Source organism: Colwellia sp. 20A7, from assembly GCF_009832865.1.
Lineage (GTDB): Bacteria > Pseudomonadota > Gammaproteobacteria > Enterobacterales > Alteromonadaceae > Colwellia.
On the sequence record NZ_CP047130.1, the window covers coordinates 1787818 to 2018503 of the forward strand.

Here is a 230686-nt window from a genome sequence, read left to right on the forward strand (position 1 = left end):
TAACCCTTGGATAGCTAATTCTTTATATTCAGCTTTTAGCGCTTTTTTGGCCAATACTTTTTCTGCTAATTGTTGCTCATGCTCAATAGGATTGTCTGGCGATTGAGGAGCTTCATTCTTATCATTAGTACTCATTAGTAGCCTCATATTCAGGTTGAGGTTTTTGATCACCTATCAAGCAGCTATTAGGAAGCGTTAATAATGTGCTTTTGTTTTCTGTAAAAAATAATAGCGTGTTTTTCACCGCTTTAACGACAGCTCTTGGTGTAATGGTTGCACCGGTAAATTGATCAAAAACACCACCATCTTTTGATACTTGCCAGCGTTTGTCTTGCTCTGAAAGTAATTTTTTGTCATTAAAGGTTGTGATCCAGTTACTTTTCTTGAGTTCAACTTTATCACCTAAACCAGGTGTTTCCTGATGCTTTAATACCCTGACACCACTAATACTGTTATCAATGTTGATAGCAACAATCAGTTCAATTTTGCCATTATAACCATCGGTAGCGGTACTTGTGATGGCTACCGCTACAGGAGAGTTGTTATTACGAGCAATGTAGGCTTTTTGGACTATGTTATTATTCTTAGAGCTGCCAAGTAAAGTTGAGCTAACGCTTACACAGTCTTGAGTTATCTCGTTGTTGTAACTACTTGGTTCAATTATCTCGTGTAGTGTATTTAACAATTGTAATTGTGTTTGTTCTTGTATTCTATCTTTTGTTAACTCATTAACTAAGCCAACGATGGCAGTACATACGATAGCGAATATAGCCAGTATTTGACTATTTTTTTGTATCGGTAAACGAAATGCCGATTTTTTGTTAGCATCTTTATTAGGGGGTAAAGAGTTAGTCATTATTTAACCTTTGTCACTATCAATATCATGGCCGTAGGTACGCGGACGAGTATACTGATCTATTAAAGGAGCTGTCATATTACAAAGTAATACAGCAAAGGCAATACCATCAGGATAGCCACCAAAGGTTCTAATTAAATACACTAATAACCCTGCAAAAGCACCCATAATTAATCGACCTTTTACACTTGTAGCACCAGTAACCGGGTCTGTTAATATAAAAAAGGCACCTAACATACAACCACCAGTTACCCAGTGGAAAAGGGTAGAAGCATTCGTGTCAGGGCTTAAGCTATAAGCAATAAAAGAACAAACGAATAGACTTAATAAAAAACTAACAGGCGTTTGCCAAGCAATTCCTTTTTTAGCTATTAATATTAAACCGCCAATTAAAAATGCAATATTTACCCATTCCCAGCCAAAAGCAAAACCTAAACTTAAGTCCATATCATTAGAGTACAAGCTATTCTGTATGGTTTCTAATGCGGTATAGCCTAAATTAATACTCGTTTTTAAAGTGTCTAACGGCGTGGCCATTGTGAAACCGTCAATGTTAGTACGAAGTTGCTCGACCGAGTATCCTTCATTAGTAAAACCTGTAAATATTGTTGTTAACGTGTTGGTAAAACCTAAATCTATACTCATCAGAGATAATGGCGGTTGCCATGATGTCATTTGAACAGGAAAAGAAATAAGTAACATAACGTAGGCTGCCATAGCAGGATTAAATGGGTTATGTCCTAAACCACCATAAAGCTGTTTTACCACTAAAATAGCAAATGCAGCGCCAATAACTGAAATCCACCATGGAGCCACAGCTGGTAGGCAAATACCAAGTAGTATTGCCGTTAGTATGGCACTACCATCAAAAAGTTGTTTGCGTATATGTTTTGTATTACTTCTTAACGACAAAGCAATAAACTCACAGAGTAATACTGTGGTTATCGCTAATGTTATATGAATCACATTACCCCAACCAAAAAAATACCATTGAGCGAATATTCCAGGAAATAAAGCATAAATTACTAAACGCATTAAAGCCGAGGTTTCGGTTTGATTGTGATTATGGGGCGAACTTGCTATCCAAAATGCCATAATTATTCTAATTCTTCATTGCTAGATTTTAAAGGTGATGTGTTGTCACTATTACTTACTTGTAAGAGATCTTTTTGTTCTTGGGCTTTTTTAGCGTTTACCTTAGCTTTAGCTTTAGCTTTTGCAACGGCAGCCGCAATTCTAGCTTTTTTATCATCAGCTTGGCTTGTTGCTTGTTCTGCCTGATTATCATCGGAGCTAGGTAAAGAATGCTCTTTTTCGCTATTCTTTTTCGCTTTAGCTTTTGCAACGGCAGCTGCAATTCTAGTTTTTTTGTCATCAGCTTGGCTTATTGCTTGTTCTGCCTGATTATTATCGGAGCTAGGTAAAGAATGCTCTTTTTCGCTATTCTTTTTCGCTTTAGCTTTTGCAACGGCAGCTGCAATTCTAGCTTTTTTGTCATCAGTTTGGTTTATTACTTGTTCTACCTGATTATCATCTGAACTAGGTAAAGAATGTTCTTGTTCATTATTCTTTTTTGCTTTAGCTTTTGCAATAGCTGCTGCTATTCTAGCTTTTTTGTCATCAGCTGGGCTTGTTGCTTGCTCTACCTTGCTATTATCTGAGCTAGGTAAAGTTTGTTCTTGTTCATTCTTCTTTTGCATCAGCTTTTTGGCTTTTGCTCTGGCAATGGCTGCTTGCACTTGTGACTTATCATTCTGTTCTTCAGTATCGGCAACAGGCGCATCATTATTATTTTCGATTGCTTGTTTTTTGGCTTTTACCCGAGCAAGTGCTGCAGCAACCGCTGAGCTTGCCGTTCCACCATCAGCGGTTTTTTTATCCATAGTCGCTTTACGAGCTGCAGCCGCTTTTTTATGTTTTTCTTCACGTTCAGCTTTTTCTTTCTCTAAGCGGAGCTTTCGGGCTTCAAATCTTACTTTCGCTTTTTCTGCTTTTATATCGAGTTGTTGCTGTTGGCGTATTTCTGCTTTGGCAACGCGATAATACTGCACTAATGGAATTTGGCTAGGACAAACATAAGCACATGCTCCACAATCAATGCAATCAAATAAATTTAATTTGAGTAGTTGTGGATGATCTTTAGCCTTAGCGCTCCATTGCATCTCTTGTGGCAATAATTGACTTGGACAAACTTCTGCACATTGACCACAGCGAATACATTCAACTTCATTTGAATTATTATCAAAGGCGCTCGGCATTTCTTTTTTGCTTGGCGCTAGAATACAATTACTCGTTTTAACAATGGGTACTAATTCATTTAAAATAGTAAACCCCATTAATGGGCCGCCCATGATCACTGGAGGAGTAGCGTTTGGACTTTCGGACGTAAAACCTGTTTGTTCTAGTAAATGGCTAACGGGTGTTCCAAGTAATGCCCAAACATTTTGGGGGTTACTTAGTGCTTGACCGGTAACCGTTACAACTCGTCTAATTAGCGGTATATCATTAATCACTGCATCACTAATGGCAAAACAAGTTGCGACATTTTGAACAATAATACCTGAATGAATAGGTAGGGCACCGCTCTTAATTTCTTTCCCGGTTAATATTTTTATAAGTTGTTTTTCGCCACCCGCAGGGTATTTAGTGGGGACTACACAAATTCTAATTTTATCAATATTTTTAGTTGCATGTTCTAATGCTTTTATCGCTTTAGGTTTATTATCTTCAATACCAATTAATATAAGTGTAGGGTTAAGTAATTGATCCAGTATTTTTATACCATCTATAATTGCTTCACTTTGCTCACACATTAATAAATCATCAGCAGTGATATAAGGCTCACATTCTGCTGCATTAATTATTAGAAAGTCTATATTAGGTTTTGTGTTAACTTTTATATGAGTCGGGAATCCAGCACCACCCATACCTGCAATACCGGCATCTGCGATTTTACTAACTATTTGTTCCGAGCTCAGTTTGGTGAAGTCTTGGCATATATTTCGTGGTTGCCAAGTATCTTCAAAATCAACATCAATAAAAACACATAGTTCACTTAATGCTGATGGATGCGCTATAACTGATTTTTTTATATCACTAATAATACCACTGGTTGGGGCATGTATAGGAACCGTCATCGGGTTAGTGCTTTTTGTTAGTGGTTGACCTTTTAAAACTTTATCGCCAACGTTGACTAATAAATCTCCAGGGCTACCTATATGCTGCTGTAAAGGCAATATTAACTGTTTTGGTAAAGACAACTGCTTAATCGGTTTATTTGACGTCAGTGTTTTCTGTTCAGGTGGATGAATACCACCGTGAAAGTTCCAAAAATGATGCTGATTAATACGCTCGATTATAGTGTTCATAATATTTTCTAATCTATTTGTTTTACAGCAATTTTATTTAAATCCCATTGCCAGTTTTGAATGGTTTCAGGAATAGGGCGCATTTCAATACAATCAACAGGACAAGGAGCGACACACAAGTCACAACCTGTACACTCATCAATAAGTATGGTGTGCATTTGTTTAGCGGCACCTAGAATGGCATCAACAGGACAAGCTTGAATACACTTGGTACAGCCAATACAGTCTTCCTCGATAATAAAAGCAACCGTTGGGCCTTTGTCCGCTTCATGGTTTTCATCTAACGGTTCAACATCAACACCAAGTAAGTCGGCAATTTTCTTTATGGTATCTTCACCACCCGGAGCGCATTTATTTATGGCTTCTCCATTGGCAACAGCTTCAGCATAAGGTTTACAACCAGGGTAACCACATTGACCACATTGCGTTTGTGGCAGTAGTGCATCAAGTTGTTCAACGATAGGGTCGCCTTCAACATGAAAGCGCACAGAAGCGTAACCTAAAATAGCCCCAAAAATTGCGGCGATAAGTCCTAAAACGAGTATAGCGATTAGAATGTTCATTAATATGTTATTACCTTACATCTTTATTAGGCCAGAGAAGCCCATGAAAGCTAAAGACATTAAACCGGCAGTGATCATGGCAATTGCTGCGCCTTTGAAAGGTGTTGGAACATCAGCATTGACTAATTTTTCTCTCATAGCCGAAAACATAACTAAAACTAAAGAGAAACCTGCTGCAGCACCGAAGCCATATATAATTGATTCAAAAAAGTTATGTTCTAATCTTAGGTTTAATAAAGCAACACCTAATACGGCACAGTTTGTGGTAATAAGTGGTAAAAAAATACCAAGTAATCGATAGAGACTGCTACTGGTTTTATGTACTACTATTTCAGTAAATTGCACAACAACAGCAATGACTAGAATAAAACTCATAGTCGTAAGGTATTCAAGATTTAGTGGCGCTAAAATATAGGTAGTAACCAAATAACTTAAAAGAGACGCTAACGTCATTACAAAGGTAGTAGCGAATGACATACCTATGGCAGTCTCGGTACGAGATGATACCCCCATAAAAGGGCATAAACCAAGGAATTGCACTAATACAAAGTTATTCACTAGTACTGTGCCAATAAGTAGCAGAATATAATCAGTCATTTGCTTTTTAGATCAGGATGTTAGTTTTATCATATAATTTACATTATCCTTTGTTTTAAGGTATATAACAACACTAGTCTCAATGGGGATATAGATATTTACAATATTGCTTTATATTTTCGTTTTAAGTAAATATATGATGTGAAAAATGACCTAAAATAATTAACTAACCTGAGATCTGGATAAGGTGCGGCATTTTAAGCACTCATAATGGACTGTTCCCTATCCGATAACTTAATACACGGCTTTTGTCTTTTTAAACAATAAGCAACTATTCCTGAAATTACATTAAGCATAAAACCTGTTTCACTACGATGGCGGCTGTGCTCTATTTGAGATATGTTTTTAAGTTGATCATTCACTGTCTCTATTATGTATCTCTTTGATAGCATTGCCCGATCAAAGGCTGATATTACTTTAGCTTTCATATTTTTTCGCACGGTCGTCACTAAGTCAATATCTGATTCCTTTAATGTCTGGCTCAAGTTTTTTCCAATGTATCCCTTATCTGCATATAGCTTACCAGTAAGATTTTTACATAAGTCAGGTATTGGAGTTCGGTCATTTGTATTGCCCGGCGTAATATTCAAAGCAAGGATTTCACCTTTATGATTAATCAATAGATGAAGCTTAAAGCCGAAAAACCAGCCCATTGTTCCTTTTCCTCGCTTAGCCGTATCTGCAAATACACGGTTACGTGGAATACGGATATTGTGACATACCTTTAGGCTTGTAGAATCTACAAATGCAATTCCTGTTGGCTCACCTTTCACCGTTTGAAAGTAAGCACACATTGGTACAATAAGATCTGACATTGTATTGATGAAACGAGTGTAGCTGAGCAGCTCTGGGAAATCATCAGTCCAGTATCGTTGGACTAAACCAATATAGAAGTTTTTGAAATCTCTATGATTTGACTGATGAAATGCAATCATAATGCTCATTCGCTCGCTGGTAGACATTTTCGAACTACGTCTACGCTTGCGAGTACCGTCTGATAGCAATTGTGCTTCCCATTTAGGTGAAAATTGATGACAAAAATCATCGACATCACAAAATATTTCCACTAAATTATCCATCTGCCCACCTTATTTGCTTTCAAATCGTTTCTTGGTCGAAAGATCTGATCGCTAGGTGGGTATTTAGTTCAATTTTTTATCTTCTTATCCAGAATTGAGGTTAACTAGCATTAAATGTGGGTTACAGTTAATGCTAGTTGATAATCAAATTGCGTTGTTCAGTTATTACAGTGTTTTAGGTTTTCCTATGTAAAAACCTTGGCATCCATCAATAAGTAACTTTTCTAAAGTATGTTTTTCTTCTTGGCTTTCAACACTTTCAGCTAATACATTAATACTTAATCTATGTGCTAAATCGACCATTAAACGTAAGAAATATTGGTTGTTTTTATCATCATCAATATCACGAGTATAAGAGCTATCCATTTTAATGTAATCAGGTGTTAAATCCCTAAAGAATTTAAATGACGTTAAACCAACACCAAAACGTTCAACGGTTACTTTAGACCCAACTCGATGTAACATATCAATTAAGCGTTTACTTGTTTTAATATTTTGTTGTAATCCGTATTCTGTTATTTCAAAGACTAATATTCGTGCAACTTTGCTTTCACGTAATAACTTACGCTCTAACCAAACGATAAAGTGTTCATCACTTATACTGCGTGCATTAAGGTTTATACCAAAGCTATGGTCATGCATGTTTTTCTGGTTAATTACATCGATAGTCGTTTCAATAATAAGTTTATCAATTGCTGTTATTTTATCGAGCTTCTCTGCCATCGCTAAAAAAGAAGAGGTAGGTAGCATATCTTCATTTGAATTCAGGAATCGGGCTAAAACTTCTCCATAAACCTTACTATTACGTCCGCTTGGTTGAATTGGTTGTACTAAAAGGGTTACACGTCGATTTTCTATAACACTGTCTATTTCTTGTCGCCAATTTTGATTGCCATAGTTAGCACTATTTTTTTGTAATATATCAGTGTCAGTTTGTGAGTACCAAGAATTTGGTGCTTGGGTTTGTGCTATGCTAACGCTAGTATCTACTAAGGCAAGTAGTTCACCTAAAGGCTTAGATTTATCAAATGAAACTAACCCCGTATAAGCAACAGATTCTAATTCAGAAGAAAGTTGGTAAGCATTAAATAAGGCGGTTAATTCAGTGGTGAAAATTTCAGCTTCTTTTAATTTTATATTAGGTAATATACAAGCAAAATCAGAGCTATTTAATCTAAATAACCTTCCGTCAGGATAAGGTGAAAGTGCTCTTTTAAGAAGGTTTGCCACTTGTGCAATATAACTATCACCTTCTTTATATCCATGTATTTGGTTAATTGTTTGCAACTCGGAGCAACGTGTTATAGATAAAACACCAAATTTAACAGGGCTATCTTGTCTTATTTGATTATCATAAAACTGGACAAAACGGCTACGATTATCAAGTTTTGTTAAATGATCAACATAAGCGGCTTGTTCTAAATGAGTAACACTTTCTAATTGTTGAGCCATCAATAATTTTATATCAGCAATCCCTTGTTGTAACTCAGGGATTTCTAACAGTTTACTATCTGGAATAGTTTCTTTTTTATTATCTACAGTAGTGTTGTTTATTAAAGCAAAATCATTTTTTATTTGTTGACTAATAATATCAAACATTGCTTTATGTCGTTTTGTACTCATTGCAACGGCAAAAACAACTAACAGTAAGGATACAATTGTTGAAATAACAATTATCACGAGTACTAACGTTAATTCGCCTTGAAAGTTAAGTTGATAATTGATTTTTAGTGGAAAATCATCAAACGTGACCTGTTTTATTTCAGGGGTAACAAATGGGATGATGAGGCTTGTGTTTGTGTTCTTAAAGTCTGATAACTTGTTACCGGTTAAATTATAAATAGTTAAACTATTATAATTTGATATTTCTTTGAGTTGGTTTAACAGGTTGTTGGCCGTTTGCTGTTCATTATTAGTTAACTCAATTTGTTGAGTTAACGCAGTAATGATTTGAGTATGCTTATCGGCTTTACTTTCAAGTAAAGAAGACAACATAATGGTTGAAACAGTACTGATGGATATGATGAAAAATATCGCTAAGCTAATGTTTCTTAATAACAATTGTGAAAAAGTATACATATTAAGTTAAATTACTCCAGAAAATAGCAGCAAATAAAAAACCTGCTTAGCTAATATTAAATATTATAAATGGCTTTGTAGCGCTATTATTTTATTTATACTAACTTATTGTTATACGTATGTTAATTTTTTCTGCTAATTTGCCCCCATTTTTAACTATAATTGTTAATCAGGCTTGCGCTTAGCCTCTCTCCCTTATATAATCTCACCTGTTAATTTTAGCGTTAAAGTAAAATTAACAGGTAACAAGATGTCACTGAAGAGTTATCTACTGTTAATACAGGCGATGGTTCCTATTCTTGTTACTGATGTTCTTTTTTATACTTGTTAGTTTAAAATAAGAACATGGGGTCAGTGATATAGGCCCCTTTTATGGGGTTTTTTTGTTTTTAGTGCTTAAGTTTTATTAGTTAGCGTTAGTATTAAAAACAAAAATACACAGCAAAAACATGCTGGGCTATATGCCCTTTTTTTGTACCTTAAATTTTATTTAAGTAGTACTTAAATAAAACAGGAGAAAAATATTGGCTAAATTTGAACAAAAACTAACTGAGATGCTTCGTCCCGCAGTGGAAGAAACAGGTAAAGAATTACTGGGCGTTGAATTTATCAGTGCAGGTAATAATTCAGTTTTACGTTTGTTTATTGATCATGAAAATGGCATCGATGTTGATGATTGCGCAGAAGTTAGTCGTCAGGTAGGCGCTATTTTAGATGTCGAAGATCCAATAAGTAGTGAGTACAATTTAGAAGTTTCATCACCAGGCATTGATAAACCATTGTTTGACATGGCGCATTTTAAATCAGTGATTGGTGAAACAGTAAACATTAAATTATCTATGCCATTAAATGGCCGTCGAAAGTTCAAAGGAACTTTAGTTGCGATAGAAGACGACACATTGATAGTTGATGTCGATGGTAGTGATTATGAACTTGTTTTCAAAAATGTTGATAAAGCTAATCTTGTCGCACGTTTATAAGAACCAAATTAAATAAAGAATTTTAAGTTTAATAAAAGTAGTTATTCTATTTTGAATGAATAGTTACTCAAAAAATTAGGGCTAAAAGAGCATGAGTAAAGAGATATTACTGGTTGTTGATGCGGTATCAAATGAAAAAGCATTACCTAGAGAGAGTATTTTTGAGGCAATGGAAACTGCTTTAGAAACAGCGACCAAAAAAAAATATGAGGGTGATATTATCGTACGTGTATGTATTGATCGTATCTCGGGTGAATTTGATACATTCCGTCGCTGGCTAATCGTTGCAGACAACGGTGAACCTATGGAAAACCCTTATGCAGAAATTAGTTTAGCAGCTGCTCAATATGAGAATGCAGAATTAAATGTTGGTGATTATGTAGAAGATCAAATTGAGTCAGTAAAATTTGATCGTGTTACTACACAAACAGCTAAGCAAGTTATCGTTCAAAAAATTCGCGAAGCAGAACGTGCTTTAATTGTTGAAGCTTACCAAGAACAAGTTGGTGAACTAGTAACAGGTGTTGTTAAAAAATCTAGCCGTGAAAGCGTTATATTAGATTTAGGTAACAATGCAGAAGCGATAATTTATCGTGATGATATGTTACCACGTGAAAGCTTCCGTCCAGGTGATAGAGTTCGTGGTTTATTATATGAAATAAAACCAGAAGCACGTGGCGCTCAATTATTTGTTAGCCGTACTAAACCAGAAATGCTAATTGAGCTTTTCCGTGTTGAAGTACCAGAGATTGGCGAAGAAATGCTTGAGATTAAAGGCGCAGCTCGCGATCCTGGTTCACGCGCTAAAATTGCTGTAAAAAGTAATGACAAGCGTATTGACCCTGTTGGTGCTTGTGTTGGTATGCGTGGTTCACGTGTACAAGCGGTGTCAGGTGAGCTAGGCGGAGAGCGTGTTGATATCGTCTTGTACGATGACAACGTTGCTCAATATGTTATTAACGCTATGTCACCAGCTGAAGTTGCTTCAATTATTGTTGATGAAGACAAAGGTACAATGGATATTGCTGTTGAAGAAAGCAATCTAGCCATGGCTATTGGTCGTAGTGGTCAAAACATTCGTTTAGCAAGCCAATTAACTGGCTGGGAACTAAATGTAATGACTGTTGCTGACATGAAAGAGAAGCATCAAGCAGAAAACGATAAAGTACTCAATTTATTTATTGAAAAATTAGATCTAGATGAAGATTTTGCCACATTATTGTCTGATGAAGGTTTTACTTCTCTAGAAGAAATAGCCTATGTACCTGTAGCAGAAATGTTAGAGATAGATGGCTTAACAGAAGAAATTATTGAAGAGCTTCGTGAGCGTGCTAAAGAAGCCCTAACAACTCAAGCCCTAGCAAGTGAAGAAACGTTAGAAGGCGCAGAGCCAGCAGCTGATTTACTAGCGTTGGACGGCTTAGAACGTCATTTAGCTTTTGTATTAGCAAGTAGAGGTATTTGTACACTCGAAGACTTGGCTGAACAAGGTATTGATGAAATTAGCGATATAGAAGAATTAACTGAAACCAAAGCGGGTGAGCTAATAATGGCTGCACGTAACATTTGTTGGTTTAACGAAGAATAAATAACACCGGGAGAATAGTGTAAATGGCAGATATAACTGTAGCAGAACTTGCCAAAGAAATTGGTACACCGGTGGAGCGTCTAGTAAGCCAGTTGGCTGATTCTGGCGTATCGAAATCGGAAACTGATGTGATTTCGCAAGATGAAAAAGAGTCATTATTAGGTTACTTAAAAAAGCAACATGGTGATGAGTCAGAAGCAAAACCGAATAAATTAACGCTAAACCGTAAAACTAAGTCTACATTGACTATGGGACACGGAAGCAAAGCTAAATCAGTTAATGTAGAAGTACGTAAAAAGCGTACCTATGTTAAACGTAGCGAAATAGAAGAGCAGGAAATAGCAGAAGCTGCAGCAAAAGAAGAAGCTGAAGTAGCAGCAAAAGCGGAAGCTGATGCTCAAGCAAAAGCTGAATTAGCAGCGAAAGAAGCTGAAAATGCTCGTGCTGTAGCGTTAGCAAAAGCTGAAGCTGAAGTTGAGCGTAAAGCAGCAGCGAAAGTTGAAGCAGCTGAGAAAGCTAAACAAGTAGCAGCTGAAAAGGCTAAAAACCCTGAAAAAGCTCCTGTTGCTAAAGTTGAAGAAACAGAAGAAGCTAAACAGCTTCGTTTGATTCAAGAAAAAGAAGCTGCAGCTAAAATTGAAGCTGAAGCGAAAGAAGCTGCTGAAGCTGCTAGAAAATTAGCAGAAGAAAATGAAGCACGCTGGAAAGAGCAAGAAGAAGAACGTAAAGCCAAAGAAAAAGAGGTTGTTCACGTAACTTCTTCTGTTTACGCTCAAGAAGCTGAAGATAAAGTTGATGCTGCTGACGAAGGCGCTGGTCGTCGTCGTAAGAAGAAAAAAGCTGCTCCTGATAGAAACGCTCGTGGCGCTCGTACAGGTAAAGGCCGTAAAGCAACATTATCTGCACCACAAAGTTTGAAGCATGGTTTTACTAAACCAGTTGAAACTAAAGTGCAAGATATACGCATTGGTGAAACTATTTCAGTTGCTGAATTAGCTAACAAAATGGCGAAGAAAGGTGCTGAAGTTGTTAAAGCCATGTTTAAAATGGGGGCAATGGCGACAATAAACCAAGTAATTGACCAAGAAACAGCGGCGTTAGTTGCTGAAGAAATGGGCTTTGATGTTGTTCTTGTTAAAGAGAATGCTTTAGAAGAAGCAGTATTAGCCGATCGCGCTCATACTGGTGTTGAAATCACTCGTGCGCCAGTAGTAACTATCATGGGTCATGTTGATCATGGTAAAACATCACTACTTGATCACATTCGTGAAGCGAAAGTAGCTGACGGCGAAGCGGGCGGTATTACTCAGCATATTGGTGCTTATCACGTAGAAACGGGTCATGGTATGATCACTTTCTTAGATACTCCTGGTCATGCTGCCTTTACTGCAATGCGTTCTCGTGGTGCTAAAGCGACTGATATCGTTATTATTGTTGTTGCCGCAGATGATGGTGTTATGCCGCAAACAATTGAAGCAATTCAGCATGCTAAAGCATCTGAAGCGCCAATTATTATTGCCGTTAACAAAATGGATAAAGAAGGTGCTGATCCTGATCGTGTTAAAAGTGAATTATCACAACATGATGTACTTTCTGAAGAGTGGGGCGGAGACGTTCAATTCTGTCATGTATCTGCTAAAACAGGTTTAGGTATTGATGAACTTCTTGATGCTATATTATTACAATCAGAAGTATTAGAACTTACTGCTGTTGTTGATAAAATGGCTAATGGTGTTGTAGTTGAATCTAAACTTGATAAAGGTCGTGGTCCAGTAGCTACCGTATTAGTTCAAGAAGGTACGTTGAAGCAAGGTGATATCGTCCTTTGTGGTTTAGAGTACGGACGTGTTCGTGCTATGCGTGATGAAAATGGTAAACCTATTGAATCAGCAGGCCCTTCAATACCAGTAGAAATACTTGGTTTAAGTGGCGTTCCACAATCAGGTGATGAAGCGACGGTTGTTAAAGATGAGAAAAAAGCAAGAGAAGTAGCTTTATATCGTCAAGGTAAATTCCGTGATGTTAAATTAGCTCGTCAGCAAAAAGCTAAACTTGAAAATATGTTTGCAAGTATGGCTGAAGGCGAAATATCTGAAGTTAATGTTGTAATCAAATCTGATGTTCAAGGTTCACTTGAAGCAATCAGTGAATCATTAATTAAGTTATCAACTGATGAAGTAAAAGTTAAAATCATTGGTTCAGGTGTTGGTGCTATTACTGAAACAGATGCAACGTTAGCTGCTGCTTCAAATGCAATTGTTGTTGGTTTCAACGTTCGTGCGGATGCTTCTGCTCGTAAAGTAATCGAATCAGAAAATATTGATTTACGTTACTACAGTGTTATTTACTCATTGATTGATGAAGTTAAGCAAGCCATGAGTGGTATGCTTGCTCCTGAGTTTAGACAAGAAATCATTGGTCTTGCTCAAGTACGTGATGTATTTAAGTCTCCTAAAATTGGTGCTATCGCTGGTTGTATGGTTACTGAAGGTACAATTAAACGTAGTGCGCCAATTCGTGTATTACGTGAAAACGTCGTTATTTACGAAGGTGAACTTGAATCATTACGTCGCTTTAAAGACGATGTTCAAGAAGTTCGTAACGGTACTGAATGTGGTATCGGTGTTAAGAACTACAACGATGTACGCGTAGGCGATCAAATAGAAGTATTTGAAACTGTAGAAGTTAAGAGAACATTATAATTATATCTCTTTACTTGTAGGCGCAACTAATATGGCGGAAGTACTTATTGAGTAATCTCAGTATAGTGCTTCTTCTTTATATTTGAATCTACTTGTTTTGAGCTAATAGTTAAATGCTTCACAACAATAATAAAAAGGGGCTGATGTCCCTTTTTTGTTTTAGTTAAAAGAGAAATGTTATGGCTAGAGAATATGCCCGTACTGACCGTGTTGGTCAGCAAATCCAAAAAGAAATTGCAGTTATTTTAATGCGTGAAATTAAAGATCCACGTTTGAGTATGACTACAGTATCAGCGGTCGAAGTCACACGCGATTTAGCGTATGCAAAAGTATTTGTTACTTTTTTTAATGATAATGCAGAAGATATTAAAGCATCACTTGAAGTGTTGGCTGAAGCTGAAGGCTATATTCGTTCATTATTAGGTAAACGTTTACGTGCGCGTATTATGCCACATTTACGCTTTGTTTATGATAGCTCAATGAGCGAAGGTGTTCGTATGAGTGCTTTGGTTGATCAAGCTGTTGCTAGCGATAGCCATGATAATGTAGCTGATGATAGCCAGGTTGATGAAAACCTAGACGATAGTGAAAAGAGTGACTAAAGCATGGCAAAGCGTAGAAAAGGACGTCCTATTAATGGCGTTTTACTATTAGATAAACCTTATGAAATGTCGTCTAATCATGCTTTACAGGCGGTTAAACGAATTTACTTTGCTCAAAAAGCTGGTCACACCGGAGCATTAGATCCTCTTGCAACGGGTATGTTACCAATATGTTTAGGTGAAGGAACTAAGTTTTCTCAATTTTTATTAGATACTGATAAAACTTATCAAGTAACGGCTAAGTTAGGCATTCGTACTACAACTAGTGATGCTGGCGGTGAAATTGTTAGCGAAAAAGCTGTTAATGTTTCTGCTGAACAACTCAATGAAGCGTTAGATACTTTTCGTGGTACAACTAAGCAAGTGCCTTCAATGTATTCTGCACTTAAACATCAAGGCCAACCTTTGTATAAATATGCAAGAGAAGGTATTGAAGTTCCAAGAGAAGCACGTGATATTACCGTTTTTAACCTTGAGTTATTACGTTTTGAACATGATGAAGTTGAATTAAATATTCATGTATCAAAAGGAACTTATATTAGAACGATTGTTGATGATTTAGGGGAGTTATTAGGTTGTGGAGCACATGTTGCACACCTTAGACGTTCCGCTGTAGGTAATTACCCAATAGAGAACATGGTTACGTTACCTGAACTTGAAGCATTACTTGAACAAGCTATAGCTGATGAAATAACACCTTCAGAGGTGCTTGACCCATTGTTATTACCAATGAACAGTGCTGTAGATGGTATGCATTGTGTTTATGTAGATGATATGTCGGCAAATTTTTTACGCCACGGCAATCCAGTTCAAGCTTTTAATGCGCCAAGTGATGGCACGGTGCAAGTTTATATTGGTGATGATGAAAATGATGCTGATGCAGAATTTATTGGTGTAGGCTTTATTGATGATGATGGTTTGTTAGCGCCAAAACGTATAGTTGTTATTTAACAAATATTTATTCTAGCCAAAACAATGCTAATTATAATGAATACCGCTATTTCTTTAGAGTAATCACTAATTAGCACACTTTACTTCTTGCAATTTATTGATTGACTGCTAGAATACGCGCTCTTTTGTTACCTCGGCTGAATTAGTGTTTGGCTTAGGTAGTATTTTGACTCTTTATCTATAGGGTTTTCTTATAGGTAATAACGAGTTCAACACTAAGGATTTATTATGTCTTTAAATGCTACACAAAAAGCAGCTATCGTTGCTGAATATGCTCAACAAGAAGGTGATACAGGTTCACCAGAAGTACAAGTTGCTTTGTTAACTACACAAATCAACCATTTACAAGGTCACTTCAAAGAGCACATCCATGATCACCATTCACGTCGTGGTTTATTACGTATGGTTGCACAACGTCGTAAATTACTTGATTACTTAAAAGGCAAAAACGTTGATCGTTACACTGCTTTAATTGGTAAATTAGGTCTACGTCGTTAATAGTTAGTTTTATACTGATTATTTCAAAAGGAGCTTATTAGCTCCTTTTTTGTGTCTGAAATTTGAATAAATACGATCTATATCCTAGCTTAAGACTGATATTTCCCATATTGAACTGATACCAATCCCACTAACTATGTGATCATTCCTACTTGCTAAAATCACCAACTACATCGTTATTTATTTAATAATTAGAACAACTAGTTATTGAAATAAATGCCTTGTAAGTGAACAATTTTTCTACGTATAAAATTGTTCACTTAATTAATGAAACGGGTATGATTTTTATTAAGTCTGTAATTTAAGAGTAAACACTCAATAAACTTCATTGCTTTTCACTAAGAAAATATCTTTTTCAGAATCAAATAAGATTAACCGGCTATTCTTACTAGCAAATAGTGCTCAGGTCAGTATAATATGCCTGCTTGATTTATTCGCTGTTTTGGTTAGATGTAAGTTTAACTAGTGACTATCAAGATAATAATCAATCAAACTGTATAATTTTTTGTTCAACTTGACTGCAATTTAGCGCCTAAGTGAATAAATAATTGTACAGATTGATTAAGATAATCAATACGTTATGTTAGTTTATTTTATAATACATAATGTTAAAAAATTAAGGAAACATAGTAAATGTTTAATCCAGTAACTAAAAAATTCCAATTCGGTAAACATACCGTAACGCTAGAAACAGGTAATATCGCTCGTCAAGCATCTGCTGCTGTTATGGCAAGCATGGACGATACTTGTGTTCTTGTGTCTGTTGTTGCAAAAAAAGAAGCTAAACCAGGGCAAGACTTTTTCCCTCTAACAGTTAATTACCAAGAGCGTACTTATGCTGCAGGTAAAATCCCTGGTAGTTTCTTTAAACGTGAAGGCCGTCCTTCAGAAGAAGAAACATTAATCGCACGTTTAATTGACCGTCCTATTCGTCCATTATTCCCAGAAGGTTTCACTAACGAAGTACAAGTAATCATCACTGTTGTTTCAGTTAACCCTGAAATTGCCCCTGATATTATTTCATTAATTGGTACTTCTGCTGCTTTAGCGATAGCAGGCGTTCCATTTAGTGGCCCTGTTGGCGCAGCACGTGTTGGTTATACTGATGGTCAATACATTCTTAACCCATTACAGTCTGAATTACCTACAAGTCAATTAGACTTAGTTGTTTCAGGTACTGACTCTGCAGTATTAATGGTTGAATCTGAAGCTGACGTATTGTCAGAAGAAGTAATGCTTGGTGCTGTTGTTTTTGGTCATGAGCAAATGCAAGTAGCGGTTTCTGCTATTAAAGAATTTAAAGCAGAAGTTAACACTCCTTCATGGAATTGGGTTGCTCCAGTTAAAAATGCTGACTTAGTTGCTAAAATTGCTGAGTTAAGTGCTGCACAAGTAGATGAAGCATACCAAATAACAGAAAAAGCAGTTCGTTATGAAAAAATTGCAGAAATTCGCAATAGTGTTGTTGAGCAATTATTAGCGCAAGACGCTGAACTTGACGTTCAAGAAGCTAAAGATTTATTTCATGATTTAGAAAAAACAGTAGTACGTGGCCGTATTACAGATGGCAACCCTCGTATTGATGGTCGTGATCCTGAGTCTATTCGTGCTTTAGATGTAATGACTGGCGTATTACCACGTACTCATGGCTCTGCTGTATTTACACGTGGCGAAACTCAAGCCTTAGTTACTGCTACTTTAGGTACGCAACGTGATGCACAACGTATTGATAGTATTTTAGGTGAGAAAACTGATGCATTTATGCTTCATTACAACTTCCCTCCATACTGTGTTGGTGAAACTGGTTTTGTTGGTTCACCTAAGCGTCGTGAAATTGGTCATGGTCGTTTAGCAAAACGTGGCATGTTAGCTGTAATGCCAACGATTGAAGAATTCCCGTATGCTGTACGTGTTGTTTCTGAAATTACTGAATCTAACGGTTCATCTTCAATGGCTTCTGTTTGTGGTACTTCACTTGCTCTTATGGATGCTGGTGTTCCAATTAAAGCTTCTGTTGCTGGTATTGCAATGGGTCTAGTTAAAGAAGGCGAAAAATTCGTTGTTCTTTCTGATATTTTAGGTGATGAAGATCACTTAGGTGATATGGACTTTAAGGTTGCTGGTACTACTGGCGGTATTACTGCTTTACAAATGGATATCAAAATTGAAGGTATCACGCAAGAAATTATGCAAATTGCATTAAATCAAGCGAAAGCAGCACGTACTCATATTTTAGCTGTAATGGATGAAGCGATTGCAGGACACAGAAACGAGATTTCTGAGTTTGCACCACGTATTCATACTATTAAAGTTAGCCAAGATAAGATTCGTGACATCATTGGTAAAGGTGGCGCAACTATTCGTCAACTTACTGAAGAAACAGGTACTACAATCGAAATTGATGACGACGGTACTGTTAAAATTGCCGCTACTTCTGGTGAGCAAGCAGAAGATGCAATCAACCGTATTAAAGCATTAACGGCTGAAATTGAAGTAGGTACACTATACACAGGTAAAGTTGTACGAATCGTTGATTTTGGTGCATTTGTTAATGTATTACCGGGCAAAGATGGTTTAGTACATATTTCACAAATTTCAGAAGAGCGCGTTAGCAACGTAAGCGATGTGTTATCTGAAGGTCAAGAAGTGAAAGTTAAAGTACTAGAAGTTGATCGTCAAGGCCGTGTACGTTTAAGTATTAAAGAAGCAATGGAAAAACCAGCAGAAGAAACACCTGCTGCTGAGTAATTCTATTTATTTAGCATAGACTATTTCACTTACAATTTAGTCTATTAAAAAGGAGCCTTTTGGCTCCTTTTTTGTTACTAAATCAAGTACAATCATAATTACGCGATAATTAAATTTCTATTTCTAAGGCAAATTAGTGAATTTATCTTTTACCGAATTAAAATTCAAATCATTCCTATTGGTTACTGTTATTTTGATGACATTACTCACGCAAGGATGTACATCATTAAATAAATCTTCAGATAGGTTGGGTTCATCAGCAATGAATCAATTAGTCATTGCTGAGCCTTTAGCTATTAATTTTAAAAGTGAAATTGCCATTGCACGTTTATCAGAAGTGCTTAATCGTGTAAAAATCACTGATGAGCAAAAAGCACAGATTCATTATGACCGTGGTGTATTGTTTGATAGTGTTGGTTTACGCTCTTTAGCCCGCTTAGATTTTTCTCAGGCTTTACAACTAAAACCTAACTTGATTGATGCTTATAACTTTTTAGGAATACATTTCACGCAATTAAAAGATTTTTCTCAAGCCTATGAACAGTTTGATTCTGTGTTAGAGCTTGCACCTGAACATGAGTATGCACATTTAAATCGTGGTATTGCGCTTTATTATGGTGGTCGACCTAAGCTCGCTGCACAAGACTTTACTGATTTTCACTTTCAACAAAATGATGATCCCTACCGATTGTTATGGTTATATTTAGCTGAGCATGATGTAGATTCTATGTCAGCAAAAGAAATGTTAAGGGAGAGATCAACCTTAGTAGATGATCGAACATGGGCTAAGCAAGTAATTCATCTATATTTAGGTGATATCAGCCAAGAACAGTTCGTGAGTGGCTTAACAAGAAATATTCAATCAAATAAAGCGTTAACTGATAGGTTATGTGAAGCTTATTTCTACCTAGGAAAATATAATCAAATTATGGGTTTTGATGGCGCTGCAGCTAACTTTTTTAAGTTATCATTAAGTACAAATGTTTATGAGTTTGTTGAACACAGATATGCCAAGCTTGAATTAGATTTGATGCGCTCTGCAAAAGCGACAGAACAAGAACAAGAAGATGAATTTTAAAATTAGTTGAATGTTAGTAATTAAATAGATTGACTTGATAAATGATAATTAAAAAAATCATGATGGGTTTGTTAATAATGCTGTTATTTGGCTTATCGACAAGCTCATTTTTTTTAAATGATTATTTAACAAAGGTAATTACTAAAAATGAGCATACAGCATCACAATTAAGTTTTGCTATTGAAGTTGATAATTTTGCTGCACTGAACTTTGTTTGGAAAAATTCATTACTACATAGTGAACAATGGCTTAATTATGGAAAAGAGGTAGCTAAAACCCAAGGTGAAGCTGCTTATCAGCTTGCCGTTTATTATCAAACCAAAACAGAGCCTAAACCTAAAAAAGCAATATTTTGGTACGAAAATGCAATTAGACTTCAGTATCCCAAAGCCGCAATAGCACTAGCGCAATATTATTTTCAACACGATAAGTTAACAACGGCAACACAAATAATTACCGCAATACCCATTGAAGCGCTCGCCGATTTAACGGTAAGTGCCATTGCATTGAAAATCAATATAGCGATTAACTTGGGCGAAGTCGCAACCGTTAATAAATTAATTTTTCAGTATTCAGATTTGTTGAAAAACTCTGAAGTAGGGCAGTTACTGTTGGCTGATATTCATCGATATCACGTTCTGTTTAACGTTGTAGCTCCTAGCGAAATCAATTTGTTGCCGCTTAGTTGTAATAACAGTATCCAACTCTTTGCAACAAACTTAAAACATTTAAAGCACCTCGAACGAATCATTGGCGATTTTAAAAAGCAAACGCTAAGTAATAATGTGTGTTTTACGCCAGTTAGGTACATACCAATAAATGAACTTGATTGTAATAATGATCCTCACAGGGCTATTACTTGTAATGAAATGCGCTGGGAGTTTCGCGCCAAAACAATTAATACACGCTATGCAGGTGTTATGTTGCCAGAAGGTGGTGCTAACGTCCATTTGGGCATGTTGTATTTTGATGCACAAGATAGTGTTGATGTCTTCGCGCATGAAATAAGTCATTTATTGGGATTTGTTGACGAGTACGCTTTAACACCTGAACATAATATATGCCAACAAGTACAAAAAGAGGTGTTTTCACAAAATATTTCGGTATTAAGTAATCGTTATCAAGGCAATCGAAAAGCGGTTCGTGTTGACGTATTAAGGCAGTTGGCATGGGCGAAGTATATTAAAGATAGTACACCTATTTTACAGGCAGTTTCAGAAAATACAGGCGAAAAGATTTGGCAGCTAGGAACCCCTGAAGAATTTGCTCATGAAGTAGGGGTGTTTTATGCTAAAAGCTGTGATAAATCACTGAACAGTTCTAAAAATAATTTTAGCGCATTTAAGGGCGTTTCTCAGCGAACAAAATTACAATATTTTGCATTGACCTTTCCACAAGTTTATAAAAAATTACTACACGAAAATATAACGGAATTTAGAATGCCTAGTTTTCGTTATAATATTGCTCTGGCATATTTGCATCAAGCCGGGACAAATAATGAGTTTACTGAACGAGCTCATTATTGGATGAAACAAGCTAAAGATTGGGAGTAATGCTGTTGAAAGAGTTCAAAAATAAGGGGCGGGAAGTTTTAAGATAGGCCAAATGCTTACTTAGCTTTATTACTTCAGTGGCGTTAATGTCGCTTCTGTTGGCAATTTTACTGTGGACTTTTTCGGTGTACAATTATTATCACTAGTCTTAGGAGTCATCACTTCTAGATTATTTTTTATTGTTGCTGTAGGCCACATAGTATAATTTTTTATGTTGCTAGCGGATGAAGCTGTATTGAACAATTCTTCATTCAGATTTTTTTTTACCGGTTTTTTCTTCATTCTCAAAAACCACGAATATATCGTCATAGATTGCTCCTGTGTTATCCCTATTAATTTGCGGGCATTATATATTACTAATGCATAAATAGCCTGTGAAAATTAGCTTTTGTCGCCGATAAGATAAGGTATAATCATGACAAAATTATTATCTGATTGCGTTTAGAGGCAGAAACCTAGCAATGAAAAACTTTGAGCCAGAGCAGTTTCGCCAACACTTTCCTCTTATTTATAAAAATAGGTATATAAATTCCGGGGACGAATCCCTGCTTTCTATTATCTACTTTGATAATGGCGCAACAACGCAGAAACCTAATGCAGTTATTGAATGCCTGCCTGCTTTTTATCAAAATATAAATGCTAATGTCCATCGTGCCTCACATAACTTAAGTGCTAAGGCAACGAAAGCGTTTGAACAAGCCAGAGAAACGGTTAAAACCTTTATTCATGCAAAAAGTAATAAAGAAATTATTTGGACGAAAGGTACAACTGAAAGTATTAATTTACTTGCGTCGAGTTTAGGCAAAAAAGTTCTTAGTTCAGGTGATGAAATTATTTTAGCGGTGAGTGAACATCACGCAAATATTGTACCTTGGCAAATAATTGCTGAACAAATAGGTGCTTCAATAAAGGTTTTATCGCTTGATGCTGCTGGCAGGGTAGATCTTAACGAGTTTGATACATTATTAACTAAACAAACGAAAATTGTGTGTTGTGCACATGTTTCTAATGTTCTCGGTAAAATAAACCCCATAGTTGATATTATCAAAAAAGCAAAAGCTGCCGGTGCTGTTACTGTTATAGATGGAGCACAAGCAATTGCTCATTTCCCTGTTGACGTACAAAAACTTGATTGTGATTTTTATGTCTTTTCTGCGCATAAAATGTATGGGCCTACGGGTGTTGGCGTACTTTATGGTAAGGAGGCTTTGTTAGACGCGATGCCACCTTATCAGTCGGGTGGTGAAATGATAAAAAATGTGAGCCTAAATAAACCGACTACTTTTAATTCTCTACCTTTTAAATTTGAAGCCGGTACGCCAAATATTGCAGGCGTTGTGGCTTATGCCGAGGCCGTTCATTTTATTAATCAATTTGATCATGATGAACTTACTAAATATGAACAGCAATTAGCTCAATATTGCTTTCAAGCATTAAGTCGAGTACCTACTGTTAAGTTCATTGTTGAAGGTGCCCCAGACATCCCCGTTATTGCTTTTACTATTGAAGGTCATCATAACCATGACATCGCTACAAGTCTTGATAGTTATGGTATAGCTATTCGTAGTGGACATCACTGTGCAATGCCTTTAATGGAATACTTAAATATATCGGGCTGCTTAAGGGTATCAATGGCAGCTTATAATTCCTTTGATGAAATTGACTACTTTATTAATACATTAATTAAAGTTATTCAGCAGGAAAAAGAAAATTCACTAGGTGAAGTTACTCATAAAACTATTCACAATAAAGACACTGAAAGTAATGAGATTATTAATAAATTTTCAAAAATAAAAAGTTGGGATTCTCGTCATCGTGAAATTATGTTGTTAGGAAAGACGCTGCAACGTATGGATAAAGGCTTGAGAAATGAAGATAGTTTAATTAGTGGTTGTGAAAGCTTAGCCTGGGTTGTTGTTAATAAAAGCCCACAAGGTACCTTTAGTTTCCAAGCCGACAGCGATGCTAAAATAATTAGAGGTTTGTTAGTTATCGTACTTTCCGCTTTTAATGGTAAATCAGCATTAGAAATAAACGCTTTTGATATCGACAGTTTTTTTGAACATTTAGGTTTAATACAGCATTTAAGTCCTTCTCGGGGGAATGGTGTATTAGCCATTGTGGATAAAATAAAAATACTTACTCAGTAGTTACTGACTCAACTAGCACTTTAGTTAGCAACTACTGAAATATAGCGGTTTAAATATTTCTATTTACCACCATTTTTGATTATTTCACGTGCCATTTCGTCTGCAATCAAACCTGTCGGCTTGTTTTGTTCGTCGGCTTTATTAAAAACATCAAGTAGAGTGAAGTAAATTTCTTCTACTTTTTTAGTGGCACTTTCAATATTATAGTTTTCCTCAAAGGAAACATTGATTATGCCACCGGCATTTATTACATAGTCAGGCGCATATAAAATACCATTATCAACTAATGCTTGATCATGGCGTGGCTCTGCAAGTTGATTATTAGCACAACCGGCTATTATTTTAGCTTTAATACGTTTGATAGTATTATCATTGATGCTAGCACCAAGTGCACATGGTGCATATACATCAACGTCTTGATCATATATTTCTGTTAAGCTCACTACCGTAGCATCAAGTTCAGTCGCTGCTTTATTTAGTGCATCTTGATTTATGTCAGTTACAAAAAGTTTTGCTCCTGCTTTATGTAAATACTCACATAAACCATAACCAACGCTTCCTAAGCCCTGTACAGCAATTTTTAGCCCATTTAAATCATCACGGTTGAACTTGTGTTTAACACAGGCTTTAATGCCTAAAAACGTACCTAAGGCTGTAAAAGGAGAAGGGTTGCCACTTTTTCCTTCGGTACCTGTAACAAAAGGAGTCACTGTATTTGTAATCGCGATATCTTTTGTGGTTATGTTGACATCTTCTGCACTTAAGTAACGGCCATTTAATCTATTTAATGCTTCACCAAAAGCTTTAAAAAGCGCCTCAGATTTAAGTGATTTAGCATCTCCAATAATAACGGATTTACCACCACCCATTTTTAAACCAGCCATTGCATTTTTGTATGTCATTCCTTTAGATAAACGTAAAGCGTCAACAAGCGCTTCTTCATCATTAGCGTAATCCCACATTCTACAACCACCAATGGCAGGGCCAAGATTAGTATTGTGAATAGCAATTATGGCTTTAAGGCCTGACTCATCATCGCTGCAAAAAACGACTTGTTCATGGTTATCAAAATCAGCAAGATCAAAAAAAGCCATTTACCTATTTCCTTGTATTTTATGAAAGAATATTTACTTGTTTGAACTCTATCACTTCATAATTATAGGCACTAGTAGAGGCAAGTTTATTGTCTGGCATATTCTTAGGTCAAAGTGTTCATTTATTGGTACAGAAGATTCAAGGTGGAGTATGACATCAGTTCTACAAAATTATTACTCGCTCGTTAAAGCATTACACAGCAGCGTAACTCTGATTTATACCAGTTTCATTAATTAAGTGAACAATTTTATACGTAGAAAAAATTGCCAAATACAAGGCATTTATTTCAATAACTAGTTGTTCTAATTATTAAATAAATAACGATGTAGTTGGTGATTTTAGCCAGTAGGAATGATCACATAGTTAGTGAGATTGGTATTATTTATCTTACGCAAAATAAAAGCATAAATTAATGACACAGTATTACGACATATTTGTTTCTTTATGAGCATTGCTAAGGAAATATAATACCAATTCCGATAATTAACTGGTCATAATGGCCCAGTCTCGGTGACATAGAGATATTACCCTTTTAGTATTACTTCTAAAGCGGTTCCAAGCTTCTGAGCACTTCTCAACAATATCCTCATAATCCTTGAAACAACGGTTAGCTATTTCATTCTGCCTCATCCATGACCACACTTGCTCAATTGGATTTAACTCGGGTGAATAGGGAGGAATATGGATGATCGTCAAATTGTTGTATTCGTCATCAAGATACTTTTGATGCCAACTGGCACCATCCATCAAGACTACAGCATGTCGTCCCTCTTCTGTCGCCTTTGAAATGAGTGCTAAGTGTGACGCCATCACATCCATATTACTTAATGGGGCTACGATAGCTTCTGTTTTTCCATTGGTGATGCAGACTGCGCCAAACAAATAAGCGTAGGTAAACTGCTGCTGTTTGATTGCCCTAGGGCGCGTTCCTTTTTCTGCCCACACTCTGGTCGTTGTGTTTTGCTGACCAAACCGCGCTTCATCCTGAAACCACACATCGACTTGATCAAGCGATATCGATAACGGGATCTTGGCGATCGTTTCAAATTGGAATTTTTTTAAAGGTTTCTTGAGTCTCAATGGATTGCTTAGGGTGCTTTGAACGTGTTGTTACCCAGCTTAGTTCAAGCTGGTGTAGTGTGTCGTATACATTAGATTTTTGGTAGACAACACCAAACTCTGTCGCAATATATTCTTGTATATCTTTTCCTTGAAGCCTACCACCACTCGGTTTTATAGCAGAATTGATAACAAAACTTTTCAGTTGTGATAGCTGCTTATCATCCAAAGATTTTGGGCGACCTGTATGTTTTTTTTCTTTAAGTCCCTCTAAGCCATCATGTAAATAAGTATGGATCCATTTATTAACGCTAGTGCGACTAACTTTCAAGAAAGTAGCTATTTGTGTGCGATTTTTTCCATCGATAAAATGAGATACAGCAAGCAATCTTAATCGCATTCTTGCATTAGTCGTTGATGAAATAAGCTGTGATAAGTTATGAGTCATTTTAAGCCTTATATTTAAGCTTACATTAGATCACAAAATTATCGGAATTGGTATAATAATAGAAGGGTATATAAATAAAATTTCAAATGGTACGGGTCAAGAGACTTGAACTCTCATATCTTGGAATACTGGAGCCTACTTTTCTAACAAGAGTAGCGCGTCTAGCTATTTCATAAAAATATAAGTTTATAAGGATTTAATAATAGAAGGGTATATAAATAAAATTTCAAATGGTACGGGTCAAGAGACTTGAACTCTCACATCTTGCGATACTGGAACCTACTTTTCTAACAAGAGTAGCGCGTCTAGCTATTCCCCTAAATACACATGATTTATGTTGTAAGTAGAAAGTAGAATCTAATTGATATGTAATAATGATTTTTTTTTGGTATTTCTAGGGAAGTTATAAATTTCAAATGGTACGGGTCAAGAGACTTGAACTCTCACATCTTGCGATACTGGAACCTAAATCCAGCGCGTCTACCAATTCCGCCAAACCCGCGTCACATGTAAGCTTTTTTAGAGGCTTAAACTCTTAAAGAAGATGGCAGGGATAAGAGGATTTGAACCTCTGAATGACGGGATCAAAACCCGCTGCCTTACCGCTTGGCTATATCCCTACAGGGGAGTAATTACATTAACACTTATTTAATATAGTTTAGTGAATTGCAAGGATAAGAGTATTTGAAACTCTTACATCAATGCTGAGCAAAATCGTTTTGACAATTTACTCTTCACAATTTTAAATAAAATGGCAGGGATAAGAGGATTTGAACCTCTGAATGACGGGATCAAAACCCGCTGCCTTACCGCTTGGCTATATCCCTGCAATGTATTTACTTGTATAAAAAATGGTACGGGTCAAGAGACTTGAACTCTCACATCTTGCGATACTGGAACCTAAATCCAGCGCGTCTACCAATTCCGCCAAACCCGCACAATATTTTCTATACTTCACAAAACCGAAGTAAAGTGAAATGGTGGCTACACCGGGACTCGAACCTGGGACCCCATCATTATGAGTGATGTGCTCTAACCAACTGAGCTATGTAGCCATTCCATCTTGCCTCTCAGCAAGTGGCGCGTATTATGCTAATCTGATTGGCATCCGTCAACCGTTTTTTTTAAAAAAACACTGTTTTTTGTTTGTTTGGCTAATGGATGTGCAATTTGACCGTTAACTACACAAAAAAATATGCATATAACGGATAAACTGCAAAAAATGTACTTACTTTATTTATACGTTAAAACGGAAATGTACGACATCACCATCTTTAACTAAGTAATCTTTCCCTTCAAGTCGCCACTTTCCTGCTTCTTTCGCACCAGATTCACCATTGAACTCAATAAAATGTTCAAATGCGATAACTTCTGCACGAATAAAACCCTTTTCAAAGTCAGTATGAATCACTCCAGCTGCTTGTGGTGCTGTAGCATTCTGCTTAACAGTCCATGCACGAACTTCTTTTACACCAGCAGTAAAGTAAGTTTGTAAGTGCAATAATGAGTATCCCGCATTAATAACACGATTCAAGCCCGGCTCTTCTAATCCAAGGTCAGCCATAAACTCAATGCGATCTTCATCTTCCATTTCAGATAATTCGCTTTCAATTTCAGCACATACAGCTACAACAATGGCACCTTCTGCATCTGCTATCTTTTGAACTTGATCAAGATAAGGGTTATTTTCAAAACCATCATCATTAACATTAGCAATATACATAGTTGGTTTAATTGTTAAGAAGTTTAAATATTCAACCGCTGCTTTTTCTTCTTTAGATAATTCTAGAGAACGGACCATGTGGCCTTCTTCAACGTGCTTTAATATTTTTTCTAAAACAGGCATTTCAAACTTAGCGTCTTTATCTCCACCTTTCGCTTTTTTAGCTAAACGAAAAATAGCACGCTCTGCAGTATCCATATCAGATAATGCTAATTCAGTATTAATAACATCTATATCATCAATAGGGCTTACTTTATTAGCAACATGAATAATATTGTCATTTTCAAAGCAACGAACTACATGGCCAATAGCATCAGTTTCACGGATGTTTGCCAGGAACTTGTTTCCTAAACCTTCACCTTTAGATGCACCAGCAACCAAACCAGCAATATCAACGAATTCCATTGATGTAGGAAGTACACGTTCTGGTTTTACAATAGCGCTAAGTTGATCAAGGCGAGGGTCAGGTACGGGTACTACACCAGTATTTGGCTCTATAGTACAAAAAGGGAAGTTAGCAGCTTCAATACCTGCTTTGGTGAGTGCATTAAATAAAGTTGATTTTCCAACGTTGGGTAAGCCAACGATACCACATTTAAATCCCATAATTTTTACCTGTTTTGGTTGGTGTATATTTGATTGGTACGACAATAATTGATGTGTTTATTAAATTATTGTCAAAATAAGTTTTGGATTACACCCCTTTAAAGGCATGTAAACGTTGTTGGGCTTTGTGTAAGCCTTCAGTTTGCCAAATATCAAAGCAACGACTTGCTTCATCAATAGCACTGTCAATAAGGATTTGTTCACTGCTTGGTGCTTTACCAAGTACATGGCCAGTAACTTTATCTCGATGACCGGGGTGACCGATGCCAATACGTAAACGATAGAAATCTTTATTATTTGCCATACGCGCAATAATATCTTTTAAGCCATTGTGTCCACCATGGCTACCACCTTGCTTTATTTTTATGCAACCGGGAGACATATCTAATTCATCATGTGCAATAAGCATATTATCTACAGGGATACGGAAAAAATTTGCTAAAGGAGCAACGGACTGACCACTTCGATTCATGAAGGTAGTAGGGATTATTAAGTGAACTAGTTCACCAGCAATTAAACCTTTACCGTAAATGCCAGAGTATTTTTTTTCAGGGCGGAGAGCAATATTGTTGCGCTGTGCTAGTTCTTCAACAAACCAAACACCGGCATTGTGACGTGTTTTTGTATATTCGGGGCCAGGATTACCTAGCCCCGCAATCAACTTAATAGTCATATTAACTATTCATCTTTAAGTTAAATAGCTAACTGAATAAATATTGATTATTCAGTAGCTGCTGCTTCAGGAGCTGCTGCTTCATCTTCGTCGTCATTACTTTGCGCTTTAGCAGCGTTAGCAGTAACAACAGCTTGATCGTGATCTTCGCCTTTAGCTAATTCATCTGATGTTACGCCTTTAGGTAACTTAATGTCAGATAAATGTAGTGTTTGACCAACTTCTAAATCAGCAAGGTCAATTTCAACAAACTCAGGTAAGTCTTTTGGTAAACAAGAAATAGCAATTTCTGTAAAATGATGAGCTACAGTTGCACCAAGTTTAACAACGTTCTCTTCGTTTAAGAAGTGAATTGGAGCGTTCGTATGGATAGCATGTTTTGCATCGATACGAATAAAATCTAAATGCATAATAATGTTTTTGAACGGGTGACGTTGCATATCTTTAATTAGACATTCAACAGGCTTGCCGTCAACATTTAATGTTAATACATGCGAATAGAAAGCTTCTTCTAATTGAGCACGTAAAACATTTTTGTGTTCTAAAGTCAAAGAAATTGATTCTTTGCCTTCACCGTAAAGGATAGCAGGAACTTTATTCGCGTGACGTAGGCGGCGGCTCGCACCTTTCCCTAAATCTGTACGTACTTCTGCATCCAAAGTAAATAAATCAGTCATGATATATACTCTTATATTGTATAAAAAAAATTTAATCTTGTTTTTTGCGACCAAAAACAAGGATGTTCGCTTTTGAACTAGTTTAACCATCAATAAAGAAAGTTATCTAGATAAAAAGGCGCCGCATAATAACACTAGCGTTAGCGTAAAGCTATCAATTATTAACTCTGTTGCTAATTGATAATAAAAAAGCAGATATTAAAAAATAATATCTGCTTTTTATATTCAATATAGCACTAATGTTTAGTGATCAAACATTGCTGAAATTGATTCTTCATTACATACACGACGAATGGCTTCGCTTAACATACCACTTAGCGTTAATTGGCGGACCATTTTAAGTTTTTTAATCTCTTCTGATAATGGAATTGAATCAGTAACAACAACTTCATCAATAACAGAATTTCTAAGATTTTCAGCTGCGTTACCAGATAAAACTGGATGAGTAGCATAAGCAATAACGCGTTTTGCGCCATGTGCTTTCAATGCTTCTGCAGCTTTAGCTAATGTGCCACCTGTATCAATCATATCATCAACAATAATACAATCACGGCCTTCTACATCACCAATGATATGCATTACTTGTGCAACGTTAGCTTTTGGACGACGTTTATCGATAATTGCTAGGTCAGCATCATCAAGTAATTTGGCAACAGCACGAGCACGAACAACACCACCAATATCAGGAGAAACAACAACCGGATTATCTAACTCACGATTTTTCATGTCTTCTAATAAAATAGGTGTACCAAAAGCGTTATCAACAGGTACGTCGAAAAAGCCTTGAATTTGTTCTGCGTGTAAATCAACCGTTAATACTCGGTCAACACCAACGCTTGATAAGAAATCAGCAACTACTTTAGCTGTAATTGGCACACGAGCACTACGTACACGTCTGTCTTGGCGAGCATAACCAAAATAAGGAATAACAGCAGTAATTCTACCAGCTGATGCACGACGAAATGCATCGATCATCACAATTAATTCCATTAGGTTATTATTGGTAGGTGCACAGGTAGATTGAATAATAAAAACATCGCTACCGCGAACATTTTCATTTATTTCAAAACTTATTTCACCATCGCTAAAACTACCAATTTTGGCGTCGCCTAAAGTAATATATAAGCGATTTGCAATTTGCTTGGCCAGTTCAGGGGTGGCATTACCCGCAAAAATCTTCATGTCAGGCACAGTCAGTTCCTCAGAAACTTTTGACATTAATCGTAGTAGCTAAAATTAACGCGTATTGAGAGCGTTTATTCTAACAAATTATTTGATTCGTTATTTTTCTAAACTCTCGAAAACAGAAATAAATGGTGATTTATTAAGGCCTTGAGCGACAAAAGATTCTATCCCTAAAGGAAGTTTTTTTTGTAATTCAATGGCTTCTTTCTCACTAGAAAAACGTGAGAAAACACAAGCACCTGTTCCTGTCATTCTAGACGGGGCGTATTCTACCAACCAAGCTAGTAGCTTGGCAACCTCATCGTAATGTTTAATTACCATAATTTGACAATCGTTATGGTACTTATCATCGTTAAATAAATCTTTATCGCAATAAACAGTGTTAAAATTACGATAGCTTAATTTACTTGTATTTCTTGGTAAGTCCGGTGATGTAAAAACGCTGGCAGTTGAAATACTGATGTTAGGTTTACTGACTAAATACCAGCATTCTTCTGGCTCTATAGGGGTTAACTTTTCACCAATCCCTTGGGCGAATGCAGCAAAACCATGTATGAAAATCGGTACATCAGCACCTAGCGTTACACCTAGTTTAGCTAATTTATCGGTTGGTAAATTACAATTCCAAAGGTCATTTAACGCCACTAATATAGTTGCAGCATTTGATGAGCCGCCGCCTAAACCTCCGCCCATAGGCAATTTTTTATTAATACGTATTTTTGCACCCAACGACTTTAATATAATAGCCTGTTGTTCGGACTCAGCTTGATTAATTACTTCTTTTTTAAGTAACAATCCTGCTTTTACAATTAAATTATCTTCATTTTTCACACCATCAATAGGTGTTAATAGATCAATCGTTGCGTCATCAGTAACTGATATTTCTATTGTGTCGCTATAATCCAGAAATTGAAATAATGTTTCTAGTTCATGATAACCATCGCTACGTTGCCCTACGACATGTAAAAATAAGTTTAATTTTGCTGGTGATGGGAACGAAAAAAATTTATTCGTGTATTTATTAATACTATTGTTCATTTATATTGACTTAAATTCTGAAGCTAAAGGGAATTAAATGTTGCGATCAATCAATAAAATGCCAATTTTTAACAGCTATTTTTATTAATAAATCATCTTTTTCTATCGTAAACTGGGTTGCCATCTTTATATTATTAAAATATTTATAATGAGTGTAGTTAATTTGCCATAGTTCATTATTATAATAACTTGATATACGACTAGGTAGCTGGGTCTGTGCATCAACTTGAAGTTTATCATCGGCTTTATATTGTAAGCCTTTTAACCAATAAGTTAATGCTTGTGTAGGCAATGTTAGGCCTGTAAGAGAGTATATTAAAGTTGATAAATCTGTACCTCGGTATTCTTTACCATCGACTTTAATTAGGTGTTGTTTTTTATTAGATTTAAGATGAAGAACATTAATGCCTAAGTAACTCGTTAAATTTAATTCTTGTGTGTGTTGCTTTTCGTTAACCTGCCAAATTAAAGATGCGCTTTCGCGTTTGCTTTTTTCTTGTATTTGTTGAATAAAGGCTATTTTTCCATTTAATCGCCATGCATTTTTTTTCAATAATTGTTCAGTTCTTTGTTTTGTTGTCGTGGTTTCACTATGATCTTCTGATGGTGCGGTTGGCTTAGTAGCACAACCTGATAGCAGAACGCTAATAAGCAATAATAAACTGGATAAAGAAGGGAATAATTTTAACATTTTTTATAGCACCGCCAATAATAAGTAAGTATTTGAACACAGCAATTTATGCAATTCAACAAGATAACTTTTTTTACTCAGTGCAATTCCTTTTAATTAGCGCGGTTATTTTGTAAAATATTCATTATTATTGTGATATTTATCACAGATCATATTTTAAAAGTGACGTTTGCATTATACTTACGTCGTTACTAAGTAAAATATCAATAGGTTTATTACATTGTCCATAGTTGCTGTTGGAATTAATCATAAAACTGCCCCTGTCGCGGTAAGAGAGAAAATATCTTTCAATCCAGATAGGCTTTCTGCTGCCTTACAAGAAATGTTATCAGCAGTAGGGTGTCGTGAAGTTGCTATATTATCTACTTGTAATCGAACTGAACTATATATTGTGCAAGAGGGGGATTTTAAACTAACTCAAGCACGCTTAGTTGAATGGTTAGAAAGTTATCACAATGTTCCTGCTTCTATTATTTTACCTAGTTTATATTGGCATCAAGATAAGCAAGCTGTTAATCATATGATGCGTGTAGCCTGCGGTTTAGATTCACTAGTGTTAGGTGAGCCTCAAATTTTAGGTCAAATGAAACAAGCTTATAGTCAAGCTAAAGCCGCGGGATCTATGGCCTTAGTAATGGATAGGTTGTTTCAGCGTACTTTTGGTGTCGCAAAACAAGTGCGTACAGATACAGAAATTGGCGCAAGCGCAGTTTCTGTTGCTTTTGCTAGTGTTAATTTAGCTAAGCATATTTTTGCAAGCCTAAGTAAAACTAAAGTTTTACTTGTCGGTGCAGGCGAAACAATAGAGTTAGTTGCTAAACATTTATATGAAAATAATGTCGGTAAAATTACGGTTGCGAATCGAACTATTGAGCGAGCTGAAGTAATGGCTAAGAAAATTGGTGCTGAAGTGATTACGTTAGCACAAATACCTGAACACATGTCTCGAGCAGACATTGTCATTAGTTCAACTGGCTCTACTTTACCAATTATTGGTAAAGGAATGGTAGAACAAGCAATAGCAAAACGACGTCATCAGCCTATTTTTATGGTTGATTTAGCTGTACCTCGAGATATTGAGGAACAAGTGGGTGATCTAGACGATGTGTTTTTATATACCGTGGATGATTTACAAAGCATTATTGCGCAAAATTTAGAAAATCGTCGCAAAGCTGCGGTGGAAGCCGAAAGCATTGTTGATAATCAATCTGATGTTTTTATGTCATGGCTTCGAGGGTTAAATACTCAAGATACCGTCATTAATTTTAGAAAACAATGTTTAAGTGAACGTGATCAATTACTTGAGAAAGCATTAATACAGTTAAAAAGTGGCAAAAATTCAGAGGCTGTTATCGGCGAGTTAGCGACTAAATTAACCAATAAATTTATGCATGCTCCCACCAGCGCCTTGCAGTCAGCTGCTCAAGGCGGTGAATTAGATAAATTAATTTATCTTCGAGACATATTTAACATCGACAATTCAGAGTAAGTTATAGGGCCATAACTTATAACTTCCTTCTGATCGTCAAACTAATCTTCTCTGACAATAAACTAGCTGCTGTAGAAAAATAATGTCTGTGCTAGAATAACCCCTGTTTATTTTTCCTTAGTTTTAAACCTAGTTTAAATCCCCTTTATAATAAAAGATTATTTTAATGAAATCGTCCGTTTATCAAAAACTTGAAGCGTTAGCTGAACGCTTTGAAGAGGTTCAAGCCTTATTATCTGATCCTGAAACCATTGCAGATCAAGATAAATTTCGTACTTTATCGCAAGAATTTAAGCGGTTAGACGAGGTTACTTCAGTGTTCCATAAATATCAAAGTGCTGAAGGTGATTTTGCTACCGCAGAATTAATGCTTAAAGACGATGATCCTGATATGCGAGAAATGGCGCAAGAAGAATTTAAAGATGCTAAAAAAGCAGTAGCTGAATTAGCAGATGAACTACAGATTCTATTATTACCACGAGATCCTAATGATGATAATAACTGTTTTGTTGAAATTCGCGCCGGGGCTGGAGGAGATGAAGCCGCTATTTTCGCTGGTGATATGTTTAGAATGTATAGTCGTTATGCAGAAAAGCAAGGTTGGAAGATTGAAGTAATGAACTCCAATGAAAGTGAGCAGGGCGGCTATAAAGAATTGATTATGAAAATCAATGGTGAAGGCGTTTACGGACACATGAAGTTTGAATCGGGTGGTCATCGTGTACAACGTGTACCTGAAACTGAATCTCAAGGCCGTGTTCATACTTCAGCTTGTACAGTTGTTGTTATGCCTGAAATTCCAGAGTCGCAAGCCATTGAAATTAATAAAGCTGACTTGAAAGTTGATACTTTCCGCGCTTCAGGAGCGGGTGGTCAGCATGTTAACAAAACTGATTCTGCTATTCGTATTACCCATATTCCTTCAGGGGTTGTGGTTGAATGTCAAGATCAACGTTCACAGCATAAAAACCGTGCGCAAGCGATGTCTGTATTACAAGCGAGATTACAACAAGCGGAAGATGAAAAACGTCGTAGCGAAGAAGAATCATCTCGTCGTAATTTAGTGGCAAGTGGTGACCGTTCTGAGCGTATTAGAACGTATAACTTTCCGCAAGGCCGCATGAGTGATCACCGTATTAATTTAACTCTTTACCGTTTAAATGAAATTATGGAAGGTAATCTGCAGTTGATTATGGAGCCAATTATGCAAGAAAACCAAGCTGATTTATTGGCTGAGCTTGCTGAGCAACATTAATCTGTGGATAATTCATTATCATCGGAGTCTTATCAGGTACGATTAATTGGTGATAACACGATTACCAATTTAATTAAGCAAGGCTATGCATTGTTAGAAGCAACTTCTGATAGTGCAAAGCTTGATGTCGAAATTTTATTATCATCTGTTCTTAATAAAGATCGTAGTTACTTGCTTACTTGGCCTGAAAAATCATTAAGTGATGAACAATTACATGCATTTTTGCAAATATTAGTTCGCCGTATTCAAGGTGAGCCAATTGCGTATATTATAGGTGTGAAAGAGTTTTGGTCATTGCCTTTAGCTGTATCTAAAGCGACACTTATTCCACGACCAGACACTGAAACCTTAGTTGAATCTGTACTTGAACAATTTCAGGGCAAAGATAATATCAATTGCTTGGATTTAGGGACAGGTACTGGTGCTATTGCACTCGCTTTAGCAAGTGAAAACTCAACGTGGAATGTCAGTGGGCTTGATTTTAATATGGAAGCGGTAGCGCTTGCACAATTAAATGCAAAAAACTGTCAGTTACCACAAGTTAACTTTTTTCAAAGCGACTGGTTCTCTAATGTAGAAGCCAATAAAAAATTCGATTTAATAGTTTCAAACCCACCTTACATTGACTGTGAAGATAGTAATTTAACACAAGGTGATGTTCGTTTTGAACCAAACTCAGCACTTATTGCTAGTGATAATGGTTTAGCTGATATAAAGCATATTGCGAATATAGCGCGTAGCTTTTTAACGGAACAAGGACAATTGTTTTTTGAACATGGTTTTGCTCAAGCAGAAGCCGTTCGAAATATATTAACAGGTTTAGGGTTTGATAATCCTAAAACAGAACAAGATTTAAATGGCCATGATCGTATTACATGGGCTACTTTTTTAAATAATAAATTAAATTAATCAATAAAATAAATGATAACAGGAGTTAATTATGTTTAAACATATACATATGACCTTAGCACTATTGAGTATAAGTTTTTTAACTTTGCGCTTTATATGGCTACTAGCTAATTCACCTAAATTACAAGCTAAGTGGGTAAAGATCACCCCACATATTATTGATACCTTATTGCTAACGCTTGGCATAATTATGGCGGTTCAATATTCAATTAACCCGTTAGAGCAGTTATGGTTAGGAGAGAAGTTATTAGCAATAGTCGCCTACATATTCACAGGCTATTACGCGCTAAAGCTTGCTAGAAATAAATTTATGCGAATTTTAGGTTACCTTGGTGCCGTTGGATGGTTCATGTTAATTATGAAACTAGCCATGACGCGCGAAGCAATCTTTTTCTTATAATAATACTGCTAATTAAACATTATGAATACTTTGTTGCTTTCCGAAATTCAATCTCAAGAAAAAGATTTATTAGAAACATTGGTGTTGCTTGAAGATTATATTTTTAAGGCTAATTTACCTGAACAGTATGTAAGTAGTTTTGATCGATCACTTGATACTTTAGAAACTATTATTGAACAGTGTCAGGCTGTTATTGCGGAAATTGAGTCACCTTTAGATAAAAGCGAAGTGTTAATGAATGAACTTTTCTTTCAGCACCTTTTTATTGATAGCCATAAAAAGCATTGGCCAATAAGTTCTTTTAAAGTTGCTGCTAGTTTAAATCAACGTTTAATGTCGCCTATTGTCAAAGCGGTACTTCTTTGCGAAATTATCAATGCTTGTGATTTCAATGCTGATATAGTTTTTGTACCAAATAAAGTCATGGTTCGTCTTTGCTGTGATGATCAATACGCTATTATTTTTGATCCTGTAACCGGTGAGTCTTTAGATTGGCACGAGCTTGATTTACGTCTTGAAGAACTTGATGGTGACCCAAGCCAGCATGAGTTTTCTAGCATGAATAGAGAAGCCATTTTAGCTGAACATTTAAGTGCGTTAAAGAACGTTTTAATTCGTGATAAAGCATTCGAACAAGCGTTATTATGTGTCGATTTAATACTATCATTGAATCCTGACGACCCACTTCAACGCCGTGATCGAGGCTTTTTGCTTCACCAGTTAGATTGCTTTAAAGTGGCGGTCGATGATTATCGTTATTTTGTTGAAAAATGCCCCAAAGATCCTGCTGCACAGTTATTAAAAGCTCAACTTGATGATATAACACTAAGTGAAACTACTTTTCATTAACCCCTTTTATAACATATAGCTATTTATACAGTTAAAAAGAATAGGAAAATACATGTCAACACCTTTGGCTATGCCACTAATAACAAATGATGCCGTTGTATTAGGTTTACTTTCATTAATTTTAGGTTTTATTTTTTATACTTCCAATAGTCAACATCCTGTTTGGAAGAAGTTTTATCAATATGTGCCAGCATTATTGCTTTGTTATTTACTCCCTTCATTTTTAAATACTTTTGGTATTGTTAGTGCTGAGGTCAGCAACGTTGATGATATTGCAAAATATTACTTATTACCTGCTTGCTTAGTCTTACTTACACTAAGTATTGATATTAAAGCGATTGCGGCTTTAGGTAATAAAGCAATTATTATGTTTCTCACCGGTACTGTTGGTATTGTTATTGGTGGACCGATAGCCTTATTAGCGGTGGCTGCCGTTTGGCCTGAATTAATAGGTGTAACTGGCCCAGATGCAGTTTGGCGTGGTATGGCTGCATTAGCTGGTAGTTGGATTGGCGGCGGTGCAAATATGCTTGCCATGAAAGAAATTTATGGTGCTGACGGTAAAATATTTACCATCATGGTAACCGTTGATATTGTTGTTGCTAACCTATGGACGGCTTGTTTGCTTTATTTTGCTGCTAACCATAAGCGTATTGACGCGAAAAGTGGTGCAGATACTTCGGGTATTGATAAACTCATTGATAAAGTGGAACATTTTGAACGCAATAATGCCAGACGGTTTGAGTTAAAGGATCTTATGCTTATTATTGCTATTGGCTTTGGTGCTACCGGTGTCGCTCATTTTGCTGCAGATATATTAGTACCTTTTTTCACAACAAATTACCCTGAATTAGAAAAATTCAGCTTACACAGCAAATTGTTCTGGGTTATTGTTTTAGTAACGGCCATTGGTTTAACATTGTCTTTTACTAAAGCAAGACAACTTGAAGCTGCTGGCGCGTCAAAAATAGGTAGCAGTTTTCTTTATATACTGGTTGCGACTATTGGTTTACATATGGATGTTACACAAGTAGTTGAAGCACCAAAATATGTTGTTATCGGCTTAATATGGATGGCAATACATGTCATCTTATTGCTAATAGTTGGTCGAATGATTAAAGCGCCTATATTCTATTTAGCCGTAGGTAGTCAGGCCAATGTTGGTGGAGCTGCCTCGGCTCCTGTTATTGCGTCTGCATTTCACCCTTCATTAGCACCAGTAGGAGTGCTATTAGCTGTATTAGGTTATGTGTTAGGTACCTATATGGCATGGATGTGTGGACAATTGTTACGCATCATCGGCAGTTAATTTGTAAAGTTTTCTTTTATATATAACATTTTTAAATCTATTTTTTATTAGCTTTTTTATTAGGAATTATAATGACAATAAAGTCAGTTAAAGTAAGTGGTATTGACGTTGCCAATGACAAACCATTTGTATTATTTGGTGGTATGAACGTACTTGAATCTCGTGACTTAGCAATGAGAATCGCTGAACACTACGTTGAAGTGACACAAAAGTTAAATATACCTTATGTATTCAAAGCGTCATTTGATAAAGCCAACCGCTCTTCTGTTAACTCTTATAGAGGGCCAGGTTTGGACGAAGGTTTAAAAATATTTGAAGAAATAAAATCAACGTTTAATGTGCCAATCATCACAGATGTTCATGAACCTTATCAAGCACAACCGGTAAGTGAAGTCGTTGATGTCATTCAACTACCGGCTTTTCTTGCCAGACAAACAGATTTGGTGGTTGCGATGGCTAAAACTGGCGCTGTGATTAATGTGAAAAAACCACAATTTTTAGCTGCTCATGAAATGAAGCATATAATTAATAAATTTGGTGAAGCAGGGAATGAAAATATCATCCTTTGTGAGCGTGGGAGCTGTTATGGCTATAACAACCTTGTTGTTGATATGTTAGCAATGGATGAAATGCGCAATTACGCTCCTGTTATTTTTGATGCAACTCACTCATTACAAAAACCTGGCGGTAGAAGTGATAGTGCTGACGGACGTCGTGCACAAGCGGCTCAATTAACTCGTAGCGGTATGGCTATTGGTATTGCAGGCTTGTTCATCGAAGCACATCCCGATCCATCTGCAGCTAAATGTGATGGCCCGTGTGCATTGCCGCTTGATAAACTTGAACCTTATTTAGCGCAAATGAAAGCGATTGATGATTTGGTCAAGGGGTTTGCCCCATTAATTACTGATTAAGTTTAATGCTATTTAGCCTTATTTGGCTATTTTGAATGAGCAGATAAAGAAAGGGCGTAATACAATAAGTATTACGCCCTTTTTATTTAAATGTGCGAGCATTTAATGTTTTTCATTAGTGTATTTTTTATTCACTAATAATGTTTTTGCTTAGAGTCATCATTTTGTTTTGATTAACAACAACTCTTTCTTTAGCTATCATGTCACTAGCATTATCTTGTATAGTGTTTGGGGCGATAGTAATCGTTGAAAATGTTAAAGCTAAGTTAGCTTGTGCCTGGTTAATTAAGCTTTCTTGTTTAATAGGCTCTGTTTTTACTAATTCAGAGGCTTGGGCAATTAATGCTAATCCAGAAGCAAAGTAAACCATTACGGCTGATGTGGCTACAATAGCTAGTTTGTATATGTTGATATCTTTCATGTTTTTAATCCTGTTTGACCTAATAATAAATGTTTTCGTTGATGCCATCGTTTCGGCTGATAGATTTATTAGGACTTTTCTCGCGCTTGCTCTTTTTCGCAATATGCAAGCAGAGATAAAATAGCACTGCTCACACTTTTTGTTAGAACCTTGAGATGATGTCCTTCATCTATGAGCGCTATAATACTTAATAAAATGTATAATTTAAAACGACAAATAATCATGTTATTCATTAGAAAAACTAATGAATAGTTGTTATGCTGTGTTTTAAATAATTTATATGTAAATTAACTTTTATATTAAAACGGAATTAGGTGTAACTTGGCTAGTAGATTACCACCACTAAACGCATTGCGCGCATTTGAAGCATCAGCTAGGCAGTTAAGTTTTACGCGAGCAGCTGAGGAGTTATTTGTCACGCAAGCCGCTGTAAGTCACCAAATTAAAGCGCTAGAAGAGCATTTAGGCATTAAATTGTTTATGCGAAAAAACCGCTCTTTATTGTTGACGGAAGAAGGGCAGTCATATTATTTAGATATAAAAGATATTTTTAATTCACTCTATGACGCGACAGAAAGGTTACTCGCTCGTGGTGCTAAAGGGGCTATTACGGTTAGTTCGCAAGCAAGTTTTGCCATACAGTGGCTTGTGCCACGTCTTAGTGCTTTTAATGCGTTACACCCCGATATTGATGTTCGAATAAAAGCGGTAGATCAAGCCGAAAACTCACTTACTGAAGATGTTGATGTCGCTATTTATTATGGTCGAGGTCGTTGGCCAAATATTCACGCAGATAAATTACATACAGAGTATTTAATTCCTGTTTGTTCTCCATTGCTTTTACAAGAAGGCGCCGCGAGTGGTAAACCGCCATTATTATCGTTAGATGACTTACAACATCATACGTTATTGCATGATACGTCTCGTAGAGATTGGAAGCGTTGGTTTAAGCAGGTCGGAGTAAAAGGTACTAATGTGAATCATGGCCCTATTTTTAGTCATTCTGCTATGGTTGTTCAAGCGGCCTTATATGGTCAAGGTGTGGCATTAGCCTATAGTGTATTAGCTAAACCAGATATTGATTCGGGTCGTTTAATTTGTCCATTTAATGATGTATTAGTCAGTAAGAATTCTTATTTTGTTGTATGTCGCGAATCTCAAAAAGATATAGGTAAAATAGAAGCATTTAGGGATTGGTTACTTGATATGGTTGAATCAGAGCAAGAGCAAGTTAAAAATGGTCAAATCACTTAACTTATTTCAACTCAACCTTCCTCAGTGAAAATTTTTATCTACCGGAGTAACAGGCGAAAATGATAAGCAAACTAGAAAATAATGTTGATAACCCTATCGCACAAATTATATTTGCTCACGGTGCTGGCGCAAATATGCAACATGACTTTATGCAGCAGTTAACTGATTTATTTAATCAAGCCAATATTAATGTATTAAGATTTAATTTCCCGTTTATGGATAAACGTATTGCGTTAGGGAAGCGTTATCCGCCTGATAGAATGCCAAAGCTAATTGAGTGTTATAAAGATGTTATTAACGACTTGGTCACTACAACTAAGAGCGTTAAGCCGTTACCTTTATTTATTGGTGGTAAATCAATGGGGTCTCGTGTTGCAGTAACATTAGCAAGTGATGACGATATTTTACATAAAATACAAGGTGTCTTTTGTTTAGGCTACCCTTTTCATCCAGCTAAAAATACTGAAAAATTGCGATTGGAGCCATTACAAGAGACACAAAAAAAAGTGTTAATAGTTCAAGGTGAACGTGATGCTTTAGGATCTGAACTAGAAATTATGAATTATGAATTATCTAACTTATGTCAGTGCGTTTTTTTAAACGACGGTGATCATAGTTTAAAGCCAAGAGTGAAATCAGGGTTTACCCACACTCAACATATGAAAAGTTCAGTTAACATTATCAAACAGTTTATTCAGGAAAATACCCAAAATGAATAAAGAGACGCAAATAGAACATAATAAGACGAGTATAATAAAATATTTAATGATTTTTGTTGGCGTTAGTGGCTGCTTTTCTGTACTATTCGGCGCTTGGCTTGCTCATGCAGGACAGGCGTTATCTGTTAACGTGCAATCAACATTAAAAACAGCATTACAATATCAGTTATTTCACACTTTAGCTCTTTTAGCAGCATTAATTTGGGCTATAACTAATTTACCCATTAGAAAACCTTCTAATATATTGTTAGCTGCTTGCGCCGGTTTTGTGATCGGTATTATGTTTTTTAGCGGTGGCATTTATATTAAAACATTTTTCAGTTTTCCCATTGTTGGTAAACTAACGCCATTTGGCGGAATATCATTGGCAGTTGCTTGGTTACTCTTGTCAATTGAAGGTAAAAATAACTTATGACTTCTATCGTATTATATTGTCGACCGGGCTTTGAAAAAGAGTGTGGCGCTGAAATTCAAGAAAAAGCCGCATGGAATGAAATGTACGGCTATTTGGAATTAAAAAAGAATCAAGGCTTAGTCTTTTTTCATCTACAAGTACCTGAGCATGGTGAAGCTTTATTAAAAAAACTACCACTTAAACGCCTTATTTTTACTCGTCAATGGTTTGTAACCTTGACCGAAAAAATTGAATTACCTGATTATAATCGTGTTGAAGCGATTGTTGAATCGTTAGGAACTGAATGGCAGTACGATGATCTGCGCATGGAAATGCCTGATACTAATGATGGTAAAGAGTTAAGTAAATTTTGTCGGAAATTAGCAGTACCATTACGACAAGGCTTACGTAAAGCAAACATCTTAACAAATAAAAAAACTGAATTTAAAGCTGAAGAGGGTGGAACAATTTTACATGCTTTATTTTTGTCTGGCCAAGACGTTATTTTAGGGTTCTCATTTGCCGATAACAGCTCACCGCATGTGATGGGTATTCCTCGTCTTAAGTTTCCAAGTCTAGCGCCAAGTCGTTCTACGCTAAAACTTGATGAAGCCTTTTTATACTTTATTCCTAGAAATGAATGGAGTACTCGTTTAACTTCTGGAATGAATGCCGTTGATTTAGGCTCTGCACCTGGAGGATGGACTTATCAGCTTGTGCGTCGAGGCATGATGGTTACTGCTATTGATAATGGCCCTATGGCTGAATCATTAATGGAAACAGGGCAGGTGAAGCATAAAATGATGGATGGTTTTAAATATCTGCCAATGAAACAAAATGTTTATTGGCTTGTTTGTGACATGATTGAAAAACCACAAAAAGTTGCTAAGTTAATGAGCGAGTGGTTACTAAATGGTCACTGTAAAGAAGCTATGTTTAATTTGAAGTTGCCGATGAAAGGACGTTATCAGCAAGTAAATGAAGATTTACAGGCAATTAAAGACGCTTTTACTGAGCATCAGGTTAAATATGAATTATATGCAAAGCATTTGTATTATGATCGTGAAGAAATCACGGTACATGCAAGACTAATTTAGTTATTTAATGAAAGTTGCGAGCAATACCTTACTCGCAACTTACCGTTTTATTTTAAACTTTGATCTATAGTCTTTCTAGTAAAGCTTCAGTGAAATCAGTAGTACCATGAGTACCGCCTAAATCATGAGTTGTACGGTCGCCACTAGCAATAACATCAATTAAAGCGTTTCTGATTTTTTCTGCTTTATCACTCATTTCTAAATATTCAAGCATTTGTAATGCAGCTAAAATAACAGAAGTAGGGTTAGCTAGGTTTTTACCTGCAATATCAGGAGCACTACCATGTACTGCTTCAAAAATAGCACAATCTTCACCAATGTTTGCGCCTGGTGCCATACCTAAACCACCAACTAAACCAGCACAAAGATCAGATAATATATCACCGAACAAGTTAGTAGTAACGATAACGTCAAATTGCTCAGGGTTCATCACTAACTGCATACAACAGTTATCAACTATCATTTCAGTTGATTCAATGTCAGGGTAGCGTGCTGCAACTTCACGGGCTACTTTTAAAAATAATCCAGATGTTGATTTTAAGATATTCGCTTTATGCACAGCTGTTACTTTTTTACGACCTTCTTTGCGAGCAGTTTCATAAGCAAAGGTTAAGATCTTTTCAGCGCCATCACGAGTAACGATACTCATTGCTTCCGCTTGTGTTCCATCTTCTGAAACAGTTTGACCAACACCCGAGTACATACCTTGAGTATTTTCACGTACAGTTAAAATATCAATGTTTTCATAACGCGCTTTTGTACCTTTAAAAGATAATACAGGGCGTAGGTTTGCGTAAAGTTTAAATTGCTTACGCAAAGTAACATTAATTGAAGTAAATCCTTCACCAACTGGTGTTGTTAACGGACCCTTTAATGTTATTTTATTTTTTTCGATAAGATCCATGGTTTCTTGTGGCACCAATTCTCCATGATTTTCTAATGCAGTTAGGCCCGCGTCGGCAAATTCATAAGTAAAGTCACAACCAGCTTTATCTAAAACTTTGATTGTTGCTTCTATAATGCTTGGGCCAATCCCGTCTCCAGGGATTACTGTAATAGTTCTTTTGGTCATTTTTTTTGCCTTGTGATAAAAGGGATATACTAAGATTTAAGTACTTAATAAATAATGTTATTTATTTTTAATAACGTATTAACGAGATAATAAACATCTATTTTATACGTTTATGCTGTGCTTTATATCATGTAAGTATTCGTGATACGTATTCGATATTTCTATTTGCAACATTCATGTTATGAATGACCGTAGGGTTGGTCATAAATATAGCTAAATAAACTATTGTAGGCAGTAACCTAGCGTGTATCAATTTTACTTTAGTCTATATTCAACGAGTCATTATAGCATATTTGATGAGCTTTTTAGATTATGTTTTTATTAAAAAACTCAATTAACTCTCTCTATTATATTTTAATAAAACTATTGATAACTTTCAATGATGCCCCAGTTTTTAGGATAATTATTTCCTAAACCGATCTCTTTAAGAGCACCGTTGATAAATAATAAAAAAGTACATTCATCCTGAGTCGTTATACCGTCAGACTTGACATGCTGTGTTCGATAAAACATGACTTGAAATTTATCTGTTGCTACTTTTTTTGCTTCTGTAATATCTGGGCTACCAAGTTGATCTATTGCTTGATCAAAAGTGAATTGCTCAAGTTGCAATTTTGCAATAAATTGTTTGTTATAAGCCTCTCTATCTTCCCACTGCATTTTATCAGGGCTGTCATCATAAAATGAAATAACGAGCAAAACGAAAATCCCGTATATAGCTAATGCAAGAAATATGCGAGTAATAACCTTTTTATTCATTGTGCCTCTTGTATATTATTTTTATGAATTATTAATTAAATGATAACCAGTTATTGATTTACTTTAAAGTGCTTCTTGGTTATTTAGTCTGTTGTTATGCTCGGGGATAGGTTGTTTTAACCTGATATCTTTAAGATTAAATCCAAGAGGAATATTTTGCTTAAGTGTGAGGAGCTTTCTACTTAATTCAATTTGTTCTTCACTTGCATCGAGCTTCTCTTTTAGCGATAGCTTAAGATCGTTACTGGTTAAAATGGCATTAAGAGAGGTATATTCATTAAGTAAATTAGCTGCGGTAATTTGACCAATACCGGCAACTCCTGGGATCTTATTCGTGTTATCACCTGTCAATGTCCACAGGTCGACTAATTGCGTTGGTTTAATATCAAACTTTTCTTTAACGTAATCTTCATCTAAATAACGACGATTAAAATAGTCATAAATATGAATGTTTGGACTTAATAATGATAAAAAACCTTTATCGGTAGAAACAATAGTGACATTTTGGCCATGTAACGCCATTTTTGTTGCTAATGTGGCAATAAGATCGTCAGCTTCGTCTTCTTCTGAAAGCAATGAATCAACCCCTAGCTTAAAAAAAGAATCCTGAATATTAGGAAGCTCATTAGCTAAGAACGGAGACATCTTTTTACGACCTTTTTTATAGTCAGGATATAATGTGTAACGCCAACAAGGGTTTTGACTATCAAATACAGCTAGCGCATGGCTAGCTTGTTGATAGCCTAATATGTTTTCTAGTGCCTTGTTACATGCTTGCTGTGTATTAAATAATACTTGTTGTTGTGTTTTTTCTGCTAATTCACCATCAAGTTGATTCTTACTTTGGACAAATGGACGTTCTTGCACAGCATAAATTCGTCGGATTAAGTTTAGGGCATCAATTAATACTAAATGAGCTGACACGTTTACTCCTCTAATACTTTATAACAAGGTGTATATTTACTGCCCGGCAATTTCATTCGTTCTTGGTCAACAAAGGAAGAGAGTAATTTATCCATTAATGTCATGATTCTTTTCTCTCCTGATATTTGAAAAGGGCCATGCTCTCTAATAGCTTTTATACCGTTTTCCTTTACATTGCCAGCTACAATCCCCGAAAATACTCGACGTAAGTTTGCTGCAAGTTCAGCAATAGGTAACGCATGACTAATGTTTAATGCAGACATGTTTGCATGACTTGCCTCAAAAGGTTGTTGAAAATCATTTTCGATAACTAAAGACCAATTGAAATGAAAAGCATCCCCTGTTTCTGTGCGATAGGCAAGTACTTCTTTTAACTTTATTGACATAACTTGAGCTACTTGCTCTGCATCATCAATAATTATTTGGTATAAATTTTGTGCTTTTTCACCTAAGGTAGCGCCGATGAATGCATCTATTTCATTAAAATATTCACTCGCACTCTCTGGGCCCGTTAATATAATAGGTAATACTTGATTTTTATTTTCTTCATTTAACAAAATACCCAATATGTAAAGTAGCTCTTCCGCGGTACCTGCGCCGCCAGGAAAAATAATAATACCATGTGACATTCTTACAAAAGCTTCTAAACGTTTTTCAATATCTGGCATAATCACGAGTTCATTAACTATGGCGTTAGGTGGCTCTGCTGCAATAATACTTGGTTCTGTTAAACCAATATATCGACCTGATTTATTGCGTTGTTTCGCATGCCCAATTGTAGCCCCTTTCATTGGACCTTTCATTGCACCTGGCCCACAACCGGTACAGATATTAAAGTCACGTAAACCTAGTTGATAACCTACTGACTTGGTATATCTGTATTCGTTGTTTTTAATTGAATGTCCACCCCAGCAAGTAATTAAACGAGCCTCTGTTTCAGGTAGAATTGTATTAGCGTTTCTTAATATACCAAAAGTAGCGTCAGTTAGTGAGTCTGGTGCACAATGCATATTTTGATAAGGGTTGTGTATATATAAAATATCACGTAACACTGCGGATAAATGTTCGCGTATCCCCCTAATTATTTTGCCGTCTACAAAGGCATGCTCAGGAGGGTTTTTAAGATCAATCTTTACGCCACGTTCACGTCTGAGCACTTCTATAGTGAAATCTTCATATTGTTGATAAATAACTTCAGCATCATCTGTATGGCTACCTGCATTGAGTACAGCTAGGGAGCAACTTCGATAAAGATTGTAAAGTTCACTAGTAGAGGATTGTTGAAGTTGATCAACTTCTGCTTGTGAAAGTATGTTCATATTTCCGACAGGATTAAGCTGTGTATGCATATATAATTCCTTTTGTCTCTCTTAGGCTTTGGATTGACCAAGATTTCATGTGTTGTGCTTTCAATTAAGCATAAATCACTCGGTTTTTTCCCTGGGTTTTAGCTTTATACATGGCTTCATCGGCACGTTCAAATGCGGTATGTATATTATCTTCTTGAGTAATATGGGTAGCGCCTACAGATAAGGTGATACTTACTTTGTTATTTTTGAATTTAAAGGCTAAGTTGGCAATGCTTTTATTTAAAAGGTTTAATTCTTTAATTAATTCATCTTCTTTATGATGTTTATAAATTAAGACGAACTCTTCTCCACCATAACGTGCAATAAAGGCATCTTTAGCTACCTTTTTTTGAATGGTATGGGCGATCACTTGCAGTGTCTTATCTCCTGCGGTATGACCATAATTATCATTAATACCTTTAAAGTCATCAATATCAATTACAGCAATAGCTAAATTGAAAGGTTTGTGATGGAAGGCAACCATAGCTTGGGTAAAATATTCATCAAAAGCCGCTCTATTACTTAATTTAGTTAAAGCATCTTGCATACTTTTACGTTTTTGTTCTGCTAATTTACTTTCAAATTCTTTACTTCTTTCTTCAAGTGTTTCTACTTTTTTAGCCATTTCAGTTAACTGGCTTGAAAGTGTCTCTTGATTTTGTAGCTCTAGCTTTGTTTTTTGCTCTAATGTTTTCGCTATATTGATGATCTTACCATTTATATCTACTTTAACTTGCTCTAAGGAAAGCGCTTTTTTGACAGTGCCAGCCATATCTAATAATTGATTTTGCAACTTTTGATTGATTTTAACGTTTGTATCTTGTGCAGTCTTACATGTTGAAAGGGTTTCCTTTACAGCATATTGTACAGTTGTCAGTGTTTCACTTAAGGTATTTAAAAAGTGTTTAGCGCTATTTCGTTCATGTTGTAAATCGGCAAATATAACATCAAATATTTCAATAAAACGTAATAAAACATCATCATGAGTTGTATCTGTTAGCAAATTTTTATTAATTTCTAATAATTCTTTATTGTATTGGGTCGATAGTTGTAATTTACTTAAGCAACTAGATATTTTACCGATAAGTACTCTATTAAGTGTAGGTGTTTCGTCAGCTGAAGAGAGAATTTCTTGTGGTACTTGTTTATCTAGGCTTGATGACAAGACATTTGTATCCCCAGGTTTTGATTGTAGGGCAATGCTATAAAACGCTAGAAGCTTGCTAATAAGAGGAGCATATTGAGTGATACTCTCTTTGCTTGACTGGGTTTCATTTAGCAAACTTCGCAATTCTCTGCGTAAGTCATTAGGTAACCCCTGTACTTTTTGTAAATTCTGTCCTGCGTTATTAAATTGCGTATGTAATTGAGAAATGTTTTTTTTATTTGTAGTCGTTTGTTGTTGTAATAACGCTGAGATATCATTAATTTTTAATTCAATATCAGAGACAGGTGCCGACTTTGTTAATAATATTCGAAGTTGCGCGAGTCGATTGTCTAATTTTATATCTACCCCTTTTGATACTTGAGATAGTTTATTAATAAACTCTATTAGCATACTAGATTGAGCTTTAAAATCTTCTTCAAGTGATGCTCTCGATACAATGGCTGCATTAAGTTTTTTTTGTAACACTTTTGATTCATTATCAGCAACAGTTTTAGTATTCATATCCTTAGGTAATCCTTTTATTTTAATCTGTTTGCACTAAGTAATTTGATTATGCTTTCAATTATTAACAATTTATAATAACAAAATTATCAATTGTTTTTTATTATAAGTCATGTGTAAACACATGACTATACAGACTTTATCGAGTTGTTATTTACTTAACGTTGATTAAGTCGTTAGACTACAATAATCACATTTACCACTTTATAGGAAGTTTAGTTGAATATTATTAAAATATCCCTTTTATTTCGAGCGTTTTTATTACTAGTTATTACGTTTTCTACAACAGCAATACAGGCTAATAATGTAGTTGTCGATATTACTATTGATCAGCCGCAACATCACTATGCAAATATTGATATTAATTTTGACAGATTTGATACAAAAAAAGCCAGTTTTCATTTGCCTACATGGCGAACTGGGCGATATGAGATACTTAACCTTGCGAATGGTATTCGTGAATTTAAAGCGTTTGATAGCCAAGGTCATTCACTTAAATGGACAAAAACAGATAAAGATACATGGCAGGTTGAAGGCACGTTAAATAAAAAAGTTAAAATTAGCTACCAAGTATATGCTAATCAGTTAGCCTTTAGAACACGACATATAGACGATAGCCATGCGTTTCTTGATGCTTCAGCAATTATTATGTATAACGATAATTCTCGCGATGAACAGCATATTATTAATATGCATGTCCCTCAGACGTGGAGAAGTGTTTCAGGACTGAAAACAGGAAAGAAATCAAATGATCACAGCCACCAATTCATAGCTAAAAACTATGATGTGTTAGTTGATTCACCGATTGAGACGGGTATAAATGAACATTATTTATTTACTGTTGATAACCGTAATTATGAATTAGTTATTTGGGGGAATGGAAATTATGATAGTGAAAAAATGGTGGCTGATTTAACAGTATTAGTACAACAAAGTCAGCACATTTGGGAAGGTTATCCTTTTGAACGCTATGTCTTTATGGTTCATGCTACTAGTGGCGCTCGTGGTGCAACAGAGCACCTAAATTCAACCATTATTCAAAAATCTCGTTTTAAGTTTTCTGAAAGAAAAGATTACTTAAGCTTTATCTCAACTGCAGCACATGAATTTGTACATACATGGAATGTTAAGCAATATCGACCTGAGGGTTTAGTTCCTTATAAATACCAACAAGAAAATTACTCAACATTGCTCTGGTTAAGTGAAGGTTCGACAAGTTACTTGCAAAATCAATTATTACTTCGTGGTAATTTAATGTCTAGTAACGAGTTTTTAGAACATTTAGCTACGCGTATTACTAGTTACCTACATAAGCCAGGAAGGCAAAGTCAAAGTATTGCTGAAGCTAGTTTTAATAAGTGGATAGATGAAAGTGGAGATTATGGAAATAATCATAGTGTTAATATCTATTCTGAAGGTTTTTTAGTTTCTTGGTTATTAGATTTTTCAATTATGGAAAAAACAGCGTTACAACGCAGTTACCGTGATGTTCATAATAGTCTTTATCAAAACTATAAAGTACCTAAGGGCTTTAATGAAAAAGATTTACTTACGATATTAAAAGACTTAACTCATGACGATTATCAAGTTTGGTGGCAAAAGAATATCCATGGTTACGTTGATGTGGACTTTAATACATTACTAGCTAAAGCAGGTTTAGCTATGTCTTATGGTGATAAGGGTAAAGAAAAGACAATTGCGTGGTCGGGTATTAGTACTAAACAAATGGCAAATGGTTTGGAAATTACACGGGTTGAAAAAAATAGCCCTGCTTGGCAAGCAGGTTTAACTTTAGGCGATATTATTGTGGCTGTTGATAGTTTGCGTATGGTAGATAAAGACTTAACGACAAGACTTAAACACTTTCAACCAAAAGATAACATTAGTATTACTTTATTTCGCCGAGATGAGTTAGTGACACATCAAATTACTTTAGGTGAAATGCCTAAAGGTAAGCTCAAGGTTGTTCCGTTAAAAGAGGCTACCGATAAACAAAAAGCATTTTTTGAATATTGGACCGGGGTAGCCTTTCCTGAGAGTAAAGTCGATATATAAGGTTAGCAGTATAAAAAACACGTTGTACGCTATGTTATAAATACCAAATTAAGCACTAATAATTAACGTTGTTAGTGCTATTGTCTTAAGGTTCTCGCTGCTGGTGCATAAGCTATGTGTGTACTTCTAAAAGGGTTTATATCTAAGCCACCACGACGGGTATAACGAGCAAATACTGTTAATTTTGATAATTGACAATATTCTTGTAAATCACAAAATATCCGTTCAACACATTGTTCATGAAATTCATTATGCTGACGAAATGATATTAAGTACTGTAATAAAATACTGTGATCTATCGGAGCACCTTCATAGCTAATATATACACTTGCCCAATCAGGCTGATTGGTAATTAAACAATTAGATTTTAGTAAATGGCTAACAAGGTTTTCGCTTACAGTCTTAACAGGACAAGTATCAGAGCTTGAAACTTCAGAAGAAGCGTCCGTTTGCGCATATTTGAGTAGCTCTGCTGTATATTGATAATTATCAACTGTGATATCAGCTTCATCAATACAAGTAATCTCTCGACCACTCACTTTAATGGCAAGTGCAGGGCATTGTTCAACAGGAAATAGTGTTACTTGTGCTTGAATGCCTGCGGTTGCAGATAAATCTTTAATCAGTATTTTTTTAACCTCGTCAAAACTAGAGAATTTACTTTGGTTAAAACTATTCAAATATAATTTAAATGATTTTGACTCGACTAAATTCGGGCTTGTGCAGGCAAAACGAAATTCTGCTACAGCGACAATAGGTTTTCCTTTATTATTTAACCAAGACAATTCATATCCGTACCAAATATCTTCACCTATAAAAGGTAATGTATTTGAAACAAGTGATAAATCATCTCTATTTAAGCTTCTTGGTACACCTTGTAATAGATTTGGGTTATATTCACTACAATATTCGGTTGCTTTACCAAGCGTTAAATTTTTTAATTCTTTTGAATTTTGGTAGGTTGCCATAACGTTCTTATTTTATATGAAACTTCACAGACTATTTTAAAGGATCTCTGAATTAGATGACATCATCAAATCACACTAAACCCAATTTAGTAGACATTTTGCAACAATTTTCTAAGCAGTATGTAAAAAACTATCAAGACACCTATTCACATCCTCCAAAAGTAGAGCAAGACGAGCAATGGCTTTCACCTTGTGAAGATGCATACACTGACATGTCTACTGAGTATAAAGCTTTATCTTTGGGGGAAGTCTATTGGCGACCGGTTGATATAGAGAGTGAGCATGAGTTAAATTTTGATAATGTTGAAACAGCTTTAGAAATGACCTTGCACCCAGATATAAAAACATACTTTACTACTTTATACAGTGAAAACCTTGATGCTACCTGTGAAGAAGGTAACTTATCGTTGTTATTTGCTTGGAATAAAGATGACTTTCAGCGCTTACAAGAAAATTTGATTGGTCATATTCTAATGAAGCAAAGGCTAAAGCAAGGTGAAACTGTTTTTGTTGCTGTGACTGATGAAGAAGATATGATTATTTCAGTTGATAATGATTCTGGAGCAGTATGGGTTGAACGTGTTGGATGTAAGCCTCACAAAAAACTAGCTGATTCACTTGCTGAATTTATAAATACACTGACACCTACAATACCTTTATAGTGATAGCCTTAGAGTTACCTTAATATAACGAAAAATATTAAGGTTAACGGCATATATTCTAAATTTTTCTTTAACTTATTTTTTTAACTTATTTTTTAACTTGTTTTTTAAGTAATTGTTTTACCAATTCTTTCAATTCTAATACTTCTTCTTTTAAACTTGTTAATTCATCATGAACTTCTTTCTCAAAAGATCTTGTTTCTATTGGTGGATTATCGGTTTTATATTCAATTTTAGTGTGATTTTCTTCAGGTAAAGTAATAAAAGTTGGCTCATGCTGCCAATTTTTTAATACCGATATTATGACTGGTAAAGGAATTTTTTTATTTAACTTTGTCTTAATTAGTGCAACTGTTGGTTTATTGCCTTCATTTGCTATTTTATTAGCGACGATTGAAATTTCATCGTTTATTGTCATTTTGATTAATTGCCTTTGTAATATTCACTATATTTTAGCCAATGTAACTAACCATGTCAGTTATTATTTTTTTAATTTATTTTTTTAATTTATTTTTAGTATTTAAAAATCAATAGCTTGTGTTGTTTTATTTTATTGGTTTGTTTTTTGCTTTATTACGTATGAAAATATAATTATATCAGGAGTAAATATGAAAAAATCATTATTAGCATTACTTATTGTATTACCATTAACAACAACTTTAACTGGCTGTGTTATCTCTGTAAAAGATGGCCAAGTAGATCATTCAATTATGGGCGATAGCGAAGATAGAAGTTACAAAAACCGTAAGGTCATAGCGCAAGTCCAATTAGGTACAAGTGTTGTAGATATGCAAGAGAAGTTAGGTGTAGCTGATTTCTCTGAAACTTATACTTACAGTGAAAAAACTATTCGTGTTTTATATTATAGAAGCCAACGTAAACATAAAGATGGGATAACAACTAAAGATGAATGTACCTATTTAGAATTTGTTGATGGTGCATTAACTCAAACAGGTAACGGTGACGAGTATAAAAAATTACTATAAATAATATTAGTAAGTTACTGGGCTGTATGCCAAATTGAAATAACATTGGTGTGACATTATGTTATGCCAAGTTATTTTAGTGTTTCTGAATGCGTATTAAGGTTTAATTTTATTTACCTATTTAAAAAAAAACTGGTATGGTGAATGTAGGGATAAAAATAATTATAATTGTTGGATTGGAGAACTTGTATGTCAGAAACTGTTTCGGTAGATAGTGAACTTGATATAAGAGCAACTTACCTTAGTGCAGAAAACCTAAAGTTAGCGGCTTCGTTACTTTTTCAATCCTATCACGATGATCCTGTTTTTTTAGATATATTTAATAGCGACAAAGAAGGTTATGAGCAAAGGCTAAGAGCATCAATAAGAGAAGAATTAAATGCTTTTTGGCAAGCTAAACAACCAATGGTAGGTTTGTATCTTGGTGAGTCTATGGTGGGTGTTGCTTGTTTGAATAGCCCTGATGATAGTGTTGGCACTGAACGATTCTGGCATTGGCGTCTAAAAATGTTACTAAGTGCTGGTTATTTAAGTACCAAACAAATGATCGAAAAAGAAAAAGTAGTGCTTGCCTCTATCCCATTGAAAAAATTCCACATGCTATCTTTTATTGCTATTCACCCTTTACACCAACACCATGGGTTTGGTCATTATTTAATGGCTGCGGTTAATACTGTTCTTGAAGAACATAGTGACAGTGAAGGCGTTGCTGTTTATGCAACCTCAGGTAAATTTAGAGCTTTCTTTGAAGATGCAAATTATAAATTTATTAAAGATGTAACGGTTGGGAAAGTCTCTGGTGCTTTAATGGTGCATTATAGATAATAATTAACTTCCAAATTATTATATTTTATCATGTCATGAGCTTGGTTAGACCAGTCTCTTCTATTACGCTTGTACCAATTCAATCTTCTGGTACAATCAGTTTTATTAATTTATTTTTTTAGGTCGTTTACGAATATGGTTATAAAAGCTCAAAGCCCTGCCGGATTTGCCGAGCAATATATTGTTGAATCAATTTGGAATGGTGGTTTTCCTCCTGGTTCAATTTTACCAGCAGAGCGTGAATTATCAGAGCTAATTGGTGTAACTAGAACAACCCTTAGAGAAGTACTACAACGTTTGGCTAGAGATGGTTGGTTAACTATTAAGCATGGTAAACCAACAAAAGTAAATAACTTTTGGGACACGTCAAGCTTAAACATTTTAGAGACATTAGCGCACCTTGACCAAGAAGGTGTTCCTGATTTAGTTGATAACTTATTATCAGCCCGTACTAATATCAGTGCTATATATATACGTGGTGCTATAAAAAATAATCCTAATAAAACAATTGAATTGTTAAGTGCTTATAGTGACATTGAAGACAATGGTGAAGCGTTTGCACAATTTGATTATCAACTTAATAAAGAATTAGCAATCGCTTCAGAAAATTCTATTTATTTACTTATATTAAATGGTTTTAAAGGACTGTATTCGCGTATTGGTAGTTTATATTTCGCACACCCAACAGGACGTGAAATATCAAGAGCTTATTACCAAAAATTGATAGAACTAGCGCAAGAAAATCGTTGTGACGATGCTATTTTTGCCGTACGAAAATACGGTGTTGAATCAGGAGAACTATGGGCTGAGTTAAAAGGTGATGTACTTAAAGAGCTCACCGAAGATTAATCATTTTATCTACACTCATTCAAGCAAATAGAAAATGTTATCGACACTATTTGCTTTCTTTTTAATACGCGGCTTACATTGTAAAAATTAAATCTCATCCATTGCTAATTTAGTTATTCAAATTAGGTCTTTATTATCTATAAACATGCATTAGAACAATGGATTGCTCATTAATTATTCGTTTGAGTCATTTTCTTCAAATTCTTTATTTTAAAATTTGCGTAATATGATTCTTTTACTACACTCATCTTATTATGTATAAATTGTTGATTAACAATAACTAGAAGGCAAATATGGACTTATTTAAAACATTATCGGTTCGCTATAAAATACTTTTAATTCCATTTGTTGGAGCTATTGGGTTTTGTGTATATTTAGCTATAACGCTTATGGCTATGTCCCATATAGTGACACAGTTAGATAAGGCATATCGTATCGAATATCAATTATTACAAACATCCGAATATAGCCTTGTTAGGCTTGATAAGTTGAAAGAAACACTGGGTAATGCTGCAACCATGGGGGAAACTGATTTACTTGATGCCGCTAATATCTATGCGCAGGAAACCCGTGACAAACTTCAAAGTAATATTCAGTCAGACACCGAGAATGCGAGTTATTTACGCTCATTACTCAGTGATTTTAATGATTATTATCAATTAGCTTTTGCACTTTCAAGTGAGATGGTAAATGACTCTGCTGACTTTTCTACGCTAGGACAACGAAGTCAAGCAATGTCAGAAAAGCTTACTAATTTGCAAAATAAGTTAAATACCTTTCGTGCTGAGCGATATCAGTCTTTTACTCAAGCGTTTGAGTCGGTTAATGAAAAGGCAGAGTCAAATGCTACCACAGGTATGATAGTTGGCGGTATTACTATCTTAGCGTTGTTTGCTGTAGCTATTCCTGTTGCTAAAGCAATTAGTTCAAGCTTACAAAATATTATACATTCTATGAAAGGTATTGCCCAAGAAAACGGGGATTTAACTGTTAGAATTACCACCAACAGTAAGGACGAAATAGGTGAGTTAGTTTTATGGTTTAATAGCTTTATTGAAAAATTACAAGGCGTTATTAAAAATGTTGTGGATACCGCTTTGCCCTTAGCTGAAACCGCAAATACTATTTCACAGCTGTCGAGTAGTACCATTGATTCATTTAATCGCCAATCAGATAGTGTTATGCAATCAAGACAGTCGGTTGAAGAGATGAGCCAAAGTGTAGCTGAAATTACGACTAATGCAGCAGATGCAGCAGATGCTGCTAAAAATGCAAATATAGAAGCTGAAAAAGGTAAGGAAGTTGTTGAGCAAACGGTAATGGGTATTAGAACCTTAGCTGAAAATGTAACACAAGCAGCAGAAACAGTGAATCAACTTCAAGAAGATACTGAAAGGGTGAATGTTGTGCTTGAAGTAATACGTGGTATTGCTGATCAAACTAACTTACTAGCACTTAATGCTGCTATTGAAGCGGCCAGAGCGGGTGAGCAAGGTCGTGGTTTTGCTGTAGTTGCAGACGAAGTTAGAAACCTAGCATCACGTACACAAGTATCTACGGAAGAAATTAATCAAATGCTCGGGCAGTTGCAAGGCGCTTCTAAAAAAGCGGTAACCATGATGGAAAGCTCACGCGCGAGTGTTGAAGCTAGTGTGAAAACGGCTATGGAGGCTGGTGATAGCCTAGTTGTTATAACGGATACCGTCAATGTTATTGCTGATATGAATGGAGCCATTGCTGTTGCAACAGAAGAACAGCATCAAGTTTCTGGTCTTATGGTTGGTCATGTTGAAGATATTCAATCTTGTGCTGATGAAGCTTCTAAAGCATCACGTGAAATTGGTGGTGTGAGTGAGCAGTTAACGGTCTTGGCTTCAGCGTTAGAGTCTGTAGCTCGTCAATTTAAGGTCTAATTTTTAGCTATATTTTTTATTTAAAGACAGAACAATAAGTAATATTTAATAATAATAACTGTAGTTTCAATAAAGCAGTAAACGGAATTAACATAACTCAACATAATGATAGGTATATTATAATGAAACATAATAAAATAGCGCTTGCGCTAACAGGTATTTTATTAGCAGGTAGTGCCAATGCTGAAATCACATTAAATGGTTTTGCTAGTATTGTTGCTGGTGTTACAACGGCAAGCGATGAAAGCTTGTATGGCTATGATGATTCAATCGACTTTAGTCCTGATTCACTATTTGCTTTACAAGCATCAAGCGATTTAGGCGAAGGTTTAAGTATTACCGCCCAAATACTATCTCGAGGTGCTGATGACTGGGATCCTAAATTTGAATGGGCTTATGTTGGTTATCAAGCCAATGATAATTTGAAAATATTGGCTGGTCGTCAACGTATTCCCTTTTATATGTACTCTGACTTTTTAGATGTGTCTTATGCTTACCCTTGGATTACTCCGCCAAGAGGGGTTTATGACGTACCTTTTGATACCTTTGATGGGATTGCGGCCATATACTCGATGCAGCTCGGTGATTTTGATACAACATTACACGCTATTTATGGTGGTAATAATTCAGATATAGAAGTGCTCGGTACTGAGAGTAGTGCTGATTTTAAAAATTTTGCTGGTGCCTCGTTAACGTTAACACGTGAGTGGCTAACACTGAGAGGTGCTTATTTCCAAACAGAAATGGATATCGATTTGTTGGCTATTAAACCTTTAGTAGATGGTTGGAATGGAGTAGGCCAAAATCATATTGCTAGTCAAATTGATATAGCATCAGATACCAGTGAGTTTATTGAGCTTGGTTTCCAGCTTGATTTTGATCAAATTATTATAGTGGGTGAATACTCTTCATTATCATTAGATGATACAGCTTTACCTGGTCAAGAGTCTTATTATTTGATGGCCGGTTATCGATTTAATAATATGATGGTACATGTAACTTATGGGGTTGATGAAGATGACCAAGATCCTATCGCGTTAAACTATCAAATACCTGGTATACCAGATGGCACGGCAGTTGAGTTCCTACCTGAAGACTTACAAGCTTTGATCCGTGGTACCGAAACTTTAGATACTGCGACAGATGAAGACACAAGTTATATCACATTAGGTCTGCGTTGGGATTTCCATCAATCAGCGGCATTAAAATTTGAATATACCTCTTTTAGCGATGATCTCGATAGTAATAATGACTCAGGCTTGTTTAGAACAGCACTAGTAACTGTATTTTAGGAGTTAAAAAATGAAATTTTTAAAAAGTACTCAAAGTAAACTTTTGTTATGTACATCTGTTTTGTTTCTTAGTTTCTCTTCTATGGCCGATGTTGCGGTTGTTGTTAACTCAACTAATGCTGATATTATTGATGATAATGATATAGCTCGAATTTTTATGGGAAAAATGAAAGCATTTCCAAGCGGTGGATCAATTGAACCGATTAATTCAGTTTCAGGTAGTGCAGTACGTAGTGAATTTGAAGAAAAAGTATTAAATAAAAGTTCAAGTCAGATGAAGGCTTATTGGTCTAAATTGATATTTTCAGGTCGAGGTAAGCCACCAACAGAATTAGCTTCAGATGCTGAGGTATTAAAGCATATCTCTGCTAATGCTGGTGCTATTGGTTATGTTGACGCTGGGAGTGTTGATGAGTCAGTGAAAGTATTAAAAACCTTTTAATTACTTGTAATCTAATAGTCTAAATGTACTATTGTTCAAATAAAAAACGAGCTAATTAGCTCGTTTTTTTATTAAAAATTTCAGTTGATAGCTATTAAGCTGAGAAATTTTTGCTAGCAAAATCCCAATTAGCTAGTGCGTAAAAACCTTCCATGTACTTAGGACGAAGATTACGGTAATCGATATAATATGCATGTTCCCATAAATCAACAGTAAGTAATGGTGTAACACCTTCATCTGTTAATGGTGTTGCAGCATTAGAAGTGTTAACAATTGCTAAGCTTCCATCTGCATTTTTTACTAACCATGTCCAGCTTGAACCAAAGTTATTAATTGCACTGTCAGTAAATTTTGCTTGGAATTCAGCAAAAGATCCAAAAGTAGCAACAATAGCATCTGCTAAAGCGCCTGTAGGTTCGCCACCGCCATTCGGGCTTAAGCTATTCCAGTAAAAAGTATGGTTCCATATTTGTGCTGCATTGTTAAAGACACCAGCTGAAGAAGTTTTAACTATTTCTTCTAATGATTTGTTAGCAAACTCAGTGCCTTCAATCAAACCATTTAACTTTACCACGTAAGTGTTGTGATGTTTTCCGTAATGAAATGATAAAGTTTCTGCAGAAATATGTGGTTCCAGGGCATCTTGTTCGTAAGGTAATGCAGGTAATTCAATAGCCATTGTGCTCTCCAAGTTCTTTGTTTTAAAGTTACAGTGTATTCGTGAATAAAGGGTGTATTTTCCAATAAAACTTGAGTAAAATACTCAGGTATTAAGTTTATACTATTTTGAATAACTAGTGTATAGAGTGTATAAGGTTTCTTTTGCTATTTTTCAAGGGTATAAATTTATTTTCAAGTATTTATTATATTGAATTGAAAAGTGAAACTTCGTCTCCATTATATTTCTAGTGTAAGTTTTTACTAAGAATTCAGCTCAGTTTAATGAGTATTATTTTTAGAGGTTATTTTTTTTAGGGGTTATCATGGAAACTATCGAACGTATTAAAGAACAAATTAATGAGAATACAGTATTATTGTATATGAAAGGCTCGCCAAAACTACCTAGTTGTGGTTTTTCTTCTCAAGCATCTCAAGCCTTGATCTCATGCGGTGAGCAATTTGCCTATGTTGATATTTTACAAAACCCTGATATCAGAGCTGAATTACCAAAGTATGCAGACTGGCCTACGTTTCCGCAACTTTGGGTTGAAGGTGAATTAGTTGGCGGCTGTGATATTATTATGGAAATGTTTCAACAAGGTGAGCTACAAACTTTGGTTAAAGAAGCTTCAGCTAAAAATGCTTCTGAAGAGGCAAGTGCAGAATAAATTTATCAAGAAATAAATTGTTAAGATAATGAGTTGTTATTCATTGTCTTCAATAATAATTCTTAATTATTATTAATAGAAAGGAACATAAAATGAGTGTATTAGTTGGTCGTCCAGCACCAGATTTTACTGCAGCAGCAGTATTAGGTAGTGGTGAAATTGTTGACGTTTTTACGTTAAGTAAAGCAATTAAAGGTAAAAAAGCGGTTGTTTTTTTCTACCCATTAGATTTTACTTTTGTATGCCCATCAGAGCTTTTAGCTTTTGATCACCGTATGGAAGAATTCAAAAGCCGTGGTGTTGAAGTAATTGGTGTTTCAATTGATTCACAATTCTCTCACAATGCATGGCGTAACACACCTGTAAACGAAGGTGGTATTGGTCCAGTTCAATACACTTTAGTTGCAGATACTAAGCATGAAATCTGTAAAGCATATGATGTAGAACATCCTGAAGCAGGTGTTGCTTTCCGTGGTTCATTCCTAATCGATGAAGAAGGCAACGTACGTCATCAAGTAATTAACGATTTACCATTAGGTCGTGACGTAGATGAAATGATTCGTATGGTTGATGCATTACAATTCCACCAAGAACACGGTGAAGTATGTCCTGCAGGTTGGAATAAAGGTGATAAAGGTATGACAGCATCTCCAGATGGTGTTGCAGCTTATCTTACAGATAACGCTGATAAACTTTAATCGTTGTCGGGTTACTAAAGTGTCAATTATTTCAGTTTTATTTTAATTTTTTGTCACTAAAATTACATAAAAAAGCTAGGGTTTATAACTCTAGCTTTTTTTATGCTTTTCTATTTATTCTGCTGCTATTGCTAGCGGCCAACCACCTAATTCATGCCATTTATTAACAATATGACAAAATAGCTCAGCAGTTTTTTCGGTATCATAAAGTGCCGTATGTGCTTCACTATTGCTAAAGTCTATTTCAGCAGCCTCACAAGCTTTTGCTAATACAGTTTGACCTAATGCTAGTCCTGCTAGTGTTGTAGTATCAAAGCTAACAAAGCTATGAAAAGGGCTACGTTTAATGTTACATCGGGCTGTTGCTGCGTTTAAAAAGCCTAAATCAAAAGCTGCATTGTGAGCTACAATAATAGCGCGTTGGCATCCAGCAAGTTTCATTTTTTTTCTAACTAACTTAAACAATGTTTTTAAAGCAACATCTTCATCGACAGCACCACGTAATGGATGTGTTGGATCAATGCCGGTAAATTCAAGCGCTTTAGGCTCTAAATTTGCACCTTCAAAAGGGTGAACATTAAATTGTATTGTTTCATCAATTGATAACTTTCCTGAAACTTCATCTAATGATAATACAGAGGCTGCAATTTCAAGTAAGGCATCAGTTTGGGCATTAAAACCACCTGTTTCCACATCAATAACAACAGGGAAATAGCCACGAAAGCGTTGTGCTAATAATGGTTTACTTATTTCTTTATTTTCTTTTATTTCTACAGTATCTGACATATTATAAATTTGGCTTAAGGGAAAAACTTGGATAGGTAATTATCTCAGAAAATTATTGTAAACACGATAGCAATACTTACATCATTACATTTATGATTTGGTTATTTCTTAAGATGTAAATGTAGTTGAGGTTATTCGATGCTAATTTAACGTATATAAAAAGTAATAAATTAGTGATAAAGCGCTAAATTAACGAATAAACACATAGAAAGTGTTAAAGTTATTTTAGTTTGAGGCGATATAACTAATGTCACTAATTAATTATGTAATAAATAATATGAAAATATACTCTCCAAATACATATAAATTGTTCTTCTCTCCTTCATTCTTTATGACAGCTTCTTTCGCACTTTTTTTTACGTTTGTGACTACACAGGCACAAGCTAGTATCCGACAATATAGTGCGGATCTTAATAGTTCAAAATGGCAACTTGCCGACGACTCTCGTTTACAATGTACGTTATCACATCAAATCCCTCATTATGGGCAGGCACGTTTTTCCGCAAAAGCAAGCCGTAAACTGAATATGGAATTTGAACTTGATATGATGCTGTTACCCGATAGTTATTCCCTTGCCCAAGTACGTAGTGAATCACCTAGCTGGCGTCCGGGGTATGGCGGAAAAGTGTTAGCCAATATGAAGCTACAAAAACAGTTTAATCCTAGCTTACCCAAAAAGGTGGCTTGGACTATGCTAAGTGAACTAGAGCAAGGGATGAGCCCAACTTTTTATTATAATGATTGGTATAGTGAAGAAGATGAAATCTCAGTTGGTTTATCAACCGCACGTTTTAAAGGGGCTTATCGAAACTTTGTCGCTTGTGTTGGAAACTTATTAAATTATAGTTTTGACGATATTGCTTTTACAGTATTAAACTATCAATCAAATAGTGAACAATTTACGAAAGCATCACAACGACGTGTTGACATGATCAGAGAATACTTGAGTTTAGATCCAAAACTAGAATTAGTTTTGGTTGATGCATATTCAGACAGTTATGGTGCCCGTTGGCCAAACCTTAAGTTATCAGAGCGTAGAGCGCTAAGAATACGCGACTACTTTGTAAAAAATGGTATTGATGCGAGCCGCATAGAAGCGAAAGGTTATGGCGAAAAACGTCATATTGCTTCTAATGCTACAACGCTTGGACGTGGTAAAAACCGCCGCGTAGTTATTCAAATGCAAAAACTGTAGAACTTAGCGCATTACATGAAAAGTAAATTGTAAATAATTCTTTATATTCTTTCAATTTATTGAATATATTAATAATACAAAATAGTTGAATAGGCTTGTTGATTCAAAGTAATCTATAAGCCTATTTTTTTTTGTGAGTTTTTAGGATTATTTCAATGAGAATTTTTAAGCGGTTTATGTTGCTAGCAACATTATTAATATCGCAATTAGCAACAGCGGATAATAAGCCCGTATTAAACGATGCTTATACCTATTCAAATTATGATCAAGTTATCACAACACATCTTTATTTAGACTTAGCGGTTAACTTCGAAGAAAAAGCATTAACAGGTTTTGCTGAGTTATCATTAAAATGGCTTAGTGATACACCACAAAGTATCATTTTAGATACACGTGATTTGGTTATCCATAAAGTCCTTGCCCAAAATGCTCAAGACGAATGGCAAAAGGTAAATTATACACTTGCTGCACGAGATTCTGTTTTAGGTTCAAAACTTACGGTCGATACAAAATTCAAAGCTAAAAAGTTACGTGTTTATTATAATTCAACCGAAAATGCGTCTGGTTTACAATGGTTATCTGCTGAACAAACTGCAGGTAAAAAACAGCCATTTCTATTTAGTCAGAATCAAGCAATACATGCTCGCTCATGGATTCCTATTCAAGATACGCCAAGTGTACGTGTAACTTATACTGCTCGAATTACTACTGATAAAGATTTATTAGCTGTGATGAGTGCTAATAACGAACCAGATACTGAGCGCGATGGCGATTACTTCTTCTCTATGCCACAAGCTATTCCGGCCTATTTAATTGCGATTGGTGTTGGGGATTTACATTTCAAATCGATGAGCCACCAAACAGGTATTTATGCTGAATCTAATATTTTAGATGCGGCAGTAGCTGAATTTGATGATACTCAAGCTATGATTGATAAAGCTGAAAAAATGTATGGCAAATATCGCTGGGGTCGTTATGACTTATTAATATTACCACCAAGCTTTCCTTTTGGTGGAATGGAAAACCCTCGTTTATCTTTTATCACACCAACCGTTATTGCAGGGGATAAAAGCTTAGTAAATTTAATTGCACATGAGCTAGCACATTCATGGTCTGGTAATTTAGTTACCAATGAAAGCTGGCGTGATCTATGGTTAAACGAAGGTTTTACCAGTTATGTTGAAAATCGCATTATGGAAGCTGTGTTTGGTAAAAATAGAGCTATCATGGAGCAATCGCTAGATTCTCAAAATCTAAATAATGAAATAGCTGAATTAGATGCTGGTGATACACAGCTATACATCGACCTAAAAGGCCGTGATCCTGATGATGCATTCTCGGGTGTTCCTTACACTAAAGGACAATTATTTTTAATTTACCTTGAGAACAAGTTTGGTCGTGATCGTTTTGATGCTTTTGTACTTGAGTACTTTGACAGTCATGCCTTTCAAAGTTTAGGTACAACTAATTTTGTTAAATACCTTAAAGCTAACTTAACGCATAAATATCCTAACATTGTTAGTGATAGCGAAGTGAATGAGTGGATTTATGGACAAGGTTTACCTGCATTTGTACCTAAACCTACCTCAACTGCTTTTAGTACTATTGATCAACAAGTATCGCAATGGTTAGTAGGAGATATAACATTAACTCAATTACCTACGGCTAATTGGACATTGCATGAGTGGTTACACTTTATCAATAATTTACCTACTGATATTAGTATTGAGCGTATGGTAGCAATTGATAAAGCTTTTAACTTAACGCATAGTAAAAATGCCGAAATTGCTCATGCTTGGTATTTATTATCAATACGAGCAGGTTACGATGTTGTTTACCCAGAAATGTCTGAGTATTTAGTTAGTATCGGTCGTCGTAAGTTGATAGTGCCATTATATAAAGAGTTAGCTCAAACAGAACAGGGTAAAGCATGGGCGCTTAACGTTTATAAAAAAGCACGTCCTGGTTATCATGGTTTAGCTCAAGGTACTGTTGATGATATTTTGAAAAAATAAATATTCAGTATATATAAACTTCAGTAAAATAAATTAAAGGCTCTGTTGAGCCTTTTTGCTATTCGCTGATTAGAACTCTTGATATAATAATATCAATTACGTTAATTTTCTTTAGAGGCTCTGTGGATGTCGGAAGTTGAAAACCGCCCAACAAATTTTATTCGTCAAATTATCGATGCTGATCTTGCTAGTGGCAAACATAGTTCAATACAAACTCGTTTTCCGCCAGAGCCAAATGGTTTCTTGCATATTGGTCATGCAAAAGCTATTTGTTTAAGCTTTGGGATTGCTCAAGATTATAATGGTGCGTGTAACTTACGTTTCGACGACACCAATCCGGAAAAAGAAGATATTGATTATGTGCATGCTATTCAAAAAGATGTGCAATGGTTAGGTTTTGAATGGGCAGGGGATGTTCATTATTCATCAGACTATTTCGAGCAATTGCATGACTTTGCGGTAGAATTAATTAGCAAAGGCTTAGCGTTCGTCTGTTTTTTAAATGGCGACGAGATGCGTGAATATCGTGGTACGTTAAACAAACCAGGTAAAAATAGTCCTTATCGTGATACTTCTATTGAAGAAAACTTAGCGTTATTTGCCAAGATGCGTAACGGTGAATTCAAAGAAGGTGAGTGTTCATTACGTGCTAAAATAGACATGACATCAAGCTTTATGTGTATGCGTGATCCTATTATTTATCGTGTACGATTTGCTCATCATCATCAAACTGCTGATAAATGGTGCATTTACCCAATGTATGACTTTACTCACTGTTTATCTGATGCGATTGAAGGTGTTACTCACTCTTTATGTACGTTAGAGTTTCAAGATAACCGACGTTTATATGACTGGGTTATTGATAATGTTTCTGTACCAGTAAAACCTCAGCAATATGAATTTTCACGTTTAAATCTTGAATATACATTAATGAGTAAACGTAAGTTGAATACATTAGTGGAAGAAAAGCTTGTTGATGGCTGGGATGATCCTCGTATGCCAACGATTGCTGCTTTTAGACGACGTGGTTATACATCTGCTTCTCTTAGAGAGTTTGCTAAACGCATTGGTGTTACCAAAATGGAAAACACGGTAGAAATGAGTGTTTTAGAAGCATGTATCCGTGAAGATTTAAATGACAATGCTCCACGTGCTATGGCAGTGCTTGATCCTATAAAGTTAGTGATAGAAAACTACCCTGAAGGTAAAACTGAAGACTTGACCGTTAAAAATCATCCAAGTGATGATAGCCAGGGCACACGTATTGTTCCATTTAGTGCTGAACTGTATATTGAAGCAGAAGACTTTAGAGAAGAAGCCAATAAAAAATATAAACGTTTAGTACTCGATAAAGCTGTGCGTTTACGTGGTGCTTATGTTGTAACTGCAACGCGTTGTGATAAAGACGAAGCAGGGAATGTTATTACAGTTTATTGTACTTACCTTGATGATACGCTAGGTAAAAACCCGACAGATGGAACTAAGCCTAAAGGTGTTATTCATTGGGTTGACGCTGATAAATCACTTGATGCAACAGTACGTTTATATGACCGTTTATTCACTGTACCAAACCCTGCAGCTGAAGATGATTTTTATAAAGTGATGAACCCAGAGTCACTGATTAAAATTGAAAAAGCCAAAGTGGAGCCGTCATTAATGTTAGCGAAGCCAGAGCAAGCTTTTCAGTTTGAACGACAAGGTTATTTTTGTTTAGACAACAAAATTGAAAATGAAGGCGAACTTATTTTTAATCGTACGGTAGGTTTACGTGATACGTGGGCTAAAACAGCTCAATAAGTTATTGCATATCGTTTTAATAAACATAAAAAAAGACCGTAGTTTACAAGTTAATTACCTGTAACCTACGGTCTTTTTTTATATAATATTGAAAAACATAAGTAAAATAATTATTTATGTTTTTATTCGTACCTATAGCTTAGGAATGCGAATTTTCTTCTCATCACTTTGACGGTAAATAATAAGTGTTTTACCAATTACCTGTATCTTTATCGCTTGAGTTTCACGACAAATAGCGTCAACTATTAAGCCTTTAGTTTCTCTGTCATCTGTTGGTATTTTCACTTTAATCAATTCATGATGATTAAGTGCATAATCAATTTCAGCTACAACAGCTTCTGTTAAGCCATTATTACCTAGTAACACAACAGGTTTTAGTGGGTGTGCAACACCTCTTAAATATTGTATTTGTTTCTTATTTATAGTCATTAAAAAATTTCGATAGTCGTTAACTTGAATTAACGCCATTTTACCCTTATCTAACACTGAATACCAATTCTATTGAATATATTCTAAACAGACAACGCACATTATTAAGCTTACAACATGTAAAGTATCAATTAAAAACGATTATTCTATATTCTATTCAGATTTTCGTTGTGCGATGTTAGCTAATTAAATGATAAAACACGAGTAGCTCATAAATCGTTGTGGTCTATATGCAGAGTTATTGATTTTTAAAGTATGTATTAATACGTTATTAGTAAATAACGTAGAAAAATAGTGCCCAAAATTTTATTTATCAGTAATTTATGCCAAATTTTACACTTTTTAATTCTTAGTAGAGTGGGAAATAACTTACTAGACTTGATATAATATTCATTAATAGTCGAAAAAACTTTTAATATGGCAAAAAAATATGGCAAAGACCCCACCAAAGAAAAAACATACTAACAGTTCGCAACGTTGGCTGGATGAACATTTTGAAGATGAATATGTAAAAAAAGCACAAAAACTTGGTTTACGTTCTCGTGCTGTTTTTAAAATAGAAGAAATAAATAATAAAGATAAATTGATAAAACAAGGCATGAAAGTGGTCGATCTTGGTGCTGCACCAGGCGGCTGGTCTGAATATGCTGTTAAAGCTGTGGGCGATAGTGGGCAAGTTATCGCTTGTGATATTTTATCTATGGACGCGATTGCTGGCGTTGATTTTCTACAAGGTGATTTTCGAGAAGAAGCCGTCCTTGATGCATTATTAACAAGAATTAATGGCAAGACAATTGATGTCGTTATGTCAGATATGGCTGCTAATATGACTGGTAATGAGAGTGCTGATTCAGCACGTAGTATGTACCTAGTTGAACTTGCTTTGGATATGTGTCATCAAGTATTAAAACCTAACGGAGCCTTTGTTGTTAAAGTATTTCAAGGTGCTGGTTTTGAAGATTTTATGAAGGCTGCTCGGGCAGTATTTAAAAATGTAAAAACTCGTAAACCAGAATCTTCACGCGCACGTTCGCGTGAAGTTTACCTTGTCGCAACAGGTTTTAATGGTTAACGCTAAATATTAACTTTGCTTCTACTTTATTCAAGCTAAGTACGTTAATATGTTACTAGTTGTAAATACCGACTAAAGTTAATTAGCGACAAAGCTTGAATTGTAGTAAATTAGGCACAACATAATAATTTAGGTTAGAACTAATTCTGACCACATTATATTAAATTTTCACCCCCCAAAGAGGTCATTAAGTTGAGCGATATGGCAAAAAATCTTATTTTATGGTTAGTAATAGCCGTTGTTTTAATGTCTGTTTTTCAGAGTTTTTCTCCTAATACAGCAAATGAAGCACAAATGGACTACACACGTTTTATCACTGATGTTCGTCAAGGACAAATCCGTGATGCTAGCGTAGACAGAAACGGTGTTATTACTGGTGAAAAACGTACTGGTGAAAGCTACACTACTACTATTCCTGGTGGGTATGACCGTGACTTAATTAACGACTTAGTTAAGCAAGGTGTTCGTGCTCAAGGTAAATTACCAGAGGAAACTAGCTTTTTAACAACTATTTTTGTTTCTTGGTTCCCAATGATTTTACTTATTGGGGTATGGATTTTCTTTATGCGCCAAATGCAAGGTGGGGGCGGTAAAGGGGCAATGTCTTTTGGGAAATCAAAAGCGCGCCAATTAGGCGAAGAACAAATAAAAACAACTTTTGCTGATGTTGCTGGTTGTGATGAAGCTAAAGAAGATGTTGCTGAATTAGTAGAATACTTACGAGAACCTACTAAATTTCAAAAATTAGGCGGTCGTATTCCTTCAGGTATTTTACTTGTTGGTCAGCCGGGTACAGGTAAAACCTTATTAGCTAAAGCTATTGCTGGTGAAGCGAAAGTACCTTTCTTTACTATTTCAGGTTCTGATTTTGTTGAAATGTTTGTCGGTGTTGGTGCATCACGTGTTCGTGATATGTTTGAACAAGCTAAAAAAGCAGCACCTTGTATCATTTTCATTGATGAAATTGATGCTGTAGGTCGCCAACGTGGCGCAGGTATGGGTGGTGGTCATGATGAACGTGAACAAACATTAAACCAAATGCTAGTTGAAATGGATGGTTTTGAAGGTAATGAAGGCGTTATTGTTATTGCTGCAACTAACCGTCCAGATGTTTTAGATCCTGCATTATTACGCCCAGGTCGATTCGATCGTCAAGTAACTGTTGGTTTACCTGATATTCGTGGTCGTGAACAAATTTTAAAAGTACACATGCGTAAAGTTCCTTTAGGAGACGATGTTAAAGCGGGTGTTATTGCACGTGGTACTCCAGGTTTCTCGGGTGCTGATTTAGCAAACTTAGTGAATGAAGCTGCATTATGGGCTGCTCGTACTTCACGACGCACAGTAAGTATGCATGAGTTTGATAAAGCTAAAGATAAAATTATGATGGGCTCAGAACGTAAGTCGATGGTAATGAGCGAGTCTGAAAAAGAAATGACTGCATATCATGAAGCAGGTCATGCACTTATTGGTCGTTTAGTCCCAGATCATGACCCTGTTTATAAAGTAAGTATTATTCCACGTGGCCGAGCGTTAGGTGTAACTATGTACTTACCAGAACAAGACAGATTTAGTCATTCTAAACAGCATTTAGAAAGTAACATTTCTTCTTTATATGGTGGTCGTATCGCTGAAGAAGTTATTTACGGTAGTGATAAAGTGTCTACAGGTGCTTCAAACGATATTGAGCGCGCAACAAGTATTGCTCGTAAAATGGTGACACAATGGGGACTTTCAGAAAAATTAGGTCCTATGCTTTTTGCTGAAGAAGAAGGTGAAGTGTTCTTAGGGCGTACATCATCTAAGTCATTACATATGTCTGATGAAACAGCGAAACTTATTGATGAAGAAATTAAGTTACTAATTTCACGTAACTATGACCGTGCTGAAAATTTAATCAAAGAAAATGTAGATATTTTACATGCAATGAAAGATGCATTAATGAAATATGAAACAATTGACGCTTTGCAAATTGATGATTTAATGGCAAGAGTTGATGTTAGAAAGCCATCTGATTGGGATGATAATGATTCTCCTACTTCAAATTCTAGCTCAAATTCAAATGAAGGTGGTTCAGCTAAGAAATCAGCAGAGCCTGAAAAAAATGTAACGCCTGATTTATCAGAGCCAAGCAGTGATACACCTACTAAATAATTAGTAATGTGGGTCCAATTAATAAGCCTTGATGTTTACTTAACTGAAGTAATTATCGAGGCTTTATTTTTTTTAAGCTAACCCTAAAATTATGTCTGAAAACTCTAAAAATAAACAATTCAATCAAGCTGCATTAGCCGACTTAACTAATGTACAAGTGATGGGCATTGTAAATGTCACTCCTGACTCTTTTTCTGATGGTGGAAAGTTCGCCCAATTTGACCATGCATTAAAGCAAGTTGAATTGATGATTGAAAATGGAGTCGATATCATTGATATTGGGGGTGAATCAACTCGTCCAGGTGCCGTTGATGTAAGTGAAGCAGATGAACTAGCACGGGTTATTCCTTTGCTTAAAGCGATTAAGTCCCGTTTTAATATCTGTGTCTCTATCGATACAAGTAAAGCTGTCGTCATGAATGAAGCCATAACTTATGGTGCAGACATGATTAACGATGTTCGAGCGTTACAAAATGAAGGTTGTCTTGATGTTATCGCGCAAAGTGATGTTTCTGTATGTTTAATGCATATGAAAGGCTTACCAAGAACCATGCAAACAAGCCCTCAATATACAAATATAATCAGTGATATAGTTAGCTTTTTTAAAGAGCGTATTACAACTTGTGAGCAATATGGCATCAAATCTGAACGTTTAATTTTAGATCCTGGTTTTGGGTTTGGGAAAACACTTGGGCACAACTACCAAATGTTAGCTCAGTTTGCTTTGTTTAAAAAATTGAATCTACCTATACTTGCTGGAACCTCGCGTAAATCAATGTTAGGTAACCTACTGAATCGTGATGTTGAACAACGATTAGCTGGGAGTTTGGCCACTGCTATTCTTGCTGTGCAGCAAGGAGCAAATATAGTACGCGTGCATGATGTGGCAGAAACTGTCGATGCAATGAAAATTTTAAATGCTGTTGCAAAACATAATTAATAGGATGCAATGGATTGAAAGTTTAGCTAATTATAAGCTAATACATAAAGAATATAATTAAAGGAAAAATAATGGCTAGTCGTAAATATTTTGGTACTGACGGAATACGTGGTTTAGTTGGTCAGTATCCAATTTCTCCTGAATTTGTTATGAAGCTAGGTTATGCTGCAGGTAAAGTATTAGCAGCACAAGGCACTAAAAAAGTATTAATTGGTAAAGATACCCGCATTTCAGGTTATATGCTTGAATCAGCATTAGAAGCTGGTTTTTCAGCGGCAGGTATTGATATCGGTCTACTAGGTCCAATGCCTACGCCGGGTATTGCTTACCTAACTAAAACCTTTCGTGCAGAAGCTGGTATTGTTATTAGTGCATCACACAATCCTTATTACGATAATGGTATTAAATTTTTCTCACAAGATGGCGAAAAATTACCCGATGACGTTGAATTAGCAATTGAAGCGGAACTTGATAAACCAATGGGCTGTGTTGATTCAGCGCATTTAGGTAAAGCAAGCCGAATTGAAGATGCAGCAGGTCGTTATATTGAATTTTGTAAAAGTAATTTTCCAAGCCAAATTTCGCTTAAAGATTTAACGATTGTTGTTGATTGTGCTAACGGTGCTACCTATCACATTGCTCCTAATGTTTTTCGTGAGTTAGGCGCGACTGTTATTGAAGTTGGCACATCACCTAATGGCACTAATATCAATGAAAATTGTGGTGCAACATCAATGAAGATGGTAAGTGAAGCAGTAGTTGAGCATAAAGCTGACTTAGGTATTGCACTTGATGGTGACGGCGATCGCTTAATGATGGTGGACCATACAGGTTATGTAATTGACGGTGATGAAGTCGTTTATATTATTGCTTGTAACGATTTAAAGTCGGGTAGCTTACAAGGCGGTGTCGTTGGTACTTTAATGAGTAACATGGGTCTTGAACTTGCCTTAGAAGAATTAGGGATTCCTTTTGCCCGCAGTAACGTAGGTGACCGATATGTTATGGAATTACTAAGAGAGAAAGGCTGGCAATTAGGCGCTGAAAACTCAGGACACATTATTAATTTAAGTCATACATCAACCGGTGATGGTATTATCGCCGCTTTAAATGTTTTAACAGCACTTAAACAGCAAGGAAAATCATTACTTGAATTGCGTCAAGGCATGACTATGTTACCGCAAATATTGGTTAATGTTCGCTTTACTGGCGACAGTGATCCTATTAATTCACCAAGTGTACAAGCATCTGTTGATAAAGTTAATGCTCGATTATCAGGCCGTGGACGAGTATTATTACGTAAATCAGGAACAGAACCTTTAATTAGAGTCATGGTTGAAGGTCCTGAATTAGAAGAAGTTACCGCCTTAGCAAATGAAATCGCAGAGTCAGTTAAGCTAGCAAGTTAACAATATTGCTGATAAAAGCAGCGATTGTTCAATATATTTAATTGATCATCCATTGATTTTAACTTAGTACTTGTAAGTTAATCTTAGGTTAGTTAATATCTCGCGGCTTCATTTACAAAGCACTAAAAAGTGGACAGGAGATAATATATGGCTAGACGTGCAATCGTTGCTGCTAACTGGAAGATGAATGGTGATTTAGCATTAGTTGACACTATGATCTCTGGTTTAACTAACGTGAAATTACAAGATGATGTTAGTGTGGTTATTTGTCCTAGTTCCCCTTATTTATCTGAATTTGTAGCTAAAAGAAATTCAAATAATTTAAGCTCAGTTATACATGTTGGTGCTCAAAATGTTAGTGAACACCAAAGTGGAGCATATACTGGTCAAATTTCTACAAAAATGTTGCAGGAATTATCAGTAGAATTTGTTATTATAGGCCATTCTGAACGTAGACGTTATTATCAAGAAACGTCTACTCAAGTTGCACATAAAGTAAATGCCGTACTCAATGCAGGTTTAACGCCTATTATATGCATTGGTGAAAGCGAAACTGAAAGAGCAACTGAACAAACAGAAGCCGTACTTGCTTCACAATTACAACCTGTTATTGATGAAATAGGTATAGAAAAATTTATTGATGTTGTGATCGCTTATGAACCCGTTTGGGCTATAGGTACAGGAAAAACAGCATCAAACGAGATGGCACAAGAAACACATAAATTTATTCGTCAATTTCTAGCTAAAGCTAATGAAAGTGTCGCGAATAAAGTGCCTTTGTTATACGGTGGCAGCGTGAATTCGTCAAACTGTGAAGAATTATTCGCACAACCTGATATAGACGGTGGTCTTATTGGTGGTGCTAGTTTACAAGTTGAACAATTTAAAATAATTTGTTCAGCCGCTAAAGGAAAGTAAAAATGTTGTATCAAGTTTTAATTATAGCCTACGTACTTATCGCCTTAGCCTTAATTGGTTTAGTGCTAATTCAACAAGGTAAAGGTGCTGATATGGGTGCCTCTTTTGGTGCTGGTTCATCAGCAACAGTATTTGGCTCAGGTGGTTCAGGTAACTTTTTAACTAAAACTACAACATGGTTAGCCATTGGCTTTTTTGTTATTAGTTTAGTTTTAGGTAACTTAACTGCTAATCGCACAAAATCTGTTGATGAATGGAATGACTTAAGTGTTCCTGTTAGCGAACAAACTATGCCAACTGATGCTATTCCAAGCGACATTGAAAGTGCAGAAGCTATCATGAGTGAAAATTCAGATGTTCCAACTGCTGATGATGTTGCTACTAAAGTTGAAGATGGCGATATACCTAACTAGTATCAAAGTTAACTTTTTCAACTAATAATATAAATCTAGTTTTGCGCGGATGTGGCGGAATTGGTAGACGCGCCAGCTTGAGGGGCTGGTGACTTAGGTCGTGGGGGTTCAAGTCCCCCCATCCGCACCACTAGATTTCATATTAAATTAAGAGCTTATGTAAGCTCTTTTTTTTGCTCAGATTTTTCCATATATCATTTGTAAACACCTTCAATCATTTAAATAGCTATCGTTTAGATATAACCTCGACAATACTTTTAGCGTTTTTATTTAAATAAGCGTTAACCCATCTATAAAACTTCATCATCAAACCAATCAGGGCACGTTACTTCTAATTGATTTAATGTGGAATTATATTGCACTACACTATTATTTTTTGTGTTCATTTATGGTGCGAATTATTATAAAACTACGTTAATCAGTAAAACCTCATAATATTTTTGTTTGAAATAGTCTTTCATTTCAGTATATTAGTTTATTAATTTAATTGTATATTTAATTTATTTTACTGTGTGAACTTGGTTCTCTATTTGCAGTTAATTATTTACGCTAAATCATGAACAATAAGATCCTTATATGAATTTAACTATAAAAGAACGTCGATGGTTACCGTGGTTTGGTAGTAATGGAAAACTCTCTTTAGCATGGTCATGTTTTGTAAATCGTTCTAGTTATGAGTCGGTAGAGCAAATATTTGAGGGTATTGCTGCAACAAGAATTAAATTATTGCAGCAATGGACTAATAACCATTGGGAACATTTATCATCCCTATCGAATGTATTAATTAATAGTAAATTCGAGAATTGTGATTTATCAATTCAAAATAAATTAAAAGATGCTCCTGATTTTTCTGAAATTTTTATCTTAAATGCTCATGGTTTAACAACTCACTCCACTTATACTAAATTTATCGGTCAACAATCAGCGCAAATAAAAGCAAGAGAACAAGCAAAAAGTGGTCGTTTTCTTCATGGTCCATATATTGATAAAGATACTTTAACCGTAGGGGCATCATCATCTAACTTTCATGATGAAGTAACCCTCATGTTTTATTTACCTTTGATGGACGCAGGAACCTTAGTTGGCTTTTTATGTGGCCGTGTACCAAATGATGTTCTTGGTGATCTAATTCAGCGTGAAGCAGGACATATCTATCAAGAGTCAGGCGATAATTATTTATTTATGGCTGATTCAAAGTTTGACTCTACAATACAACCAGGAATTGCTTTATCTCGTTCTCGTTTTGAAGATAACACTTTTTCACACGGCGAAAATTTAAAGTCAGGTGTTAGCACTGATTACGGTGTTGTAAAAATCAATAAACACACTGAATTTGAAGTACGTTTTACCGACCCGGCTACTAAAGAGCTCCATCCTGGAGTGAGAGAGACAATTCGTAATGGCAGTAATCTATTTGTTAGTTATCCAGGTTACTCAGACTACCGTCATATCCCAGTGATTGGAAAAGGTGATACATTCACCTTGCAAGGCTCTTTAGATAAATGGGGTATGATGTGTGAAGGAGATCTTGAAGAAGTTTATCGTCGCCGGTCAATTAACATAGCTATTGTTAAAATGTATTTGCTTTTAGTATCAGTAATAGTCGGAGCCAATAGCGCATTAAATTATTTTACAGATTTATCGCAATTGAGTATTAATCTAATTTCCGCATCAATGATTTTTATCAGCTGCTTTATTTTTTCAGCATTAAGTACGGGGAAATTTTCGAATAGGTTAGACAACATGACTTCAGTTATTCGAAATATTGCAGAGGGTGAAGGAAACTTAACTCAACGGCTTGATACTAATAAAATAAAACATGATGAAACGGGAGATATGAGTCGGTGGGTAAATAGTTTTATTGATAGTTTAGATGGCATTATGGGGCAGGTGATTAATGCTTCTCATAATGTAAAAAGTACCAATGAAACTATGTTGAAACGAAATGAAGAGGTTCATGTGAATTCCAACCATGTTCATGGATCTATGAAAACAATGCAAAGTTTAATAGAAGAGCAACGTGAAGTTATTTTACATGCTTCAAATACTGCGCAAGAAATGAAAACATCAATGGCACAAATTGTTGAAAAAGCGAAAGATGACTACGAAAATGCTAAAGCTGGTACACAAGCAATTCGTGACGTTGTTGATAAAACAGCGAACAGTGTTCAGTCAATCGATACTCGTATGGCTGAAATAGGTAGCATTATGAGAGTTATAACTGAAATAACGAGTCAGACTAATTTACTTGCATTAAATGCCGCTATTGAAGCTGCTAGAGCTGGTGAGCATGGTAGAGGGTTTTCGGTTGTGGCAGATGAAGTTAGAGGATTAGCTTCACGCACAGCGAAGGCCGCAAATGATATTCAAACAATGATTTCTGGCTTACAAGAAGAAACTAAAGATGCTGTGAGTTTTATGCAATCAGGTGTTGAAGATGTTGATCAAAGCTTGAAACTAACAGAAGCTGCTTCTTCTGAGAATAGTGAACTCCTTAATATAGTTGATAAAATGTTTGAGGTTATTAGTGTTATTGAAAAGAATAGTGCTCGTAATGGCGAAACAGCAAGTCAAGTAACACAAGTGACTGAGCATATGGCTGAATCTATTCAAGAGCTTACTGAAAGCTCTAATCAAGTAGATATTATGGCTGTGAAATTACAGCAACTGGTTGGCACTTTTAAAGTTAGTTAATAGTTCGCTACTAACTAACTTTAAAATTTAATGATTTTAGATCAACTAATAGCGATTAAACCTGTAGATACCAATAGAGCAAAGCCAATTGTTACCGTTATAAGTGATATTAATGTTGATAGTATGACTATTTTCGCGGCTAAATCAGCGTTCCCTCGCATTGCTTCTACCATAATTAAACTAGCTGTTGCTGTAGGAGAAGCTGTTAACAAAAATAATACACCTGCTGCTTTTGGGTCGATTGGAATAATAAATAGCAATATTACCAAAATTAGCGGGCTTAAAATAATCTTGCCAAAACTTGCCATCAAGGCAGGCTTCAAATTTTGCTTTAGTTGTTGAAAATTTAATGAGCCTCCAATTGCTATTAATGCTAAAGGCAGAGTCATTTGTGCAATATACTGGTTACTTTGTAAAATTAAGTCAGGGGTGGTGAAACCAATTAAGTTTGCAACTAAACCAGCGGTTATTCCAATAATTAATGGATTTTTAATAATATCTTGAATATTCTTTTTTATAGAACCGCTTTGCTTATTTAAACTATTATTAAGGGTAAAAATAGAGAGTAAATTATAAATAATAATCGTTGCAGCTGTTGGTATTGTCGCTATAGCAATGCCTTTGTCAGGATAAGCATTCGCACATAAAGCTAAACCTACAATAATTAAATTACCTCTAAAAGCCCCTTGAACAAAAACCCCTTTATCTCGCTCAGCACCAATAAATTTGCAAGCAGTATAATGGCTTATAATAAATACAATAAGTGTTGTTGATAATATTAATACAATGTGGGAAACATTAATAAGTTGTTTAAAATCATGAGACGCAGTACTGGTAAATAAAATAATAGGTAAACCAATATTGAAAATGAATTTAGACGAAATACGAATAAACTCTTTATTAATGAATTTAATATGAAATAGCCATGTACCTAAAGTTATTAAGATAAATATTGGCGCGGTGATCTGGAGGGCTATCGGTAAGAGTGAAAAAATATTTTGATTATATTCCATTGTGCGTTTGGTCTTTGTTTATTTTATTAACGATTAGTTTGTTTTATTTTACGTTATTTCTCCTATAAAAACTTGGTTAACGTTAGGTATTGCTTATATTATTAAGTGCTATATGTTTTATATATTAGTAGCGCAATACACGTTTTTAGCTGTTTACTGTATTGTTATCATATTCATTTCTGTCGATGCTATCAGCGTTTTCGATAGTGTCAGTGTTGGGGGAACTCAAGATAGAAGCAGGAGGCATTGCCTAGTGTAGAGTCAATTTGTACTTGCCCTTTATGTTTATCCATTATTGTTTTAACAATAGTCAAGCCAACACCACTCCCTTCTGTTGTTGCGAGTCTTTCAAATATAGCAAAAATCAATTCGTGATACTTAGGATCTATACCAACACCATTATCTTTTACATAAATGATAGTAGAAGAGGGGGGAGATTTTGTATATCTATACAAGAGTATGGGAATAATATTGATATTATTGTGAAGGATAATGGTATTGGTTTTGAGTCAAAACATGTACAAAAAATATTTTCACCATTTAACCGTTTTGCAAATGATATGAAGTTTGGTGGCTCAGGTTTAGGGTTAAGTATAGTTAAACGTATTATTGAACATCATAACGGTAATATTGAAGCTCATTCAGAATTAGGTGTTAGTAGTCAATTCACGCTTAGATTTAATAAAGAGTAATTAGCTATAAGAATGTAAATTACTTAAACCAATAGAGGATGTAACGTGGATAATCTTAAATTAATGTCTGCATTAATGGTTGAAGATAGTATTAATCATGCAGAATTGATGATGGATATTTAATAGAGCGGTAATCTCCTGTTTCGTTAATGATGCTGTTTATGTTTTTCTCAACGGATGTGCTTAAAAGTTGACTACGGAGCAAAAAATCACATAAGTAAAATTTATTAAATCAATGTTTAAATTAAAGGGATAAATAGTCGAATTTAATTGTGTTATATTTTCAAATGTAACACAATTAAATTCTACTAAAATTACTTAGCTAAGACACAAATAAGCAGCATTATATCGTTAATTGATTTATCGTCTTAATTATAAGCCGGTGCAGCTATTATTTAATTTCTACAGTCGCTCGTGTATGCTTATCAGCCTTAGTTTCATTATTAAAACCCAATTGATTTAATGGTTAGCTCTGCTCGCAAGCCAAGTGCTATTTTTTCAATCTGGGAATAACACGCTTCGTTTAAAAGAGATATTACATGTCTAAAACAAATTCAAATAACCCAGCCTATTCTCCTGCTGCCGGTGGTTGGGGCGCACTGAAAAGTTCAACTAAACATATTATTCAAAGTGAAAATGCAATGAAGGGTGTAAAAGCCTTACTTCGAGCAAATCAACCAGGAGGTTTTGATTGTCCTGGTTGTGCTTGGGGAGATTCATCAACGGCTGGCAAAATAGATTTTTGTGAAAACGGTGTTAAAGCAATTGCATGGGAGGCAACCAGTAAACGTGTTGATGCTACTTTTTTTAAGCAACATTCAATAACAGAATTAAAAAGCTGGGATGATCACTCACTTGAAAAAAGTGGCCGCTTAACTGAACCGATGTTTTATGATGGTGAGAGCGATCATTATCAGCCAATTAGCTGGGATAAAGCATTTAGCATAGTTGCAGATAGCCTTGCTAATCTATCTTCCCCTAATGAAGCATTATTATATACATCGGGTCGAGCAAGTAATGAAGTTGCTTATATGTATCAATTATTTGGTCGAGTATTGGGTACTAATAACTTCCCTGATTGTTCTAATATGTGCCATGAAGCATCAGGAGTAGGGATGACAAATAGCCTTGGTACAGGTAAAGGCACCGTTACCATGGAAGACTTTAATGAAGCAGATGCCATTTTTGTTTTTGGTCAAAACCCGGGAACTAATCACCCTCGTATGCTTGGTACATTACGCAAAGCAAGTAAGCGTGGTGCAACTATTGTCTCAATTAATAATTTAAAAGAACGTGGTTTAGAAAAGTTTTCAGATCCGCAGAGTGCAAAAGAAATGATTCTTTTCACTGGCACTAAAATTAGCCAATATTATTTTACTCCTCGATTGGGGGGCGATATGGCGCTGTTACGTGGAGTAGCCAAAAGTTTATTTAAAAGATTTGAACAAGATAAATCTGTACTCGATATGGAATTTATTAATGAACATTGTCAATATTTTGAAGCATATAAACGCAGTGTTGAATTAAGCTCTTGGGATAAAATAATTAGTCAATGTAGTTTAACGAGAGAAGATATTGAACAAATAACAGATATCTATGTAAATAGTAAAAAAGCTATTTTCACGTGGGCTATGGGAATTACCCAACATCGTCATTCAGTAGCAACGGTTAGAGAACTTGTTAATGTGTTGATGTTAAGAGGCAACATAGGTAAGCCGGGGGCTGGCGCATGTCCGGTGCGTGGACATTCAAATGTGCAAGGTAATCGTACTGTGGGCATTAATGAAAAACCATCGATGGACTTTCTTGATGCATTAGAGCAAAAATATTCATTTAGTGTTCCTCGTGATGATGGTTTTAATACGGTTGAATCAATTCATGCCATGTTGTCAAACAAAGCTAAGGTTTTTATCGCATTAGGTGGTAATTTTGCTGCCGCTACCCCTGATACTAAACGTATCTATACCGCATTAGGGCAATGTGATTTAACGGTTCAAATTAGTACTAAACTTAATCGCAGTCACCTTATGACAGGTAAAAATGCACTAATTTTACCTTGTTTAGGTCGAACTGAAATCGATACGCAACAAAGCGGTGAACAATGTATTACCGTAGAAGACTCTATGAGCATGGTGCATAGCTCAAGAGGACAAAATGAACCAGCATCTGAGCACTTACGTTCAGAAACAGCGATTATTGCAGGAATAGCAGCGGCTTCAGTAGGCAATAAAACAGTTAATTGGAATAAATTGGCCAGTGACTATGCTTATATTCGTGACGATATCAGTGAAGTTATCCCTGGATTTGAGCAATATAATGAACAAATAAAAGCGAGTCGTGGTTTTTATTTAACAAATCCTGTCGCGAACCGTCAATGGAACACGCCGACTAAAAAGGCGGTGTTTTCTGCAGCATTATTGCCTGAAGAATTAGCGCATGAAAGAGTGAAGCATAGAACTGATAATATGGTGCTGACATTACAGACTCTACGTTCTCATGATCAATATAATACAACTATTTACGGCATGGATGATCGTTACAGAGGTGTTTATGGCGAGCGTAAAGTTATTTTTGTTAATGCTGACGATATGGAAAAATTATCGTTAGAGCATGGGGATTACGTTAAAATAACAACGATTTCAAATGATGATATTGAACGTTCAGTCGAAAGCTTTAAAGTGATTGAATACGCTATACCACAAGGCTGTGTTGCGGCTTATTACCCTGAAACTAACCCTTTGGTACCACTTGAAAGTATTGCTGATGGCTGTGGTACACCCACTTATAAATCTATTCCTATTTCACTAGAGAAAGTATAACGTTCATCATAAATCGTTATTAATTTAATGGATAAAGGAAATAGAAAAGTGCAAGAAGAGGCCTGATAGCAGGCATGATAGCAGGCCTCTTTTTTGTCTCTAGGTTATTTTAGAGCTCCGAAACAGATAAAATAATTTTATTTCTTAACCATTTATTTGCAGGATCTAAATCTACCTTATTGTGCCAATACAAATGAACATCAACATCAGGTAAACTCACCGGTAAAGGAAAAATAACTAAATCGAGTAATTGAGCGTACATCATCGCGGTAACTTTTGTTATGGTAAATAGCATATTGTTATTTGTAATAACTCTACAAGCTGAGAATGAATGCTGACACCTTAAGCCTATTTTACGTTGAAGCCCTAATCGAGCAAGTTCAAAATCTTCAATACTTGTACCCACTGAACGAGATGATACCAGCACGTGATCTTGCGCAAGATACTCGTCTAAACTTAGAGTCGATTGTATATCTGGATGATTTTTTCGGGCTAAAACTACTAACTCACTTTGTTCTAACTTGGTATGTGAAATGTTTTCACTAACAGGCAAAAGTGTATCTATCGCCAAGTCTATATCACCACTAACAAGCTTATTTTCTATATTAGTACGATTAACTCGTCGACTACTTTGAAGCTTAATTAATGGGGCTTCTTTTTTCAAACGTAACATTAATGGAGGTAAGTAGGACGCTTCTAAAGTGCCATGTAGCGAAATATTGAAGCTTTTACGTGATATTGAAGGTTCAAATTGACGAGATTGTGCTAAACATACTTGTAGTTGTCGTAATGCTTCTCGAACATCAGCAACCACATTATTGGCTACCGCGGTTGGGCGCATTTTATTACCTTGACGAACAAACAAAGGATCACCAAAATGATCACGCAGTTTACTTAACGAATGACTAATTGCTGGTTGTGATAAGTTAAGTGCTGAGCCCGCCTTAGTAATATTTCCTTCGCAATATATGGCTTCAAATACCACAAATAAATTTAAATCAATTTTCATCAAATCTCCCCGCTAACCCCAACTCACTATTATGAATATTACATCTAGTATTAATAATAGTATTCTTTATAAGAATATAGATATGTTTTTATTATTCGTATTTTTAATGTAAGTGTTGTGTCTAATATAGTCAAGTAGTATGAATATTATTAACAATAGTCACTTATTCGACTATATGCGCATATTAAAAACACTCGATCTTTAAGATTACCGGTCTTCAATTTATTATTAAATAAAATTTCTAATTAGATATTAATACCATAATTAGTTTAATAAGAATCGCATAACTAAATCACATAACTAAATACCATACTTAAATAACAACTCCCCCATTCAACAACTCTCTCATTTAACAGCTCTTTAATAATAGTTTAAAATTAAACTTGCAAATACAAATGAGAGTGATTATCATTTGGTTTATTGGGAGATGAAACACACCTACCAAATAGGGCAATAAAGTATTGCTTTGAATGGTCTTTGATTATTTTAAAATAGTAAATCAGTGAGGTAGCATAAATGGAACATCAACAATGGCAGTCGCTGCTAAAGCTTGGTAATCATTGCTTTCATGAAAAGGAATGGAGTAAAGCTGAGTGTTTTTATAGCGAAGCATATGACTTATTAGCTTTTTCTTATCGTAATAATCCTATGTGTGCTGACACGTTAATGGCTTGGGTTTGTTCATGTCATAATTTATCTGCACTTTATGAACATCAAGGAAACATCAGTTTAGCATTAAGGTTTTTGATGGTTCCACACGAATACCTGTTAGAAGTAACTAACGCTAAAGTAGATGATGAAGACATTAAGTTGATTGCTTTTAAAGGCCTTTCATTAACACTATCTCCCATACTACTGTTCAACAAAAAGCACGTAATTTGTGATGACTGCATTGACAGGTTTGACTCACTAAAATTACTACTACAGCAGCAAGAAAACGTTATTCATTAATACTAAAAAGGAAAATTAGATGTTTAGGTTATATATCGTCATTTTATTGTTATCAGTTTCTGCTCCAAGCTTTTCGCATGCAGGACATGATCATAGTGATCCTATGGCAGGGCTCATTCATTTACTCTGGGTTGCTCCTCTCGTTATTGGTATAGCTTTAATTATTTATCAATTTACAAAAAAACACGGTTTTTTTAACAAGAAAAAGTAAGGTACGTATAATGATTTTTGATCTATTAACTAAAATTGATACTAAATATCCCTTCGATCAAGCTGTCGCGCATTGTGATATACCTTGTAAAATTTATGATCCTATTACAGCACAACTAGCAGTGCTTACAATGATCAGAATGGTTGATTTGTTAAATGAATTAAAAGACTGTGAATCGTTAACTCTCGAGCAACAAGCGACATTTATTCGTTTAGTTAATGAGAAAGAAGCACATGGAAATAAAGTAAAAGAAGAGATACTTATTATTTGGGGTGATTATATGAAGCAGCCTCAATTAGATAGCCATCAAAACTTGCACGCGTTAACGCATGAAATTATGTTGGCAGCTTCTAAGGCGAAACAAAGCATAAATCGTGAAGCTAGTGTAAAACTATTAGATAAAGTAAATCAGTTTGTTGAAATCTTTTGGGAAACTAAAGGCATTGAAGTTTATCGTGCTATTTGCCCTTATCCACCAGCAGAATCTTTAAGCTACCCTGTACTAAAGTCGATTTAATGGTTGTGCTTAAATTGTTAACTGTAAAAAATAAAAAGAGTGGCAGTTTATCTGCTGAAAAATTAAAACCAGATAATAAAACCCAATGTTTTGGGCTAGTTATAGGGATGTCTAAACTTAAATTGAGTCAATGATGAATCATTCACTCAATTTTGTATTAGCTAAAGCTTATAATTTAACAAATAAGGTATCGCTACCTTGTTATCGTAGAATGCTATTACCGGTTTTTCTTTGTATTCTGCTATTTCAGCCAAAAACACATGATCTTATGCTTACCGTACTTGCTGATGCTTTTTGGCAAGTAGCTGTTTTTGTCGCTTTTACATTAGCTATTTATCATTTATTTGCCAATAAGCTTAGCTGTTTATATGTTAGTAAAGAGGGTGAACGTAAGCCTTTTTATGAAGTGCTAACCGCAAGTGCCATGGGAGTGTTACCTGGGTGTGGTGGTGCCATTATTGTCATTACTCAATTTGTAAAAGGTCAAATGGGCTTTGGATCTGTTGTTGCGGTTTTAACTGCCACAATGGGGGATGCTGCATTTCTTATACTAGCAACAAAGCCTGTAACAGGTTTAATGGTCGTTGCTATATGTTTATGTGTTGGTATTTTATCTGGTGTTATTGTTAATGCAATACATGAGCCTAGCTTTTTACGTCAAACGGTAAAGGAACTAACAATTTCCGAAAAAGCCACCCCTATAGAAAAAGAGTTACCTAAAGCCTTAAAAATACAAGGCCTCTTATGGCAATGGTTGTTAATACCTTGTGTCGTCATTAGTTTTTTATTTGCAGGTCAGGTTGATGTTGCCTCGTTAATTGGCCTGAATAATGTAACATTGCAAATGATAGGGGCAGCTTTATGCTTAGTGTTAATTATATTGTGGGCTATTACTAGCGAAGCCACTAATTTTGAATCAATTGTCGCTGAGGATAAAAAATCCAGGCATGATAAAGTCTTTCAAAAAGTAGCTTTAGATACTAACTTTGTTGTTTGTTGGGTTGTCGTGGCGTTTATCGCTTTTGAATTGGCAATGCTCTATGGCGATTTTCAATTAGCCGCTATATTCATTGAGTACAGTGCGCTCTCGCCACTAATTGGCGTTTTAGTTGGCGTGATCCCTGGTTGTGGCCCTCAAATTATAACAACTTCTTTGTATTTATCTGGCGCTATCCCATTATCAGCACAAATAGGTAATGCTATTAGCAACGATGGCGATGCATTATTCCCTGCTATTGCGTTATCACCACAAGTTGCATTGGTTGCAACTATTTACTCTACTATTCCTGCATTAACGGCTGCTTACGGCTATTATTGGCTATTTGAATAAGTTTATTTAATTCCTTTAGCGTCGACATAAAATTTAATATATGAGTTAGTTTCATATTGCTTATACCGGCTTTAACCCTAAATAACGTGTTAAATCGCTATTGATTCTCATTTTTTATTTCACGAGGTGTTAAAAAATCGCGTTTGTTGCTCATCTCTTATTGGGAACTTATTAAGATGTTCACGATCTAATCGATGTCACCAAAGACCATTTAAGCGAGATTGCTAATGAGTTTGTGTTATTAATACAAGCAGTTCAAAGATTAGGTGTTATAGACAAAGATAAAACGCGCAATACCTTACGATTCATGTACAAATTAGAATTGCAGGCTTGCGTATCTTTACCAAAATGAGTAGTGTTGAACGCCTATTTAAGGTCAAAATTGACAATATTTTTAATCACTACCCATTGTCATTTTTCCTTTAGCTAATTTGTGGAGTTGGTATGAATCATCAAGTGATTTTATTTGATATAAACGAGACTATATTAAACCTAAGTATTTTAAAACCTACATTTAAACAATATTTTGGTGATGAAAATCATATGGATAGATGGTTTTCAATGCTATTGCATTCTTCAACAGTATGTTTAGTCACTGATGTTAAAACAGACTTTAAAAGTTTGGCATTAGCCGCATTAAAATCAATAGCGGGTCGATTAGCACTAACATTGTCTGATGAAGAGTACGCTAACATACTTAATACATTGGCGAGCCTGCCTGCACATAGTGATATAAAACCAGCGTTGGTAAAATTACGTGCGGCTGGCTTTACTCTTATTGCTTTTTCAAACTCTTCATCAAGTTTACTTTCGTCTCAACTAACCAATGCGGGCTTAAATGAATATTTTGATGATGCCATTTCTGTTGAAAGTGCTGGCACGTTCAAGCCGTCTAATAACGCTTATCAGTATGCCGTAAATAAACTGGGTGTGCCTGCTAAGGATATTAGATTAGTTGCCGCACATGATTGGGATACGCATGGCGCATTAAGTGCTGGATTAAAAGCTGCCTTTGTTGACAGGTTTGGAGCACCATATAATCCTTTATATATAACACCAGACATAATAGCGTCTACTATGGAAGGTATTGCCGAGCAAATTATCAAAAGTAAAAGATGATAATTTAATGATTTAGTTGTAGATCAAGCAGCCGTTATAAATTCAAATACACCATTAAAGTAGGATATAAACACTATAGCGCTTTGTGCCCCAAAGCGTGATAGCGCAAAGTTTTTAAATAACTATTTCAGCTGTTTAGAAAATATAAACCGATCCTCATCCTGATAGACAACTATGCCACCAAAGCGTTATCGCCACGACAAAGCGGTCATTTACTCGTTTTCTCAATGAACTAACCAAAGATGCACCTGAAACAAGCACCTTGTGGACGAGTGAGATAGACTAAATCTCCACCATGATTAATCATAATTTGTCTTGATAGGCTCAAACCAATACCTGAACCTTGCTGCTTAGTGGTAAAAAAAGGCACAAAAATCATCTCAATCACATGTTCGGCAATACCTGTACCATTGTCAGCAACTTCAATATAGAGCTGTTGAGCATTATTTTGTGCGACTGTTAATGAGATTTGACTTTGAACTGCAGAGTTTCCTGTAAATTCAGCTGTTGATCACTATGTGATTTTATCGATTCCATAGAATTTTGAATAAGATTTATAAGTACTTGCTCAATTTGAGCACTATCTAACATTACCAATTGTTGATTTTGTATATCAATTGTTAGAGTGGTATTACATTCGGCAAGTTGTTGTCTGTGCAGCACTTCTATTCGCGCTAAAATAGTGGCTAATTGAGTTGGTACTAAAGTTGGCAAAGGTAAGCTGCTAATCTGTCGAAAGCTAGCGATAAACTCACCTAAGTATTGAGTACGAGTAGCTAATGTATTCAGTGCTAAGGTTAAATCTTGTTTGTTTTCTTCATCGATAAAGTGCAGACTTTTTGGTATCAGCCCCTGACAAGTTTGTGCAAGTGAAGCTAACGGAGTTATGGTATTAGCAACTTCATGAGTAAGTACGTGAGTGAGCCGTTTATAAGCTTGCTGCTCTTTATTTAACAACAATTCATGAATTGATTGTAACGTGACAATTTTACGCGTTTGTCCTTGAATTTCAGCAATACTCACTTGTAAGGTTAACGTATCTTGCTGCTCGCCATGTAACCATTGTACGTGCTATTGACCATAGAGCAGAGCATTTACCTCAACAACTTTCAGGCGGTCAACAACAACGTGTGGCCGTTGCACGTGCTTTAGTTGGTAATCCAAAACTGATTTTAGCAGATGAGCCTACGGGTAACTTAGACTCAAAAAATGGTGATAATGTGATGGCAATGTTACGTGAGCTAAATAAAGCAGGCACCACGGTAATTATGGTTACTCACTCAGAGAAAGAAGGGAGTTATGCCGATCGCATAGTGCGATTATTAGATGGTCAAATCATAGTAGACAAAGCAAACCAAGTAATTAAACCATCAAGTGAGGTTGCTTAACATGATCGTTAATTATTTGGTCAGCGCACACAGGGCAATAAAAAAAGACAAACGACATTTTTTTCTTAATGTTATTGGCTTTAGCATAGGTATTGCTGCTGCAATTTTAATTGCATTATTTGCCGAACATGAATTGTCTTATGATAAACATCAGCCAGACAGTGAACGTGTATTCCTTGCGCACACTGATTATACCTCAGTAGTATTACAGGCCATTGCACCGAGTAGTTATGAAAATGCTGATTCGTTTAAAAATCATAGTCAGGTAGAAGATATATTTAAACTATCAGAGACGGGGTCCCTTAGTCACATGGGGGCAGAGGTGAGCAAACTAATAAAAATAAACGGAAATGAATATCGGCTGAACAATTTTTATACTGCAACCGCTAACATTCTCGATTTTATTGCTTTATATAGTATTGCCGGATATATCACTCAGGCCTTAAACCAGCCAAATTAATTGGTTGTAAGTAAATCTGAGGCAATACGCTTGTTTGGCGAGTCACAGGTGGTTGGTCGTACCTTAATACATGAACAAGGCCAATATCGTATTGGTGCGGTTTTTGATGATTTACCACAAAATACTCATGTGAAGTTTGATAGCTTAATTCGTATGACAGATAAGGTTGCTAAGAAGGGGAGTGGTTATACTTATTATAAGCTTTTAGCCAATACAGACATAGAAAATTTTGAACAACAGTTAACCACCGAGCTTCATAAATTATGGGGTCAAGCAGTCCCACCCACGATTACCATCGCATTAATTAACATGGAGGGTATTCACTTAGAAGGTACTGGGCCAATTTCGATGAAAAAAGGTGGTTCATCAACGGTTTTACAAATTTGCATAGCGTTAAGTTTTATTTTAATCCTGATTGCCAGTATTAATTTTATCAACCTCAATATAGCGCAATCGGCTAAGCGTGCTAAAGAAGTAGGTGTTCGTAAAGCGTTAGGGGCTACTAAAAGTCAATTAGTTAGCCAGTTTCTCACCGAGTCTTTGTTGGTGGTAGCATTGGCAGGACTAATGGCGTTGACTATGGTCGAAATAAGTTTACCTGCGTTTAATCTTATGATGGATAGGCAATTGAGTTTAGTTTATGGCTCTGAATTTATGCAAATCACTTGCGCCATTATTTTTGTCGTGGGATTGTTATCAGGACTATATCCTGCGTTATTTATGGCTTCTTTTAGCGCTAAACGTGTACTCAGTGGTGATTTAGTCCGTGGCGGTGCGGCTATTTTTGTCCGTAAGCTAACCCTGTGCTTACAAGGTGTTTTATCTGTCGGTTTAATTATTGCGGCGTTTTCTTTATATCAGCAGATGAACCTGATAGATAACCTAGCGGTAGGCTATGAGAAATCATCACGTTTGATAGTAAAGAACCTACCGTCTGAAGCCTTGCATATACAAGATGGTAATCATTTGTTTGCAGAAATTAGAAAGTTACCTGGCGTTGAGCAAGTCACATTTACTAATACCGACCTGACAAATGATATGGTTGGAGATTTTCATTTTTCTTGGCCAAATGGTAAAAAAATAGACAGCGTTCAACCGACAGTAAATAGCGGTTATTATGCGGCTGAAACCTTAGGACTGACACTGCTTGCCGGCCGAGATTTTTCGCCAAAATTTAGTGGTGATTGGTATCAAGGTGATGAAAAAACAAACAAAGGCACTATCGGGGTATTGGTCAGTCGTCGCATGGTGGAATTAGCCGGTTATCCAACACCAGAATCTGCTATTGGTCTAACATTGACAGTGTTTAATAATTTGACCGCAACAGTCGTTGGCGTTATTGAAGATGTAAAAATTGGTTCGGCTCGGCAACAGGCGAGGCGCTGCCCGTTTCCTTTAACTTAGGTTTTAATCCTAACGCTACTAAAAATCATATTATTATTAAGTCAAACAATGCCAATATGGCTGAGCTAAGCAAGCTAGTTCGTCAGCTATTACAGAAAAGATTACATTTAAGTGACGTACAAATAAGCACAGTCGCTAATGATTACGCCTATGTCCATAAAGACGAACACCAAGCATTAAAGATGGTGAGCATTTTTAGCTTGTTGGTTATTTTCTTAACGTGTTTAGGTACCTTTGGTTTGGCCTCTTTCGCTGCCCGGCGTCGACAAAAAGAAGTTGCCATTCGTAAAGTACTAGGTTCATCACGTTTTGCCATTATAAATTTGTTAGCTAAAGAGTTTTTGTTGATAATAGCAATAAGTATTGTCATCGCCTATCCCCTGAGTTATTGGCTGATAGGTGACTGGTTAGCCCATTTTAATGATCGTATCGAACAGACAGTTTGGGTTTATCTGTTTGCCGCCGCCATTATCACGATGCTTACTTGGTTTACCGTAGCAAGCATTGCTTTTAAGGCGGCTAGCACTCGACCATCACTTATACTACGTGATGAATAGTCATTTTAGTAATGCAAATTTCTGTTTGTCAGTCAAAAGTGTTCGGCTGATAACAGCGCATGACTGGCTCCTGAGCCACCAAAGCAGACATTAGAATCTATGATATGAAAATCATTTAGTCGTTATAAGCTGACCCGTCTAATGATCAACACCATGCTATATAAATATACGTTGCTTCAAGTGTTTACATTGAATTCGTTTAATAATACCCTATCGGTAATGGAATCAACTTAAACGGAAATTACAATGTCTTGGACAAAACTCAATGAAAGTATTAACGCTAATTCACTTATGGCATTAGATGCCAATACCTGTCGCGATTATGGAGTAAAGTTAGGTCTTAACTTTCCCTTTCATAAAGTTAAATTTACCTGCCAAGCCTTAGCTATGCTCGCCCAGCTAAACGATTACGACCAACAGTTGGTGGTAAAAGACATAGAGCAAATTTGCGCCCACCCTAACGCTAAACACTCTATAAAACACAGCATTAACCCCCTACATCGTTTATGGCGCACTAAATACCCTTTTCAAAATTACCATTATTTAATTACATACATCTTACAAGATAATAAAATCAATATTGAAGACATTCTCTTTGATAAGCAATTACAGGGAGTAAAAGGTACCTCATCGGCTGAGCGAACTATGCTTTATGAAGTAAAACGTGTAGGCTCAGCAACGTATAATAAAGCCAAGAAGAAAGATGAAATAGATGAATTAACAGAGGCATGGAGTAATGCCCCTCAAGCAACCACGCAAGTGAACACAGTACATGCCGCAGTGAACGGCATGAAAAATGATTTAACTAAGGCTGCATGGTTAATGGGTACCCATGTAGATGTTGCTTACCCAGGCGGTATAAAAGCCTATACCTTGTTTCATAACCCTAGCGATAATTTTGCCTTAGACGCTGTAGAATGTGGCTTTGACAATCGCCAAAACCAAACATCGCATAATGCCCAGCACCTAGCGGCTGTGTTAGCACAAAACAGCCAACAAGGTAAAAAGGTAAAATGGGTGGCACATAGCCAAGGCGCTATTATATTTTGCTCTGCGTTAGAACAATACCGTATTAAGTACGGCAAGCCGTTAACCACACAGGAACTTGCCATACATGGCTCTGGCGCTAATCTTGACCGACTTAAAAGTGCCGCGTCCAACGCAGGCATGACCATTGTCAATATACGTAATAATCCTTACGACTTTGTCCCTAACCTTATGGGTCACAACGACACCTCGGGCAGTAGCTTAGCTCGTTCAATGAGCTTTATGAAAATAGCGATAAGAGGTAGTGTCGGGGGTAGCCCACACACCTTACCGTTTTTAGGGCTTAAAACCTACGCAACGCAATTACAACTTTCAGGCGACAAGAACAAAGCAACCAAAGTAAGAAAATTCATAAAAACTCTACCTAAAGGTGATAGCCGACTGTGATGAACCTGTTCAAACTCATTAAAGCTTATTGGCGAGGTTTTGTTGGTGGTCCTGATTTTAACCGCGACATTTGCCATCGCTTTATGTTAGAGGATAAACAATTAACTATTAAAGTGCCCGACAGTAATGTAGTTGCTGAATACAGCCCTAATAAAGTTAAAATTCCACATACCTCAAGCCAATGGTTTACTAAACGGGCAAAAACATATCGCCAACACTGTTTTGTACAGATGATGACTGAAAATTGGATGTACATGCCGCCTATCGCTTTATTTCCCAGCAGTGAATACGGCATGTTCAGTTGTCAATTACGTATTAAACAAGTCAACACTATCAACGTATTAGATAAAACGGTCTTATCACGTTATGTCACGCAAGCATATGACGATTTTCATAACGGTCCTGATGGCACTAATACTGAACTTCGCCGTAGAGTTGTCGAACAATCGAGTAAAATGGCAAGGCCATATAAGCCTGAACAATTAGAAGAAGAAGTAGCCGAACACATAGAGCTTCAAGGCAACCCGCCATTAGCACCCGCTATAATTAAAAACTTTAACCAATTAGCTTGGGTATTTTATCGAGAAATTAAAAATAATCACAAATCCCACAACGATTTCTATTGTTTACCTTTAAGTAAACGCAGCTTTTTAGAAGTCAAATTTAGTCACCGCGTTGACCTATCTAATAAACATAAAAAATGGGCTAAACATGCGTTTGCATCACAAGAACGAATTATGGCGTCTATTTACCTTGATGATGCACCGTTAACGCAAGAACCTTTAATAGGGTAAACATAGAAAAAATGGTTCAGTGATTGCATCGGAATAACTAAAAACTATGAAAAACCTGTTCAAACTCATTAAAGCTTATTGGCGGACCTGATTTTAACTGTTGCATCACATATCGCTTTATAATTTAAAGTAAATGCCTATATTTGAATTCAATCAGTTTTACGTTGAGCTAATTCTTTTATCCATTGATGCTTATCGAGGTGGTTTTGACTCGTAATAAACGACTGCATTAGGCTCAATTAACATCAAGTGATGGAAGCTCAACGACAGCTTTGAGCTTAAACCAGTCACATAAGTGAGAAGAACATGCTGGCCAATATTGAGCTAAATATGCTCATGAATTTGCAAAGGCTTAATGTCAGCTTATGGCTAAGATTTTACTGTTGGATCATTAATTCCGTATATTTGTATCCTGTTAATTCTTTAATCACCTTCGTCACATAAATCAAAAGGCCAACTAGCATTAACATTGACGGTATGGCAATAACGGGATAGCTCATTAATGTCATATGACCAAGCTCTTCGTTAAACATAGCCGTACCCGCAGGGCTTTTAACAAGCCATTTTGCCAGCCAATAGTTCATAATTGAGGAAAAAACAAAGGTTAATGCCAACAAATGATTGGCAAATGCCATCCTAGTAACAAATTCATTCATTTTCCCTAAGTCACTTAATTTGTTGTAGACCTTATCTACATTAATTATAGATTCATTTAACAGTAATTTTGCGATTAAAGGCTTGCCATATATACCAGAGAAAACCACAAATACTGCAATTAACCCAGGAATAGAAGCCTCTTTAATGGCTAACCACTCAACACTCAATTCAAATAGTGCAATACCACCTGTTAACAAAACACTAAAAAAGCCAAACACCGATATAAAGTTGGTTTCTTTCGTTCTGGCATAATCATAGATGGCATAACCTATGGGAAATGATAGTGCGACAATCAACCCAAGCACCACACCTAAATATTCAGGTCCTGAAAATTTCATTAATAACCACGAAGGCAACGCAACATTAAATATTATTTCCAATAAAGGTTTGTTTTTAGGTTTTTCTGAACTCATTAATCAGTCTCTCTTTATTTATTGTCTGTTCTTTCTAAGCTATAGCTTTAAGTTTCTGAATTGACATAATAAAATACTTATGAATTAACACAAAGAATTCATTATTATTTAAATGTAAGAATTCATACACTAGGTTGCAATGAGTTTGCTGGTATTAAGGAATGTAAGAGTAAATATACTTGTTTCGGGGGAGTAGCCCTTTGCTCCAAGAGTAAAGTGTTATGTGAGCAACACTAATTGCGGCTTCAGTTTCTGTGACTGTAGAAAATGAAACGTTTTATGTATGCTCACCGGCTGCGAGATTATTTAGTGGTGTTTTTTCGTCATAAATGAAGAGCGCTATTGACGTTTAAAAGTAGTATTTATTGGTAAGTTTAATGCTTCAGCAATACCTTTCCATGAAACATATTTAAAATTGGTACTCTCTCGTTTTACACCTGATTTAGTCGATGACCCTTTTGGTGGTTTATTATCACCGTCTTGCATAACTAAAACACCTTGGCTAAATTCTTTGCCAAAATTAGCGTTTACTACCATCATGCCATCAGTTTCATCTACGCCATCAATATTGCCATCGCCAACAGTAAATGAATTAATGTATTCATAAGGTGCCGTTCGATTAAATAACGCAATGGTATTATCACCTTGGCTTGAAGCAAGTAAATAGCCTTTACCGTTGCCACCATCATAAATGGTTAAACCTTCAACATCGGCGATAAGGTGGTCATTACCGTAGTCATTATCTTTACTGGTATCGAGCTTACAAATATATTCGTCTTCGGCGTCACTCCATTTGCGACTGTAAGGCACGCCATAAGCATTTACTTTAGAAATAAGTTGCCATTTTTGGCTATTAGCAGCATCACTAAGGCTTACTTTCCAAATACCCACATCTTCTTGGGCAAGGAATAGGGCATTATTGTCAACATCTGCAACCATACCTTCTAAATGAGGATGTTCGCCATCTTCATCTGAACAAGGAGTCCATAGGCTATTATCAGGTAATAGAAATTTTTCAGGAAAATCTAAGTTTGCTATATTTTTATAACTGATCGTGCCGTTACCATTATCGAAAACTTCCAATTGGGCAACACGGGTTTCACTATTTTGGGTAACAAAAGCCATGGTTTTATCGGTTTTAGCTGTCGCTAAACCATAAGCCGTGTTGCCCTTATTAATTTTTTTTTGATTTTTAGTGAAAATCAAAGGTGCTGTTGGCGCTGTTACATAAGTGAGTAACTTATCAGCATTAACATTAATGGTATAAATAGCCAATTTGTCTAAACCACGATCGGACAGTAAAACTAAATCGACACTTTTACCATCTAAATTAAAGTCATAAACAATCTCAACATTGTTAAGTCTGCCAGCTTTATTTTTACATTTTTTCACCGAACTTTCACACGCTGGAGCAGGTTCAGGTTTAATAAATTGTAAAAGTTCGCCTCGCATGTTGTAAACATCAATGCCACCTTTTTTAAGGGCAGTAACAACTAGACTTTTACTTTTATCTGTTGGATGAACCCAAATGGCCGGATCATCAACATCAGTAAAGTTACCTTGAGCATCGCTATAATGTGAGCGTGTTTCTATGGCTGGTATAACAGTGGTAATATTCTTGGCAGGTTGCGCAACGCTGATAATCGAGGTGGTTATTAAAGTTAAAGCCATTGGTATTAAAGTAATTGATTTCATTTTGTGTACTCCTAATTATTAACTGTTAATAAGTGTACCTAATGCGTTATAAAGTGAAGATGAACCTAAGATTAACTTTTATTAATAAAGATGAATACTAATATAACATGTTGTTTTATAGTGATTTAAAAGGCTTGTGCAATGTAGTACTGTAGTAGTCATGGAGCATTAAGCTTAGCTTATGTAGCTGCAGGGCGCTTAATTGGTTACTTTGAACCACATATGAATATTTGGGATTGTGCAGCAGGGTGTTTATTAATAGAAGAGGCTGGCGGAAAAGCGAACAAGATTTTTGCAGGAGATAACTATTTTAAATAATGGAACCCAGTTATTGCTGCTGCAAGTGGTGTTTATGATGATTTAGTCGCTATCATTAACAATAATTAATGTTACGTAAATATTGCCTTTAATAAGAGGAAGGTAAACTGTTACTATTCCAATCAGAGGACAATATTATGAAACGTTTAAACTCACTAATCTCAATCACTTTAGCTACTTTAATTACAGCCGGAACAATCTCATCTAGTTGGGCTGGCTCAGATAAAGAAGAATTAGCAGTCGCTAAATCGATAATTGACAAGTCAGGTATTACTGCCCAAAAAGTTATTAGAAAAGTTCAACAAGAATATAATGGCGTTATTTATAGCTATGATCTTGATGACGATAAAAATAATGTTTATTTTCACGAAATTAAATTGATAGATATTGAAGCAGATAAAAAAATAAAACTGATAATTTCTATTCAAACTGGTGAAGTGGTTGAAAAAGAATGGAATCGATTATTTTCATGGTTCTTCGAAGATGATCGTATTGTGACTGCTAGAAAGTTAGCAACAATGAAATACTCTATTCTGGATGCTATTGACGCGATAAAACTTGATGAATCTGCATTATTACAAGAAATAGAAGTCGAAGATAAACAAGGCGTATTATTTTTTGAGCTAGAAACAATCGACAGTGATGGTGAAAAAGATTGGCTGGTAGATGCTAATAATAATCAAATCATCCCTGTATTTAAGAAGTAGGTTTAGTACATGAAATTACTGGTTATTGAAGATGATAAGACAACCCTTGAATATATTAAAAAAGGTTTTGTTGAACAAGGAAATGTAGTTGATACCGCAGAAAACGGACCTGACGGTCTTTTCTTTGCCACAAGTAATAGTTATGACCTTGTTGTACTTGACCGTATGTTGCCGAAAATGGATGGTTTAGCATTATTATCGGCAATGCGTGCGGCGAATATCAATACACCAGTAATTATTTTAAGTGCATTAGGTCATGTAGATGAGAGAATTAAAGGTTTGCAGGCGGGAGGCGATGATTATTTAACTAAACCATTCTCTTTTCAAGAATTGTATATCCGAGCAAGTATTCTGGTTGAACGCCATCGTGCATCATCACAAGCAAATGGTCCTGCAACAGAGCTTACCATTGATAATTTAGTAATGGACTTGGTAGGTCATAAAGTCGTTAGAGATGGTAAAGAGCTAACGATACAGCCTAAGGAATTTCAATTATTACGCTATTTACTTGAGCATCAAGGTCAGGTGGTTTCAAGAACATTATTGTTTGAATCAGTTTGGGATTATCATTTTGATCCCAAGACCAATGTCATTGATGTTCATGTAGCAAAGTTAAGAAAAAAACTGGAAGAAAACGGTCAGTCTCAACTCATACATACTGTTCGAGGAGCCGGGTATGTGGTTAGAACGATTTAAAGTTTTTACCCGAACCTCGATTTGGCGCTTCACCCTAATTTTTACCTTTATTGTTTTACTTATTTGTTCAAGTATTTTAGCGCTTGTTTATCAATTTACCGTGGGTGAACAAAAGCGCCAAATAGCAACACAAGTCACCATTGCCGCACAAGGGTTTTCAGATCTTTCACATAGTCCAAGTATGACTAAAGCCGACTTTCAAACAGCGATACAACAGCGAATTGATAGAAGTGGTGCAATTATTTTGGTATTAAGGAATGATGATAACGTTATTGGTAACCTAAGCAGTTTGCCAAAAAATTTAGCACAATTCCCATCGTTACAACACTTCCCAATAGCTGTTGTGAATCACTTAGGTGAAACAACCGTTGAAATAGTATTAGGCACCAATTTAGAGACACGATTTGGTAGTTTATCAATGGCATTATTTGATAATAACTATCAGGTCCTTGAAAGCCGTTTTATAACGGCAAGCGTTGGCGCTTTATTATTTGCCTTGGTCGTTACACTTATTTCAGGTTTTTTATTAAACCGACGAGTGCTCTCAAGAGTGAAACAGATAGGCGAACTGACAGCTAATGTAAAAGCGGGACGGCTAAAATCAAGACTGCCTCTCAGTACCAAGCAAGATGAATTTGACATGATTGTCGATCAAATTAATCAAATGTTAGATGAAATTGATGATTTAATTAATTCAGTCGCACAAGTAACAGACAATGTAGCTCATGATTTACGTACACCGTTATCTCGCATCCGTATTTCTGTTGAAGATAGCTTAACAGCATTTGATGAAAACAGCGCAGATGCACAATGGCGTATAGCATTGTTAGACGAAATAGATCAGATAATAGACACATTTAATGCCATGTTAGAATTATCACGATTAGAAAAAGGTGTCCAAAAAAGTACATTTAAGACTGTAAATATTGAAACACTTTGTGAAGATGTTATCGACTTAGCGACGCCACTTGCTGAAGAAAAAAATCAAAAACTGACATTGAATATAACAATAGATGAGGAATCTTCTTTATCAAGGGTTAAAGGGGAGCCAAACCTTTTATTTCGCGCTATTTTTAATGTTGTCGATAATGCTATTAAATATACCCAAGCAGCAGGGAATATTGCGTTAACATACCATATTTCATCACAACAAACTGACATTGTTGTTTGCGACAATGGACCTGGAATTGCTGAAGAGCATTATGATGCGGTGTTTCGACGACTTTACCAAGTAGACTCTAGCCGGCAAGGGGATGGCTTTGGTTTAGGACTCCCTATTGTTAAAGCCATTATAGAACTTCACGGAGGTTCTATATCTATGTCGTCATCTAATCCTGGGTTAACGGTTTCTATTACACTTAAGCATTAAGTCACTGTGCAATGAATAAGTTATTTTAAACTTATGCATTCTAAACTCAGGCTTAAAGGAATATTTAGGTCAAAGGAGAAGACCAATGACCTCAAAACCTATTTATAAAAGCTTTTTGTACATTAGGTTTCTAAAAACTTAACCCACGGCTGCGTTTGTTCAAACAATGTAAGTATTAGCTTTGTACAGACAAGTAAAGGTACTGCAATCAATAATCCAATCAAACCCCATAACCAACCTATTATCAATAGCCAAACAATAATGATAAAAGGGTTAACGCGCATATTTTTAGCTAAAACCAAAGGTGTTATAAATTGTGATTCAAGTATATTAAGTAATAATACGCTACAAACAACTACCAATACATTAATATCAGCTCCCCATTGAACTGCACTTGCAAGTGTAATTGCGCCTAAGGCAAATGCAGGGCCAACGTATGGAATAAAATTAACAAAGCCGACAATTAGCCCCCACAATAAAGCATCTTCTAACCCCATAAAGGTAAATAATAGCATTGCTATTACACTAAGGAATAAGTTAATTAAACTAACGGTTAATATATATCGAGAAAGTTGTTGTTGCATATCAAGCACAAACTTAAATGCTTTTTCTTGCCTATTCTCCATAACAAAAAGATGAACATAGTGTCTAAAAAGTTTGGGAGAGAATACCAACGTAAATAAAACTAAGATAATTGCAGTGATAAGTTGTATCAGTGCAAAAGGAGCTAAGACCATGAATTCAGCAGCAAAAGAAAATAATGATTCCTTTAATTGAGTTTGAATAATAGATTTATTTTCAGCGTTGTTTCCAGTCTTTGGTTTTTCTTTAAACCATGAAAACCAGTTATCACTTTTCGATTGGCTATCTTCTACATTATCTGTACTTTTAGTGTCGATAATATTTTGATACTCATCTAGTTTTTCTGATATTTGAGTAGAAACTTGGGGAAGCATCTTTGTCCATTTAGTGACGGGTTCTTCTAATTGAATTACTAATGCACTGGTAGGTACAATTAAGCAACTTAAGAGGAATATAGCCCCCAACACTCTTGGAACGTGTAAACGCTCTAAAGCATTAACCCCGGAACTTAATAATAATGATATTAAAGCTGTAGCGACTAACAGCAGAATTAACTCTTGTGCAAAATATGCGGTATAAACAACGGCGAGAACTGTTAGCGTAATATGACAGACTAAGCTTTTATTTATAGTTTTTGTTTCTTGCGAGATTGATGTCAATGATATTCCAACCTTATATTTAGGTGATTAATTAAATGAGTAATTTTAACGATTATTGGGTTATATTTTCCTACTTACATTATTCACCTGGCTCAGGCACATTATGATGACTAACACTTTCTGCTTGCGTAATATCTTTTGTTCTTTTTATATCTTCAGGCTCAGCAGTAATTCCTTTTTGTTTTTTGTTAGGATTATATGAGAGTGTTGTGAGTAGCGGAAAGTGATCTGAGCCTATAGAGGGTAACCGCTTAATTTTAGTTAACGAGAAGTGCTGACTATGAAATATATGATCTAAAGGCCATCGTGCAAATATATATGATGTATGAAAAGTATTAAACATACCTCTACCTATACGAGGATCTAACAAACCACTTATTTTTCTAAAAAGGCGAGTTGTAGATGACCAAGCTACGTCATTAAGATCGCCTGAAACTATAACCGGCTGATCAGTTTTAGCAATGCTCTCTGCTACCATTATCAATTCAGCATCACGCTCTGAAGAACGTTCATTTTCTGTTGGACTTGGTGGTGCTGGATGAAGAAAGTGAGCACGGACTTTAACACCATTCTTTAGCGTAATTGAGGCATGCATTGACGGAATATCTTGTTCAACAAGATACTTAGTTTCTTGTTCTTCTAAAGGAAATTTAGAAAAAACGTGCATGCCATATAAATTATCTAAAGGGCAATTAATGGTATAAGGCATTTCATCCTTTAAAGTACTCAGAGCGTTTTCCCACCATATATCAGTTTCTAAGGTAACAAGTACATCAGGGTTGTGAAGCTTAACTAATGCTATTAACGCATTAGCATCTCTATTCGTCATAAGGACATTAAAATTAAGAATTGTTAATTGATTTTTTTCACAACTTTCTTTTGATGACTCGACTTCTTTATGCCAAAACCTTGTGTAAGGTAAAACCCACCATAATTGCCAAGCCATTGAAAATATTGTTAGGGTAAAGCAGACAAAGAACAATGTAGAGGGGGGTTGCATAAAAATTAGTTGGCTTATTAGTAAGGTTAAACCATAAATAATAAATTGTAATCGAGGAAAGTCGAAAGCTCTTAGAAGCCAATGAGAACAACGCGATAAAGGTACAACTGTTGCGATAACAAGTAAAAATGTTAGGGTCGTTATTAGGGAAAGCATTTTATATCCTAATTATTGGGTTTTATTTTTATAATGAAGAGGGAAATTTCATAAAACATTTATCTGTCATTTATTGAATACTGCAAGCAAGTCTACCTTAAGTAAGCACTGATATTTTTTATCATACCTGAAATAGAAACAGTAATCGTGGGTAAATATTTTTTACTCGCTTCTAAGTGATGCTTTTAAATAAAGTTAACTTTACATATTTTTGTCATTATATTGTTATTTTTCTCATGGTTCATGTTCCCATGTAGAAATTACTTCAAACTTACATTTAGATGCTGATGGTAATACGGGTAAAGGTGCAATAAGAGTCACAATAATATTATCTTTTTTGAAAAATATTCAATTTGCTTTGTAAATATTTCACTAACAGTGATCATAAAATAAAGTAAGTTTACTAAGTGTATGATTTATAATGGTTAAGTTTTTGGTTTGATAGTTGCATTAGTATAGTGAGAGCAATGAGAATTGCATCGTTCTATTAAACTACAGAAGGAAATTTACTATGTCAGCGACTAAAAAAGCAGTTAGTACTCCAGCTAAAAAAACGATACAAGAAGATCATTCAGTGACTGATAAATTACAAGATTCATTACATCATTCGGTCGATGTTTTAGCTGAAAAAGTAGGTTCAGCGGAAGAATCTATACGTGAGACAGCACATAACAGCTCTGAAACATTAGTAAAAAAACAAAGTGAAATAGAAGAAAAGTGGAATAAGTCAGCTGTTAAAAAGTATGCAGTTGAAAACCCTGTAGCTTCTGCTGGTATTGCATTTTCAGTTGGGCTATTGGTTTCGAGTTTTTTAAAAAGAAAATAATAGAGGCATAAACTAGCATGAAAACTCCAGAGCAAGAGGGCGTTTTCAAACAGCACCCTCACGAAGAAGCAAGCGCACAATCAGCGTCATTCACCAAAACATACGAAAGTATTGAAGCGTTATTTGGAAGTAAAATTGCAAGACTAATCGCGTCTAAAAACCTTGTAGTTGCTGAGGCTAAACTTAGCCTCAGTGCTATTTTATTGTCTTTTGCTATTAGCTTAATACTTGTTGTGATAGCCGCAGTAATATGGATATTGTTAAATATTAGCGCAGGCTTAATGGTTTATGAACTGATTCACTCTATTAGTATCTCTATAATAACCTTACTAATAATCAATGCTTTACTTGGTTTATGGTTATTTAAACAATTAAAATCTGTATGGGAATTAGTCGGTTTTTATTCAACCGTTACAGATATTATAGAAGGGGAATAGTATGAAATTTATCCTCAAAAACGAAATTAAAAAAGTTGAAGAAACTCAACAAATTTATGCAGCTGCGTCAGCATTAGACAAGCACAATAGTTTATCGGTAAAATCTAATATGAAAACTTTATTAGCATCAGAAAAAGGACTTGCTGCATCATTTGGTGCTGGTTTAGCTAAAGGATTATTAAATGATAGTAATAATGCTGCACATAGTTCGTCAAAGTCTGAATGGACAACCTTACTAAATATTTTATTTAAATTACAATAATCATTACTTAATATCTTACCTTGTAGGGAATCTGTATCGCAAATTATCGATTCTATGATTCTTGCATAACTTTATTATTAATACCAATCTCACTAACTATGTGATCATTTCTACTGGTTAAAACAACCAACGACTGCGTTATTTATTTAATAATTAGAACAACTAGTTATTAAAATAAATGCCTTGTATTTGGTAGTTTTCCCTGCATATAAAGTAGAACACTTAATTAATGAAACTGGTATAACCTCCTTTTATTCTTAAGAAAACTCTTAAGAATAAATTATTTTTACAGCGCATATCATTCTTAGATATTGTATTAGAGGTAGGGTAATTAGGTGTGTCGTAAAGAAGCACCAGTTACAAATGAACTCCTTATAAAATTAGCCAATAAAGCTGGTTACTCCCCATATCAATATTATAAATATAGTTAAGGTAATCATTGTTTTAGCTTTATGCTTTCGGATCATTTGTTCAGCTTTGTCACCTGCATAATAAACTATAATGGCTAAACCGAAATAACGGATAGAACGCGAAATAGTTGCCGCGATTAAGAAGAGCGTAAGTGAGTATTTAGTTGCACCTGCAGCAAGCATCGCAATTTGAAATGGCACCGGCACAATGCCCAAGGTTATGACAAACCAAAAACCTTGGTTTTGCATTTTTTGCTTAATATTCTCAAATTGCTCGGGAGTTGAAAATGTACTTATAATCCAATCACCAACGGCGTCGAATAAAAAATAGCCCATAGCATAACCAAATAAGGCACCAATAACGCAGCCTACTGTAGCCATAAGGGCAATAAGCCAAAGCTTTTCTCGACGTGCCTGCATTAAAGGTACTAAAACAGCTTCTAAAGGTATGGGTACTATGGTTGACTCTAAAAAAGATGCGGTAGTAATACTACTAAGCATATATTTAGACTCGACGAATCGATGCGTTTTTTTCTTAATCTTTTCTTGGATGCCCATAGTACTTCCTTTAATACGTCCCTTTGGTAAGAATAATGGTGATTATTTGATATTTCCGTTAGTAAGGATATTAGTCGTCTATTAGCCAATCATTCTTCACCTATCATCTAATATTACTCAGTTCACTTAAGCTTTAAGTTAGCATAAGCGCTATCTTATGGTTGGTATTGCAAACGATAATAAAGTTAAGTGCTAACAGTATGATTATTTGTTAAGTGTAAAAACAAGCCCAATGCACTTAACAAAAGAGCCGTACAAGATATTACCGCTACTGGGTAATATAGATTGCCGGCGAGATCTAATTGACTATATTTTATAACCATAATTAACCCCTCAAGTGATAATGCAACACATACTGTACCTATAAACCTAGGCATTGTTCTTCTTAATGTAGCAATAGTATCATCTTCGTGCTCGTCTTCTTTATTGCTGGAATACTCTTTATTAATAACAAGTGCAAGCTCAAAAACAGCTAAACCTATTACACCAGTATTGATACTACTTAAAAATATTTGCATTATGTCGACATCACTTGCAATGCCTTCAAATACACTAACGACTAAGGATATTAAAATGGCAGCGGCTAATCCTAAAAAAATTAGTGTAAATGATAGAGCAAAAATTTTTCTTATGAGTAAGTGCAGGGTGTTGTTCATTAATTTGTATTCCTACTTATAAGCAGATAGCATTTAATTATTAAATATTATGATCAAAAAAATACTGCTACGTATAAGTAACAGTATTTATAGTTAGGATTAAAAACTAACAGTTTTTGTCTTTAGTACCCATTTCATCTTTTACATTTTCACAGGCATCTTCAATAGCATTACCGGTATCAGATATTACTTCATCAACATTTTCACCTGCATTTTCTGCGTGGTTGTCTGCACAAGCAGCTAAATTTAAACTAGCAATAAGCGTTAATACGAGTAATGATTTGTTTTTGTTTATATTCATAATTATTCTCCGTTAAAAATAAAACTGTTTGTAATGTCTTTAAATTATTGTGTTCACAACTTTCTTTAGGGTCTAGGGGCTTTTCCTCGTAACGCATTGGCAATTAATGAAATAACCAATAATACGATAAAAATAAAAAATATAATTTTTGCCATTCCCGCGGCTGCACCAGCTATACCACCAAAACCGAATATTGCTGCAATGATCGCTATAACAAAAAAAGTTACTGCCCAATTCAACATGTCTGCCTCCTATTGATTTGTGAAATAAGATATTCATTATATACAATGCGACAGTTGTGCCAGTTTTTAAGTGTTTGTTATTAATTGTTTTATTTCTATATCTTGAAGATTTAGATTGAGTCGTCAGTAATTATTACAGGGTAGGAATGTATAATTTGCAGAGTAGTGTTAGAAAGTAGTGTTTGAAGGCAAGGTAAGAAAGTTAGGTATTTCGAGTTATACCAGTTTCATTAATTAAGTGAACAAATTTATACGTAGAAAAAATTGCCAAATACAAGGCATTTATTTCAATAACTAGTTGTTCTAATTATTAAATAAATAACGATGTAGTTGGTGATTTTAGCAAGTAGAAATGATCACATAGTTAGTGAGATTGGTATTAAAGCGGGTTCTTGCATAACTTTATGCAGACAAGAGGTGTAGATAAAAGATAAATGAAGGTTAGTTCTAGTTGATGTCGATTTTATTACTACTGATCATTAAAAAATATAAATATTAAAGCATTTGATAGAGCTATTTAAAATTGTATTTAATTAATTTGTATTGAGTGAGATTAGGTTGAACAGGATTTACTTGAATTAAAAATGGTGGACGATACTGGGCTTGAACGAGTGACACGGTGCGGACTGTAAAGAGTAGAAGGTGTTTTCACAATCGAGCTAATCGTTAGTAGTTATCAGAAATGATATTGAACAGGATTTACTTGAATTTATAATGGTGGATGATACTGGGTTTTAACTAGTGACATGGTGCGGAATGTAAAGAGTAGAAGGTGATTTTTACTATTCTGGATATAAAATAATTATTTAAAAATGGTGGACGATACTGGGCTTGAACTAGTGATCTGGTGCGGACTGTAAAGAGTAGAAGGTGTTTTCACAATTGAGCAAATCGTTCATAGTTATCAGAAATGATATGAACTTTAGTTTTTAGTTTTAGACTTGGTTTTATAATTTAATATAATGATGGGCGATACTGTGCTTGAGCTAGTGACACGGTGCGGGATGTAAAGAGTAGAAGGTGTTTTCACAATTGAGTAAATCGTTCATAGTCATTAGAAATGATATAAGCTTTATTTTTTGATTTTTTGATTTTTTAATAATTTAAGATTTTTATATTATGGTGGACGATACTGGGCTTGAACTAGTGATCTGGTGCGGGATGTAAAGAGTAGAAGGTGTTTTCACAATTGAGCAAATCGTTCATAGTTTTTAGAAATCACATGAACTTTAGATTTTAGTTTTAGACTTGGTTTTATAATTTAATATGATGGTGGACGATACTGAGCTTGAACTAGTGATACGGTGCGGGATGTAAAGAGTAGAAGGTGTTTTACAACTAAGCTAGTCATTCATATATCAGAGATGATATGGAATAGGTGTACTTTAAATTAATAATGGTGGACGATACTGGGCTTGAACCATTGACACGGTGCGGGATGTAAAGAGTAGAAGGTGTTTTCACAATTGAGCAAATCATTCATAGTTATCATAAATGATATGAACTTTAGTTTTAGATTTGGTTTTAATAATTTTATATAATGGTGGACGATACTGGGCTTGAACCAGTGACCCCCGCCTTGTAAGGGCGGTGCTCTCCCAACTGAGCTAATCGTCCATATATCAGAAATGATATGGAATAGGTTATACTTTGAATTAATAATGGTGGACGATACTGGGCTTGAACCAGTGACCCCCGCCTTGTAAGGGCGGTGCTCTCCCAACTGAGCTAATCGTCCGATATTATTAATTAAACAAGTGGCGGAGTGGACGGGACTCGAACCCGCGACCCCCGGCGTGACAGGCCGGTATTCTAACCAACTGAACTACCACTCCGCAAATCTTGCTTAATTTGAGTTTTTAAGGTTCTCTAACCTCGATAAGTATAAGTGGCGGAGTGGACGGGACTCGAACCCGCGACCCCCGGCGTGACAGGCCGGTATTCTAACCAACTGAACTACCACTCCGCAGCATATACATATCTTCGAGTTTGACACTATTCATAGTGTACGGGACTCGAACCCGTTTTGATGGATATAAGTGGCGGAGTGGACGGGACTCGAACCCGCGACCCCCGGCGTGACAGGCCGGTATTCTAACCAACTGAACTACCACTCCGCAATATATATCTATCTTCGAGTTTACACATTTTAAATGGACGGTACTCGAAACCGTAACAGAACATCTTAAATAAAGATGGTGGACGATACTGGGCTTGAACCAGTGACCCCCGCCTTGTAAGGGCGGTGCTCTCCCAACTGAGCTAATCGTCCGTCTCTGTGGGTGCGTATTATAGGGAGATCCAAAATACTGTCAACATAAAAACCACTAAAAACACTAATTTTTTTCGAAAAAGTGATTGTTTGATTTTTTTTTGCACATAACGGTGTTTTTGTCGACATTCTAGTTGAAATCTTTGCACAATATTAGAGATTAGTTGTAAACAAATTCTGTTAAAAGGTGAATTCGCACAAGCACAGTGTTAAAATGTCGCCAATTTTAGACCTATTTATTTTCTAGGCTGCTTCTTTATATAGCCTAGTCTTTTTCATATTGAGAATTTTATGACTTTAACTACTCGTTTTGCCCCTAGTCCTACCGGTTATTTACATGTTGGTGGTGCACGTACTGCTTTATATAGTTGGCTTTATGCTAAAAAGAATGGCGGTGACTTTATTCTTCGCATTGAAGACACTGATTTAGAACGTTCTACACAAGCTTCTGTTGATGCCATTATGGATGGTATGAATTGGTTAAACCTAGAATGGACTCATGGACCTTACTTTCAAACTGAACGTTTTGATCGTTATAAAGAAGTTATTGAGCAGTTATTAGCGTCTGGTAATGCATACCGTTGTTATAGTACTGCTGAAGAAGTAGATGTAATGCGTGAAGAAGCCAAAGCTAAAGGTGAAATAGAAAAGTATAATGGCTTATGGCGAGACCGTACAGATTACCCTGAAGACAAACCATTTGTTATTCGCTTTAAAAACCCAATTGGCGGTGACGTTGTTATTAAAGATATGGTTAAAGGTGATATAACTATTAGCAACGACCAGCTTGATGATTTAATTCTAGCGCGTTCTGACGGAACTCCTACCTATAACCTTACTGTTGTTGTAGATGACTGGGATATGAAAGTAACTCACGTTGTTCGTGGTGATGATCATGTCAGTAACACGCCTAAACAAATAAACATTCTTTTAGCATTAGGTGCTACGTTACCTGAGTATGCTCATATCCCTATGATTTTAGGTGATGATGGTAAGCGTTTATCTAAACGCCATGGCGCTGTAGGTGTTATGCAATATCGCGATGACGGCTATTTACCAGAAGCATTGTTAAATTACTTAGTACGTTTAGGTTGGTCACATGGTGACAAAGAAATCTTTTCTCGTGAAGAAATGATCGAGTTATTTGATTTAAAAGATTGTAACCGTGCGCCATCAGGCTTTAATACAGATAAGCTTATTTGGGTAAATCAACATTATATGAAAACAATGGACCCTGAATACGTTGCACAACATCTTGCTTGGCATATGAAAGAGCAGGGTATTGATACAAGTAATGGTCCAGCACTTGCTGAAATTGTAAAAATACAAGCGGATCGTGTTAAAACATTGAAAGAAATGGCTGAGATTTCACGCTATTTTTATGAAGACTTCTCTGAGCTTGATGCTAAAGCCGTTAAAAAGCATTTACGTCCTGTAGTAAAAGAGCCGCTACTATTAGTTAAAGCAAAACTTGCAGCATTAACTGACTGGCAACCAGCATTAATTCATGCGGCTATTAACGATACTGCAGAAGAATTAGAAGTAGGTATGGGCAAAGTTGGTATGCCACTTCGAGTTGCAGCAACAGGTGGTGGTAACTCGCCATCATTAGACATTACGTTAGCATTACTTGATAAAGATAAAGTGCTTGCCCGTATTGATCAAGCTATAGTGGTTGTTGAAGAGCGTATTGCAGCAGGTTAATAGCTCTGTTTATCAACGAATTTTAGTTAAGAAATATTTAGTTTTGTAAAATTTAGCTTAAAAGCTAGGAGAGATGAGTGCAGTTTAGTGATTTTGGATTAGAAAGACCGTTAATGAGTACAGTAGAGCATTTAGGCTTTACTGAGCCCACTGAGATTCAGCAACAGGCGATACCTGCGGCTATGCAGGGGCACGATTTAATTGCCTCATCAAAAACTGGCTCAGGAAAAACGTTAGCGTTTATCATCCCAGCTTTACAGCGCTTAACTAAAAATCGAGCTTTGTCTAAACGAGATCCTCGTGTTGTGATTTTAACGCCAACACGAGAGCTTGCAAAACAAGTGTTTAGTCAATTGCGCCTATTTACGGCAAATACGCAATTTAAAGCGGTATTAATTTTAGGTGGTGAAAACTTTAATGATCAAGTAAAGGTCTTAGAGAAAGAGCCACATTTTATTGTTGCCACTCCTGGGCGATTAGCTGATCATTTAACGCAAGGGCATTTTTATTTAAATGGCTTAGAGTTATTAATTTTAGATGAAGCTGATCGCATGCTTGATTTAGGCTTTAGTAAAGAGCTAAGCCAAATAAATAAAGCCGCTAATCATCGTAAACGTCAAACATTGCTATTTTCAGCAACACTTGACCATGCACAAGTGAATGAATTTGCCACTGAATTATTGAAAAAACCTAAGCGTATTGCCATTAATGCTGGGCATAGTGAGCATTTAGATATCACTAAACGTTTTTATCTTGCTGATAATTTGACGCAAAAAGAAGCGTTGTTACAACACTTTTTAACGAGTGAAACAACACAACAAGTTATTATCTTTACGGCAACACGTAGTGATACCGAGCGTTTAGCTAAAATGTTATCTGAAGAGAAACTTAATGCAGTAGCGTTAAGTGGCGAGCTAAACCAAGGTCAACGTAACCAGATAATGGAAAGTTTTGCTAAAGGGCACCATAAAATATTAGTGACAACAGATTTAGCTTCACGTGGGCTTGATTTAGTGAATGTTTCTCATGTTATTAATTTTGATATGCCTAAACATACTGAAGAATTTGTTCACCGTATTGGTCGCACAGGTCGCGCTGGTACTAAAGGCGATGCAATTTCATTAGTTGGCCCAAATGATTGGCTAAGCTTTAAGAACGTAGAAGCTTTCTTACAACAAAAAATTAGCTTTAATAAAGTTGAAGGTATCAAGGTAAGTTTTAAAGGCTTGAAACCAAAACAACCTAAAGTAGTTAAAGCAAAACCAGTGGTTAACAAAAGTACAAAAATTATGGATAACAGACCAAGAAAAGTTATTAAGAAAACATTTCTTGATATAGAAGATGCTGGTGCGATGAAAATTATTAAGCGTAAAAAAGCATTAACGCCTGCGGAAATAGAAGATAGCACTAAAAAAGAACAGGATTAAGTTATTAAGTTAACTTGCCGACACTGTCTGCAATGATATTACTGTTAAAAAGCAACTAATGTTGCTTTTTTTATACCTAAAATACTATTTTAGGTATAAGTATTACTCTACTTGATCAATATGAAAATAAAACACAGTAAATCAGCGAATTTTTAAGCCTTCATTATTTATAATTTATATAAAAAACAAAATGAATAATGATATTATTTAAAGAACGAATACACGAATTATTATTAAAATAATTGTTTTCATTTCATAGGAAAGTTTCATGACCATAATGCAAAAATTTCTCTGGTTAATTGTTACCTTAGGTAATTTTTCGGCTGGCTTCTTATATATACAAAGCCCAAGTGTTTTTAGTTTAATCTTATTGTTAGTCACTATGCTGTACAGTGTTATTGGGCTTTATGATGTATTTTATAGCCGTCATAGTTTAAATCGACTTTACCCTGTTGTTGCTTATTTACGTTATTTTCTAGAGTCTTTTCGGGTAGAAATACAACAGTACTTTATCGCCAACAATACCGAAGAACTTCCTTTTAATCGAGAGCAACGTACTTTAGTTTATCGACGTGCAAAAAACGAGCTTGACACCATTGCTTTTGGTACACAACGTAACCTGCTTGAAGATAATTATTTAAGCTTATGGCATTCATTATCACCTGTTCACATAAAAGAAACGGCGAAAAAAGTACTTATTGGAGGGGATAGTTGTAAACAGCCTTATTTAGCCTCTTATTTAAATATATCAGCGATGAGTTTTGGCTCCCTAAGTAACAATGCGATCGAAGCATTTAATTTAGGTGCAAAAAAAGCAGGTTGTTATCATAATACAGGTGAAGGCGGAGCAAGTCCGTATCACCTAAAGCATGGTGGCGATGTAGTTTGGCAATTAGGTACAGGTCTGTTTGGTTGTCGTGATGAAAATGGACGTTTTGACCCCGTAAATTTTAAAAAAACAGCCGTTTTACCACAAATAAAAATGATAGAAATCAAACTAAGTCAAGGCGCTAAACCAGGCCATGGCGGCGTTTTACCCAAAGCAAAAATTACCGATGAAATTGCGCGTATTAGACATATATCAAAAGACAAAGATTGTATTTCACCTGCGGTAAACCCCGAATGTACCACCCCAAAAGAATTATTATCGTTTATTGAGCAATTACGAGAGTTAAGTGGGGGGAAGCCGATTGGCTTTAAATTGTGTATTGGTAACCCTGCTGAATTTTTAAGTCTTTGTAAGGCTATGTTAGAAACAGGCATTACACCTGATTTTATTACCGTTGATGGTGCTGAAGGTGGAACGGGAGCAGCACCAGTTGAATTCTCTAATCGTCTCGGGTTAATTTGTTTAGAAGGTGTGAGTATTGTACATAATGCGTTAATTGGTGTTGGCCTTCGCGATAACATAAAAATAATAGCATCAGGTAAAACGGCATCAAGTTTTGAGTTACTTTCTAAAATAGCTGCAGGTGCTGATATTGTTAATGCGGCTAGAACCATGATGTTAGCAATTGGTTGTATTCAGTCAAGACATTGTAATACCAACCGCTGCCCAACCGGTATTGCAACACAAGATCCTGCACGAGCTAAAGCGATTGATGTTGAAGTGAAAAGTGAACGTGTGAAGTATTTTCACGATAATACGCTCGCGAGTTTTTTTGAATTAGTTGGTAGTATGGGCTTAGATGATCCAACTAAACTCGAGCCTCAAATGGTAAAAAGACGCTCACCTTATGGCACACAAATGTCAATGGGCAGCTTGGTTGCGCCTTTACCGCCTAGAGTGTTAGTTGATGAGACTGTGACGGATGAAACCTGGAAGTTATGGTGGCAAGCTTGTAGTGCTGATAAGTTTTATGTGGATGATCTATTCATACTTAAAGCACTTGAGTTTAATCAAGTGAGAAGAACTCAACCGTTAGTTCATTAATGCCTAGGTTTAAAGCCTAAACTTATATTTTAATTCCTAATTAAGTTACGCTAAACCATATTTACCTATATCTGAAGATACAGGTAATATGGTTTACTTAAACTTAAACTTAAATATAAAATAAAATAAGATAAATAGAGAGTTAGTTACTCTGCAATTAATTGTTTAACAGTATAATGTGTGTTGTCAGACCCCAACTTACTTTTCATGAACGGTAATATTTCATCAAGTTGTTCCGCCAATTGCCATGGTGGGTTAACAATAAATAACCCGGTGCCCGTCATACCATATTCGTCAGTATCATTTTCTAAGCAAAACTCTACTTGTAAAACATTCTTAACCGCGCTTTTACTAAACGTATAACTCATCTGTTCAACAAGCGCTCGCTTCACAACCGGATACCAAAGAATATAAGTACCCGTCGCAAATTTTGCATAAGCTTTAATAATAGTTTTAACCGCTTTGTTATAGTCTTCTTTTAGCTCGTAAGGCGGGTCGATTAACACAACACCACGACGACTTGGTGGTGGCACTAAACCTAAAACACCTTGATAACCATCACTTTGCTTAACAAATACTTTTTTCCAGCGATAACAAAAATCATTTAAATGTTCAATGTCAGTGGGGTGTAGTTCAAATAAGTGAGTGCTGTCTTGTCGGCGCATAAAACGTTTAGCAATACCTGGCGAGCCCGGATATAACGTTAAGTCATTTTTATCGTCATTTTCACTTGTAGGATTTAACGCTTTAATTAAATCAATGTAAGGCTGAAGTGATTCAGGAATATTAGATTCATTGATTAACTTGGCAATACCTTCTTTATATTCGCCTGTTTTCTGTGCATATTCATCTTCTAATTGATACATGCCAGCGCCAGAGTGGCTATCAATATAATGAAAGCCTTTCTCTTTACGCGTCATATAATCAAGTACAAGTGTTAGTACGCTATGCTTGAGTACATCAGCAAAGTTTCCTGCATGAAAAGCGTGACGGTAACTTAACAAAAAAAATCCTTAAAACACAGAATATCTGAGTTTATCAATAGGGTAGTGGACAGGCTAGCTAATATTATTTTTAGCTAACCTATTCTATAACAGCTCAAGCTAAACTTATGAATTGGCTTGAGCTATAAATGGGTAAAGTATTACGCTTTGCTTGCTAAGTACTCGTCGTAAGTTCCAGCAAAATCAACATAACCCTCGGTTGTTAATTCAATAACACGTGTTGCGATTGTTGAAACAAACTCACGGTCATGGCTAACAAACAACAAAGTACCTTCATAAGTTTCAAGCGCCATGTTTAATGACTCGATAGATTCCATATCCATGTGGTTGGTTGGCTCATCAAGTACTAAAATATTTGGTTTTTGCATCATTAACTTACCAAATAACATGCGACCTTTTTCACCACCAGACAATACGCTTACGTTCTTTTTAATGTCATCGGCAGAGAACAATAAACGGCCTAAGTAACCACGAACCGCTTGTTCATCATCCGTTGGTTGACGCCACTGGCTCATCCATTCAAATAAGTTCATATCAGTAGCAAATTCGTATTCGTGATCCTGTGCGTAGTAACCAATGTTTACGTTCTCAGACCAAGTAAATTCACCTGACGTTGCTTCATAACCTACTTCACTCATTAAAGCGCGTAAGAAGGTCGTTTTACCAATACCGTTTTCACCAATAATCGCTACGCGCTCGCCTACTTCAATTAAGGCAGAAATATCTTTAAGGACTTGAGCATCATCAAAGTTTTTATTTAATTTTTCAATAACTAAGGCGTTACGGAATAATTTTTTCTCTTGTTCAAAACGAATGAATGGGTTACTTCGGCTTGACGCTTTAACTTCATCTAATTGAATTTTATCAATTTGTTTAGCACGAGAAGTTGCTTGTTTTGCTTTTGAAGCGTTTGCTGAGAAACGTGCAACGAAAGCTTGTAGCTCACCAATTTGTGCTTTTTTCTTAGCATTGTCTGATAACAAACGCGCACGCGCTTGGGTAGCCGCTAACATGTATTCGTCATAGTTACCTGGGTAAACACGTAGTTCACCGTAATCTAAATCAGCCATGTGAGTACAAACACTGTTCAAGAAATGTCTATCATGAGAAATGATAATCATCGTTGAATTACGTTCGTTTAACGTTTCTTCTAACCATTGAATTGTATGAATATCCAAGTTGTTGGTTGGCTCATCAAGCAATAAAATATCAGGATCCGAAAACAGTGCTTGCGCCAATAATATACGTAATTTAAAGCCAGGCGCGATTTCACTCATTAAACCGTAATGTTGTTCAACAGGAATGCCAACACCAATGAGCAATTCACCTGCACGTGCTTCAGCACTATAACCATCCATTTCAGCATATTCTGATTCTAAATCGCCAACTTTCATGCCGTCAGCCTCACTCATTTCAGGTAAAGCATAAATACGGTCACGTTCTTCTTTTACAGCCCAAAGTTCAGTATGGCCCATAATTACTGTATCAATAACGTTAGACGTTTCAAATGCGAACTGGTCTTGACGTAATTTACCCAAACGCTCGCCAGTATCTAAGCTTACGTTGCCTGCGGTTTGCTCTAAATCACCACCTAAAATTTTCATAAAGGTTGATTTACCACAACCGTTGGCACCGATTAAACCGTAGCGATTTCCGCCACCAAATTTTTGTGAAATATTTTCAAATAGAGGTTTAGCCCCAAACTGTTGGGTAATATTATTTGCTGTAAGCATGATGTGTTCCGTTTAATGTTGTTAGTCATTAGGCGTGAGTTATTGGTGTATTAAGCAAAGGCTTAATTGAAGAAATCAAATACAATAACCATAAAATAATGCGCGCGATTATACACTATTCTTATTTAACCTGATACGACAATTTAGGTTGATTGCTCTTAGGGCTGAGCGTTATAAACGTATGCGTTAATTATCTAAAAAATTTAAAAAAGGTATGCAGTGATACCGTCTATAATAGAAATAAAACAAGTTGTTTATTGTTATTTGTTTTTTACTTGTAAGTTTAGTTGGTTTGCACGCTTTCCACTAAAAAATTCTAAAGATGGATCATTTTTTAATTTTAAAAAACTAGGAAATAAATAAGATCTTGAAATACAGGGATTAAAACGATAAGTTAACGGATAATAAATTTACTATTGGAAGGGAATTCTTTTGTAGAAAAAAGGACTTTTGCCCGTCTAATAAGCTGTTATATTTTCAGGATAATTCTCATGCGCGTTGATATTTCGGAATATCTATATCATTGGATTAGAGCCGAATCTGAAGAGGATGCGATTTATAAACTTTGCAGTATTATTGAAAATAGAAAATTGTTGGGTGGAAATGGTTTTATCCGAGGACAACATACTTGCATTTGTTTTACTGAAACTCCGATGAACCTGTTTCATAAGCGAGAATCAAGGTATAAGAAATTTGGTGTAAGGTTTTTAAAAGAGCATATATTTAAAAAAGGTGGCAGACCCGTAATTTATCAACAAGATGACGAATATAATAACTTACCTGAAAATCTAAAGTGGCGTCATGTGAGTTTCTCTCCACCCAAGATTGATTTTACATGGGAAAGGGAGTGGCGTTTAAATTTTCAAGAACTTGAAATAGAGCCACAAGAAATTACCTTTATAGTACCTCACGAGGGCTTTGGAGAATGTTTAAGCACAACGTATTATACAAAAGAGTATCGTACGGTTTTTAGTGCTGTACCAGTAAGTGATCCTTATAGTGTTAATCAACCAGAACACTTTAAATATATCGTTTTATGAAAATATAACAAGAAATTAAACAAGGACAAAAAACAGTTGGTTTTTGCTCCATCGTCCTTATTTTAACCAACTATTTTTTGCCTATTAATTAGGCGTTAAGCAGCTATGAATAGCTTGGAGTTAATTTTTGGCTAAACCACCTTTATCTCATTATTCGCCCAAATTTGCTAATAAAGCTTGGGCGGATGATGATGGATATATATCTTATTTCAGCTCGCCATATAGCTCAGATATAAAAAAAGAGCCTAAGGGTTGGAAAGAATGGGGTAGGAAAAGAGGATTATATACTTGGGCTGTTGAAAACTCATTAGATAATGATTTAGAAACTGATGCTAGCGTCGTATATCAAAAAATTTGCAGTTTTAATGAATTAAATAATGATGAAAGAATAATTTGGTCTCAATTTCTCCTATCTCAACTTGTTCGGACACCGACGTATATGGCGTACGAAAATAAAGCTTGTGAATTATTTGGTATCACTGATAAGCCAAAACATGATCGGGTTGGATGTAAAGAATGTGGCGATTTAAATTTTGTCGCTAATAGAGATTGGTGTTTACTTTTAGCTCATGAAGACGATTATTTTGTACGGAGTGATAATCCAGTATTTCAAACCGGCTTTATCGAATTACCAGATACATGTTTATTTTATCCACTCACTCCTAAGTTATGCTTTGTAGCCTGTTCGATGACCGAGGGTTGGAATGCATTTACAAACAAGCCCAATGAAACTATTGGTTATGAATTAGATAAAGGTAACGCTCACTTTTATAATTTTCATTTAGCTAAAGCGGCAGGGAGATCATTAATTATATCCCCACATCACGACGGTGAGATGGCTGAACGGATGTACAATGATGTTCTCGGTATTTATCCTCAGCCACCTTTTTCACTTCATGTTCTGGATAATAATGCTCAAAGTCCATTTGAAAGTATTCGTAAAATAATGAGTGAAACTGATAATAAGGACTATCCTGATTGGCAAGCAATGGAGCTCGAACCTTTTTATCAAATAAAGCAGTCGTAAAGCTGCTTAACGAGTTAACAAGGACATATATGGACGCTTCCTTGATGTCAAGCCGAGCTTAAGTGAAACAGAAGAAAATCTCTTATGTTTTACATGGCTGATCCGAACTATTTTCAATCTACTGTTTATGATGACAGGCTCTGTGCTTGCTTAAAGCAAACTGTACTGACATATATTCGAGCTATGGTTTGTTCTCCATGCTCCAGATGAGTTGCGAACTAGAAATACCTTTAAACATTGATCACTCAAACGCGCTTTATGCACTTGTCCTATCGCAGGCTTTGTTCTAGTTGGCTAGTGCCTTTTAATTTCATCTTGTAAACAACAGTCTTGAAAAGTTAAACCTTAAAAATTAGGTACTATCTAGCTGCCTAAACACCCATACAGGCTCAAAGCCTTTGTCCGTGACAGGCTAGCTAGATAGCAAAACTGGTAATAATTCATGCCACAACCCTAACCACTTGAGGTGTGTAATGGCATTGCTTTTGTAATAATGTCCACATGATACGTGCTAATTTGTGAGCTGTTGCTACAGCGGTGCAATTGAACGTTTTTCTTGCTCTTAATTGGGTGATCCATAAGCTTAATGCATCTTGCTTTTTCCCTGCATGACTAATGATAGCGCGAGCCCCATGTATTAATTGTTTACGTAGGTATTGATCGCCTCGTTTACTTATCCCTCCCATCACGCTTTTGTTACCTGAGGCAAATTGTTTTGGTGTTATGCCAAGCCACACTGCAAAATCTTTAGCGCTGGCGAAAGCTTGGCCACTGCCTATAGAAGCGACAAAGGCTGAAGCATTGAGGTATCCAATTCCAGGTATACTTAATAATATTTGCCCTAATGGATTTGCTTCAATATCAGTTTTTAATTGCTTTTCAATGGCTTTGATACGTACTGATAATGTTTTGTATTCTGTGTAAACATCTTTAACGAGCCAGTTTAACGTTACAGAGAGTGATTCATCTACAGACAAGGCTTGAATTTTTTCATTAAAGGCGACCTTCCCAAGTGGAAAAATAATACCAAAATCAGCTAATAAGCCTCGTAGCTGGTTACTTGCAGCGGTACGTGCACTGAGTAATCTTTCGCGCAAGCGGTGTAAAATTAAGATTTCTTGTTGTGCCTGAGTTTTTATCGGAACAAAGCGAATAAAAGCTCGAGAGCTTGCTTCAAAAATGGCGAGGGTATCATTACTGTCGTTTTTGTTACCACGAACAAAAGGGGTAACATGCTGAGCAGGAATTAAATCAACAGTATGCCCCATTGATTCAAACGTTCTTCCCCAATAATGAGAAGAGTAACAGGCCTCCATAACGACACGACATGAAAAGTGACTAAGTTGAGCTCGATTTAAGCGCTTATTAAATACAACTTTACCTGTGGACGTAAAGCCCATGACCTGAAAAACGTTTTTTGCTAAATCGATTGATATTGTGGTAACTTTCATGATGGACGTTCCTTAAATTAACTGAGTTCTCAAAACCAGTTTGGCGCATTGACGCCGTAATTGGGAGCGTCCATCTCATCACCCATCCTTATTTTTGATCAACGATCGATAGCCAAGGTTTGATCAAAGGTTAAAGAAACATAACAAGCAGACCGAACAATATAAATAGCAATAGAAAGGGATTAACTAGGACATCCACCTTTATTTGAAAAAATTCAATACCTAAACTAGGATTAAATGACTTATCAAAACAAAAGGATTTTGTTGATGACTACCCCTAGAAAACAACTCATTAATTTAGTTTATACACCTTATTACCATTGTATTTCTCGTTGTGTTCGCCGAGCATTTCCTTGCGGTCAAGACAACCACACAGGTCAATGTCTTGGTGGCCACCTATTAATCAATATTGTGCAAAATCATATAGGCTTTTCTATCAGTACTTTTATTAAAATCATTTTTAACTGTTAAACTACAAAAAATTAATTACTTAATACTTAATATAGCTATGGCATTTTACCTTCCTTTAGTACAGCTTCATTTTAAACAGATTAAAATTCGCGATACGCTAACATCACTTTGGAGCGGATGTGGCAGTATTGTGCAGTGCCAGCTTGATGATAAAGCCTGTGTAATTAAAGCGATTAAGGTACCAAGCTACATAAGGCATCCTAAAATTAAACAAAGTGCATTTGCACTAAAAAGAAAACAAGATTCTTATCGTGTTGAATATCATTTTTATAAGTTACATAGCCTGCATTTACCGATATATGCGCAAAGTATTGAATGTATAAACGCAATTAATAAAGATGATGAATATGTATTGGTATTTAAAGATTTCACTAAGCATGGGTTTGCTCAAGCTGGGCATCAACACATTAAAGCGATATTAAATTGGCTTGCGCACTTTCATGCATTTAACTTAAATAAGCCCACTGACGGGTTATGGCAACAAGGTAACTACTGGCATTTAAGCACGCGTCCTGATGAGTTTAACAAACTAAAAGAAAGGGCAGATAAAAAGTCCGATATTAAAAATGTTGCACATAAAATAGATGAGCAACTACAAAGTTGTGCGTACAAAACGCTGATTCATGGTGATGCGAAACTTGCTAACTTTGCAGTAAATGAGCGTGGCAAAATACTCGGTTATGATTTTCAATATATAGGTGCAGGTAGCGGGGTAAGTGATGTAATGTATTTTATGACCAGTTGCTTTAGTGATAAGCAATTACATGAATGCGCTGATGAGTACCTTGTATATTATTTTGATAATTTAAAAGCGGCAATTACTACTTATCACCCAAAAGCACCCGCAGATAAAATAGCTAACGACTGGCTTTTTTTATGGCCTGCTGCATGGGCAGATTTTTATCGGTTTTTAGCTGGCTGGAGTCCACAACATCAAAAAATGAATAGCTATATGCTTAAACAGGTGAACAACTGGTTAGCGAGTAATATTGAATAAACAGGTCTTGCTAAGCTCTTGCATAAATATCAAGCAAAACCATATATTTTGACACCGGATATTAAAATCTCTTTAAAACTACAGGTCAAATAATCATTTTTAATATAAAATATCGCTAATTATTGTCTTAGTAGGTTTTTTATCATGGCTATTCACGTTATTACTCACCCTCTTGTTCAACATAAACTCGGCTTAATGCGCGCACATGGCATTAGCACTAAAAGTTTTCGTGAATTGTGCTCCGAAGTAGGTACATTATTAACTTACGAAGCGACTAAAAACCTACCACTTGAAGATAACGAAATAACGAGTTGGGATGGCAATAAATTAAATGTGCAACATATTAAAGGGAAAAAAATCACGGTAGTGCCTATTTTGCGTGCGGGCTTGGGTATGATGGACGGCGTAATGCAATTATTGCCAGCTGCTAAGGTAAGTGTAGTAGGGCTGCAACGTAATGAAGAAACATTAGAGCCGATTCCGTACTTTGAAAAGCTAGTGGGTAATATTGATGAACGCTTGAGCCTAGTAATTGACCCAATGCTTGCAACGGGTGGTTCAATGATTGCGACTATCGACATGCTTAAAAAAGCAGGATGTAAAGAAATTAAAGTAATTATACTTGTAGCGGCGCCTGAGGGGGTTACAAAAACACTTGAAGCTCATCCTGACATCGAAATATTTACTGCATCTGTAGACAGCCACCTTAACGAAAAAGGTTATATAGTGCCTGGTTTAGGTGATGCAGGCGATAAAATATTTGGGACTGTTTAGAAGAATTTCTTGAGTCGCTAGTTAACCTGTTTTATTTTAATATGCTTTATAAGCGAGTGTCCCTTGTTAATATTAAAAGTAAGGCAATTGGTGATACTTTGGCTTCTTATTATTTGACTAAAAGTTTTTGGGTGTCCCATAGTTTTATTTAGTATTGTTGGGAGGATTAAATGAAAAAATTTGAATATATTTGCTTAAAACTATCTTGGGTGGGTAGCAATAAAGGAATTTCAATCACACAATTTGGAGAAACTCGAAATTTTTCGTTGAATTCATCTAAGAAATTCACAGAAAACAATCATTTTAGGGTATTTAATAAAGTAATAGGTATATTAGGAGCTCATGGGTGGGAGTTGGTCTCTATAAGTACTCTTATGGGAACTGATATTGGAGTACTTACAAATATAAATACAACTCAGTCTGAAGCACAAGAGTTTTGGTTTAAACGTGAAATTTCAGGAGTAGATGGACTAGAGCTAAATGTTGAACAAATATTATTTTCAATATTCGATGGTGCAACACTAAAAACTGATCAAGAAATTCAAGAAGAAATCAAAGAAGAAGAGCGTAAAAATAAAAACCATGGTCTGTGGGGAGGCACATAAGTAACTATTAATTACCATTGAAATTATTGAAATTAACGAGGACAGTCGCTCAAATTTGAACAAGTCATTCCTCAACTACGGCTAAGAAATGACTTGTAAGTTATAAGCGCTTGTTAATGTTAATTAACAGTTGATTAGGCTCTATTTATCGAAAACTTATTATGACTTTAGGCAACTTGTACATTATCTACAAGTGTTGTATCTAGGTCTTCAAGCGGGCCGAAAAACTCAAAATGTACTTGCTCTGTCGTCAGCTCTAGCTCTTTAGTCAGCTGATTAACGCTTCGCATAAACGGCGCGGGACCAAGAAAATAGAAGTCGACATCTTTTGATTTAGGCAAATGCGTTGCTAAATGCTCGTATGATAAATATCCCGTTGCGTCAGGGGTATCCTCTTTGAGCGGCTGATCGTAAACGTAAAATACATTAAGGTTGCTATGTTTTTCCGCTAGAGTGTCAACATGGTGTTTAAATGAATGTACCTGTCCATTTTGCGCCGCATGAATAAAGTGAATTTCACGACCACTGTCAACTGTTGCATTAAGCATGCTGATAGCTGGAGTTATACCTACCCCGGCAGTAACTAAAAATAGCGGTCTTTCATTGTTCTTTAAAACAAAGTCACCGCAAGGTGCAGAGAGGTTTACACTTTCTCCCTCTTCTAGTTGGTTATGTAAATAATTAGAAACTAAACCTTCAACTTCACGTTTAACACTAATGCGCAAAGTATTCTTACCTGGTGCATCAGAGAGGCTGTAGTTACGACGTACTATTTGCCCGTCAATTGTTACTACGACAGCCACATATTGTCCTGGTTGAAAATCGATCAATTCAGGCCCTGAACTTGGCTCGAAATAGAAAGAGGTGATCACATCACTTTCGATCTTTTTACTTACTAACTTAAAGGCTCGTTCACCACGCCAGCCACCAGCGCGATTCTCATTATCAGTGTGAATAACTTCCTCTGCTTGAATTAATATATCAGCCAATTGCTGATAAGCTGCCGCCCATGCATCGATAATATCATCCGTTGCTGCATCTCCCAGTACTGTACTGATAGACTCCAATAAACACTCACCTACAATAGGGTAATGTTCAGGTAATATACCTAACGAACAATGTTTTTGTGCAATTAAGCTAACCGCATCACCAAGTAGCTCTAAGCGTTCAATATTCTTTGCATAAGCAATCACAGCATTTGCTAATGCTTGACGTTGACTGCCTTTATCTTGATTGACTTGATTAAAGTATTTTAAAACTTGTGGGTAACGAGTAAACATTAGCGGGTATAAATGTTCAGTAATATCTCGAGCATGAGCCGAAACAGCTGGTACTGTCGCAGTAATTGTTTGAATTTGTGCAGGTGTTAGCATTTTTAATTATCTCCTGATTGTTTAAATTTGGTGTATTTGCTTTCTATTATGAGTTGGTTTCCTGAGCTAAATTATTAGCCTCAATACTAATAACTTAATTGTTGCATTTAAAATGCAACAATTAAGTTAAAAAAATGATTAAGAATTTATTTTGTTCTATTTATAATGTTGTGTTTTTAATGCAAGAGCTAGGTGAGGTAATAATTCACCTAGCAAATAAACTTATGCATAACTCATATGCATTTTTATAATATTATTACCTGTTTGGCCTTTAACGGTATCTGCTAAGGTGTAACGATTCATTTCTTCATAAAAAGCTTTTAAACCATTATCTAAAAAACTTTTCACCTGACAGCCAACGCTAAGCTTGCACTTGGCCTTTTCGCAATCAATCAATTGACTGCAACCTTCTAGCTGTCGAATTATTGTCCCAAGCGTTAATGATGTAGGTGCAATAGCTAGTTGCAAACCACCATTTCTACCTCTAGTAGTCAGTACCCACTCTAGTTTTGCCAGCTTATTTACTACTTTTATCAAGTGATTTCTGGGCACTTGAAACTGTTCAACAATCTCACTAATTTTTATCGGTTCAGGGCGGCTATGTGTTAGATACATTAGTACTCTAATACCTAAGTCGGTAAAATGCGTAAGTTGCATAGTAAATATTCATTTTGATGATTAATATTGGTGATTATATTAATGTTGCATTTAAAATGCAACATTAATGGTGGTTTTGTTTTTTAGCCATAAAACTAACTAGTTGCTACATTTCTTCGTCGCTAATGTTAATTAACTATTTGATTACCTGTTAATTTGAGGGTATTTTATTGAATAATGATATTTATGAATTTAAAATTATTTAGAAGCTTAGCTAATTTAATTAATGTAGTGGATATAATTATTGGTGAGTGCAAGGCTAGCTACGGCACTTTTATTTTGCGTAACGATCAATTAAAAATGTAATTTTGGCTGAAAATTAATGAAAAAATTTGAAATAAATACGAATAGATTAACCATAGAATTAATGGATGAAGATGGAAGCCAACAGCTCTATGAGAAAAATTATTGGGGGCTTTGGAAGGTTGTTGTAAAAGGTACTGATGCTTTTATTGGTTACATACTCGTAAAGCCACTAAATATATCGAGCGAGTTCCCTGATGTTAATAACATAGAAATAGGCTGGCGTTTTAAACAAGAAAGTTGGGGGCAGGGTTATGCAACCGAAGCTGCCAAAGCTGTTGCTGAAAAAGTTATGGAGCAAAAAGATATTAAAATTCTAAGTGCCACGGCAGATGCGAGTAACGCCGCGTCAATTCGGATAATGGAAAAGTTGGGAATGTCTTTCGTTAAAAACTATAACGATAAAACTCAGGGAACAGAGGTTGCGTCTGTACTTTATTCTAAGGCGTTATAAAGTTACAGAACATGATTCTGGCGCTATAACAGAGGAAGAGTTTAATTTAGAAAAACAAAAACTGTTGATTAAAACAAGTTAACACATTACTAAAAGAACAGAAAATAGCGAGTAGTTCTTATTAGTTACCTCTTTGTGAGGTGTTATATTTAAAATAGAGATCAAATAGTGAATAATTAATTGTAAAGTAAATGATTTACCTGAAAAACAAGGCAAATTCATTGTCTCACTTCAATGTTTAATACACTTACTACAAGGTTACATAGATTCTACTAACTTAATACCGTATAAATAGACCCTGTAACAATATCTGTGTAAGTACCATTTTTAAATATAGTCTGAAATACGGTCTTCGAATTCAATCATAAAACGATTCAAGGCCGATTTCCAATTCCTTATTGGCATAGTCCATTTTTTCGATGCTTGAGTAATGGCTAAGTAAATAACTTTCTTAGCTGAGTCATCGTTGGGAAATACCTTTCTGTTTTTAACCGCTTTGCGTATAACGCTGTTTAACGATTCTATCGCATTCGTTGTGTATATAGCCTTGCGGATATCATTCGGGTAAATGAATAAGGTATTGAGATTATCCCAATGACGTCGCCAGGAAGCTGATATGCTTGGGTATTTATCGTCCCAGCGTGCTGAGAATGCATCTAATGCCTTCAATGCTTGCTCTTCATTATCGCTTGGTAAATGTTTTTAGGTCTTTGGTTACCGCTTTATAATCAGTATAAGGCACAAATTTCAGCGAATTCCTTACCATATGTACAATACATAACTGTATTTGAGTATTTTCAAAGGCGGTATTAATGGCATCAGGAAAGCCTTTTAAACCATCAACACAGGCAATAAGGATATCTTGAACGCCTCGGTTTTTGAGCTCGGTCAACACATTAAGCCAGAATTTAGCCCCTTCATTTTCAGAGAACCACATACCCAGTAAGTCCTTTTGCCCTGTGACATCAACGCCTAGCGCTAAATAAACCGCTTTGTTGATAACCTTATTATCTTCTCTGATTTTTAGACGGATACAGTCCATATAAACGATAGGATAAACAGGCTCTAACGGCCTTGTTTGCCATTCATCGACTTTTTCAATTACCGCATTGGTCACACGAGAAATTAAGGTGGGAGAGACTTCTGCGCCATAAAATTCATCAAACGAGTCGACGATATCGCGCGTCGTCATACCTTTGCCGTAAAGGTATAAAATCTTGTCGTCCATAGAGGTGAATCGTGTTTGATTTTTCTTTACGAGGAGCGGCTCGAAGCTACCATCACGGTCACGTGGTGTATTTAGCTCAAACTCTCCGTCCTCGGTTTTAACTTTTTTAGCGCTAAACCCGTTACGGTTGTTGGGCGTACTCGTTTTTTCATGTTTAGCGTAACCAAGGTGGTCGTCTAATTCGGCATTTAGTGCCGCTTCAACAGTAACCTTGGTTAGCATAGCTCTGAATTTATCTAAATCTTCGCCTGTTTTAATACTTTTTGCGGCTTCTTTTGCAAAAGCTTCAAGTTCTTTATGGTTCATGTGTTGTACCTTTCTTTGATACCACTAGGGTAACTGATGAAAAGTACTTACACAAAATCTGTTACAGGCTCTATAAATACGTTAAAATGTAGTCATTATCTTTGTTTTGAGCCTCTTATATTCATGAATACTAACAATACCGAAGTTGTTACACCTGCTAGCTTTACGCAGCTTAACCTTATTTCGCCTTTAGTCGCGCGCTTAGCCGAGCTGGAATATCAACAACCAACGCCTATTCAAGGGCAGGCTATTCCTAATGTGCTAGCTGGGCGTGATCTCATTGCTGGCGCAAATACAGGGTCAGGTAAAACAGCAACGTTTGCGCTTCCTTTGTTGCAACAACTTTTTAATAAAAAAGCACAAAATAAAAAAAGCATGGGCAAGGAGGGCAATTTTGTTAGTGGGCTAATTTTAGTACCTACGCGTGAATTAGCGAAGCAAGTTGCTGACAGTATTCGATCTTATGCCGCAGACCTTAATGGTGCGATTAAAACCGTGGCAGTATTTGGTGGTGTGTCGGCAAATACTCAAATGTTGGCCTTACGCGGTGGTACTGATATTTTAGTAGCAACGCCTGGGCGATTACTCGATTTGATATCAAGTAATGCTATTAAGCTTGATCGCGTTAAAACCTTGGTGTTAGATGAAGCCGATCGCATGTTGAGCTTAGGTTTTACTGAAGAGCTTTCTGCGTTATTAGCGTTAATGCCAACGCAAAAGCAAACGTTACTATTTTCTGCAACCTTTCCAGAGCAAGTTAAAGCGTTAACGGCACAATTACTTACTAATCCAGTTGAAATACAAGTGCAAAATGCTGATGCTAGCACCTTGGTTCAGCGTGTTTTTACTGTGAATAAAGGAGAAAAAACAGTATCACTTGCGCATTTAATAAAACAGCATAAATGGCGACAAGTACTGGTTTTTGTTAATTCTAAAAACGGTTGTGAACATCTTGCTTATAAACTTTCTAAGCATGACATTGTTGCTGAAGTGTTTCATGGTGATCAAGGTCAAGGCGCTCGTAATCGTGTGCTTGAAGGGTTTAAAGCTGGCGAGATTGACGTATTAATTGCAACCGATATTGCAGCCCGTGGTTTAGACATCGAAAAACTGCCTGTCGTTATTAACTTTGATTTACCAAGAAGCCCGTCAGATTATATGCACCGTATTGGTCGAAGTGGCCGTGCTGGTGAAGTTGGTTTAGCGCTATCCTTGATTGATTATGAAGATTATCATCATTTTAAAATTATCGAAAAGAAAAATAAGATCAGGCTTGAACGAGAAGAGATAATTGGTTTTGAAATTGATGAATCACTTATTGACCCGTCTTTTTCTGTAAGCAAGCCAATGGCACCGCCAGAAGGCCAGGGTAAAAACAGTGGTAAGAAGAAAGCGAAGAAAAATTTAAAAAGTAAGTCGTCTATTAATACCGACATTTGGGCCGGTTATTTAAAATCAGATTCTGAGTAACGGTTAAATACTGATAAGAAAAGCAGTCATAAATTATAGCGTTAGTTTACATTTGAACTAACGCTATAGGGTTTATGGCAGTGTTAATGACATTGATTAGTTTTTACGGTTATCCTTTACCTTTTCTGTCATTAAATTGGTTGTCAGAAAAACGTGTTAACCCTTTTTTATGTGCCGGTGTTCCTTTTCCTTGTCCTTGCTTAGGTCTATTTTGCCCAGGGCTACTCTTAAAACCTTGAGAGTTATTTTTCCCTTGTCGTCTATCATTATTTTGGTTGCGCTGTTCATTACGTGTTTCTTTAGGTACTAAACAGTTCGGTGCAGAGCCAATCAACTTACTTAGTCCCATTTTGGTTAATGCTGCACGTATTTCAGGCCAGTTATTTTGATCGTGATAACGTAAAATTGCTTTATGTAAACGGCGTTGAATTGTGCCCTTAGGAACAGTAATGGTACCGTCGTCTCTAGCAATGTTTTTACTGGTTACATTACGTAAAGAGTTAATCTCTGTGTGATATAACGTTGTAGCATTGGCTAAAGGCGATGGATAAAAGTTTTGAACTTGGTCAAGCTTAAAGTCGTTACTTTTTAGCCATAGTGCTAAGTTCACCATGTCTCTGTCGGTTGTTCCTGGGTGTGCAGAAATAAAGTAAGGAATTAAATACTGCTTTTTTCCTGCAACTTTAGAGTAATGATCAAACATTTCTTTAAATTTATCATAGCTACCCATACCCGGTTTCATCATGTTAGCTAATGGACCCGTTTCGGTATGCTCAGGCGCTATTTTTAAATAACCACCAACATGATGTGTTGCTAATTCTTGAACATATTCAGGATGTTCAATAGCTAAATCGTAACGAACGCCTGACGCTATAAGTACCTTTTTAATGCCTTTTACTTTTCTTGCTTTTCGATACAGCTCTATCGTTGGTGTGTGATCCGTATCTAAATGACCACATATGGTTGGCCAAACACAAGAAGGCTTACGACAAGTTGCTTCAGCTTTTTCACTTTTACAATTAAGCTGATACATATTGGCAGTAGGGCCACCTAAATCAGAAATAACGCCAGTAAAACCTGGTACTTTAAGTTTTATGTCTTCAATTTCAGCAATAATAGATTCATGAGAACGAGACTGAATAATACGGCCTTCATGCTCGGTAATAGAGCAAAAAGTACAACCACCAAAACAACCACGCATAATGTTGATAGACGTTTTAATCATGTCGTATGCTGGTATTTTAGCATTACCATAACTTGGATGCGGTACACGTTGATAAGGTAAACCAAATACACCATCCATTTCTGCTTCAGAAAGTGGTTTAGCTGGTGGGTTTAACCAGATAATTCGGTTGCCATGAGTTTGAACTAAAGGTTTAGCTGATGTTGGGTTAACTTCTTGATGAAAAATACGAGACGCATGCGCATAAAGCACTTTATTGTCTTTAACTTGTTCAAACGTTGGCAAGTTAATATAAGTATTTTCCCAAGGCTTGGCCTTTTTTTCCCATGTAGTATTGCGAGAATAACTACTTTTACTTTCATTAAAATCTGCAATATTAATAACTTGCGCTGTTTTAGTAACATCTTTTAAGTCGCTATTTGCTTCAGCCGTGGCCGCTTCATTGTCGCTACAACTTTCGGATGTTATTTCAGCATAAGGATTGATTATAGGTTCTATTTTACCTGGTCTGTCAATATCACGTGAATCTATACCTTTCCAACCGGGTAGGGCTTGGTTCGCTAAAAATGCACTACCACGAACATCGGTGATTTTTTTCACGTCTTCACCGTTAGCAATACGGTGTGCTATTTCAATAAGAGGACGTTCAGCATTACCGTAAATTAATAAGTCAGCTTTTGAGTCAAATAACACCGAGCGGCGTACTTTATCAGACCAGTAATCATAATGGGCAATACGACGTAAACTTGCTTCTATGCCGCCAATAATAACAGGAACGCCTTTAAAGGCTTCTTTACAACGCTGAGTATAAGCAGTTACTGCACGATCAGGACGTTTTCCACCTTCATCATTTGGTGTATAAGCATCATCATGACGCATACGACGTTCAGCGGTATAGCGGTTTATCATGGAATCCATATTACCTGCGGTAACACCAAAAAATAGATTTGGTTTGCCAAGTTCCATAAAGGCATCTTTTGAACGCCAATCAGGTTGAGCGATAATACCAACACGAAACCCTTGAGATTCTAACATTCTACCAATAACTGCCATGCCAAAACTTGGATGATCTACGTAAGCATCACCTGTGACAATAATTATATCGCAGCTATCCCAGCCCAATACGTCCATTTCTTTTCTCGACATAGGAAAAAATGGTGCAGTACCGTAACTTTCGGCCCAATATTTTGGGTAGTCGAATAAGGATGGCTGTTGTGCTTTGATCATAGAAGAACTCAATTTATTTGGTATTTTTTCAGCTTACTGCGTGTATTATTCAGTTTACTGAAATTCAGCGCGCGATTATAACAAAAATTGAGTGGTTTTTCTAAAGGTATCTACTATCTTTAAATACAATTAATCTATGGTGTTGTTAATTATATATTTAGAATAGAGCGGGCGCTTTAAATTTAGTGTAATTGACACTGTTCCATTAAGAAACAATGTGTTTTCCCTTTTTTTGCAGAAATTTCAAGTTCTGCAATTTCATCAGCGTTAAATAAACTATTCGATAAAATAACAGCAGAGCAATTACCTTTACTTAGTACGGAAGTAATTTGTGATAATGCGATTTTTGCTCGGTTAGCCACAGAGCTTTTATAATTCACCATAAGTATTTTTGATACATCTACACCATGTGTTTTTGCTAGCTTTTCAATAGATGTTTCTTCAGGGTTAATAAATAATAACCACTTCTTTTCTTGCTTATGTTGATGGCAAATATGGACATATTGACTTGAAAGCTCAAAGTCGTTAGTGACATTAGTATGTTGAAACCAATTTATATTTAATGGTGTTGCTGTATTAAAACCACTTTTTAATTGATTGATATTATTGGTGTTAGTGTTAATCATTATTAATTTCCTTAAGGCATATTAAGCAAAAATAGACATACTGTGTTTATATACAGTATGTCTATTTTGTTTAATATTCAATCTTTTTTTGTAATTAATTTATAATTCAGTTTCCTTAACGAGTAGATCAGAAAAATAAAATTTCTCTATAGCAGCATTTAATAGATTTTGTTATGGTGTTTAATACATTGAAAGCTTTCATTTGATACGTCTTAACCCTTCCAATTAATAATTATAATTGGTTAAGCAATGAGTATAACTATGTTTAGTAACATGAAAATAATTCTGGCTGATGACCATCCTTTATTTCGTCAAGCCTTGACGCTTACGTTAAGGTCACATTTTAACGGTGCAAAAATTTTTGAAGCACAAACTATCCCTGATCTTGATCAGCATTTACAAAGTGTAAGTGGTGTTGATCTCTTATTACTTGATCTTGATATTCCCGGTGCCAAAGGATTTGATAGTTTAATCGCCATTAGACGTACATACCCTGAATTGGGTGTGGTTATTATTTCTGGTTTTGAAGATAAAGAAACCATTTATAAGGCGATGAATTTTGGCGCGGCAGGTTTTATTCCTAAGTCTACGCCGGTTCCAGAAATGGTCCTTGCGATAAAAGAAGTTTTAAACGGTACGTTGTGGACGCCTGATGGTAAGTTTAATGGCCACGATACTGAAAAAAATATTGCGGGTGATAAAGTAGCGTCATTAACCCCTAAACAACATAAAATATTGTTGATGTTTGCTGATGGTTTGTTAAATAAACAAATCGCTTATGAACTAGGATTGTCTGAATCTACGATCAAAAGCCATGCGAGCACTATATTTTTAAAGTTAGGTGTTAGAAGCCGCACTCAAGCCGTTATTCTTTTAAATGAAGTGCAATCAAGTCAGAGCGTTTTTGGTCAGACTTCTACCGAATAGCTTAAGGCTCTCATATCTATTTAGTGCTAACGTTATTGTTATACCAATCTCACTAACTATGTGATCATTCCTACTTGCTAAAATCACCAACTACATCGTTATTTATTTAATTACTAGAACAACTAGTTATTGAAATAAATGCCTTGTATTTGGCAATTTTTTCTACGTATAAAATTGTTCACTTAATTAATGAAACTGGTATTAGCATCCTATTATTGGCATTCTTTGCTAGCACTACTTATTCGCACTACTTATTTGCATAGTTTTTAGCGAGTTCTTTTGTTAGTAATGCGCTCATTAGGGCTCGTAAGGCTAGTGGTTTAATAATTTTTTGTAAGTAACTAATGTTGTGTTGTTTGGCAAGTGCCATCAGGTTTTCATCTGTGGTCGCTGTTATCAGCACTGCAGGTAGGGAATATTGACTTGTTGACCTTAACTGCTTAATTAACTCAATCCCGTTAATTTGATGATGGGTGTGCTCTTTATTGCGTTCATCATTTAATAGATTATGCATACTTACGTCTAACTCTTCATTTTTAGCTTCTGTTAATTGATAGTCGACCAGAAAAATGTCTATTTCATCTTCATGCTTTTTATAAATTTCTTTGGCTTCTTGAGCGTTAATTGCGGTAAATACTTGGCATTGCCATGCGCTTAACAATGTTGACATACCATCTAGTATTGCTTGTTCATTATCAACACATAATACGCCGACACCTTGTAAGTTCATGCTAGCCGTCGGTTGTACTGGTTGCTCTTTCAACATTGATTTAATAATTGGAACATTAATACTGAATAAACAACCGTGCCTGGCTTGAGATTTCAGGTTAATTTTATGCTCTAAAATGTTGGCTAAACTTTGTGCTATATTTAAGCCCAAGCCTAATCCTTTAGGACCCATGTAATTACTCGTTTTTAATTGGGTAAACTGTTCAAACACTTGCTTTTGTTTTTCTACTGGGATACCTGGACCATTATCAAATACTTGAATAGAGAGCTCTTTTCCTTGTCGGCGACACCCTAATAATACTTTATTTTTTTTGTTGTTTTTATTTGTGTGTGCATAACGAAAAGCGTTACTTAAGAAGTTTTGAATAATTCTTGAAAGTAATGTTATGTCACTAGCAACAAACAGCTTGCTTGTTTTACAGTGAAACTCTATCTGGTATTCATCTGTTAGGGCATTAAATTCACTCGCTAACATAGTAAACAACTTTTCTACTGAAATTGATTCAATATTCGGATCAATATTACCGCTTTCAATACGAGATATTTCATTTAGATCGAGTAATAAACTATTGGCTATTTCTAAAGAATTATCAATTTTATTTATTTGCTCTCGAACATCATTGCTGACTTTTGGGTTTAAAGAAACTGAAGATGAAAATAGTCTAGCGGCCGATAACGGTTGTAGTAAATCGTGGCTGCATGCTTTTAAATATTGACTTTTTTTCACATGAGCTTGTACGGCTTTAGCTTTTGCTTGTGCTAATTCAAAGTTAGCCTGTGCGAGTTCTTTATTTGCTTGTTCTAACTCTGCGGTACGAAATTGTACTCTTGATTCAAGGTCTGTGTTTTCATCTTTGAGTACTTTTTCTGTTTGACGATATTTAGTGATATCAGAAAATATCATGACAAAACCACCACCGGGTATAGGGTTTCCTTCAATATGAATGTTTTTGCCATTTTTGAGTTTATATTCCGAGTTATGACGACTTCCTGCTTTTATAAATTGAATGCGTTTTTCTACTTGTTGTTCAATATCTTTAATAAAGTAGTCTTGTTGACTCAAGTTGAAATAAATTAATTGGCTTATAGGGCAGCCTATATAAATAATATCATTGGGGTAATTAAAAATATCTACGTATTGTTTATTCCATGCAACTAACTTTAGTTCACTATCAATAACTGATATTCCTTCACTAACATTCTCAATGGCACTTTGTAGCACAGTACGACTAAATTCTAGTTGCTGGCTAGAGTTATCTTCTACCAACTTAGCGACTTGATCAAAAGGTAAGTTTTGGCCGCTGGTTGCAAAAGATATAACTAATTTTGCTGAAGCTGAACCTAATACGCGAGCTAGGGTTGTTTCAGCATGAAGTAAGACTGTTTCATTAAATTGTTTACTGTGTTTATTACGATAAGGACGATGAAACTGTTTAAAGCACTGTTTAGCTTTTTCTTGGCCAATGAAGCGAGCCATTAAAAACTCTAACTCAACTATTTCCACTTTAGTTTGAGCGGGTAAACGCCATTGCGTATTGACCCTATCCTTATAGAAAAATCTACTTTGCATTTGTTCTCGAATACTTTGTCTTGTTAATAAAGAAACAAACCAAAGTGAGGTAATGTTGATCAGCAACCCAAGTAATGTCACCACCGTAGTTTTTGGTAAATCACTATTTTCAAAGGGATGTGGATATAATCCTAATTGTGGTAGTAAATTAAAGAGCACCCAAATAGTAAAGCCACTGCTTATGCCTGTTAGCACACCTGCAAGTGTCGCCTTGCGCCAGTAAAATGCGACAAATAAAGTAGGCCCTACCTGAGCTATTGCACCAAAAGCTACTTCACCTAATGACGAGAGGGTATCGGGTGGTGACAGTAACAAAAGACCATAGCTTAAGAAAATAACAAATAAGACGAGTGCTTTACGAATAAATAAAAGTTGAGATTGGAAATGATTAAAATTGTGATGTTGTTTACGCGAGAATTTAAACATTAACGGGAAAACAATCTCATTACTGAGCATGGTACTTAACGCGATTGTGGAAACAATTACCATTGAACTTGCAGCAGAAATAGCCCCTAAAAAGGAAAATAAAGACAGCCACACTTCGCCATGAAAAGCAGGTAAAAAGAGTACATAAGCATCTGGTGGCAGAGAATCTCCATAATTTAAATGACCCGCTAAACCTAATGGACCAGCAAAAAAACCAAAAATAAGTACGTAAATAGGTAACAACCATCTCGCCATGGAGCTTGTTTTTTGGTCTTTTATTTCGACAAACATAACTTGAAATTGTCTTGGTAAACATAAAAAAGCAGACATAACGATGATTAACATGCCGAACATACCAACAAAGTTAGAAAAATCAAATTGTTGCTGAATATTTAATTGATCTTTTGATAACTCCCAAATATCCATTGGTGAGTCATAAATAATAAAACAAACGAACAGGCCTACCAGAAGAAAAGCAATTAATTTCACGAGTGATTCAAAGGCTATTGCAATCATTACTCCAGGGTGACGCTCAGTTATATCAATAGTGCGAATACCAAAAATAATAGTAAAAACAGCCAGAATAATACTAACAATTAACCCTATTTTCCAAATAGGTAAATGCTGTGTTTCTTGTAAAATTTGATAGGAATAAATAATCGCTTTTAGCTGTAAGGCTATATAGGGCATAGTTCCAATTAAAACGACTATGGTAATAATAACGGCTAAATTTTGAGACTTACCAAAACGTGCAGAAAGTAAATCAGCTATAGAGGTTATTTTAAGCTCTAAGCTTGTTTTTATCATTCGCTGAATAAAAGGCCAAGCAAATACAAATAATAAAACAGGGGCTAAATACACAGAAAGATAGGTGTAGGAGTTATTAGCCGCTTGTGCACTTGTGCCTAAAAATCCCCATGAAGTGCAATAAACACCTAAAGATAAGGCATAAATAATGGCTTGTTGTTTAGTTTTTAGTTTATTTCTGTATTTACCACCTAAATGGGCAATAAGAAATAATAAACTTATATAGCCAATGCTAACGCTAACTAATAACCAATTTGCAAACATACCTATTCCAGAAAACTAAACCTTCTTACTAAATTTACCATAGTTCACCCACAATATATTTCTATATTTCTATAACTTAAGTACTAGTACCTTGGTTATTTAAACACCTACTACTAAAGGACTAAGCGCTAGGTGCTAAGTCTTATTGCCGATTGTTACATTTGTTTACTGTTCTATTATGTTTTTGAACAAAGAGAATAACAAAACAATAAATACAAACAGTAAAACTATAAATAAAAAATATAAGAAAGGGGAATAGTAATGTTTAGCAATAAGTCTACAAAAAACAAATCTAAAAAATTATTACTTGCTGGAAGTTTACTTTTAGCTACGGGTGTCGCTAATGCAGCTTACGACATTAAGTTGACTGATGAAGATAGCCTATCGTTTGGTGGCTACATTAAAGTAGATGCTCGCTATGTTGATGGGGATGTTGCATACCGACCATATTGGGCTGGATCAGGTACTAAGCTTGATGAAAGTGCTTCTCAATTTAATCTTTTTGCCAATGAAACCCGATTTAATATGAAATATACCCATGATGATGTTATGGGGTTTATTGAATTGGACTTTTGGGGAGGCGGGGGTAATGAGATTGTTTCAAACTCTGCTAACCCTCGTATTCGTCATGCGTTTATTAAGTATAAAGATGTATTAGTAGGGCAAACATGGTCAACCTTTATGAATACTAGTGCTATTCCTGAATCAGCAGATTTTGCCGGCGCTACCTTAGGTTTAGTTTTCATTCGACAAGGTCAAGTTCGCTACACCATGGGGGACTTTCAAGTATCAATTGAAAACCCTGAAAGCTGGGGTGGTGATACCGCTAATGACAGCATTCCAGATGTTGTTGCACGTTATAACCTAAAAGGTGACTGGGGAAACATTTCTTTTTCTGCACTAGGTCGCCAGTTAAATACTAATTTAGGTAATACCGAAACAGCGATAGGTGCTTCAATTGCTGGTCGTATTAACACTATTGGTAAAGATGATCTTAGGTTTCAACTTCATCAGGGTGAAGTAGGTCGTTATGTTGGTGCTGGTTTTACTCCCGATATCTTCACCAAAACAGATGTGAATGGCAATGTCATTGAAGAAGTGGAAGACGTTACGTCTTATCTTGTTGCTTACCGTCATTATTGGACTGACACATTAAGAAGTACCGTACTTTATGGTGCTGCTGATGCGGACTCTTCAGGTGCTGATCGTCGCCAATGGGGTGTGAATTTATTTCAAAACTTAACCAAGCAGTTAGCGGTTGGTGTTGAAGTAGGTAACTTCACTATGAAAGAGCAAGATGCTGATTCAAATTACGCACAACTTTCATTGCAATACGTACTTTAGTTTTCAAGTAAAGCGTTGTTGACGTAACAGTTCCCATTTTGTTGTTACGTTTTGGTGGGGGGATATTCCCCCACTTTTTTTAAACGCATATATTATTTTTTATTAATTTAGGAGAGGGAGTATGGCTGAGTCAATACTCAAAGTAGAGCAAGTTTCATTAGCATTTGGTGGTGTGAAAGCGCTAACTGATGTTAGCTTTGAAGTTCCCCGAGGCTCTGTATTTTCGATAATCGGCCCAAATGGTGCTGGTAAAACGTCCATGCTTAATTGTATTTCTGGTCGTTATCGTCCTAATTCAGGCAATATTATTTTTAATGATCAAAATGTCACTAAGTTACTGCCAAATGATAGAGCAGATCTTGGTATGGGACGTACTTTTCAAAACTTAGCTTTATTTGGCCACATGTCGGTATTAGACAATATTATGGTTGGTCGTCACCACCTATTAAAAAATAATTGGCTTACAGGCCCATTATATTGGGCTTCAAATGCACAAAAAGAAGAATTAGCACATAGACGATACGTAGAAGAAGTTATCGACTTTTTAGAAATATCTCATATCAGAAAATCTGTTGCCGGCACGCTGTCTTATGGTTTACGTAAACGCGTCGAGTTAGCGAGAGCAATGGCATTAAAACCAGAATTAATTTTACTTGATGAGCCTATGGCAGGTATGAACCTGGAAGAAAAAGAAGACATGGCTCGTTATATTCTCGATTTAAATGAAGAGTTTGGCATTACGGTTGTGATGATTGAGCATGACATGGGTGTGGTCATGGATATCTCCCATCAGGTGATGGTACTCGATTTTGGTAAAAAGCTTATTTCTGGCTTACCAGAGGAAGTGATGGCTGATCCACACGTGAAGCGTGCTTACCTGGGTATAGAAGATGACGAAATTGAAAAAGCGATTGTCTATGAAGAAAAGGAGGCTAGCTAATGTCAAGTTTAACAGAAGTAACTACAAGTAAAGATTTTGATATGGGGGCATTAGATACCTTCCCTAAAATACTTCGTCATAATGCACAGAAATACCCTAATGACATTTCGATGCGTGAAAAAGAGTTTGGTATATGGAATGAGTTTACTTGGTTAGATTATCAAAATCGCGTTAAGTGGCTTTCTTTATCCTTAAGAAAGTTGGGCATTCAGCCTAAAGATGCTATTGCCTTATTAGGTGACAACCGCCCTGAATGGGTTTGGGGTGAAGTTTGTGCTCATGCCATGGGTTGTTATTCTATTGGTATTTTTCAAGATTCATTACATGAAGAAGTAGTTTATTTACTCAATAAAAGTAATGCGACCGTTGTTATTGCCGAAGATGAAGAGCAGTGCGACAAGTTACTTGAGTTGGGTGATGATATTCAAGACGTAAAAATCATTGTTTATTGTGATCCTCGCGGCATGCGAAAATATGATGATAAACGACTGGTTAATATTGAAGATCTTTATAAGCAAGGCCAAGAGATAGAGCAAGCATCTCCTGAATTATATGACTTATATGTTGACTCAACTTGCGCAGAAGAAACCGCTATTTATTGTACAACTTCAGGTACAACGTCTAAGCCTAAAATTGCTTTTTTAGGTGGTGGTAATTTTGTTAAACACTGTAGTTCATATCTACGCGCTGATCCCCGTCAAGCCGGGGATAATTATGTATCAGTTCTGCCATTGCCTTGGATTATGGAACAGGTATACGCCGTTGGCCAAGCATTAATCGCAAGACAAATTGTTAATTTTGTTGAAGAACAAGAAACCTTAATGGCTGATTTACGTGAAATTGGGCCAAGTTTTGTGTTACTTGCGCCACGTGTTTGGGAAGGTATTTTAGCTGACGTTAAAGCCCGAATGATGGATTCAACACCTTTAAAACAAAAATTATTTGATTATGCTTTTGCGTTAGCAGAAAAAGCACAAAATCAAGGGAAGCGCTCGTGGCTTGCTGATTTTCTGTTAATGAATGCGTTGAAAGATAGATTAGGTTTTACTTTCTTGAAATCGGCTGCAACAGGTGGTGCCGCAATGGGACCTGATACTTTTAGATTCTTTCAAACCATTGGTGTGCCTTTACGTCAACTTTATGGTCAAACCGAACTTTGTGGTGCATACACTGTTCACGAAGAAAACGACGTTGACTATGACAGTGTTGGTGTTGCCTTTGATAGTGCCGAAGTAAAAGTTATTAATACTGATAAAGCAGGCGTTGGTGAAGTTATTGCAAAAACGGTTGGTATGTTTACCGGCTATTTAGATAACCAAAAAGCCTACGATGAAGATGTTATTGATGGTTGGATGCATACCGGGGATGCTGGTTATTTTAAACCATCGGGCCACCTAGTTATTATTGATCGCATTAAAGATCTCGCAAAAACTAATAATGGTGTGCAGTACTCTCCACAATACATTGAGAATAAATTGAAATTTTCGTCTTTCATTGGCGAAGCCGTAATTCTAGGTAAAGACAGACCTTATTTAAGCGCTTTAATCTGTATTCGTTTTTCAATCGTTTCAAAATGGGCTGAGCAACAAGGTTATAGCTTTACTAATTACACAAGCTTGTCAGCCTTACCTGAAGTTTATGAAAAATTGAGTGAAGAAATAGCCAAGGTTAATGACACGTTACCTGATGCTCAAAAAATTAATAAATTTATATTACTTTATAAAGAGTTAGATGCTGATGATGGTGAATTAACTCGTACCCGTAAAGTGCGTCGCAGTGTTATTGCAGACAAATATGGAGACATCATTACGTCTATTTACGATAACAAAGAGAAAGTTGATATAGATACCGTGATTACCTTCCAAGATGGCGGAAGTTCACGCATTAAAACTCAGCTTAAGGTGTCTACGCTAATCGAAAATGATGGTAGCGCAGTGTCTGCAAATAAAGTTAGCCAAATAGAGAGGAAAGCATCATGAATTTTGAACTCTTAACTCAATTAGTAGTAAACGGCCTGATAGTTGGTTTGTTATATGGCGTAATTGGGATGTGTTTTGTTTTGGTTTATAAATCAACACAAATTGTAAACTTTGCTCAAGGTGAGTTTTTACTTATTGGTGCCTGGGTATGTTGGGCATCACTTATTTACTTAGAGCTTCCGTTCTTTGCTGGTTTCTTACTTTCGCTTTGTTTTATGGCCGCTTTTGGGGTGTTACTACAAATGATAGTGCTAAGACCTATGATAGGCGAGCCTATTATCTCGGTTATTATGGTAACGATTGGACTCTCAATATTCTTCCAAGCACTTATGAAATGGATATTTGGTGTGTCACCACAAAGTTATCCTCAAGTATTTGATACTCAAACGATTAATATTTTGGGGTTAAATATAGAAATGGCGTATCTAATGAGTACCATTATCGCCTTGGTTATCATGATAGCTTTCTATTTATTCTTTAAACATTCTAAGCATGGTTTGGCGATGCGTGCTACCGCTTTTGACCAACAAGTATCACAAAGCTTAGGCATATCTGTTAAACATGTTTTTGCGATGAGTTGGGGGATTGCCGCAACAGTATCAGCAACAGCAGGTATCGTTATTGGTATGGTAAATGGGGTTTCAGATTCACTTTCTATTATGGGCATAAAAGTTTTTCCAGCGGTTATTTTAGGTGGATTAGACTCAATTGTAGGTGCAATTGTGGGCGGCTTAATTATTGGTGTGTTAGAGAATGTTGCTGAGTTTTTTGATAGTCAATATTTACACATTGGCAACATGTATGACATAGCACCATTTTATGTATTGTTAATAATTCTTTGGTTCAAGCCTTATGGATTGTTTGGTACTAAAGACATTGAGCGTATATAACGCGACTTAATTAACAAAAAAGAATAATTATTAGGAGTAACTTATGTCGAGCTTAACTATGCGTCCGTGCGGAGATTTCCGTACGAGCTATAAACAAGACAATACAATTTTTGAAACAAAAACCATCCGTTGGGTAACTATATTTACCATTATTGCTTTGTGCTTTGCACCCGTATTACTTGATGGATACTTTATTACCTTATTGATTCAAATATCATATTTGGGCATTGCAGCACTGGGTTTAAATATTCTAGTGGGGTATACCGGGCAAATATCGTTAGGTCATGGGGCTTTCTTTGGCTTTGGTGCATTTGCCTCAGCCTGGTTGAATACAAGCTTTAATATACCCGTGTTTTTGTGTATTCCTTTGGCTGGTTTTTTAACCATGGCTGTTGGCATGATGTTTGGTGCACCGGCGGCAAGAATTAAAGGCTTATACCTGGCAATAGCAACATTAGCATCGCAATTTATTATTGAGGATTTCTTTTCTCGTGCTGAGTGGTTCTCAGGTGGTGCTTCAGGCTCTATGGCAGAGCCAGTAAAATTGTTTGGTTTTGTTTTTGATACTGACCAAAGTTTTTATTATATCGCGCTATTCGCCTTAGTTTTTATGTTTATTTGGGGATGTAATTTAATGCGAAGCCGTGATGGCCGAGCATTTATTGCGGTACGAGACCATTATTTATCAGCTGAAATCATGGGCGTTAAATTAAATAAATATCGCTTATTATCTTTTGGTATCTCTTCATTCTATGCCGGTATTGGTGGTGCGTTATACGCGCATTACTTAGGTTATGTATCTGCCGAAGGTTTTACCATTATGATGTCGATTCAATTCTTAGGGATGATTATTATTGGTGGCTTAGGGTCTATTAAAGGCACTTTAATGGGCGTTATCTTTATGGTGTTCTTACCAGAGGTATTATCAAGCGGCGTTGGTTTTATGAAAATGACTGATTGGGGCAATATTCCAATGGTTATCGATGGTTTGGCTTACATTAAAGAGATGGCTATCGGTTTGGTTATTATCGCATTTTTAATTTTTGAACCAGAAGGTTTATCACATCGCTGGACGCAAATTAAAAACTATTGGAAATTCTATCCATTTGCTTACTAAGCACTTTTTTAAAGTTATTAGTAAGTCGTGGAGAATAAGATGAAGTTAAGTTTATGGGGAGAATTCTAACTTAACTTCTGAATAAAACGTAAATAGAAAAGTTTAACAACCTAATATATAACAATAAGTTAAGGAACATCACATGAGAAAAACTATAAATAAAAAATTATTACTAAGTTCAATTGCTACTACTGTTTTGTTAAGTGCTACTAGCCAAGTACAGGCACAAGATTCTGTTTTTGTTGGTCATTTGGCTGATATGTCAGGTCCAACAGCATTTGTGGGTAAAAATTATGCTGATGGTGTACGAGACTCACTCGCCTATATAAATGCTAATGGTGGCATTAATGGAACTAAACTTGAATCTGAAACAATTGATTATGCTTATAAAGTACCACAAGCAATTGCCAATTATAAAAAATGGAAAACGCGTAAAAACATGGTTGCGATGCAAGGTTGGGGAACGGCAGATACAGAAGCATTAATCTCTTTTGTTGCACGTGATAAAACACCTGTTTTCTCTGCGTCTTATTCTGGACATTTAACTGATCCAACCGCTAAAAACCCACATACGAAAAAACCAGCACCTTATAATTTCTTTTATGGAGCATCATACTCAGATGCCTGTCGTGGTTTAGTTCAGTGGGCAGCTGATGATTGGAAAAAGAAAGGTAAAGACGGTAAACCCAAATTTACTCATATTGGCGCAAATCATCCATTTCCAAATGCTCCAAAAGCCGCTTGTGCAGAGTATGCTGAAGAACTAGGTTTTAATGTGCTACCACCGGTTGTTATTTCTATGAAACCTGGCGATTTTAAAGCCCAATGTTTAAGTATTAAAAGCTCAGGATCAAATTATGGCTATATCGGTAACTTAGGCGGTTCAGTTCAGTCATTAGTTAAATCGTGTAGTACCGTTGGTGTTGATATTCAATTTATGTCAAACATTTGGGGCGGCGATAAAGAGGTATTTGCAGCCGCAGGCGAGGGGATTCAAGACTATATATTCCCAACGATGACACCTTTCTGGGGAGATGATGTACCAGGCATGAAGTTGCTACGTGAAATTTCTAAAATGTCAGATGAATCAGGTAAAGAAGAACGTGTTCATCACTATATTCGTGGTGTTTGCTCAACTTACTACATGAAAGAAGCAATGGAATGGGCTAAAGAAAATGGTGGTATTACCGGTGAAAATATCAAAAAAGGAATGTATGTTCATAAAGATTGGGTGCCAAAGGGCTTAGAAGGTGTTTGTTTAGCTGCTAACTGGACTAACGAAGATCACCGTGGTGTTAACCAAGTTAACATTTACAAAGGCAACTATAACGATGGTGATATAAAAATTGAAAAAGTATCACAAGTTACCTTAGAACGTCGTGATGATTGGTTAGGTTACTAATTTTAGGTTATTAACTTTAGGTCATTAACTTTAGGTCATGAATTTCGGGTAATCGATTACAGCAACAATGATGTCATTGTTGCTAGCCACAACCATTAATTAAATTATTCATTTAGTTCTGTGGTTGTGGCGATAACTTGATAATTTGGCGTAATAAAATTAGTTAGAGAGTTTGTGATTATATCTGATGGGTATTAATTTCAAATTAGGCAAATATAAAGATTTTAACGGAGCATATAAATATGTCTCAGACAGCAGCAAAAATTCAAACAGCCACACCTATGTTATCAGTTAACAATATAGAAGTTGTTTATGATGAAGTTATTCAGGTACTTCGTGGGGTTTCTTTAGATGTACCAGAAGGAGATGTTGTTACTTTACTTGGACCTAACGGGGCAGGGAAATCGACAACCTTAAAAGCAATTTCAGGGCTTTTAAAGACAGAATATGGTGAAGTTACTAAAGGTGATATCACTTTTATGGGTGAGCGTATCGATAAAAAGAATGCAGAAGATGTTGTGCGTAGTGGTCTTTTTCAGGTAATGGAAGGGCGTCGTATTATTGAAGATATGACATCAATTGAAAACCTTAAATTAGGTGCTTATACCCGAAAAGATTCACAAATAAATCAAGATATAGAAATGGTCTTTCATTATTTTCCTCGGTTAAAAGAGCGTACTGGTTTAGCAGGGTATTTGTCGGGTGGCGAACAGCAAATGTTAGCGATTGGCAGAGCATTAATGGCCCGTCCTAAAATGATTTGTTTGGATGAGCCATCAATGGGTTTGTCACCGTTGTTAGTAAAAGAAGTTTTTGGAATTATTAAGAAAATAAATGTAGATCAAGGTATTACCATGTTGTTGGTTGAGCAAAATGCTAACTATGCAATAAAGGCTGCTGACTATGGGTACATTATGGAGTCAGGAAAAATAGTGCTTGATGGTACGCAAGAACAATTATTGAGTAATGAAGATGTGAAAGAGTTTTATTTAGGTGGCGGTAATGAAGAGCGGAAAAGCTTTAAGAACCTAAAATCTTATAAACGACGTAAACGTTGGTTGTAAAATTGTACCTGACTATTAATTACCCTTTGTAAGTTTGCTCAGAAAACTAGTCACTTTACCTTAGGCCTTAGCTTATCTTGTAAACATCGAATGGGTTGACGGCTACCTGAAAAGTACATAGTAAACTTAAATAATATTAAACGTTATCACAAGAGGTTATCGAGTAACCATGAATAAATACTTTTACGAGAGTGAGTGCCAAAGCTCACCATTGCGAGAGCAAGCATTAATAGGGCGTTTGGCAGACTTTATCAATTATGCTAAACAGGAATGTGATCACTATAAAGAAACGCTAGCTCATATTGATGGGGAGAAAATCACTAGCCGTGAATTGTTAGCCCAACTTCCTATTACTCGAAAGTCTGATTTAATTCGTTTGCAGGCTAAGCATTCTCCTTTGGGAGGGGTGAACGCTGCAAAAGCTAATTTAGGTCGAATCTTTCAATCGCCTGGCCCTATTTATGATCCTGAAAACACGAAAGATGATTGGTGGCGTATGGGACAAGCTTTTTACGCCGCGGGATTTAGGCAAGGTGAAATTGTTCAGAATTGTTTGTCTTATCATTTAACGCCTGGCGGTTTTATACTTGATTCAGGCGCTAGAGCTTGTGGTTGTGTCGTGATCCCTGCAGGTCCAGGACAAACAGATCAACAACTCGATATTATTGAACACTTAAAACCACAAGGCTATGCCGGTACTCCTTCATTTTTAAAAATATTATTGGATAAAGCCAAAGCTGAAAACCGAGACGTATCTAGTTTAACTAAGGCTTTGGTCACAGGTGAAGCTTTACCTAAATCCTTAAGAGCGGAGTTCTCTGCTGCAGGAATTGATACTTTGCAGGCCTATGCGACTGCTGATGTTGGTCTTATTGGCTTTGAATCACAAATTGATGATGGTTTAATTATTGCTGAAGACCTACTTGTTGAAATAGTACGTCCAGGCAGTTTAGAGCCTGTTGCTGAAGGCGAAGTGGGCGAGGTTGTTGTTACTAGTTTTAATGTAGATTACCCACTTATTCGTTTTGCTACCGGAGATTTATCTGCAGTGAAGTTAGGCGTAAGCGACTGCGGTCGAACTAATATGCGTATTAAGGGATGGTTAGGGCGTGCAGACCAAACAACTAAAGTTAAAGGTATGTTTGTTCATGCAAATCAAATTGAGCAGGTTAGGCAAGTATATCCATACATTGCTAAGATGCGTTTACTGGTCTCGCAAGTTAATTACAATGATAAAATGCACTTACAGTGCGAATTAACTGATGATAAATACTTGGACGAAGATGTTACAAGTACGCTTGATAGTATTAGTAGCACACTGAAAAAGGTTACAAAATTAACAGGAACGATAGAGTTTGTTGCAACTGGAACGCTTGCTGATGATGGCAAAGTTATTGATGATGTTCGAACTATTGATTGATTGATTTATAACAATTAAGTTAAGTCGAATTAAGATAAAGCAAGTTCCAAGCTGGGCTTAATTAAATCTAATATTAAGGAATAAATATGGAAATCAAAGCTTTTCAAGACTGTTACCCGGAAGAACTAAGTCATTGTTATGGATGTGGTAAAAATAATAGTCATGGCCATCAGTTAAAAAGTTTTTGGCAAAATATTGATAAAGAAAATTTATTAGCGAGTACAACAATCGCCCATTATATGCCGGAAGACATTTATACCGCAATTCCGGGCTTTGTTTATGGTGGTATGCTTGCTTCGCTGATCGATTGTCATGGTACTGGCAGTGCCTCTGCAATGGCTTATCTTGCTCAAAATCGTGAAATGGGTAGTGCACCTGCATTACGGTTTGTAACCGGTGCATTGAACATTAATTACTTAGCGCCAACACCACAAGGTGTTGAATTAACGTTAATAGGGCATTTTAGTGAAGTAAAAGAAAGAAAAGTTATTGTTGATATAACTTTGTCTGCTGATGACACTGTTTGTGTCAAAGGGCAGGTGATTGCCGTACTGATGCCTGAAGGTATGACACCTAAAAGCTAATGTGTATTACTATGTAATAGTGTGATAATTCAGACCCTGTAACAATATCTGTGTAAGTACCATTTTTAAATATAGTCTGAAATACGGTCTTCGAATTCAATCATAAAACGATTCAAGGCCGATTTCCAATTCCTTATTGGCATAGTCCATTTTTTCGATGCTTGAGTAATGGCTAAGTAAATAACTTTCTTAGCTGAGTCATCGTTGGGAAATACCTTTCTGTTTTTAACCGCTTTGCGTATAACGCTGTTTAACGATTCTATCGCATTCGTTGTGTATATAGCCTTGCGGATATCATTCGGGTAAATGAATAAGGTATTGAGATTATCCCAATGACGTCGCCAGGAAGCTGATATGCTTGGGTATTTATCGTCCCAGCGTGCTGAGAATGCATCTAATGCCTTCAATGCTTGCTCTTCGTTTATGGCTTGGTAAATCGTTTTTAGGTCTTTGGTTACCGCTTTATAATCATTATAAGGCACAAATTTCAGCGAATTCCTTACCATATGTACAATACATAACTGTATTTGAGTATTTTCAAAGGCGGTATTAATGGCATCAGGAAAGCCTTTTAAACCATCAACACAGGCAATAAGGATATCTTGAACGCCTCGGTTTTTGAGCTCGGTCAACACATTAAGCCAGAATTTAGCCCCTTCATTTTCAGAGAACCACATACCCAGTAAGTCCTTTTGCCCTGTGACATCAACGCCTAGCGCTAAATAAACCGCTTTGTTGATAACCTTATTATCTTCTCTGATTTTTAGACGGATACAGTCCATATAAACGATAGGATAAACAGGCTCTAACGGCCTTGTTTGCCATTCATCGACTTTTTCAATAACCGCGTTGGTCACACGAGAAATTAAGGTGGGAGAGACTTCTGCGCCATAGAATTCATCAAACGAGTCGACGATATCGCGCGTCGTCATACCTTTGCCGTAAAGGTATAAAATCTTGTCGTCCATAGAGGTGAATCGTGTTTGATTTTTCTTTACGAGGAGCGGCTCGAAGCTACCATCACGGTCACGTGGTGTATTTAGCTCAAACTCTCCGTCCTCGGTTTTAACTTTTTTAGCGCTAAACCCGTTACGGTTGTTGGGCGTACTCGTTTTTTCATGTTTAGCGTAACCAAGGTGGTCGTCTAATTCGGCATTTAGTGCCGCTTCAACAGTAACCTTGGTTAGCATAGCTCTGAATTTATCTAAATCTTCGCCTGTTTTAATACTTTTTGCGGCTTCTTTTGCAAAAGCTTCAAGTTCTTTATGGTTCATGTGTTTTACCTTTCTTTGATACCACTAGGGTAACTGATGAAAAGTACTTACACAAAATCTGTTACAGGCTCATAATTCAACCTAGCGCAAGTTAATTAGTCTAAAACTGCTACAGGCTCGTAGCTGTTATTGGGCTAATTAACTTTTAGACTCACTTTTAACCCACTTCTTGAACTGTCTTTTTAGCTAAGCGCTTACCCGCTAAACTCTTGCGATTCTAAATTTATATCATACTCACAATTACCTTCGTAAGTTTCAAACCACCAAAGTATTTTATACAGTGAATTATTTCCACCATAAACAATCCTTTAGTTTGTTCTTGAATAACATCACTACTGTCAACTTAACTATTAGCGATATCGTTATAAAAAAATCAGATATTACATGTTTTATCGGCTAAAGGAAGTCGACTTACTCGTAATTTGATGAGCAATTAAATATTTTTGGAAGTGGTCAGTGGCTAATGGTTTACTGTATAAATAACCTTGTAATTGTTCGCAGTGTAATCCAGCTAGAAATTTTAGTTGTTGATTAGTTTCAACGCCTTCAGCTACAACATTCATACCTAAGTTATGAGCGATAGTGATAATGGTAGCAACCATATTCCTACCTTTTTCAGACTCTTCAATATCATCGACAAAAGCTTTATCTATTTTTAAAGTGTTAAGCGGGAATTTTTTCAAATACGCTAAAGAGGAGTAGCCTGTGCCAAAATCGTCTAGGGATAAATGAATACCCATAGCTCTTATTTGTAACATCGTTTCGATAGCACTTTGCGGAGAGTTCATGACTGTACCTTCGGTAATCTCCAACTCTAAATGCTTGGGTGGTAACTTACTCTCTTTTAAAATATTTGCTATTTGTGCAACTAAGTTAGATTGAGTAAATTGTACCGCAGACAAGTTTACAGCGACTCGGCCATCGAATAAGCCGGCATCGACCCATTTTTTTGTAGCAAAGCAGGCTTTTCTTAATACTATTTCCCCTATCTCAATAATCTGTCCCGTTTCCTCTGAGACAGGAATGAAAGTAACAGGGCTTATAATACCTTTACTAGGTGTTTCGAAGCGAACTAATGCCTCCATTCCTGAAATTTTTCCACTCGCAATTTCAATTTTTGGCTGATAGTAAACAGAAAATGAATCATCTTTTAAACCATGTCGAATTAAACTTTCTATTTGTAATCGTTTTACTGCTTGTTTGTTCATGGAATCACTGAAGAATTGGTATTTATTACCGCCATTACCTTTTGCATGATACATCGCTGTATCAGCATTTTTTAGGAGCTCGTGACCTGTATTGCCGTCTTCAGGAAACAATACAACACCAATACTACTGTACAAGACTATTTCTTGGTTTTTTATTTTGAAGGGGATAGCTACCGTACGTAAGATATCTTTGGCTAATGAAGTAATAGTATGTATATCATTAGTGCCTTCAAGGATAATACTAAACTCATCACCTCCTAATCGATAAACGGTATCTTGTTTACGTCTGAGCGTTAACATTCTCTTAGCCATTTGACATAAAATAGCATCACCTATTTGATGTCCCATAGAGTCATTGATTTTTTTAAAGTTATCTAAATCAAATACGAGTATGGCATGATTAATATTATTATTTACTAATCGAGCTTGGTTAGCTTGAAAATATGAACGATTAGGTAAACCGGTTAATAGGTCTGAGCTGGCTAATTTTTTCAATTCAGATTCTATTTCTTTACGTTTTGTTATATCGGAAAAAACACCAACAAAATGAGATATTTTGTTATTTTCGTCATGAAGAATATCTAAATTTAAATCAGCAAAAAATTTACTACCATCAGCTCGTAAACTTTCTATTTCACCATGCCAACTACCTTTCGTGACTAAATGTTGCTTAATATTTTGAGTGAAGCTTTTAGGGTATTGTTTGAACGTGATCGGTTGGCCGATCATTTGATCTCTTGCTTGTTTTGTTATACGTTGAAAGGCTTTATTAATATCTACAATATTAAATTGACGATCATAGATAACAACGGCATCTGATATATTTTGTATGCATCGAGCAAATAATTTTAAACTTTCTTCAGCTTTTTTTATTTTACTAATATCTTTAAGTGTACCGGTCATACGTGAAGGATTATTCTTGTCATCACGTTCGACTATTTTTCCTCGATCTAAAATCCAAATCCATTGATTGTTTTTATCTTTAACTCGGTAAGTTGCTTCAAAATGTTCTGTTTTTTCAGAAACATGATCAGCTAGCGCACTTTTTACTTTTTCAATATCGTGTTCATGTATGTTAGTTTCTTTATTACCATTGTGATATGTATGGGCACTTTTATTTCGAGTGCCATCTTGAGGAAACTCTAAAACTCCCCAAATATTAGAACGATATATTTTGTCTGTGATAATGTTCCAATCCCACATCTCATCGCCACTGCCCCAAAGTGATAGCTTTAAGCGTTCTTCACTTTCTTTTATCTGTGAGTTATAGTGTTTTTTGTTTTTATATTGTTGAAATATATAAATTAAAAACAATAAAGAGATAAATGTATAGACCGTTATCATACTTGCTGATAACCACCAAGGTGGTAATATTCTTACATTTAATCGACTCAGTTTAGCTTGTTGAGGATAATGAACATCAAAGGCTTGTACTTCAAATATATAATCACCTGGGCTTAAATTGGTGTAAGTAGCCCGGTTGTTATATCTTCCTGTATTAATAGAAGCATCAATCCAATCAGTTTCCAGTTCTACTAACCTATATTTGTAGCGTAGTTGATTATTAAGTTTTGCATTAGGAGAGACAAATTCGAAACTTATAGGAGATTGCTTGTAGGCTAATTCGAGTAATGCTAAATTATTTAGTTGTTTTTTAAGGGTAAAAGAAGCAGGTGCATTGGTTAATTCTTCTGTCTCATCTATTTTAATCGGGACTTTTTTATTAGCAACATAAAGATTTGTGAATATTGGCGCGGTAATATTTTGTTTTATTTTTAGTAGTTCATCGGGACTAAACTGATAAAACCCATTGGGACTACCAAAAAACATTTCACCATTACTTGACTTAAAGGCTGCTGATTCCTGGAATTCAGGGGTGTTGATATCAAAGTCTAAATCAAACTTTATTATTTTTTCTGTTGTAAGTGATATAGAGTTTATACTTGTATTTGTTGCTACCCAAATATTTTCATTATTATCAACCAATAACGAGGCAATATAATTGTTTTGTAAACCATTATTCTCATTGAATGTATAGTTTTCTTTATCATTAAGGACTGTTAAGCCTTGAGATTCGGTGCCTAATAGAAAATTATTATTATGCATCCAAATGTTATTGATTAAACTGTTATTAATAATGTCTGTTAATTTTTTACTCGTCTCTTCATAAGAATAATTATATGTATCAAAGGTAAATGCTTGATTATTTTTTGATAAAAGAAAAAGTTTATCCCCATTAACTTGAAAGTTAATGAATTTACTTCTATTACGCGTTGGGTAAACAGTAAATGTGTTTTGTTCTATTTGATATTGTGTTAAAAAATCATTGTTATTAAGGTACCAAAGGCTTTCTCTTATTTTTACTACAAAGTTATCAATAGGGTGGTTTGACTCATTTAACCAAGCCTTATGTTCTGTAGTACTATTATTATTTATATCATATTGATAAAGTCTCCCACTTTCTGTCCTGAGAAAAAGTTGTTCACTATTAGTTGATATAACCTGCCAAATATTTTCATTTAAATTCAGTTTACTTTTAGTTAATACTTTTGTTTTAGATAAGCTAAACAACCCATTTTTTTCTGTAGATAACCAAATGGTACCGTCAGAGCTTTCTGCAAAAGATTCAACGCGATAACCTTGACCATTATCTTTAGCTAGACCATGATAAATAAAATCTTTCAATGCTGAATATTGATTGACTCCTCCACCGTAACTAGCGAGCCACATATTATTATTGTTGTCACGATAGATATCCATTAACCAGTTGTCACTTATAGACGTTGATTTTGGATTGCTTTGGTAGCTTTGAACTTTTTTGTTTAATAAGTCAATGGTATTTAAACCATTATGAGTCGCTAACCAAATGTGACTTTCATCATATTGAGCAATGGTTCTAACCGTATTAGATAATAGTACTTGATGAATATTGGTATCATTTGGGGTTGTTGTTAAATGTGAAATTAATTGGTAACGGTCATCAACAATATATAAACCATTATTTGTCGCTAGCCAGTATTGATTGTCAATGGTTTTCATATCAAACAAAGCTGTGGCTGTAATTGATAGGTTGTGTTTGTTTTGCTTATTAAGTGAGCCTATATAATTGAGTTTTTTGCTCAGTAAGTGAATACCATTATCGTAACTCCCTAGCCAATATGTACCTGCATTATCTTGGAAGATGGTTTTAATTTCTTTAAATACTTCATTGTAATTTCGGATATAAAGGTGTTGAAATGTTATATCCTTAACAGGCGTTGTAACTGATAATGTCTGTAACCCTTCGGTTGTAGATATCCATAACAAAGGTTGCTCTTGTTCTTCCTTTGTTGAGGTGCGTTTATTCTGATAAATATCCCATATAACGTTGTCTTTTAGGGATAAATTATTACTCTCTTCATGAATAAAATTATTGAAGTTATCAAGTTCAACGTTATAGCGACTTAAGCCATTTTCTGTACCTACCCAGAGCGTTTCTTCACTATCAATGAATATTTTACGAATAATGTTATCAGCAATTGAGTACTTATCATTAGTATTATGCCTATAGACAACAATATTATTGCCATCATAACGGTTTAAACCATCTTCTGTCGCAAACCAGATAAACCCTTGGCTGTCTTGTGTGATACTAAATACATTGGAGTTTGATAATCCGTCTAATGTTGATAGTTGATTAAATTTGAGGAGGTTATTACTAAAAACGTTTTCTGTAGAAAGGGGGCTGCTTGTTAATAAATCAGCAGCATAAATATTTATCGATAGGGTTGTTAATAAAATAGTGCTTATAATCTTTTTTATAATTACCATCAGCGGTATTTTATTGGCAATTAAATATAAAGTAATAATCGCAATCAATGTAAATAAATATGGCAGCACAGCACAACCTAGTTCGATTTAAAGTAAAAGAAATGCAAAGCATTATTGTTTTTTATACAAAAATAGAAAAATAAGGTTTGTACCATTTAAAATCATGCGCCGCATTAAGTCAACTTTTCTCTATAATTGTTTTAAGCGCTAATAATTATCTATTCATATACTTATATCGGCAGTATTAGTATTTTCTTTCACTTTTTTTAGTAAAACAGTCAGGTTTTATTATGGTTCCTTTATTAAAATCATTCTGTATTTGCTGAATAAACCCCGAGTCTTGGGTTGGTGTAGACATCAGTATGACTCTATCAGGTGTTGAATAAGTCATTAAATGCTCTTGAATAAAGCTTGATATTTCTTCGAGTTTTATACTTATAATAACGTCAACAAGCTTCTGTGTATGGGTAAAGTCTAAATCTTTATTACAAATTGCCGCCCAAAATCGCTGACTTTTTATTCTTAAATTATTATCTTTTTCTTGTAACTGCCCCGCTAAACCTTGAATGACGTGTGACCAATCATCACTGGTCATGCTTTCTATTGATTCTACGCATTGACTAATAAAGTCATCTATCGCTTGAGTTAAGGAAATAGCATCAGTATGTGGCGACTGAATATAAAATGCGATTCCCGGGTATCGATTTATTGGCACATAACCAACACCTACTAAATAGCCATATTGCTTATTTGTGCGCATTTCTTGAAAGAATAAAGGAGATAATAGCTGGCTAGCTATCATTGTTAAGGCAATTGACTTATTACTTCTTGTGGGTAAAGGGGTGTAAACCACTGTGGCATGATCATGTTCAGGTATGGTTATTGGTAGAATAAATGTTTCTTTATCGGTTATATCAAGAACCGGGCACTTAACTGTATATTCATTATTATAATGGTTATTAAATGCTTGTTTGATATTAGTAACTACTCCATTAGCATGTTCCATTAGCCAATTGCCATGTATGAGTACTTCTAGCGTTATTTTTTCAAAAAGCTTTTTACTGTAGTTTTGATAATGTGCAAAAGTAACATGAGTTAAAGCGTTCGCTAAGCTTATTGGGCTAGGATTGTTTGGTTGCATCAAAGAACTTAATGTAGAAAACAATTGAGAAATTGATTTACTCTTATCGCTATTTTCCCAATGAGTGATTAACCGCTTTTTAAATAAAGTAAAGTCTGCTTGTGTAATGTTGTGATGTTTTAGTCGATATAATAGTCTTTCTAGTAGCTTGGGTTGATTTTCACTGATACCGGATATTTGTAAAGTCATACCACCTTGGTGAGCGTATAAGTGGTAATGAATAGAAGCAAGTTCAGCATCATAATTTTCTTCGACAACGGTATTAGTGAATAAATCTACAAATAACCTCGTCATAGCTACGCTCTCAACACTCTCTACAGAGTAGGGCGAATCTATACCAACATAAATATAACCTTTGGGTACTTTAAATGTTGTGTCTTGCTTATACCATACGACTAAACCATTAGAATCTTCAATTTTTAAAGGTAATGTGTTCTCATTATCATTATTATCAAAAATTTGGATTTTACCCGTTATATAAGGATTTTCTTTGGGGAGAGATAATGCTTTATTCTCTTTAAACCCTTTGTCAGTAGGTGTTGACAGTTCACGCCATGTCGTTAATGTGTGTTTGTTTATTCGATTTACATGGTAAGGAACTTGATACCAAGCGCTGGTTTTAGAAAAGTTATTATTTTGGCTAACGTGAATAACTCGAACATTGTCGACATTTAAATAATTAAGTAAGTGGTTAACCTTTTTATGACTCATGCCTAACATGATGTAGTCACCAAAAATATAGTCTTTAGAAGGATAATGCTGCATATTAATGACCAATTGACTAACATTATCTAATGGGCTGCATTTCTCATGATAAATAAATGATAGCTCTGCAATGGTTTGTTTTTCTTTGTAGTAATAGTCGGGAATTTCTGCCGACTTGAGTAAACCTATATAAGAAAAAACAAGACTAATAATATCATTAAGGTGTGTTTCTCCTAAGTCAGTTAAACCAATACTAATGTTAAAATCTTTAAAATTAGAACCGTTGATGCCCGAACCTGCGGTTAAACTCATTGCCCATTGTGCTTTCTTTAATGTCGATAGAATACTGCCTTTACCTTCATGACCTATTAAATAAGCTAAGATAGATTCAGGTTTATCTTGATAATATTTATCGATGCTCTCCATTGCAAAACTGATAATTAATTGATGTTCGTTTTTTACAGGCTTTACATCTATTTGTATTCCCTGATGTTCAGGCAGATATAAGGGCTCAGTAATTTTACTTAATGATTGGTTATTGTTTTTAATGTCACCGAACATGCTTTTGGCTAATTGTTGTAATTCAACTAAAGATTGAGGACCTTCTATGGCAAGTGTCATATAACTTGCTTGATAATATTGGTTGAAGAAAGCACTGATTTCTTTGCTTATAGATTCATTATTTCTATCTGCAAGTGTATCTAGATTCCCGACAGAAAACTTTGAAAAAGGATGATGCTGATTAATCGTTTCTTTATGAACATCATATAAACGACGAACATCATCTTTAAGTTTTAATTTAAATTCCGCTTCAATATTTTTTCTTTCTGTTGTAACAAAATCATCAGAAAGTAACGGCGAAATAAAAAATTGGCTAAAGCGCTCTAATGCTTCGGTAAAATATTGATATTGGATATCGAAGTAAAAACAAGTGTGCTCTGTTGCCGTCCAAGCATTGTTACTACCGCCATGTTGGTTAATGAATTTTTGATACTCACTACCATCAGGATATTTGCTTGTACCTAAAAATAGCATGTGTTCTAGAAAGTGAGCTAAACCTTGCCTAGCTTGTGGATCATTAAAATGTCCAGCGTTAACGGCTAAGGCAGCGGCAGATTTATTAGACTCCTCATTATTAATCAATAAGACGCGTAGACCATTGTCCAAAGTAAGCGATTGATATTTTTTTAAATCATTTGGACTTTGCTTCAAATTGTGACTCCTAAACTAGATTGAGAACTCTTTTTAAATCGACCTGTTCTTATTGAATTTACAGTCTCTAAATTACCTTATGGAATAAGTAGAGTCTATTTTATTCTTAACAGTTGATTTATATTCTATTACCATTACTATAGCCAAAATAAAGACAACAAGGGTAAGTTTATCTGCTCGATAAACTGGAGATTAAATGCATATTTTTATCATGCGCCATGGAGAGGCCGCAAATACTGACACTGAAGATTCAGTTAGACCGTTAACAAAAGTAGGCATTGATGAAACTACAAAAATGGGAGCGTGGCTAGCGAATCAAAAGCTGTCACAAATTAAAGTTTTTGTTAGCCCTTACCTTAGAGCTCAACAGAGTTGTGCCAATGTTATTGAAGCTATTCCAGAGATGGCAATCAATAGTGGAGTTATACCCGAAACACTTAATTTGATCACTCCTTCAGGTAATGCGCGACAAGTTCATGATTTTATCGATGGTTTTTTTAACGATACCGACTTTTTTGATAAGGATAAAACCTTAGATGAAGAACAAGGTGTTTTATTTGTGTCACATATGCCTTTTGTTAGTTATTTTATTGCTGAATTAACTAAATCAACCAAAATGCCACTTTTTGCAACAGGCGCAATTGCGATCATTAATTATGATATTAATAAAATGCATGGCGAGTTGGTGGGGATGGTTTCACCGGAAAATGCAAAGCTTATCAGTGAAGGGGCTTTATAGTTATACCAGTTTCATTAATTAAGTGAACAATTTTATACGTAGAAAAAATTGCGAAATACAAGGCATTTATTTTAATAACTAGTTGTTCTAATTATTAAATAAATAACGATGTAGTTGGTGATTTTAGCAAGTAGAAATGATCACATAGCTAGTGATATTGGTATTACTAGTAGGATATTTAAAGTTAGCCTAAAAATTACATTCTATTAAATTTATCTTTAAGCTCAACCAATGCTAATAAAGCGCCATTACCACCCCATTCTAAGGGCGCTTGATGAAATGCCATTACATCTGGGTGCTGTACTAACCAGTGAGGAACTTTATTTTTTAATACTCTTGAGCCAAGTCCATGAATAATACAAACACATTGCGCATGTTCTTTTTGACAAGCATAAAGTAACGCAGCAATTTCTTGTTTGGCTTGGTGTTGATCTAAACCATGTAGATCTAAAATTAAATCAGGTTTATATACACTACGTCGTAAATTCTTAGCTTCAAAACTGTCAACATCTGAGCGAACGTATTTCATTGGGCCTTGTTTATTTAAATTAGGCTCGAATTCATCAGAGAAATGAAATTGTGCATGCGCTTTATTTTTGTGCTGCATAGTATTTTGTAATGAGTTTTTTAGTGGATATTTACTTTTTGGCTTGCTGACTTTTTTATCAAAGTGTATTGTGTCCACCTTTAAAGGTTTCACCTTGCCTATCGCTTGTTGAAACAGCTTTTCTTCAGTGTTGTCGTTTGATTTTTGAAACATATCTTTCATTTTTATCATGGCAGTTTAAAAATATCAGTTAATCTTTACAGGAAATGAAGGTAATGAATTATAATCAAACAAACGTAATTGATTATAGATACATCCTAATGAATGTAGAGTATACAGAAAACTTAAAGGTTTTAGGAACTAAAAATGAGTAAGTTAACCGCTGTAACGAGCCAACTGCACACAATCGCAGATTATTGCCGATATGGAGCAACGCTATTTAATCAAGCCGAGCTGTTTTATGGCCATGGTAGCGACAATGCCTTTAACGATGCTTATATATTAGTTATGTATGCTTTGTCTTTACCGAATGAGACTGACGACAGTATTATGTCGTGCCGTTTAATTGAAACTGAAAAACTAGATATCCTGAGTTTATTTACTCGTCGTATTGAAGAGCAAATCCCTGTTGCTTACATTACGAATGTTGCTTATTTTGCACAATTACCTTTCTATGTTGATGAGCGTGTATTAATACCTCGTTCACCGATTGGTGAATTAATTGAAACTAAATTTTCACCTTATATTGATCAAAACAATCCTCCTAAACGTATTTTAGATTTATGTACAGGCAGTGGCTGTATAGCTATTGCTTGTGCGAGTTATTTTGATGAAAGTGAAGTTGATGCGGTTGATTTATCGATAGATGCGTTGAACGTTGCTCAGATAAATATAGAAAACCATGGCCTTTGTGAACAAGTTATTCCAATTCAATCTGATATATTTTCTGGGGTTGAAGGGCAAAGTTATGATTTAATTGTCAGTAATCCACCTTATGTTGATCAACAAGATATTGATAGCTTACCGCAAGAATACCATCATGAGCCTGAAATGGGCTTAGGTTGTGGTGAAGATGGTTTAGATATTGTTCGTGTTATTTTAGCTGAAAGTGCAACGCATCTTAATGATGATGGTTTACTTTTTTGTGAAGTAGGCAATTCAGAAGTTCATGTTAGAGCCTTGTATCCAAATGTACCTTTTACTTGGATTGAATTTGAGCGAGGTGGGCATGGTGTATTCATGCTAACAAAAGCTCAGCTAATTGAATTTTCTAGCGTTTTTATCGCTGCTTTAAAACATGATGCAATCAGTTAAATAGTACTAAGCTAGTTTAAGAAACTAGTTTTAGTGAGTTAATATTAAAAGTTAACATCAAAAATTCATATATTCGTAAATTAAGAAATAGACCTTGGAGTTAAAATGTCAGGCAATACCTTTGGAAAATTATTTACCGTTACTTCATTTGGCGAAAGTCACGGTTTAGGGCTAGGCGCCATTATTGACGGTTGTCCTCCGGGAATAGAGTTATGTGAAGAAGATTTACAGGTTGATTTAGATAGACGCCGTCCAGGTCAGTCTCGCTTTACTACTGCAAGAAATGAAGCGGATAAAGTTAAAATAATGTCAGGTGTTTTTGAAGGTAAAACTACAGGTACACCGATAGGTTTAATTATTGAAAATACTGATCAGCGTTCTAAAGATTACGGTAATATCGCGCAAAGCTTTAGACCAGGTCATGCCGACTACACTTACACGCAAAAATATGGATTACGCGATTATCGTGGTGGCGGTCGTTCGTCAGCAAGAGAAACTGCTATGCGTGTAGCTGCGGGTGCTGTGGCTAAAAAATATTTATTGCAAAAGTTTGGCATGAAAATACAAGCTTGTGTAACACAAATAGGCTCTATTTCGGCAACAACTGCTGAAGGAAAACCACTTGATTTTTCGAACATTAATTGGAATGAAGTGGATGATAATCAGTTCTTTTTTCCTGATAACAGTAAGCTTGAACAGCTGGACCAATATTTACGTGATGTTATGCGCGCTAAAGACTCTATAGGTGCAAGACTTAGTGTCGTTGCAACAAACGTACCTGTGGGGTTGGGTGAGCCTATCTTTGATAGACTTGATGCAGAAATTGCACATGGTTTAATGAGTATTAATGCTGTTAAAGGCGTAGAAATTGGCGATGGCTTTGTTGTTGTTAATCAAAAAGGCTCTGAGCATAGAGATGAACTGACGCCTGAAGGTTTTAGTAGTAATCATTCTGGTGGCGTTTTAGGCGGAATATCTTCAGGACAAAATATTATTGCACATTTGGCCTTAAAGCCGACATCTAGTATTGGTGTGAGTGGCAAAACGGTTGATGCTAATGGTGAAGCTGCAGATATTATCACTAAAGGGAGACATGATCCTTGTGTCGGTATTCGTGCAGTACCCATTGCTGAAGCTATGTTAGCATTAACCTTGATGGATCATTATTTAAGACACAGAGCACAGAATGCTGATGTAGCTTGTACAACGCCGGTGATCACAAAGCATTCAATTTAATTTTTATGATGTGACTATTTACTTACTAAGTAGCTATTGACTAAATAGCTACTTTTCAATTAATCAGTAATTATAGCGAATAAATAGTCAGAATTTACACATAAAAAAGCCCAGTCGATGACTGGGCAAAAAATAACAAATAAGTAGGGATTTAAGGGAAAACTACTTGCGCTTAACTATCATTTAGTAAGCTTTTACCATTGATTGCAATTTTTCTTGGTTTTAAGGCCTCAGGTATCTCTCTTTGCAAGTCGACATGTAATAAGCCATCTTTCATAAAGGCACCTATTACTTTAACGTGCTCACCCAATTGAAATTTTCTTTCAAAGTTTCGCTCAGCAATACCTTGATGTAAAAATTTTCGAGGGGCTTGTTTTTCTGGATTATTATTGACTACTTTTGTGCCAATAATAATTAGACTGTTGTCTTTTGATTCTATATCAATATCTTCTTCGCTAAAACCAGCCACAGCCATAGTAATTCTATATTTATCTTCTGCTAGAAGTTCTACGTTGTATGGAGGGTATGAAGATTGTTTTTCAGCTTGTGACGCTTTGTCAATTAGACCGGCTAAGTGATCAAAACCAATAAATGAACGGTAAAGTGGGCTGAAATCTGTAGATGTACGCATAATAAAATATCCTAATAATTAGCAATAATAATATTATTTTAAACAATAAGTGACTCTAACTTTTTATCTCTATATCTTGCGACTTCTACCAACTAGGTTGCATAAAAGTAAATTTACAGTGCGTCATATAGATATACTAAGCGGTACTCATTGATAAAATAATGCTGCCTTTCTTACCTAAAATAGGCGTTAACGAACAGGCAATGAGTTATACCATTTGGTATTGTGTAGTCCCTTGCGGCGACTACACTAATAAAGATGGGACTGAGGATATGTTTTTCAAGTAAAAAACTTAAATTAATTTTAATTTGTTGATTTTTAGGGAGTTATTTTTATTGGTTGTCTGGTAATTCATTGTCGTTATCTTGTGGATCAACGACCAAAATAGGAGCGATATCTCTAACAGCTTTTAAGGCTGTTGTGTAGTCTGGGTGTTGAGAAATATTTTTCACTAATTCTTTATATTTCACTTTACCTTGAGGATCAACAATGAAAATAGCTCGAGTTAGTAAGCCCATATCTTTGATTATTAATCCGTATTTTTCTCCGAAATCACGCCAAACCGAATCAGATAGTACTTTGATTTGATCTACATTCTCGACTTTGCAAAAACGTTTCTGCGCAAAGGGTAAGTCATTACTAATGGTTAAAATAGTTATATTACTGGGTAATTTTGATGCTTCATCATTAAAGCGTTTGGTTTGAATAGAGCAAATACCTGTGTCTAAACTTGGAACAACAGAGATTAAAACAGTTTGCTCTTTAAAGTCAGAAAGCTCTACAGGCGTAAAGTTTTTATCTACTACTTTGAAATTAGGTGCAAGGTCATTTACAGCAACTTGTGTTCCAAGCAATGTAACGTACTTATTATTTGCTTTAACTAAGTTTTGTGTTTGATTTAAACTGTCTTGATTAGCGGCTTGAACATTGAAAGTTAAAAAAGAACTTATAAGGAGAGATGTAAATAAAAGTTTGTTTAGGCTAGAAGTTTTCATCATTAGTTGGGATAATTAGATTAAAAATTAAGTCTACCGTTTTTCTTATCCAATTTCTGCATTATTTTCAATAATAATTGTAAATTTCTTAAAGAATAACCTATTGTTAAACTATATTATGGAAGCATTCTCAATTAATTGGGATTTGACTTTTGTATTATAAATTCTTCTTAAAAAAGTGATATTTATATGTCCACTAAGCTACTAATTTGTGACGATTCAAATATGGCACGAAAGCAACTTGCTCGTTCTTTACCTGAAGGGTGGGATGTCGAGATAAGTTTTGCAACGAATGGTGTGGAAGGGATCGAAGCCATAAAAGAGAACAAGGGAGATGTATTACTGCTTGATTTAAATATGCCGGAAATGGATGGCTATCAAGTGCTTGAGGCGATTATAGCGCAAGATCTGCCAACATTAACAATAGTGGTATCTGGGGATATTCAACCAGAAGCACATAAGAGGGTGATCGGTTTAGGTGCTTTAGCCTTTATTAAAAAGCCAGTTAATAAAGATAAATTAACCGAAGTTATAATGTCTTACGGGTTATTTACAAAAGAAGAACAACAAGGTGATGTTGTTCAAAATATTTCAACTCAAGATCCCTCAATAATAATTAAAAAAGCACCTATTATAGAGCCGGATAGTAATGATAATGGGCAATTATCATCGTTAACGGACAACCCCAGCTTAACAACAACTTCAAATGATGAATTAACGTTATCTTCAGGTTTACGTGATTGTTACCAAGAAATTGCGAATGTTGCTATGGGAAGAGCTGGCGATTTATTAGCACGTTTACTGGATGTATTTGTAAAGTTACCTATACCCAACGTTAATTTTATTGAAGTTAGTGAGCTAAGAATGGCACTGAGGGATGTTGAATCAAACGAGAGTACATCAGGTATTTGCCAGGGATTCATTAGTGCGGGAATTTCAGGGGAAGCATTACTTATTCTGAATGATTCAAGTTTCAAAGATGTCGCTTCTTTAATGAATTATCAGTATAACGAAGACGAAGGTACAGAGTTGGAGCTTTTAATGGATCTAGCAAATGTATTAATCGGTGCTTGTTTGAAGGGAATCTCAGAACAATTAGACATTAATTTTAGCCAAGGCCATCCTGTAGTTTTAGGTCAGCATAGAGATATATCAGAATTAATTGCTAATAATGCAAATAAGTGGAAAAAAACTTTAGCTATAGAAATTAGTTATGGTATCGAAAATTATAAAATTAAATGTGATTTGTTATTGTTGTTTACAGAACAATCAATGCAAACGTTGAATAATAAACTTACTTATTTATTAGAGTAAGTTTATTGTTCTTTAATTTTTAATCGTTAAACCATATGAAATGGGATTAAGCATGTCGTTAGAAACGTCACAATTAAATGAATTAAATGAATTACATTGGTTAATGGAAATGCTTTATAACATTGACGTTGGCTTAGTTGTTTTAGATAAAGATTATAAAATTCAATTGTTTAATGGTTTTATGGAGAATCATAGTGGTTTTCTGCCTAGACAAGTAAAGGATAAGATAATTTTTGAGATCTTTGGTGAAATACCTAAGGATTGGTTTAAGCGTAAAGCTGAGTCGGTATTTTTATTAAAGAATAAAGCGTTTACTATTTGGGAACAGAGACCCCATTTATTTAAGTTTGATAGTTATCGCCCCGTTACGGGTAGTGCTGAATTTATGTATCAAAACACGACATTTATTCCATTGATTTCTTCAACTGGTGAAGTCACACATCTTTGTCTTCTTATTTACGATGTGACTGATAATGCAATAAATAAAATAAACCTAGAGAATGCAAATGAAGAGCTTAGCACCTTGAGTCAAACAGATGGCTTAACTCATTTGTTTAATCGCACTTATTGGGAAAGTTGTTTACAAACGGAATATAAACGTTGGGTTCGAAGCCGACATCCAAGTTCGTTAGTGATGCTTGATATTGATCACTTTAAAAGTGTTAATGACAATTATGGTCATTTAGTTGGTGATGAAGTTATTCGGCATATTTCAGCACTAATTATAGAGCAAGCACGCGAAACTGATATCTCTGGTCGGTATGGCGGTGAGGAGTTTACTATTATATTGGCTGATACAGAATTGAAAGGTGCTTATGTTTTTGCTGAACGTCTACGTAGAGCTGTAGAGGCTGCGGTAGTTAAATATAATGATATTGAAATAAAATACACTATCAGTTTAGGTATTGCAGAGATAGATGCCAGTATTAATACCCCTGAGGCTTGGATTGAATGTGCAGATACTGCACTTTATAACGCCAAAGAAAGTGGTCGAAATAAAGTTAGTTCACACCCAAAGTAAGGGTAAACTAACGTTACTAATTTAGATAAACTGGATACTCATTCTATTAATATTTTATTTATCAGGGGTACTTTGTTGTTTAACAATAATAAGTATTATGGGTACTAAAATAATCAATAATAAAATTAATCTAGGCCATTGGCTATAAGGTGTTTTTCCTGTAACTAATGGTACATCAGCTTTTAATACACCTTCTTCAAATTGTGGAATACGAGCAATATAATCGCCTTTATGATCAACAATAGCGGTAATACCATTGTTTGTTGCTCGTAATAATGGCCTACCAAATTCTAATGCTCGCATACGAGCAATCTCCATATGCTGATGTGGTCCATGGGAGTGACCAAACCAAGCATCATTACTCACTGTTAGCAGTAAATCAGTTTCTGGCGTTAAATTAGCGGCTAATTGATGTGGGAATGCAATTTCAAAGCATAGTAATGGCAACAAATGCAAACCGTTAGCAATTAGGTTTTTTTGAACATAATCACCTCGACTAAAAGAAGACATGGGCAAATTGAAAAGAGGAGCTAAGGGACGCAATAACTCTTGAAAAGGAACAAATTCACCTATAGGCAATAAATGATGCTTAGAATAACGATTTTGATGGTTATAAAAGTAGCTTATTTCGTCTTCTGCTTGTGCTTTTCCTAACGTAATTAAACTATTAAAATACTCTTTACTTTCAAAGTTATAATTAAGAATACCGGTAATTATAGCACTATCATTTAAGCGAGCAGAGCTGTCTACTGTGGCTAAATAATCTTGAACGGTAGGCTCTAATGCGGGAATAGCTGATTCAGGCCAAATTATAATATCGGCATCATAATTAACGCGGGTAAGATCTAAATACTTAAGCATGGTTGGCCACTCTTGTTCAGGTGCCCATTTTATAGATTGAGCAATATTCCCCTGAACTAGCGCTACTTTTGTTGTTTTACCATTCGTTTTTACCCACACAACGTGAGATAAAATAAAACTGAGCAAAGCCAATGAACAAATAATAGCTGTTGGAAATACCAATTTCTTATGGTTTTGATGTGTTAATGCGATAAAAATTTTGACTAAAGATATATTTATTAATAAGACAATTGCTGTTACTCCTACCTCACCAATAAGAGGAACAAAACTAGCCAAAGGACTATCTATTTGGCTATAGCCTAATGAAAGCCAAGGAAAGCCAGTAAGGACTACACTACGTAGGTATTCACAAATAAGCCAAAATGAAGGGAGTAGCCACAAGTTTAACTGTCGATTTTTAGAAAATCGTGCTGTTAAATAACCCGCGAGAGCAGGGAATATTGTCAGATAAAGGCAAAGTAGTAGCATTAAGGCTAACGAGATAATTAATGGCAAGCCACCGAATTGATCAATACTAACGTGAACCCAACTAATACCACTGGCAAACCAACCAAAGGCAAATAAGCCCATGAGTTTGGCCGCTTTTCTAGGTGAAGCGTTTAATATCTTATAAAAAACAAAAGCAGGAATAAATAAAGTTAAGTACCACTGCGAAAAAGGGGCATAAGCTAAAACTAAGCTTAAGCCCGCCAAGAAGCAAAGCCAATAATCTTTATTCTTTAGTTTTTTCATTAAACGAGAATAGAGCATTTTAACGTTTATTTTAGTCACTCACTTTACCATTAATTGTATGTTTTTTATTAACAGTAACTTGTAACATTTGCATACACCGAGTGTCTGCTGCTACTACTTTAAACTCAAAGTTTCCAATAGTAACTTGCTCACCTTTTCTTGGCATATGATGTAGGTTGTGCAAAATAATACCTGAAATAGTATCAGCTGATTTTTCGTCAAAATCACTATTGAAATAGCTATTAAAATCTTCAAGTTCGGTTAATGCTCTTACCAAATAGACATTACCTGCAAGTACTTTTATATCTTCTTCAATATCTTCATCGGTTTCATCTTCAATTTCACCAACAATTTGTTCAAGAATATCTTCTATTGTGATAACACCTGAAATACCACCATACTCATCAGCAACTAATGCCATATGGTAACGATTTGAACGGAATTCTTTTAATAACGGCTCAACTTTTTTACTTTCTGGAACGATGATCGCTGGGCGAATTATCTCATTTAAACTAAATTCTTGATAATCTATGCCCAAGTTAACACTATTAAAGCCAAAAGCGATTAAATCTTTGGCTAACAAAATCCCATCTACATGATCAATATCTTCATTAACGACAGGAAATCTAGAGTGGCCGGATTCCAAAATTATAGGTAAAAATTCATCTAAACTTTGGTTTCTGTCAATGGTTACCATTTGTGAGCGAGGGATCATGATATCGCGAACACGCATCTCTGATACACCTAAAACGCCTTCAATCATTAATTTGGTTTCGGGGTTTATAAGCTCACGACCTTCAGCACCAGTTAATACGTCTACAAGGTCATTTTTATTTTTCGGTTCAAGACGAAACATTTGCATAAAGTTGTGAAAAAAAGATTTCTTCTTTGAACCGCTATTCGAGTGGGGGTTGTCATCGCTCATAGAGCTTGGGTATTTCCTATATTAATTTATACGTTATATGGGTCGTTAATGGTTAGTGTAGCTAAAATTTTTATTTCTAGCGCTTCCATCTCATTTGCATCAGTATCGTTTATATGATCATATCCTAATAAATGCAAGCATCCATGTATTACCATATGTGCCCAATGATCAAATAATACTTTCTTTTGCTCTTTTGATTCTTGTTCTACAACCTGTGAGCAAATGACTAAGTCACCTAATAAATTAAGCTCAATGCCTTCAGGGACTTCGAAAGGAAAAGATAACACATTAGTAGGCTTATCTTTTTGTCTGTATTGTTTATTAAGTTGCTGGCTTTCTTGACTATTTACCAGGCGTATAGTTAACTCAAATTCTTGTTCTGTTACGCTAGTTAATGCAGCATCAACCCACTGTTGAAACAGTTCAGCAGAGGGGAGGTTTGACGCATCACAGGCATTTTGTAAATCAACGATATTTTTCATTACTTAGAACTACTTGCTTGATTTTCTTTTAGCTTCTTTTGTCTATTTAATTTTTGTTCATGCGATTCATAAGCATCAACCACTTTAGCGACAACAGGATGGCGAACTACATCTTTTGATTGGAAAAAGTTAAAGCTAATACCGTTAATATCTTGCAACACTTCTATAGCATCACGCAAACCTGATGTTTGGTGTTTAGGTAAATCAACTTGTGTTATATCACCGGTGATAACCGCTCTAGAATTGAAACCAATACGCGTTAAAAACATTTTCATTTGTTCAACCGTTGTATTCTGGCTTTCATCTAAAATAATAAAAGCATCATTTAGAGTTCTACCACGCATATAAGCTAAAGGAGCAATTTCGATAACATTACGTTCAATCAGCTTTTCAACGCGCTCAAAACCTAACATTTCAAATAATGCATCATAAAGCGGTCTTAAGTAAGGGTCTATTTTTTGTGATAAATCACCAGGTAAAAAACCTAACTTTTCACCTGCTTCTACAGCAGGGCGAGTAAGAAGTATTCGACGTACTTCTTGACGCTCTAATGCATCGACAGCGCAAGCAACAGCAAGGTAAGTTTTGCCTGTACCGGCTACGCCAACACCAAAGCTAATATCGTTAGTTACTATATTTTGCACATAAGACTGTTGATTACCATTACGTGGCTTAACGGTGCCGCGTTTAGTTTTGATGGTCACCATTTTTTCATAGTTTGCACCTAATTCTGATGCTTCTTTAGTATTACTTGATGCATCGGTTGAGCTATCTTGCTCTAACATGTCGGCTTCAATGATTGCAAGATGAACCATTTCACTGGTAATCTCTTTATCTTGTCCTTTTACAGGGGCAGTTTCTATGTATAAATTCTTTAATAAATCAATAACAGCAATACAATGACTATCTTTGCCTAAAACGGTAAATTGACTACCACGATAGCTAATTTTAACCCCTAAACGACGTTCAATCGTTTTTAAATGATCATCCATAGGACCACATAAGTTAGCCTGACGTACGTTATCAACAGGCTCTAAGCTTAATTGATGGCTATCTTGTTTACTTGTTTGCTCTATTGATTTATCAGTCAAAATATCATCCTGTCTTTTATAGGGGCTTATAGTATTTAATTACAATGTTTAACTTACAGGGTTATAAGTTCCAACACCTAAATCGTCAATATTACTTATGATTGATTTTGATGTTTTATGGTGGTTGTTAGCTAATATATCAGCAGGAGAATGAGCTATTCTTAGCCCCATTTCACTTTCCTGACGAATTAATTCACCACGTAAAGAGTTAGCATAAACATCAGTAATTTTTACGTCAACAAACTGGCCGATCACTGAATGTGGCGCAACAAAATTAACGGTGCGATTATTTTCAGTTTTACCACGTAATTCCATTGGGTTTTTCTTTGATGGACCTTCAACTAATATACGTTGTTCTGTATTAAGCATTTGTCTGGCGATGCGTAATGCTTGTTGAGTAATTTTATCTTGTAAGAGTGCTAAGCGCTCTTTCTTTGTTTCATCGCTAATATCATCAGGCAAATCAGCAGCTGGCGTACCAGGGCGAGCGCTATAAATAAAGCTAAAGCTTAAATCAAAATTAACCGCTTCAATTAAATTCATAGTATCCATAAAATCGTCATTACTTTCACCAGGGAAACCGATGATAAAATCAGAAGACATACAAAGCTCTGGGCGCACTTTTTTCAATTTACGAATTTGAGATTTATACTCAATAGCCGTATGCCCACGTTTCATTTGGGTTAAAATTCTATCACAACCACTTTGTACCGGTAGGTGTAAATGATTGACTAATTCTGGCACATCAGCATAAGCGTCGATAATATCATCTGTAAATTCAACAGGATGTGAAGTCGTATAACGGATACGGTCAATACCATCTATAGTGGCAACTAAACGTACTAAGTCAGCAAAACGACAAATACTACCGTCGTGCATTTCACCACGGTAAGCATTAACATTTTGCCCTAACAAGTTTACTTCGCGCACATTTTGCTCAGCAAGTTGGGCTATTTCATATAATACATCATCAAGCGGGCGACTAACTTCCTCACCACGAGTATATGGTACAACACAGAAAGTACAATATTTACTACAGCCTTCCATAATTGAAACAAAAGCACTCGGGCCGTCTGCAACTGGCTCAGGTAAACGATCAAATTTTTCAATTTCAGGGAAACTAACATCAACAATAGATTTAGTGCCACGCTCTAATTGATTTAGCATTTCAGGTAAACGGTGCAATGTTTGTGGACCAAAAACCATATCTACAAATGGTGCACGTTTGCGTATAGCATCACCTTCTTGTGAGGCAACACATCCACCAACACCGATCACTAAATTAGGATTTATGTCTTTTAAGTTTTTCCAACGCCCAAGCTGATGGAAAACTTTTTCTTGTGCTTTCTCACGAATTGAGCAGGTATTGAGTAAAATCACATCAGCATCTTCAGCTTCTTGTGCTAGTTCAAAACCATGAGTTGAATCTAGTAGTTCGGCCATTTTTTGCGAGTCATACTCGTTCATTTGACAGCCCCAAGTTTTGATATATAGCTTTTTACTCATTTATTTTACTCTTACAAATTCGTTTAACGATAGAAACCGACATCTAATTGACTCAATTTACATTGAATGCCAATTGATTTGTCGATAAAAGGAGCCGTATTTTACATTAATTTAATCAAACATTCGAGCAAACTCCGTGTTGTTTCGGTGAAATTAATTTCTCTTTATTATCACTAGGTTTAACTCAGGCTCTTCGCTACAATAACGGGTACTATTTTTAAATGGAAATAAGGGCAAAATGAAAGATTTTGATTGTGTTGTTGTCGGTGGAGGCATGGTAGGTGCAGCAAGTGCATTAGCATTAGCGCAGCTGGGTTTAACAGTAGCTTTAGTTGAGCAACATGAGCCTCAATCTTTTTCGAAAGAACAAGGTTTTGATTTACGTGTTTCAGCTATATCGTTAGCCTCTCAATACTTATTAGAGCAACTCGGTGCGTGGGCACAAGTAATGCAATGGCGAGCTTGCCCTTACAAACGTTTAGGTGTTTGGGAGCAGGAATATGCTTATACTGAGTTTAATGCTGATAGTATTAAGCAGACTCATTTAGGGCATATTGTTGAAAATAGGCTATTACAATTATCTTTATGGCAACAAATTAAACTGCAGTCGAATATTGAGGTGTTTTGCCCTGAAAAACTGATTTCGTTATCTCAAAATAATGATAAAGCGACGTTAGTGCTAGAGCATATAAGTTTAACCGCTAAGGTAGTGATAGCTGCTGATGGTGCTAATTCCCAAATGAGAGATTTAGTCAATATAGGCGTTACTTCATGGGATTATCAACAATCAGCCATGCTTATTAATGTTAAAACGAAAATGTCTCAGCAAGATATAACTTGGCAGCAATATTTACCTACAGGCCCTGTAGCATTTTTACCCTTAACAAAAGAAACTTTAACGCAAAGCACCTTATCAAAAAATACAGTATCACCAATATCGCACGAACAAAACTCACCAGAGAAAACTGATTGTGCCGGTTATGCGTCTTTAGTTTGGTATCATCAACGTGATGAAATTAAACGACTATCCGCTTTATCAAATCAACAATTGCAACAGGAAATATTGTCAGTGTTTCCTAAAAGGTTAGGACAAATAGAAGTACTAGATAAAGGGGCTTTTCCATTAACTCGACGTCATGCCAATACTTATCAGAAAAATCGTGTGCTGTTGTTAGGCGACGCAGCCCATACAATAAATCCAATGGCGGGGCAGGGCGTTAATTTAGGCTTTAAGGACGTTCAAGCATTACAAACTGTAATTTCTTGTGCTATTGGTAATGGCGAATGTTGGCATAATACGGATGTATTAAGCCGCTATGAAACGATGAGACGTAAGGATAACTTGCTGATGCAATCAACCATGGATGTTTTATACCATGCATTTAGCCACCCATCGCCATTAATTAAAACCTTAAGAAATGCGAGTTTATTCGCGGTTAGTAAAGTTCCTGGATTGAATAGTGTCGTAAAAAATAAAGCCTTGGCTTATGCTTGTGGTGTTTAGGTAAATCCAGTTAAGAACAATTCCAATTCAGAGCAATTAATCGTAGTGTAAATATTTTCTATCCTGGCTTAAAAATAAAAAAAGAAGGTTAAAGCCTTCTTTTTTTATTAACAATTAATAATTCTATTTAAATGGAATTATTAATCTAACTCTTCAATAAATGACACAGCACGACCAATATAGCTTGCCGGAGTTAATAAGCATAACTCAGCTTTTACTGTGTCAGGCAATTCAAGGGTATTGATGAATTCACGCATAGAATCACCATCAACACGTTTACCACGGGTTAATTCTTTTAATTTTTCATATGGTTTTTCAATGCCATAGCGACGCATAACCGTTTGCACTGGCTCAGCTAATACTTCCCAGTTATTATCAAGTTCTTTGGCTAAGTTTGCCTCGTTAACTTCTAATTTACTGATACCTTTTAGTGTTGATTGATAAGCGATTATTGCGTGACCAAAACCAACACCTAAGTTACGTAAAACAGTTGAATCAGTTAAGTCACGTTGCCAGCGAGAAATTGGCAGCTTTTGAGCAAGGTGGTTGAATATTGCATTAGCAATGCCTAAGTTACCTTCTGAATTTTCGAAATCAATTGGGTTAACTTTGTGTGGCATTGTTGATGAACCAATTTCACCTGCTATTGTTTTTTGCTTGAAATGACCTAGGGCAATATATCCCCAAACATCACGGTCAAAATCAATTAAAATAGTATTGAATCGAGCGATAGCATCGAATAACTCAGCGATATAGTCATGTGGTTCTATTTGTGTAGTAAAAGCATTCCAAGTTAATCCTAATGAACTAACAAACTCATCTGCGAATTGATGCCAATTAACTTCAGGGTAAGCACTTAGGTGAGCATTGTAGTTACCAACAGCACCATTAATTTTACCTAATAATTCTACTTCAGCTATTTGCTTACGCTGACGTTGTAAACGCACATAAACGTTGGCCATTTCTTTACCTAAAGTACTAGGAGAAGCTGGCTGCCCATGAGTTCTACACATCATAGGAATGTTTTTATATTCAATTGCTAAACCTTTTACTTTAGCAAGAATTTCATCAATAGCTGGTAATAATACGTTTTCATTACATTCTTTTAGCATTAAACCGTGAGAAAGATTATTAATGTCTTCAGAAGTACAAGCAAAGTGAATAAATTCAGTTACTGCATTTAACTCAGCATTATCAGCAATTTTTTCTTTTAAAAAGTACTCAACCGCTTTTACATCATGATTAGTTGTTGCTTCAATTTTCTTGATGCGCAGAGCATCTTCTTCGTTGAAGTTAGCTACAATGCTATTCAATGCTTCATTTGCAGCATCACTAAAAACAGGAACCTCTGCAATAGCTTCAGTTGCACTTAATTTTTGTAACCAACGGACTTCAACCGTTACACGGTATTTGGTTAAACCAAATTCACTAAAGATAGGGCGTAAGTCACTTGTTTTGCTGCCATATCGGCCGTCTACTGGCGATATGGCGGTTAATGCTGAAAGTTCCATGATGTATTCCTAGGTTAAAAATTTATGTTTTAAAGTATGTGTTAAAAACTATTTCTTAAAAATATGGGTACAAAGTAGGTTAAATAGTGTTTAAAAGTTGTTGTGCTGTTTTTACTATTTTGTTTCGATTGAAAAATATACTTCTACGTTTACCGCCCACTTGTCGCCATAACACTGCTGCTCGTATGCCGGCCAATAGTAAAGCTCTAATTTTATGCTGATTTACCGGTTGTTTTAATATATTTGGCTCGCCCGTTACTTGAATACGAGATCCTAAGGGGCTGATAATATCACTATATATGCTAGCGAAGCTGGAAATAAGTGTATCGCTGGTTATGCTGTAATGGTCTATTTGTCGTTTACTTGCATCAATACGTTCACCAAGTTTAGATAACTGCTTTGGCTGTTTTGCTAATTTTCGCTCGAGGTTTATTAAACCAATAATATAGCGGGTAAGCTCTGGATCTTTAACTTTTTTACCTTCGCTATTACTATTTTCACTTGATGGATCGCCTAAATGATTGACTAAAAGTTTGAGCCCCAACTTCACATTTTCTAATTCACCGCCATATACTGCTAAAGTATTTTCGGGGGAAGTCATGGTTATACTACTAACCAACACAGTCAATTCATTTTCGTCAACTTGCCCAGTACGCGAAACTTGCTGTACAAGGTGTGCTGCTTGAAAAATAGCGGCTAAGGTTATCGTTTGATCTTTCATTGCTACTTTAACTACTTCTTTAAATAGGTTTGTTATCGTTGATAAATAATTAACGAATCAAGGTATTGATAATACCGCCACCAAGACATACATCGTCTTGATAAAATACGACAGATTGACCTGGAGTTACAGAGCTTTGAGGCTCATCAAAATCAATTTGATACTGTGGGCTATTATCTTCATTTTTTGTTATTGACTGACCTAGTGGTGTAACGGTGCAAGCAACATCATCTTGTCTATAACGTGTTTTTACTGTGCATTTTATTGGTGCAGATAATTCTTGTCGGTCAACCCAATGTAATTGATTGGCAATTAAGCCCTTTGAAAATAGGCGAGGGTGATTATGTCCTTGACCAACAATAAGTACATTACGTAATAAGTCTTTTTCCACTACATACCAAGGCTCTTCACCAGCATTAGCTAAACCGCCTATACGTAAACCTTTGCGTTGACCTAGGGTGTGATACATTAAACCATCATGATGGCCGACAGCATCACCTTCAGCTGATTCAATAATACCTGGTTGCGCAGGTAAATATTGGCCTAAAAAGTCTTTAAATTTTCGCTCACCAATAAAGCAAATACCGGTACTGTCTTTTTTATTATGTGTTACTAATCCAGCTTTTTCAGCAATAGCACGTACTTCAGGTTTCTCAATATTGCCCACAGGAAATAACGTATGTGAAAGTTGTTTTTCATCTAATGTGTATAAAAAATAACTTTGATCTTTATTATTGTCCAGCCCACGAAGCATGGTCCAATGGCCATCAATAAATTGACGCTGCACATAGTGACCCGTAGCAATATAATCAGCACCTAAATCTTCACAAGCAAACTCTAAAAAAGCTTTGAATTTTATTTCTTTGTTGCACATTATATCGGGATTTGGTGTTCTACCTGCTTTATATTCCGCCAAAAAGTATTCAAATACATTGTCCCAATACTCAGTGGCAAAATTAATCGTGTGCAATTTAATGTCTAATTTGTCACAAATAGCTTGAGCATCTTCTAAATCTTGTGCTGCTGCACAATATTCATCGGTATCATCTTCTTCCCAGTTTTTCATGAACAAGCCTTCAACTTGATAGCCTTGCTCTTTTAATAAATAGGCAGAAACGGAGGAGTCTACACCGCCAGACATACCAACAATTACTTTCATTGTTTGTGGTGATGAAGGTGCTAGTGTTTTGTTTTGTGGATCTTGCAGCTCAATAGACATTGAAAACTCTTGGTTTTAAAAATTAATGTACACGATAAATGGGCGCAGAATTATAGCACGCTCATTATCGTGATTAAATAGCCATGGTTAAGAACAATTGTCATTAATCTAATCAATTACCTTATATGTACCATTATCAATATTATTTATTGTCCATTGGCCAATGGAAAAACGTATTAAGCGTAGTGTAGGATAACCAATATGAGCAGTCATTCGTCTAACTTGACGGTTTCTGCCTTCAGTAATAATTATTTCTAGCCAGGTCGTTGGGATATTGGCGCGTTCTCTTATCGGCGGAATACGTTGCCATATATTTGGTTGTTCCATTACCGCTATTTTGGCTGGTAATGTCATGCCATCTTTAAGTGTTACGCCTTTACGTAACATTGCTAAATCATTTTCGGTTGGGCTGCCTTCTACTTGTACCCAATAGGTTTTAGCTGTTTTCTTTTTCGGGTTCGCTATTTGATGTTGTAATTTCCCATCATTAGTTAGCATTAATAATCCTTCACTATCTCTATCTAAACGACCTGCTGCATAGACGTTTTCGATAGGAATATAATCTTTTAATGTTTTTCGCTGTTGTTTCCCTTCGTGTTTTTCATCAGTAAATTGGCATAAAACATCAAAAGGTTTATTAAATAGTACAATCTTACGATCACTTTTATCTGGTCGTACCTTTGTTTGTTGTTTGGCTCTATATCTTGTATGGTCTTTGTTGTTGTTCATTTTGATCTTATTTCAGTCGGGATAACGAGATTTGTGCTTATACTCAGCTATATTAATATGTCGTAAATTATTATAATATAATGCGCGAAAAATAAATGTTAAATCTAAATTATATTTAGGATTAGCCAATAATATCAATTTGAATAAATATACTCTCGGAAGGAATTTAAAAAGGTTAGTATGCTGTGTTATTAATTTTGCTAGAGAATAAATTAATCTCTTCAAATAACATTTGCCTTAAACCTTTATTCTAACCAAATGAGGAAGAACTGAGTCAACTTGATAGGTTAATCAACTTAAGTTAAATAAAGTAGGAAGCTCATGAGCACAGATAACTCAAAAATTATTTATACTATTACTGATGAGGCGCCAGCCTTAGCAACATATTCATTATTACCTATTATCCAAGCTTATACAGCATCTTCTGGTATAAATGTTGAAACACGTGATATTTCTTTAGCTGGTCGTGTGCTAGCTAGTTTTCCAAAGTATTTAACGAAAGAGCAACGTGTTGATGATGCGTTAGCTGAATTGGGAGAGATGGTTACTAATTCGAATGCAAATATCATTAAACTTCCTAATATAAGTGCTTCAGTTCCTCAATTACATGCCGTAATTAAAGAATTACAAGCAAAAGGGTTTGAAGTACCTAATTATCCTGAAGAAGCGCAGAATGAAGCTGAAAAATCAATAAAATATACTTATGATAAAATCAAAGGTAGTGCGGTAAACCCAGTTCTTCGTGAAGGTAATTCAGATCGTCGTGCGCCTGCTTCAGTTAAGCAATATGCACAAAAAAATCCTCATTCAATGGGCGTTTGGTCAAGTGATTCTAAATCTCACGTGGCAAGTATGTCTACGGGCGATTTTTATGATTCAGAGCAGTCAGTTACTGTTAACTATGCGACCAATGCAAGAATAGAGTTTGTTGCTAAAGATGGTAGCGTTAAAGTTTTAAAAGATAATTTGGTCTTATTAACAGGTGAAATTATTGATTCATCGGTATTAAGCAAATCGGCTTTAATTGAGTTTTATCAGCAATCGATAGAAGATGCTAAGAAAGAAGATGTTTTATTATCGTTGCATTTAAAAGCAACTATGATGAAAGTATCAGATCCGGTTATTTTTGGATACGCAGTAAAAGTTTTCTATGCTGAAGCATTTGAAAAGCATGCTGAGATTTTTGAACAACTAGGTGTTGATGCTAATAATGGTATTGGTGATGTTTATAGTAAAATTTCACGTTTACCTGAAGCTAAAAGAACTGAAATTGAAGCCGATTTAGTGAAGGTATTTGTAAATCGCCCTGAGCTTGCTATGGTTGATTCAGATAAAGGTATTACTAACTTACATGTACCAAGTGACGTTATTGTTGATGCTTCTATGCCTGCAACTCTTCGTTCTTCTGGAATGATGTGGGGACCTGATGGAACGTTAAAAGATACTAAAGCTATGATTCCAGACCGTTGTTATGCGGGCGTTTATCAAGCAGTCTTTGACTTCTGTAGAGAACATGGAGCATTCGATCCAACAACTATGGGTACAGTACCTAACGTTGGTTTAATGGCGCAAAAAGCTGAAGAATATGGCTCACACGATAAAACATTTGTAATGGATGCTGAAGGTAGTGTTCGTGTTGTAGATGCTCTTGGCACAACTTTACTTGAACATACCGTTGAAGTCGGTGATTTGTGGCGTATGTGTCAAGCTAAAGACTTACCAATTCAAGATTGGGTGAAATTAGCGATAACACGTGCTAAAGCTTCTGGCATGCCTGCTGTTTTCTGGTTAGATGAAAACCGTGCTCATGATAGAGAAATGATTAAAAAGGTTAATGCTTATTTAGCAAACTATGACACAGCTGGTTTAGATATTAGAACACTTAATCCTGTTGCTGCCTGTCAATTTACCTTAGAACGAATTCTAAAAGGTGAAGACACTATATCAGTAACTGGTAACGTTTTACGTGATTACTTAACTGATTTATTCCCAATTTTAGAACTAGGCACCAGTGCTAAAATGCTTTCAGTTGTACCATTAATGAATGGTGGTGGTTTATTTGAAACTGGCGCTGGCGGTAGTGCTCCTAAGCATGTTCAACAGTTTGAAAAAGAAAACCATTTACGTTGGGATTCTTTAGGTGAATTTTTAGCATTAGCTGCTTCTCTAGAGCATTTAAGTGTTACAACAGGAAATGCTAAAGCGCAAATCTTGGCTGATACACTAGATAGAGCAACAGGTAAATTTTTAGATAGTAATAAGTCACCATCACGTAAAGTAGGTGAACTTGATAACCGTGGTAGTCATTTTTATCTTGCAATGTATTGGGCACAAGAATTAGCTGCACAAACAAGCGATGGTGAGTTGAAAACTGCCTTTACTGGTGTAGCTCAAGCATTGACTAAGCAAGAAGATAAAATTATTGCTGAATTAAATGGTGCACAAGGTCCAGCAATGGATATTGGTGGATATTACTTTGCTGATGCTGCTAAAGCAGAGAAAGCAATGCGTTCTAGTGAAACATTAAATACTATATTATCGGCTCTTTTTTAAATATTAGTAGATATACAGTAAAAGTGTAAACTATAAACGGAAAGTTTTTAATTACACCTAAAGCCCTGACGATGAATAATTGTTAGGGTTTTTTTGTGTTTAATAAATATTGAGTATATTAAACCTGTGTTTTAAGTTTGCTTAGTATATAATCCGCCACCTTATTAGTGTTTTGTTGTTCTAGGTGATGTATGAGTGTTGATGCTATTGGTTTGTCTGCCAATTTATTGAAAGCGGTAAAGGAATGTGGTTATAAAAATTTAACCCCTATTCAACAGCAGGCTATTCCTATGATTCGCTCAGGCGTTGATGTATTAGCGAGTGCCCAAACAGGAACGGGGAAAACCGCCGCATTTAGTTTACCTATTTTAGATGCATTAGCGAAAACATCATCAAATGATGTAGTAGACGATAAAGATGTTCGGAATATTCAAGCATTAATATTAACACCAACGCGTGAGCTTGCAGCACAAGTTGCTGAAAATATGATCGCATATAGTAAGTTTTTACCATTAAAAATTGGTGTGGTTTATGGTGGCGGTAAAATGCCATCACAAACTAATTTGCTAAAACAAGGAGTTGATGTTTTAGTCGCAACGCCAGGTCGATTACTTGAACATTTAAATTTACGTAATGTAAACTTATCACAAGTGAAGTATCTTGTTTTAGATGAAGCAGATCGCATGTTAGATATGGGTTTTTTAACCGATATAGAAAAGTTAACGTTAGCGGTAAAGCAAAAGCATCAAACCCTGATGTTTTCTGCCACTTATTCAAATAAAGTTAAATCATTAGCAAATACACTGCTTACTACACCTAAAACTATAGGTGTTGCAAAACAAAACTCTACTTCTGGTAAAATTAAGCAATCAGTTTACTGGGTTAGTGAAGTAAGAAAACGCGAGTTATTATCAGAATTGATAGGTGTTAATAATTGGCAGCAAGTGCTTGTTTTTGCAGGAACTAAAGAAAGTGCAAATATTCTTGCTAAAGAATTAAAGCTTGATGGTATAAAAGCCGCACTTTGTCATGGAGATAAAACACAAGGCGCTCGTAATAAAGCCTTAAGTGATTTTAGTGAAGGTAAGGTCAGGGTATTAGTGGCAACGGATGTTGCTGCTCGTGGCTTAGATATTGATAATTTAGCTTATGTTGTTAACTTTCATTTACCTTTTTTAGCCGAAGATTATGTTCATCGTGTTGGGCGCACAGGTCGTGCTGGAAAGTCGGGTACCGCTATTTCTTTAGTGAGTCCTAAGGATGAACGCTTTTTAGAAAATATTGAGGCACTTATAGAGCGTAAATTTGAGCGAATTATTGTACCTGGATATGAATTAAAGAAAGATGAGGCATTAGAGCACCAACAAATTAGTGAAAAACGTGCCAGTAAAAACCGTTACCGTGCTAACCAAGAAAAAAATCAAGCGATTGAAAAGAAAAAACAAGCACCGCGGACGAACAACAAAAAATATAACGTTAAAATAAAGAAAAAACGATAATATAAGCTCGTTTAATACTTATGTTGTTTAAGTTAGTCGGCTTAAACAACACTCAAGCTTGCTAGTGTTTTCATTTTTTCACGATAGAGTGCTGCATCCGTTCGTTCAAATAACGTCTGTTCATTGTCAGCTCTATTCATAAAGGTTGTACCTAAACTACAACCTACTTGATACTTTGAAAGTATAATATTAGTTTTTAATGCGCCATCAATTCTATTTTGAATGATATCCAAGGCATCTTCGCTCGCATGTTCAACAATAATAGCAAACTCATCACCACCAAAACGAAAAATACTGTCAGAATCACGTACACAAGTTCTTAAAACATCAGAAAACTGCATCAACACTTGATCCCCTATACTGTGTCCGTAATTATCATTAATTGCCTTAAATTTATTTAAGTCCATTAAGATCAAGCCAACCTTTTCATGTTGGCGATTTGCATTATGCATGGCACGTTTTAACTGATCATCAAAATATCTACGGTTTCCTAAGTTTGTTAGGCTGTCTTGCATGGCAAGTTGCATAGCTTGATGATATTGGAGTGCATTTTTTAAAGGATACAATAGTATTTTATGGATTCGCTGTAAGTCTTTATAATGATTCATGCTTATAGGGCTATTTATACCGTAGGTAATCGCCCCAATAAATTCATTATTTAGCTTTAATTCGAAGTGTCGTTCTTGTTTTGATTTACGACTTCCACGCAAGGTTTTGCTCGCAATTTCACTTTTAAAATATAAACCTGAAAATTGTATATAACGAGCGGCTTCCATAGCAAAAATATCAAGTAATTTCTCTAAAGATAGAGTTGTTTGGAGCTGTTCTAATAAACTCATATTTTGTTTATCATTTATCGCAGAGCTATTTGCTAATACATTAAATACATTAAATGATGGAGTTGTATTTTCAAGTATATTCAATGTTTGCATACTTACGCCTCTTATTTACGCAGGTTTAGTTTTTAATACTTATGTTAAAGCAATAATTGTTCCAACAATAACCTATGTACTTCAATAAAAAAGTGCGGCTTGTTGTTCGTAGTTAAGCGTTTGATTTTTATTGCTTTTATTTGTTTTTTAAGTGGGTGTTTTGTATGCTGTTCCATACGAAAAAAGGTTGTCAGTAAATTGACGGCAATAATTTGCCGGGTGGCAAGTGTGTTTTTATTTTAGAAAGCGATATAACGCATGTTTTAGTGTGCATAAGCATGGGGTTATCGAAGATTTATAACATGAGTATTTTGGGCCAGCGCCATTTTAATAGATAATCTTTAGTTGACGAGATAATACATAATTGAATTTATTTATATTATCTCTTTTAATTATTTCAAGGAAGCTACTGTAAAAAACCTATAGATAAAATTCATATCAACACGCCTAATAATTATACTTTTTTGGATCCTTACGCTCTAATACAGCATATTAATCATTGATAATAAGTTGTTTACCGCCTACCCAAGTTTGTAAAACTTTAGTTTTCCAGGTTTCAGAGCTTTGAATGTTAAAAATATCTTGATCGATAATAATAAAGTCAGCTTTCTTATCTTTAGCTAATGTGCCAATTATATCCTCTTGATGTGCTGCATAGGCGGCATTTACCGTAAATGTTTTAAACGCTTCCTTTATAGACATGGACTCTTCTGGAAACCATCCTAAACTAGGCTTGTTTTGATGATCTTGTCTTGTGACACTTGCATGAAGGCCAAAAAATGGATTAGTTGATTCAATAGGGAAGTCTGAGCCGCCAGCAATGATAGCATTAGCTTTTATTAACTTTTTCCATGCGTAAGCACCTAATATTCTTTCTTCACCTAATCGGTCTTGTGCCATATTTTTATCACTAGTAGCGTGTGTGGCTTGCATTGATGCGATTACGCCTAACTCGTTAAAACGAGGAATGTCTTTCAAACGAAGAATTTGAGAATGTTCTATTCTGTGACGCATATTTTTTGTTTTTGAACTTTTTATATATTGTTGATAAAGGTCTAATACAAGTTTATTCGCATTATCTCCAATCGCATGAGTGTTGACTTGAAAACCTGCCATCATCACAGTTTGTATCAATGAAGCTAGAGTTTTTTCGTTGTAAAGTAATAACCCTTTATGATTACTTAAGTCGGAATAATCCTCAATTAATGACGCCCCTCTACTACCTAAAGCACCATCAGCTGAAATTTTTACACTATTGATAATAAATTTATCATCAGGCGATTTAAAGTGACCTTGTTTTAATAAATCTTGTAAATTTTTATCATCGACATAGATCATACCATTAACTCTTATTGGCATATTATCTTCTAGCGCTAATGCTTTATAAGCCGTAATATTTGCATTACTAATGCCAGCATCATGAACAGATGTTAAGCCTACTTTAGCTAATTCATTTAAAGCGTTAACTAAAACTTCCTTCATTTCTTTCGGTGTAACCATTGGTATATTATCGGTAATAAGACTCGTAGCATTATCAATAAAAATACCGGTAGGTTTACCTTGCTTATCTTTGACTATTTCACCACCATTAGGTGAAACCGAGGTATGATCAATACCTGCTAACTCCATCGCTTTTGAATTTGCCCAACCTGCATGACCATCAATGCGGCTAAACCAAACGGGTGTGTTTTTGAAATATTCATCAAGTGAAATTGCTGCTGGATATTGTTGACCTTCCCATAAAACTTGATTCCAACCTCGGCCTAACAACCACTGCCCATTCTTATTTTTTTTACGAAAGTTAATGGCTAATTGAACAGCTTCTTGCTCTGATAAAACATTGTTTAGATTAACTTGCATTAAACTTAAGCCGTAAGCTAATACATGCCCATGAGCATCAATCAAACCAGGTAATAGTGTTTTACCGTGACCGTCAATTTCTTGAACGTCTTGCATAGGCAATTTATCATCACTAGTAAATAGTTGATCTATTTTATCATCAGTAAACTGCATGGCTGAAAATTGTATAAGATCACCTGTTTTATTTAATGTATAGCCATTAATATTTTTCAGTAATGTTGTTTGTGAAAATGTTGGGAAGTGTACAATAGTGAGTAAGGTAAAAAGTATAATTTTTTTCATTAGTACAAACCTAGGTTTAAGAGGGCGTTTTTATATTAAAACATAAGCCTTGATAGGTACATTCATTTTGGCTGTTTGTTTAGGTGGTTGTTTTAGCTATTTGTTACCGTATATAAGTTTAAAAAATGTCTGATTTGGTTTTCTTGTTCCATGGCATCATTAAACCCTAGTTGTATTAGTTCGCTGCAGAAGTTTTTTTCAAACAGTAAGTAACTAACAAGACTTGATTCAGCATCATTATTAATACCCGCGCTACGTAAGAGAACTCTTACAGGTAAGGGTAAATCGTCATAATAGTTTCGTGCAATAGTATTAAAGTCACTACTTGGATTGATAATGAAACTATCGATATGCTTTAAGCCTTCAACATTTTCTTTTTTACTTTTGGGGATTAGTTTTAAGGTTTCATTTATACGGGCCATACGCTCTAAATCACTATTCATAGTGTCAGCGAATATGGAATCTAATAAATGGCCAGCAATAGTTGCTGCTGTAGGTGGGTGAGGGGTATTTTCATTAGCATATATAGGCTCTTTGGGTTGCTCAACACCGATAATAAAAATACGCTTAGCACCTAAGTGAATAGCAGGACTAAGGGGTGATAATTGATGCACTGAGCCATCGCCAAAGTGGTTTTTTTTAATCTTCACCGAAGGAAATACTAAGGGAATAGCTGCTGAAGCCATTAAATGTTCAGTATTAAGTTGAGTTGCTTGACCACAACGCTTTTCTCTATTCCAAGGAGCTATATTATCATTAGCTTGAAAAAAGCTGATAGAGTTACCTGTACTATAACTTGATGCGGTGACTGAGGTAGCAGATAGGTACCCCTGTAAAATATTATTATCAATACGCTTAAAATTCATCACCGAGTTTAATAGGTCACGAAGCGGTTCATTGTTTAATAAACTACGAGGTAATTTATTAGCATAATCAGCTTGAAAGTTTGCGAACATAGCTTTACCTATATACCCAAAAACACCTCGGGTATTATTATGATAAATTTTACTGGTATCGAGGTTTTTCCACACCCACTCAAGCTTTTTTACCCCTAAGTGAAAGCATGACGCATAACATCCTAAGGCTGTGGTATTTATTGCCCCTGCAGAAGTTCCACATAAAATAGGGAAGGGAATAGCATGATTTCTAGGTACGAATTTAGCGATAGCTGAAAGAACACCTACTTGATAGGCTGCTCGAGCCCCACCACCAGTTAGTACTAAAGCGTTTTGGGTGGCAACATAATTATGTCTTCTAGTCATCGATGATTATCTTGAATTAAAGTGTTGATTAAGATGTTGTTTGTCAATTGCAACTATAAGTGTTTTTATTTGATACTGCTAGCCTAAGGGGGAAAGTTAGCCGAAAAAAAACCAGCAGAAGCTGGTTTTTTAAAATGACATAGAATTATTAACAATTAATCTTCTACTTGTCACTATTTGCACCTAAAAGATGTAATAATTAAGTAGTTTTCTTATCTGAAAATAATTTATTAGCTGCTAACACGTTCGTTAGCAACATCAATCAATGGTTTCGATCCAGTTTGCAACAATGCTAAGTTAGCAGAAACAACACTCTTTGGTAATTTAGAAATCATCAAAGATCCTGTTTCTACAGAACCACTTGTTGATGCAAACTCTAATAAGTTCTGGCCATTACACTCAATGCCGTCGAAAATACGACGAATTTTTAATTTATTCATTTTTAAAAATGAACGCATGCGTTTCTTGTCATCAGCAGCCACATACTCACATATGCTTTGTGCAATGTTCGTCGCTTGTGCTTGAGGTGTCGATACAACAGACGTTAAAGTTAAAATAGTGATGGTTGAAGCTATTAATAATTTTTTCATTTTAGTAACCTTTAATTTAAATGGATTATTAAAAGAAAAAACCACGGGATGTACCTATGAACGAGGTGACTCCGCTGCCGTAGATTATCCAGTATTAGAAAATCCCGTAGGCCGGTGGTTTTGCGTCGCATACTTTCATATGCTTTGCCTTTTCTTTGTCAAATTTAATTATCTCTAATATTTATTATAAATGCAAATTTCATTTAGTTTATTGTTATATAAGAGAATAACATATTATAAGTATTACTTATTAAGGCAAAAAATTTAATAAATTTAAGTTGAGACATTATACTTACAACATGTTTACAATCTTGTTACATAAGGCCGAAGTATATTTGTAATTGAGGTATGTTTCTTTTATCAAAGTATAATTATTTTAAGTTAACTAATTATACTTTGAACTTTACTAATTCAAGACTAAAACTGCATTTCAGGTGTATTCTCATGTACAACTAATTCACCTTCAGTTAGTTTTATTATTTCTTCAACAGATACGCCAGGTGCGCGCTCTAACAAGTGAAATTTTCCTTCTTTTATTTCTATATATGCTAAATCTGTTAGCACTTTTTTTATACAGCCTTTTCCCGTTAATGGTAGCGTACAGTTTTTTAATAATTTAGACACACCATGCTTTGATGCATGAGTCATGGTAACAATAATATTATCAGCACCAGCTACTAGGTCCATTGCGCCACCCATACCTTTAATGAGTTTTCCTGGGATCATATAAGAAGCAATATTACCATTTACATCAACTTCAAAAGCCCCAAGTACGGTTAGGTCAACATGTCCACCACGGATCATGGCAAATGATTCGGCCGAATCAAAAAGAGAAGCACCTGTTGCCATAGTAACCGTTTGTTTACCTGCATTAATAAGATCGGCATCAATTTCGTCTTCAGTGGGAAATTGTCCCATTCCTAATAAGCCATTTTCAGATTGAAGCATAACCTCAATCCCTTCAGGTACGTAATTAGCGACAAGGGTTGGAATACCAATGCCTAGATTAACGTAATAACCATCTTGAAGTTCTTGGGCTACACGTTGTGCAAGTTGTTCTCTGGAAAGCGCCATTATTTATCTCCTCTAGGGTAACAGCTGCGTTTATTGTTTTTATCGACAATCGCAGTTAGCTATCAACCTGTTAATTATTGTTCAACTTAGTTCTATGAGCGGGTAGTGCGTTGTTCAATGCGTTTCTCGAAGGTGCCTAAAATTAGTCTATCGACATAAATTCCAGCAGTATGAATTTGATCTGGATCTAGCTCGCCGGGTTCGACAATTTCTTCAACTTCAACAACGGTTATTTTACCTGCGGTTGCTGCCATTGGATTAAAATTACGTGCTGTTTTTCTAAAAACCAAGTTACCGTATCGATCCGCTTTCCATGCTTTTACAATAGCAAAATCACCAGTGATAGCTTCTTCTAGAATATAATGGCGACCGTTAAACTCTCTTTCTTCTTTACCTACTGCAACAGGGGTTCCATACCCTGTTGCAGTGAAAAAAGCGGGTATTCCCGCACCACCAGCACGTATTTTTTCGGCTAATGTCCCTTGTGGTGTTAATTCTACATCGAGTTCACCAGCCATCATTTGACGCTCAAACTCAGCATTTTCACCAACATAAGAAGCAATAATTTTTTTAATTTGGCGATCAGGCAATAAAATTCCTAAGCCAAAATCATCAACACCACAGTTATTAGAAACTAATGTTAATCCTTTTGTACTTTTACGTTTAATTTCCTGAATTAAGTTTTCAGGAATTCCGCATAAGCCAAAACCACCTGCAATTACAGTCATGTTGTCAGTTAGACCAGCCATGGCTTCTTCGTAACTAGCAACTACTTTGTCAAACCCTGCCATTGTTTTCTCCTCGATGCTTTATTTATTATATTTTTTGCTAACATACTATGTGTTTCTATTCGCCAGATAAGCATTTGATACTTTTGATATTGGCGCTTTATCTAGTTTTTCGCTGATATACCAACCAGCTTTAAGCAATTTTGTAAAATCTATTCCTGTTTCTATACCTAAACCATTTAACATGTAAACAACATCTTCAGTAGCAACATTACCTGATGCACCTTTAGCATAAGGACAACCACCTAAACCTGCAATAGCACTATCGACGACCTTAATACCCATTTGAAGAGCTGCGTAAATATTGGTTAACGCTTGTCCATAGGTATCATGAAAATGTACCGCTAGCTTATTTATTGGTACATGAGCACTAACCGCTTGTATCATTTGTGTGACTTTACCCGGTGTACCAACACCGATTGTATCGCCAAGAGATATTTCATAGCAGCCCATTTCGTAGAGTTTTTTAGCAACTTTAGCAACGTCTTCTGCTGCTATATCTCCTTCGTAAGGGCAGCCTAAAACACATGAAACATAGCCCCTTACTTTTACGTTGGCTTGTTTCGCTGCATCCATAATAGGAATAAATCGTTCTAAGCTTTCTTCAATTGAGCAGTTAATATTTTTTTGGCTAAAGCTTTCTGACGCAGCACCAAAAATGGCTACTTCATTAACATTGACTGCCATCGCATTTTCAAACCCGCGTATATTAGGTGTAAGCGCGGCATAAGTGACATTATTCTTACGATTCAATGTTTTAAATATTTCAGTAGACGTTGCCATTTGTGGTACCCACTTAGGAGACACAAAACTGCCGCTTTCAACATAACTAACTCCTGCACTAACAAGTTTTTCTATTAAGCTGATTTTATCACTTGCGCTTATTAGCTTAGCTTCGTTTTGTAAGCCATCTCTTGGTCCTACTTCCACTATTTTTACTTGAGTAGGCATAAGAGGGGATAAGATGTTATTCATGCTAGCTCCTTATGCTTCATCATTGACACTTATTTGTTCGCTAAATGCCAATAACTCAGCTCCGCCATCAACCATATCACCTGCTTGAAAGAATATTTCATTAATGATGCCGTCACTGGGGGCTTTAATCGTATGTTCCATTTTCATTGCTTCCATAATAACTAGCGGTTGATTTTTACTAACGGTATCGCCAGTTTTTACTAATACACTAATCATGGTGCCATTCATTGGCGCCGTTAAACCACCATGTCCGTCTTCATTATCATGTTGACCACAATCAGGTAAAATATAGATAAAGTTGAATACACCATTTTCTCTGTATAAATTAATACTATTATTAATAAGGCTGACCGTTGTTGTACTTCGGTGACCATTGATGGTGGTAATGAGAAGGTCGTTATTTAGGCTACCTTGGCAATTAAATTGCTCACCATTAACATTCAGTGAATAATAGACATCAGAGACGTATTTTTTTTGTTCAACTTCAACGTTGTACTCTGTTTCGTTATGCGCTAGCGCGAACGAATGTATATAAGGTTCATTTAAACGCCAAGCATTGGCATTGTGCCAAGGTGAATTTGAATCACTACTTTTTAACGCATCTTTTTGGGCTTGGTGTTGCATTGTTAAGATGAGGTATAAAGCGGCGATTGGTAATTCGTTTTGTAATATTTGTTTTTTATTATTGAAAATAAGCTCGTTATTTTTTTCAATAAAACTCGTGTCTATTTCTTCATCCATAAACGGTTGCGATGTTGCTAAGTTATAGAGGAAATCAATATTCGTTGTTACACCATTGATACGATATTCGCTTAATGCTTTGCTTAAACGTTTTAGTGCTTTTTCACGACTTTCATCCCATACAATTAATTTTGCGATCATAGGATCATAATAAACACTTACTTCATCTCCTTGGCATACACCGGTATCAATGCGCACATGTTTACTTTCAATAGGTGTTTGCAATAAGGTTAGCTTACCTGTTGCCGGTAGAAAGTCTTTATCAGGATCTTCAGCATAAATACGGGCTTCAAAAGCATGTCCATTGAGCACTAGTTGTTTTTGCGTTTTAGGTAATATTTCACCAGCGGCAACGCGCAATTGCCATTCAACTAAATCTTGGCCACTAATCATTTCAGTGACGGGATGCTCAACCTGTAGACGAGTATTCATCTCCATAAAATAGAAAGAGCCATTAACATCAAGTAAAAACTCAACCGTACCTGCGCCTTGATAACCAATAGCTTGAGCTGACTTTATTGCAGACTTACCCATTTGTGTACGTAACTCTTCACTCATACCAAAAGCCGGGGCTTCTTCAATCACTTTTTGGTGACGACGTTGAACCGAACAATCTCGTTCGAATAAGTAAACGGCATTGTTGTGGTTATCACAAAAAACTTGAATTTCAACATGACGAGGTTGAGTTAAATATTTCTCTACTAACATAGTATCGTCACCAAAAGATGACATTGCTTCTCGTTTTGCTGCCGCGAGGCCTTCTTCAAACTCTTGTTCGCTCCATACTTGGCGCATACCTTTACCACCGCCGCCAGCGGTCGCTTTTAATAATACGGGATAGCCCATATCATCAGCAGCTTTTTTAATTATTTCACTTGATTGGTCGTCGCCATGGTAGCCAGGTACTAAAGGTACGTTGGCTTTTTCCATAATGTTTTTAGCGGCTGACTTTGACCCCATAGCTTCTATTGCAGCTACCGGCGGACCAATAAAGGTAATGTTTTTCTTCGCACAAGAACGACAGAAATCAGCATTTTCAGAGAGGAAACCATAACCAGGGTGAATTGCCTGTGCGCCTGTTTGAATTGCAGCAGCAATAACATTATCGCCTAAAAGGTAGCTCTCACGTGATGGTGAGGGACCTATATAAATAGCTTCATCGGCCATTTGTACATGTAAGGCATTTTTGTCTGCGTCTGAATAAATAGCTACGGTTAAAACGCCCATACTTTTAGCTGTTTTTATAATACGACAGGCAATTTCACCACGATTAGCAATTAATATTTTATTGAACATGTTATTTCCTCTTGAATTCAGGCCTATAAATAAATGCCATTAATACTTTTTATTTTTGCCAATTTGGCAAACGTTTTTCAAAAAAAGCATTTAAGCCTTCTTGACCTTCTTCTGATACTCGGATTGCAGCTATTCGCTCACTGGTATTTGCTAGTAACGCATCATCTATGGTTTTAAACGCAACATATTGACTTAGTTTTTTTGCTTTTCGTCTAGCTTGACTACCGTTAGCAAGTAATATGGTTATCATTTTTTTGACTTCATTGGCTAAGTCTTCAGGCTCTACAATTTCGTCAACTAAGCCCAATTGCTGTGCTTTTTCACTGAAAAATCGCTCTGCGGTTTGAAAGTAACGACGACTCGCCTTTAACCCGATAGCATCGACAACGTAAGGACTGATAGTTGCAGGAATAAGACCTAATTTAACTTCACTTAAACAGAAGCTTGCTTTAGTGCTCGCAATAACAATATCGCAACAACTTGCTAAACCTACTGCACCACCAAAAGCTGCACCCTGAATTTTGGCTATTGTTGTTTGTGGTAAGAAATTTAATGCTTTTAACATTTGGGCTAGGGCGTTAGCATCCTTCAAGTTATCCTGATAAGAATAACTGGCCATACGTTTCATCCAACCTAGGTCGGCACCCGCGCTAAAGCTTTTTCCGTTTGATGCTAGGACCATGATACTAATATCGTCGCGCTTACTAATATCATTAAATATAGTTGTTAATTTTTTGATGATTTCATCATCGAAAGCATTGTGTTTATCTGGATTATTTAAAGTCACGATAGCAACACCTTGCTCATCTACCTTAAATAAAACCTTTTCATTAGGTGTGTTCATATTAATGCGCCTTACTTTTCTCTTAACACCAGTATTACATTCTAAAGATGCCAAACTTAGTATCATCAATTGGGGAGTTTAATGCGGCTGAAATAGCTAAGCCTAATACTTGACGGGTATCAGCAGGATCAATAATGCCATCATCCCATAATCGTGCTGAAGCAAAGTAAGGGTGACCTTGATGTTCATAATTATCAATAATTGGCTGTTTAAATGCTTGTTCGTCTGATTCACTCCAAGTTTCACCTAACTTTTCTTTTTTATCACGTGTTACTTGTGCCATAACGCCCGCAGCTTGCTCACCACCCATCACAGAAATTCGTGCATTTGGCCACATAAATAAGAAACGAGGATCGTAAGCTCTACCGCACATACCATAATTACCGGCACCAAAGCTGCCACCAATCAAAATAGTAAACTTAGGAACTTGTGCTGTCGCAACAGCCGTTACCATTTTGGCACCATGTTTTGCTATACCACCTGACTCATATTGTTTACCTACCATAAAACCGGTGATGTTTTGTAAAAATACCAATGGAATTTTTCGTTGAGCACATAATTGAATAAAATGCGCACCTTTCTCGGCTGATTCACCAAAGAGCACTCCATTATTGGCAACAATTCCAACAGGGTAGCCGAATATATTAGCGAAGCCACATACTAAGGTGTTGCCATAAAGTGCTTTAAATTCGTGGAATTCACTGGCATCCACAAGGCGAGCAATAATTTCTCGTACGTCATAAGGTTGGCGAGTATCTTTTGGAATAATGCCGTAAATATCTTCGCTAGGGTATTCAGGCTCAATAACTTCTTGTATATCAATATTGATAGATTTTATGTTATTTAAATTCTTAATAGCAGAACGTGCAATCTCAAGTGCATGATGATCATTTTGTGCATAGTGATCGGTAACACCTGAAGTACGACAATGTACATCAGCGCCACCTAAATCTTCTGCACTAACAACTTCACCTGTTGCTGCTTTTACCAGAGGAGGTCCGGCTAAAAATATTGTGCCTTGTTCTTTAACAATAATAGATTCATCAGCCATTGCTGGCACATAAGCACCACCTGCCGTACATGAACCCATAACAACCGCAATTTGTGGGATGTTTTTAGCTGACATATTGGCTTGATTAAAGAAAATACGTCCAAAATGTTCTCTATCTGGGAATACATCTTCTTGATTCGGTAAGTTAGCTCCGCCAGAATCTACTAAATAAATACAAGGAAGATTATTTTCTTGTGCGATAGCCTGTGCTCTAAGGTGTTTTTTAACCGTTAGTGGATAGTATGTCCCACCCTTTACGGTAGCGTCATTAGCAACTATTACACATTCTTGACCGCTAACACGACCAATGCCAGTGATAATACCTGCACTAGGCACATCATCATCATAAACTTTGTAAGCGGCGAGTTGTGAAAACTCTAAAAAGGCAGCGCCCTCATCAATTAATGCATTGACGCGATCACGAGGTAATAATTTTCCTCGGCTAAGGTGGCGTTCTCGTGAACGTTCGCCACCACCCAGTTTTATTTCACTAATCTTTGCACGTAAATCATCAATTTGTGATTGCATGTGAGCAGCATTATCTAAGAAATCTTGACTGCGAGTGTTTATTTTTGAAATTATTTTTGCCACGGGAAAGCCTTATTATTTAACGAAGTAGTTGGATTAATTAGTAATAAAACAAATGATTACTTTGATTCGTTGAACAACTCACGCCCGATCAGCATTCTTCGAATTTCAGAAGTACCGGCGCCAATTTCATAAAGTTTAGCGTCACGTAATAACCGTCCCGCAGGAAATTCATTGATATAGCCATTGCCGCCAAGTAATTGAATCGTATCGAGCGCCATTTTGGTGGCTAGCTCTGCCGCATACAAAATAACTGCAGCGGAATCCTTACGTGTCGTTTCACCGCGATCACAGGCTGCTGCAACCATATAAGCGTATGATTTTGCGGCATTCATTTGCGTGTACATATCAGCCACTTTGCCTTGTACTAATTGAAACTCTCCAATTGATTGGCCAAATTGCTTTCTGTCATGAATATAAGGTACGACTAAATCCATACAAGCATCCATAATGCCTAACGAACCACCAGATAAAACAACACGTTCATAATCTAAACCTGACATTAGCACACGTACACCTTTACCTTCATGACCTAAGATGTTTTCTGCAGGCACTTCACAGTCTTGAAATACAAGTTCGCAAGTATTAGAGCCACGCATGCCTAATTTATCGAGTTTTTGATGGCGAGAAAAACCAGGGTAGTCACGCTCAACGATAAAAGCAGTAATACCTTTCGAACCCGCGCTGGTATCTGTTTTAGCATAAATCACATAAACATCGGCATCTGGACCATTGGTGATCCACATTTTATTGCCATTAAGAATGTATTTATCACCATCTTTCCTAGCAGAGAGCTTCATACTAACAACATCACTACCGGCGTTAGGTTCGCTCATCGCCAATGCGCCAACATGTTCGCCAGTACAAAGTTTAGGAAGGTACTTTAGTTTTTGTTCATGGGATCCATTTTTGCGCAGTTGGTTTAAACATAAATTAGACATAGCGCCATAACTTAAGCCGACAGAAGCGGAAGCTCTACTAATTTCTTGCATAGCAACGATATGCTCTAAGTAACCTAAGCCAGAGCCGCCATATTCTTCTTCAACAGTCATGCCTAATAACCCCATATCACCAAATTTACGCCATAAGTCGCTAGGGAATTCATTATCTATGTCTATTTTTTCGGCGCGTGGCGCAATTTCATCACGAGCAAAAGCATTCACTTGATCGCGGATCATATCGACGGTTTCGCCTAAGTTAAAATTAAGTGAGCTAAATGAAGAGATCATAGATTTTCCTTTTTTTTAATCTGGTTAACTAAAGTGGTTTATTTATTTTTGTTAGCGTTTTTATTGTTTTGTTAATTTTGTTAGTATATTTTGACAATTTTCTTCTAAATCATTTAGCTCAATTAATACATCGTTAATGTCAGCAAGCTGCTGCTCTAATGATTTTTTTTTGTTTGCGATTAATTCCATCATACTTGATAACTGTTTTGCGCTTGATTTGTCTGCGTCATACAGTTCAAACAGTTTTCCCGTTTCAGCTAATGAAAAACCTAAACGCTTACCACGTAATATTAACTTAAGCCTAACTCTATCTCGTTGGTTATAAATACGAGTTTGCCCTTTACGTGAAGGCATAAGTAGGCCTTGATCTTCATAAAAACGAATACTACGCGTAGTAATATCAAACTCTTTTGATAATTCCCCAATAGCGTAGCTAGTTTGATTTGGTTTAGTTTTTATATTCATGTGGTATTCGTTACTGACAGTTATTGTTAAAATTACTTTACATGAAGTTTACGTAAACGTAAAGTGTGTTTTTAGGTAATGCCTTCATAATATATTAAAACGATTATTAGCATTATCTTAGTTAATTATTTTCAAGTTTCTGTATTTTTTATTTTAATCACAGTAACGAAATAAATACGACGTTGTAAATAAGAGTAAAGACTAGTACTAAAGTTTACGTTGGCGTAAACGTTATATTGTTGTAGGCTATTTAGCTTAATATTACTAAAATTTATATCATCTTTCTTATTTTGGAGATTATCATGTCACAGAGTGATCCTATTGTAATTGTTTCAGCATTAAGAACCCCTATGGGTGGTTTTAGCGGCTGTTTTTCAAATGTTACAGCCCCCGAACTTGGTGCAACCGCGATAAAAGCTGCTGTAGCTCAAGCGAAATTAAGCAATGATCAAGTCGATGAGGTCATCATGGGGTGTGTTTTACCCGCAGGTTTAAAGCAGGCACCAGCGAGACAAGCAGCTATTGCCGCGGATTTATCTTTATCAACGGTTTGTACCACTATTAATAAAGTGTGTGGATCAGGTATGAAAGCTGCAATGCAAGCTCATGATGGATTACTTGCAGGCTCAATTGAAATTGCTGTTGCTGGCGGGATGGAAAGTATGAGTAATGCACCCTACCTTTTACCCAATGCTAGAGCCGGTATGAGAATGGGGCACGGTCAAGTCATCGATCATATGATGCTTGATGGATTAGAGAATGCCTATGATGGTATTTCTATGGGCTGTTTTGCGCAGGAAACAGCTGATGAAGCAGGTTTTAGTCGTGAAGCGATGGATGAGTTTGCTATCCGCTCTTTATCTCGTGCTAACGCAGCGATTGAGTCAGGCGCTTTTAGAAATGAAATCGCACCCGTCACTGTAATAAATAGACGACAAGAAACCATTATAGATACAGATGAACAACCGGGTAATGCTCGCCCAGAAAAAATACCTTCATTAAGAGCCGCTTTCAAAAAAGATGGAACAATAACCGCTGCGAATTCTAGTTCAATTTCCGATGGTGGCGCAGCGCTAGTTATGATGAAGCTATCAACTGCGCAAGCGCGAGGTTTAACGCCACTTTGTAAAATAGTGGCTCATGCAACTCATGCACAAAAACCAGCTGAATTTACAGCAGCACCTGTAGGTGCAATGACCAAATTATTAGAAAAAGCAGGCTGGGCAGCAGACGATGTTGATTTATTTGAAATCAATGAAGCATTTGCAATGGTGACTATGCTAGCCGTTAAAGATATGGATTTAGATATGAATAAAGTTAATGTTAACGGTGGTGCTTGTGCATTAGGTCATCCATTAGGTGCAAGTGGTGCACGTATTATGGTGACACTTATTCATGCTCTAAAAAATAAAGGCTTATCTAAAGGGATTGCTTCTTTATGCATAGGTGGCGGTGAAGCAACGGCTATTGCCTTGGAAATGTTATAATTAATTAGGAAATATTATGAATTTTGACTTAACTGAAGATCAACAAATGTTTGCTGATACCGCTAAACAATTTAGTGATAGTGAACTATTACCTAATAGTGCTAAATGGGATCAAGAAAGTATTTTCCCAAAAGATGTTATTGCTAAAGCCGGTGAATTAGGTTTCTGTTCTTTATATACACCTGAATCAGCAGGGGGGTTAAATCTAAGCCGTCTGGATTCCTCTATAATTTTTGAACAATTAGCCATGGGGTGTACGGCTACTACTGCCATGATGACTATTCATAATATGGCAACATGGATGATAGCAACCTGGGGCAAGGATGCTATAAAGGATACCTGGTGTCCATCATTAGTCACAGGTGAAAAGCTTGCTTCTTATTGTTTAACCGAGCCTGGGGCTGGCTCTGATGCTGCTTCACTAAGAACGTCAGCAAAAAAAGAGGGTGATAATTATGTCATCAATGGCTCTAAAGTCTTTATTTCCGGTGCAGGCGCCACAGATGTTTTAGTTGTAATGGTACGTACCGGTGGAGAAGGCCCTAAAGGTATTTCAGCAATTGCTATTCCTGCTAATTTAGACGGTATTATTTATGGGAAAGCTGAGCATAAGCTTGGCTGGAATGCTCAACCTACGCGTCAGATTACCTTTGATAATGTAAAAGTTCCTGTTGAGAATTTGTTAGGTAATGAAGGTGACGGTTTTCAATGGCAATGAAAGGCCTTGATGGTGGTCGTATTAATATTGCAACTTGCTCTATTGGCACCGCTCAGCAGGCTTTAAATATTTCAATGGAATATATGAAAGAAAGAGAGCAATTTGGTAAACCTATTGCTGCATTTCAGGGCTTACAATTTAAATTAGCTGATATGGCAACGGAATTAGTTGCTGCCCGTCAGTTGGTAAGATTAGCCGCGTATAAATTAGATCAGAATGACCCAGAGAAAACAGCCTATTGTGCCATGGCAAAACGTTTTGCTACTGATATCGGTTTTCAAGTGTGTGATGCTGCACTGCAAATCCATGGTGGTTATGGCTACATTAAAGAATACCCATTAGAACGACACTTTAGAGATGTGCGTGTCCATCAGATCCTTGAAGGTACTAATGAAATTATGCGTGTCATTATAGCACGTCGTTTATTAGCCGAAGGTGCAGGTCAACTACTTTAACCGACTTGGAAGATATTTGATTCACATCAGTAAATTGTTGGAATTCAATCTCTTTAAATAAACGTCAATATGCTTAGTAAATTAATAGTATTGAAAAAATCAAGCAAGGGCTCGCGATAGCAAAGTAAGTAGGAACTTTATATGACTCAAGTAGTAAAATTTCAAGAACTTCATTGTGATAATGGTAAGACAATAGCGGTAATTACCTTAAATTCACCAAAATCATTAAATGCGTTAAGCGCTGACATGATCGATTTACTCTATCCAAAATTAAAGCAGTGGCAAACACAAGAAAATATCGCTGCTATTTTTTTACAAGGTGAAGGAGAAAAAGCTTTTTGTGCTGGCGGTGACATCGTACATATGTATCAAGCGATGAAAAAACTAGAAACGCAAGAGAATTCAGATGGTTATTCTCCAGAGGTCATAGAGTATTTTACCAAAGAATATCAACTAGATTATCTTATCCATACTTTCAATAAACCCTTTATCGTATGGGGAAGTGGCATTGTCATGGGGGGAGGGCTGGGGCTAATGGTTGGCGGTAGCCATCGCGTAGTGACTGAGAGTTCTCGTATTGCAATGCCTGAAATTAGTATTGGTCTGTATCCTGATGTGGGAGGAAGTTACTTTTTAAATCGTATGCCTGATAACTGTGGTTTATTTTTAGGCATTACCGGCGCTTCTATCAATGCAGCCGACGCTAAATATTGTCATTTAGCTGATTATTTTGTGGCAAATGATAATAAAGATGTATTTATAAAGCAGTTAACTCAACTAGATTGGCAAGAATCTTCAAAAGCTAACCATAAGAGTCTTTCTGATCTTTTGTTAAGTTTCGAGCAAGACTCAGCTAGTTACTTACCTGATAGTAAACTTAACGAACACAAGGCCTTAATTAATCAAGTGACTAGTTTCGATAACCTTAATGACATTGTAAAAAGCATATTAATCGCTGAATGCGAAGATAAATGGTTTAATCGAGCACAAAAGTCATTAGCACATGGTAGCGCTTTGAGTGCTTCTATTGCTTATAAACAGCTACAAGTAGGTAAAACATTATCTTTGGCTGACTGCTTCAGAATGGAACTAAACCTCTCCGCTAAATCAGGCCAGTTTGGTGAATTTGTTGAAGGTGTAAGAGCCCTTTTAATTGATAAAGATAATTCCCCTCAATGGCATTTTGACTCTGTTGCTGCTGTTGATAATAAAGTAGTGGATTGGTTTTTTGAATCTAAGTGGGCAAAAGAAGAACACCCGCTATTAGCTTTAGGGCTTTAGTTATTGAGAAATAAACGACTTAAGGTTTAGTAACTAGGAATATATACAGAAGAATAAAATGTTAAATACTGTTTATTTCAAAAAATTATCATTATAAAAATATAAGGAAAGAACAATGGCAAATATAGCATTTATCGGTTTAGGTAATATGGGGAGCCCAATGGCTATTAACTTAGTTAAAGCAGGACATCAAGTTTGTGTCTTTGATTTATCTGAGTCTGCCGTCGCTCAAGTTGTCGCTCAAGGTGCTACGACTAAAGCAAGTGCAATCGAGTGTGTGAAAAATGCACAGTTTATTGTTTCCATGCTGCCTGCAGGAAAGCATGTTGAAGGGGTTTATTTAACAGCTGAAACAGGATTAATTAACCATATTGAAAAAGGTAGTGTCGTTATTGATTCTTCAACGATTGATGCTGCAACATCGCGTAAAGTAGCTTCCGCATTAGCAGGCCAAGGTATTAATTTTGTTGATGCTCCTGTCTCTGGTGGCGTTGGCGGTGCAGTTGCTGGCACATTAAGCTTTATGGTGGGAGGATCTATTGATGAGTTTAACCAAGTAGAACCCATTTTAAAAACTATGGGTAAAAATATTTTCCACGCAGGTGATCATGGCGCAGGGCAAATAGCCAAAGCCTGTAATAATATGTTGTTGTCTGTATTAATGATTGGTACGAGTGAAGCATTACAATTAGGTTTAGCAAATGGGTTAGATGCAAAGGTTTTATCTAACATTATGAGTGAAAGTTCAGGCAGTAATTGGACATTAGATGTTTATAATCCGTGCCCGGATGTAATGGAAAATGTTCCCTCATCAAACGATTATAAAGGTGGATTTATGGTTGACTTGATGGCAAAAGACTTAGGTTTAGCTATGGATACAGCAGTTGATAGTCAATCATCAACCCCTATGGGAGCATTAGCACGTAATTTGTATGTAATGCATGCGGCGTCGGGTAATGGTGGAAAGGACTTCTCCAGCATATTTAACCTATTTAACAAATAACTATTAATAAAGTATAAATAGAGAATATTATGAACTTAGAGAATAAAACAATTGTCATTACTGGTGGTGGTCAAGGTCTAGGCCGTACAATGGCAATTAACTTTGCTCAAAGTGGAGCCAATATAGCGTTAATTGATTTAAATGAAGCATTATTGGAAGAAACAGTAGCACTTATTGAAGAAAAAGGCGTAACAGTTAAATACTATTTAGCAAACGTGAGTAATGAAGAGCAAGTTGAATCGACCTTTAAGCAAATTAATGAGGACTTTAATGGTATCGATGGCTTAATTAATAATGCAGGCATATTACGTGATGGTATGTTTGTTAAAGCTAAAGATGGTGTAGTAAGTAAAAAAATGTCATTAGCGCAATTCCAATCTGTAATTGATGTTAATTTAACGGGTGTTTTTCTGTGTGGTAGAGAAGCTGCAGTGCATATGATTGAGTCTGGTCGTAAAGGTGTCATTATTAATATGTCATCAATCGCACGTGGTGGAAACATAGGACAAACTAATTACGCTGCAGCAAAAGCTGGTGTGGTTGCGATGACAACAACATGGGCAAGAGAGTTAGGTCGACACGGTATTCGTGTTGGGGCAATAGCACCTGGTGTTATACGTACTGCTATGACTGATGCGATGAAACCGGAAATGCGAGATAGATTAGAAAAAATGAAACCCGTTGGGCGCTTGGGTGAAGCAGAAGAAATTGCACATACTGCAAAATACATTTTTGAAAATGAATTTTTCAGTGGCAGGGTGGTAGAAGTTGATGGTGGATTGGCAATGTAAAACAATAATGCCATGTTTTTGAGTGTTTTTTGACTTAATTGAATGAGCTTTAAACACTTAAACATTAATTGATAAATAAATGCAAAAATAATGATATTTATGCTTGACCCAGTAAGAGAAATCTATACAATGCGCTCCAGTTCCAAGGGGTTCAGGCAAAACGAATCATCAACGGACTGTTTTAATAAGTTATCTCCTTTCATTTAATGAATATTGATTAACTTAACGTTTACTTTTGATTTAAGTAATGAAGTGTTTAAGAGTTTGCAAAAACTTTTAAAAAATCAAAATAAAACGTTGACATTAAAACTCGGAAGCGTATAATATGCATCCTGCTTCGGGGCAACAGCAACGAGCAACACGATTCAAGTTAGACAATAGTTCAACTTAAATCGTTTAGGTGAAGAGCGAATGCGACTCTCATCTATATCGACTAACCTGGTTAATCGATATCTTCTTTAACAATTAGTTATCATGCAATTTGTGTGAATACTCACATTAACTTGTTTTTACATAGTTCTTCTTTCTTAGGAAAGCGGAACAAAAAAACGCTTAATGAATGATGTTCATGCAAATAAATATAGTTACTTATTTCTAGCGAGATAGGTAGCGACTATGTAATGCGATATCAGCTTTGCTGGTATCACGACAGAATTCATTGAGCAGTAACACATCACTTTTACTTAGGTAAGAATGGTGAGGTTACACAAACGATTTTTAATTGAAGAGTTTGATCATGGCTCAGATTGAACGCTGGCGGCAGGCTTAACACATGCAAGTCGAGCGGTAACAGAGATAGCTTGCTATCTGCTGACGAGCGGCGGACGGGTGAGTAATGCTTGGGAATATGCCTTATGGTGGGGGACAACAGTTGGAAACGACTGCTAATACCGCATAACGTCTACGGACCAAAGGGGGGGATCTTCGGACCTCTCGCCATTTGATTAGCCCAAGTGAGATTAGCTAGTTGGTGAGGTAATGGCTCACCAAGGCGACGATCTCTAGCTGGTTTGAGAGGATGATCAGCCACACTGGGACTGAGACACGGCCCAGACTCCTACGGGAGGCAGCAGTGGGGAATATTGCACAATGGGCGAAAGCCTGATGCAGCCATGCCGCGTGTGTGAAGAAGGCCTTCGGGTTGTAAAGCACTTTCAGTTGTGAGGAAAGGATGTGTTAATAGCTGCATCTGTGACGTTAACAACAGAAGAAGCACCGGCTAACTTCGTGCCAGCAGCCGCGGTAATACGAGGGGTGCAAGCGTTAATCGGAATTACTGGGCGTAAAGCGTTCGTAGGCGGTTATTAAGCAAGATGTGAAAGCCCAGGGCTCAACCTTGGAACTGCATTTTGAACTGGTAGACTAGAGTACTGTAGAGGGTGGTGGAATTTCCAGTGTAGCGGTGAAATGCGTAGAGATTGGAAGGAACATCAGTGGCGAAGGCGGCCACCTGGACAGATACTGACGCTGAGGAACGAAAGCGTGGGGAGCGAACAGGATTAGATACCCTGGTAGTCCACGCCGTAAACGATGTCAACTAGCCGTTTGTGCCCTTGAGGCGTGAGTGGCGCAGCTAACGCACTAAGTTGACCGCCTGGGGAGTACGGCCGCAAGGTTAAAACTCAAATGAATTGACGGGGGCCCGCACAAGCGGTGGAGCATGTGGTTTAATTCGATGCAACGCGAAGAACCTTACCATCCCTTGACATCCAGAGAAGAGACTAGAGATAGACTTGTGCCTTCGGGAACTCTGTGACAGGTGCTGCATGGCTGTCGTCAGCTCGTGTTGTGAAATGTTGGGTTAAGTCCCGCAACGAGCGCAACCCCTATCCTTATTTGCCAGCGAGTTATGTCGGGAACTCTAAGGAGACTGCCGGTGATAAACCGGAGGAAGGTGGGGACGACGTCAAGTCATCATGGCCCTTACGGGATGGGCTACACACGTGCTACAATGGCAGGTACAGAGGGCAGCAATACCGCGAGGTTGAGCGAATCCCACAAAGCTTGTCGTAGTCCGGATCGGAGTCTGCAACTCGACTCCGTGAAGTCGGAATCGCTAGTAATCGTAGATCAGAATGCTACGGTGAATACGTTCCCGGGCCTTGTACACACCGCCCGTCACACCATGGGAGTGGGATGCAAAAGAAGTGGCTAGTTTAACCTTCGGGAGGACGGTCACCACTTTGTGTTTCATGACTGGGGTGAAGTCGTAACAAGGTAACCCTAGGGGAACCTGGGGTTGGATCACCTCCTTATCTTGAAGTAAAAACGAATAATGGAATGTCCCTTTTAAGAGTATTCAGAGTATTCACACAAATTACATGATAACAAAATTGAAAGAAACCCTGATGGGGCTATAGCTCAGCTGGGAGAGCGCCTGCCTTGCACGCAGGAGGTCAGCAGTTCGATCCTGCTTAGCTCCACCATCTTGCTTCTTTCATGTGAAGAAAGAGACCAAATTTAAATCCACTTTTTAGTGATTTTAAATTTGGTTTTTTAAACCAAGTTTTTAACCGAATGTGAGTTAAAAATTAGTTCTTTAACAATCTGGAAAGCTGATATAAATATCGGTATTTATATGACAAACACGGTGTCGCGCTGTTGTTTGTTACAGTATAAATACCAAGCTGTTACAACATTCTCTTATCGTGAATGCTGTAATGGTGATAATGCATCCCCCCAAGGATGTATTATCGAATTCATACTTGCTCTTAGAGCAAAGATGTCTTATCAAGTAACTCATCTTATATCTTCGTATATATTGAGTACGTGAAAATGTCAGACTTTACAATTACTGTGGATTAGTCTCCACGGTGTACTTTGTTTTCATTTCTTTTATTAGAAAAGACTACTTAGGGTTGTATGGTTAAGTGACTAAGCGTATGTGGTGGATGCCTTGGCAGTTAGAGGCGATGAAGGACGTGTTAATCTGCGAAAAGCTTTGGTGAGGTGATAAAAACCGTTATAGCCAAAGATGTCCGAATGGGGAAACCCACTTAGCATAAGCTAGGTATCATTATCTGAATACATAGGATAATGAAGCGAACCGGGAGAACTGAAACATCTAAGTACCCCGAGGAAAAGAAATCAACCGAGATTTCGTTAGTAGCGGCGAGCGAACGCGAATCAGCCCTTAAGCTTATTGGGCGCTAGTGGAACTTACTGGAAAGTAAGACGATACAGGGTGATAGTCCCGTACACTAAAGCAACCTTTAAGTGAAATCGAGTAGGACGGAGCACGTGAAACTTTGTCTGAATATGGGGGGACCATCCTCCAAGGCTAAATACTACTAACTGACCGATAGTGAACCAGTACCGTGAGGGAAAGGCGAAAAGAACCCCTGTGAGGGGAGTGAAATAGAACCTGAAACCGCATACGTACAAGCAGTGGGAGCCCGATTTAGTCGGGTGACTGCGTACCTTTTGTATAATGGGTCAGCGACTTATATTCTGTAGCAAGGTTAACCGATTAGGGGAGCCGTAGCGAAAGCGAGTGTTAACTGCGCGTTTAGTTGCAGGGTATAGACCCGAAACCCGGCGATCTACCCATGGGCAGGTTGAAGGTTGAGTAACATCAACTGGAGGACCGAACACACGTATGTTGAAAAATGCGGTGATGACTTGTGGGTCGGAGTGAAAGGCTAATCAAGCCGGGAGATAGCTGGTTCTCCCCGAAATCTATTTAGGTAGAGCCTCGCACGAACACCATTGGGGGTAGAGCACTGTTAAGGCTAGGGGGTCATCCCGACTTACCAACCCTTTGCAAACTCCGAATACCAATGAGTGATATGCGGGAGACACACTGCGGGTGCTAACGTCCGTTGTGAAGAGGGAAACAACCCAGACCGCCAGCTAAGGTCCCAAAGTACTAGTTAAGTGGGAAACGATGTGGAAAGGCATAGACAGCTAGGAGGTTGGCTTAGAAGCAGCCATCCTTTAAAGAAAGCGTAATAGCTCACTAGTCGAGTCGGTCTGCGCGGAAGATGTAACGGGGCTAAACTAGTCACCGAAGCTGCGGATTTAATCTTAGGATTAAGTGGTAGGGGAGCGTTGTGTAAGCCGTTGAAGGTGAATTGAGAAGTTTGCTGGAGGTATCACAAGTGCGAATGCTGACATGAGTAACGATAAGGGGAGTGAAAAACTCCCCCGCCGAAAGACCAAGGTTTCCTGTCCCATGTTAATCAGGGCAGGGTAAGTCGGCCCCTAAGGCGAGGCGGAAACGCGTAGTCGATGGGAAACAGATTAATATTTCTGTACTTCTATATATTGCGAAGGAGGGACGGAGTAGGCTAGATGAGCACGGCGTTGGTAGTCCGTGTGAAAGAATGTAGGTGGGCGACTTAGGTAAATCCGGGTTGCTGTTAACACTGAGACTCGAGACGAGTGTCTACGGACATGAAGTCATTGATGCCATGCTTCCAGGAAAAGCTTCTAAGCTTCAGATATATAGGAACCGTACCCCAAACCGACACAGGTGGTTAGGTAGAGAATACTAAGGCGCTTGAGAGAACTCGGGTGAAGGAACTAGGCAAAATAGTACCGTAACTTCGGGAGAAGGTACGCTGCTCAGGGTGATGGAACTTGCTTCCTAAGCTCAGAGCAGTCGAAGTAACCAGGTGGCTGGAACTGTTTATTAAAAACACAGCACTGTGCAAAATCGAAAGATGACGTATACGGTGTGACGCCTGCCCGGTGCCGGAAGGTTAATTGATTCGGTTAGACTTAGGTCGAAGCTGATGATCGAAGCCCCGGTAAACGGCGGCCGTAACTATAACGGTCCTAAGGTAGCGAAATTCCTTGTCGGGTAAGTTCCGACCTGCACGAATGGCGTAATCATGGCCACACTGTCTCCACCCGAGACTCAGTGAAATTGAATTTGCGGTTAAGATGCCGTATACCCGCGGCTAGACGGAAAGACCCCGTGAACCTTTACTATAGCTTGACAGTGAACATTGCTCCTACATGTGTAGGATAGGTGGGAGGCGTTGAAACAGAGTCGCTAGATTTTGTGGAGCCAATCTTGAAATACCACCCTTGTATGCGTGATGTTCTAACCTAGGGCCCTAATCGGGCTTGGGGACACTGTCTGGTGGGTAGTTTGACTGGGGCGGTCTCCTCCCAAAGAGTAACGGAGGAGCACGAAGGTTGGCTAAGTATGGTCGGACATCATACGGTTAGTGCAATGGCATAAGCCAGCTTAACTGCGAGACAGACACGTCGAGCAGGTACGAAAGTAGGTCATAGTGATCCGGTGGTTCTGTATGGAAGGGCCATCGCTCAACGGATAAAAGGTACTCCGGGGATAACAGGCTGATACCGCCCAAGAGTTCATATCGACGGCGGTGTTTGGCACCTCGATGTCGGCTCATCACATCCTGGGGCTGAAGTCGGTCCCAAGGGTATGGCTGTTCGCCATTTAAAGTGGTACGCGAGCTGGGTTTAGAACGTCGTGAGACAGTTCGGTCCCTATCTGCCGTGGGCGTTTGAGAATTGAAGAGGGCTGCTCCTAGTACGAGAGGACCGGAGTGGACGAACCGCTGGTGTTCGGGTTGTTATGCCAATAGCATTGCCCGGTAGCTACGTTCGGAACTGATAACCGCTGAAAGCATCTAAGCGGGAAGCAGGCTTTGAGATGAGTTCTCACTGGAGCTTTAAGCTCCCTAAAGGGTCGTTGGAGACTACAACGTTGATAGGTCAGGTGTGTAAGGGCTGTGAGGTCTTGAGCTAACTGATACTAATTGCCCGTGAGGCTTAACCATACAACACCCAAGTAGTTTTTAGAACTATGAAGTGCATTGTATGAAGACTGACATTAGAAAACACACGTACTTACGTGTTACTTGAATCAGAATAAAGAACAAAACGATATTTAAACCTCGAAAGAGAGTCGATAAAAACGTTCATCCATGAACATTATCGACATTAGTACATCCGTGTACGTTAGCTTTCTAAGATTGTAACCTTTTTGTTTAGCGACAATAGCGCTGTGGTACCACCTGACTCCATTCCGAACTCAGAAGTGAAACGCAGTAGCGCCGATGGTAGTGTGGGAGTTCCCATGTGAGAGTAGGACATTGCTAAACTTCTATTTAGAGAAGCCCGATTCGAAAGAGTCGGGCTTTTTGCTGTCTGGGTTTTGATAAATACACGCAGAAACAAGTACATATATACATCGATATGACTCCCAAGGTAGTGATACCAATTCCGATAATACCAATTCCGATAATTAACTGGTCATAATGGCCCAGTCTCGGTGACATAGAGATATTACCCTTTTAGTATTACTTCTGAAACGGTTCCAAGCCTCTGAGCACTTCTCAACAATATCCTCATAATCCTTGAAACAACGGTTAGCTATTTCATTCTGCCTCATCCATGACCACACTTGCTCAATTGGATTTAACTCGGGTGAATAGGGAGGAATATGGATGATCGTCAAATTGTTGTATTCGTCATCAAGATACTTTTGATGCCAACTGGCACCATCCATCAAGACTACAGCATGTCGTCCCTCTTCTGTCGCCTTTGAAATGAGTGCTAAGTGTGACGCCATCACATCCATATTATACCAATTCCGATAATTTTGTGATCTAATGTAAGCTTAAATATAAGGCTTAAAATGACTCATAACTTATCACAGCTTATTTCATCAACGAGTAATGCAAGAATGCGATTACGATTGCTTGCTGTATCTCACTTTATCGATGGAAAAAATCGCACACAAATAGCTACTTTCTTGAAAGTTAGCCGCACTAGCGTTAATAAATGGATCCATACTTATTTACATGATGGCTTAGAGGGACTTAAAGAAAAAAAACATACAGGTCGCCCAAAATCTTTGGATGATAAGCAGCTGTCACAACTGAAAAGTTTTGTTATCAATTCTGCTATAAAACCGAGTGGTGGTAGGCTTCAAGGAAAAGATGTACAAGAATATATTGCGACAGAGTTTGGTGTTGTCTACCAAAAATCTAATGTATACGACACACTACACCAGCTTGAACTAAGCTGGGTAACAACACGTTCAAAGCACCCTAAGCAATCCATTGAGACACAAGAAACCTTTAAAAAAATTCCAATTTGAAACGATCGCCAAGATCCCGTTATCGATATCGCTTGATCAAGTCGATGTGTGGTTTCAGGATGAAGCGCGGTTTGGTCAGCAAAACACAACGACCAGAGTGTGGGCAGAAAAAGGAACGCGCCCTAGGGCAATCAAACAGCAGCAGTTTACCTACGCTTATTTGTTTGGCGCAGTCTGCATCACCAATGGAAAAACAGAAGCTATCGTAGCCCCATTAAGTAATATGGATGTGATGGCGTCACACTTAGCACTCATTTCAAAGGCGACAGAAGAGGGACGACATGCTGTAGTCTTGATGGATGGTGCCAGTTGGCATCAAAAGTATCTTGATGACGAATACAACAATTTGACGATCATCCATATTCCTCCCTATTCACCCGAGTTAAATCCAATTGAGCAAGTGTGGTCATGGATGAGGCAGAATGAAATAGCTAACCGTTGTTTCAAGGATTATGAGGATATTGTTGAGAAGTGCTCAGAAGCTTGGAACCGCTTCAGAAGTAATACTAAAAGGGTGATATCTCTATGTCACCGAGACTGGGCCATTATGACCAGTTAATTATCGGAATTGGTATAACCGTTGTTTCAAGGATTATGAGGATATTGTTGAGAAGTGCTCAGAAGCTTGGAACCGCTTCAGAAGTAATACTAAAAGGGTGATATCTCTATGTCACCGAGACTGGGCCATTATGACCAGTTAATTATCAGAATTGGTATTACATTAACCATGAGTTATTATTGTTAAAACTTTGATTTAGGCAAGTAATCACATCAGGTAAAGTTTCTTTCATATTATCTTCTTGATAGATTACATAAATTGGATAAGAAAATTCTGGTGAATTTAGTACTCTTTCAAGTTTTCCTGATTGTAAGTGTGGTTCTACTACGCGAGTTCTAAAATATCCATTACCTCCATTTTTCAATATATATTTTAATGCCATTGGTCCTAGATTAAAACTGAGAGTAGCCTGACGTGATAAGGGTAATACTGAATCTAATTGGTTTTTAAAATCGTCACCCCAATCGATAAATAAATAAGGGGAGGAGCTGATGGTTGAACGAACATGTATAAGCTTTTCTTCGACTATTTGTTCAACAACCAATCCTGAAAAATAATTTGGTAGGTGAACTACGATAGCATCCAGTTTATTTTCTTTTAATTTTTTGATCAACCCTGCCGTTTTATCCACTTCGATATGCACGTTTATATTAGGTAGAGTCGCTGTAATCTCTTCTAACCACTCGATCATGATTGGATTCCATAAGCTTATATCAGCTCCTATATGAATTGATTCTGTTAAATTCATAGGTAGCCTCAGTTGATCCTGCGCTTTTTGCCATGTTTGTACAAGCGTTAAAGCATATGTTGAAAACACTTCTCCTTCTCTTGTTAATTGCGCGCCTGAGCGATTCCTTATAAATAACTTACAGTTTAGTTGGCTCTCCAAGTTTTTTATTCTAGTGGTTACGGCGGTTTGAGTTATATGTAATCGACGAGCAGCTTCAACAAATGTACCCGTGCTCATTATTTCTAAAAATGTTTTAGCAAGTATTATGTCCATGTATAAAAATAATTGAAGTTAAGTATGGTTATTATTCATTATACATAAGTTTTAACTTTTATTATCCTTTACACAGGTTTTAGTTTTGAGAGTTAATTAAATGTATAAATTAGGTGTTTTTAGTATGGTATTAACATTTTTAGTCGTGTTAGTAGCCGTTTATATTTTGTTTATTTCATTAATTGAACTTTCACTTCCTTGGACCATGTTTTGGCATTTCACACTTATCTTAACTGGGCTAGCTTTTAAGTTCTCTTATGTTTTAGTCTTAATATCTGCCCGCGGGAGTAAGTCTTAAGTGGCAATTGAAAAATATAAACTATTAACTCATCTTATAAAATTGATAGGAATTGAAACTTCTAACACATCATTTTATGAAAAAATTATTTCTAGTGTTGGTAGTGTTATAGGGATATATTTCAGTTATATCATCACAAGCTCAGCATTCATTGATCAGCAAAGCCATATACTATTTACTTCTTTAGGGGCTACAGCCGTACTTATTTTTGTTACTCCACACAGTGCATTATCACAGCCATGGAATATTGTTTGTGGTCATGTTTTCTCTGTTTTAGTGGGATATTGGGCACTACTTTATATTCCTGATATTACTCTCGCTAGTTCCTTGGCAGTTGGCGGTGCTATTGTTGTTATGTATTTAACTCGCAGTCTACATCCACCGGGTGCTGCAACGGCTTTATTCATTGTCTTGTCAGGACAAGCTGAGCAGAGTTTTAATATTGCTCTTATTTTTGAGGTATTATCCTTTAATCTTGTTGTTATTTTAATTATTGGTGTAATTTTTAATAATTTATTTTATTGGCGTCGATATCCTGCATATTTTTATTTTCACAGTCTCCACTCTGAAAATAAATCCAATAACTTAAGTCATGAAGACTTTAGTGCAGCTTTAATTCATTTAGATTCATATATTGATGTTAGTTCAGAAGAGCTTGCATTGATTTTTGATTTAGCATTAGATAATGCAGCTCAAAATATAAATAAGCGTAAAATACCGGTAAACAAAAATTGTTTTTATAGTAATGGTGCATTAGGAAAAAATTGGTCTGTACGTGAAGTACGTGACATAGATGACAAAAAAGTAACCTATCAAACTGTCGTAGGAAATACGCCTTCAGTTTCTAAAAATTGTAGTATAAAAGAGTTTCAAAACTGGGCTAGGCTAGAAGTGATGGCTAAAAATAACACTTGGGTAAAAAAAGGTGTTTTACTTAATCGAGAAGGCTGTGAGTCTACATAAGTAAGATAATGGCCATAAAAATTTATGTAGATTTAAGTCTTAGTTATAACAATCAATACTTTTAATGAAAGATCTTTAAATTAATTATAACTTTTCTTGTACAATTATTTTAAAAGCTAAGTTAATGTTAGTATTACTTAAGCTATTAAATAATCAGTGTAGGGCCAAGGTTATGAAGTCAGTATTTTCTACCATTTTTGTTATCTCTTTTTTTGCTTTTATCGCGGTTAAATTCTTTTTTACTAGTCTTTTTTCATTGTTTGGTTATGCGGCTGTGCCTATTGAAAGCCTTGCAAGTTTAACGCACTCCAAAAAAATTATGCAAAAGATGCAAACCAGACACAAAGTAAAAAGTGCTAATGTGTCAAAGCGTTTTATTAAGCGGTCAGGAAAAAAAGTAGCGATAACTGCTGCTTCTGCTGCAACCATTGGCACCGTTGCTGTTATTGGTACGTTAACTTATTTAGAGATAAGTCAATATTGTGATGATAAAAAGGTATTAAATGAAGATGCCAATATTCTATTTGATACTCAAGAAGAGTTTGATCTGCAAGCCTGCTTAGAACAAGGAAAACAAGATTCTGCGAACTTTGCAAATGAGGCTTGGAATAATGTAAAAGATAGTAGTAGTGATATGTTAAACCGCTTAGAAAAGTCTAGTGATGAGTTCCTTGAGCCGAGTAGAAAGGCGACGATAGAATTATTTGAATCGATGGACAAATGGTACCAACAGATATTTGAATAATTAGCGCTGACTATTGTTGCAGGGTCTACCCATAAACTACGCTGATCTATCATTCATCAAGACATTGAATAAAGTGACGATAATGAATACTCGTCTTTAGAAATAAAGTGTTAATTTTTAATAGATCTTCGATTTTATAACACCTCTATAATATCTTTATAGTCATTTATATAACTTAACAGTTCGATATATCAGTTAATGTATTTAATTCAAACTAAGTACAACGCAGTTATAGGCTTAGCTGAACTAAGCTAATTACCGATTAGACCATTAATGTGGGCTACAACACTTCTGCCCAACGAGCTTAAACTATAACCACCTTCTAATACCGATACTATACGTCCTTCAGCATGCTCTTGAGCAATTACCTTGAGTTCATCAGTTATCCAACGATAGTCGCCTTCCGTTAAACAAATTTGTGACATTTCGTCTTCAATATGAGCGTCAAAGCCTGCAGAAATAAATATAATTTCAGGCTTAAACTTGTTTAAAGCCGGTAGCCAATGTTCCGTTATCGTCTTGCGAAACCCCTCGCTTTTAGTCGTGGCAGCTAAAGGAGTATTTATTATAGGAGGTGTATTACTTTCTTTAATATCAAATGGGTAGAAAGGGTACTGGTAACTAGAACAAAATAAATATGCGCCCTCTGAGGTTTCATCAACGGTAGGGAAATAATTTCTAATAATATCTTCCGTTCCATTACCATGGTGTACGTCAAAATCGACAATAGCGATACGTTTTAAATTATATTTCTTTTTGGCGTAAGCAGCGGCAATAGCAATATTATTAAAAAAGCAAAACCCCATTCCTTTATCGTGTTCAGCATGATGTCCTGGCGGTCGAGTAGTACAAAAAGCACTATTTAGCGTGTGATCCATTACTAAGTCTACACCATCAATTACAGCACCAGCGGAGAGCATAATCGAGGTTAAAGTGTTTGAATCCATTACAGAATCTTCACCAATAACAAAGTTTTCATTTTCAGCGGTTGGAGCATTATCAAAAACAAAATCAATATGTTTTTGAGTGTGCGCTAAAGAGAGCAATGACTTATCAATAGGTTTAGCATCAAATTGTCGTACAACATAATCAAGACCACTTCGTATCAGTTGATCTGAAATAGCGGCTAAACGTTTGCCACTTTCCGGATGATCTTTTCCTAAGTTATGATGGTTTCCACATTGATAGTGGCCAATTATTCCAATAGTCATACATCTCTCTTTAAGTTTTGGTGCTTGTTCATTATCATTAATACTATATTTTTATTATTGGGTATCTATAACGCTTATCGATTTTATTGTGGATTATTCAGCAACTAAATCGTTTGCTTTTACTTCACTTAATGTGAGTTTCAAACTTACTTCGTCAAAATCTTCACTTGGTTGACGAACAAATCCTGACCTTTCAAAAACCTTTAACATAGAAGCATTATCTCTACGCACACAGGCAACTAAACTGTCTAATTTTCTGATTTTGGCTATCTCGATCATTTGACCTAATAAAGTACTTGCCATGCCTCGACCACGTAGGCTTTCTTTAATAACAAAAGCCACTTCGCCAGAATTAATACTTTCAATATAGTAATACCGAGCTACCGCTTGTATTGCCTCGCCTAAATAATCTCTACGAGTAAAGCATAAGGCTAAATCTACATGTTGATTCACACTAACCAAATTACATGATTTCTCTCGTGTCATTTGAGTTATATGGTGGTTGTAACGCATGATTAGAGTTTCTTTATTGTGTGAATAAAAGAACTCTTGCAACTTACGTTCGTCTGATGGGGAGAGTGGGCGTAAAATGTATTCAATATTAGCAAAGTTGAATTTCTTTAGCTCAACATCCCCGAGCTCAGGCACTGAACTAGGTGAGCTTTCTTGATATTCAGGTACCCAATAATGTTTACGGACATCAGCTAATAACTGTTCTCTAAACTTAGGATGAGCAATACGAATAAGCTCTAATGCACGTTCTCGAATGCTTTTACCTTGTAATGAGGCAATGCCAAACTCAGTAACAACATAAGAGACATGACCACGTGAAGTCACTACGCCACCGCCTTCGGTAATATGCGCTACAATACGTGATATTTTGCCATCTTTGGTAGTAGAAGGTAGAGCGATAATAGGTTTACCACCTTTACTTAATGATGCTCCTCGCACGAAATCGACTTGTCCACCTATGCCACTGTAAAATTGATAACCAATAGAGTCTGAAACCACTTGTCCTGTCAAATCAACTTCAATTGCGCTATTGATGGACACCATGTTGTCATTTTTCGCAATTTTAACGGGAGAGTTAACGTGTTCTGAAGGATAAAATTCAATGTGGGGATTCCCGTCAACAAAATCATATACTTTTTGGCTACCTACGCAATAGGTGACCACTGCCTTTCCTTTATGGTAAGTTTTTTTGCGATTATTTATCACGCCTTTTAACATTAAATCAATAATACCATCAGAAAGCATTTCACTATGGATTCCTAAGTCTTTATGGTTAGCTAAATAGCGTAAAACAGCCTCAGGAATTTTTCCAATGCCTATTTGTAAAGTCGCACCATTTTCTACTAGCATGGCAGCGTATTGGCCTATTTGTTCAGTACGTCGGTCGAGTGCAGGAGGAATAACTTCAGGTAATTTTTGTTCTTGGTTGATCCAAGCATGAATTTGATTCAAATGAACAAAGCTATGACCATTAGTACGAGGCATACATGGGTTAATTTGTGCAATCACGTATCTTGCTGCTTTTACTGCAGAAGACACTACATCGACGCTGACCCCCAAAGAACAATAACCATATTCATCAGGCGGGCTAACCATAATTAATGCAGCATCAAGGGGTAAACTGTTTTCACTAAATAAACGTGGGATATCAGAAATGAAACAAGGCGTGTAATCTCCACGTCCTTCCGCAATCGCTTCTCGGATGTTTTTGCCTCCGATGAATAGGCTATTTACTTTAAAAAGATCTTTATGTTCAGGCTTTGCCCATACGTTTTCAGATAGCGTTAAAATATGTACTGTTTCAATGTCGTGTAACTTATTTGAATTAGCGATTAAGTTATCAATTAAAGCGTTAGGTACAGCCGCTCCGGAGCCGATAAAAATTCGGTTGCCTGATTTTAAATAATCTTCCCAATTTATATTGTCGCGTTCTGCATATTGGCTTGCCATACAAATTCCTATTTTAGTTCTTATACTGCAATATTAAGAGGTTACCTTATTAAAGCACTTTATATCAATGTAAGCTATTAGATATAAGTATGACTTAATATTTATTGATCCTAGTCAATGGTATAATTTATTTTTATTTATTTAGAGTAAGAAAAGTGACATTTAATAAGATATTTATAATCGGCTTACCAAGAACCGCGACGACGAGTGTATGTTTAGCCATGTTAGGTTTAGGTTTTAAAACAGCGCATAATGCTTATACTGCAAACGCTTTTAATGACGCTCAAGTGATTGCCGATACACCCGTATTTTGCGACTACCAAAATCTTGATAAGCATTTTCCAAATAGTAAATTTATCTATTTAACGCGAAACAAAGACAATTGGATACCTTCAATAAGACAGTTATTACAACGTATGATTGTCAATTTACAGCGGACTGATGGTGGTTTTAATCCATATTTAAAGCGTTGTTACAATGACGTTTTTTCGCCATTGACAGCTAATAATATTACGCAAGATGATTTTCTTTTTCAATGCTATCAAAACCATCAGCAAGGAATTTTTGATTACTTCAAAAATAGATCGGATGATCTTTTAACAATAGATGTTAGTGATGACATGAGTTACTCTCAGCTGTTGGCTTTTCTTAAAATTTCACCAGAAAATGGTAGAGATACAGGTTTTGAGAAAATTAATATCGGCGGCAAAGTTAGAGCTTGGCAAGATATTAATAACGTATTAAAAATAGAATCAACTAATAAAGGGCGTATTGATAAGATCCTTTATTAATCGTTGTTTGATCTGTAAAATCCTTTCTAATTATTTAACCTTCTCCGAAATACTATTTATGTTTGAATTAAAGTATAACACTACACAAGAGTGGACCGATGCAGTTATGGCTGACTTCCCTAGTTTCTTACAAGATCATGCTGCTGCAGAAAAAAAGGCATCAGGCATGGCGATGGCAATGTTGTCGCATTACCCAGATAAAGCCAAACTGGTTAGAGCGATGACTGATTTAGCGATTGAAGAATTAATACATTTTAAGCAAGTTCTAAAGCTTCTTGTCGCTCGAAATGTGACCTTAGGGCAAGATAAAAAAGACCCGTATATCAATCAAATAAGACAGCTTTTTCGTAATGGTACAAGTTACTTTTTAATGGACCGTTTATTAGTTGCGGCAGTCATTGAGGCGCGAGGTTATGAAAAGTTTTGGTTAATCGCACAAGCTTTACCTGAAGGCAAAGATAAAGAGCTATATGATGCCATCGCCAAGTCTGAAGAAAAGCACAAAAACTTGTTTGTTGAGTTAGCGTATGAATATTTCGATAAAGCAGAAGTTGATCAACGCTTAGAAGAGTTATTAATTGCTGAAGCTGAAATATGCAAAGCATTACCGATTAAAGCCGTGCTTCATTAATTGTAATTTTTTGATTTTATATAAATATGAAAAGACGTTTTGACAGTATTACACCTACATTAATAAACCAACGAAAATCTGTTCATGAACTGTGCCGTCAATTTACTCGTAGCCCGAGTAAAGGCAATTTAAAACGTTTGAAAGCCTTATTTTTCTCATGCGGCGATGATGTATTTATTGAATATGGTTTTCATATGGAATACGGCGACAATATTAGTATTGGCGAGAGAACCTTTATAAACACACATTGCACCATTGTTGATGGTTCGAAAGACGCTAATAGTAAAATAAACATTGGTACTGATTGCCTTATTGGCCCTAATGTACAATTACTGGCTGTTTCTCATGATGTCGATCCCAATGAGCGATTAGCTAAACATAACTATGCTGACGATATTCTCATTGGCAATAATGTTTGGCTAGGTGGCGGGGTGATTGTACTAGCAGGTGTAAATATTGGCGACAATAGTACGGTTGGCGCGGGTAGTGTAGTCACTAAAAATATTGAAGCGAATACTTTTTATGCTGGAAACCCTGCAGTGAAGATTCGTGATCTATAATTTAAGTTTTATGACTTCTGTTGGTAAATATTCTGAACCAAATTCAGGGTGGTGGTGTGGGGTGAATAGAATGGATACTCTATTTCTCGCCACTTCGTAAATTTATAACATCTAACACAATATGGTGGTCGGTCACCTTTATTTATAGCAGTACTCTATCCCAAATCGTATCACTATATAAATTTACTAATTTCTGGTGTATTTTACTAATATCTCGTTTAATTTACGTTGTAGTTATCTTACTAATCTATATCTTATTGTATTTTAAAGAATATTTTATTGGCTTGCCATTTGCTTATTAAAGTAATACCAAACGGATTATTAAATTGACCAACTTAGAGCTACATTAGCGAGCTTAGAACAAACACAATGAGTTAATTATAGTCATTCTATATTTCATTCATTTTGTGCGGTTATCAGTTTGCTAATGAGCTCCCGAAAGGCGAGTTTATAAGGCTTATATGCCGCGTTATTGATTTTGACAAGGGAATAACCATTCTCTGCAATCAATGCCTTGCCTCTAAGCCTTTTAATTCTCACTAAGTGATCAATTAATTAGTCCGATTGGTATAATGTAGATTTTTTAATAAGCAAATAATAAAGGGAACTAGTATGTCAGTTATTTTAGAAGATCGACCTACAGAAACAGTGCGAAGTGAAGTTATTGATCAATTAATTATGAATTATAGTCATGGTGAATTATCGTATGAAGCTTTTGAACGACGTTTAGATCAAGCGATGGAATTAATGTGTAATAAAGCTCTTGTTGCGCTGGCTGAAGATTTACCTTTAACCGTTGATAAAGCTTTTGTTGAAAATAAAAAACAAGGTTTAGCACCGAATATTGTCTCTGGTGATGCTGAAGATGTTGAGTATATGATCAATGTTTTTAGTGGCAATACGCGGGGGGGCGTTTGGACAGTACCTAAAGAGATCAGGGCGTTAAGTATATTTAGTGGTTGTGATATTGATCTCACCAATGCAAAATTTACCCAGAATGAATTACGAATAAAAACGTTTAGTTTATTTAGTGGTAGCAATTTCTATATTCCTGACAATGTAAATGTTGTTTCTAAAGTATTTTGTATTTTTGCTGGTGTAGATTCTCAAACTACGACGCAAGTTAACCCAAATATTATTACGCCTACTATTGTCATTGAAGGCATCTCAATTTTCAGTGGAATAGACATAAAAGTAAGACGCACAATGAAAGAAAAATTTGTTGATATGGCGGATAAGCTTAAAAGTATGTTTTCTTAAATTTATTAATGAGGTAGTAAAACAACACAATTTTACGAAATATACCAGCGTATATGATAATTACCTAGAGCTGTTTATTGTTAGCAGTTATAATTGAGCTTCTCATTTTGATTTTAACCCGTAAAGGTTGTTTATGAAATTTTTTTCCCGCCGTTTAGTGATGCCTAATGATTTGAACTTTGCCAATTCCCTCTTTGGTGGTCGTGCCCTAGAATGGATTGATGAAGAAGCTGCTATTTATTCAATGTGTCGACTAGAAACTAACTGTTTAGTGACTAAACATATTGGTGCAATTAGTTTTGATTCAGCAGCAAGACAAGGCGATGTTGTCGAATTTGGTTTAGAAACTAAAAAAGTAGGGACTACTTCAATAACCATTACGTGTTTAGTGCGTAATAAAGCTACGAAAAAAACAATTTGTTTGGCGGATGATATTGTTTTTGTACAAGTTGACCCTGAAACCCGTAAACCTGTGCCTCATGGCAAAACGCTAGAGCAGTTACAGAATTCAGAAAAAATTTAATAATAGTAATAGCGTTATTGGATTAATCACCTATAAAAGAGTCATTGATAAGGTATTAACTTAGCAATACAATGACGTTATTATTTACCTATTTCTAGTGTTTTTATGTCTTCAGAAAGATTTGGCACAAGTGCCAATTACAAGCAAAAAGAGCAAGGCTATCGTGATCGTGCTTTAAAACTATACCCTTGGGTATGTGGTCGCTGTGCACGTGAATTTGTTTATTCCAATATAAAGGAATTAACAGTACATCATATGGACCATGATCATACAAACAACCCCAACGACGGAAGTAATTGGGAGTTATTGTGCATCTACTGTCATGATAATGAACATGCTAAATACACAGAGCATGCTAACTATGAAACTGAAGTTAAAGCAGGGGATAGTAATCAAGATACTGCGACTTATAATCCCTTTGCTGATTTAAAATCAATGTTGAAAAAGTAGCGCTTATTAATTATCAATACTTAACACTTTAGTCGTTTTTACTCAGGTGTTAGGTATTTTTTATAATCACCACTACCAAAATACCTAACTGATTTTTTTTGCGTTAATTTTTTAGCAATTAATTGTTCTCGACAATAAATTTTCACTACTTGTTTATCACCATTTGTATCTGTGTCATAACTATGCAGGTCATTCGTTCTAAGGTTATCAAATTCAGTTTTCATGATTAATTGCATTAATGCAGTCCTCTATAGATTTTTGATATCTTTTTGAACTTGATAGCCTTCATCGGTTACAATTTTTTCAAGTACCTGTACACGTTCAGTTAACTTACTAATTTGTATTTTTAATTGATTACTTTCTTCGCCATAAGTTTTGCTTTGATTTAGCGTTTTTGATTTAAACTCTAAATATCTATTATACATTTTATATAATACGCCACTCACAACGCAAACAATGACAACAACCATTGTTGTTCCACTCATAATATACTCCTAACTAAATTAAATTTTATGTTTATGTCGAAAATAAATAATGTTTATTATAAGTAACACGGCAATTAAAGGGAGGCTCGTTAGTACAACATAATTCCAACCGCCAACAAATAATACCCAGCCTGCCATTAATGAGGCAAATGCCTGAAAACCAAACAACACAAAATCATTGGTTGCTTGTACTTTATGGCGTTCACAAGCGTTATAGCTTTGAGGTAATAAAGAAGTGCCTGTTAAAAAAAGGAAATTCCAACCAATACCTAATAAAATTAATGCCCACCAATAATGCATTACTTCCTGTCCAGAAAAAGCAATCAGAGCCACAACAAAATAAATAACAGTGCCCGTCATTAATAAGCCTTTTAATGTTATTTTTTTCACTAACCAAGGTGCAAACAAAGAAGGAAGGTACATAGCAGCAATATGGCTTTGTATTACCCATTTAGTTTCATTTAAGCTATGGCCCTGCATGTGGTGCATACTTAAGGGCGTTGCTGTCATTAAGTAACTCATAAGTGCATAACCTATTGTCGCGGTACTGATGGCGATAAGGAATATAGGCTGTTTAGCAATAATAGATAGTGGTCTGGCTTCACCAGATTTTGATACTTCTTTAATTTCAGGCTCTTCGAAAAAAATCATAATAAGAGCAGCTAAGCAAATAAGTAAGCCGAGTAAAAAAAATGAACCAGCATAGACATGAGGAGAGCTAAGCCAATCTTTTGCTGTTACCGCTATTTCAGGCCCTAAAAATGCAGCAAACACACCACTTAACATTAAAATCGATAAAACTTTAGGGATATCTTCTTCGTTATTGCTACTTTCTATCGCGGCAAACCTTAATTGTTGTGTGAAAGAGCCACCAATGCCAAATAAAAAGCTCGCTAGAGAAAATACTTCAAATAGTGCTAATTTAGTCGCTATAATTGCTAGTGATGCTGCAATTAAAAGACAACCAAATCCTGTAAATACAGCAAACTTACGTCCTTTTACTTTAGCAATCATTGCCGCAGGAATTGCTCCTGCAGCCACACCTAGTATCATTAAACTAATAGGTAGTGTAGCCAATGAAGCGTTAGTCGTTAATTCACTTGCTAATAACCCACCAATAAAAACAATAATAGGAGCAGAGCAGGTCACTAGCGGTTGTGCGATGAAGAGCAAACTGATATTTCTAGGTAAATTAAATTTTTTAGTTAATAAAATAGCTGAAATAACAATAAGTGCTATAACGAATAAAATAATTGACATTATTAGCCAGATTCCATCGCTAAAATAGCTTTAATATCAAGTTCACCTTGGTACTTAATAAGTGTTTCTTGCTTTTGTAACCTGGCTAATACGGCCATTCGATCAGATAGCTCATTACCCTCAATATTAGCATGACCTTTTACATGACTAATAATGACGTGTTTTTTAATTTCTTGATATAAAGTAAAACACGCTTTAATTAAATCAAGATTTTTAATTTCTTCACCTTTTCCACGCGTCCAGCCTTTAGCTTGCCAGCCTTTAGCCCACTTGGTAATACAATCAATTGAGTATTTAGAATCAGAAAGAATTTGTACTTGATCAACATCGGTTAAATACTTCTTAGCGAGTTTGAATGAATAAAGTAAACCATTCAATTCAGCTGTATTATTTGTGCCATTGGCTTGAAATAAACCATAATAGAGCGCGGCTATTTTACCTTGTTGGTAAATGGCGATGCCAGTGCCTGATTTTCCGGGGTTTGGTGAGCAAGCACCATCACAATATATTTGTATTTCGGCAGTAGGGTTCGATTCACCGTGCGCTGAAACATTATTACTGTTACCCGTCGATGATTTTTTAGCTGAAGTACTATTGGTTACTTTCACCTTGCTGCTAGCATCACTTTTATTGGCTAAAGAACGTTTCATTAATGCTTTAGTGTAAGTTGATGCAAAAGCTGACTCAGCCTCTGATTTTGAAGGGAAACCCATGAATTGAGCATCAGATCTTCCTTGGGTGTGATTTTGTACTTCAGCCCAAGTAGAAAATACACCTGTTTTTGCGCCTTTCCAGATAACGTAGAATTTTTTACTCATATAAATTTATTAATTATTTTATTAATGACAATACCTAGTATTATCATTAATAACGTATTGTATAGCTAGTAAAAAACTGGTAAAAAATAGTATTTAACCTGAGATCTGGATAAGGTGCGGCATTTTAAGCACTCATAATGGACTGTTCCCTATCCGATAACTTAATACACGGCTTTTGTCTTTTTAAACAATAAGCAACTATTCCTGAAATTACATTAAGCATAAAACCTGTTTCACTACGATGGCGGCTGTGCTCTATTTGAGATATGTTTTTAAGTTGATCATTCACTGTCTCTATTATGTATCTCTTTGATAGCATTGCCCGATCAAAGGCTGATATTACTTTAGCTTTCATATTTTTTCGCACGGTCGTCACTAAGTCAATATCTGATTCCTTTAATGTCTGGCTCAAGTTTTTTCCAATGTATCCCTTATCTGCATATAGCTTACCAGTAAGATTTTTACATAAGTCAGGTATTGGAGTTCGGTCATTTGTATTGCCCGGCGTAATATTCAAAGCAAGGATTTCACCTTTATGATTAATCAATAGATGAAGCTTAAAGCCGAAAAACCAGCCCATTGTTCCTTTTCCTCGCTTAGCCGTATCTGCAAATACACGGTTACGTGGAATACGGATATTGTGACATACCTTTAGGCTTGTAGAATCTACAAATGCAATTCCTGTTGGCTCACCTTTCACCGTTTGAAAGTAAGCACACATTGGTACAATAAGATCTGACATTGTATTGATGAAACGAGTGTAGCTGAGCAGCTCTGGGAAATCATCAGTCCAGTATCGTTGGACTAAACCAATATAGAAGTTTTTGAAATCTCTATGATTTGACTGATGAAATGCAATCATAATGCTCATTCGCTCGCTGGTAGACATTTTCGAACTACGTCTACGCTTGCGAGTACCGTCTGATAGCAATTGTGCTTCCCATTTAGGTGAAAATTGATGACAAAAATCATCGACATCACAAAATATTTCCACTAAATTATCCATCTGCCCACCTTATTTGCTTTCAAATCGTTTCTTGGTCGAAAGATCTGATCGCTAGGTGGGTATTTAGTTCAATTTTTTATCTTCTTATCCAGAATTGAGGTTATTTAGATAGTAAGATTTAAATAATGAGTGCGAATTGTGTACTTTGAAATAATTAGACTATCAGGGAAACTTCTTTTTTATAACGGCGATTTTTTTGTAAGCGAGATTCTACATACCGTCCTCGTTTTTCTTGATTTTTTCGTCTATCTTGCCCAGTGCGACGATCATCTTCTTCTGCTATTGAAGGTAAATCTTCTTGTAATACTTCAGGATCTGACGTTGTGTCATGTTCAGAGGTTGAGTTCTTTAGCAAGGCAACTTGTTGGTATTTATTTTTCTGCTTTTTATCCTTCGCTAGTTTTTTTGCTTGTGCTACATGGCTAGCATAGGCTAAATCATTTATATAATTCATCGCACTTACTTCATACACAAGAAAATAGTTTATTAAACTTGCGTATATACCTTAGTTATTTTGTATGACTTGTATGTTTAATCGGCAATAAAATGAAAAAGTTTAATTTTTTTAGGCTGTTTTTATCATTGTTTTCGAATAACCTTTGTACCTAAGGTAAACCTTGCTAAAATTCACTCTATATATTTGTTACTCAATTAGGACTTTTCATGGCAATTAACTGGTTTCCTGGCCATATGCACAAAGCTCAAAAAGAAATTAAAGAAATTCTACCGCAAATAGATGTGGTAATAGAAGTGTGTGATGCCCGCTTGCCATTTAGTAGTGAAAATCCAATGATTACTGAGATTAGAGGTGATAAACCGCTAATAAAAATTCTTAATAAAAGTGATCTTGCGGACCCCGAGAAAACAAAGGTTTGGTTAGAGTACTTTGAATCTCAGCATAATGTGAAAGCGATTGCACTAACCACTGAAAATAATGCTATAGCGAAAATGATCCCAGCCTTAATAAAAAAATTGGTGCCAAGTAAAGATGAAGATGGCAAACAAATTAATGCCGTTATTATGGGTATTCCTAATGTAGGAAAATCTACATTAATTAATACCCTTGTAGGTAAAGCAAAAGCGAAAGTAGGTAATGAGCCTGCAGTGACGAAAGGTCAGCAGCGTATTCGCTTAGAAGATGGATTGTATCTTTTTGATACACCAGGTATGTTGTGGCCAAAAATTGCTAATGAGAATAGTGGTTATCGTTTAGCAGTCTCCGGTGCCGTTAAAGATACAGCATTTGACCATGATGATATTGCTTACTTTGCAGCAGAATATCTACTTGAAAACTATCCAGAGCGTTTGATAGAGCGTTATCAACTAGACAGTAAGCCTTTGCATGAAGAAGATTTAATTGAAGCAATTGGCCGCAGGCGTGGTTGTGTTCGTAGTGGTGGTCATGTTGATATGCATAAAGCTTCGGTTATCTTAATTAATGAAATACGAGATAAAACTTTAGGGGCTATTACGTTTGAAATGCCTGAAAATATAGAAAAAGAAAATGCACATTTTGCTGAACTAGAGGCAAAGAAAATTGCTGCTCGTGAAGCGAAGAAATTAGCGCGTGGTCGAGGTCGAAAAAATAAAAGATAGTAAGCTTTAAGAATAGCCGAAAATAGTTAATAAATAATCGTTGAGGAATACATCATGGCAGAAGTTATACCAGTATCAGAATCTTTTAGTTTACACCCACAATTAGTTCAGGACTGTTTTGAATTAGCTGAGTTTCCGTTATGCAAATTACTACTATGTAATGATAGTAGTTATCCTTGGTTTATTTTAGTACCTAAAGTGAATGATGTTAGCGATATTTACCAGCTAGATTGGCAACAGCAGCAGCAACTACTTAATGAGTCAAGCTTGCTAAGCGAGTTACTTATACAAGTATTTGATGGCTATAAAATGAATGTGGCTGCACTAGGAAATGTGGTGGAACAGTTGCATGTACATCATGTTGTAAGATATAAAGAAGATGTCAGCTGGCCAAAACCTATTTGGGGGCAACAACCGTTAACGCCTTATACAGCAGAAGCCATAGTCGCTTTAAAAGAAAAACTGTTACCCAAACTTTCAATTATTTTAGACACGTTATAAATAAAAAGACTGCTTTAGCAGTCTTTTTTTATTTAGCTTACCACTTTGTGTTATACCAGTTTCATTAATTAAGTTATCTACTTTATACGCAGGAAAAATGGCCAAATACAAGGCATTTATTTTAATAACTAGTTGTTCTAATTATTAAATAAATAACGCGGTAATTGGTTGTTTTAACCAGTAGAAATGATCACATAGTTAGTGAGATTGGTATTAATACTTCATTGGTTTTTGCGCGAGGTAATAACGATAATACCCGATAAAACTACTACCAACAAAAATGACCTCAACAAGTATTCCTATTGGTGTCCATAAAAGAAGATTATGAACCAACCATAATGAGCCACCTATAATCATCATTAATCGTAAAAATTTATCATTATGGCTAAATGAGCCGAGCGTAGTAAATATTGTCGCTATAAATCCAACAATACTTAACAGACCAATATAAGTAGAAATGGTAATAAGTAAACTGACACCAAGTGATGCAAAAGAAAGCCACTTTAACTTCCATTTTATTGAAATTAAAAAACGAAGGCTGGAAAATAAAAAGATAAACCCCGCGGTAGGTTGATCAAGTAATAGGTAATGAAAGCCATTAAAAAAACAACTAACAGACAATAAAGCCAAAAGATAGTTTTTGTTCTTTAGTTGCATAGCAAAGCATTCAATAATGAGTGTGACAGTAACGAGTATTTGTGAAAGTAAAAAGTCTGACATAGAATTTTTTGAAGTACGCTATTTTGTTAAAGTTTTGCCTTTTATATCTACAGTTTTTTTACAAATAGAAACAAAGGTATTACTACTTGCTCGTTCATCACAAAAATATTCGTGAAGTATCGACTATAATTAATTGATAAAAATCATAATAATACTAGCTGAATAGTTGGATTGGATGATAGACAATAGCAGGGCAGTTTAACATATTACTCCTCTTGTTGGGGGGAATATCAGTGGTCAAAATAAGAAGCCCTAATATCTAGGATATTAGGGCTTCTTTTATCAGTAAATTATGTGTGATTATTTATTTAAAAACCACACTGTTTACCTTGGTTTTTATCTTTTAACCAGGTTTGTAGAGGCGAAAAGTAATCTAAAATGGCAGTTGCATCCATTTGTTCATTACCCGTTAATACTTTGTAAGCTTGTTGCCACGGTTGGCTAGAGCCCATTTCTAACATTGTATTAAGCGCCTTACCAGCGTCTTTGTTGTTATATATAGAGCAACGGTGAATTGGATCGGTATTACCCGATATTTCACATAAAGCACGATGAAATTCAAATTGCTGTATATGCGCTAAGAAATAACGACTATATGGAACACCGCCAGGAACGTGATATTTTGCACCCGGATCGAAAGCTTCTACATTACGGTCAACTGGTGCAGCAACACCTTGATATTTTTCACGTAACTCCCACCAAGCTGTATTGTAGTTTTCAGGTGTTACTTCACCTGAGTAAACTTTCCAACGCCATTGATCTACCATTAAACCAAAAGGAAGAAAGGCTATTTTGTCTAACGCCATTTTCATCAACAAACCAATATCTTTTGACTCATCAGGAATGCTATCAATTAAGCCAATTTCTTTTAGGTATTTAGGTGTAACTGATAAAGCAATGGTATCGCCAATTGCTTCATGAAATCCGTCATTAGCACTGTTTTGGAAATATACAGGTTGATCTTTATAGGCACGTTGATAAAAATTGTGTCCTAATTCATGGTGAATAACAGAGAATTCCTCACCAGTTTTTTGAATACACATTTTAATTCGTAAATCATCTTTGGCATCTAAATCCCACGCTGAAGCATGACAAATCACATCTCTATCTTCAGGTTTAGTAAATAAAGAACGTGTCCAGAACGTTTCAGGTAAAGCGTCAAATCCAAGTGAAGTAAAAAACTTTTCTGCGCCTTTAACCATTTGTATTTCGTCATAATTATGAGCGGCTAATTGCTTAGTTACATCATAACCAGGGTCGGCATTATCGGGCGCAACAACATCATAAATATTTCCCCAAGATTGTGCCCACATATTACCAAGCAAATGTGCTGGAATAGGTTGATCTTGTGGTACTTTATCTTCGCCATATTCTTTACCAAGTTCGCTACGTACATAACAATGTAAATCGTCATATAAAGGCTTTACTTGTCCCCAAAGTCTATCTAATTCATTGGCGAAATCGTCAGCAGGCATATCATAGTTTGAACGCCACATGGCTCCAAGATCTTTGTAACCTAGCCCTCTTGCACCTTCGTTTGCTAATTCTGCTTGGCGAGAATATAAAGGTTTCATTGAGGGACTAATTTCACGCCATCCTTCCCACATTTCTAATAATTCATCGTAATCACGAGACGTTGCCATAATTGAAGTCATATCACCTAAGCTAAGCTTTTCACCTGCTTTAGTTGTGTAACTTCCTTTACCATAAATGCTGCCTAGCTCTGCACCAATCTGTGCTAATTCAGCAGATTTTTTTGAATCTTGAGGAGCAGGTAATACTAGAGATTGTTTTAATATATTTAATTGACGACGCTGAGTTGGATTTACGTCAACATTATCAAACTTTGCAGCTTGCATGGCAAAACGTACACCAGCTTCAGTAGACTTTTGATCAGCTTCTGCCGCAAGAGACGCTGTATCTTCTGTAATAAAGTTTGAATATATCCATGCAGCTCTTGCACCAGAGACACCTAAAGCTGTCATTTCTTCAGCAACATTATCTAGAAACACTTGTGCATCTTGACTTGTTAACGTTTTTTGTTCTGTTTGTGATTTTGCTGTTGAATTACTTTGAACTTGAGAGCAACCAGATAATGACGCTGCTATGACTAAAGCAATAGAGGTGAACTTAAATGTATTTGTTATATTATTCATCATGTTTTAAGTGTTATAAAAAATTTGGGAAGAATTTAGTATATTGAAAGATGAAACTAATGCAAATGTTCTAATAAAGGAAAATAGATATGAGTAATTATTTTATTTAATCATTAAGTTATTCTAATCAATCCGCTATATAACAAAATAAAATAGTACCTTTAACGCTTAGCTAGCCCTTATCTATAAGGCTTTTAAATTATGGTTCAGTAAAAAATGATGTGGCTTATTTGGTCTTTATATTAGCCATACTTGTATTTAAAAGGTAAGTTAAACGATGAAAAAGACACTATAATTACTTGTTTAACAAGCGTTACTGTATACAATGCGTAACAGTTTGCTATTAATAAGACGGATAATAGAGAAAATAAATTAGATAAACTTTTTATTTGTTCTTTTTAGCAAAATACAAAAAAAAGACTCAGGGCAGATTGACAGATCAGGCCACTGAGTCAGGAAGTAAACATGTATGTTCACTAAGTTTGAGGCACTTATTTATAATTAGTTCAATTTTTCTACATAAAATTGCAAATTATTATTTAGGCCGTCATGCTGCTTGACCTGAACGTGATAAATAAGCTATTTTAAACGCTTGTTTGAATTTTAATATTATTAGCGTTTTGGTAAAAAGAAATATGAGTACAAAAAATAAAATTTTAGATGCAGCAGAAGTCCTATTTTCTGACAAAGGCTTTAACGGAACATCGTTAAGAGAGATTACCAGCCAAGCGGAAGTAAACTTAGCAGCAGTAAATTATCATTTTGGCTCTAAAAAAGAGTTGATCAAAGCCGTTATGTCTCGGTATATGAATGAACTAAGCCCTCGGTTAGAGTCTGCATTAGGAACACTGTGTTCAGATGAGGCTAAACCAAGTTTAATTGATGTTTTTTCTGCTTTTCTTGATCCTTTACTTCATTTAAATACTTTTAAAGACAATGGTACAAGTATATTTTTACAATTATTAGGTCGAGGTTATACTGATAGCCAAGGCTTTTTAAGATGGTTTTTGACAACCCAATATCCAAATGTTTTTACTAATTTCACCAATGCTGTTCACAAAGCTTACCCAGAATTGAGCGCAGAAGAAATGTTTTGGCGATTACATTTTACGATGGGGACTATTGTTTTTACTATGTCTTCAAGCGACGCGTTAATTGATATTGCGTTAAATGACTTCGACCGCCAAGTAGATATTGCTGGCGTTATTAAGCAAGTTATTCCTTATGTTGCTGCCGGCGTTGCAGCGCCTATCGTTAGATAAGCGCTATTTTAGTTAAATAGGTAAGGTTTTAAAGCTTTTTGCTGTGTATCAATCTATTTAATAAGATGATGCCAAAAGCGAGTGTATAAAAACCAAATACAACAGTCATCCACTGTGGCATGCTATAACCTAAAAATTGCCAATCTATATCTCCACAACTGCCGGTTGCTTCAAACAAAAATGGGAGCCATTCATGTAATGGTGCCCATGTTGGAAAATTAGGCATAAATTCACAACTAAAGAATAATGACCCTGAGTTGCTTTGCATTTCTACATGTTCTAACGCTATTAGTAAGCCCCAAATAGCACCAACGGCCCATAAAGCATAAGCCATTATCCTGGCGAGTAAAAAACGTGAGCCGGCAATGCCAACAACACCCGCGACAATAATTGCGCAAATTGCAAGGCGTTGATATACACACATAATACAAGGTGCTAAGTCCATCGCATATTGAAAAAACAAAGCGCATAACTCGAAAGCTAAGGCAGAAAGGGTTAATAATAACCAAGATTTGGAACTAGTTGTTAAATCACTTAAAAATTTCATTTTTTTCCTAATAATTTTTATGATAACGATACTTATGAATATAAAAAAAGCTTCTAAATTACTTTAAAGTAAAATAGAAGCTTTAATCATAACAACTAATTATGAATGTTGTTATCTGAAATTGTTACAATTTTAGCCGTTAATTAATAAGTGTGTATAAATACTGGCAGCGTAACCTAACGCAATAACAGGAGTCCATTTTAGATGACTAAAGAAAGTGTAGTAACCTCTCGCTTGTCCCATTAATGCGACACCAGCAGCAGAGCCAATAGATAATAAGCTACCTCCTACTCCCGCTGTTAATGTTACTAGTAACCATTGCATATGAGACATTTCAGGATTCATAGTCAAGACCGCAAACATTACCGGTATGTTATCAACAATCGCAGATAAAATACCCACGAGTATATTGGCATTAGTTGGCCCAAGTTGACCATACATAAATTCAGATGTGATACCTAAATAGCCAATAAAACCTAAACCACCAACAGCTAAGATTACGCCGTAGAAGAAGAATAATGTATCCCACTCTGCTTTAGCTATTTTATCAAAAATATCAAAATCATCTTCAATTTGATGGCTTGTTGGCATGTCAGATTTATCTATTTCGCCTTGCCCTGATCTACGAAGGTAGTAAGCAAAAAACTTCAGGTATGCTAGACCAAGCATCATTCCGTATACTGGTGGTAAATGGATAAATGTATGGAACGATACCGCAGTGATAATAGTTAAAAGGAATAAAGCAACAATCACTAAACCACCTTTTTTAATCGGGGTAACGTGCTCTGATTCAGCTGATGGATTACCTTTAGGTAAAAAGAACTGCATAATAAAAGCAGGGATGAAAAAGTTAACAACGGCAGGAAGGAATAACGCGAAAAACTCATTAAATTCAACCATGCCTTTTTGCCAAACCATTAATGTTGTAATGTCGCCAAACGGGCTAAATGCACCACCAGCATTTGCACCAACAACAATATTAATACAACTCATGCCGATAAATTTAGGTTCGTCTTTACCAACAGCAATAACAACTGCGCACATAATTAAAGCTGTAGTTAAGTTATCAGCAACAGGAGAAATAAAGAAAGCGAGAATACCCGTTAACCAAAATAGTGTTTTATAACTGTACCCCTTTGCAACTAACCAATCACGCAGTGAATCAAACACATTACGCTCTAGCATGGCGTTGATATATGTCATTGCAACAAGCAAGAAGAAAAAGAGCTCAGCATATTCAAGAAAGTTATGACGAATAGCAACTTCAGCAGAATGTGGCATTCCCTGAGAGACGTAATGATAGGCAATGAGTATCCAAATTAATCCCGCAGCGAGTAACACGGGTTTAGATTTTCTTAAGTGTAATTGTTCCTCTAAAATAACTAAAGTGTAAGCAAGCACAAAAATAGCTATCGCAGCATAACCAACCCAATGAGAGGTTAAATCTAAGGTTTGATGCGCAGCATCAGATGCAAAGGCAACACTAGGTAAAAACAGTAGTGCCACTAAAATGAATAAAAGTTGTTTCATGTTTATTCTCTAGGTTTTGAGTAAGAGGAGGTTTTAATTTTTTGCAGATTCTAGCAAAACCTAGCTAAAATGATATACAAAAGCTGGCTAAATACTATTCATTTCATTAATACTCATGATACAAATTATTGCTTCTGGATATTGTTTGATGGATTTTTACTGTATACATTTCGTTCAAAAAAAACCGGGAAGTGTCTTTTATTTATGCTATTTGAGTTGGAGTATGTTCTTTGGTAGAAGGGCGGTTTTAAACACCTTTAGCGTTCAACATTTCAATTATGTCAGTTTAGATGAGTAATTATCAATCCTTAGTTATGGGCGTTATAAAATGAGTTTTCACCCTTATTTTTTACTATTATTTCTTAATAATAGCACTAGGTTTTTTTCAAGTTGATTTATTGATTACTGCTGACGTTAGGGATTGCAACTACCTTTTAGTTGATAACGTTATTAAGCTAATTTCTTATAAAATATTTTAAGGTTGTTTGATGTGTTTTGCCTTTTTGATAAATTACTCAATGTAGAACTAACTTATTTGGGTAGGCGGTTTTATAGCTATCAGTTTCAGCAATTCATTAATTGTATAATTAACATTCAGTTATTTTATAACACAAAAACTGACAAAGTTCTGATATTGTCAGCTCCTATTGTCAATGTTACTCTAAGCTTTAAAATAAAGTGGCTGTAGCCTATAAAAACGTTAGATAGAAGATTTTGAAAGTATGCCTAAAGTTTGTACTATTGTTATAGTTTCCAACTAAAGGGGTATTTGGTTAAGACTAAAGGCGTATATGCAAACCAACGTAAAATACTTAGCATAAACACAATCTTACTTATTTACATAAAGTAAAAAATAAAAATTATTATATTGGGTGCTAACCCCCAAGAAGGAATAACTTATGAATAAATTAAAACCTTGTTACCCCGTATCAGAAAAAGCAAAAGCTAATACTCATATTGATAGCGCAACTTATGATGCTATGTATAAGCAATCTATCGAACAGCCTGATGTTTTTTGGGGTGAGCAAGCAAAAGAATTTATTGACTGGTATCAACCTTGGGATAGCGTAAGTAAAGTTGATTTGAAAAAATCTGAAATCAACTGGTTCTCAGGTGGTAAACTTAATGTAAGTTACAACTGTATTGATCGCCATTTAGCGACTAAAGCAAATGATACCGCGATTATTTTTGAGGGTGATGACCCGAGTGAAGATTTAAAAGTTACTTACCAAGAGCTTCATGATCATGTTTGTCGTTTTGCTAATTTACTAAAAGAACGTGGCGTTAAAAAAGGTGATCGTGTTTGTATTTACATGCCGATGATTCCTGAAGTAGGTTATGCAATGCTAGCATGTGCTCGTATTGGTGCTATTCATTCTGTTATTTTTGGTGGTTTCTCTACCGAAGCGATTAAAGCTCGGGTAATGGATGCGGATTGCCAAGTAGTTATTACTGCGGATGAAAGTTTACGTGGTGGTAAGCATATTCCACTTAAAGCGAATGTTGATGCTGCTGTTGCAGAATGTCCTCAAGTTCACTCTGTTATTGTTGTTGCTCGCACGGGTGGTGATGTTGCTTGGAATGAAAAAACAGATATTAATTACGAAGAAGCTGTAGCAAGACAAGAAGCGGTATGTGAACCTGAAATTATGGATGCTGAAGATCCACTATTTGTTTTATATACTTCAGGCTCTACTGGAACACCAAAAGGTGTTGTACATACTTGTGGTGGTTATATCTTATATGCAGCAATGACACATAAGTATGTGTTTGATTATCAAGAAGGCGAAATTTACTGGTGTACTGCCGATGCAGGTTGGATCACTGGTCATTCTTATATATTTTACGGCCCATTAGCAAACGGTGCTACCACTTTAGTTTTTGAAGGTGTACCAACGTACCCTGATGCTGGACGTTTCTGGCAAGTATGTGAAAAACATAAGGTAAATGTATTCTATACTGCACCAACAGCTATTCGTGCGTTAATGAGTGTAGGTAATGAATTTGTTGAGAAGTATGATCTTTCTTCATTACGTTTACTAGGGTCAGTAGGTGAGCCAATTAATCCAGAAGCTTGGCATTGGTATTATGAGGTTGTAGGCAAAAGTAATTGTCCAATTGTTGATACTTGGTGGCAAACAGAAACAGGTGGCATTTTAATTACTTCGCTACCAGGTGCAGTAGATATGAAACCTGGTTGTGCAGGTAAACCATTCTTTGGTGTTCAACCTGCATTATTTGATAAAGACGGTAATACCCTTGAAGGTGAAAACCAAGGTTTATTAGTAATGACCGCTAGCTGGCCAGGACAACTTCGTACCGTTTATGGTGATCATGATCGTTTCTATCAAACTTACTTAGGTCAATACCCAGGTAATTATTTTACTGGTGATGGTGCAAAACGTGATGAAGATGGTTTCTATTGGATCACTGGTCGTGTTGACGATGTCCTAAACGTTTCAGGTCATCGTTTAGGTACTGCTGAAATTGAAAGTGCTTTAGTACTTCATCCAGCTGTTGCTGAAGCGGCTGTTGTTGGTTATCCTCATGAAATCAAAGGCCAAGGCGTATATTGTTATGTTACCTTGATGGCAAATGCGCAAGAGTCAGATGAACTTAATGCAGAGCTAAAAGATTTTGTTGCGAAAGAGCTAGGTCGCTTTGCAAAACCTGATTACGTTCAATGGGCACCAGGTTTACCTAAAACACGCTCAGGCAAGATTATGCGTCGTATATTACGTAAAATTGCTGAAAATGATGTTGATACGTTAGGAGATACTTCAACATTAGCGGATCCAAGTGTTGTTGATAACTTAATAACAAAACGTATTGTTCATGCTGGTTAATACTATTGTAAATTAACAATATATCTGTCTGATTGAGACAAGATAAATAAGAAGGCTGTTTATTAACAGCCTTTTTTATTTGTTCAAAATTATTTACTGTTATTGTTTAAACCTTAGTTGATAAAGTAATCCTTCACGTACACCGCT

General features: G+C 36.1%; 191 protein-coding genes, 13 tRNA genes, 3 rRNA genes, 7 pseudogenes and 1 riboswitch (1 of these 215 cut by a window edge). Of the genes and pseudogenes, 113 read left to right on the forward strand and 101 right to left on the reverse strand.

Translation table 11 applies throughout. The features are described 5' to 3' along the window. The 8 genes from GQS55_RS07710 to GQS55_RS07745 form a co-directional block, all read right to left on the reverse strand. On the reverse strand, positions 1-135 hold the 5' portion of the coding sequence (locus GQS55_RS07710) for an electron transport complex subunit E (RefSeq protein ID WP_159819456.1). 660 nt of this gene lie to the left of the window's left edge; only the first 135 of its 795 coding nucleotides appear in the window; it begins with the start codon at positions 133-135; the stop codon falls past the left edge of the window. Further along, a complete protein-coding gene (gene rsxG, locus GQS55_RS07715) occupies positions 125-856 on the reverse strand; it encodes an electron transport complex subunit RsxG (protein ID WP_159819458.1) in 732 nt (243 codons plus the stop codon). Before rsxG ends, GQS55_RS07710 begins: the two co-directional genes overlap by 11 nt. Before the next feature lie 3 nt (positions 857-859). Further along, positions 860-1951 carry an electron transport complex subunit RsxD gene (gene rsxD, locus GQS55_RS07720; RefSeq protein WP_159819460.1) on the reverse strand — a complete coding sequence of 364 codons (1092 nt, stop codon included), beginning with the start codon at positions 1949-1951 and terminating at the stop codon, positions 860-862. A gap of 2 nt (positions 1952-1953) precedes the next feature. Beyond that, complete coding sequence (rsxC, locus tag GQS55_RS07725) at positions 1954-4224, reverse strand: electron transport complex subunit RsxC (protein WP_236559794.1); 2271 nt, start codon at positions 4222-4224, stop codon at positions 1954-1956. An 8-nt stretch (positions 4225-4232) separates the two neighbouring features. Further along, positions 4233-4787: an electron transport complex subunit RsxB gene (gene rsxB, locus GQS55_RS07730; RefSeq protein WP_159819462.1), complete on the reverse strand. Its 555-nt coding sequence runs from the start codon at positions 4785-4787 to the stop codon at positions 4233-4235. A gap of 15 nt (positions 4788-4802) precedes the next feature. Further along, positions 4803-5384 carry an electron transport complex subunit RsxA gene (rsxA, locus tag GQS55_RS07735; protein WP_159819464.1) on the reverse strand — a complete coding sequence of 194 codons (582 nt, stop codon included), beginning with the start codon at positions 5382-5384 and terminating at the stop codon, positions 4803-4805. 197 nt (positions 5385-5581) lie between these two features. Next, a complete protein-coding gene (locus GQS55_RS07740; protein WP_159818812.1) occupies positions 5582-6463 on the reverse strand; it encodes an IS982 family transposase in 882 nt (293 codons plus the stop codon). A gap of 165 nt (positions 6464-6628) precedes the next feature. Further along, on the reverse strand, positions 6629-8542 hold the full coding sequence (locus GQS55_RS07745) for an EAL domain-containing protein (protein ID WP_159819466.1): 1914 nt from the start codon (positions 8540-8542) through the stop codon (positions 6629-6631). A gap of 524 nt (positions 8543-9066) precedes the next feature. Here GQS55_RS07745 and rimP point away from each other — a divergent pair. The 9 genes from rimP (at position 9067) to GQS55_RS07790 (ending at position 21242) form a co-directional block, all read left to right on the forward strand. Continuing rightward, a complete protein-coding gene (rimP, locus tag GQS55_RS07750; RefSeq protein WP_159819468.1) occupies positions 9067-9522 on the forward strand; it encodes a ribosome maturation factor RimP in 456 nt (151 codons plus the stop codon). 91 nt (positions 9523-9613) lie between these two features. Next, a complete protein-coding gene (gene nusA / locus GQS55_RS07755; RefSeq protein ID WP_159819470.1) occupies positions 9614-11110 on the forward strand; it encodes a transcription termination factor NusA in 1497 nt (498 codons plus the stop codon). A gap of 23 nt (positions 11111-11133) precedes the next feature. After that, entirely contained in the window at positions 11134-13812 is a 2679-nt protein-coding gene (gene infB / locus GQS55_RS07760) for a translation initiation factor IF-2 (protein WP_159819472.1), read from the forward strand. Between the two features lie 179 nt (positions 13813-13991). Further along, positions 13992-14414 (forward strand): 30S ribosome-binding factor RbfA, encoded by a 423-nt coding sequence (rbfA, locus tag GQS55_RS07765; protein ID WP_159819474.1) that lies wholly within the window; start codon positions 13992-13994, stop codon positions 14412-14414. A gap of 3 nt (positions 14415-14417) precedes the next feature. Continuing rightward, positions 14418-15365, forward strand: a complete 948-nt coding sequence (truB, locus tag GQS55_RS07770) for a tRNA pseudouridine(55) synthase TruB (protein WP_159819476.1) — start codon at positions 14418-14420, stop codon at positions 15363-15365. Between the two features lie 228 nt (positions 15366-15593). Further along, complete coding sequence (rpsO, locus tag GQS55_RS07775) at positions 15594-15863, forward strand: 30S ribosomal protein S15 (protein WP_159819478.1); 270 nt, start codon at positions 15594-15596, stop codon at positions 15861-15863. A gap of 633 nt (positions 15864-16496) precedes the next feature. Further along, positions 16497-18611, forward strand: a complete 2115-nt coding sequence (gene pnp, locus GQS55_RS07780) for a polyribonucleotide nucleotidyltransferase (RefSeq protein WP_159819480.1) — start codon at positions 16497-16499, stop codon at positions 18609-18611. 136 nt (positions 18612-18747) lie between these two features. Further along, positions 18748-19689: a lipoprotein NlpI gene (gene nlpI / locus GQS55_RS07785; RefSeq protein ID WP_236559795.1), complete on the forward strand. Its 942-nt coding sequence runs from the start codon at positions 18748-18750 to the stop codon at positions 19687-19689. A 41-nt stretch (positions 19690-19730) separates the two neighbouring features. Next, positions 19731-21242 (forward strand): hypothetical protein, encoded by a 1512-nt coding sequence (locus GQS55_RS07790; protein WP_159819482.1) that lies wholly within the window; start codon positions 19731-19733, stop codon positions 21240-21242. 69 nt (positions 21243-21311) lie between these two features. On the opposite strand, the gene GQS55_RS07795 is transcribed toward GQS55_RS07790, so the two are convergent. Further along, on the reverse strand, positions 21312-21551 hold the full coding sequence (locus tag GQS55_RS07795; protein ID WP_159819484.1) for a hypothetical protein: 240 nt from the start codon (positions 21549-21551) through the stop codon (positions 21312-21314). Positions 21552-21703: 152 nt separating this feature from the next. Here GQS55_RS07795 and GQS55_RS07800 point away from each other — a divergent pair, with 152 nt between their 5' ends. Further along, positions 21704-23392, forward strand: coding sequence for a SufS family cysteine desulfurase (locus tag GQS55_RS07800; protein WP_159819486.1), 1689 nt, complete (start codon positions 21704-21706; stop codon positions 23390-23392). Between the two features lie 59 nt (positions 23393-23451). Here the strand turns inward: GQS55_RS07800 and GQS55_RS07805 are convergent, their stop codons facing one another. From GQS55_RS07805 to lolB, 13 genes are all read right to left on the reverse strand, one after another. After that, a complete protein-coding gene (locus tag GQS55_RS07805; protein ID WP_159819488.1) occupies positions 23452-24486 on the reverse strand; it encodes a Leu/Phe/Val dehydrogenase in 1035 nt (344 codons plus the stop codon). Positions 24487-24970: 484 nt separating this feature from the next. Beyond that, positions 24971-25994, reverse strand: a protein-coding gene (locus tag GQS55_RS07810) for an IS630 family transposase (RefSeq protein WP_442872179.1) whose coding sequence is annotated in 2 segments (ribosomal slippage) — positions 24971-25541 and positions 25540-25994 — 1026 coding nt in all. Because the reading frame shifts where the segments join, the coding sequence is not laid out codon by codon here. A gap of 417 nt (positions 25995-26411) precedes the next feature. Then, positions 26412-26496: transfer RNA gene (locus GQS55_RS07815), tRNA-Leu, on the reverse strand. Positions 26497-26539: 43 nt separating this feature from the next. Then, positions 26540-26614, reverse strand: a tRNA-Gln gene (locus tag GQS55_RS07820). A gap of 132 nt (positions 26615-26746) precedes the next feature. Beyond that, positions 26747-26821, reverse strand: a tRNA-Gln gene (locus GQS55_RS07825). Positions 26822-26846: 25 nt separating this feature from the next. Then, positions 26847-26931, reverse strand: a tRNA-Leu gene (locus GQS55_RS07830). A 41-nt stretch (positions 26932-26972) separates the two neighbouring features. Continuing rightward, positions 26973-27049 (reverse strand) — tRNA-Met (locus GQS55_RS07835). A 182-nt stretch (positions 27050-27231) separates the two neighbouring features. Continuing rightward, positions 27232-28323 carry a redox-regulated ATPase YchF gene (ychF, locus tag GQS55_RS07840; RefSeq protein WP_159819492.1) on the reverse strand — a complete coding sequence of 364 codons (1092 nt, stop codon included), beginning with the start codon at positions 28321-28323 and terminating at the stop codon, positions 27232-27234. An 88-nt stretch (positions 28324-28411) separates the two neighbouring features. After that, positions 28412-28996, reverse strand: a complete 585-nt coding sequence (gene pth, locus GQS55_RS07845) for an aminoacyl-tRNA hydrolase (RefSeq protein WP_159819494.1) — start codon at positions 28994-28996, stop codon at positions 28412-28414. A 47-nt stretch (positions 28997-29043) separates the two neighbouring features. Continuing rightward, positions 29044-29676, reverse strand: a complete 633-nt coding sequence (locus tag GQS55_RS07850) for a 50S ribosomal protein L25/general stress protein Ctc (RefSeq protein ID WP_159822642.1) — start codon at positions 29674-29676, stop codon at positions 29044-29046. A 240-nt stretch (positions 29677-29916) separates the two neighbouring features. Next, positions 29917-30864, reverse strand: coding sequence for a ribose-phosphate pyrophosphokinase (locus GQS55_RS07855; RefSeq protein ID WP_159819496.1), 948 nt, complete (start codon positions 30862-30864; stop codon positions 29917-29919). A 90-nt stretch (positions 30865-30954) separates the two neighbouring features. Next, positions 30955-31896 (reverse strand): 4-(cytidine 5'-diphospho)-2-C-methyl-D-erythritol kinase, encoded by a 942-nt coding sequence (gene ispE / locus GQS55_RS07860; RefSeq protein WP_159819498.1) that lies wholly within the window; start codon positions 31894-31896, stop codon positions 30955-30957. A 46-nt stretch (positions 31897-31942) separates the two neighbouring features. Then, positions 31943-32587, reverse strand: coding sequence for a lipoprotein insertase outer membrane protein LolB (gene lolB / locus GQS55_RS07865; RefSeq protein ID WP_159819500.1), 645 nt, complete (start codon positions 32585-32587; stop codon positions 31943-31945). Between the two features lie 220 nt (positions 32588-32807). On the opposite strand from lolB, the gene hemA reads away from it, so the two are divergent. The 7 genes from hemA (at position 32808) to kdsA (ending at position 39712) form a co-directional block, all read left to right on the forward strand. Continuing rightward, positions 32808-34076 (forward strand): glutamyl-tRNA reductase, encoded by a 1269-nt coding sequence (gene hemA / locus GQS55_RS07870; RefSeq protein ID WP_159819502.1) that lies wholly within the window; start codon positions 32808-32810, stop codon positions 34074-34076. 166 nt (positions 34077-34242) lie between these two features. Further along, the gene (gene prfA / locus GQS55_RS07875; RefSeq protein ID WP_159819504.1) at positions 34243-35331 is read left to right on the forward strand and encodes a peptide chain release factor 1; all 1089 of its coding nucleotides are present in this window, start codon (positions 34243-34245) and stop codon (positions 35329-35331) included. A gap of 3 nt (positions 35332-35334) precedes the next feature. Continuing rightward, positions 35335-36240, forward strand: coding sequence for a peptide chain release factor N(5)-glutamine methyltransferase (prmC, locus tag GQS55_RS07880; protein WP_442872180.1), 906 nt, complete (start codon positions 35335-35337; stop codon positions 36238-36240). Positions 36241-36271: 31 nt separating this feature from the next. Next, complete coding sequence (locus tag GQS55_RS07885) at positions 36272-36640, forward strand: SirB2 family protein (protein WP_159819506.1); 369 nt, start codon at positions 36272-36274, stop codon at positions 36638-36640. Positions 36641-36661: 21 nt separating this feature from the next. Continuing rightward, complete coding sequence (locus GQS55_RS07890; protein ID WP_159819508.1) at positions 36662-37489, forward strand: SirB1 family protein; 828 nt, start codon at positions 36662-36664, stop codon at positions 37487-37489. Positions 37490-37541: 52 nt separating this feature from the next. Then, a complete protein-coding gene (locus GQS55_RS07895) occupies positions 37542-38798 on the forward strand; it encodes a DUF819 family protein (RefSeq protein WP_236559796.1) in 1257 nt (418 codons plus the stop codon). A 71-nt stretch (positions 38799-38869) separates the two neighbouring features. After that, a complete protein-coding gene (kdsA, locus tag GQS55_RS07900) occupies positions 38870-39712 on the forward strand; it encodes a 3-deoxy-8-phosphooctulonate synthase (RefSeq protein WP_159819510.1) in 843 nt (280 codons plus the stop codon). 127 nt (positions 39713-39839) lie between these two features. Here kdsA and GQS55_RS07905 read toward each other — a convergent pair whose 3' ends face one another. Next, positions 39840-40133, reverse strand: a complete 294-nt coding sequence (locus GQS55_RS07905) for a hypothetical protein (protein WP_159819512.1) — start codon at positions 40131-40133, stop codon at positions 39840-39842. 321 nt (positions 40134-40454) lie between these two features. Here GQS55_RS07905 and GQS55_RS07910 point away from each other — a divergent pair, with 321 nt between their 5' ends. From GQS55_RS07910 to rlmM, 4 genes are read left to right on the forward strand one after another with little or no spacing between them, the layout of a single operon-like run. Continuing rightward, positions 40455-41387, forward strand: a complete 933-nt coding sequence (locus GQS55_RS07910) for a transcriptional regulator GcvA (RefSeq protein WP_159819514.1) — start codon at positions 40455-40457, stop codon at positions 41385-41387. A 59-nt stretch (positions 41388-41446) separates the two neighbouring features. Continuing rightward, positions 41447-42106: an alpha/beta family hydrolase gene (locus tag GQS55_RS07915; RefSeq protein WP_159819516.1), complete on the forward strand. Its 660-nt coding sequence runs from the start codon at positions 41447-41449 to the stop codon at positions 42104-42106. Beyond that, on the forward strand, positions 42099-42521 hold the full coding sequence (locus GQS55_RS07920; protein WP_159819518.1) for a DUF423 domain-containing protein: 423 nt from the start codon (positions 42099-42101) through the stop codon (positions 42519-42521). The genes GQS55_RS07915 and GQS55_RS07920 overlap by 8 nt, the downstream gene beginning before the upstream one ends. Then, positions 42518-43597: a 23S rRNA (cytidine(2498)-2'-O)-methyltransferase RlmM gene (gene rlmM, locus GQS55_RS07925; protein ID WP_159819520.1), complete on the forward strand. Its 1080-nt coding sequence runs from the start codon at positions 42518-42520 to the stop codon at positions 43595-43597. The genes GQS55_RS07920 and rlmM overlap by 4 nt, the downstream gene beginning before the upstream one ends. Before the next feature lie 64 nt (positions 43598-43661). Here rlmM and GQS55_RS07930 read toward each other — a convergent pair whose 3' ends face one another. From GQS55_RS07930 to GQS55_RS07950, 5 genes are all read right to left on the reverse strand, one after another. Further along, positions 43662-44669 carry an isocitrate dehydrogenase gene (locus GQS55_RS07930; RefSeq protein WP_159819522.1) on the reverse strand — a complete coding sequence of 336 codons (1008 nt, stop codon included), beginning with the start codon at positions 44667-44669 and terminating at the stop codon, positions 43662-43664. 363 nt (positions 44670-45032) lie between these two features. Beyond that, positions 45033-45428 (reverse strand): DUF3192 domain-containing protein, encoded by a 396-nt coding sequence (locus GQS55_RS07935; protein WP_159819524.1) that lies wholly within the window; start codon positions 45426-45428, stop codon positions 45033-45035. A 63-nt stretch (positions 45429-45491) separates the two neighbouring features. Beyond that, positions 45492-46352 (reverse strand): flap endonuclease Xni, encoded by an 861-nt coding sequence (gene xni, locus GQS55_RS07940; protein WP_159819526.1) that lies wholly within the window; start codon positions 46350-46352, stop codon positions 45492-45494. 2 nt (positions 46353-46354) lie between these two features. After that, positions 46355-47701 (reverse strand): nucleotide 5'-monophosphate nucleosidase PpnN, encoded by a 1347-nt coding sequence (gene ppnN / locus GQS55_RS07945; protein WP_159819528.1) that lies wholly within the window; start codon positions 47699-47701, stop codon positions 46355-46357. A gap of 64 nt (positions 47702-47765) precedes the next feature. Continuing rightward, positions 47766-49370 (reverse strand): diguanylate cyclase domain-containing protein, encoded by a 1605-nt coding sequence (locus GQS55_RS07950; RefSeq protein ID WP_159819530.1) that lies wholly within the window; start codon positions 49368-49370, stop codon positions 47766-47768. Between the two features lie 219 nt (positions 49371-49589). Here GQS55_RS07950 and GQS55_RS07955 point away from each other — a divergent pair, with 219 nt between their 5' ends. After that, a complete protein-coding gene (locus GQS55_RS07955) occupies positions 49590-51425 on the forward strand; it encodes a M61 family metallopeptidase (RefSeq protein WP_236559797.1) in 1836 nt (611 codons plus the stop codon). A 77-nt stretch (positions 51426-51502) separates the two neighbouring features. On the opposite strand, the gene queF is transcribed toward GQS55_RS07955, so the two are convergent. Next, on the reverse strand, positions 51503-52393 hold the full coding sequence (queF, locus tag GQS55_RS07960; RefSeq protein ID WP_159819532.1) for an NADPH-dependent 7-cyano-7-deazaguanine reductase QueF: 891 nt from the start codon (positions 52391-52393) through the stop codon (positions 51503-51505). A gap of 56 nt (positions 52394-52449) precedes the next feature. On the opposite strand from queF, the gene syd reads away from it, so the two are divergent. Then, the gene (syd, locus tag GQS55_RS07965) at positions 52450-53055 is read left to right on the forward strand and encodes a SecY-interacting protein (RefSeq protein ID WP_159819534.1); all 606 of its coding nucleotides are present in this window, start codon (positions 52450-52452) and stop codon (positions 53053-53055) included. An 88-nt stretch (positions 53056-53143) separates the two neighbouring features. Here the strand turns inward: syd and GQS55_RS07970 are convergent, their stop codons facing one another. Further along, complete coding sequence (locus GQS55_RS07970; RefSeq protein ID WP_159819536.1) at positions 53144-53473, reverse strand: hypothetical protein; 330 nt, start codon at positions 53471-53473, stop codon at positions 53144-53146. A gap of 190 nt (positions 53474-53663) precedes the next feature. On the opposite strand from GQS55_RS07970, the gene GQS55_RS07975 reads away from it, so the two are divergent. The 6 genes from GQS55_RS07975 (at position 53664) to GQS55_RS08000 (ending at position 59362) form a co-directional block, all read left to right on the forward strand. Then, positions 53664-54041, forward strand: coding sequence for a DUF3192 domain-containing protein (locus tag GQS55_RS07975; protein WP_159819538.1), 378 nt, complete (start codon positions 53664-53666; stop codon positions 54039-54041). Between the two features lie 189 nt (positions 54042-54230). Continuing rightward, positions 54231-54866: a GNAT family N-acetyltransferase gene (locus tag GQS55_RS07980; RefSeq protein WP_159819540.1), complete on the forward strand. Its 636-nt coding sequence runs from the start codon at positions 54231-54233 to the stop codon at positions 54864-54866. A gap of 135 nt (positions 54867-55001) precedes the next feature. Further along, positions 55002-55715, forward strand: a complete 714-nt coding sequence (fadR, locus tag GQS55_RS07985; protein ID WP_159819542.1) for a fatty acid metabolism transcriptional regulator FadR — start codon at positions 55002-55004, stop codon at positions 55713-55715. 293 nt (positions 55716-56008) lie between these two features. Then, a complete protein-coding gene (locus GQS55_RS07990) occupies positions 56009-57628 on the forward strand; it encodes a methyl-accepting chemotaxis protein (protein WP_159819544.1) in 1620 nt (539 codons plus the stop codon). 122 nt (positions 57629-57750) lie between these two features. Beyond that, a complete protein-coding gene (locus GQS55_RS07995) occupies positions 57751-58920 on the forward strand; it encodes a porin (RefSeq protein WP_159819546.1) in 1170 nt (389 codons plus the stop codon). A 10-nt stretch (positions 58921-58930) separates the two neighbouring features. Continuing rightward, positions 58931-59362, forward strand: coding sequence for a phosphate ABC transporter substrate-binding protein (locus tag GQS55_RS08000; RefSeq protein WP_236559798.1), 432 nt, complete (start codon positions 58931-58933; stop codon positions 59360-59362). A gap of 94 nt (positions 59363-59456) precedes the next feature. Here the strand turns inward: GQS55_RS08000 and sodB are convergent, their stop codons facing one another. Beyond that, on the reverse strand, positions 59457-60041 hold the full coding sequence (gene sodB, locus GQS55_RS08005; RefSeq protein WP_159819548.1) for a superoxide dismutase [Fe]: 585 nt from the start codon (positions 60039-60041) through the stop codon (positions 59457-59459). 304 nt (positions 60042-60345) lie between these two features. Between sodB and GQS55_RS08010 the strand changes: the two genes are divergently transcribed. Continuing rightward, the gene (locus tag GQS55_RS08010) at positions 60346-60690 is read left to right on the forward strand and encodes a Grx4 family monothiol glutaredoxin (protein ID WP_159819550.1); all 345 of its coding nucleotides are present in this window, start codon (positions 60346-60348) and stop codon (positions 60688-60690) included. 92 nt (positions 60691-60782) lie between these two features. Beyond that, positions 60783-61388, forward strand: a complete 606-nt coding sequence (locus GQS55_RS08015) for a peroxiredoxin (RefSeq protein WP_159819552.1) — start codon at positions 60783-60785, stop codon at positions 61386-61388. A 114-nt stretch (positions 61389-61502) separates the two neighbouring features. Here the strand turns inward: GQS55_RS08015 and rnt are convergent, their stop codons facing one another. Continuing rightward, positions 61503-62174 (reverse strand): ribonuclease T, encoded by a 672-nt coding sequence (rnt, locus tag GQS55_RS08020; protein WP_159819554.1) that lies wholly within the window; start codon positions 62172-62174, stop codon positions 61503-61505. 331 nt (positions 62175-62505) lie between these two features. Here rnt and GQS55_RS08025 point away from each other — a divergent pair, with 331 nt between their 5' ends. The 3 genes from GQS55_RS08025 to glnS all read left to right on the forward strand — a co-directional run bounded on the left by GQS55_RS08025 (position 62506) and on the right by glnS (position 67181). After that, positions 62506-63369 (forward strand): flagellar protein MotY, encoded by an 864-nt coding sequence (locus GQS55_RS08025; protein WP_159822652.1) that lies wholly within the window; start codon positions 62506-62508, stop codon positions 63367-63369. Between the two features lie 155 nt (positions 63370-63524). Continuing rightward, positions 63525-65384 carry a M1 family metallopeptidase gene (locus GQS55_RS08030; protein ID WP_159819556.1) on the forward strand — a complete coding sequence of 620 codons (1860 nt, stop codon included), beginning with the start codon at positions 63525-63527 and terminating at the stop codon, positions 65382-65384. A 126-nt stretch (positions 65385-65510) separates the two neighbouring features. Beyond that, positions 65511-67181 (forward strand): glutamine--tRNA ligase, encoded by a 1671-nt coding sequence (gene glnS / locus GQS55_RS08035; protein ID WP_159819558.1) that lies wholly within the window; start codon positions 65511-65513, stop codon positions 67179-67181. 132 nt (positions 67182-67313) lie between these two features. On the opposite strand, the gene yhbY is transcribed toward glnS, so the two are convergent. Continuing rightward, complete coding sequence (yhbY, locus tag GQS55_RS08040; protein WP_159822654.1) at positions 67314-67610, reverse strand: ribosome assembly RNA-binding protein YhbY; 297 nt, start codon at positions 67608-67610, stop codon at positions 67314-67316. A 430-nt stretch (positions 67611-68040) separates the two neighbouring features. Here yhbY and rlmE point away from each other — a divergent pair, with 430 nt between their 5' ends. The 8 genes from rlmE to GQS55_RS08080 all read left to right on the forward strand — a co-directional run bounded on the left by rlmE (position 68041) and on the right by GQS55_RS08080 (position 77210). Then, positions 68041-68682, forward strand: a complete 642-nt coding sequence (rlmE, locus tag GQS55_RS08045) for a 23S rRNA (uridine(2552)-2'-O)-methyltransferase RlmE (RefSeq protein WP_159819560.1) — start codon at positions 68041-68043, stop codon at positions 68680-68682. 192 nt (positions 68683-68874) lie between these two features. After that, a complete protein-coding gene (gene ftsH / locus GQS55_RS08050; protein WP_159819562.1) occupies positions 68875-70836 on the forward strand; it encodes an ATP-dependent zinc metalloprotease FtsH in 1962 nt (653 codons plus the stop codon). Positions 70837-70927: 91 nt separating this feature from the next. After that, on the forward strand, positions 70928-71776 hold the full coding sequence (folP, locus tag GQS55_RS08055; RefSeq protein ID WP_159819564.1) for a dihydropteroate synthase: 849 nt from the start codon (positions 70928-70930) through the stop codon (positions 71774-71776). Between the two features lie 71 nt (positions 71777-71847). Then, positions 71848-73185, forward strand: coding sequence for a phosphoglucosamine mutase (gene glmM / locus GQS55_RS08060; RefSeq protein WP_159819566.1), 1338 nt, complete (start codon positions 71848-71850; stop codon positions 73183-73185). A 147-nt stretch (positions 73186-73332) separates the two neighbouring features. After that, positions 73333-74103 (forward strand): triose-phosphate isomerase, encoded by a 771-nt coding sequence (tpiA, locus tag GQS55_RS08065; RefSeq protein ID WP_159819568.1) that lies wholly within the window; start codon positions 73333-73335, stop codon positions 74101-74103. Positions 74104-74105: 2 nt separating this feature from the next. After that, positions 74106-74516 carry a preprotein translocase subunit SecG gene (gene secG, locus GQS55_RS08070; protein WP_159819570.1) on the forward strand — a complete coding sequence of 137 codons (411 nt, stop codon included), beginning with the start codon at positions 74106-74108 and terminating at the stop codon, positions 74514-74516. 45 nt (positions 74517-74561) lie between these two features. After that, positions 74562-74646: transfer RNA gene (locus GQS55_RS08075), tRNA-Leu, on the forward strand. A 446-nt stretch (positions 74647-75092) separates the two neighbouring features. Next, on the forward strand, positions 75093-77210 hold the full coding sequence (locus GQS55_RS08080) for a methyl-accepting chemotaxis protein (protein WP_159819572.1): 2118 nt from the start codon (positions 75093-75095) through the stop codon (positions 77208-77210). A 41-nt stretch (positions 77211-77251) separates the two neighbouring features. Here GQS55_RS08080 and GQS55_RS08085 read toward each other — a convergent pair whose 3' ends face one another. Together GQS55_RS08085 and GQS55_RS20280 are read right to left on the reverse strand one after the other, a co-directional pair. After that, a complete protein-coding gene (locus tag GQS55_RS08085) occupies positions 77252-78223 on the reverse strand; it encodes an AEC family transporter (protein WP_159819574.1) in 972 nt (323 codons plus the stop codon). Between the two features lie 209 nt (positions 78224-78432). Further along, entirely contained in the window at positions 78433-78678 is a 246-nt protein-coding gene (locus GQS55_RS20280) for an ATP-binding protein (protein ID WP_159819576.1), read from the reverse strand. Between GQS55_RS20280 and GQS55_RS08095 the strand changes: the two genes are divergently transcribed. After that, on the forward strand, positions 78595-78915 hold the full coding sequence (locus GQS55_RS08095) for an ATP-binding protein (RefSeq protein WP_159819578.1): 321 nt from the start codon (positions 78595-78597) through the stop codon (positions 78913-78915). The two genes, GQS55_RS20280 and GQS55_RS08095, sit on opposite strands and share 84 nt — an antisense overlap. Positions 78916-79454: 539 nt before the next feature. Next, positions 79455-81734, forward strand: coding sequence for an FdhF/YdeP family oxidoreductase (locus tag GQS55_RS08100; RefSeq protein ID WP_159819580.1), 2280 nt, complete (start codon positions 79455-79457; stop codon positions 81732-81734). A 109-nt stretch (positions 81735-81843) separates the two neighbouring features. Here GQS55_RS08100 and GQS55_RS08105 read toward each other — a convergent pair whose 3' ends face one another. Beyond that, positions 81844-82743, reverse strand: a complete 900-nt coding sequence (locus GQS55_RS08105) for a LysR family transcriptional regulator (protein ID WP_159819582.1) — start codon at positions 82741-82743, stop codon at positions 81844-81846. A gap of 516 nt (positions 82744-83259) precedes the next feature. Between GQS55_RS08105 and GQS55_RS08110 the strand changes: the two genes are divergently transcribed. The 5 genes from GQS55_RS08110 to GQS55_RS08130 all read left to right on the forward strand — a co-directional run bounded on the left by GQS55_RS08110 (position 83260) and on the right by GQS55_RS08130 (position 86871). Further along, the gene (locus GQS55_RS08110) at positions 83260-83694 is read left to right on the forward strand and encodes a hypothetical protein (protein WP_159819584.1); all 435 of its coding nucleotides are present in this window, start codon (positions 83260-83262) and stop codon (positions 83692-83694) included. A 19-nt stretch (positions 83695-83713) separates the two neighbouring features. Continuing rightward, positions 83714-83905, forward strand: coding sequence for a hypothetical protein (locus tag GQS55_RS08115; RefSeq protein WP_159819586.1), 192 nt, complete (start codon positions 83714-83716; stop codon positions 83903-83905). 10 nt (positions 83906-83915) lie between these two features. Beyond that, positions 83916-84422, forward strand: a complete 507-nt coding sequence (gene sodN / locus GQS55_RS08120) for a superoxide dismutase, Ni (RefSeq protein ID WP_159819588.1) — start codon at positions 83916-83918, stop codon at positions 84420-84422. Positions 84423-84555: 133 nt separating this feature from the next. Further along, complete coding sequence (locus tag GQS55_RS08125) at positions 84556-85752, forward strand: putative manganese transporter (RefSeq protein WP_159819590.1); 1197 nt, start codon at positions 84556-84558, stop codon at positions 85750-85752. A 444-nt stretch (positions 85753-86196) separates the two neighbouring features. Then, complete coding sequence (locus GQS55_RS08130) at positions 86197-86871, forward strand: haloacid dehalogenase type II (RefSeq protein WP_159819592.1); 675 nt, start codon at positions 86197-86199, stop codon at positions 86869-86871. Between the two features lie 232 nt (positions 86872-87103). On the opposite strand, the pseudogene GQS55_RS08135 reads toward GQS55_RS08130, so the two are convergent. After that, positions 87104-87933, reverse strand: a pseudogene (locus GQS55_RS08135) (sensor histidine kinase); the annotation flags it as partial. Between the two features lie 8 nt (positions 87934-87941). Here GQS55_RS08135 and GQS55_RS08140 point away from each other — a divergent pair. From GQS55_RS08140 to GQS55_RS08165, 6 genes and pseudogenes are all read left to right on the forward strand, one after another. After that, positions 87942-88259 (forward strand): annotated as a pseudogene (locus GQS55_RS08140) (ABC transporter ATP-binding protein); the annotation flags it as partial. Position 88260: 1 nt separating this feature from the next. Then, positions 88261-88719, forward strand: a complete 459-nt coding sequence (locus GQS55_RS08145) for a hypothetical protein (protein WP_159819594.1) — start codon at positions 88261-88263, stop codon at positions 88717-88719. A 30-nt stretch (positions 88720-88749) separates the two neighbouring features. After that, entirely contained in the window at positions 88750-90123 is a 1374-nt protein-coding gene (locus GQS55_RS08150) for an FtsX-like permease family protein (protein WP_159819596.1), read from the forward strand. A gap of 56 nt (positions 90124-90179) precedes the next feature. Continuing rightward, positions 90180-90680, forward strand: a complete 501-nt coding sequence (locus tag GQS55_RS08155; protein ID WP_159819598.1) for an ABC transporter permease — start codon at positions 90180-90182, stop codon at positions 90678-90680. Between the two features lie 246 nt (positions 90681-90926). Continuing rightward, positions 90927-92114, forward strand: a complete 1188-nt coding sequence (locus tag GQS55_RS08160) for a hypothetical protein (protein ID WP_159819600.1) — start codon at positions 90927-90929, stop codon at positions 92112-92114. Beyond that, positions 92114-92908: a hypothetical protein gene (locus GQS55_RS08165; RefSeq protein WP_236559842.1), complete on the forward strand. Its 795-nt coding sequence runs from the start codon at positions 92114-92116 to the stop codon at positions 92906-92908. Before GQS55_RS08160 ends, GQS55_RS08165 begins: the two co-directional genes overlap by 1 nt. A gap of 377 nt (positions 92909-93285) precedes the next feature. On the opposite strand, the gene GQS55_RS08170 is transcribed toward GQS55_RS08165, so the two are convergent. Both GQS55_RS08170 and GQS55_RS08175 read right to left on the reverse strand, forming a co-directional pair. Next, positions 93286-93978: a VC0807 family protein gene (locus GQS55_RS08170; RefSeq protein ID WP_159819602.1), complete on the reverse strand. Its 693-nt coding sequence runs from the start codon at positions 93976-93978 to the stop codon at positions 93286-93288. Between the two features lie 339 nt (positions 93979-94317). After that, positions 94318-95673 carry a phytase gene (locus GQS55_RS08175; protein ID WP_159819604.1) on the reverse strand — a complete coding sequence of 452 codons (1356 nt, stop codon included), beginning with the start codon at positions 95671-95673 and terminating at the stop codon, positions 94318-94320. Between the two features lie 174 nt (positions 95674-95847). Between GQS55_RS08175 and GQS55_RS19980 the strand changes: the two are divergent. The 4 genes and pseudogenes from GQS55_RS19980 to GQS55_RS08195 form a co-directional block, all read left to right on the forward strand. Then, positions 95848-95991, forward strand: a pseudogene (locus GQS55_RS19980) (inositol monophosphatase family protein); the annotation flags it as partial. 137 nt (positions 95992-96128) lie between these two features. Continuing rightward, positions 96129-96698, forward strand: coding sequence for a PepSY domain-containing protein (locus GQS55_RS08185; protein WP_159819606.1), 570 nt, complete (start codon positions 96129-96131; stop codon positions 96696-96698). A 9-nt stretch (positions 96699-96707) separates the two neighbouring features. Further along, on the forward strand, positions 96708-97394 hold the full coding sequence (locus tag GQS55_RS08190) for a winged helix-turn-helix domain-containing protein (RefSeq protein WP_159819608.1): 687 nt from the start codon (positions 96708-96710) through the stop codon (positions 97392-97394). Continuing rightward, positions 97375-98763, forward strand: a complete 1389-nt coding sequence (locus tag GQS55_RS08195; RefSeq protein ID WP_159819610.1) for an ATP-binding protein — start codon at positions 97375-97377, stop codon at positions 98761-98763. The genes GQS55_RS08190 and GQS55_RS08195 overlap by 20 nt, the downstream gene beginning before the upstream one ends. 122 nt (positions 98764-98885) lie before the next feature. Here the strand turns inward: GQS55_RS08195 and GQS55_RS08200 are convergent, their stop codons facing one another. Both GQS55_RS08200 and GQS55_RS08205 read right to left on the reverse strand, forming a co-directional pair. Then, a complete protein-coding gene (locus tag GQS55_RS08200) occupies positions 98886-100004 on the reverse strand; it encodes an AI-2E family transporter (RefSeq protein ID WP_159819612.1) in 1119 nt (372 codons plus the stop codon). 79 nt (positions 100005-100083) lie between these two features. Next, positions 100084-101160 carry an endonuclease/exonuclease/phosphatase family protein gene (locus GQS55_RS08205; RefSeq protein WP_159819614.1) on the reverse strand — a complete coding sequence of 359 codons (1077 nt, stop codon included), beginning with the start codon at positions 101158-101160 and terminating at the stop codon, positions 100084-100086. A gap of 511 nt (positions 101161-101671) precedes the next feature. On the opposite strand from GQS55_RS08205, the gene GQS55_RS08210 reads away from it, so the two are divergent. From GQS55_RS08210 to GQS55_RS08220, 3 genes are read left to right on the forward strand one after another with little or no spacing between them, the layout of a single operon-like run. Continuing rightward, positions 101672-101986 (forward strand): DUF883 domain-containing protein, encoded by a 315-nt coding sequence (locus tag GQS55_RS08210; protein WP_159819616.1) that lies wholly within the window; start codon positions 101672-101674, stop codon positions 101984-101986. Positions 101987-102003: 17 nt separating this feature from the next. Continuing rightward, positions 102004-102423 carry a hypothetical protein gene (locus GQS55_RS08215; protein WP_159819618.1) on the forward strand — a complete coding sequence of 140 codons (420 nt, stop codon included), beginning with the start codon at positions 102004-102006 and terminating at the stop codon, positions 102421-102423. 1 nt (position 102424) lies between these two features. Continuing rightward, entirely contained in the window at positions 102425-102685 is a 261-nt protein-coding gene (locus GQS55_RS08220; RefSeq protein WP_159819620.1) for a hypothetical protein, read from the forward strand. A 380-nt stretch (positions 102686-103065) separates the two neighbouring features. On the opposite strand, the gene GQS55_RS08225 is transcribed toward GQS55_RS08220, so the two are convergent. The 10 genes from GQS55_RS08225 to GQS55_RS08270 all read right to left on the reverse strand — a co-directional run bounded on the left by GQS55_RS08225 (position 103066) and on the right by GQS55_RS08270 (position 107124). Beyond that, entirely contained in the window at positions 103066-103653 is a 588-nt protein-coding gene (locus tag GQS55_RS08225; RefSeq protein WP_159819622.1) for a YqaA family protein, read from the reverse strand. Between the two features lie 185 nt (positions 103654-103838). Beyond that, the gene (locus tag GQS55_RS08230; protein ID WP_159819624.1) at positions 103839-104309 is read right to left on the reverse strand and encodes a hypothetical protein; all 471 of its coding nucleotides are present in this window, start codon (positions 104307-104309) and stop codon (positions 103839-103841) included. A gap of 106 nt (positions 104310-104415) precedes the next feature. Then, entirely contained in the window at positions 104416-104610 is a 195-nt protein-coding gene (locus GQS55_RS08235) for a hypothetical protein (RefSeq protein WP_159819626.1), read from the reverse strand. Positions 104611-104675: 65 nt separating this feature from the next. Next, entirely contained in the window at positions 104676-104852 is a 177-nt protein-coding gene (locus GQS55_RS08240) for a DUF1328 family protein (protein WP_159819628.1), read from the reverse strand. Positions 104853-106393: 1541 nt separating this feature from the next. Continuing rightward, a tRNA-Val gene (locus tag GQS55_RS08245) sits at positions 106394-106469 on the reverse strand. Positions 106470-106514: 45 nt separating this feature from the next. After that, a tRNA-Val gene (locus GQS55_RS08250) sits at positions 106515-106590 on the reverse strand. Between the two features lie 20 nt (positions 106591-106610). Beyond that, positions 106611-106687, reverse strand: a tRNA-Asp gene (locus GQS55_RS08255). A 54-nt stretch (positions 106688-106741) separates the two neighbouring features. Then, a tRNA-Asp gene (locus GQS55_RS08260) sits at positions 106742-106818 on the reverse strand. Positions 106819-106892: 74 nt separating this feature from the next. Further along, positions 106893-106969, reverse strand: a tRNA-Asp gene (locus GQS55_RS08265). Positions 106970-107048: 79 nt separating this feature from the next. Beyond that, positions 107049-107124, reverse strand: a tRNA-Val gene (locus GQS55_RS08270). 291 nt (positions 107125-107415) lie between these two features. On the opposite strand from GQS55_RS08270, the gene gltX reads away from it, so the two are divergent. The 3 genes from gltX (at position 107416) to GQS55_RS08285 (ending at position 112188) form a co-directional block, all read left to right on the forward strand. Next, positions 107416-108828 carry a glutamate--tRNA ligase gene (gene gltX / locus GQS55_RS08275; protein ID WP_159819630.1) on the forward strand — a complete coding sequence of 471 codons (1413 nt, stop codon included), beginning with the start codon at positions 107416-107418 and terminating at the stop codon, positions 108826-108828. Positions 108829-108905: 77 nt separating this feature from the next. Beyond that, positions 108906-110255 (forward strand): DEAD/DEAH box helicase, encoded by a 1350-nt coding sequence (locus GQS55_RS08280; protein WP_159819632.1) that lies wholly within the window; start codon positions 108906-108908, stop codon positions 110253-110255. 268 nt (positions 110256-110523) lie between these two features. Continuing rightward, positions 110524-112188: an FMN-binding glutamate synthase family protein gene (locus tag GQS55_RS08285; RefSeq protein ID WP_159819634.1), complete on the forward strand. Its 1665-nt coding sequence runs from the start codon at positions 110524-110526 to the stop codon at positions 112186-112188. A 146-nt stretch (positions 112189-112334) separates the two neighbouring features. Here the strand turns inward: GQS55_RS08285 and GQS55_RS08290 are convergent, their stop codons facing one another. Beyond that, on the reverse strand, positions 112335-113192 hold the full coding sequence (locus GQS55_RS08290; protein WP_159819636.1) for a 23S rRNA (adenine(2030)-N(6))-methyltransferase RlmJ: 858 nt from the start codon (positions 113190-113192) through the stop codon (positions 112335-112337). A 140-nt stretch (positions 113193-113332) separates the two neighbouring features. Further along, a complete protein-coding gene (locus tag GQS55_RS08295; RefSeq protein WP_159819638.1) occupies positions 113333-114925 on the reverse strand; it encodes an ABC-F family ATPase in 1593 nt (530 codons plus the stop codon). Between the two features lie 491 nt (positions 114926-115416). Here GQS55_RS08295 and GQS55_RS08300 point away from each other — a divergent pair, with 491 nt between their 5' ends. Together GQS55_RS08300 and GQS55_RS08305 are read left to right on the forward strand one after the other, a co-directional pair. Next, positions 115417-115965 (forward strand): hypothetical protein, encoded by a 549-nt coding sequence (locus GQS55_RS08300; protein ID WP_159819640.1) that lies wholly within the window; start codon positions 115417-115419, stop codon positions 115963-115965. Positions 115966-116092: 127 nt separating this feature from the next. Continuing rightward, positions 116093-116992 carry a DUF4238 domain-containing protein gene (locus GQS55_RS08305; RefSeq protein ID WP_159819642.1) on the forward strand — a complete coding sequence of 300 codons (900 nt, stop codon included), beginning with the start codon at positions 116093-116095 and terminating at the stop codon, positions 116990-116992. A gap of 440 nt (positions 116993-117432) precedes the next feature. Here the strand turns inward: GQS55_RS08305 and GQS55_RS08310 are convergent, their stop codons facing one another. Next, positions 117433-118443 (reverse strand): IS110 family transposase, encoded by a 1011-nt coding sequence (locus tag GQS55_RS08310; RefSeq protein WP_159819644.1) that lies wholly within the window; start codon positions 118441-118443, stop codon positions 117433-117435. A 267-nt stretch (positions 118444-118710) separates the two neighbouring features. Between GQS55_RS08310 and GQS55_RS08315 the strand changes: the two are divergent. The 4 genes and pseudogenes from GQS55_RS08315 to GQS55_RS08330 form a co-directional block, all read left to right on the forward strand. After that, positions 118711-118824 (forward strand): annotated as a pseudogene (locus GQS55_RS08315) (transposase); the annotation flags it as partial. Positions 118825-118951: 127 nt separating this feature from the next. Continuing rightward, positions 118952-119911 (forward strand): phosphotransferase, encoded by a 960-nt coding sequence (locus GQS55_RS08320; protein ID WP_159819646.1) that lies wholly within the window; start codon positions 118952-118954, stop codon positions 119909-119911. Between the two features lie 144 nt (positions 119912-120055). After that, a complete protein-coding gene (gene upp, locus GQS55_RS08325; protein WP_159819648.1) occupies positions 120056-120685 on the forward strand; it encodes a uracil phosphoribosyltransferase in 630 nt (209 codons plus the stop codon). Positions 120686-120855: 170 nt separating this feature from the next. Further along, complete coding sequence (locus GQS55_RS08330) at positions 120856-121290, forward strand: hypothetical protein (protein WP_159819650.1); 435 nt, start codon at positions 120856-120858, stop codon at positions 121288-121290. A 167-nt stretch (positions 121291-121457) separates the two neighbouring features. On the opposite strand, the gene hmpA is transcribed toward GQS55_RS08330, so the two are convergent. Beyond that, a complete protein-coding gene (hmpA, locus tag GQS55_RS08335; RefSeq protein ID WP_159819652.1) occupies positions 121458-122663 on the reverse strand; it encodes an NO-inducible flavohemoprotein in 1206 nt (401 codons plus the stop codon). Between the two features lie 222 nt (positions 122664-122885). Further along, complete coding sequence (locus GQS55_RS08340; RefSeq protein ID WP_159819654.1) at positions 122886-123320, reverse strand: RrF2 family transcriptional regulator; 435 nt, start codon at positions 123318-123320, stop codon at positions 122886-122888. Positions 123321-123642: 322 nt separating this feature from the next. Here GQS55_RS08340 and GQS55_RS08345 point away from each other — a divergent pair, with 322 nt between their 5' ends. After that, a complete protein-coding gene (locus tag GQS55_RS08345) occupies positions 123643-124077 on the forward strand; it encodes a GNAT family N-acetyltransferase (protein ID WP_159819656.1) in 435 nt (144 codons plus the stop codon). A 327-nt stretch (positions 124078-124404) separates the two neighbouring features. On the opposite strand, the pseudogene GQS55_RS08350 reads toward GQS55_RS08345, so the two are convergent. Beyond that, a pseudogene (locus tag GQS55_RS08350) lies at positions 124405-125611 on the reverse strand (IS256 family transposase). Positions 125612-125734: 123 nt separating this feature from the next. On the opposite strand from GQS55_RS08350, the gene GQS55_RS08355 reads away from it, so the two are divergent. Continuing rightward, entirely contained in the window at positions 125735-127081 is a 1347-nt protein-coding gene (locus GQS55_RS08355; RefSeq protein ID WP_159819658.1) for a DEAD/DEAH box helicase, read from the forward strand. Positions 127082-127190: 109 nt separating this feature from the next. Here GQS55_RS08355 and GQS55_RS08360 read toward each other — a convergent pair whose 3' ends face one another. Together GQS55_RS08360 and GQS55_RS08365 are read right to left on the reverse strand one after the other, a co-directional pair. Then, entirely contained in the window at positions 127191-129491 is a 2301-nt protein-coding gene (locus GQS55_RS08360; RefSeq protein ID WP_159819660.1) for a YgiQ family radical SAM protein, read from the reverse strand. A gap of 182 nt (positions 129492-129673) precedes the next feature. Further along, on the reverse strand, positions 129674-130117 hold the full coding sequence (locus tag GQS55_RS08365; protein ID WP_159819662.1) for a hypothetical protein: 444 nt from the start codon (positions 130115-130117) through the stop codon (positions 129674-129676). A 249-nt stretch (positions 130118-130366) separates the two neighbouring features. Between GQS55_RS08365 and GQS55_RS08370 the strand changes: the two genes are divergently transcribed. Continuing rightward, a complete protein-coding gene (locus GQS55_RS08370) occupies positions 130367-131044 on the forward strand; it encodes a response regulator transcription factor (RefSeq protein WP_442872181.1) in 678 nt (225 codons plus the stop codon). A gap of 247 nt (positions 131045-131291) precedes the next feature. On the opposite strand, the gene GQS55_RS08375 is transcribed toward GQS55_RS08370, so the two are convergent. Then, positions 131292-134840 carry a hybrid sensor histidine kinase/response regulator gene (locus tag GQS55_RS08375; protein ID WP_159819664.1) on the reverse strand — a complete coding sequence of 1183 codons (3549 nt, stop codon included), beginning with the start codon at positions 134838-134840 and terminating at the stop codon, positions 131292-131294. Between the two features lie 261 nt (positions 134841-135101). On the opposite strand from GQS55_RS08375, the gene GQS55_RS08380 reads away from it, so the two are divergent. From GQS55_RS08380 to GQS55_RS08420, 9 genes are all read left to right on the forward strand, one after another. After that, complete coding sequence (locus tag GQS55_RS08380; protein ID WP_159819666.1) at positions 135102-136184, forward strand: DcaP family trimeric outer membrane transporter; 1083 nt, start codon at positions 135102-135104, stop codon at positions 136182-136184. A gap of 121 nt (positions 136185-136305) precedes the next feature. Beyond that, positions 136306-137124: an ABC transporter ATP-binding protein gene (locus GQS55_RS08385; protein ID WP_159819668.1), complete on the forward strand. Its 819-nt coding sequence runs from the start codon at positions 136306-136308 to the stop codon at positions 137122-137124. Next, positions 137124-139103, forward strand: coding sequence for a long-chain fatty acid--CoA ligase (locus GQS55_RS08390; protein ID WP_159819670.1), 1980 nt, complete (start codon positions 137124-137126; stop codon positions 139101-139103). Before GQS55_RS08385 ends, GQS55_RS08390 begins: the two co-directional genes overlap by 1 nt. Further along, a complete protein-coding gene (locus GQS55_RS08395; protein ID WP_159819672.1) occupies positions 139100-139993 on the forward strand; it encodes a branched-chain amino acid ABC transporter permease in 894 nt (297 codons plus the stop codon). The genes GQS55_RS08390 and GQS55_RS08395 overlap by 4 nt, the downstream gene beginning before the upstream one ends. Before the next feature lie 43 nt (positions 139994-140036). After that, entirely contained in the window at positions 140037-141110 is a 1074-nt protein-coding gene (locus GQS55_RS08400; protein WP_159819674.1) for a branched-chain amino acid ABC transporter permease, read from the forward strand. Positions 141111-141252: 142 nt separating this feature from the next. Further along, entirely contained in the window at positions 141253-142512 is a 1260-nt protein-coding gene (locus GQS55_RS08405) for an ABC transporter substrate-binding protein (RefSeq protein ID WP_159819676.1), read from the forward strand. A 242-nt stretch (positions 142513-142754) separates the two neighbouring features. Continuing rightward, positions 142755-143576: an ABC transporter ATP-binding protein gene (locus tag GQS55_RS08410; RefSeq protein WP_159819678.1), complete on the forward strand. Its 822-nt coding sequence runs from the start codon at positions 142755-142757 to the stop codon at positions 143574-143576. Positions 143577-143745: 169 nt separating this feature from the next. Then, positions 143746-144996, forward strand: coding sequence for a phenylacetate--CoA ligase family protein (locus tag GQS55_RS08415; RefSeq protein ID WP_159819680.1), 1251 nt, complete (start codon positions 143746-143748; stop codon positions 144994-144996). Between the two features lie 86 nt (positions 144997-145082). Beyond that, a complete protein-coding gene (locus GQS55_RS08420; protein WP_159819682.1) occupies positions 145083-145580 on the forward strand; it encodes a PaaI family thioesterase in 498 nt (165 codons plus the stop codon). 65 nt (positions 145581-145645) lie between these two features. Here the strand turns inward: GQS55_RS08420 and GQS55_RS08425 are convergent, their stop codons facing one another. The 3 genes from GQS55_RS08425 to GQS55_RS08435 all read right to left on the reverse strand — a co-directional run bounded on the left by GQS55_RS08425 (position 145646) and on the right by GQS55_RS08435 (position 154930). Continuing rightward, positions 145646-146854, reverse strand: coding sequence for an IS256 family transposase (locus GQS55_RS08425; protein ID WP_159819684.1), 1209 nt, complete (start codon positions 146852-146854; stop codon positions 145646-145648). A 389-nt stretch (positions 146855-147243) separates the two neighbouring features. After that, positions 147244-151941: an EAL domain-containing protein gene (locus GQS55_RS08430; protein WP_159819686.1), complete on the reverse strand. Its 4698-nt coding sequence runs from the start codon at positions 151939-151941 to the stop codon at positions 147244-147246. Between the two features lie 175 nt (positions 151942-152116). After that, positions 152117-154930, reverse strand: coding sequence for an insulinase family protein (locus GQS55_RS08435; protein WP_159819688.1), 2814 nt, complete (start codon positions 154928-154930; stop codon positions 152117-152119). Between the two features lie 196 nt (positions 154931-155126). On the opposite strand from GQS55_RS08435, the gene sixA reads away from it, so the two are divergent. Beyond that, entirely contained in the window at positions 155127-155669 is a 543-nt protein-coding gene (sixA, locus tag GQS55_RS08440; protein WP_159819690.1) for a phosphohistidine phosphatase SixA, read from the forward strand. 196 nt (positions 155670-155865) lie between these two features. Here the strand turns inward: sixA and smrB are convergent, their stop codons facing one another. Further along, positions 155866-156438 carry an endonuclease SmrB gene (gene smrB / locus GQS55_RS08445; protein ID WP_159819692.1) on the reverse strand — a complete coding sequence of 191 codons (573 nt, stop codon included), beginning with the start codon at positions 156436-156438 and terminating at the stop codon, positions 155866-155868. 144 nt (positions 156439-156582) lie between these two features. Here smrB and prmB point away from each other — a divergent pair, with 144 nt between their 5' ends. Beyond that, positions 156583-157530 carry a 50S ribosomal protein L3 N(5)-glutamine methyltransferase gene (gene prmB / locus GQS55_RS08450; protein WP_159819694.1) on the forward strand — a complete coding sequence of 316 codons (948 nt, stop codon included), beginning with the start codon at positions 156583-156585 and terminating at the stop codon, positions 157528-157530. Between the two features lie 105 nt (positions 157531-157635). Further along, positions 157636-158766, forward strand: coding sequence for a chorismate synthase (gene aroC / locus GQS55_RS08455; protein ID WP_159819696.1), 1131 nt, complete (start codon positions 157636-157638; stop codon positions 158764-158766). Between the two features lie 172 nt (positions 158767-158938). Here aroC and GQS55_RS08460 read toward each other — a convergent pair whose 3' ends face one another. Both GQS55_RS08460 and tpx read right to left on the reverse strand, forming a co-directional pair. Next, positions 158939-159397: an Hsp20 family protein gene (locus GQS55_RS08460; RefSeq protein ID WP_159819698.1), complete on the reverse strand. Its 459-nt coding sequence runs from the start codon at positions 159395-159397 to the stop codon at positions 158939-158941. A gap of 332 nt (positions 159398-159729) precedes the next feature. Beyond that, positions 159730-160395: a thiol peroxidase gene (gene tpx, locus GQS55_RS08465; protein WP_442872182.1), complete on the reverse strand. Its 666-nt coding sequence runs from the start codon at positions 160393-160395 to the stop codon at positions 159730-159732. A 186-nt stretch (positions 160396-160581) separates the two neighbouring features. Between tpx and GQS55_RS08470 the strand changes: the two genes are divergently transcribed. After that, positions 160582-161706 carry a response regulator gene (locus GQS55_RS08470; RefSeq protein ID WP_159819700.1) on the forward strand — a complete coding sequence of 375 codons (1125 nt, stop codon included), beginning with the start codon at positions 160582-160584 and terminating at the stop codon, positions 161704-161706. A gap of 52 nt (positions 161707-161758) precedes the next feature. Then, a complete protein-coding gene (locus GQS55_RS08475) occupies positions 161759-162727 on the forward strand; it encodes a GGDEF domain-containing protein (protein WP_159819702.1) in 969 nt (322 codons plus the stop codon). A 54-nt stretch (positions 162728-162781) separates the two neighbouring features. Here the strand turns inward: GQS55_RS08475 and lnt are convergent, their stop codons facing one another. The 5 genes from lnt to miaB all read right to left on the reverse strand — a co-directional run bounded on the left by lnt (position 162782) and on the right by miaB (position 168324). Next, the gene (gene lnt / locus GQS55_RS08480; RefSeq protein ID WP_159822664.1) at positions 162782-164338 is read right to left on the reverse strand and encodes an apolipoprotein N-acyltransferase; all 1557 of its coding nucleotides are present in this window, start codon (positions 164336-164338) and stop codon (positions 162782-162784) included. Positions 164339-164351: 13 nt separating this feature from the next. Next, positions 164352-165245, reverse strand: coding sequence for an HlyC/CorC family transporter (locus tag GQS55_RS08485; RefSeq protein WP_159819704.1), 894 nt, complete (start codon positions 165243-165245; stop codon positions 164352-164354). 26 nt (positions 165246-165271) lie between these two features. Beyond that, entirely contained in the window at positions 165272-165727 is a 456-nt protein-coding gene (gene ybeY / locus GQS55_RS08490; protein WP_159819706.1) for an rRNA maturation RNase YbeY, read from the reverse strand. Then, positions 165727-166719, reverse strand: coding sequence for a PhoH family protein (locus GQS55_RS08495; protein ID WP_201294660.1), 993 nt, complete (start codon positions 166717-166719; stop codon positions 165727-165729). Before GQS55_RS08495 ends, ybeY begins: the two co-directional genes overlap by 1 nt. Before the next feature lie 147 nt (positions 166720-166866). After that, positions 166867-168324: a tRNA (N6-isopentenyl adenosine(37)-C2)-methylthiotransferase MiaB gene (gene miaB, locus GQS55_RS08500; RefSeq protein ID WP_159819710.1), complete on the reverse strand. Its 1458-nt coding sequence runs from the start codon at positions 168322-168324 to the stop codon at positions 166867-166869. Between the two features lie 238 nt (positions 168325-168562). Between miaB and GQS55_RS08505 the strand changes: the two genes are divergently transcribed. Continuing rightward, positions 168563-169828: an FAD-dependent oxidoreductase gene (locus GQS55_RS08505; protein ID WP_159819712.1), complete on the forward strand. Its 1266-nt coding sequence runs from the start codon at positions 168563-168565 to the stop codon at positions 169826-169828. A 140-nt stretch (positions 169829-169968) separates the two neighbouring features. Here the strand turns inward: GQS55_RS08505 and purB are convergent, their stop codons facing one another. The 4 genes from purB to GQS55_RS08525 all read right to left on the reverse strand — a co-directional run bounded on the left by purB (position 169969) and on the right by GQS55_RS08525 (position 174008). Next, positions 169969-171339: an adenylosuccinate lyase gene (gene purB / locus GQS55_RS08510; protein WP_159819714.1), complete on the reverse strand. Its 1371-nt coding sequence runs from the start codon at positions 171337-171339 to the stop codon at positions 169969-169971. A 79-nt stretch (positions 171340-171418) separates the two neighbouring features. After that, a complete protein-coding gene (gene hflD, locus GQS55_RS08515; protein WP_159819716.1) occupies positions 171419-172060 on the reverse strand; it encodes a high frequency lysogenization protein HflD in 642 nt (213 codons plus the stop codon). A 49-nt stretch (positions 172061-172109) separates the two neighbouring features. After that, the gene (gene mnmA / locus GQS55_RS08520; RefSeq protein ID WP_442872183.1) at positions 172110-173279 is read right to left on the reverse strand and encodes a tRNA 2-thiouridine(34) synthase MnmA; all 1170 of its coding nucleotides are present in this window, start codon (positions 173277-173279) and stop codon (positions 172110-172112) included. A 108-nt stretch (positions 173280-173387) separates the two neighbouring features. Next, positions 173388-174008: a pseudouridine synthase gene (locus GQS55_RS08525; RefSeq protein ID WP_159819718.1), complete on the reverse strand. Its 621-nt coding sequence runs from the start codon at positions 174006-174008 to the stop codon at positions 173388-173390. 321 nt (positions 174009-174329) lie between these two features. On the opposite strand from GQS55_RS08525, the gene GQS55_RS08530 reads away from it, so the two are divergent. Further along, positions 174330-176561 carry an NADP-dependent isocitrate dehydrogenase gene (locus tag GQS55_RS08530; RefSeq protein WP_159819720.1) on the forward strand — a complete coding sequence of 744 codons (2232 nt, stop codon included), beginning with the start codon at positions 174330-174332 and terminating at the stop codon, positions 176559-176561. A 191-nt stretch (positions 176562-176752) separates the two neighbouring features. Then, entirely contained in the window at positions 176753-178060 is a 1308-nt protein-coding gene (locus tag GQS55_RS08535) for a DEAD/DEAH box helicase (RefSeq protein ID WP_159819722.1), read from the forward strand. A 41-nt stretch (positions 178061-178101) separates the two neighbouring features. Here GQS55_RS08535 and GQS55_RS08540 read toward each other — a convergent pair whose 3' ends face one another. From GQS55_RS08540 to GQS55_RS08595, 12 genes are all read right to left on the reverse strand, one after another. Further along, positions 178102-178992, reverse strand: a complete 891-nt coding sequence (locus GQS55_RS08540; protein WP_159819725.1) for a GGDEF domain-containing protein — start codon at positions 178990-178992, stop codon at positions 178102-178104. 492 nt (positions 178993-179484) lie between these two features. Beyond that, positions 179485-181134 carry an amidohydrolase gene (locus tag GQS55_RS08545; RefSeq protein WP_159819727.1) on the reverse strand — a complete coding sequence of 550 codons (1650 nt, stop codon included), beginning with the start codon at positions 181132-181134 and terminating at the stop codon, positions 179485-179487. A gap of 92 nt (positions 181135-181226) precedes the next feature. Next, complete coding sequence (locus GQS55_RS08550) at positions 181227-182396, reverse strand: patatin-like phospholipase family protein (protein ID WP_159819729.1); 1170 nt, start codon at positions 182394-182396, stop codon at positions 181227-181229. Positions 182397-182626: 230 nt separating this feature from the next. Beyond that, a complete protein-coding gene (locus GQS55_RS08555) occupies positions 182627-182986 on the reverse strand; it encodes a DUF3718 domain-containing protein (protein WP_236559801.1) in 360 nt (119 codons plus the stop codon). Positions 182987-183047: 61 nt separating this feature from the next. Beyond that, positions 183048-183145: riboswitch (cyclic di-GMP riboswitch) on the reverse strand. Positions 183146-183403: 258 nt separating this feature from the next. Next, entirely contained in the window at positions 183404-184060 is a 657-nt protein-coding gene (locus GQS55_RS08560) for a 3-oxoacid CoA-transferase subunit B (RefSeq protein WP_159819733.1), read from the reverse strand. Positions 184061-184152: 92 nt separating this feature from the next. Then, entirely contained in the window at positions 184153-184851 is a 699-nt protein-coding gene (locus GQS55_RS08565; RefSeq protein WP_159819735.1) for a CoA transferase subunit A, read from the reverse strand. 45 nt (positions 184852-184896) lie between these two features. Further along, on the reverse strand, positions 184897-185823 hold the full coding sequence (locus GQS55_RS08570; RefSeq protein ID WP_236559802.1) for a hydroxymethylglutaryl-CoA lyase: 927 nt from the start codon (positions 185821-185823) through the stop codon (positions 184897-184899). Between the two features lie 9 nt (positions 185824-185832). Then, positions 185833-187860, reverse strand: a complete 2028-nt coding sequence (locus GQS55_RS08575; protein WP_159819737.1) for an acetyl/propionyl/methylcrotonyl-CoA carboxylase subunit alpha — start codon at positions 187858-187860, stop codon at positions 185833-185835. 49 nt (positions 187861-187909) lie between these two features. Beyond that, the gene (locus tag GQS55_RS08580) at positions 187910-188704 is read right to left on the reverse strand and encodes an enoyl-CoA hydratase/isomerase family protein (RefSeq protein WP_159819739.1); all 795 of its coding nucleotides are present in this window, start codon (positions 188702-188704) and stop codon (positions 187910-187912) included. 34 nt (positions 188705-188738) lie between these two features. Continuing rightward, positions 188739-190346 carry a carboxyl transferase domain-containing protein gene (locus GQS55_RS08585; RefSeq protein ID WP_159819741.1) on the reverse strand — a complete coding sequence of 536 codons (1608 nt, stop codon included), beginning with the start codon at positions 190344-190346 and terminating at the stop codon, positions 188739-188741. A 56-nt stretch (positions 190347-190402) separates the two neighbouring features. Then, complete coding sequence (locus GQS55_RS08590) at positions 190403-191572, reverse strand: isovaleryl-CoA dehydrogenase (protein ID WP_159819742.1); 1170 nt, start codon at positions 191570-191572, stop codon at positions 190403-190405. 60 nt (positions 191573-191632) lie between these two features. Then, on the reverse strand, positions 191633-192037 hold the full coding sequence (locus GQS55_RS08595; RefSeq protein ID WP_159819743.1) for a MerR family transcriptional regulator: 405 nt from the start codon (positions 192035-192037) through the stop codon (positions 191633-191635). A gap of 302 nt (positions 192038-192339) precedes the next feature. Here GQS55_RS08595 and GQS55_RS08600 point away from each other — a divergent pair, with 302 nt between their 5' ends. The 9 genes and pseudogenes from GQS55_RS08600 (at position 192340) to rrf (ending at position 203855) form a co-directional block, all read left to right on the forward strand. Then, positions 192340-193524 (forward strand): acetyl-CoA C-acyltransferase, encoded by a 1185-nt coding sequence (locus tag GQS55_RS08600; RefSeq protein ID WP_159819744.1) that lies wholly within the window; start codon positions 192340-192342, stop codon positions 193522-193524. A 16-nt stretch (positions 193525-193540) separates the two neighbouring features. Then, a pseudogene (locus GQS55_RS08605) lies at positions 193541-194697 on the forward strand (acyl-CoA dehydrogenase family protein). A gap of 141 nt (positions 194698-194838) precedes the next feature. Beyond that, complete coding sequence (locus tag GQS55_RS08610; RefSeq protein ID WP_159819745.1) at positions 194839-195978, forward strand: enoyl-CoA hydratase/isomerase family protein; 1140 nt, start codon at positions 194839-194841, stop codon at positions 195976-195978. Between the two features lie 115 nt (positions 195979-196093). After that, positions 196094-196981: a 3-hydroxyisobutyrate dehydrogenase gene (gene mmsB, locus GQS55_RS08615; protein ID WP_159819746.1), complete on the forward strand. Its 888-nt coding sequence runs from the start codon at positions 196094-196096 to the stop codon at positions 196979-196981. Positions 196982-197010: 29 nt separating this feature from the next. Beyond that, positions 197011-197772 carry an SDR family oxidoreductase gene (locus tag GQS55_RS08620; RefSeq protein WP_159819747.1) on the forward strand — a complete coding sequence of 254 codons (762 nt, stop codon included), beginning with the start codon at positions 197011-197013 and terminating at the stop codon, positions 197770-197772. A gap of 718 nt (positions 197773-198490) precedes the next feature. Next, positions 198491-200027 (forward strand): 16S ribosomal RNA (locus GQS55_RS08625). A gap of 95 nt (positions 200028-200122) precedes the next feature. Next, positions 200123-200198, forward strand: a tRNA-Ala gene (locus GQS55_RS08630). 438 nt (positions 200199-200636) lie between these two features. Next, a 23S ribosomal RNA gene (locus GQS55_RS08635) occupies positions 200637-203531 on the forward strand. 209 nt (positions 203532-203740) lie between these two features. Further along, positions 203741-203855, forward strand: a 5S ribosomal RNA gene (gene rrf, locus GQS55_RS08640). Together the 16S, 23S and 5S rRNA genes with 1 tRNA gene alongside form the textbook arrangement of a ribosomal RNA operon. A gap of 143 nt (positions 203856-203998) precedes the next feature. Here the strand turns inward: rrf and GQS55_RS08645 are convergent. Then, positions 203999-204337 (reverse strand): annotated as a pseudogene (locus tag GQS55_RS08645) (transposase); the annotation flags it as partial. Positions 204338-204391: 54 nt separating this feature from the next. Here GQS55_RS08645 and GQS55_RS08650 point away from each other — a divergent pair. Then, positions 204392-205415 (forward strand): IS630 family transposase gene (locus GQS55_RS08650; protein WP_442872147.1). Its coding sequence is split into 2 segments (ribosomal slippage): positions 204392-204846 and positions 204845-205415, totalling 1026 coding nucleotides; the frame shifts between segments, so codons are not numbered across the junction. Between the two features lie 157 nt (positions 205416-205572). Here the strand turns inward: GQS55_RS08650 and GQS55_RS08655 are convergent. Next, positions 205573-206418 carry a LysR family transcriptional regulator gene (locus GQS55_RS08655; protein ID WP_159819760.1) on the reverse strand — a complete coding sequence of 282 codons (846 nt, stop codon included), beginning with the start codon at positions 206416-206418 and terminating at the stop codon, positions 205573-205575. A gap of 298 nt (positions 206419-206716) precedes the next feature. Here GQS55_RS08655 and GQS55_RS08660 point away from each other — a divergent pair, with 298 nt between their 5' ends. Next, on the forward strand, positions 206717-207679 hold the full coding sequence (locus tag GQS55_RS08660) for an HPP family protein (protein ID WP_159819762.1): 963 nt from the start codon (positions 206717-206719) through the stop codon (positions 207677-207679). 172 nt (positions 207680-207851) lie between these two features. After that, positions 207852-208424 carry a hypothetical protein gene (locus GQS55_RS08665; protein ID WP_159819764.1) on the forward strand — a complete coding sequence of 191 codons (573 nt, stop codon included), beginning with the start codon at positions 207852-207854 and terminating at the stop codon, positions 208422-208424. 251 nt (positions 208425-208675) lie between these two features. Here GQS55_RS08665 and GQS55_RS08670 read toward each other — a convergent pair whose 3' ends face one another. Next, positions 208676-209635, reverse strand: coding sequence for a histone deacetylase family protein (locus tag GQS55_RS08670; protein ID WP_159819766.1), 960 nt, complete (start codon positions 209633-209635; stop codon positions 208676-208678). A gap of 93 nt (positions 209636-209728) precedes the next feature. Next, a complete protein-coding gene (locus GQS55_RS08675) occupies positions 209729-211597 on the reverse strand; it encodes a GNAT family N-acetyltransferase (RefSeq protein WP_159819768.1) in 1869 nt (622 codons plus the stop codon). A 155-nt stretch (positions 211598-211752) separates the two neighbouring features. On the opposite strand from GQS55_RS08675, the gene GQS55_RS08680 reads away from it, so the two are divergent. From GQS55_RS08680 to GQS55_RS08705, 6 genes are all read left to right on the forward strand, one after another. Next, a complete protein-coding gene (locus tag GQS55_RS08680; RefSeq protein WP_236559803.1) occupies positions 211753-212388 on the forward strand; it encodes a sulfotransferase in 636 nt (211 codons plus the stop codon). A 58-nt stretch (positions 212389-212446) separates the two neighbouring features. Next, entirely contained in the window at positions 212447-213019 is a 573-nt protein-coding gene (locus GQS55_RS08685) for a tRNA-(ms[2]io[6]A)-hydroxylase (RefSeq protein ID WP_159819770.1), read from the forward strand. A 26-nt stretch (positions 213020-213045) separates the two neighbouring features. Then, a complete protein-coding gene (locus tag GQS55_RS08690) occupies positions 213046-213579 on the forward strand; it encodes a sugar O-acetyltransferase (RefSeq protein ID WP_159819772.1) in 534 nt (177 codons plus the stop codon). A 612-nt stretch (positions 213580-214191) separates the two neighbouring features. Further along, positions 214192-214839 (forward strand): DUF1707 and DUF2154 domain-containing protein, encoded by a 648-nt coding sequence (locus GQS55_RS08695; RefSeq protein ID WP_159819774.1) that lies wholly within the window; start codon positions 214192-214194, stop codon positions 214837-214839. 133 nt (positions 214840-214972) lie between these two features. Then, the gene (locus tag GQS55_RS08700) at positions 214973-215362 is read left to right on the forward strand and encodes an acyl-CoA thioesterase (protein WP_159819776.1); all 390 of its coding nucleotides are present in this window, start codon (positions 214973-214975) and stop codon (positions 215360-215362) included. Positions 215363-215467: 105 nt separating this feature from the next. Then, positions 215468-215812, forward strand: a complete 345-nt coding sequence (locus GQS55_RS08705) for a YajD family HNH nuclease (protein ID WP_159819778.1) — start codon at positions 215468-215470, stop codon at positions 215810-215812. 38 nt (positions 215813-215850) lie between these two features. Here GQS55_RS08705 and GQS55_RS08710 read toward each other — a convergent pair whose 3' ends face one another. From GQS55_RS08710 to GQS55_RS08735, 6 genes are all read right to left on the reverse strand, one after another. Then, the gene (locus GQS55_RS08710; RefSeq protein ID WP_159819780.1) at positions 215851-216048 is read right to left on the reverse strand and encodes a hypothetical protein; all 198 of its coding nucleotides are present in this window, start codon (positions 216046-216048) and stop codon (positions 215851-215853) included. A gap of 12 nt (positions 216049-216060) precedes the next feature. Further along, positions 216061-216297, reverse strand: a complete 237-nt coding sequence (locus GQS55_RS08715) for a hypothetical protein (protein WP_159819782.1) — start codon at positions 216295-216297, stop codon at positions 216061-216063. Positions 216298-216315: 18 nt separating this feature from the next. Continuing rightward, entirely contained in the window at positions 216316-217557 is a 1242-nt protein-coding gene (locus GQS55_RS08720) for an MFS transporter (protein WP_159819784.1), read from the reverse strand. Between the two features lie 2 nt (positions 217558-217559). Then, positions 217560-218375 (reverse strand): ribonuclease H family protein, encoded by an 816-nt coding sequence (locus GQS55_RS08725; protein WP_159819786.1) that lies wholly within the window; start codon positions 218373-218375, stop codon positions 217560-217562. A 124-nt stretch (positions 218376-218499) separates the two neighbouring features. Further along, a complete protein-coding gene (locus tag GQS55_RS08730; protein WP_159818812.1) occupies positions 218500-219381 on the reverse strand; it encodes an IS982 family transposase in 882 nt (293 codons plus the stop codon). A 154-nt stretch (positions 219382-219535) separates the two neighbouring features. Beyond that, positions 219536-219835 (reverse strand): hypothetical protein, encoded by a 300-nt coding sequence (locus tag GQS55_RS08735; protein ID WP_159819788.1) that lies wholly within the window; start codon positions 219833-219835, stop codon positions 219536-219538. Positions 219836-220044: 209 nt separating this feature from the next. Here GQS55_RS08735 and ylqF point away from each other — a divergent pair, with 209 nt between their 5' ends. Both ylqF and GQS55_RS08745 read left to right on the forward strand, forming a co-directional pair. Next, a complete protein-coding gene (gene ylqF / locus GQS55_RS08740) occupies positions 220045-220977 on the forward strand; it encodes a ribosome biogenesis GTPase YlqF (protein WP_159819790.1) in 933 nt (310 codons plus the stop codon). Positions 220978-221031: 54 nt separating this feature from the next. Then, complete coding sequence (locus tag GQS55_RS08745) at positions 221032-221478, forward strand: HIT domain-containing protein (RefSeq protein ID WP_159819792.1); 447 nt, start codon at positions 221032-221034, stop codon at positions 221476-221478. 213 nt (positions 221479-221691) lie between these two features. Here the strand turns inward: GQS55_RS08745 and GQS55_RS08750 are convergent, their stop codons facing one another. After that, positions 221692-222198, reverse strand: a complete 507-nt coding sequence (locus GQS55_RS08750; RefSeq protein ID WP_159819794.1) for a YgjV family protein — start codon at positions 222196-222198, stop codon at positions 221692-221694. Between the two features lie 308 nt (positions 222199-222506). Continuing rightward, entirely contained in the window at positions 222507-224354 is a 1848-nt protein-coding gene (locus GQS55_RS08755) for a M2 family metallopeptidase (protein ID WP_201294661.1), read from the reverse strand. Between the two features lie 635 nt (positions 224355-224989). On the opposite strand from GQS55_RS08755, the gene GQS55_RS08760 reads away from it, so the two are divergent. Beyond that, on the forward strand, positions 224990-225616 hold the full coding sequence (locus GQS55_RS08760; protein ID WP_159819796.1) for a TetR/AcrR family transcriptional regulator: 627 nt from the start codon (positions 224990-224992) through the stop codon (positions 225614-225616). 28 nt (positions 225617-225644) lie between these two features. Here the strand turns inward: GQS55_RS08760 and dsbB are convergent, their stop codons facing one another. Then, positions 225645-226163 (reverse strand): disulfide bond formation protein DsbB, encoded by a 519-nt coding sequence (gene dsbB / locus GQS55_RS08765; protein WP_159819798.1) that lies wholly within the window; start codon positions 226161-226163, stop codon positions 225645-225647. A gap of 132 nt (positions 226164-226295) precedes the next feature. After that, positions 226296-227693 (reverse strand): sodium:proton antiporter NhaD, encoded by a 1398-nt coding sequence (gene nhaD / locus GQS55_RS08770; RefSeq protein WP_159819800.1) that lies wholly within the window; start codon positions 227691-227693, stop codon positions 226296-226298. 899 nt (positions 227694-228592) lie between these two features. Here nhaD and acs point away from each other — a divergent pair. Next, on the forward strand, positions 228593-230539 hold the full coding sequence (gene acs / locus GQS55_RS08775) for an acetate--CoA ligase (RefSeq protein WP_159819802.1): 1947 nt from the start codon (positions 228593-228595) through the stop codon (positions 230537-230539). Positions 230540-230686 lie beyond the last annotated feature (147 nt).

Coding starts and splice junctions, on each gene's coding strand:
- GQS55_RS08700 (WP_159819776.1), top strand. CDS start 214,973: ATGAAATTTTTTTCCCGCCGTTTAGTGATGCCTAATGATTTGAACTTT.
- GQS55_RS08000 (WP_236559798.1), top strand. CDS start 58,931: ATGAAATTTTTAAAAAGTACTCAAAGTAAACTTTTGTTATGTACATCT.
- hmpA (WP_159819652.1), bottom strand. CDS start 122,663: ATGCTAACACCTGCACAAATTCAAACAATTACTGCGACAGTACCAGCT.
- secG (WP_159819570.1), top strand. CDS start 74,106: ATGTTGTATCAAGTTTTAATTATAGCCTACGTACTTATCGCCTTAGCC.
- GQS55_RS07935 (WP_159819524.1), bottom strand. CDS start 45,428: ATGAATAAAAAGGTTATTACTCGCATATTTCTTGCATTAGCTATATAC.
- GQS55_RS08655 (WP_159819760.1), bottom strand. CDS start 206,418: ATGGACATAATACTTGCTAAAACATTTTTAGAAATAATGAGCACGGGT.
- rnt (WP_159819554.1), bottom strand. CDS start 62,174: ATGTCAGATACTGTAGAAATAAAAGAAAATAAAGAAATAAGTAAACCA.
- GQS55_RS08390 (WP_159819670.1), top strand. CDS start 137,124: ATGTCAAGTTTAACAGAAGTAACTACAAGTAAAGATTTTGATATGGGG.
- GQS55_RS08375 (WP_159819664.1), bottom strand. CDS start 134,840: ATGTTTGCAAATTGGTTATTAGTTAGCGTTAGCATTGGCTATATAAGT.
- GQS55_RS08225 (WP_159819622.1), bottom strand. CDS start 103,653: ATGGGCATCCAAGAAAAGATTAAGAAAAAAACGCATCGATTCGTCGAG.
- GQS55_RS07920 (WP_159819518.1), top strand. CDS start 42,099: ATGAATAAAGAGACGCAAATAGAACATAATAAGACGAGTATAATAAAA.
- GQS55_RS07975 (WP_159819538.1), top strand. CDS start 53,664: ATGAAAAAATCATTATTAGCATTACTTATTGTATTACCATTAACAACA.
- GQS55_RS07745 (WP_159819466.1), bottom strand. CDS start 8,542: ATGTATACTTTTTCACAATTGTTATTAAGAAACATTAGCTTAGCGATA.
- GQS55_RS07990 (WP_159819544.1), top strand. CDS start 56,009: ATGGACTTATTTAAAACATTATCGGTTCGCTATAAAATACTTTTAATT.
- GQS55_RS08235 (WP_159819626.1), bottom strand. CDS start 104,610: ATGAATATAAACAAAAACAAATCATTACTCGTATTAACGCTTATTGCT.
- GQS55_RS08415 (WP_159819680.1), top strand. CDS start 143,746: ATGAATAAATACTTTTACGAGAGTGAGTGCCAAAGCTCACCATTGCGA.
- aroC (WP_159819696.1), top strand. CDS start 157,636: ATGTCAGGCAATACCTTTGGAAAATTATTTACCGTTACTTCATTTGGC.
- GQS55_RS08720 (WP_159819784.1), bottom strand. CDS start 217,557: ATGTCAATTATTTTATTCGTTATAGCACTTATTGTTATTTCAGCTATT.
- nhaD (WP_159819800.1), bottom strand. CDS start 227,693: ATGAAACAACTTTTATTCATTTTAGTGGCACTACTGTTTTTACCTAGT.
- GQS55_RS08400 (WP_159819674.1), top strand. CDS start 140,037: ATGTCGAGCTTAACTATGCGTCCGTGCGGAGATTTCCGTACGAGCTAT.
- GQS55_RS08610 (WP_159819745.1), top strand. CDS start 194,839: ATGACTCAAGTAGTAAAATTTCAAGAACTTCATTGTGATAATGGTAAG.
- rsxA (WP_159819464.1), bottom strand. CDS start 5,384: ATGACTGATTATATTCTGCTACTTATTGGCACAGTACTAGTGAATAAC.
- purB (WP_159819714.1), bottom strand. CDS start 171,339: ATGGAACTTTCAGCATTAACCGCCATATCGCCAGTAGACGGCCGATAT.
- smrB (WP_159819692.1), bottom strand. CDS start 156,438: ATGAAAGATATGTTTCAAAAATCAAACGACAACACTGAAGAAAAGCTG.
- GQS55_RS08370 (WP_442872181.1), top strand. CDS start 130,367: ATGAGTATAACTATGTTTAGTAACATGAAAATAATTCTGGCTGATGAC.
- GQS55_RS08155 (WP_159819598.1), top strand. CDS start 90,180: ATGGCTGAGCTAAGCAAGCTAGTTCGTCAGCTATTACAGAAAAGATTA.
- queF (WP_159819532.1), bottom strand. CDS start 52,393: ATGGCAACCTACCAAAATTCAAAAGAATTAAAAAATTTAACGCTTGGT.
- GQS55_RS08565 (WP_159819735.1), bottom strand. CDS start 184,851: ATGGCAGGGTTTGACAAAGTAGTTGCTAGTTACGAAGAAGCCATGGCT.
- rsxB (WP_159819462.1), bottom strand. CDS start 4,787: ATGAACATTCTAATCGCTATACTCGTTTTAGGACTTATCGCCGCAATT.
- GQS55_RS08085 (WP_159819574.1), bottom strand. CDS start 78,223: ATGGAATATAATCAAAATATTTTTTCACTCTTACCGATAGCCCTCCAG.
- GQS55_RS07905 (WP_159819512.1), bottom strand. CDS start 40,133: ATGAAAGATATCAACATATACAAACTAGCTATTGTAGCCACATCAGCC.
- GQS55_RS08745 (WP_159819792.1), top strand. CDS start 221,032: ATGGCAGAAGTTATACCAGTATCAGAATCTTTTAGTTTACACCCACAA.
- glmM (WP_159819566.1), top strand. CDS start 71,848: ATGGCTAGTCGTAAATATTTTGGTACTGACGGAATACGTGGTTTAGTT.
- GQS55_RS07995 (WP_159819546.1), top strand. CDS start 57,751: ATGAAACATAATAAAATAGCGCTTGCGCTAACAGGTATTTTATTAGCA.
- GQS55_RS08695 (WP_159819774.1), top strand. CDS start 214,192: ATGTCAGTTATTTTAGAAGATCGACCTACAGAAACAGTGCGAAGTGAA.
- GQS55_RS08540 (WP_159819725.1), bottom strand. CDS start 178,992: ATGCAAACATTGAATATACTTGAAAATACAACTCCATCATTTAATGTA.
- GQS55_RS08575 (WP_159819737.1), bottom strand. CDS start 187,860: ATGTTCAATAAAATATTAATTGCTAATCGTGGTGAAATTGCCTGTCGT.
- GQS55_RS07970 (WP_159819536.1), bottom strand. CDS start 53,473: ATGACAATAAACGATGAAATTTCAATCGTCGCTAATAAAATAGCAAAT.
- GQS55_RS08100 (WP_159819580.1), top strand. CDS start 79,455: ATGTCTAAAACAAATTCAAATAACCCAGCCTATTCTCCTGCTGCCGGT.
- upp (WP_159819648.1), top strand. CDS start 120,056: ATGGCTATTCACGTTATTACTCACCCTCTTGTTCAACATAAACTCGGC.
- GQS55_RS07740 (WP_159818812.1), bottom strand. CDS start 6,463: ATGGATAATTTAGTGGAAATATTTTGTGATGTCGATGATTTTTGTCAT.
- GQS55_RS08320 (WP_159819646.1), top strand. CDS start 118,952: ATGGCATTTTACCTTCCTTTAGTACAGCTTCATTTTAAACAGATTAAA.
- GQS55_RS08110 (WP_159819584.1), top strand. CDS start 83,260: ATGGAACATCAACAATGGCAGTCGCTGCTAAAGCTTGGTAATCATTGC.
- GQS55_RS07885 (WP_159819506.1), top strand. CDS start 36,272: ATGTTTAAACATATACATATGACCTTAGCACTATTGAGTATAAGTTTT.
- ybeY (WP_159819706.1), bottom strand. CDS start 165,727: ATGAAAAATATCGTTGATTTACAAAATGCCTGTGATGCGTCAAACCTC.
- pnp (WP_159819480.1), top strand. CDS start 16,497: ATGTTTAATCCAGTAACTAAAAAATTCCAATTCGGTAAACATACCGTA.
- GQS55_RS08295 (WP_159819638.1), bottom strand. CDS start 114,925: ATGCTTACAGCAAATAATATTACCCAACAGTTTGGGGCTAAACCTCTA.
- pth (WP_159819494.1), bottom strand. CDS start 28,996: ATGACTATTAAGTTGATTGCGGGGCTAGGTAATCCTGGCCCCGAATAT.
- GQS55_RS08560 (WP_159819733.1), bottom strand. CDS start 184,060: ATGGCGCTTTCCAGAGAACAACTTGCACAACGTGTAGCCCAAGAACTT.
- GQS55_RS08505 (WP_159819712.1), top strand. CDS start 168,563: ATGAAAGATTTTGATTGTGTTGTTGTCGGTGGAGGCATGGTAGGTGCA.
- rsxD (WP_159819460.1), bottom strand. CDS start 1,951: ATGGCATTTTGGATAGCAAGTTCGCCCCATAATCACAATCAAACCGAA.
- GQS55_RS08105 (WP_159819582.1), bottom strand. CDS start 82,743: ATGAAAATTGATTTAAATTTATTTGTGGTATTTGAAGCCATATATTGC.
- GQS55_RS08330 (WP_159819650.1), top strand. CDS start 120,856: ATGAAAAAATTTGAATATATTTGCTTAAAACTATCTTGGGTGGGTAGC.
- GQS55_RS08395 (WP_159819672.1), top strand. CDS start 139,100: ATGAATTTTGAACTCTTAACTCAATTAGTAGTAAACGGCCTGATAGTT.
- GQS55_RS08715 (WP_159819782.1), bottom strand. CDS start 216,297: ATGAGTGGAACAACAATGGTTGTTGTCATTGTTTGCGTTGTGAGTGGC.
- GQS55_RS07890 (WP_159819508.1), top strand. CDS start 36,662: ATGAATACTTTGTTGCTTTCCGAAATTCAATCTCAAGAAAAAGATTTA.
- rlmE (WP_159819560.1), top strand. CDS start 68,041: ATGGCAAAGACCCCACCAAAGAAAAAACATACTAACAGTTCGCAACGT.
- GQS55_RS08165 (WP_236559842.1), top strand. CDS start 92,114: ATGAACCTGTTCAAACTCATTAAAGCTTATTGGCGAGGTTTTGTTGGT.
- rsxC (WP_236559794.1), bottom strand. CDS start 4,224: ATGAACACTATAATCGAGCGTATTAATCAGCATCATTTTTGGAACTTT.
- GQS55_RS08010 (WP_159819550.1), top strand. CDS start 60,346: ATGGAAACTATCGAACGTATTAAAGAACAAATTAATGAGAATACAGTA.
- GQS55_RS08750 (WP_159819794.1), bottom strand. CDS start 222,198: ATGTCAGACTTTTTACTTTCACAAATACTCGTTACTGTCACACTCATT.
- GQS55_RS08675 (WP_159819768.1), bottom strand. CDS start 211,597: ATGGCAAGCCAATATGCAGAACGCGACAATATAAATTGGGAAGATTAT.
- GQS55_RS08215 (WP_159819618.1), top strand. CDS start 102,004: ATGAAAACTCCAGAGCAAGAGGGCGTTTTCAAACAGCACCCTCACGAA.
- GQS55_RS08230 (WP_159819624.1), bottom strand. CDS start 104,309: ATGAACAACACCCTGCACTTACTCATAAGAAAAATTTTTGCTCTATCA.
- GQS55_RS08425 (WP_159819684.1), bottom strand. CDS start 146,854: ATGAACCATAAAGAACTTGAAGCTTTTGCAAAAGAAGCCGCAAAAAGT.
- dsbB (WP_159819798.1), bottom strand. CDS start 226,163: ATGAAATTTTTAAGTGATTTAACAACTAGTTCCAAATCTTGGTTATTA.
- GQS55_RS08705 (WP_159819778.1), top strand. CDS start 215,468: ATGTCTTCAGAAAGATTTGGCACAAGTGCCAATTACAAGCAAAAAGAG.
- mmsB (WP_159819746.1), top strand. CDS start 196,094: ATGGCAAATATAGCATTTATCGGTTTAGGTAATATGGGGAGCCCAATG.
- GQS55_RS08025 (WP_159822652.1), top strand. CDS start 62,506: ATGACAGCTTCTTTCGCACTTTTTTTTACGTTTGTGACTACACAGGCA.
- GQS55_RS08590 (WP_159819742.1), bottom strand. CDS start 191,572: ATGATCTCTTCATTTAGCTCACTTAATTTTAACTTAGGCGAAACCGTC.
- GQS55_RS08190 (WP_159819608.1), top strand. CDS start 96,708: ATGAAATTACTGGTTATTGAAGATGATAAGACAACCCTTGAATATATT.
- prmB (WP_159819694.1), top strand. CDS start 156,583: ATGAGTAAGTTAACCGCTGTAACGAGCCAACTGCACACAATCGCAGAT.
- GQS55_RS08130 (WP_159819592.1), top strand. CDS start 86,197: ATGAATCATCAAGTGATTTTATTTGATATAAACGAGACTATATTAAAC.
- GQS55_RS08175 (WP_159819604.1), bottom strand. CDS start 95,673: ATGAAATCAATTACTTTAATACCAATGGCTTTAACTTTAATAACCACC.
- GQS55_RS08525 (WP_159819718.1), bottom strand. CDS start 174,008: ATGAACAACAACAAAGACCATACAAGATATAGAGCCAAACAACAAACA.
- GQS55_RS08620 (WP_159819747.1), top strand. CDS start 197,011: ATGAACTTAGAGAATAAAACAATTGTCATTACTGGTGGTGGTCAAGGT.
- GQS55_RS08195 (WP_159819610.1), top strand. CDS start 97,375: ATGTGGTTAGAACGATTTAAAGTTTTTACCCGAACCTCGATTTGGCGC.
- kdsA (WP_159819510.1), top strand. CDS start 38,870: ATGACAATAAAGTCAGTTAAAGTAAGTGGTATTGACGTTGCCAATGAC.
- GQS55_RS08760 (WP_159819796.1), top strand. CDS start 224,990: ATGAGTACAAAAAATAAAATTTTAGATGCAGCAGAAGTCCTATTTTCT.
- GQS55_RS08220 (WP_159819620.1), top strand. CDS start 102,425: ATGAAATTTATCCTCAAAAACGAAATTAAAAAAGTTGAAGAAACTCAA.
- GQS55_RS08170 (WP_159819602.1), bottom strand. CDS start 93,978: ATGAGTTCAGAAAAACCTAAAAACAAACCTTTATTGGAAATAATATTT.
- tpx (WP_442872182.1), bottom strand. CDS start 160,395: ATGATGAAAACTTCTAGCCTAAACAAACTTTTATTTACATCTCTCCTT.
- rpsO (WP_159819478.1), top strand. CDS start 15,594: ATGTCTTTAAATGCTACACAAAAAGCAGCTATCGTTGCTGAATATGCT.
- GQS55_RS08015 (WP_159819552.1), top strand. CDS start 60,783: ATGAGTGTATTAGTTGGTCGTCCAGCACCAGATTTTACTGCAGCAGCA.
- ychF (WP_159819492.1), bottom strand. CDS start 28,323: ATGGGATTTAAATGTGGTATCGTTGGCTTACCCAACGTTGGAAAATCA.
- GQS55_RS08495 (WP_201294660.1), bottom strand. CDS start 166,719: ATGGATGATCATTTAAAAACGATTGAACGTCGTTTAGGGGTTAAAATT.
- GQS55_RS08385 (WP_159819668.1), top strand. CDS start 136,306: ATGGCTGAGTCAATACTCAAAGTAGAGCAAGTTTCATTAGCATTTGGT.
- GQS55_RS08555 (WP_236559801.1), bottom strand. CDS start 182,986: ATGAAAAAATTATTAATAGCTTCAACCATCACTATTTTAACTTTAACG.
- GQS55_RS07930 (WP_159819522.1), bottom strand. CDS start 44,669: ATGACCAAAAGAACTATTACAGTAATCCCTGGAGACGGGATTGGCCCA.
- GQS55_RS07805 (WP_159819488.1), bottom strand. CDS start 24,486: ATGGCTTTTTTTGATCTTGCTGATTTTGATAACCATGAACAAGTCGTT.
- GQS55_RS08600 (WP_159819744.1), top strand. CDS start 192,340: ATGTCACAGAGTGATCCTATTGTAATTGTTTCAGCATTAAGAACCCCT.
- GQS55_RS08735 (WP_159819788.1), bottom strand. CDS start 219,835: ATGAATTATATAAATGATTTAGCCTATGCTAGCCATGTAGCACAAGCA.
- GQS55_RS08550 (WP_159819729.1), bottom strand. CDS start 182,396: ATGACTAGAAGACATAATTATGTTGCCACCCAAAACGCTTTAGTACTA.
- GQS55_RS08460 (WP_159819698.1), bottom strand. CDS start 159,397: ATGCGTACATCTACAGATTTCAGCCCACTTTACCGTTCATTTATTGGT.
- GQS55_RS07980 (WP_159819540.1), top strand. CDS start 54,231: ATGTCAGAAACTGTTTCGGTAGATAGTGAACTTGATATAAGAGCAACT.
- GQS55_RS08595 (WP_159819743.1), bottom strand. CDS start 192,037: ATGAATATAAAAACTAAACCAAATCAAACTAGCTACGCTATTGGGGAA.
- GQS55_RS07950 (WP_159819530.1), bottom strand. CDS start 49,370: ATGAATACTAAAACTGTTGCTGATAATGAATCAAAAGTGTTACAAAAA.
- GQS55_RS07790 (WP_159819482.1), top strand. CDS start 19,731: ATGATAATTAAAAAAATCATGATGGGTTTGTTAATAATGCTGTTATTT.
- tpiA (WP_159819568.1), top strand. CDS start 73,333: ATGGCTAGACGTGCAATCGTTGCTGCTAACTGGAAGATGAATGGTGAT.
- glnS (WP_159819558.1), top strand. CDS start 65,511: ATGTCGGAAGTTGAAAACCGCCCAACAAATTTTATTCGTCAAATTATC.
- GQS55_RS07895 (WP_236559796.1), top strand. CDS start 37,542: ATGTCAACACCTTTGGCTATGCCACTAATAACAAATGATGCCGTTGTA.
- sodB (WP_159819548.1), bottom strand. CDS start 60,041: ATGGCTATTGAATTACCTGCATTACCTTACGAACAAGATGCCCTGGAA.
- lolB (WP_159819500.1), bottom strand. CDS start 32,587: ATGTTAAAATTATTCCCTTCTTTATCCAGTTTATTATTGCTTATTAGC.
- GQS55_RS08570 (WP_236559802.1), bottom strand. CDS start 185,823: ATGAATAACATCTTATCCCCTCTTATGCCTACTCAAGTAAAAATAGTG.
- GQS55_RS08535 (WP_159819722.1), top strand. CDS start 176,753: ATGAGTGTTGATGCTATTGGTTTGTCTGCCAATTTATTGAAAGCGGTA.
- GQS55_RS08405 (WP_159819676.1), top strand. CDS start 141,253: ATGAGAAAAACTATAAATAAAAAATTATTACTAAGTTCAATTGCTACT.
- hflD (WP_159819716.1), bottom strand. CDS start 172,060: ATGAAAGATCAAACGATAACCTTAGCCGCTATTTTTCAAGCAGCACAC.
- GQS55_RS08125 (WP_159819590.1), top strand. CDS start 84,556: ATGAATCATTCACTCAATTTTGTATTAGCTAAAGCTTATAATTTAACA.
- nusA (WP_159819470.1), top strand. CDS start 9,614: ATGAGTAAAGAGATATTACTGGTTGTTGATGCGGTATCAAATGAAAAA.
- GQS55_RS08420 (WP_159819682.1), top strand. CDS start 145,083: ATGGAAATCAAAGCTTTTCAAGACTGTTACCCGGAAGAACTAAGTCAT.
- rlmM (WP_159819520.1), top strand. CDS start 42,518: ATGACTTCTATCGTATTATATTGTCGACCGGGCTTTGAAAAAGAGTGT.
- GQS55_RS08485 (WP_159819704.1), bottom strand. CDS start 165,245: ATGAGCGATGACAACCCCCACTCGAATAGCGGTTCAAAGAAGAAATCT.
- GQS55_RS08365 (WP_159819662.1), bottom strand. CDS start 130,117: ATGATTAACACTAACACCAATAATATCAATCAATTAAAAAGTGGTTTT.
- GQS55_RS08145 (WP_159819594.1), top strand. CDS start 88,261: ATGATCGTTAATTATTTGGTCAGCGCACACAGGGCAATAAAAAAAGAC.
- GQS55_RS07800 (WP_159819486.1), top strand. CDS start 21,704: ATGAAAAACTTTGAGCCAGAGCAGTTTCGCCAACACTTTCCTCTTATT.
- GQS55_RS08710 (WP_159819780.1), bottom strand. CDS start 216,048: ATGCAATTAATCATGAAAACTGAATTTGATAACCTTAGAACGAATGAC.
- GQS55_RS08380 (WP_159819666.1), top strand. CDS start 135,102: ATGTTTAGCAATAAGTCTACAAAAAACAAATCTAAAAAATTATTACTT.
- GQS55_RS08030 (WP_159819556.1), top strand. CDS start 63,525: ATGAGAATTTTTAAGCGGTTTATGTTGCTAGCAACATTATTAATATCG.
- rsxG (WP_159819458.1), bottom strand. CDS start 856: ATGACTAACTCTTTACCCCCTAATAAAGATGCTAACAAAAAATCGGCA.
- GQS55_RS08690 (WP_159819772.1), top strand. CDS start 213,046: ATGAAAAGACGTTTTGACAGTATTACACCTACATTAATAAACCAACGA.
- miaB (WP_159819710.1), bottom strand. CDS start 168,324: ATGAGTAAAAAGCTATATATCAAAACTTGGGGCTGTCAAATGAACGAG.
- GQS55_RS08725 (WP_159819786.1), bottom strand. CDS start 218,375: ATGAGTAAAAAATTCTACGTTATCTGGAAAGGCGCAAAAACAGGTGTA.
- GQS55_RS08310 (WP_159819644.1), bottom strand. CDS start 118,443: ATGAAAGTTACCACAATATCAATCGATTTAGCAAAAAACGTTTTTCAG.
- GQS55_RS08665 (WP_159819764.1), top strand. CDS start 207,852: ATGAAGTCAGTATTTTCTACCATTTTTGTTATCTCTTTTTTTGCTTTT.
- GQS55_RS08530 (WP_159819720.1), top strand. CDS start 174,330: ATGAGCACAGATAACTCAAAAATTATTTATACTATTACTGATGAGGCG.
- GQS55_RS08360 (WP_159819660.1), bottom strand. CDS start 129,491: ATGATCAAAGCACAACAGCCATCCTTATTCGACTACCCAAAATATTGG.
- gltX (WP_159819630.1), top strand. CDS start 107,416: ATGACTTTAACTACTCGTTTTGCCCCTAGTCCTACCGGTTATTTACAT.
- GQS55_RS08205 (WP_159819614.1), bottom strand. CDS start 101,160: ATGCTTTCCCTAATAACGACCCTAACATTTTTACTTGTTATCGCAACA.
- GQS55_RS08115 (WP_159819586.1), top strand. CDS start 83,714: ATGTTTAGGTTATATATCGTCATTTTATTGTTATCAGTTTCTGCTCCA.
- ispE (WP_159819498.1), bottom strand. CDS start 31,896: ATGAACAATAGTATTAATAAATACACGAATAAATTTTTTTCGTTCCCA.
- GQS55_RS08210 (WP_159819616.1), top strand. CDS start 101,672: ATGTCAGCGACTAAAAAAGCAGTTAGTACTCCAGCTAAAAAAACGATA.
- GQS55_RS08345 (WP_159819656.1), top strand. CDS start 123,643: ATGAAAAAATTTGAAATAAATACGAATAGATTAACCATAGAATTAATG.
- rbfA (WP_159819474.1), top strand. CDS start 13,992: ATGGCTAGAGAATATGCCCGTACTGACCGTGTTGGTCAGCAAATCCAA.
- GQS55_RS08670 (WP_159819766.1), bottom strand. CDS start 209,635: ATGACTATTGGAATAATTGGCCACTATCAATGTGGAAACCATCATAAC.
- GQS55_RS08730 (WP_159818812.1), bottom strand. CDS start 219,381: ATGGATAATTTAGTGGAAATATTTTGTGATGTCGATGATTTTTGTCAT.
- syd (WP_159819534.1), top strand. CDS start 52,450: ATGACATCATCAAATCACACTAAACCCAATTTAGTAGACATTTTGCAA.
- folP (WP_159819564.1), top strand. CDS start 70,928: ATGTCTGAAAACTCTAAAAATAAACAATTCAATCAAGCTGCATTAGCC.
- GQS55_RS08160 (WP_159819600.1), top strand. CDS start 90,927: ATGTCTTGGACAAAACTCAATGAAAGTATTAACGCTAATTCACTTATG.
- prfA (WP_159819504.1), top strand. CDS start 34,243: ATGAAATCGTCCGTTTATCAAAAACTTGAAGCGTTAGCTGAACGCTTT.
- sodN (WP_159819588.1), top strand. CDS start 83,916: ATGATTTTTGATCTATTAACTAAAATTGATACTAAATATCCCTTCGAT.
- GQS55_RS07915 (WP_159819516.1), top strand. CDS start 41,447: ATGATAAGCAAACTAGAAAATAATGTTGATAACCCTATCGCACAAATT.
- GQS55_RS08285 (WP_159819634.1), top strand. CDS start 110,524: ATGACCATAATGCAAAAATTTCTCTGGTTAATTGTTACCTTAGGTAAT.
- GQS55_RS08580 (WP_159819739.1), bottom strand. CDS start 188,704: ATGAACACACCTAATGAAAAGGTTTTATTTAAGGTAGATGAGCAAGGT.
- GQS55_RS08240 (WP_159819628.1), bottom strand. CDS start 104,852: ATGTTGAATTGGGCAGTAACTTTTTTTGTTATAGCGATCATTGCAGCA.
- mnmA (WP_442872183.1), bottom strand. CDS start 173,279: ATGTCTATTGAGCTGCAAGATCCACAAAACAAAACACTAGCACCTTCA.
- GQS55_RS08300 (WP_159819640.1), top strand. CDS start 115,417: ATGCGCGTTGATATTTCGGAATATCTATATCATTGGATTAGAGCCGAA.
- fadR (WP_159819542.1), top strand. CDS start 55,002: ATGGTTATAAAAGCTCAAAGCCCTGCCGGATTTGCCGAGCAATATATT.
- truB (WP_159819476.1), top strand. CDS start 14,418: ATGGCAAAGCGTAGAAAAGGACGTCCTATTAATGGCGTTTTACTATTA.
- GQS55_RS08080 (WP_159819572.1), top strand. CDS start 75,093: ATGAATTTAACTATAAAAGAACGTCGATGGTTACCGTGGTTTGGTAGT.
- GQS55_RS07795 (WP_159819484.1), bottom strand. CDS start 21,551: ATGACGATATATTCGTGGTTTTTGAGAATGAAGAAAAAACCGGTAAAA.
- GQS55_RS08475 (WP_159819702.1), top strand. CDS start 161,759: ATGTCGTTAGAAACGTCACAATTAAATGAATTAAATGAATTACATTGG.
- GQS55_RS08470 (WP_159819700.1), top strand. CDS start 160,582: ATGTCCACTAAGCTACTAATTTGTGACGATTCAAATATGGCACGAAAG.
- lnt (WP_159822664.1), bottom strand. CDS start 164,338: ATGCTCTATTCTCGTTTAATGAAAAAACTAAAGAATAAAGATTATTGG.
- GQS55_RS08340 (WP_159819654.1), bottom strand. CDS start 123,320: ATGCAACTTACGCATTTTACCGACTTAGGTATTAGAGTACTAATGTAT.
- GQS55_RS08545 (WP_159819727.1), bottom strand. CDS start 181,134: ATGAAAAAAATTATACTTTTTACCTTACTCACTATTGTACACTTCCCA.
- acs (WP_159819802.1), top strand. CDS start 228,593: ATGAATAAATTAAAACCTTGTTACCCCGTATCAGAAAAAGCAAAAGCT.
- sixA (WP_159819690.1), top strand. CDS start 155,127: ATGCATATTTTTATCATGCGCCATGGAGAGGCCGCAAATACTGACACT.
- ppnN (WP_159819528.1), bottom strand. CDS start 47,701: ATGCATACACAGCTTAATCCTGTCGGAAATATGAACATACTTTCACAA.
- GQS55_RS08410 (WP_159819678.1), top strand. CDS start 142,755: ATGTCTCAGACAGCAGCAAAAATTCAAACAGCCACACCTATGTTATCA.
- GQS55_RS08755 (WP_201294661.1), bottom strand. CDS start 224,354: ATGAATAATATAACAAATACATTTAAGTTCACCTCTATTGCTTTAGTC.
- GQS55_RS08685 (WP_159819770.1), top strand. CDS start 212,447: ATGTTTGAATTAAAGTATAACACTACACAAGAGTGGACCGATGCAGTT.
- infB (WP_159819472.1), top strand. CDS start 11,134: ATGGCAGATATAACTGTAGCAGAACTTGCCAAAGAAATTGGTACACCG.
- yhbY (WP_159822654.1), bottom strand. CDS start 67,610: ATGACTATAAATAAGAAACAAATACAATATTTAAGAGGTGTTGCACAC.
- GQS55_RS08185 (WP_159819606.1), top strand. CDS start 96,129: ATGAAACGTTTAAACTCACTAATCTCAATCACTTTAGCTACTTTAATT.
- ylqF (WP_159819790.1), top strand. CDS start 220,045: ATGGCAATTAACTGGTTTCCTGGCCATATGCACAAAGCTCAAAAAGAA.
- GQS55_RS08355 (WP_159819658.1), top strand. CDS start 125,735: ATGAATACTAACAATACCGAAGTTGTTACACCTGCTAGCTTTACGCAG.